This window comes from Salinimonas chungwhensis DSM 16280 (genome assembly GCF_000378185.1).
GTDB lineage: Bacteria > Pseudomonadota > Gammaproteobacteria > Enterobacterales > Alteromonadaceae > Alteromonas > Alteromonas chungwhensis.
The window spans coordinates 1-220,958 of record NZ_KB899380.1 but is presented as its reverse complement, the minus strand read 5'-3'; the positions used below and the strand labels follow the sequence as shown (position 1 = coordinate 220,958).

The 220,958-nt window shown below is 47.7% G+C and carries 199 protein-coding genes, 1 tRNA gene, 1 other RNA gene and 1 riboswitch; of the genes, 107 read left to right on the top strand and 94 right to left on the bottom strand.

The features are described from left to right. From F458_RS0110540 to F458_RS21200, 12 genes are all read left to right on the top strand, one after another. Positions 1-259 (top strand): IS30 family transposase (locus F458_RS0110540; RefSeq protein WP_018983386.1); only part of this gene is annotated, 259 nt, incomplete at its 5' end. A gap of 221 nt (positions 260-480) precedes the next feature. Further along, positions 481-1,536 carry a DUF4365 domain-containing protein gene (locus F458_RS0110535; RefSeq protein WP_018983385.1) on the top strand — a complete coding sequence of 352 codons (1,056 nt, stop codon included), beginning with the start codon at positions 481-483 and terminating at the stop codon, positions 1,534-1,536. A gap of 357 nt (positions 1,537-1,893) precedes the next feature. Further along, the gene (locus F458_RS0110530) at positions 1,894-3,180 is read left to right on the top strand and encodes a tyrosine-type recombinase/integrase (RefSeq protein ID WP_018983384.1); all 1,287 of its coding nucleotides are present in this window, start codon (positions 1,894-1,896) and stop codon (positions 3,178-3,180) included. A 49-nt stretch (positions 3,181-3,229) separates the two neighbouring features. Continuing rightward, complete coding sequence (locus F458_RS0110525; RefSeq protein ID WP_018983383.1) at positions 3,230-3,829, top strand: GIY-YIG nuclease family protein; 600 nt, start codon at positions 3,230-3,232, stop codon at positions 3,827-3,829. A 54-nt stretch (positions 3,830-3,883) separates the two neighbouring features. Next, a complete protein-coding gene (locus tag F458_RS0110520; RefSeq protein WP_018983382.1) occupies positions 3,884-4,390 on the top strand; it encodes a hypothetical protein in 507 nt (168 codons plus the stop codon). Positions 4,391-4,632: 242 nt separating this feature from the next. Next, positions 4,633-5,289 carry a hypothetical protein gene (locus F458_RS0110515; protein WP_018983381.1) on the top strand — a complete coding sequence of 219 codons (657 nt, stop codon included), beginning with the start codon at positions 4,633-4,635 and terminating at the stop codon, positions 5,287-5,289. A gap of 5 nt (positions 5,290-5,294) precedes the next feature. Next, positions 5,295-6,284 carry a hypothetical protein gene (locus tag F458_RS0110510; protein WP_018983380.1) on the top strand — a complete coding sequence of 330 codons (990 nt, stop codon included), beginning with the start codon at positions 5,295-5,297 and terminating at the stop codon, positions 6,282-6,284. 152 nt (positions 6,285-6,436) lie between these two features. Then, positions 6,437-7,354: a tyrosine-type recombinase/integrase gene (locus F458_RS0110505; protein WP_018983379.1), complete on the top strand. Its 918-nt coding sequence runs from the start codon at positions 6,437-6,439 to the stop codon at positions 7,352-7,354. Continuing rightward, entirely contained in the window at positions 7,347-9,371 is a 2,025-nt protein-coding gene (locus F458_RS0110500) for an AAA family ATPase (protein WP_018983378.1), read from the top strand. Before F458_RS0110505 ends, F458_RS0110500 begins: the two co-directional genes overlap by 8 nt. 18 nt (positions 9,372-9,389) lie before the next feature. Continuing rightward, entirely contained in the window at positions 9,390-9,857 is a 468-nt protein-coding gene (locus tag F458_RS0110495) for a DUF6641 family protein (protein WP_018983377.1), read from the top strand. A 97-nt stretch (positions 9,858-9,954) separates the two neighbouring features. Next, entirely contained in the window at positions 9,955-10,365 is a 411-nt protein-coding gene (locus F458_RS0110490; RefSeq protein WP_018983376.1) for a DUF2787 family protein, read from the top strand. 68 nt (positions 10,366-10,433) lie between these two features. Next, entirely contained in the window at positions 10,434-10,664 is a 231-nt protein-coding gene (locus F458_RS21200) for a ribonuclease H1 domain-containing protein (protein WP_018983375.1), read from the top strand. 52 nt (positions 10,665-10,716) lie between these two features. On the opposite strand, the gene F458_RS0110480 is transcribed toward F458_RS21200, so the two are convergent. Further along, entirely contained in the window at positions 10,717-11,475 is a 759-nt protein-coding gene (locus tag F458_RS0110480) for a DUF2034 domain-containing protein (RefSeq protein ID WP_018983374.1), read from the bottom strand. Positions 11,476-11,689: 214 nt separating this feature from the next. On the opposite strand from F458_RS0110480, the gene F458_RS0110475 reads away from it, so the two are divergent. Further along, entirely contained in the window at positions 11,690-12,394 is a 705-nt protein-coding gene (locus F458_RS0110475; RefSeq protein ID WP_018983373.1) for a hypothetical protein, read from the top strand. Next, positions 12,387-14,702 (top strand): DEAD/DEAH box helicase, encoded by a 2,316-nt coding sequence (locus F458_RS0110470; protein WP_018983372.1) that lies wholly within the window; start codon positions 12,387-12,389, stop codon positions 14,700-14,702. The genes F458_RS0110475 and F458_RS0110470 overlap by 8 nt, the downstream gene beginning before the upstream one ends. Positions 14,703-14,793: 91 nt before the next feature. Here F458_RS0110470 and F458_RS0110465 read toward each other — a convergent pair. Then, a tRNA-Leu gene (locus tag F458_RS0110465) sits at positions 14,794-14,878 on the bottom strand. Between the two features lie 484 nt (positions 14,879-15,362). On the opposite strand from F458_RS0110465, the gene F458_RS0110455 reads away from it, so the two are divergent. Continuing rightward, complete coding sequence (locus tag F458_RS0110455) at positions 15,363-15,842, top strand: RDD family protein (protein ID WP_026294623.1); 480 nt, start codon at positions 15,363-15,365, stop codon at positions 15,840-15,842. A 441-nt stretch (positions 15,843-16,283) separates the two neighbouring features. Here F458_RS0110455 and lptG read toward each other — a convergent pair whose 3' ends face one another. Together lptG and lptF are read right to left on the bottom strand one after the other, a co-directional pair. Beyond that, complete coding sequence (lptG, locus tag F458_RS0110450; protein WP_018983369.1) at positions 16,284-17,345, bottom strand: LPS export ABC transporter permease LptG; 1,062 nt, start codon at positions 17,343-17,345, stop codon at positions 16,284-16,286. Beyond that, positions 17,345-18,445, bottom strand: a complete 1,101-nt coding sequence (gene lptF, locus F458_RS0110445; RefSeq protein ID WP_018983368.1) for an LPS export ABC transporter permease LptF — start codon at positions 18,443-18,445, stop codon at positions 17,345-17,347. Before lptF ends, lptG begins: the two co-directional genes overlap by 1 nt. A gap of 268 nt (positions 18,446-18,713) precedes the next feature. Between lptF and pepA the strand changes: the two genes are divergently transcribed. From pepA to F458_RS0110430, 3 genes are read left to right on the top strand one after another with little or no spacing between them, the layout of a single operon-like run. Next, on the top strand, positions 18,714-20,219 hold the full coding sequence (pepA, locus tag F458_RS0110440) for a leucyl aminopeptidase (RefSeq protein WP_018983367.1): 1,506 nt from the start codon (positions 18,714-18,716) through the stop codon (positions 20,217-20,219). Positions 20,220-20,225: 6 nt separating this feature from the next. Beyond that, positions 20,226-20,654 carry a DNA polymerase III subunit chi gene (locus tag F458_RS0110435; RefSeq protein WP_018983366.1) on the top strand — a complete coding sequence of 143 codons (429 nt, stop codon included), beginning with the start codon at positions 20,226-20,228 and terminating at the stop codon, positions 20,652-20,654. Positions 20,655-20,662: 8 nt separating this feature from the next. Further along, complete coding sequence (locus F458_RS0110430; RefSeq protein ID WP_018983365.1) at positions 20,663-23,434, top strand: valine--tRNA ligase; 2,772 nt, start codon at positions 20,663-20,665, stop codon at positions 23,432-23,434. Positions 23,435-23,504: 70 nt separating this feature from the next. Here the strand turns inward: F458_RS0110430 and F458_RS0110425 are convergent, their stop codons facing one another. From F458_RS0110425 to F458_RS0110415, 3 genes are all read right to left on the bottom strand, one after another. Further along, positions 23,505-23,699, bottom strand: coding sequence for a DUF2798 domain-containing protein (locus tag F458_RS0110425; RefSeq protein ID WP_232362652.1), 195 nt, complete (start codon positions 23,697-23,699; stop codon positions 23,505-23,507). Positions 23,700-23,787: 88 nt separating this feature from the next. After that, positions 23,788-26,466 (bottom strand): ATP-binding protein, encoded by a 2,679-nt coding sequence (locus tag F458_RS0110420; protein WP_018983363.1) that lies wholly within the window; start codon positions 26,464-26,466, stop codon positions 23,788-23,790. Next, positions 26,463-27,728, bottom strand: a complete 1,266-nt coding sequence (locus F458_RS0110415; RefSeq protein WP_018983362.1) for an ABC transporter substrate-binding protein — start codon at positions 27,726-27,728, stop codon at positions 26,463-26,465. Before F458_RS0110415 ends, F458_RS0110420 begins: the two co-directional genes overlap by 4 nt. Positions 27,729-28,362: 634 nt before the next feature. Here F458_RS0110415 and F458_RS0110410 point away from each other — a divergent pair. From F458_RS0110410 to F458_RS0110385, 5 genes are all read left to right on the top strand, one after another. Next, positions 28,363-30,114: a PAS domain S-box protein gene (locus tag F458_RS0110410; RefSeq protein ID WP_018983361.1), complete on the top strand. Its 1,752-nt coding sequence runs from the start codon at positions 28,363-28,365 to the stop codon at positions 30,112-30,114. Positions 30,115-30,490: 376 nt separating this feature from the next. Further along, positions 30,491-31,315, top strand: a complete 825-nt coding sequence (locus tag F458_RS0110400) for a CmcJ/NvfI family oxidoreductase (RefSeq protein ID WP_018983359.1) — start codon at positions 30,491-30,493, stop codon at positions 31,313-31,315. 310 nt (positions 31,316-31,625) lie between these two features. Further along, complete coding sequence (locus tag F458_RS0110395) at positions 31,626-32,015, top strand: antitoxin Xre-like helix-turn-helix domain-containing protein (protein WP_018983358.1); 390 nt, start codon at positions 31,626-31,628, stop codon at positions 32,013-32,015. After that, complete coding sequence (locus F458_RS0110390; protein ID WP_018983357.1) at positions 32,009-32,695, top strand: RES family NAD+ phosphorylase; 687 nt, start codon at positions 32,009-32,011, stop codon at positions 32,693-32,695. The genes F458_RS0110395 and F458_RS0110390 overlap by 7 nt, the downstream gene beginning before the upstream one ends. A 147-nt stretch (positions 32,696-32,842) precedes the next feature. Next, a complete protein-coding gene (locus tag F458_RS0110385) occupies positions 32,843-33,559 on the top strand; it encodes a hypothetical protein (RefSeq protein ID WP_018983356.1) in 717 nt (238 codons plus the stop codon). A 154-nt stretch (positions 33,560-33,713) separates the two neighbouring features. On the opposite strand, the gene F458_RS0110380 is transcribed toward F458_RS0110385, so the two are convergent. Next, positions 33,714-34,652 (bottom strand): S41 family peptidase, encoded by a 939-nt coding sequence (locus F458_RS0110380; protein ID WP_083928619.1) that lies wholly within the window; start codon positions 34,650-34,652, stop codon positions 33,714-33,716. A 221-nt stretch (positions 34,653-34,873) separates the two neighbouring features. On the opposite strand from F458_RS0110380, the gene F458_RS0110375 reads away from it, so the two are divergent. Next, positions 34,874-36,517: an amidase gene (locus tag F458_RS0110375; RefSeq protein WP_018983354.1), complete on the top strand. Its 1,644-nt coding sequence runs from the start codon at positions 34,874-34,876 to the stop codon at positions 36,515-36,517. A gap of 123 nt (positions 36,518-36,640) precedes the next feature. Here F458_RS0110375 and rraB read toward each other — a convergent pair whose 3' ends face one another. Continuing rightward, on the bottom strand, positions 36,641-37,039 hold the full coding sequence (gene rraB / locus F458_RS0110370; protein WP_018983353.1) for a ribonuclease E inhibitor RraB: 399 nt from the start codon (positions 37,037-37,039) through the stop codon (positions 36,641-36,643). Positions 37,040-37,072: 33 nt separating this feature from the next. Continuing rightward, positions 37,073-37,798 carry a 1-acylglycerol-3-phosphate O-acyltransferase gene (locus F458_RS0110365; RefSeq protein ID WP_018983352.1) on the bottom strand — a complete coding sequence of 242 codons (726 nt, stop codon included), beginning with the start codon at positions 37,796-37,798 and terminating at the stop codon, positions 37,073-37,075. Between the two features lie 169 nt (positions 37,799-37,967). On the opposite strand from F458_RS0110365, the gene F458_RS0110360 reads away from it, so the two are divergent. After that, positions 37,968-39,128 carry an HD domain-containing phosphohydrolase gene (locus tag F458_RS0110360; protein WP_018983351.1) on the top strand — a complete coding sequence of 387 codons (1,161 nt, stop codon included), beginning with the start codon at positions 37,968-37,970 and terminating at the stop codon, positions 39,126-39,128. Here F458_RS0110360 and F458_RS0110355 read toward each other — a convergent pair. Beyond that, positions 39,125-40,033 (bottom strand): LysR family transcriptional regulator, encoded by a 909-nt coding sequence (locus F458_RS0110355; protein WP_018983350.1) that lies wholly within the window; start codon positions 40,031-40,033, stop codon positions 39,125-39,127. The genes F458_RS0110360 and F458_RS0110355 overlap by 4 nt on opposite strands. A 99-nt stretch (positions 40,034-40,132) precedes the next feature. Here F458_RS0110355 and F458_RS0110350 point away from each other — a divergent pair, with 99 nt between their 5' ends. Genes F458_RS0110350 through F458_RS0110340 form a run of 3 tightly spaced genes read left to right on the top strand, consistent with a single transcriptional unit; the run spans position 40,133 to position 44,215 of the window. Beyond that, positions 40,133-41,806, top strand: coding sequence for an ABC transporter transmembrane domain-containing protein (locus tag F458_RS0110350; protein ID WP_018983349.1), 1,674 nt, complete (start codon positions 40,133-40,135; stop codon positions 41,804-41,806). Beyond that, positions 41,796-42,830: an efflux RND transporter periplasmic adaptor subunit gene (locus F458_RS0110345; RefSeq protein ID WP_018983348.1), complete on the top strand. Its 1,035-nt coding sequence runs from the start codon at positions 41,796-41,798 to the stop codon at positions 42,828-42,830. Before F458_RS0110350 ends, F458_RS0110345 begins: the two co-directional genes overlap by 11 nt. Then, positions 42,830-44,215, top strand: a complete 1,386-nt coding sequence (locus tag F458_RS0110340) for a TolC family protein (protein WP_018983347.1) — start codon at positions 42,830-42,832, stop codon at positions 44,213-44,215. Before F458_RS0110345 ends, F458_RS0110340 begins: the two co-directional genes overlap by 1 nt. A 94-nt stretch (positions 44,216-44,309) precedes the next feature. On the opposite strand, the gene F458_RS0110335 is transcribed toward F458_RS0110340, so the two are convergent. From F458_RS0110335 to glnA, 5 genes are all read right to left on the bottom strand, one after another. Next, positions 44,310-45,803 carry a tryptophan halogenase family protein gene (locus tag F458_RS0110335; protein ID WP_018983346.1) on the bottom strand — a complete coding sequence of 498 codons (1,494 nt, stop codon included), beginning with the start codon at positions 45,801-45,803 and terminating at the stop codon, positions 44,310-44,312. A gap of 265 nt (positions 45,804-46,068) precedes the next feature. Then, the gene (glnG, locus tag F458_RS0110330) at positions 46,069-47,481 is read right to left on the bottom strand and encodes a nitrogen regulation protein NR(I) (RefSeq protein WP_018983345.1); all 1,413 of its coding nucleotides are present in this window, start codon (positions 47,479-47,481) and stop codon (positions 46,069-46,071) included. Beyond that, positions 47,474-48,559: a nitrogen regulation protein NR(II) gene (glnL, locus tag F458_RS0110325; RefSeq protein WP_018983344.1), complete on the bottom strand. Its 1,086-nt coding sequence runs from the start codon at positions 48,557-48,559 to the stop codon at positions 47,474-47,476. The genes glnG and glnL overlap by 8 nt, the downstream gene beginning before the upstream one ends. 118 nt (positions 48,560-48,677) lie before the next feature. Next, positions 48,678-49,211, bottom strand: a complete 534-nt coding sequence (locus tag F458_RS0110320; protein WP_018983343.1) for a DUF4124 domain-containing protein — start codon at positions 49,209-49,211, stop codon at positions 48,678-48,680. 117 nt (positions 49,212-49,328) lie between these two features. Continuing rightward, a complete protein-coding gene (gene glnA, locus F458_RS0110315) occupies positions 49,329-50,738 on the bottom strand; it encodes a glutamate--ammonia ligase (RefSeq protein ID WP_018983342.1) in 1,410 nt (469 codons plus the stop codon). 448 nt (positions 50,739-51,186) lie between these two features. On the opposite strand from glnA, the gene typA reads away from it, so the two are divergent. The 3 genes from typA to F458_RS0110300 all read left to right on the top strand — a co-directional run bounded on the left by typA (position 51,187) and on the right by F458_RS0110300 (position 54,780). Further along, on the top strand, positions 51,187-53,022 hold the full coding sequence (gene typA, locus F458_RS0110310) for a translational GTPase TypA (RefSeq protein ID WP_018983341.1): 1,836 nt from the start codon (positions 51,187-51,189) through the stop codon (positions 53,020-53,022). A 134-nt stretch (positions 53,023-53,156) separates the two neighbouring features. After that, a complete protein-coding gene (locus tag F458_RS21025; protein WP_018983340.1) occupies positions 53,157-53,372 on the top strand; it encodes a response regulator in 216 nt (71 codons plus the stop codon). Positions 53,373-53,643: 271 nt separating this feature from the next. Then, a complete protein-coding gene (locus tag F458_RS0110300) occupies positions 53,644-54,780 on the top strand; it encodes a MalY/PatB family protein (RefSeq protein ID WP_018983338.1) in 1,137 nt (378 codons plus the stop codon). Here the strand turns inward: F458_RS0110300 and F458_RS0110295 are convergent. Next, complete coding sequence (locus F458_RS0110295) at positions 54,772-55,965, bottom strand: Nramp family divalent metal transporter (protein WP_018983337.1); 1,194 nt, start codon at positions 55,963-55,965, stop codon at positions 54,772-54,774. The two genes, F458_RS0110300 and F458_RS0110295, sit on opposite strands and share 9 nt — an antisense overlap. Before the next feature lie 260 nt (positions 55,966-56,225). On the opposite strand from F458_RS0110295, the gene F458_RS0110290 reads away from it, so the two are divergent. Then, positions 56,226-56,885, top strand: a complete 660-nt coding sequence (locus tag F458_RS0110290) for a UPF0149 family protein (protein ID WP_026294617.1) — start codon at positions 56,226-56,228, stop codon at positions 56,883-56,885. A gap of 20 nt (positions 56,886-56,905) precedes the next feature. Here the strand turns inward: F458_RS0110290 and F458_RS0110285 are convergent, their stop codons facing one another. From F458_RS0110285 to F458_RS0110275, 3 genes are all read right to left on the bottom strand, one after another. Then, positions 56,906-57,094, bottom strand: a complete 189-nt coding sequence (locus F458_RS0110285; protein WP_018983335.1) for a hypothetical protein — start codon at positions 57,092-57,094, stop codon at positions 56,906-56,908. A gap of 79 nt (positions 57,095-57,173) precedes the next feature. Then, entirely contained in the window at positions 57,174-57,602 is a 429-nt protein-coding gene (hemJ, locus tag F458_RS0110280; RefSeq protein ID WP_018983334.1) for a protoporphyrinogen oxidase HemJ, read from the bottom strand. Positions 57,603-57,622: 20 nt separating this feature from the next. Further along, a complete protein-coding gene (locus F458_RS0110275; protein WP_018983333.1) occupies positions 57,623-59,299 on the bottom strand; it encodes a chloride channel protein in 1,677 nt (558 codons plus the stop codon). A 100-nt stretch (positions 59,300-59,399) separates the two neighbouring features. Between F458_RS0110275 and F458_RS0110270 the strand changes: the two genes are divergently transcribed. From F458_RS0110270 to F458_RS0110260, 3 genes are all read left to right on the top strand, one after another. Then, the gene (locus F458_RS0110270; RefSeq protein ID WP_018983332.1) at positions 59,400-60,122 is read left to right on the top strand and encodes a DUF6776 family protein; all 723 of its coding nucleotides are present in this window, start codon (positions 59,400-59,402) and stop codon (positions 60,120-60,122) included. An 86-nt stretch (positions 60,123-60,208) separates the two neighbouring features. After that, a complete protein-coding gene (gene erpA / locus F458_RS0110265; protein ID WP_018983331.1) occupies positions 60,209-60,553 on the top strand; it encodes an iron-sulfur cluster insertion protein ErpA in 345 nt (114 codons plus the stop codon). Positions 60,554-60,658: 105 nt separating this feature from the next. Continuing rightward, positions 60,659-61,231 carry a glutathione S-transferase family protein gene (locus F458_RS0110260; protein ID WP_018983330.1) on the top strand — a complete coding sequence of 191 codons (573 nt, stop codon included), beginning with the start codon at positions 60,659-60,661 and terminating at the stop codon, positions 61,229-61,231. Positions 61,232-61,242: 11 nt separating this feature from the next. Here F458_RS0110260 and F458_RS0110255 read toward each other — a convergent pair whose 3' ends face one another. After that, entirely contained in the window at positions 61,243-62,202 is a 960-nt protein-coding gene (locus F458_RS0110255) for a D-2-hydroxyacid dehydrogenase (RefSeq protein WP_018983329.1), read from the bottom strand. A gap of 102 nt (positions 62,203-62,304) precedes the next feature. Between F458_RS0110255 and F458_RS0110250 the strand changes: the two genes are divergently transcribed. Both F458_RS0110250 and F458_RS0110245 read left to right on the top strand, forming a co-directional pair. Beyond that, the gene (locus F458_RS0110250; protein WP_018983328.1) at positions 62,305-64,086 is read left to right on the top strand and encodes a trans-sulfuration enzyme family protein; all 1,782 of its coding nucleotides are present in this window, start codon (positions 62,305-62,307) and stop codon (positions 64,084-64,086) included. 81 nt (positions 64,087-64,167) lie between these two features. Further along, positions 64,168-64,596: an SRPBCC family protein gene (locus F458_RS0110245; protein ID WP_083928618.1), complete on the top strand. Its 429-nt coding sequence runs from the start codon at positions 64,168-64,170 to the stop codon at positions 64,594-64,596. On the opposite strand, the gene F458_RS0110240 is transcribed toward F458_RS0110245, so the two are convergent. Then, the gene (locus F458_RS0110240) at positions 64,593-65,693 is read right to left on the bottom strand and encodes an anhydro-N-acetylmuramic acid kinase (RefSeq protein ID WP_018983326.1); all 1,101 of its coding nucleotides are present in this window, start codon (positions 65,691-65,693) and stop codon (positions 64,593-64,595) included. The genes F458_RS0110245 and F458_RS0110240 overlap by 4 nt on opposite strands. Positions 65,694-65,698: 5 nt before the next feature. Then, complete coding sequence (locus F458_RS0110235) at positions 65,699-67,018, bottom strand: peptidoglycan DD-metalloendopeptidase family protein (protein ID WP_018983325.1); 1,320 nt, start codon at positions 67,016-67,018, stop codon at positions 65,699-65,701. Between the two features lie 189 nt (positions 67,019-67,207). Here F458_RS0110235 and tyrS point away from each other — a divergent pair, with 189 nt between their 5' ends. Further along, positions 67,208-68,410, top strand: coding sequence for a tyrosine--tRNA ligase (tyrS, locus tag F458_RS0110230; protein ID WP_018983324.1), 1,203 nt, complete (start codon positions 67,208-67,210; stop codon positions 68,408-68,410). On the opposite strand, the gene F458_RS0110225 is transcribed toward tyrS, so the two are convergent. From F458_RS0110225 to gltB, 11 genes are all read right to left on the bottom strand, one after another. After that, positions 68,407-69,729 carry an NAD(P)/FAD-dependent oxidoreductase gene (locus F458_RS0110225; RefSeq protein WP_018983323.1) on the bottom strand — a complete coding sequence of 441 codons (1,323 nt, stop codon included), beginning with the start codon at positions 69,727-69,729 and terminating at the stop codon, positions 68,407-68,409. The two genes, tyrS and F458_RS0110225, sit on opposite strands and share 4 nt — an antisense overlap. Next, positions 69,726-70,304, bottom strand: a complete 579-nt coding sequence (locus tag F458_RS0110220) for a GNAT family N-acetyltransferase (RefSeq protein ID WP_018983322.1) — start codon at positions 70,302-70,304, stop codon at positions 69,726-69,728. Before F458_RS0110220 ends, F458_RS0110225 begins: the two co-directional genes overlap by 4 nt. Then, on the bottom strand, positions 70,301-70,684 hold the full coding sequence (locus F458_RS0110215; protein WP_018983321.1) for a DUF2721 domain-containing protein: 384 nt from the start codon (positions 70,682-70,684) through the stop codon (positions 70,301-70,303). The genes F458_RS0110220 and F458_RS0110215 overlap by 4 nt, the downstream gene beginning before the upstream one ends. 119 nt (positions 70,685-70,803) lie before the next feature. Further along, positions 70,804-71,205 carry a rhodanese-like domain-containing protein gene (locus F458_RS0110210; RefSeq protein ID WP_018983320.1) on the bottom strand — a complete coding sequence of 134 codons (402 nt, stop codon included), beginning with the start codon at positions 71,203-71,205 and terminating at the stop codon, positions 70,804-70,806. Positions 71,206-71,255: 50 nt separating this feature from the next. Beyond that, a complete protein-coding gene (locus tag F458_RS0110205) occupies positions 71,256-72,074 on the bottom strand; it encodes a helical backbone metal receptor (RefSeq protein ID WP_018983319.1) in 819 nt (272 codons plus the stop codon). Further along, entirely contained in the window at positions 72,067-73,020 is a 954-nt protein-coding gene (locus F458_RS0110200) for a cobalamin biosynthesis protein (RefSeq protein ID WP_018983318.1), read from the bottom strand. Before F458_RS0110200 ends, F458_RS0110205 begins: the two co-directional genes overlap by 8 nt. An 11-nt stretch (positions 73,021-73,031) precedes the next feature. After that, on the bottom strand, positions 73,032-73,733 hold the full coding sequence (locus tag F458_RS0110195) for a 5'-methylthioadenosine/adenosylhomocysteine nucleosidase (protein ID WP_018983317.1): 702 nt from the start codon (positions 73,731-73,733) through the stop codon (positions 73,032-73,034). A 241-nt stretch (positions 73,734-73,974) separates the two neighbouring features. Further along, positions 73,975-74,559: a DUF2726 domain-containing protein gene (locus tag F458_RS0110190; protein WP_018983316.1), complete on the bottom strand. Its 585-nt coding sequence runs from the start codon at positions 74,557-74,559 to the stop codon at positions 73,975-73,977. A 220-nt stretch (positions 74,560-74,779) separates the two neighbouring features. Further along, a complete protein-coding gene (locus F458_RS19375; protein ID WP_018983315.1) occupies positions 74,780-75,154 on the bottom strand; it encodes a hypothetical protein in 375 nt (124 codons plus the stop codon). Positions 75,155-75,319: 165 nt separating this feature from the next. Continuing rightward, positions 75,320-76,735: an FAD-dependent oxidoreductase gene (locus F458_RS0110180; RefSeq protein ID WP_018983314.1), complete on the bottom strand. Its 1,416-nt coding sequence runs from the start codon at positions 76,733-76,735 to the stop codon at positions 75,320-75,322. A gap of 12 nt (positions 76,736-76,747) precedes the next feature. Beyond that, a complete protein-coding gene (gene gltB, locus F458_RS0110175; RefSeq protein WP_018983313.1) occupies positions 76,748-81,214 on the bottom strand; it encodes a glutamate synthase large subunit in 4,467 nt (1,488 codons plus the stop codon). A 1,077-nt stretch (positions 81,215-82,291) separates the two neighbouring features. On the opposite strand from gltB, the gene arcB reads away from it, so the two are divergent. The 3 genes from arcB to F458_RS0110155 are packed head-to-tail and all read left to right on the top strand — an operon-like array spanning position 82,292 to position 86,818. Continuing rightward, positions 82,292-84,652 (top strand): aerobic respiration two-component sensor histidine kinase ArcB, encoded by a 2,361-nt coding sequence (arcB, locus tag F458_RS0110165; RefSeq protein WP_018983311.1) that lies wholly within the window; start codon positions 82,292-82,294, stop codon positions 84,650-84,652. Positions 84,653-84,654: 2 nt separating this feature from the next. Beyond that, entirely contained in the window at positions 84,655-85,203 is a 549-nt protein-coding gene (locus F458_RS0110160; protein ID WP_018983310.1) for a PH domain-containing protein, read from the top strand. Further along, entirely contained in the window at positions 85,193-86,818 is a 1,626-nt protein-coding gene (locus tag F458_RS0110155; protein ID WP_018983309.1) for a PH domain-containing protein, read from the top strand. The genes F458_RS0110160 and F458_RS0110155 overlap by 11 nt, the downstream gene beginning before the upstream one ends. Positions 86,819-86,879: 61 nt before the next feature. Here F458_RS0110155 and prpF read toward each other — a convergent pair whose 3' ends face one another. The 11 genes from prpF to F458_RS20130 all read right to left on the bottom strand — a co-directional run bounded on the left by prpF (position 86,880) and on the right by F458_RS20130 (position 99,530). Next, positions 86,880-88,055: a 2-methylaconitate cis-trans isomerase PrpF gene (gene prpF / locus F458_RS0110150; protein ID WP_018983308.1), complete on the bottom strand. Its 1,176-nt coding sequence runs from the start codon at positions 88,053-88,055 to the stop codon at positions 86,880-86,882. A gap of 59 nt (positions 88,056-88,114) precedes the next feature. Next, positions 88,115-90,718, bottom strand: a complete 2,604-nt coding sequence (gene acnD / locus F458_RS0110145; RefSeq protein ID WP_018983307.1) for a Fe/S-dependent 2-methylisocitrate dehydratase AcnD — start codon at positions 90,716-90,718, stop codon at positions 88,115-88,117. 54 nt (positions 90,719-90,772) lie between these two features. Beyond that, complete coding sequence (prpC, locus tag F458_RS0110140) at positions 90,773-91,897, bottom strand: bifunctional 2-methylcitrate synthase/citrate synthase (RefSeq protein ID WP_018983306.1); 1,125 nt, start codon at positions 91,895-91,897, stop codon at positions 90,773-90,775. Between the two features lie 42 nt (positions 91,898-91,939). After that, entirely contained in the window at positions 91,940-92,818 is an 879-nt protein-coding gene (gene prpB / locus F458_RS0110135) for a methylisocitrate lyase (protein ID WP_018983305.1), read from the bottom strand. Positions 92,819-92,839: 21 nt separating this feature from the next. Continuing rightward, a complete protein-coding gene (locus F458_RS0110130; RefSeq protein WP_018983304.1) occupies positions 92,840-93,508 on the bottom strand; it encodes a GntR family transcriptional regulator in 669 nt (222 codons plus the stop codon). Positions 93,509-93,631: 123 nt separating this feature from the next. Further along, entirely contained in the window at positions 93,632-94,297 is a 666-nt protein-coding gene (locus tag F458_RS0110125) for a hypothetical protein (RefSeq protein ID WP_156824219.1), read from the bottom strand. 197 nt (positions 94,298-94,494) lie between these two features. Next, complete coding sequence (locus F458_RS0110120; protein WP_018983302.1) at positions 94,495-95,898, bottom strand: MFS transporter; 1,404 nt, start codon at positions 95,896-95,898, stop codon at positions 94,495-94,497. A gap of 149 nt (positions 95,899-96,047) precedes the next feature. Beyond that, positions 96,048-96,632, bottom strand: coding sequence for a division/outer membrane stress-associated lipid-binding lipoprotein (gene dolP / locus F458_RS0110115; protein WP_018983301.1), 585 nt, complete (start codon positions 96,630-96,632; stop codon positions 96,048-96,050). After that, a complete protein-coding gene (locus F458_RS0110110; RefSeq protein ID WP_018983300.1) occupies positions 96,633-97,232 on the bottom strand; it encodes a phosphoheptose isomerase in 600 nt (199 codons plus the stop codon). A gap of 26 nt (positions 97,233-97,258) precedes the next feature. Further along, complete coding sequence (locus F458_RS0110105; RefSeq protein ID WP_018983299.1) at positions 97,259-97,603, bottom strand: YraN family protein; 345 nt, start codon at positions 97,601-97,603, stop codon at positions 97,259-97,261. A gap of 1 nt (position 97,604) precedes the next feature. Continuing rightward, positions 97,605-99,530, bottom strand: coding sequence for a penicillin-binding protein activator (locus F458_RS20130; RefSeq protein ID WP_018983298.1), 1,926 nt, complete (start codon positions 99,528-99,530; stop codon positions 97,605-97,607). A 126-nt stretch (positions 99,531-99,656) separates the two neighbouring features. Here F458_RS20130 and rsmI point away from each other — a divergent pair, with 126 nt between their 5' ends. Both rsmI and F458_RS0110090 read left to right on the top strand, forming a co-directional pair. Next, entirely contained in the window at positions 99,657-100,511 is an 855-nt protein-coding gene (gene rsmI, locus F458_RS0110095; RefSeq protein ID WP_018983297.1) for a 16S rRNA (cytidine(1402)-2'-O)-methyltransferase, read from the top strand. Positions 100,512-100,577: 66 nt separating this feature from the next. After that, on the top strand, positions 100,578-100,844 hold the full coding sequence (locus F458_RS0110090; protein WP_018983296.1) for a hypothetical protein: 267 nt from the start codon (positions 100,578-100,580) through the stop codon (positions 100,842-100,844). 60 nt (positions 100,845-100,904) lie between these two features. Here the strand turns inward: F458_RS0110090 and nspC are convergent, their stop codons facing one another. The 4 genes from nspC to F458_RS0110065 form a co-directional block, all read right to left on the bottom strand. Next, complete coding sequence (gene nspC / locus F458_RS0110085) at positions 100,905-102,035, bottom strand: carboxynorspermidine decarboxylase (protein ID WP_026294613.1); 1,131 nt, start codon at positions 102,033-102,035, stop codon at positions 100,905-100,907. Positions 102,036-102,050: 15 nt separating this feature from the next. Next, entirely contained in the window at positions 102,051-103,253 is a 1,203-nt protein-coding gene (locus tag F458_RS0110080) for a saccharopine dehydrogenase family protein (RefSeq protein ID WP_018983294.1), read from the bottom strand. Between the two features lie 224 nt (positions 103,254-103,477). Next, positions 103,478-103,933: a hypothetical protein gene (locus F458_RS0110075; protein WP_018983293.1), complete on the bottom strand. Its 456-nt coding sequence runs from the start codon at positions 103,931-103,933 to the stop codon at positions 103,478-103,480. 90 nt (positions 103,934-104,023) lie between these two features. Next, complete coding sequence (locus F458_RS0110065) at positions 104,024-104,935, bottom strand: 1-aminocyclopropane-1-carboxylate deaminase/D-cysteine desulfhydrase (RefSeq protein ID WP_018983291.1); 912 nt, start codon at positions 104,933-104,935, stop codon at positions 104,024-104,026. Positions 104,936-105,046: 111 nt separating this feature from the next. On the opposite strand from F458_RS0110065, the gene F458_RS0110060 reads away from it, so the two are divergent. Further along, positions 105,047-105,535, top strand: coding sequence for a chalcone isomerase family protein (locus F458_RS0110060; protein ID WP_156824218.1), 489 nt, complete (start codon positions 105,047-105,049; stop codon positions 105,533-105,535). Beyond that, the gene (locus tag F458_RS0110055; RefSeq protein ID WP_018983289.1) at positions 105,532-106,071 is read left to right on the top strand and encodes a DUF3833 domain-containing protein; all 540 of its coding nucleotides are present in this window, start codon (positions 105,532-105,534) and stop codon (positions 106,069-106,071) included. Before F458_RS0110060 ends, F458_RS0110055 begins: the two co-directional genes overlap by 4 nt. On the opposite strand, the gene F458_RS19365 is transcribed toward F458_RS0110055, so the two are convergent. From F458_RS19365 to aceK, 3 genes are all read right to left on the bottom strand, one after another. Further along, positions 106,052-107,455 carry a sensor histidine kinase gene (locus F458_RS19365; RefSeq protein ID WP_018983288.1) on the bottom strand — a complete coding sequence of 468 codons (1,404 nt, stop codon included), beginning with the start codon at positions 107,453-107,455 and terminating at the stop codon, positions 106,052-106,054. The genes F458_RS0110055 and F458_RS19365 overlap by 20 nt on opposite strands. After that, complete coding sequence (locus F458_RS0110045; protein WP_018983287.1) at positions 107,452-108,126, bottom strand: response regulator transcription factor; 675 nt, start codon at positions 108,124-108,126, stop codon at positions 107,452-107,454. The genes F458_RS19365 and F458_RS0110045 overlap by 4 nt, the downstream gene beginning before the upstream one ends. Positions 108,127-108,231: 105 nt before the next feature. Continuing rightward, positions 108,232-109,962: a bifunctional isocitrate dehydrogenase kinase/phosphatase gene (gene aceK, locus F458_RS0110040; RefSeq protein ID WP_018983286.1), complete on the bottom strand. Its 1,731-nt coding sequence runs from the start codon at positions 109,960-109,962 to the stop codon at positions 108,232-108,234. Between the two features lie 153 nt (positions 109,963-110,115). On the opposite strand from aceK, the gene F458_RS0110035 reads away from it, so the two are divergent. Next, positions 110,116-110,481: a response regulator gene (locus tag F458_RS0110035; protein ID WP_018983285.1), complete on the top strand. Its 366-nt coding sequence runs from the start codon at positions 110,116-110,118 to the stop codon at positions 110,479-110,481. Here the strand turns inward: F458_RS0110035 and F458_RS0110030 are convergent. After that, the gene (locus F458_RS0110030) at positions 110,478-111,158 is read right to left on the bottom strand and encodes an SDR family oxidoreductase (RefSeq protein WP_018983284.1); all 681 of its coding nucleotides are present in this window, start codon (positions 111,156-111,158) and stop codon (positions 110,478-110,480) included. The genes F458_RS0110035 and F458_RS0110030 overlap by 4 nt on opposite strands. Positions 111,159-111,677: 519 nt before the next feature. Between F458_RS0110030 and thrA the strand changes: the two genes are divergently transcribed. From thrA to ung, 4 genes are read left to right on the top strand one after another with little or no spacing between them, the layout of a single operon-like run. Beyond that, complete coding sequence (gene thrA, locus F458_RS0110020; RefSeq protein WP_018983282.1) at positions 111,678-114,143, top strand: bifunctional aspartate kinase/homoserine dehydrogenase I; 2,466 nt, start codon at positions 111,678-111,680, stop codon at positions 114,141-114,143. A 10-nt stretch (positions 114,144-114,153) separates the two neighbouring features. After that, the gene (gene thrB / locus F458_RS0110015; protein ID WP_018983281.1) at positions 114,154-115,116 is read left to right on the top strand and encodes a homoserine kinase; all 963 of its coding nucleotides are present in this window, start codon (positions 114,154-114,156) and stop codon (positions 115,114-115,116) included. A 7-nt stretch (positions 115,117-115,123) separates the two neighbouring features. Further along, on the top strand, positions 115,124-116,416 hold the full coding sequence (gene thrC / locus F458_RS0110010) for a threonine synthase (protein ID WP_018983280.1): 1,293 nt from the start codon (positions 115,124-115,126) through the stop codon (positions 116,414-116,416). Beyond that, positions 116,413-117,069, top strand: coding sequence for a uracil-DNA glycosylase (ung, locus tag F458_RS0110005; protein ID WP_018983279.1), 657 nt, complete (start codon positions 116,413-116,415; stop codon positions 117,067-117,069). Before thrC ends, ung begins: the two co-directional genes overlap by 4 nt. A 69-nt stretch (positions 117,070-117,138) precedes the next feature. Here the strand turns inward: ung and map are convergent, their stop codons facing one another. From map to tal, 5 genes are all read right to left on the bottom strand, one after another. Further along, on the bottom strand, positions 117,139-117,948 hold the full coding sequence (map, locus tag F458_RS0110000; protein WP_026294611.1) for a type I methionyl aminopeptidase: 810 nt from the start codon (positions 117,946-117,948) through the stop codon (positions 117,139-117,141). Continuing rightward, a complete protein-coding gene (locus F458_RS0109995; RefSeq protein ID WP_018983277.1) occupies positions 117,935-118,147 on the bottom strand; it encodes a ParD-like family protein in 213 nt (70 codons plus the stop codon). Before F458_RS0109995 ends, map begins: the two co-directional genes overlap by 14 nt. A gap of 614 nt (positions 118,148-118,761) precedes the next feature. Then, entirely contained in the window at positions 118,762-118,938 is a 177-nt protein-coding gene (locus F458_RS20455) for a DUF3545 family protein (RefSeq protein ID WP_018983276.1), read from the bottom strand. Positions 118,939-119,141: 203 nt separating this feature from the next. After that, a complete protein-coding gene (gene pgi / locus F458_RS0109985) occupies positions 119,142-120,791 on the bottom strand; it encodes a glucose-6-phosphate isomerase (RefSeq protein WP_018983275.1) in 1,650 nt (549 codons plus the stop codon). Between the two features lie 90 nt (positions 120,792-120,881). Next, positions 120,882-121,847, bottom strand: coding sequence for a transaldolase (tal, locus tag F458_RS0109980; RefSeq protein WP_018983274.1), 966 nt, complete (start codon positions 121,845-121,847; stop codon positions 120,882-120,884). 314 nt (positions 121,848-122,161) lie between these two features. Between tal and yaaA the strand changes: the two genes are divergently transcribed. Further along, entirely contained in the window at positions 122,162-122,938 is a 777-nt protein-coding gene (yaaA, locus tag F458_RS0109975; RefSeq protein WP_026294610.1) for a peroxide stress protein YaaA, read from the top strand. A 39-nt stretch (positions 122,939-122,977) separates the two neighbouring features. Here the strand turns inward: yaaA and F458_RS0109970 are convergent, their stop codons facing one another. From F458_RS0109970 to F458_RS0109945, 6 genes are all read right to left on the bottom strand, one after another. After that, the gene (locus tag F458_RS0109970; RefSeq protein WP_018983272.1) at positions 122,978-123,229 is read right to left on the bottom strand and encodes a hypothetical protein; all 252 of its coding nucleotides are present in this window, start codon (positions 123,227-123,229) and stop codon (positions 122,978-122,980) included. Between the two features lie 102 nt (positions 123,230-123,331). After that, positions 123,332-123,505, bottom strand: a complete 174-nt coding sequence (locus tag F458_RS20680) for a hypothetical protein (protein WP_018983271.1) — start codon at positions 123,503-123,505, stop codon at positions 123,332-123,334. Between the two features lie 78 nt (positions 123,506-123,583). Further along, entirely contained in the window at positions 123,584-124,021 is a 438-nt protein-coding gene (locus F458_RS0109960; protein WP_018983270.1) for a DUF4426 domain-containing protein, read from the bottom strand. A gap of 43 nt (positions 124,022-124,064) precedes the next feature. Further along, positions 124,065-124,607 carry a YggT family protein gene (locus F458_RS0109955; RefSeq protein ID WP_018983269.1) on the bottom strand — a complete coding sequence of 181 codons (543 nt, stop codon included), beginning with the start codon at positions 124,605-124,607 and terminating at the stop codon, positions 124,065-124,067. A gap of 22 nt (positions 124,608-124,629) precedes the next feature. Further along, positions 124,630-125,451: a pyrroline-5-carboxylate reductase gene (gene proC / locus F458_RS0109950; RefSeq protein ID WP_018983268.1), complete on the bottom strand. Its 822-nt coding sequence runs from the start codon at positions 125,449-125,451 to the stop codon at positions 124,630-124,632. Between the two features lie 40 nt (positions 125,452-125,491). After that, complete coding sequence (locus tag F458_RS0109945; protein WP_018983267.1) at positions 125,492-126,178, bottom strand: YggS family pyridoxal phosphate-dependent enzyme; 687 nt, start codon at positions 126,176-126,178, stop codon at positions 125,492-125,494. 29 nt (positions 126,179-126,207) lie between these two features. On the opposite strand from F458_RS0109945, the gene F458_RS0109940 reads away from it, so the two are divergent. The 3 genes from F458_RS0109940 to F458_RS0109930 are packed head-to-tail and all read left to right on the top strand — an operon-like array spanning position 126,208 to position 128,728. After that, entirely contained in the window at positions 126,208-127,233 is a 1,026-nt protein-coding gene (locus F458_RS0109940) for a type IV pilus twitching motility protein PilT (RefSeq protein ID WP_018983266.1), read from the top strand. Positions 127,234-127,247: 14 nt separating this feature from the next. Beyond that, positions 127,248-128,360: a PilT/PilU family type 4a pilus ATPase gene (locus F458_RS0109935; RefSeq protein WP_040610307.1), complete on the top strand. Its 1,113-nt coding sequence runs from the start codon at positions 127,248-127,250 to the stop codon at positions 128,358-128,360. A gap of 2 nt (positions 128,361-128,362) precedes the next feature. Further along, positions 128,363-128,728, top strand: a complete 366-nt coding sequence (locus F458_RS0109930) for a putative signal transducing protein (RefSeq protein WP_018983264.1) — start codon at positions 128,363-128,365, stop codon at positions 128,726-128,728. Positions 128,729-128,777: 49 nt separating this feature from the next. Here F458_RS0109930 and ruvX read toward each other — a convergent pair whose 3' ends face one another. From ruvX to F458_RS0109910, 4 genes are all read right to left on the bottom strand, one after another. Then, positions 128,778-129,209: a Holliday junction resolvase RuvX gene (gene ruvX / locus F458_RS0109925; protein WP_018983263.1), complete on the bottom strand. Its 432-nt coding sequence runs from the start codon at positions 129,207-129,209 to the stop codon at positions 128,778-128,780. Beyond that, positions 129,202-129,768, bottom strand: a complete 567-nt coding sequence (locus F458_RS0109920; RefSeq protein WP_018983262.1) for a YqgE/AlgH family protein — start codon at positions 129,766-129,768, stop codon at positions 129,202-129,204. The genes ruvX and F458_RS0109920 overlap by 8 nt, the downstream gene beginning before the upstream one ends. Next, on the bottom strand, positions 129,755-130,732 hold the full coding sequence (gene gshB, locus F458_RS0109915) for a glutathione synthase (RefSeq protein WP_018983261.1): 978 nt from the start codon (positions 130,730-130,732) through the stop codon (positions 129,755-129,757). The genes F458_RS0109920 and gshB overlap by 14 nt, the downstream gene beginning before the upstream one ends. A gap of 87 nt (positions 130,733-130,819) precedes the next feature. Further along, positions 130,820-131,548, bottom strand: coding sequence for a 16S rRNA (uracil(1498)-N(3))-methyltransferase (locus F458_RS0109910; RefSeq protein WP_018983260.1), 729 nt, complete (start codon positions 131,546-131,548; stop codon positions 130,820-130,822). A gap of 718 nt (positions 131,549-132,266) precedes the next feature. Between F458_RS0109910 and F458_RS0109900 the strand changes: the two genes are divergently transcribed. Beyond that, the gene (locus F458_RS0109900; protein WP_018983258.1) at positions 132,267-133,154 is read left to right on the top strand and encodes a mechanosensitive ion channel family protein; all 888 of its coding nucleotides are present in this window, start codon (positions 132,267-132,269) and stop codon (positions 133,152-133,154) included. A gap of 57 nt (positions 133,155-133,211) precedes the next feature. Here F458_RS0109900 and F458_RS0109895 read toward each other — a convergent pair whose 3' ends face one another. Further along, positions 133,212-134,009 carry a M48 family metallopeptidase gene (locus F458_RS0109895; protein WP_018983257.1) on the bottom strand — a complete coding sequence of 266 codons (798 nt, stop codon included), beginning with the start codon at positions 134,007-134,009 and terminating at the stop codon, positions 133,212-133,214. Between the two features lie 417 nt (positions 134,010-134,426). On the opposite strand from F458_RS0109895, the gene F458_RS0109885 reads away from it, so the two are divergent. Genes F458_RS0109885 through prsR form a run of 3 tightly spaced genes read left to right on the top strand, consistent with a single transcriptional unit; the run spans position 134,427 to position 139,008 of the window. Beyond that, the gene (locus tag F458_RS0109885) at positions 134,427-135,551 is read left to right on the top strand and encodes a beta-ketoacyl-ACP synthase III (RefSeq protein WP_018983255.1); all 1,125 of its coding nucleotides are present in this window, start codon (positions 134,427-134,429) and stop codon (positions 135,549-135,551) included. Between the two features lie 35 nt (positions 135,552-135,586). Next, positions 135,587-137,611 carry an XrtA/PEP-CTERM system histidine kinase PrsK gene (prsK, locus tag F458_RS0109880; RefSeq protein WP_018983254.1) on the top strand — a complete coding sequence of 675 codons (2,025 nt, stop codon included), beginning with the start codon at positions 135,587-135,589 and terminating at the stop codon, positions 137,609-137,611. A 35-nt stretch (positions 137,612-137,646) separates the two neighbouring features. After that, on the top strand, positions 137,647-139,008 hold the full coding sequence (gene prsR, locus F458_RS0109875; protein ID WP_018983253.1) for a PEP-CTERM-box response regulator transcription factor: 1,362 nt from the start codon (positions 137,647-137,649) through the stop codon (positions 139,006-139,008). A 67-nt stretch (positions 139,009-139,075) separates the two neighbouring features. Here prsR and F458_RS0109870 read toward each other — a convergent pair whose 3' ends face one another. The 3 genes from F458_RS0109870 to F458_RS0109860 form a co-directional block, all read right to left on the bottom strand. Continuing rightward, entirely contained in the window at positions 139,076-141,214 is a 2,139-nt protein-coding gene (locus tag F458_RS0109870) for a diguanylate cyclase (RefSeq protein ID WP_083928616.1), read from the bottom strand. A gap of 110 nt (positions 141,215-141,324) precedes the next feature. Then, positions 141,325-141,663: a ribbon-helix-helix domain-containing protein gene (locus F458_RS0109865; protein WP_018983251.1), complete on the bottom strand. Its 339-nt coding sequence runs from the start codon at positions 141,661-141,663 to the stop codon at positions 141,325-141,327. Next, positions 141,623-142,321: an AAA family ATPase gene (locus F458_RS0109860; RefSeq protein WP_018983250.1), complete on the bottom strand. Its 699-nt coding sequence runs from the start codon at positions 142,319-142,321 to the stop codon at positions 141,623-141,625. The genes F458_RS0109865 and F458_RS0109860 overlap by 41 nt, the downstream gene beginning before the upstream one ends. Before the next feature lie 107 nt (positions 142,322-142,428). Further along, a riboswitch (cyclic di-GMP riboswitch) is annotated at positions 142,429-142,519 on the bottom strand. A 197-nt stretch (positions 142,520-142,716) separates the two neighbouring features. Here F458_RS0109860 and F458_RS0109855 point away from each other — a divergent pair. Further along, positions 142,717-143,829, top strand: a complete 1,113-nt coding sequence (locus F458_RS0109855) for an alpha/beta hydrolase (RefSeq protein WP_018983249.1) — start codon at positions 142,717-142,719, stop codon at positions 143,827-143,829. 76 nt (positions 143,830-143,905) lie between these two features. Here the strand turns inward: F458_RS0109855 and F458_RS0109850 are convergent, their stop codons facing one another. Beyond that, positions 143,906-145,108: a dipeptidase gene (locus tag F458_RS0109850; protein ID WP_018983248.1), complete on the bottom strand. Its 1,203-nt coding sequence runs from the start codon at positions 145,106-145,108 to the stop codon at positions 143,906-143,908. A 411-nt stretch (positions 145,109-145,519) separates the two neighbouring features. On the opposite strand from F458_RS0109850, the gene F458_RS0109845 reads away from it, so the two are divergent. Further along, complete coding sequence (locus F458_RS0109845; protein WP_018983247.1) at positions 145,520-146,287, top strand: SapC family protein; 768 nt, start codon at positions 145,520-145,522, stop codon at positions 146,285-146,287. 18 nt (positions 146,288-146,305) lie between these two features. Here F458_RS0109845 and F458_RS0109840 read toward each other — a convergent pair whose 3' ends face one another. Next, the gene (locus tag F458_RS0109840) at positions 146,306-146,503 is read right to left on the bottom strand and encodes a hypothetical protein (RefSeq protein ID WP_018983246.1); all 198 of its coding nucleotides are present in this window, start codon (positions 146,501-146,503) and stop codon (positions 146,306-146,308) included. A 119-nt stretch (positions 146,504-146,622) separates the two neighbouring features. Here F458_RS0109840 and mraZ point away from each other — a divergent pair, with 119 nt between their 5' ends. The 17 genes from mraZ (at position 146,623) to F458_RS20450 (ending at position 165,884) form a co-directional block, all read left to right on the top strand. Then, a complete protein-coding gene (gene mraZ, locus F458_RS0109835; RefSeq protein ID WP_018983245.1) occupies positions 146,623-147,081 on the top strand; it encodes a division/cell wall cluster transcriptional repressor MraZ in 459 nt (152 codons plus the stop codon). Next, positions 147,078-148,013, top strand: coding sequence for a 16S rRNA (cytosine(1402)-N(4))-methyltransferase RsmH (gene rsmH / locus F458_RS0109830; protein WP_018983244.1), 936 nt, complete (start codon positions 147,078-147,080; stop codon positions 148,011-148,013). Before mraZ ends, rsmH begins: the two co-directional genes overlap by 4 nt. Continuing rightward, entirely contained in the window at positions 148,010-148,345 is a 336-nt protein-coding gene (gene ftsL, locus F458_RS0109825; protein ID WP_018983243.1) for a cell division protein FtsL, read from the top strand. Before rsmH ends, ftsL begins: the two co-directional genes overlap by 4 nt. Next, on the top strand, positions 148,342-150,117 hold the full coding sequence (locus tag F458_RS0109820) for a peptidoglycan glycosyltransferase FtsI (RefSeq protein WP_018983242.1): 1,776 nt from the start codon (positions 148,342-148,344) through the stop codon (positions 150,115-150,117). The genes ftsL and F458_RS0109820 overlap by 4 nt, the downstream gene beginning before the upstream one ends. Next, positions 150,107-151,636 carry a UDP-N-acetylmuramoyl-L-alanyl-D-glutamate--2,6-diaminopimelate ligase gene (murE, locus tag F458_RS0109815; protein WP_018983241.1) on the top strand — a complete coding sequence of 510 codons (1,530 nt, stop codon included), beginning with the start codon at positions 150,107-150,109 and terminating at the stop codon, positions 151,634-151,636. Before F458_RS0109820 ends, murE begins: the two co-directional genes overlap by 11 nt. Then, positions 151,633-153,036, top strand: coding sequence for a UDP-N-acetylmuramoyl-tripeptide--D-alanyl-D-alanine ligase (locus F458_RS0109810; protein WP_018983240.1), 1,404 nt, complete (start codon positions 151,633-151,635; stop codon positions 153,034-153,036). Before murE ends, F458_RS0109810 begins: the two co-directional genes overlap by 4 nt. After that, positions 153,030-154,112, top strand: a complete 1,083-nt coding sequence (mraY, locus tag F458_RS0109805) for a phospho-N-acetylmuramoyl-pentapeptide-transferase (protein WP_018983239.1) — start codon at positions 153,030-153,032, stop codon at positions 154,110-154,112. The genes F458_RS0109810 and mraY overlap by 7 nt, the downstream gene beginning before the upstream one ends. Positions 154,113-154,119: 7 nt before the next feature. Continuing rightward, positions 154,120-155,427: a UDP-N-acetylmuramoyl-L-alanine--D-glutamate ligase gene (gene murD, locus F458_RS0109800; protein ID WP_018983238.1), complete on the top strand. Its 1,308-nt coding sequence runs from the start codon at positions 154,120-154,122 to the stop codon at positions 155,425-155,427. Continuing rightward, positions 155,427-156,743 (top strand): cell division protein FtsW, encoded by a 1,317-nt coding sequence (gene ftsW, locus F458_RS0109795; protein ID WP_026294607.1) that lies wholly within the window; start codon positions 155,427-155,429, stop codon positions 156,741-156,743. Before murD ends, ftsW begins: the two co-directional genes overlap by 1 nt. Further along, the gene (gene murG, locus F458_RS0109790; protein WP_018983236.1) at positions 156,736-157,809 is read left to right on the top strand and encodes an undecaprenyldiphospho-muramoylpentapeptide beta-N-acetylglucosaminyltransferase; all 1,074 of its coding nucleotides are present in this window, start codon (positions 156,736-156,738) and stop codon (positions 157,807-157,809) included. Before ftsW ends, murG begins: the two co-directional genes overlap by 8 nt. Then, on the top strand, positions 157,809-159,254 hold the full coding sequence (murC, locus tag F458_RS0109785) for a UDP-N-acetylmuramate--L-alanine ligase (protein WP_018983235.1): 1,446 nt from the start codon (positions 157,809-157,811) through the stop codon (positions 159,252-159,254). Before murG ends, murC begins: the two co-directional genes overlap by 1 nt. Beyond that, on the top strand, positions 159,254-160,213 hold the full coding sequence (locus F458_RS0109780) for a D-alanine--D-alanine ligase (RefSeq protein ID WP_018983234.1): 960 nt from the start codon (positions 159,254-159,256) through the stop codon (positions 160,211-160,213). The genes murC and F458_RS0109780 overlap by 1 nt, the downstream gene beginning before the upstream one ends. Positions 160,214-160,217: 4 nt before the next feature. Then, on the top strand, positions 160,218-160,967 hold the full coding sequence (locus tag F458_RS0109775) for a cell division protein FtsQ/DivIB (protein ID WP_018983233.1): 750 nt from the start codon (positions 160,218-160,220) through the stop codon (positions 160,965-160,967). Positions 160,968-160,986: 19 nt separating this feature from the next. After that, positions 160,987-162,216, top strand: a complete 1,230-nt coding sequence (gene ftsA, locus F458_RS0109770; protein WP_018983232.1) for a cell division protein FtsA — start codon at positions 160,987-160,989, stop codon at positions 162,214-162,216. A 112-nt stretch (positions 162,217-162,328) separates the two neighbouring features. Then, positions 162,329-163,501, top strand: a complete 1,173-nt coding sequence (gene ftsZ / locus F458_RS0109765; protein ID WP_018983231.1) for a cell division protein FtsZ — start codon at positions 162,329-162,331, stop codon at positions 163,499-163,501. A 150-nt stretch (positions 163,502-163,651) separates the two neighbouring features. Beyond that, entirely contained in the window at positions 163,652-164,563 is a 912-nt protein-coding gene (gene lpxC, locus F458_RS0109760) for a UDP-3-O-acyl-N-acetylglucosamine deacetylase (protein WP_018983230.1), read from the top strand. A 95-nt stretch (positions 164,564-164,658) separates the two neighbouring features. Beyond that, a protein-coding gene (locus F458_RS20450; RefSeq protein ID WP_232362650.1) for an IS3 family transposase occupies positions 164,659-165,884 on the top strand; the annotation gives its coding sequence in 2 pieces (ribosomal slippage) (positions 164,659-165,025 and positions 165,025-165,884; 1,227 coding nt in all). Between the two features lie 51 nt (positions 165,885-165,935). On the opposite strand, the gene F458_RS0109745 is transcribed toward F458_RS20450, so the two are convergent. Continuing rightward, positions 165,936-167,768, bottom strand: coding sequence for a DUF5060 domain-containing protein (locus tag F458_RS0109745; RefSeq protein WP_018983227.1), 1,833 nt, complete (start codon positions 167,766-167,768; stop codon positions 165,936-165,938). Between the two features lie 311 nt (positions 167,769-168,079). On the opposite strand from F458_RS0109745, the gene F458_RS0109740 reads away from it, so the two are divergent. The 3 genes from F458_RS0109740 (at position 168,080) to mutT (ending at position 172,176) form a co-directional block, all read left to right on the top strand. Then, on the top strand, positions 168,080-168,958 hold the full coding sequence (locus F458_RS0109740) for a M23 family metallopeptidase (protein ID WP_018983226.1): 879 nt from the start codon (positions 168,080-168,082) through the stop codon (positions 168,956-168,958). 123 nt (positions 168,959-169,081) lie between these two features. Then, a complete protein-coding gene (secA, locus tag F458_RS0109735) occupies positions 169,082-171,790 on the top strand; it encodes a preprotein translocase subunit SecA (RefSeq protein ID WP_026294604.1) in 2,709 nt (902 codons plus the stop codon). Beyond that, positions 171,790-172,176, top strand: coding sequence for an 8-oxo-dGTP diphosphatase MutT (gene mutT / locus F458_RS0109730; RefSeq protein WP_018983224.1), 387 nt, complete (start codon positions 171,790-171,792; stop codon positions 172,174-172,176). The genes secA and mutT overlap by 1 nt, the downstream gene beginning before the upstream one ends. Positions 172,177-172,288: 112 nt before the next feature. Here the strand turns inward: mutT and F458_RS0109725 are convergent, their stop codons facing one another. The 9 genes from F458_RS0109725 to F458_RS0109685 all read right to left on the bottom strand — a co-directional run bounded on the left by F458_RS0109725 (position 172,289) and on the right by F458_RS0109685 (position 179,196). Continuing rightward, complete coding sequence (locus F458_RS0109725; protein ID WP_018983223.1) at positions 172,289-173,155, bottom strand: aspartoacylase; 867 nt, start codon at positions 173,153-173,155, stop codon at positions 172,289-172,291. A 13-nt stretch (positions 173,156-173,168) separates the two neighbouring features. Continuing rightward, positions 173,169-173,399 carry a DNA gyrase inhibitor YacG gene (gene yacG, locus F458_RS0109720; protein WP_018983222.1) on the bottom strand — a complete coding sequence of 77 codons (231 nt, stop codon included), beginning with the start codon at positions 173,397-173,399 and terminating at the stop codon, positions 173,169-173,171. Between the two features lie 59 nt (positions 173,400-173,458). Then, positions 173,459-174,211, bottom strand: coding sequence for a cell division protein ZapD (zapD, locus tag F458_RS0109715; protein WP_018983221.1), 753 nt, complete (start codon positions 174,209-174,211; stop codon positions 173,459-173,461). 68 nt (positions 174,212-174,279) lie between these two features. Then, on the bottom strand, positions 174,280-174,897 hold the full coding sequence (gene coaE, locus F458_RS0109710) for a dephospho-CoA kinase (protein ID WP_018983220.1): 618 nt from the start codon (positions 174,895-174,897) through the stop codon (positions 174,280-174,282). Further along, on the bottom strand, positions 174,894-175,766 hold the full coding sequence (locus F458_RS0109705; protein WP_018983219.1) for a prepilin peptidase: 873 nt from the start codon (positions 175,764-175,766) through the stop codon (positions 174,894-174,896). The genes coaE and F458_RS0109705 overlap by 4 nt, the downstream gene beginning before the upstream one ends. 74 nt (positions 175,767-175,840) lie before the next feature. Continuing rightward, a complete protein-coding gene (locus tag F458_RS0109700; protein WP_018983218.1) occupies positions 175,841-177,052 on the bottom strand; it encodes a type II secretion system F family protein in 1,212 nt (403 codons plus the stop codon). A 73-nt stretch (positions 177,053-177,125) separates the two neighbouring features. Further along, entirely contained in the window at positions 177,126-177,563 is a 438-nt protein-coding gene (locus F458_RS0109695) for a pilin (protein WP_018983217.1), read from the bottom strand. A gap of 243 nt (positions 177,564-177,806) precedes the next feature. Continuing rightward, positions 177,807-178,667 carry a carboxylating nicotinate-nucleotide diphosphorylase gene (nadC, locus tag F458_RS0109690; RefSeq protein ID WP_018983216.1) on the bottom strand — a complete coding sequence of 287 codons (861 nt, stop codon included), beginning with the start codon at positions 178,665-178,667 and terminating at the stop codon, positions 177,807-177,809. 19 nt (positions 178,668-178,686) lie between these two features. Continuing rightward, positions 178,687-179,196, bottom strand: a complete 510-nt coding sequence (locus F458_RS0109685) for a retropepsin-like aspartic protease family protein (RefSeq protein WP_018983215.1) — start codon at positions 179,194-179,196, stop codon at positions 178,687-178,689. 79 nt (positions 179,197-179,275) lie between these two features. On the opposite strand from F458_RS0109685, the gene ampD reads away from it, so the two are divergent. The 10 genes from ampD to F458_RS0109635 all read left to right on the top strand — a co-directional run bounded on the left by ampD (position 179,276) and on the right by F458_RS0109635 (position 191,660). Next, on the top strand, positions 179,276-179,845 hold the full coding sequence (ampD, locus tag F458_RS0109680; RefSeq protein WP_051085013.1) for a 1,6-anhydro-N-acetylmuramyl-L-alanine amidase AmpD: 570 nt from the start codon (positions 179,276-179,278) through the stop codon (positions 179,843-179,845). A gap of 294 nt (positions 179,846-180,139) precedes the next feature. After that, entirely contained in the window at positions 180,140-180,886 is a 747-nt protein-coding gene (locus F458_RS0109675; protein ID WP_018983213.1) for a GntR family transcriptional regulator, read from the top strand. A gap of 158 nt (positions 180,887-181,044) precedes the next feature. Next, entirely contained in the window at positions 181,045-183,711 is a 2,667-nt protein-coding gene (aceE, locus tag F458_RS0109670) for a pyruvate dehydrogenase (acetyl-transferring), homodimeric type (RefSeq protein ID WP_018983212.1), read from the top strand. A 19-nt stretch (positions 183,712-183,730) separates the two neighbouring features. Further along, positions 183,731-185,815 carry a dihydrolipoyllysine-residue acetyltransferase gene (gene aceF / locus F458_RS0109665; protein ID WP_018983211.1) on the top strand — a complete coding sequence of 695 codons (2,085 nt, stop codon included), beginning with the start codon at positions 183,731-183,733 and terminating at the stop codon, positions 185,813-185,815. A 138-nt stretch (positions 185,816-185,953) separates the two neighbouring features. Next, the gene (gene lpdA / locus F458_RS0109660) at positions 185,954-187,372 is read left to right on the top strand and encodes a dihydrolipoyl dehydrogenase (RefSeq protein ID WP_018983210.1); all 1,419 of its coding nucleotides are present in this window, start codon (positions 185,954-185,956) and stop codon (positions 187,370-187,372) included. Positions 187,373-187,987: 615 nt separating this feature from the next. Beyond that, a complete protein-coding gene (locus F458_RS0109655) occupies positions 187,988-188,698 on the top strand; it encodes an SIMPL domain-containing protein (RefSeq protein WP_018983209.1) in 711 nt (236 codons plus the stop codon). Between the two features lie 77 nt (positions 188,699-188,775). After that, complete coding sequence (locus F458_RS0109650; RefSeq protein WP_018983208.1) at positions 188,776-189,060, top strand: DUF1289 domain-containing protein; 285 nt, start codon at positions 188,776-188,778, stop codon at positions 189,058-189,060. A 67-nt stretch (positions 189,061-189,127) separates the two neighbouring features. Next, positions 189,128-189,952 (top strand): HDOD domain-containing protein, encoded by an 825-nt coding sequence (locus F458_RS0109645; RefSeq protein ID WP_018983207.1) that lies wholly within the window; start codon positions 189,128-189,130, stop codon positions 189,950-189,952. A gap of 122 nt (positions 189,953-190,074) precedes the next feature. After that, complete coding sequence (locus F458_RS0109640) at positions 190,075-190,824, top strand: DUF481 domain-containing protein (RefSeq protein WP_232362649.1); 750 nt, start codon at positions 190,075-190,077, stop codon at positions 190,822-190,824. Between the two features lie 89 nt (positions 190,825-190,913). Further along, on the top strand, positions 190,914-191,660 hold the full coding sequence (locus F458_RS0109635; protein ID WP_018983205.1) for a DUF481 domain-containing protein: 747 nt from the start codon (positions 190,914-190,916) through the stop codon (positions 191,658-191,660). A gap of 69 nt (positions 191,661-191,729) precedes the next feature. Here F458_RS0109635 and serA read toward each other — a convergent pair whose 3' ends face one another. The 7 genes from serA to ssrS all read right to left on the bottom strand — a co-directional run bounded on the left by serA (position 191,730) and on the right by ssrS (position 198,191). Beyond that, positions 191,730-192,959 carry a phosphoglycerate dehydrogenase gene (gene serA / locus F458_RS0109630; RefSeq protein WP_018983204.1) on the bottom strand — a complete coding sequence of 410 codons (1,230 nt, stop codon included), beginning with the start codon at positions 192,957-192,959 and terminating at the stop codon, positions 191,730-191,732. 133 nt (positions 192,960-193,092) lie between these two features. Continuing rightward, on the bottom strand, positions 193,093-193,749 hold the full coding sequence (gene rpiA, locus F458_RS0109625; RefSeq protein WP_018983203.1) for a ribose-5-phosphate isomerase RpiA: 657 nt from the start codon (positions 193,747-193,749) through the stop codon (positions 193,093-193,095). A gap of 335 nt (positions 193,750-194,084) precedes the next feature. After that, positions 194,085-195,239 (bottom strand): Na/Pi symporter, encoded by a 1,155-nt coding sequence (locus F458_RS0109620; protein ID WP_018983202.1) that lies wholly within the window; start codon positions 195,237-195,239, stop codon positions 194,085-194,087. Positions 195,240-195,385: 146 nt separating this feature from the next. Next, complete coding sequence (locus F458_RS0109615; protein ID WP_018983201.1) at positions 195,386-195,979, bottom strand: 5-formyltetrahydrofolate cyclo-ligase; 594 nt, start codon at positions 195,977-195,979, stop codon at positions 195,386-195,388. 151 nt (positions 195,980-196,130) lie between these two features. Then, complete coding sequence (locus F458_RS0109610) at positions 196,131-197,072, bottom strand: nucleoside hydrolase (protein ID WP_026294602.1); 942 nt, start codon at positions 197,070-197,072, stop codon at positions 196,131-196,133. Positions 197,073-197,090: 18 nt separating this feature from the next. Continuing rightward, a complete protein-coding gene (locus F458_RS0109605) occupies positions 197,091-197,984 on the bottom strand; it encodes a ribokinase (protein WP_018983199.1) in 894 nt (297 codons plus the stop codon). 23 nt (positions 197,985-198,007) lie between these two features. Further along, a non-coding RNA gene (gene ssrS, locus F458_RS20445) (6S RNA) lies at positions 198,008-198,191 on the bottom strand. A gap of 464 nt (positions 198,192-198,655) precedes the next feature. On the opposite strand from ssrS, the gene F458_RS0109595 reads away from it, so the two are divergent. From F458_RS0109595 to F458_RS0109565, 7 genes are all read left to right on the top strand, one after another. Continuing rightward, entirely contained in the window at positions 198,656-199,222 is a 567-nt protein-coding gene (locus F458_RS0109595) for a UPF0149 family protein (protein ID WP_018983197.1), read from the top strand. Then, the gene (gene pepP, locus F458_RS0109590; RefSeq protein WP_018983196.1) at positions 199,223-200,530 is read left to right on the top strand and encodes a Xaa-Pro aminopeptidase; all 1,308 of its coding nucleotides are present in this window, start codon (positions 199,223-199,225) and stop codon (positions 200,528-200,530) included. A 12-nt stretch (positions 200,531-200,542) separates the two neighbouring features. Beyond that, complete coding sequence (gene ubiH / locus F458_RS0109585) at positions 200,543-201,775, top strand: 2-octaprenyl-6-methoxyphenyl hydroxylase (RefSeq protein ID WP_026294601.1); 1,233 nt, start codon at positions 200,543-200,545, stop codon at positions 201,773-201,775. Next, a complete protein-coding gene (locus F458_RS0109580) occupies positions 201,762-202,934 on the top strand; it encodes an FAD-dependent 2-octaprenylphenol hydroxylase (protein ID WP_018983194.1) in 1,173 nt (390 codons plus the stop codon). Before ubiH ends, F458_RS0109580 begins: the two co-directional genes overlap by 14 nt. A gap of 66 nt (positions 202,935-203,000) precedes the next feature. Then, a complete protein-coding gene (locus tag F458_RS0109575; RefSeq protein ID WP_018983193.1) occupies positions 203,001-204,299 on the top strand; it encodes a M24 family metallopeptidase in 1,299 nt (432 codons plus the stop codon). A gap of 21 nt (positions 204,300-204,320) precedes the next feature. Beyond that, on the top strand, positions 204,321-204,650 hold the full coding sequence (locus F458_RS0109570; protein WP_018983192.1) for a tetratricopeptide repeat protein: 330 nt from the start codon (positions 204,321-204,323) through the stop codon (positions 204,648-204,650). A 3-nt stretch (positions 204,651-204,653) separates the two neighbouring features. Then, positions 204,654-204,905 (top strand): SEL1-like repeat protein, encoded by a 252-nt coding sequence (locus F458_RS0109565; RefSeq protein WP_018983191.1) that lies wholly within the window; start codon positions 204,654-204,656, stop codon positions 204,903-204,905. Positions 204,906-205,063: 158 nt separating this feature from the next. Here the strand turns inward: F458_RS0109565 and F458_RS0109560 are convergent, their stop codons facing one another. Further along, positions 205,064-205,918: a LysR family transcriptional regulator gene (locus F458_RS0109560; RefSeq protein WP_018983190.1), complete on the bottom strand. Its 855-nt coding sequence runs from the start codon at positions 205,916-205,918 to the stop codon at positions 205,064-205,066. A gap of 136 nt (positions 205,919-206,054) precedes the next feature. On the opposite strand from F458_RS0109560, the gene gcvT reads away from it, so the two are divergent. The 7 genes from gcvT to F458_RS0109515 all read left to right on the top strand — a co-directional run bounded on the left by gcvT (position 206,055) and on the right by F458_RS0109515 (position 215,980). Continuing rightward, entirely contained in the window at positions 206,055-207,134 is a 1,080-nt protein-coding gene (gene gcvT, locus F458_RS0109555; protein ID WP_018983189.1) for a glycine cleavage system aminomethyltransferase GcvT, read from the top strand. Between the two features lie 26 nt (positions 207,135-207,160). Continuing rightward, on the top strand, positions 207,161-207,550 hold the full coding sequence (gene gcvH, locus F458_RS0109550; protein WP_018983188.1) for a glycine cleavage system protein GcvH: 390 nt from the start codon (positions 207,161-207,163) through the stop codon (positions 207,548-207,550). 94 nt (positions 207,551-207,644) lie between these two features. Further along, the gene (gcvP, locus tag F458_RS0109545; protein WP_018983187.1) at positions 207,645-210,542 is read left to right on the top strand and encodes an aminomethyl-transferring glycine dehydrogenase; all 2,898 of its coding nucleotides are present in this window, start codon (positions 207,645-207,647) and stop codon (positions 210,540-210,542) included. A gap of 373 nt (positions 210,543-210,915) precedes the next feature. Next, positions 210,916-211,155, top strand: coding sequence for a GIY-YIG nuclease family protein (locus tag F458_RS19360; RefSeq protein ID WP_332307932.1), 240 nt, complete (start codon positions 210,916-210,918; stop codon positions 211,153-211,155). A gap of 654 nt (positions 211,156-211,809) precedes the next feature. Further along, complete coding sequence (locus F458_RS0109530) at positions 211,810-213,588, top strand: winged helix-turn-helix domain-containing protein (RefSeq protein ID WP_018983184.1); 1,779 nt, start codon at positions 211,810-211,812, stop codon at positions 213,586-213,588. 291 nt (positions 213,589-213,879) lie between these two features. Beyond that, on the top strand, positions 213,880-214,596 hold the full coding sequence (locus tag F458_RS0109525) for a hypothetical protein (RefSeq protein ID WP_018983183.1): 717 nt from the start codon (positions 213,880-213,882) through the stop codon (positions 214,594-214,596). 541 nt (positions 214,597-215,137) lie between these two features. Beyond that, entirely contained in the window at positions 215,138-215,980 is an 843-nt protein-coding gene (locus tag F458_RS0109515; protein WP_018983181.1) for a formate/nitrite transporter family protein, read from the top strand. 105 nt (positions 215,981-216,085) lie between these two features. Here F458_RS0109515 and F458_RS20440 read toward each other — a convergent pair whose 3' ends face one another. After that, on the bottom strand, positions 216,086-216,379 hold the full coding sequence (locus F458_RS20440) for a YkgJ family cysteine cluster protein (protein WP_083928614.1): 294 nt from the start codon (positions 216,377-216,379) through the stop codon (positions 216,086-216,088). Positions 216,380-216,696: 317 nt separating this feature from the next. Here F458_RS20440 and F458_RS0109505 point away from each other — a divergent pair, with 317 nt between their 5' ends. The 3 genes from F458_RS0109505 to F458_RS0109495 all read left to right on the top strand — a co-directional run bounded on the left by F458_RS0109505 (position 216,697) and on the right by F458_RS0109495 (position 219,957). Next, complete coding sequence (locus tag F458_RS0109505; RefSeq protein WP_018983179.1) at positions 216,697-217,857, top strand: PQQ-dependent sugar dehydrogenase; 1,161 nt, start codon at positions 216,697-216,699, stop codon at positions 217,855-217,857. A gap of 633 nt (positions 217,858-218,490) precedes the next feature. Continuing rightward, on the top strand, positions 218,491-219,117 hold the full coding sequence (locus tag F458_RS0109500; protein WP_156824215.1) for a chalcone isomerase family protein: 627 nt from the start codon (positions 218,491-218,493) through the stop codon (positions 219,115-219,117). 18 nt (positions 219,118-219,135) lie between these two features. Then, positions 219,136-219,957 carry an alpha/beta fold hydrolase gene (locus F458_RS0109495; RefSeq protein ID WP_018983177.1) on the top strand — a complete coding sequence of 274 codons (822 nt, stop codon included), beginning with the start codon at positions 219,136-219,138 and terminating at the stop codon, positions 219,955-219,957. Positions 219,958-220,196: 239 nt separating this feature from the next. Here F458_RS0109495 and F458_RS20865 read toward each other — a convergent pair. Then, positions 220,197-220,958: hypothetical protein (locus F458_RS20865; protein WP_018983176.1), on the bottom strand; the 762-nt coding region annotated here is incomplete at its 5' end.

Sequence of the window (220,958 nt, the reverse complement as noted above, 5' to 3'; positions counted from 1 at the left end):
ATTCTGTGACCATGAGCTGGTCGCAGAAAAGCTTAGAACTGATATCTATTTCGCAAACCCGTATTCATCCTGGGAACGCGGATTGAATGAAAACTTCAACGGTTTGCTGCGCCAGTACATCAAGAAAGGCACCGATTTACGGACGATAACAGATAGGCAAATTAATGAGGTTGAACGTGCATTAAATGCCAGACCGAGAAAGTGTCTCGGCTTCAGGCAGCCAGTTACGGTATTCAATGAATTACGCAAAGCTGCCTAAATTAGCGAGTGGTGCACTTCGGAGTTGAATTCGCGCTAAGCGTTGGGCTGAGTTTTTAATTAGGCAGCTAAGAAATAGAGATGAGCTTGCAAGAGTGCGTAGACAAGCCATCTAGCAATTTATTCAGAAGGTCGAAAAACGCTTGGCATGTTTCTTTCGTCACTAATTTTTTTCAATCATTTATGAGCCGAATAATAAGGCGTAAAATTTTGTGAGACATCATGGGAACTACCAAACTGAAAAGCTCGGCAATGGCTAAGAGAGGGGTTAATTATGTTCGAAACATAATTGAGTCATCAAACAGTATCTTTCACGAAGTGCATCAAGAAAATGATTACGGTAACGATGCTTTCATTGAACTAGTAGATGAGACAGACGTTAAGGGTGTTACCGTTGCATTGCAAATAAAGTCTGGAAAATCATTCTGCACCAAGAATTCTTGTTCGATCCCCGCCTCTAAGCGGCACTTTGACTACTGGCATACGCATTCCTTACCCGTTCTAGGTATCGTCTATGATCCTGATGAGGATACTGCTTATTGGGCAAATATAAAATATCACATTGGTTCTGGTATAGACGCTATAAACAATGGACCTTACACTATAAAGTTCAATAAAACGGAATTTTCAAGTTTTACGGCTGATAATTTCGAAAAGATTTTCAAGCCCTTGCATTTGAATAAAGAAATCAAATTATCATTTGAGGAATCACTTAAGTTTTCTGAATCAAAAGACCATACAGAGCACTGCTTAGGCTTAAGCTCACTGGCTAGGCGTCACGCTCAATCTGAAGGTTCTTGGGTAAAGATATTCAATATTTTCAAACAATGGGACGTTGATGAGTTAGATCCTAGCATCTTGTACTATATGGCGCACGTTCCTGGGCACCCTGATATATTTTGGCGTAACGGACATAGTATACCAACCAGCGTGAGGAAAAACTTGCGCCCATTTATAGCATCTATGTCAGAAAGCGATATTATCAAAATGTTGAGCTTGTTAGATGAAGAAGACTGCTTTGAGCGCGGTTCATTAGGCCAAAGTGCTGAATCCCTTATTGCGTTGATTTACGAAAAAGAGCAAAAGCTCCTCGGTGTAATTGAAAATAAAGAATTAACGACTCATACACGTGACTCAGCTGTGATTCTTTATGCGCACTATTTGCAGGAAAGGGCTATTGGTATGTTGAAACCGCTATGTGCAAAGTACCCAGAATTAACTTGGGCTAAAGAGATGGTCATACAGTTGGAGCAGGAAGGCTACGTGTACCTTTACTAAAAAATCTAACAATCGCATCAAGTCGTTCGCAGGCTCGCAGGGACATCTAAACCACGCGGCGGTTTTTAAACTTGTTTAGAGTAAATAACTAACCGCAGCGTAGTTTTGCTGCTCCTCATGATTCGTTGAACGAAAAATTCATCTATAAGCGCCCCGCGCCCCATATTCTTAGTTATCAACGTCCGCATTTGGCTGTAAGTTCAATCGATGGACGCAACACACTAGTTAAATCTCTAAGCTGGCTTTAACAGTTATTAACGTTACCTATCGTTATAGCTGGGAAAATAGATAGATATTTTCATTTAGCCGTTTATACTCGTCGTAAGCGCAGTATTTATTCTTTGCAAGCGGACGGCTATGGCAACACAAATCGCACGACATAATGTAGATGACTCTCTCTACGTATTTCTCCAAGACAACAGCAAAAAGTGGTATGCACGCTTTCAGCTATTTGGGACTTGGTATTGCAAGTCAACCAAGCAAGTAGATAAAGACGAAGCTATCGCGGCAGCTCGGCTGCTGCGTATGGAATGGAAGATAAAGGCCGAAACCGGAACGCTGACAAAGAGTAAGCGGTTTCGAGATGTCGCGAACCTTGCGATTACCAATATGGAACATGCGTTGTTGCACGGCGGCGGTAAGGTTAGCTTTAAAGATTACATCGGCGCTTTGAAGCGCTATCACATCCCATTCTTCGACAGAACCTATGTCACATCAATAGACCAGCAAAAGATAAAAGAGTTTGAAATCTGGCGGATCAAGAAAGCCGGTCGGCTACTCAACAAATCAACACTACTTAATCACAATGCTGCATTGCAGATGGTCTTTAAGGAAGCCGTCGAAAAGCAATGGATGTTAGCAGTACAGGTTCCGGTGCTCAGTGCCACAGGAGAGCAGGGCGCAAGAAGAGCGGCTTTCACGCGTGAAGAATATGAGCAGGTATTAGAAACCATAGAGTCGATGCGTGATAACAGCCGAAAAGACAAGACTCGCCAAATTCGTGAACTGTTATTGGATTATGCGGAAGTTGTTGTCAATACAGGTATTCGGCCCGGCACTGAGATGGAAGAACTGACCTGGGGTGACATTGAGATGACACGCCAAGACCATCAAGTCATCTTTAAAATCAAAGTCCGCAAGGGCAAGACGACAAAGCATACCGGTACAAGAACGGTCGTGTGTAAAGACGATATCGTCTATCCGCTCATGGAGCTGAGAGATCGCTTTCCAAATCGAAAGCCCAATGACAAACTGTTCCGACTTGCCGATGGTAATACCACACGAGAGTTGGGACGAACGTTCAGCGCTGCACTTGATGAATGTGAATTAAGAAGTAGTTCTGACGGTCCGAGATCCCTTTACTCATTACGGCATACATACATTACATGGCAATTGCTCAGCCGACACTTGCGCATTGATGTACTTGCAAGACAATGCGGAACGAGTACAGCCATGATAGAGCAGCACTATAGCCACGTTGTTCCAAGCATGTTTGAAGAAGAACTCTCTGGCGTGACCTTCGACAAACAGGCCGCTCAGAAAAAAAGTAAACGAGCGTTAGCTCGTGAGCGAAAAACTAAGGATGTATTAGCCAAACGCTTTTCAGAGTGGGAAGCTGAGTACAGTAAGCGAGGTTGTATATAAGCTAATTAATGTTTTTATTAGATTTAGCAAAAATTGAAAAGGGACTCTCATGGCCGGATATATTTATCATACTAGACCTCAAAGTAACTCTCGATTTTGTAAGGTAGGCCTGACGAAACGCGACTCGCCAGAGCATAGAGTCAGAGAAATTAATAGAATTCATTACGGAGGCTTTTCCGACTGGATTCTCGTATCTCATGTGATAGTAAAAAGTCCTGAGTTGGCTGAAAAAGAAATTCATTTATCGTTGTCAGAAAAGAGATTCAAGATAGGTCCTGAACAAGAAGTTTTTCTTGTTCCTACCGAAGATGTTGAAACATTGTTGCAAAGCTACCAAAGTATCACTTACGAGGAGCACTTAAAGGATGTTCAAAGTCTTAGGAGTATGTTCCTTGATGAAAAAGAAAAGTATGAATCTGAAATTCTACTATTGACGAAAATCAATTATGCAAAATCGACAGAGGTGGAGGTGTTGGTAAGTGAAATTTCTGAACTGAAAAAGGAACGAATTGCTTATCAGAATAGAGTAAAAACGTTAGAAGAGGAGGCCTACGAGCGTTCTGAGAGCGCCTACTCTCGTAGAAAGATAAGAAAGCTTAAAAAGATGCTAGAACAATACCAGCAAAAGTATGGTGAGTGGGAGTGTTAACTACGAACTTTATAAGTTTTAATATTTGAGCCGTGTAAGGAAAAAAGGAAGTTAATGAACAACTCGATTTTATCTGAAGAGCTATTGGGCTGTACACAAAAGCTGTGTAGTTGGGCTAACGCAATAAAGCGTGTAAATGAGCCTAAGAAAAAGAAATCCACTGACGGAAGGTATGACGTTACAATTAAAGAAGTAGAAAAATCATGGCTGAATAAGCTCGCCCTGAGTGTTTCTATTTACCTCTTGAGCAAACTTGAATCCGATGCATTTGATTACACGCATATTAGTATGAGGTATGACTCCTTAAGCTCTTTTGCGGTGGATTTCGACGAGTTTATGGGTGAGACATGTGTTTACACAAGCGACAATCGGCTGAAGGAAGCATTAGAAATGCTCTGCGAGATCGGCTTTATTGAAACACGTAGAGATGACTCTAACCAAAACGAGAGAGATAACTACGGTTACGGAAATAAAGACGTGTGGGTAATTACTGTTCTGTTGGATACTTTCGATTTCCCTACAACAGTAGAAACACACAACTTCTCTAATAAGCACATTTAACAGCAGTTAATTAACTGTCACATAATATACCAGCAACTGTGAGCTCACAGTTATCATAGTAATAAGTATGCATTGAAGTGAAATCTTGCGGTGCACTGTTCTTTCCTACATCAATCAAAAAATCACAAGCGTTGCAGTTTTTCCTGATGTCAGGAAAAACTCAGCTGTGAGAAGTACTTTCGGTAGATTTTGGCCTGAAGCGAAGGCATCAGCGCCTTCGCAAGTCCAAAAGGAATCGAAAAATGCATAAAGTTAAATGCCCTAAATTTGGTGAGGCTGTCACTGAGAAGAATCTGAAAGTTTTAGTGAAATCTATAAAAAAAAGTAGTAAGGCGCTTACAGCAAATATAACAAAAATATATGTTGCGAAAGCATGGGAACTGAAAGGATTTACAAGCTTTAAGCAATTCGCAGCTGAATTTTTTCCAGAGCATAACTACGACGGACTGCTGAACCGAGCTAGGTGTGGGAAAGTTATGTTAACGATAGGTGGTCCAAGCATGGTTGGATACTACTCATTAAATAGCATGTCACCACTGTTGAAACTCACGAAAGAAGAGCAGCGCAAAGTCTTCGATAGCTTATGTCATGATGGCCAGAAACCAGCCCCTTGGTTGACAAAAGAAATGGTAATGGAAAAGCTTCAGTCTGTTTTTCCAGAAGATTCTGAAGCAACGAAGGCGTCCGAAGACAGTGAGTTAAGAAAAGAATTTACAAAACTAATTAAAAATGTTCCAGAAGGAGTTCATTTTAAACAGCACTTAGTAGAGGTTTTAGCAGACTTTCTTCCAGAAGAAAGTCTCAAGGGTGCATGCAAGGTTATCGCAAGAAAAGCAGGGTTAACCATTACATTTATAAAGGTGGGTTCGGATAGTCATAAAACCAAGAGAAAAGGATAGTGATTATGAGTGAGCTTATTCTTGACGCCAACTTTGACAGATTATGTATGACATCCGTGGTCGATGAAATTAGTTACCAAAAGTACTCAGAGAACATAAATAATATTTCGTATCTCCTGGCTGCCAAAAACAACATAAAGATGAAAAGAGTTGGGTGGCAGAGCGAGAGATATCTTAATAATATTAGATTACCGCTATTAAGTCGTTTTATTTTCGGTGAGAGGAACCCAGAAACCCCGCACCTACTAGTCCAAGTGTCAGAGAAGCACTGCAGGTTTGAGTTTAAAGGTCACCCTCTGAATTATAAACATTATTTGTGCGCTAGACAGTGGATTGCAATTATCACTGGCGAACACATATCAAAGTGTTTTGATCCAAAGCGTATGACCGTGACTGCAACTGATATAGCGATCGACCTTAAAGCGGCCATATCATCCCTTACAGTAGATCAGAGGCGTAGTCAGAAATCAGGAGCCTTTTATAATAGAGCCGGTGGCTTAGAGACGCTATATACAGGCATGTCACGATCATCTAAAAGAACAGTTCTTTATGATCGAAGTGCAAAGGCTTTAGATGCAGGGTTGACCCCTTACGACAAAATGATTACTCGAGTTGAAATAAGGTTGAAAAATAGAATGAAGCTCGACAGTTTTATGGAGTCGGTAGATTTGAATAAAATTTATGGGTCGATCTACCTTTATAGCCTTGATGAAATTGTCGAAAGTGAAATGCTTCCGGAAACCTACCTATCATTAATAAAAACTATTGGCATTAAACCCATCTTACAGTCAATGAATGATTCGGAACGTCGAAGGTTCCGCAAAAAGATTGAGCCATTTGAAGTAGATATATTAAGTTGTAAGGAGATAGAAGTAGCTCTTCGGACTGCGATAAATAACATCAGCTATTTATTTGAGGGGTCACAGCTTATAAAATCCAGGTATAGGGACTTAAAAAAACAATTCAAAAAAGAGTATGGTTTTACTCGTTTGTAAATACTGAAGAGTCGAGGTTTTATTTGCCTCGACTCTACAACGACGGTACAAAATCACCGTATATCTGCTCAATACCCGCTGCTATTGTGTCTATAGCTTATTCAAGCAACCCACGCAGATCTTTCATATAACGTCATAATCGGAACAAACACATGGATACAGCATGTCCTTACACGCTGTACTTAGGGCGACTTGCGCCCAACAGTCAGCGCTCCATTGCGTCACAACTGAATAGCATTGCAGAACTTCTGAATTGGCCTGAACAGGGTAGGGCACATCTATTTTCTGCTATCGATTATCAACAGGCCAGCCACATTCAAGCGTTACTGCTTAAGAAAGGCTGGTCGGCGCGTTCAATCAACAGAGCCATGGCCGCGATACGCAATATCGTAAAGATAGCGGTGATGTCTGGTAAAGCACCTGAAATGCAGGCGCTACAACTGCAATCAATATCAAAGGTGAAACATGGCAGTCACCGTGGTACGCCATTGTCAGTCATTCAGGTCGAAAAGCTCTTTGATACATTGGGTCAAAATGAATCGCTTATTGGCATTCGTGATAGTACCATTTTCTCGGTGTTATTGGGCACTGGACTAAGGCGTAGTGAGCTGGTTGCACTAGCGTATGCTGACTATTCACCAGAGAACAAGACGCTATTCATCCGTCAGAGTAAAGGTAACAAAAGCCGAATTGTATATATGCCTGATTGGGTGAAGCAGGCTGTCAGTCAATGGCTCATAATCAGAGGTACAGGGCGAGGCCCATTATTCGTGCGTATCGCCAGAGGCGGCCATATTCAACTGGAAAGTCCACTTTCAACCAGTTTCATCTACTCACTGGTACGAAAGACATTGGCTTCCATTGGTGTAGAAGGCATATCTCCACATGACTTGCGCCGGACTTTTATTACCCGCCTTCTTGAGCAAAATGTTGATTTAAACACTGCTCGTCAGATGGCAGGCCATGCGGATGTGTCTACTACCGTGGTGTATGACAAACGCCATGAGAAAGTGATGAAGGCTGCTGCGGCCAACCTTGCTTATGATAGCCATGGTGACAAGCATGAATAGGTTTCGAGAACGATATAAGCTCAATTATCTCGCGTGTTCATGGGCAAAAAGGCTACTTGGGTATATAGATAAGCCCGACAGCGACCTGCTGGATGCTACCACGCTTTGCGCTATTACCGGACAACGTCAATTAAGTGGTAAGCAGCTAAAAGTAAACTCTAAGCGCAGTGCAGTTAAATTGCTTTCTATCACTGACAAGCGCCCAGCAACTACACAGCTTTGCATTACCAATTGCCAGTTCATCGAGAGCGAGCTTGCACTAGCGAAGAACGCGGCACTTATTATTGAATATGTTGTTGTCGCGCACGCTAATCCTGCTTTTCTCCAATTCTCAGACTTGTTGGTCGGGCAGTTACATTACGCACAAGTGAGTACGCTATTACAAGATATATGCAACCTTACCTCGGACGATTACGAGCGTACGCTCAAGCAACTTACCAGAGCTGGCATATTACGAAAGCCTAATCTGAATGTACTGTTTGGTGATGAACTGCCGGACTATCTGTTACATAGCCTGCTCACGCAGAAAGTTGAAAACAAACAGCAACTCATCGCACCGTTACTGCATAGAAGCCAAACTGCACAATTCAACTTAAGCGCATTTCCACAAGTTGATGGGTTCCGCATAAGTAACTATCTCAAATCAGCCGTAAAACAAGGACTCACAGGCACGAATGTATTGCTATATGGTGAATCCGGCACCGGCAAAACAGAGCTTGCTCGTACGTTGGCCAAAGAGCTCGGGTATGTACTTTACGAGGTTCGGTCGACGGCACTAAATGAAGCAAAAAGTACCGACGACTTTGAGACCAAGTATCCAGATAAGGAGCGGCTACGCTACCTATCTATGATCAGTAACTTGCTATCAAGCGGCTCAAGGTCACTGCTACTGATTGATGAATGCGAAACGATTTTTGAACATGCATGCTACCAGTACAGCAAAGAGCACCTTCAGCGCTTAATAGAAGATAATTATATTCCGTGTATTTGGATAACCAATCACATTGATTATCTGGAGCCCAGCTTTATCCGGCGTTTCAAGCTTATCACTGAAGTACCACGACCAACGCCGGAAGATATCGCCGCCATTTGCAAGCCACACTTCAAAGGTTTGTCATTGTCATCGGACTTTAAACGAACGGTAACGCGCGTGAACAACGTTTCGCCTGCCGTAATAGCAAATGCTGCACATGTAGCTAAAACCCTGAATACAGCGCATACCGAAGCGGAGAACGTAATATACGAAACCGTTGAGGCAACACTGCGTGCAGCCGGACAGTGGGAAAGCAAACCTCAGTACCAGCATGCGCTACAATTTGATAGTTCACTCTTTAATATCAAACAATCGAAAAGCTACCTCGATGACATCCAGCATGCGTTAGATAATGATACTTCAGTACGTGTGTTGCTGTCTGGGCCACCTGGTACAGGCAAAACAGCGTTTGTACATCACCTGGCTGAACAACATCACCGTGAGCTTTTTCACGTAAAAGCATCGGATGTGCTTAGCAAATGGGTGGGCGAGAGTGAGCAGAACATTGCCGCCATATTTGAAGAAGCACACACCGACGAAAAGATGATCCTTTTAGACGAGGTAGATAGTTTACTCACTAACCGTGAGTCGTTAAATGCTCATCATGAGCTGCAATTAGTAAATGAACTACTCACTCAGATTGAGTCGTGCGCACAACCGGTATTTGCTGCAACCAATCTTGAAAGCCGGCTGGACCACGCCGTGCTCAGGCGCTTCGACTTTAAACTCCAATGTACTTATCTAACGTTCGACCAAGTACTTCAGCTGTACAAGCAATCACTAGGCATCAAGACGATTAAAAAAGCTGAGCAACAGGCATTGGCTGAGCTAACCCAACTAACACCCGGCGACTTTGCCATTCTGGCAAGACGCAAACATTTTAGAACAAAACAAAATCACAGACTTTCTGCCATGACCCTGTTGGCAGAAGAAAACCAACGCAAGCAAACCAAACCCCAAATGGGCTTTATTCGCCCGAACTAACCTAACGAGGTAAACAACATGACTACATCAGTATTGAGTTCGCTCAAGGTCACCGCTCGTCCAAAACTTGAGTCCAAACCGCCCGTTATCGGCAAACGCATGAAGCTCATCGAGAAGTTGGAGCAGCAGCAGGAGATGGCAACATGCATGATCGAAAGACGGCCTTTCGAGGCCTATCGCGAGAAAGTAGTAAAAGATCCAGAAACTGGTGAGCGCAAAAAAGAGCGCCGTCAAATCACGGTTCGGCCTTGGTACTACGACAGTGATGGTCACTTTTACTTAGAGGTTAAGGTCAACAACAAGCCGATAGAGTTTGATACCGGCAAGCCTGCAATCGATGTCGGTGAAGCCAGTAAGATCCCTGAGACAATCGCAACAGTGATTCAGGCGGTTGAAAAAGGGGAGCTTGATACGTATCTGCTCGCTCCGGCCAATGGTACGAAAAAGTCCGCTAGCCAGAAACAACCTGCCAAACCCAAAAGCTAAAACGCAACTCCATCAGTCCGCCCTTTCAGCAATGTTTACATAAATTAGCAATCCACGCTGTCAGGGCGTTTTATTTCAAAATTTCTACGGTATATTTATGGATATTAACTATAAGGACTTGGCGCTGCCAGTATCTAAGCGTTTAACTGCGGCTCTGACTGAAGAGCTAGGCGATACGTCAGTGTCTACATCAGCAATCACACTTAACTTCCGCGATCCAAGTTACTCAGCCGAAACAGGCGGCTTTCATCCAGTCGAAATCCGACTGGAAAGGAAAGGTGATGCATTCGATATCATCTATATCACAGACTTTGCTTATATCGGTATTGGGCCGTTCGCTGAGCTCGTCAAAGAGTTGGATTTCGACTTTCAGGGTGGAGTTTTTCAAAATCTACACGGTATATTCCCAATTGAGACTGGGTACGACATCTACCGGATATGGGAAGGCAACTTTTTGCATTACTGGCGTGAGCTATCAGCATTTCAGGTATCAGTTAGTGAAGAGTAGGGCCAGATAAATCAAAACTGTAAACCGGTTGATAGGCGCAATGAGGCGCCTATCAATTGGAGGTTTATATGAACGTTGTAAATAAAAGCCCTTGGTATGTAGTTTTTGTTGGTGCCTGTCCGGGCATTTATTGCAGTTACAAGGAAGCATCAAGGTACACGCAAGGATATCCCAAACAGGAAATCAGAAAGTATAAAACAAAGCAGACTGCTGAAGCAGAATTCAATAAACGAAGCCGAAGTGATTACGATCCCAAAAAAGAATTTAAGTGGAGTTATCAAAGACCTGTAAGGCGTTAGTTAGGCTTTATCGTTATCGCTCATAGTAGCCGATGGGCACTGTGTCCATCGGCTACTCGCTATAACGGCACTTTGGAAAACTGGAACAACCTAAGAAAGTATTCCCTGCATTGATACCACGTTTCGCTTGTCGTTCAACAAGCTCACTACCACACCTTGGACAGATGGTCTGCTTTGTCGCTTCTACTTTGGGGGCCGTTTGCACATCATGGATAAGGGAAAGTAGTCCGTTGCCGTCAACGAGTAGCATTGGCTTGTCAGATGCGAAGTCGATTGCCTGCTGGGTGTACCGGCCTGAAGTAATAACAATAACCTTATCTGCATTACTTGCCGAGAGCACGCCGAACATCTCACGTATCACGTTCACGCCTACTTTTTGGGCTTTCCACTGTTTACATTGTACGAGCACCCATTCATCGTTTTTTCTCAATTCTAAGTCGATGCCACCGTCCGCACCGAACCCGCCTTCTGCCACTCGATAACCTTGTCTGCGATATGCTTCAGCGACTAGCTCTTCAAAATTGCGCCAGTGGAGTTGTCGAATGGTATCAATACTCTTTTGAGTATCTAGTTGCTTGGCCTTGCGTCGTGAATTGAAAAACGAAAAAGGCGCGATGAGGAGTATGAAAAATGCAAAATAAGGCGCAGGAACAGCAAGCGCCTTAAACACCATGTTAATAAGCTGGTTTTCTGTTTCGATAGCGGGCAGTAAATGGCCCATCACAAAATAGGTGATCGCTGCCGCCACGACGGAAACCCACCATGGCGCTTGCAATAGAAGATCGGCAAAAGAAGTGTTTCTCCTTGGCATAATCAAACATCCATGTTGAATAATCTCGAAATAGTAACTCAGACAATGTCTTGATTGGGTATTTATTCCAATCGTGTAGTATTGTCTTATGTTCTAGTATTTTGTCTCGACCAAAGGAGACCACCTACATCTTTCAGCGCAGGAGAGTCATACTGGACTTTACAGAGAAGCTGCAAGACTTGGTGAATACGGTTTATGGTGGTGTGTAATATAAATGGAATTAATTCAATTGGACGTTATGGATATGTCCGAACTTTCCCAAGCCTCCGAAGGCAAAATCTACTCCTTGGCCATCTGTATATCAAATATAGAGGAAAGGGTGAAAGAGATGTACAACACCGTTACCGATACTAGTTGGTTAAAGCCATTGGATATTGTTGATGAGCTAACTTATTCAGCTCGCTCTCAACCAACTATTGATAAAGTCGTTAATGAAATTCTTAACAACGTTCAAAGCGAACTCTCCGAAGAGTTTGGCGAATATATGATCTCAGATACGGCTCTTTCGACGCTACATGAATACTTAAAACACTTCCGTCTTCCTCTCGCTGAGTTAATAAAAGAAAAGATTTCTGGTAATCCCGGCTTTGATTTCCATTCAGAAGCAACGGAGGCGGTGATCACTTTCGGTGAGGCTAAGTATAGTGGAGTTGGCAATGCACACGGAAGAGCATTAAAACAAATAAATGAATTCATCCTGGCTAAGAAGGATACTCAAGAACTAAGTGACTTGAGAAACTTCGTGTCCGAAACAGCAATACAAAATGCTACCAAAGGCATAAGATCTTACTGTGCTGCGTTTTCAGTCGTATCTGATGAGCCACTGAAGATAATGCAAAACGCATTGAATTCAGTTCACCTGAATGACCTTCTTCAGTTTGAAGCTATCTACCTTATAGGGGTTAAAGTAAATGCTTGAGCAGATAGAAAACGGTGAAGGTATACGCGAGATACTTTCTGACGCAATCAAGGAATTCCATACAAAAGGTCCTATAAACCTAGCAGTCTTGGAAGTCATCAGTTTAATCAAAGTGATTCACCCAGAAACATTCTCGGAGTATGAAGAAAAGCTAATAAGTGTTATGGGCTTATTTTACAAGCAAGTGGAACCTAGCTCAGTATTAGAAGCAATATATAAAGACTTAGGCGATGCAATAGAGCAGAAATTCGGGCGAACCTTCACACCAATGCAGGCAACTGCTTACAAAGCAATTCATGAGAAGCACTTCTATTCATTCTCAGCGCCTACAAGTACTGGAAAGTCATACCTATTTCGCGAACTTGTTAAAGACTATGATAAAGATATTGTAATTGTAGTTCCCTCGCGAGCATTAATCGCTGAGTTCTACTCAGTAGTTATTGACTTGGTGCAAAACGATGTTTTGGTACTTCAGTTCATTGAAAATATAAATCAGCATAATACGTCACGGCGAATCTTTATTATCACACCGGAAAGAGGGATAGAAATATTCAAGTATGGTAGTGATTTTGATGTGGGAATGTTCCTTTTTGACGAAGCTCAAATATCTGAAGAGCCTGTTAGGGGGTTGTCATTCGATGCTTTTGTAAGGCGAACAGAAAGAGAATTCCCTAACGCTACAAAGGTATTTGCTCACCCTTTTGTCTCTAACCCCAAAGCACAATTTATTAAACACGGTTTCGTAGAAAACTATCAAGCAGACAGCTTTAAGCAAAGCAACGTTGGTAAGATTTTTGTTACTTTGGAAGAAGATGGAAGTTTTAAAGTATTCTCACCGTACACTGATACAGACGAAATAAAGTTAGATAATGATATAATTTCTTCCACGCTCGACAGCAATGGAACCGTTCTAATTTACTCGTCGAAAGCAAAAATCTTTGATGGTAGACATATTGAAGAGTATGGACAATACATTGAACAGTGTCCGCCGATCGACGAGCCAGAAGCTTTAAAATTTGTTTCTATGCTCGAAAAATATATAGGTTCGTCAGAGACGCAGCTTGGTAAGCAATCTTCTTTTATTCAGTTAATGAAAAGAGGTGTCGTAGTCCATCATGGCTCAATGCCGCTAAAAGCAAGGCTCTTGATTGAAAACTTTGTGCGCAACGGGTACGCAAAACTTTGCTTTGCAACATCGACTTTAAATCAGGGTATTAACATGCCTTTTGATTGTGTGCTTATAGATAACTTCGTCTACATGAATGAACTGACACTTAAGAATTTGATCGGTAGATCAGGAAGAAGTACAGATCTTTCTAAATTTGATTTTGGGTACACTATTGTTCGTAGAGAGAACGTGAAAACTTTCTCAAGTCGGTTATCTTCTGATGTCGTAATTAGCGAAACGTCAAAACTGGACGATGATATCAAGAATATTCCTGAAGATTTCACGGACTTGGTAGAAGCTGTAAAAACAGATACGTTTAATGATGACCTTCATTTGACCAACTCTCAAGTTGAGCGTATTCGAGCGGCTAATTTGAGAACGCAAATCAAATTCGTTCTAGATAAACTCATTGATGGTGAGAAAGCCATAACTGGAAACCAATATTATGCGCTGGGAGATCCCGTTAGACGGCAAGTTAAAGATAAATTAAAGACGATATACTGCTCGCATCTAAGACGCAGCAAGCTCTTGTCCGGTGAACAAGCTGTGCTTAGTGCCGCAATACCTCTTCTATTGTGGAAAGTACAAGGCAAGTCGTTTAGTGAAACCTTGTCGCTACGTCACTCTTATCTAACGCAGCGGGATGAGAGACGAAAGCTTGCGCGGAAACTTCGAGAAAATGAAGTAGAGCAAAGTGAATACAATAAAAAATTGAAAAGGCTAAAGATAAAGTATTCCGCACAAGCAGAGAAGCTGCCCAATTCGAGATTAACTAAATCTTATCCGCTTTTTCCAGGAAGTATGTCTGTCAGAAATTTTGATTATGACCGCTTGGTTTACGACACATACGATTACTTAGATAAGGTTATCAGTCTATCACTAGCTGATCCCATATGTGCGGCGTTAGCAGTTTACTATGAAGAGACTGGAGATGAGCGGTCCAAGGTTCTTAGCAATTATCTTCGATTTGGAACTAATGATGAAACCGAAATTTGGTTATTAAAATATGGTTTCGATCCCGAGGATGTTGAATGGATAGCAACCATTGTTGCCCACGTAGATGAGAATGGCATTGTATTTATAGATGATCTTTCAGGATTGACGGACGAGCAGAATCTAATAATTAAAAGGTACGTCTAACCGCTAATGTATAGCCAGTATGCGGGACATAAAAACAAAAAACCGACTTGCGTCGGCTGATTGTGGCTCTTTTCTATGAACTAGAAAAGAGTGGTACCAGTGGGCGGACTTGAACCGCCACGCCCGAAGGCAACGGATTTTGAATCCGTCATGTCTACCAATTCCATCACACTGGCATCTAGCTTTACTATTTGCGTAGTCTAAAAACTTTGCAAATCTTTGCAAGCGTATTTTTGCTTGTTTTAGTCAAAAGATGCTTACCTTTCAATGACTTTGCCGTTGTGGTTGGCTAGACGCATTCATTTTTGAATCCGTCATGTCTACCAATTCCATCACACTGGCATTATCGACGGGTGCCGTCGATGTGATGAGCATTATAGCGATGTACCTGTGACACTCAAGCTTTTTTTGCTTAAGCTGCACTCTTTGATTAATTGGTGTGCAATTCATTCTATGCCAGTGGCAATTGTAGCAAGCTTTATGCGATTAAGCTTTATGCACAGTGATTCGAACCACTACAACCATAACCACTTAGCTAAGTTTTTGTTGAGAGTATTTTAAGTTATGTCATCCTATAGCGGTGCAAAACAGGGATAAACTTTGAAAAAAACATTGCGTAAAAAACATCAGTCTGGCAGCTCTTCAAACACCGCTCAGCAGATGCCCCGGGCGGGCTTTTTCCGGCGCTTGCTTGCCATGATATACGATGCACTTGTAGCAACAGCCGTAGGCATGTGTGCCGCCATTGTGTTGGTGGTGACATTCGTTGTTTTACTAAAAAATGGTATGCTGAGTTTGCAGGGCTACCAAGAGCCTGCTGATCTCATTCAGGCATCTTTGACATATCGGCTAATCATTCAGATTTGGGTAGGCGCCTGGGTGGTCGGCTTTTTTCTGTGGTTCTGGCGTAAAGGCGGGCAAACGCTGGGAATGCGAGCCTGGCGATTACGGATATTTAGCACCGTTGAAGAGCCGGTTACCTGGGGGCGATTATTTATCCGTCTGGTTGCTTCTTTGGGTGGCCTGGGAACATTGCTGGTGCTTTTTGACATAAAACACAAGCAGTCTCTGCAGGATCGGCTCGCCAGAACAGAAGTTCTCAAACTTACTAAAGAAGCGAATCATCACAAAAATTGGTAAGGCTTTGGGGCGGGGCTTAGGCGTGGTGTTTATAGCGCTCCCCACAGATCTTTAAAAAGGGCGTTTCGATGTCTTCACGTTTTTTGTGCTTATTATCTGTACCTGAATGCTAAGCTTAAGCAATATTATCAGCCATGAGGCTTATTAGTGATAATCTTTGTTAGCTGCCTCGTAACAATACATACCTTAACTAATGTGTGCCAGGCCATTAGCCGGTAGAAAAGTATGCCTTTGCGCTAGTAGAAAAGCAGACAATAGCACTTCAAAAACAACCTAAAAAGGCCATCAACATTATCTGGTCGTTGCTATCCAGCGGGACTGAGAAAATCACTTTATTTTCTTTCCGACCCGGTTCAAAAAGGCCTGCGTGAGTAGCACGCGTATTAAACCTGTCTGACTGCCGAGAGCAGCAGGCCCGGATAGTTGTGTCACTGACCGGCGTTACCTGCGCAAGAGCAGCGTTGCAATTAAAGCAAACAATGCGCTGGGTAGCAGGGCGCCCAGAAAGGGTGGTAGCTGATACACCAGACTGAGTGGCCCGAATACCTCGTTGGTAATGAAGAATCCAAAGCCAGTCAGTACCCCCATGATCACCCGCGCGCCCATGGTGACACTCCGAAGAGGACCAAAAATGAATGATAACGCGGTGAGCAGCATGACACTTACCGAAATCGGTTGTAGTACCTTACGCCAGAAGGCCAGTTGGTAGCGGCTACTGTCCTGGTTATTATTATCCAGATATTGAATGTAATCACTTAGGCCTCTGATAGATAACGCTTCGGGCTTAATTGCTACAATACCCAGCTTGTCAGGGGTGAGGGTTGAATCCCAGCGTTGCCGCTCAAGAGAATCCTTCGACACATTGGTATCGGTAAAGCGAGTTAATGTGACACCTGACAAGAACCAGGCATTGCCTTCATAGTACCCCTTCTCAGCGAACGTAATATCCTCGAGCTTTAGCGCATCATCAAAATTGTATATGGTGATATCGTTCAGTTGTTCCCGGGTCACGACCTGGCCGATACTGACAAAATGCTCGCCATCTTTAGCCCAGACTAACTCGTCCGACGAAAACAAAGAGCCGCCGGAAATAGCCTCTGTGCGCACTTCTTTGGCCTTTGATTCAGCATAAGGCGTCACCCATTCGCCCACTGCCATGACTGCTAAGATCATTACTACAGCAGATTTCATTGCAGAGTTGATAATATTCCACCGGCTCAGACCAGAGGCCTGCATCACCACCAGTTCGCTATTGCTGGCCAGTACACCCATGCCTACCAGCCCACCTAACAAAGTCGCCATCGGAAAGAACAATTCTAATTCTCGGGGCAGACTAAGCACCACGTAAACAGCGGCAAGAACGACATCATAATCGCCTTCACCAAGCTTGCGCAGCTGTTCAACAAATTTAATCAGAGCACTCAGGCCAATTAACACCGAAAGCGTGATACCAATGGTACTTAACAGGGTTCTGGCGATGTAAAGATCAAGAATTTTGAACATCACTTTTTCCTTAACAGCCAGGCACGGAACTCGGTACCGGTTTTTCTATCCCGAAAAATCAGACCAATTCCAATGATCAGCATGATGCCATGGACCCACCACAGACCGAGCTGAATCGGCAGTTTGCCATCAGCCAGCACTCTGCGACTTGCCAGCAGTAATAAAAAATACCCAAGATACAACAAAATAGCCGGTAGCATTTTGCCAAAGCGCCCCTGGCGCGGATCGACAGCAGCTAATGGCACTGCAATCAGTGTTAAGAAGGGAATCGATAATGGAATCGCTATGCGCCACTGCAATTCAGCCCGAGCTTCAATAGAATTATCGTCCCACAGTTCGGTGGTGGGCAGTACGCTAACCTTGCGGCGTGGCTGTTCTGCAGGCTCATCTGCAATCTGAATCTGATACTCATCAAATTCAACTTTGCGATAATTCAGGGCGGCCTGCGTGCCTTCGTATTGCACGCCCTCCTGTAGGACAAGGCTGCGCGTACCGTCTTCATTATTTTGAATGTACCCTTCATCGGCATAAACGACCCGTACGCCGGTGTCGGTATCATCCGGCTGATTCTGGGATAAAAATACCCGGTCGAGACGATCATTTGGCGCAATATCGTGCACAAAAATAACTGCTTTTTCATTACCGGTCTGTTGAAAACGCCCCGGAATTAATGCGGAAATACCCGCCTCATTGCGGGCTTTTTCCTGCAGCAGATATTCACTTTCAGCCGCAGAGGGGGCCAGGTACAGAGTAATAAAACCTGTGAGACACATAATAAACAGAGACAGAAACAGCATGACCCGGGCGATGTACCATTCACTGATACCGCAGGCCCGCATAATTGTCATTTCGCTGTCTACATAAAATCTGCCATGGGCAAGCATGATCCCAAGATACGCACTGATAGGGAGCACCAGGGAGGCCAGGATTGGGGCATAAAGGCCGAGAAAACCCAGTACCAGCCCCGCCGGGATATCACCGTCTGATGCGTCACCTAAAACACGAACAAAGCGTAAGGTGATAAAAATCGCCATCAGGATGAGAAATATCGCCAACTGAGATTTCAGGGTTTCCTTAATCAGGTAGCGAAATATGAGCATGTCTGACCTATTGGAATAATTGGATTTATAGTGAAAAAGTGCACAATTTTGAGTAAACTAACCGTTTTTACAAGTTTCGCCAGTATTTGTGTTACCGGTTTGCATGGATTTTGACCATAATGATGGTACACAAAGCAATAACAGCCACTTTGCGTCATCGGTGATAACCATGCAAGTTTGGCTGCATATTAAAACATAAATACGGCGCAAATCGTTATGTTAATTTGTATTTGTGCAAACACATCATGGATAAAAGCGAGGTATCATCGTGGAATTTAGTGTAAAAAGTGGTAGCCCTGAAAAACAACGCAGCGCGTGTATCGTGGTCGGGGTATTTGAGCCACGACGTCTGACAGCGGTGGCTGAGCAACTGGATGAAATCAGTGATGGCTACATCAGCAATTTGTTGCGCCGCGGCGATCTTGAAGGCAAAGCCGGTCAGATGTTGCTGCTTCATCATGTTCCTAATGTGCTTAGCGAGCGTGTGTTGCTGGTCGGGTGCGGCAAGGAACGCGAGCTGGATGAGCGGCAGTACAAACAAATCATTGCAAAAACAATCACAACACTGAACGAAACCGGTTCAATGGAAGCGGTCTGCTTTTTGACAGAATTACACGTGAAAGGTCGTGATACTTACTGGAAAGTGCGCCAAGCGGTGGAAGCCACGCAAGATTCTCTTTATACCTTCCTTCATTTGAAAACCAAAAAAGGTGAGCCGCGCCGGCCACTTCGCAAAATCGTATTTAATGTACCTACACGCCGCGAACTGACTGTAGGCGAGCGCGCTGTTGACCATGGTCTGGCAATTAGCGCGGGCGCGAAAACCACCCGCGACGTGGCAAATATGCCGCCCAATATTTGCAATCCGGCTTACTTATGGGACCAGGCTAAAAAGCTGGCCACGGACTACGAATCGGTATCGGCAGAAGTGGTGGATGAAGCCCAGATGGCCGAGCTTGGCATGCAGGCATACCTGGCTGTGGGGCGTGGTTCTGCTAACGAGTCAATGATGAGCATTATCCATCACCGCGGCGGGCCGGCTGACCAGGCGCCGATTGTTTTGGTTGGTAAAGGTCTGACCTTTGATTCTGGCGGCATTTCTATCAAGCCAGGCGAGTCCATGGATGAAATGAAATATGACATGGGTGGTGCAGCAGGGGTGTTGGGGACCATGCATACCGTGGCTGAACTGAACCTGCCGATCAATGTTATCGGTGTGTTGGCCGGCTGCGAGAATATGCCAGATGCTAATGCCTATCGTCCGGGTGATATTCTGACCACGATGTCAGGACAAACTGTAGAAGTGCTTAATACCGATGCTGAAGGCCGCTTAGTGCTGTGCGATGCGTTAACCTACGTAGAACGTTTTGAACCGGAACTGGTAATTGATATTGCAACGCTTACCGGTGCCTGCATTGTGGCCCTGGGAAGCCATGCTTCGGCAGTAATGAGTCAGCACAATCCACTGGCCCATGAGCTTATCAATGCTTCAGAGCAAAGCTCAGATCGAGCGTGGCGTTTGCCACTATGGGATGAATATCAGGAACTGCTGGAAAGTCCGTTTGCTGATATGACTAATCTGGGAGGCCGGGCAGCCGGCTCTATCACTGCCGGATGTTTCTTGTCGCGCTTTACCAAAAAGTACACATGGGCCCACATGGATATTGCCGGTACAGCATGGCGCAGTGGCAAAAATAAAGGCGCCACCGGGCGTCCGGTTCCAATGCTGACGCAGTTTCTGATGAATCGCGCTGGTATCAACGACGAGGACTAAAGCGGCATGCCGCAAGTCACATTTTATCAATTGCCGGAACGCGCAGAGGCAGGTCCTGAACTGGCCTGCTCTCTCATTGCCGATGCCCACGCTGCAAAGCAGCGTGTGGTGGTGTTGTGTCAGACAAAATCACAGGCAGAGTCGCTGGATGACTTACTGTGGCAGTTACCGGCAAAACGCTTTGTTCCCCATAATATGAGTGGTGAGGGCCCGCCTTCAGGTACACCGGTTGAAATATGTTGGTCACCTGAACAGCTTGGCCGTCGCTCACTTCTGGTTAACTTGAGCAACACCATGCCAGACGCCATTCAGCAATATCAACGAATCATTGATTTTGTGCCCAGCGCAGAAGACGCTAAAAAAGCGGCACGAATTCGCTACAAGCAATTTCAGCAGGCTGGCTGCCAGATGCAGTTCCAGTCCGCACAATCTTGAGAGAAAGCATGGATAAAACCTTCGAACCCCAATCCATTGAGCAGCAGTGTTATCAAAAATGGGAAGCCTCCGGTATGTTCAAAGCATCCGGGGAGGGAGACCCGTACTGTATTTTGCTACCGCCACCCAATGTGACCGGAAGTCTGCATATGGGGCACGGCTTTCAGCAAACCATTATGGATGTACTGACGCGCTATCATCGCATGAAAGGCGATAATACCCTATGGCAGGTCGGAACCGATCACGCCGGTATTGCGACACAGATGGTAGTAGAGCGTCAGTTAAATGCCGAAGGCAAAAACAGACATGACCTGGGCCGCGAAGATTTTGTAAAAAAGATCTGGGAATGGAAGGCGCAAAGCGGCGGTACTATCACACAGCAGATGCGCCGTATGGGCACATCGCCTGACTGGGATCGTGAAGTATTTACCATGGATGACAACCTGTCGGAAGCGGTTACTGAAGTCTTTGTGAAGCTGCATGAAGAAGGCCTGATTTATCGCGGCAAACGGCTGGTCAACTGGGATCCGGTATTGCACACGGCAGTGTCAGATTTAGAAGTGCTTAACGAAGAAGAAGCGGGCCATATGTGGCATATGCGCTACCCGCTGGCCGACGGTAGTGGTGATCTGGTGGTGGCCACCACACGCCCTGAAACGATGCTTGGTGACAGTGCTGTCGCTGTTCATCCGGAAGATGAGCGCTACGCTGGCATGGTTGGTAAGCAAATTAAGCTGCCTATCACTGGCCGTCTGATCCCCATTATAGCGGATGATTATGTTGACCCTGAATTCGGAACAGGTTGTGTAAAAATCACGCCGGCGCATGATTTCAACGACTATGAGATGGGAAAACGTCACGATTTACCCATGATTAATGTGCTGACCGCCGATGCAAAAATCAATGATGAGGCGCCTGAAGCCTATCGCGGCATGGACCGCTTTGAGGCGCGTAAAAAGATTGTCGCCGACTTAGATAGCCAGAGACTACTGGTAAAAATTGATGACCATAAGCTGAAAGTGCCCAGAGGCGATCGGACGGGAGCGGTCATTGAGCCGTTTTTGACTGACCAGTGGTATGTGGCGGTAGAGTCATTGGCAAAACCGGCTATCGACGCGGTGGAATCCGGAGATATACGGTTTGTGCCGGAAAACTGGAATAAAACATATTACCAGTGGATGCATAACATTCAGGATTGGTGTATTTCCCGCCAGCTGTGGTGGGGACATCGCATCCCGGCCTGGTATGACAATGACGGCAATATCTTTGTAGGTCGCAATGAGGCCGAAGTACGTAAAACCCATAAGCTCGATGACACGGTGGTGCTAACCCAAGACGAAGATGTTCTGGATACCTGGTTTTCCTCAGCGTTATGGCCATTTGCAACGTTGGGCTGGCCGGAAAAAACCGAAGAGCTGGAAACATTTCTGCCGTCTTCAGTCCTGGTGACCGGTTTTGATATTATCTTTTTCTGGGTTGCCAGAATGATAATGATGACCAAAAAATTCACCGGGAAAATACCGTTTAAGGATATTTATATCACCGGTCTGATTCGTGATGAAAGCGGCGATAAAATGTCCAAGTCGAAAGGGAACGTGCTCGACCCTATCGATCTTATTGATGGTATAGATATCGAGGCACTGGTTAATAAACGTACCTCAGGCATGATGCAGCCCCAGCTGGCCGAAAAAATTGCCAAACGAACCCGTCAACAGTTCCCCGACGGTATTCAGGCCTACGGTACGGATGCACTGCGCTTCACATTTGCAGCGATGGCATCTACCAGCCGTGACATCAATTTTGATATGGGCCGGGTAGAGGGATACCGCAATTTTTGTAATAAAATCTGGAATGCTTCGCGCTTTGTGTTGATGAATACTGAAGGCGAAGATACCGGGCGTGATGGCGGTGAGATGACGTTGAGTCTGGCTGACCACTGGATTCTGGCTAAATTTCAGCAAACCTTACAGGAATTTGAGCAGGCCCTGGCGGATTATCGCTTTGATATTGCAGCGCAAACCGCATACGAATTCACCTGGAATCAGTTTTGCGACTGGTACCTTGAGTTGACTAAGCCGGTATTAAATAACGAGGAAAGTACCGAGGCGCAGCGCCGTGGTACACGCCACACTCTGATCAATATGCTGGAAAGCATATTGCGTTTGCTGCACCCGTTCATGCCATTTATTACTGAAGAAATCTGGCAGAAAGTGGTTCCGCTGAGTGCGATCCGCGGTGATACACAAAGTATTATGCTGCAGCCGTTTCCTGCGCAGGATACCGCGCAGCAGAACGAACAGGTATTAGCGGATGTTGAGTGGGTAAAACGCTTTATTGTAGGCATTCGTAATATCCGTGGAGAGATGGATATTTCGCCCAACAAGCCGCTGGATGCAATGCTGCGTAATGTGTCAGAGCAAGACAGTATTCGTATCGATAAAGCCAGAGTCTTTATCGACCGTCTGGCGCGGCTGGATTCAATTACCGTTTTAGCCAATGGGGAGCAGGCACCTGCAAGTGCGACAGCTATTGTGGGCGACATGGAAATTCTTATTCCTATGGCAGGTCTCATTGATAAAGAGGCAGAACTAGCCAGGCTCACCAAAGCTATCGAAAAAACGGAAAAGGATTTTTCCCGGGTGCAGGGAAAACTGGCCAATGAAAAGTTTGTCAGCAACGCGCCGGAAGCTGTGATTGAGAAAGAACGCAGTAAACTGGAGGAGGCTGAAAAGCAGCTGGCCAAACTGAAAGAACAGTTTGCTACGATTAACGCGCTCTAGTCTTATACTGACAACAAAAGCCCCGCGGATGAAACTGTCCGCGGGGCTTTTTTATACCTGAAAACTCAGGTTAATTGGGCATTAGATAGCGGGACAGTAATAACGAAAGCCGATTGACAGCCGGGCCAAACAAAAAAGAAATGAGCGCCGCTGCCGGCCAGGCCATAAGCCATGCATGCATCCAGCTTGAAACAAATGTGGCAACCCATCCCAGATTAAGGAAAGTCACCCAGGCCGATATTAAAAAGCTTAATACTAAAGACATCAAAAATGAAAATATAATACGCTGGGTCATATGCTTTGACTGACAAAAACCAGCAGTGTAGCTGCCAGCTGTACAAACACCAAGGGGGTCAGTGCGACAAATTGAGATAACGGTGCAATGCACTGGCTAACAGTTCACGCTTTACCGGCTTAGTGATGTAGCTATTCATTCCTGCTTTCAACGCCAGCTCTTTATCTTCTTTCATCGCATTAGCAGACAATCCGACGATAGGCACTGAAGTAAAACCTTTTTCCCGCAGTGCGTGGGTAGCCTGATAGCCATCCATCTGCGGCATTTGAACATCCATCAGAATCAGGTCATAGTGAGGCGCATTTTCTACTTTTGTCACTGCCTGTTGTCCGTCCTCGGCGACGTCATAGCTTAATCCAAGGGAACTGAGCATTTCGCCGGTGACTACCTGGTTGATGGCATTATCCTCCACCAGCAGTACGTGGCCTTCTAAAGTAGGCAAAGTGGCAGGTTCAGCTGTTCTTTGTGGCCCTTTGGTCGGCATACCTGCCAGCGAGCGCACAAATGATGTAAATTGAGCGGGAGTAAAAGGATGACTCAAAAAAATATCTGGCCAGCTCTGGGAGACCTTTTCGAGCAGCTTGCCCGGTAGGGTAGGCATCACGATACCAATATTTATACCCTGAGCTTTAAGTTCGTTAAGACGGGGTAACATCGAATGAAATGTCGCGTGATTGTCGATATCTACCAAAATACAAGGTGGCGCTCCCACATTACCGGACAATGCCTCAAGCGGTTCCCCGCGACGTTTAACACGCAAACGATGAAGGTATTCAGCCGGCAGTAATGAATGATTGGAATAATACTGCGCACCGACCGGCAAGGTCGGCAGGTCGGTAAGCAGTCGCGGAGTATCTGCCTGGGTGGCTAATGGTAATGTTATATTAAACACGGTACCACAATCCGGGGTAGAGCTGACCGCAAGTTCGCCATTCATTAAATCAACAAGCTGCCTGACAATGGCCAGCCCAAGACCGGACCCACCATACTTGCGATTGGTCGCTTCCTCTGCCTGCGAGAAAGGCGAAAAAACACGTTTTAGCTGTGCGTCCGTCATGCCAATACCGGTATCTTTAACCTCAATATTCAAAGTCATCGCATCTGCAGCAGGATTGAGTTCGCCATCAAACCGAAGGGTAATTTCGCCCTGTTCAGTGAACTTGATAGCGTTGCTGCAAAGATTCAATAACACCTGACTGATACGTGTTGGATCGCCCACCGCCTGGGTGGGAAGTCCGGGCGCTACCACAAGCTTTATACTGAGATTTTTTTCCTGCGCGCGAAGTGTAACGACTGAAAGCAGGTTGTTGAACAACGAATGCATAGAGAAGTTAGTTTCTTCTAAATCCAGTTTGCCCGCTTCTATTCTGGAAAAATCCAGCACGTCATTAATCACACTCATTAGCACCTGACTGGAGTAGGACGCTTTATTTAAATAATCCTGTAAAACAGGAGACATCGGCTGCTGCTGCGCAAGTTCAATAAGCCCCACAATACCGTTAACAGGTGTGCGTAATTCATGGCTCATATTGGCCAGAAAAATACTTTTCGATGCAGTCGCTTTTTCAGCTTTATCTTTTGCCGCTGACAATGCTTCGTTTAATAATTTTTGCTGATGGTTCAGAGCCTGAGATTCTTTCAGCAATGTGTGGGTTTGCTGATTTTTTTGTCGAAATACGTTGGCCGCATCTGCCAGTTGGCCAATTTCATCTTTTCGCCGGAGCCCGGGGATTTGAGTTATTTGCCGGTCTTTAGCCAGACTTCTGAAAACGCTGGTGAGCGCTTTGACCGGGTTAAGGATCCGATAAATCGTATATGCCGTGGCTGCGATAGCCAGAAAAATCGCTAATAGTGAAGCGATATCAAGGTTTTGCTGAGCACTTTCAGCTTCCTGCTGGGTTTTTGCCGCCAGCGACGAGTATTGTTTATTCACTTGTTCAACCAGCTCATTACTGAGATACAAAAACTCGTTGGCGGAGCCTGCCATGACAACATTAACCAGAAACATATTGCCTCGGATGAGTTGCGTTAACATTAAAAACTGGTCCTGTGCGCTGTTCAGCGCAGTGGTAAAGTTCTCTGCATCCTGTGGCTTTGCTGTAGCAGCAATGTCTCTGGCTTGTGAAATAGCGGCGATAACTTCTTCTGTTTGGTGCGCGTCAGGTTCCAGCCGATACTGCAGTGCCGCATGGCGGGCCTGGCTGAGCAAAAGCTGAAGACTTTTTTTCTGCAGGTCGGTTAATCCAGACGGCAATGCTTCATCATCAATAAAAGTTGAGAACAGTGACGTTGAAAGCATCTGTTCATCGCGTCTGGCTCGCGCCTCAACCACGTCTTTAAAGTTATTTTGGTACGCTTGCAAATGGTGACGCATACGTTGAAGCATGTCGTCGGTTTCGGATTTTGGAAGATTTGCCAGGCTGGAGGTTTCCAGATCATCCAGTTTTAGTGCGATTGACTGCATCAACCTTTCAAAGCGACTTACCGCCGAGTCGCTGGCTGTTTCCCGGAAAAGCAGTACTGTGCGCTGTAAATCCAGAATATCTCTTTGCAAAGCTCTGACGTGACTGACATCTGTTACCGCAAGGCCAGACAGGCGAATGCCCTGTGATAATGTTTGTTGATTAGCCCGGGCAATCACTCCCTGTATAACTAACAGCGCTACCAGTGCCATCAGAACAACGATCAGTTGCGTTTTAATAGAAGAAAAAGAGAATCTTATCGCTGTTTTTTTCATGATGTCAGAAACTCGTACCATTTTTGCAGGCTGTATTCGTAGGTTGGCATAACAGTATTCCACACCGCTACGTTACTGAGCCGCGCAGAGTAACTACCACCGGTGCGCTGTTGACCCTGGTATACGGCAATCTGGCCATCGGGACCGGCAAGATCCTGGATAGCAGGCTTGCCCAGATACCAATAGTCCCATTCGGCCTGGCTTAAATAATTGGCTGAGCGCGCGGGGTTACTGATGTAATATCCTTGTCTGGCGATGTAGGCACCCGGCCAGCCGGACAGCCACCAGTTCATATATTCATAGGCTGCAGCTTTAATTCTGCCCTTGGTGGCAGAAGATAAACACATAACGCCGTGCCAGCCCCGGTAACCTTCCCGTGGGGCGGCAAAAGTGACCGGAACCTGCTGACTGTTGAGAGCCGAAACAGCCGGAGAAAACATACTCTCAATGACACACCGCTGACTTTTCATAAACTGCACAGACTCAGGTACAGAGGTCCAAAAGCCGGCAAAGTGGCCAAGTTGCTTCAGTTCGATGAGAATTTCAAATAGCTCGTCGATTTCGGTACGACTGATTGCGCCAAGATCGCCAAATGTCATCAAGCCTTTGCCCTGGGCTGCCAAAGCCAGGTCGAAAAGCCCGATAGTTGGATCATTGATGATAGCAACGCGGCCGGATACCCGAGAATCCAATAGCCAGCCCCAACTTTCCTGTTCCTGAGCCAGAGTAGAGGGAATGAGCTCGCGGTTATAACCAAAAGAATCGACATTATGTACATAGGGTAAAAAACTGATTTTACCCGTATGTGCTGTGCCTAATGAGCCGTCGGGCTGAACATTTAATAGTTTATGCGGTGCATCGCCAGCCCCCATTCTCGCCTTAGGTGCCAGACGTCCGGTTTTGGTCAGCGAGTTAATTTCGCCCCAGTAAGTCAGCCGATCAACGTCAATAGGAGCAATAGCGTTAGCCCGCCATAAAATATTGATACTGTTTGACCACTGTTCATAAAGGTCGAAACTCTGCGGGTAAACCGAGGCTTTTTGGAGTACCGCTGCCGAGCCGCCAGGCTCAAAGGTTAACCGAATACCGAGATCTTCTTCGGCGCGTTTGCGCAATGCTTCCTGCAACGTTACGTGAGTGCCCATCACCCGGACTAAGGGCTTTTCCCGACCGATAGCAAACGGTGCAATTCCGACCGTGGCGGCGCCGGCCAGCGTTCCCTTGATGAACTGACGTCGTGCTGATGATGAAGTGTTATCCATCTGTAATACACATTTTGTTGACGGCCTTGGATTCCATTCTGCACTATATTTTATAAACCACCAAACCAGCTAAAAAAAGAGGGAAATAAGCCGCTTGCTATGAGGCAGTTAGTTACGCGCGCTTCAATACTAATTTTGCAAGAGAAACCATCAATCATGGGGTGCTGTGCATTATTCTTAACAGCCCAATGATTACGCGTGGGTGGCATGGACTTAAGACCTTCTGTGCTTAGCCTGAAACTACTCCTTCAGGAAGGGCACATCACCCTTGCTTTACTCGCATTTTATATCGCCGTTTACGCCACCGCCTGTTCCGCTCAGTCAAGGCTGCTTATTGCAAAAAATTCATTAATATTGCCGTGAAACATAGCACTTTATCTGTATACTGCGCGCACTCGTCAGGATATAGTTTTTTGCCTTTGAATCTCTAAAACTGTATGGAAAGCCACGCCCCTGGCAAATGACGTGTTTTTTATTAAAAGAAAGTCACGACATCCAGGTGGAAAGGGCACTGTATCGAAACATCATGAGCCTGCATCAGTGTGCTCTTAAAAACGCGATGTAATAACGGTCATTAAAAAACAGCTCACCTGACGATTTCTATTTTCTCCGGTTGTACGTTTAGAGGCTAACGATGTTTTTCCAAAAGTATAAAATTGCACAAAGTTCGATAGATCAAAGTGTTATCGCAGTGGTTACGATAGACCCGGATAATAATGTTGTGTATATGAATCAGGCTGCTGAAAGGCTTTGGGGATACTCGGCGACAGAAGTGGTGGGTCAGAACGTCAAGATGCTGGTGCCCAGAATGCATCAGGCTAATCATGATCAGTATGTGAATCGTCACCGGAGTCAGGGCGGCGACAGAATCGTTGGCTCCTCGGTAGAGGTAGAGCTGGAACGCAAAGATGGCACAAAAACCTGGATAAACATTACGTTGTCTAAACTCAACGTAGGGGGCAAACAGTATTACACCGCTTTTGCCCGCGATTGCAGTGAAGAGCGCGCGGCTCGCTCAATGACTGAGCAGGTTTTGTTTCAGGCCCATGATGCAGTGGTCACTATTGATGAGAACAATAAAATTACTTTTGCTAATCCGGCTGCTCAGGCGTTATGGGGGTACAGCGAATCAGAGATGCTGGGTGAAAATATCAAAATGCTGGTGTCCCCGGAGCATCGCGCAAATCACGATAGTTATGTGAATAAAAATCGTCAGACTGGTCAGGATAAGCTGATTGGTAAGCCTATCGAACTGCCTGTTCACACAAAATCCGGCCAGATTAAATGGGGCTTGGTGACGCTGGCCAAAATCGACCTGGCAGATAAAACCTTTTATACCGCCTTTGTGAAAGATGTTACCGAAGAGGTCAAACGGCGTGATGAAGTAGAAATGCTATCGCTGGTGGCCAACGAAACCAGTAATGCGGTGGTCATTACTGACGCGAACGGACAAATTCTTTACACCAATACCGGCTTTCAAACCATGTCGGGCTATTCCGGCGAAGAGGTGAAAGGGCGGGTTCCGGGGGACTTTTTGCAAGGCCGGGAAACGTCTCAGGAAACGGTAAACGCTATCAGCCAGAAACTAAAAGCCAAAGAGCCGTTTTACGAAGAGATCCTGAACTACGCTAAAAATGGCAAGCCATATTGGATCGCGATGTCTATCAACCCGGTGTTTAACGCACAAGGAGAGGTTTATCGCTACGTGTCTGTGCAGGCAGATATCACAGCGATCAAACAGGATGCGAAAGACGCCAAAGAGCGTATCGACTTACTAAATGAGGCATTAATGGTGGTGGAATGGCAGCCTGACGGCGAGCTGATTTATGCCAATGAATTATTTATTGAAACTACCGGAAGCCGCGAAGATGCCATGAGCGCATCATCAATGCTATGGAATCAGCTGCGGACAAAAGGCATGCTTAGCGGCACATCCCGTTCCGGGGGCTCAGATAACATCGTGCTTGAATTTAAAAACAGTCAGGGCGAGGTGTGCTCATTAGATGCTCGGGTGTGCGAACTAAAAGACTTTGAGGGCAAGGTGAATCGTCTGGTAGTTTTTGGTGTGGATGTGACCAGTCGACAAATCGCTTTGAACGAAACTGACAACGCGATGAAAGAGCTATTAAAGGTTGGCAATCAGATTGGCGACATCGTCAGCAGTATTTCAGGCATTGCCGGTCAGACTAATCTTCTGGCTCTCAATGCTGCGATTGAGGCAGCCCGGGCCGGTGATGCAGGGCGTGGTTTTGCTGTGGTTGCTTCGGAAGTGCGCAGTCTGGCTAGTTTGTCATCGCAGTCGGCATCGCAGATTGGTGATTTGGTGGCAACAACGGAAAGTCGCATTGATGAACTGGCCAAATCGCTGGAAAAGTTTAATGATTAATCCATTGCGCCCCGATGGCTGCATCTATAAATAATTGGCCGCGCCGAATTGCATTAAACCTATGGCGAACCTTCGGTAAGGCATGGGCTAAAAATGCAGTCTTAATCATAATGTCTGCTTTTGCCTCTGGGCTGCCCGGTCCTGAAGAGCTGATGCTGCCATAACGAGAAAATGACTCAGCATTTGTAACGGTGCGGCATTAATCACGGCGGTTAACTCAAGGCCGATAGCCTATGCTACGGGGAGAAGTAACGTAGCATAGGCACTGGTCTTTAAGCGATCTCAACCTTCCCAGGTAAGCGTATACAGTTACACAGATTACATACTGAGTAGGTCTTTACACAGTATCCTTAGTATTCGCTGAAGGGAGCACAAGATGAACACTGCGCATCCTACCCGTACTGCTACGCTTAAATTTCTGGCCGATTTATCTGAACCTCTGGTATATGTACCTTCAAAGGGTGGCGGAGACAAAACTGAACATGTGGGGAATTTTCGTAACCAACAGGTTCCGGTGTTAGATGCCAGGACCGACCTAATCAAACCTAGTCTGGACCGGGAGGGGTTTTTGCTTGTTCCCCATGCCAGCGCAGTAAGTGACTTCTATGATGATGATGTGCTGCGCCACACCTATCACGATGAGCTTAAAGTCCTCGTTAGTCGCATAACGGGCGCCCGCCGGGTTGAGATTTTTGATGATACCCGGAGAAGTACGTCGCTGGAGCGTCAACGGCAGACAGGGATCCGCGAGCCGGCGAACATTGTCCACAACGACTACACGGCGCAGTCAGGCCCCAAGCGATTAACTGACTGGTTAAAGAGTACTGGTACAGACAGAGCATCTTTACCTCAGGGGCGGTTTGCCATAATCAATGCCTGGCGGCCGATTCGCAATCCAGTATACGATCAACCGCTCATATTCTGTGATGCAACAAGTATTGAAAGTTGTGATTTGATTGCTATGGAACGGCGCGCTGATGAACGGGTCGGTGCGGTTCAGGCGGCGCTATATAACCCGCAGCAGCGTTGGTATTTTTATCCGACCATGCAGCCTGATGAAGTGCTGTTGTTCAAAACATACGATTCAGCTGAAGACGGTCGAGCCCGATTTACTCCTCACTCATCGTTTCGCGATCCGCTGGCACCAGCGAATATGCCAGCCCGGGAAAGCATTGAAAGCCGGTGTCTGGTGTTTTTTTAACGCAAACGTGCTTGGTTACTGCGACAAAAACCCTACCAGAGTCTATGTGAAACGAGCCTTTACCACCCAAAAACTGAGCCTGATGCAACGATATGGTAGCGCTTTTCTCAAGGGCAGCAGGAGCAGTTCAACAGTGTGGTTACTCGGCGTTTGCAACCGTGGCTACCGGAAAACGAAACTTACAACGTAAATTATTTTCACTGCGCCGCGTGTAATTTATCTGGTGATAACAATATTTGTAAATTTTATCTATGGGGACTATAGTTGGTCTGTAGATAAATAATTTAATTAATGATATCTGGAGAGCATCATGCAGGCTGCCACACAATTAGCGCAATCCGAAGCCGCATCTAAAAGTCTTCATGTAGCTGTAAACGTACTGAGTAAATGGCAAGCCACCGCAGAACAAATGGCAAGCATTCTGGGGGTCTCATCAGCAAGTATTGCCAGAGCAAAACGCAAAGAAAACGTCAGTCTCAGCCGGGACCAGATAGAACGTGTAAGCTATATTCTGAATATTCATGGAGCGCTGCGTACTGTCTTTGACAACCCCGAAAATGTCTATGGTTTTGTTCGTAAGAAGAACCATAATCCGTTTTTTAACGGTGCAACCCCGTTCGAACTTATGGTAAGCGGCTCACTGGCCACACTGTACGAGGTCTTCAAACGTGTTGATGCACTTCGGGGCGCGCAGTGGTAAGTGTCGATGATATTAGTTCGCTGGCGGTTCGGGAGATAACCGGCTATCGCCTGGTTAACTCTAAATTCCCTCCTATACCACTGTTTGATGATGTGGCTGACGCTGATGAACTGGAAGCAGTCTATGCCTGCCAGGCCTTAACCAACCCAAGGCTGCAAAATGACATTGGAAATCTTAACCTGCTACCATTTGAAGAAATTCCCTTTGGTATCGATGGTCTTTCATATGCAGTGGCCCCCTTTACACATATAAATCCCGATGGTTCCAGATTCAGCGCCGGTGACTTTGGCGTATTGTATATTGCTGATAGCTCAAAAACGGCAATCGCTGAGGTTGCTTACCACCAGTATCAGTATCTTTCAAAGGTGCAAGATCTGGCTTACGACCGGTTTGTCTTTCGAGAACTTTGCTGTACGTTTACCACTGACGAATTCAAACACCTTGAAAATTGCACGGCTACTGAAGCAATACTGGCTCCCAATGACTATCATCAATCACAGCAACTCGGATTAGCACTGCGACAGAATAAGGTGGCAGGCTTACGTTACCCCTCAGTGCGAAGACAGGGTACTTATTGTTATGGACTATTTTCGCCAAGAACTGTAAAGCGCGTTATTCAGGCCAAACATTATGAGATGGTGTATCGGGAGGGGCAACTACACACAAATCAGGTAGTCTGAAGAGATATCAGGCCATTTTTGCTTTTGCGCAATCTGTATCTGCTGTGTGCGCGGGCGGCCAAAGTCTATCGCGATACCATGGCGTGACGATCAATCTGGCTGTATTTACTGTATCAAAGTCATTGTGGCGGTGAGATATGCTGGATAATGAAAAACGTTATTTGGGTGGTAGCGTCAATAATAGTGCTGACCAGCGCGGGTGTCCGGGCAGACTATGAGCAGGGGTGTGACGACCCTGCCTATCACCAGTTTATCGCCTCGCGGTATGCTTATTATGAGGCAAAAAACAGGCGTTTGCTTGTGGATACGTGGCGGGATTACCAGCGCAGTCTGGCCATCAGCGACAACCCTTTCCAGATAATAGGAGATTTAAGCAGACACCTGAAATACAGTGCCCAGTTCGACCCTGTCAGTGAGGTTGAGGCCAAAATTGATCGTGTTTTTGAGCATGCTGATGCACTGAGTGTAAAACAACAGATTGCCGGAGATGTATTTGACAGTTTTAGCAGTGAAAAACATGCTGTAGGTATCGCGCAGGCATGGCTTGCATATAGGAAAGGTAACCCTGATGAGGCCTTTGATGCGTTACTGAAGTCCATTGAAGCCGGTGACGCAGCGGTGTTGAGTTCTTTCGGGCCGGACTGGAACTTTGTTCGACAAATTTATCGGGATGGCCACATCGCGCCGGTTATTGCCTACATTAATAAAACCAAAGCATTCTGGACCGGGCCAAGACCTGATCGGCTACGTTACGTATGGCGGGCGATGATAAATGCTGAGTGTGAGATACAGTTTGATTTCTTTGACACTATTAAGGTGCTGGAGCTTCGCCTGAGTGTAAGAGATGTAAACCGCAGGCAATGACGTTATCTACCAGAAAATCTTACTTCCCGCAGTGCCCTGGTGCTTAGACAATGCACCTAAGTCTTTATGTGTGTTCGGGCCCGTTGCCGTTCAATAAAAAATGCCACGATTTCGTCTGTTAAAACCGCTCAGCCACATGAGAGGGAGCGCTGCATTACTTACTTTGCGTACGTTGTGCCAGCTTTAAGGCTACATCCATAGCACGGTCTGCCTCGGCGTAGATAGTTGGTAACACTCCCCATCCCTGCCAGCTTTCGTCGGTCTTCGGGTGACGTAATTCAGCATTTGCCATAACCAGCTTTACGTGTTCACTCAGCACGATTGTGGTGGTCAGATAGCCTACGCCCATGGTCGGTGTACCAACAATAGTGGCTCTTTCGGCGTGTTTTAACGTGTAAGCTACAAACTCCCATGGGCCGGCTACGAAAGGAGAGGTAATGATAAAAATCGGCAGCGCTGGGGGAAAGGCCTGTGGTGAGCCATTTGAGACCATCTGTTCTGTGGACTGTCGCGCAAAAGTGATAACAGAAAGCGGCTGACCTGCAGGCATAAACTGGCTAAGCACGTGGTGAGACAAGGCCAGTGAGCTCAAACCGGCTTTCCTGACATCAATGATCAGCGCGCGACTGTCCACTGAAGCAGCAAAAGCGCGATCGATGTCTTTCTGCCAGCCTTTGGCAACGAGATCGCCTTCTATGCTGATATAGCCTATATCACCTGGCAGCTTCTGCCATGAAACAGAGCCCGGTAGCAGGTCGCCGCTACTGTCGCCAGTCAATCCCGAGCGCCACTGAAGTTCAAAGTTACTGTCATGTGATACGGCGACCAGCATTGCCTCCATTTTTCTTTTGAACCGGCCAAATGAAAAATGACCGTCAAATTCGCCATTGCTCAGCGCCTGAGTAAGTTGTGTCGTGATGCGCTGACGCTTTGTCTCGAACAGGTATTGTTGGTCTATTGCATCTATCAGGCCGGTCACGGCTGTGACTATTTCCTGCTGATCAAGTATCTGCTCTTCACCGGGTATTAGCGAACTTGCATGGGCATGTTTGAAAAGGAGGGTAAAGACCAGCAATAAGGTTATGCATCGCATTGCTTTTCTCAGTTTTTTAAAAGGTTATATATGGCTCGACTGATGGACTTTCAACTAAGCAGCAAGCTGAGACAATTGTCAACGCTCAGGCAGTCAAATCAGGTGTTGCAGACAGTCGGTACGGTTTATTTGCCGGCCGGTGGATAAAACCAACCCGGTTAGCGCGCATTGCTATTTTGCTGAAGATTCCCTAAGTTATAGAAAAAAATAACGGATATGTTATGAAAGCAAAAATCAAAAAATCCCTATTTCTGACGACGGTGCTCACGCTGGCCATGTTAAATGGCTGTAGCTCTCAATCGGACAACAGCTACGCGCCACCGGACAATTCAACGCGAAGCGGATTTCAGCCCCCTCCGATGCTGGTTCAGTCTTTACCTGAAATCAGCCAGGCACTTGCTAATGGAACCATAAGTTCTGAAGAATTGGTGCAGAAATATATAGAACGCATTAATGCGATTGATAAAAATGGTCCGGCATTGCAGGCGGTTCTGACGCTCAATCCGGAGGCGCTCGCGCAGGCAAAAATGCTGGATGAGGCGCGTCAGGCGGGCGATCTGAGAGGCCCGCTACATGGTGTGCCAATTTTGCTAAAAGATAACATCGAGTCAAAAGATGCTATGGCCACCACCGCCGGCGCGTGGGCGCTGAAAGATAATATCACAGGCAGAGACAGCCCATTAGTGGCTGGTTTACGTGCTCAGGGCGCGATTATCCTGGGTAAAACAAACCTAAGCCAGTGGGCAAACTTTCGTTCTGAACGTTCCATGAGCGGTTGGAGCGCACTGGGGGGACAAGTGAAAAATCCGCATATGCTGGATCGTAACCCATGTGGCTCAAGCTCCGGATCCGGCGTGGCCGCCGCCGCGTCGCTGGCTGCTGCGACTGTCGGCACAGAGACCAATGGATCCATTACCTGTCCGGCGAACGTCAATGGGGTGGTGGGCTTTAAACCTAGCGTTGGCATCGTACCACAGCAATACATTGTGCCTATTTCTCGCTCACAGGATACTGCCGGCCCTATGACAAAAACGGTCAGGGGCGCAGCAATGCTAATGAACGCTATGGCCACGCAGTCGCCTGCGGTTGATTATACAGCCAGATTAGATAGCGAGGCGTTGAACGGTGTACGTGTAGGTGTACTGGAGTTTGCCACAGGTGGAAATCAGGCCATTGCATCGTTATTTGAGCAAGCGCTGGAGGATCTTAAGGCGGCCGGTGCAATACTGGTCAGCATTGAGAAGAGCCCGGAAACGCCAGAAAATTATAACCGGATGGCTTACGACTTACTTAAATACGAGTTTAAAGCCGGTATAAATGAATATCTGGCCTCCACCTCGGCTGACCAGGTTAAACCGCGTACGCTCAGTGAACTTATTGAATTTAACCGAAAACATGCAGATACCGAGCTGGCGTTATTCGATCAGAGCATTTTTACCGCTTCCGATACAATGGGTGGACTGGATAGTGCAGAGTATCAGGACAGTCTTGAACTGGTTCAGAAAACCGCACGAAACAGCATAGATACATTATTGGCTAACCATGAGGTTGATGTATTAGTGGCCCCCACAGGTGTGCTGGCGCCACGAATCGACCCTATCAATGGTGATGTCTGGCCGGGCAGTTGGCCGGGCTACGGTTCACCTGCTGCACGTGCCGGTTATCCGCATATCACTGTGCCTATGGGCGGGTTTAAAGCGTTACCCGTGGGCCTTTCCTTCATAGGCAGTAACCAGCAGGACATCAATGTACTTTCCTACGCATTTGCCTATGAACAGCAATCAAAACAAAGACTGACTCCACAATATCTTAAGAATGCTGCAGCATTACCTGAGATACAGCGTGCACTGAGTCCGCGCCTTTAAACATTAAACTGCAATCGATAGACAAGTCGAGCAGGGTGGGTAACACGTAAAAAGAGCAACACGAGTTGCTCTTTTTTTTATCAGCGCAAAATTTAAAGCTGGCAGGCTGAGCCTATTATGCGCTTACTCGTCAAAATCCTCTTCGGCAGTATCCGCCTGTTCATCATTACGTGGCATAAAATACGTACCCCAGCCGTCATATACCACATCATGTTTATCGGCAATATGCAGCAGTGTTTCTACATCCTTATCCAAATAATCGCGGCTGAGCTTTCTTTCAATGATGGCGTCAAAGCAAAACGCGGTACCGCCATCATCCAGATAGACTTCTTCTGCATCTGATACCTCGAAACCAGCTTTAAATGCATCAACAGCAGCTTTTTCCAGCTGGTCAAAATCCTGCCCGGCAAAATGATGCTCAATGGAATAGTCGGCATCAGTCTGACTGCCGTCTTCAAGCAGTGCATCCATGGTTTCCTGATTGAATTCGTGCCATTCGGCTAGCTCTTCAATTTGTTTCATAATTGGCGATCCCAAAGAAATAGTCCGGCGAGTTTACCGCTTTTTATCCAGTTCAGCGACTTCAGCATCCAGTTGCTGCTTTTTTTGCTGCATTGACTGACGAAAAAAATCAGCCCATTCCCGTACAGATTTGCTTTGGTCGACAGTGACAGGCGCGGAAATATCAATTAATACCGTACCGTTGTCCCATCGATTCCATTTAACTTTTTCATGCATTTCGCTCGCGGTGACCATCACCACCGGTTCATTAACCGCCTGGGCTAACCGAAATGCGCCAGATTTAAATGGTAGCAGGCCACGACCGTAACTACGTGTGCCTTCCGGAAATACCCAAACTGATGTGCGCCGTTCTCTGATTTTTTTTCCTGCCAGCAATAGTGTGTCACGCGCTTTGCCGGTGTTCTTTCTGTCTATCATGATGTTTCCTGAGAGCCAGTAGATCTGCCCAAACAGGGGGATCCATTTCAGGCTCTTCTTTCCGACTGTTACCACGCCTGGCATGGCTGCTTTACATATAGTAATAATGTCAAAGCTGTTTTGATGATTGGCAATGTACACGTAGGGCGTGTGAATTTTATGCTCATCTGCCTGCCGTACCTTTACCTTTAGCCCGACAATCGGTGCCATCATGGCGTATGCACTACCGGCGAAATGCACGTTATTACGGTTAAATGGTCGAAACACGCATACCGCAAAAACCACAATATTGATAAGAACGAAGGCGATAAATAGCAGAAAAATTCTTAAAATAGCGAGCACTTAAGATCCTGTAGAAGCATTTGCGGCGCAGTATAAATTATTCGCTGGCAGATAGATGTCCGATCAGTTTATTTAGTAAAATTTAACCTAAAGAACTAAAGCAGTTGCGACATTAAACCGATAGCCTATCAGGTGAATTCACGTTTTAGCTGCATGCGGTACTTAATTAATGCAAACATTCGTTCCAGAAGATTTAGATGACGATATCCTGACCGACCTGATGGAGGAAATCAATGAGCTGTATGAAGCCAGTGAGCAAACGCTCATTGAGCTTGAGATTAGGCCTCAAGATAACGAATTACAGCGTGCTTTATTTCGCTCTATTCATACCATAAAAGGGGATCTCGGACTGGTTAATTTTACGCCTATGATCCCGCTGTTGCAGCATGTAGAAGACTTGCTTGATTGGTTGCGCAAAGGCCAGATGCAGTATACCAGCACCATGAGCGACCTCGTATTGCTAACGATGGACAGGGTCAAGGTTTTTGTAGAAGCGGTGATGAATCATGGTAAAGCTGATTACGATAGCGAACTGCATGACAAGCTAGTGTTAGCAGTATCGCGGATTACGCCTGATAATCAGGCAGATCATGAACGGCTGTTACATGAGGCAGTACTGCTGTTAAATCCGTCTCTGGATGCTTCTTTTGATAATCCGACAGACGGGAACTCAGCGTTTCGGCCTGAAGGTCAGACGCTTCCGGCAACCCTGTCTAACACCGGTATTCCGAAATCTCTGAGCGCTGAGCGTCAGATGGACATGCTCTTTTTCCGTGAGCTTATGCAAACGATTGAGCACCGGTCTAATTATTGGGCGGGGCGGGGAGATCGTATCGCGAAGCTGGCAATGTATATTAATCATCAGGCCGGTAACCCTATCGATGATGACCAATTAGCGGTAGCCTGTTATGTTCATGATTTCGGGATGGCTTTCATGCCGTTGCACTTGCTCAACAAAACAGAGCCGCTGACTGACATCGAATTTAACCTGATGCGTTCTCATGTTTATAAAAGCTCGCGATTACTGGAGCATCTGGAACAATGGGATCATGCCCGTAAAATTGTCATGCAGCATCATGAGCGCCCTGATGGCAGTGGCTATCCGCTAGGTTTAAAGGAAAACGATATTTGTGACGGTGCTAAGCTACTGGCGATCCTTGACACTTATGATGCAATGACCCACTCCCGCGCGCACAATAAAGCGACTGAAATCTCAAAAAAGCAGGCGGTAATTGAAATGAATCGCCAGGCGAGAGGGCAGTTCAGCGCTGAGTGGATGCGTCATTTTAATGCGGTGATGACTGCATTACTGACCCAGCCGGCAAGCTAGCGAGCAGGGGCTGCTAACAGTGCCGTGGCATGGTCTATAATTTGCCGCGCAATGGTCGTATTGGTTTGGTTATGGCGGGTTAATGCAAAAAAGTGTTCCTGCAGTGTATCGGCCTGGCCAATCCAGCGCACCTGGTATTGTTGTTCCACATGTTCTGCTATGCATGAAGGCGCACAAAATACACCAAAGCCCTCTGCGCCAAACAGTTTGAGCAACGCGCTGTCGTCAAATTCTGCTACTTGTTTGGGGAATAACTGGCGATCCTCTAGCCATGCACTAAGACCAAACGCTATCCCCGACCTGACGCCGGGCATCAGCATCGCGGCCTGGTTTAATGAGTCAGGAAATTCCGCTTTAAGGCGGTTAGCTAATGGCATGCTGGCAAAAAAGCTGACCGCGCTGGTACCCAGTGAATGACCCACCGCGCTCACGGCTGCCCCGGGGGCGACGCCACGATCAGCAAGGACTATGTCAATTCGGTTCACAGCCATTTCGCTTAGTAAATCATCAAATAAACCTTCCTTAAAGACAAAGCGTACCTTAGGGTTAGCTAGCATTGTCTGGTGGATAAATTCATATGCCAGCACTTTTGGAATCGCGTCGGTCAGACCTACGGTGTACTCGTTAGATGTTTGCGCATCGCCTGAGCGCAGCAGTTCGGCCAGCTCATTACCTTTTTTAAATATTTCCTGAGCATGCTGATACACCTGCTTTCCCATTGCATTGGGCTGCAACCGTTTGCCAATACGGTCAAATAGGGGCTGACCACACTGTGCCTCAAATGTTGAAAGCAGTCCACTGACAGTCTGGGGAGTAACATGTAATGTTTTTGCTGCGCTGGCAATACTGCCAAGCTTCGCTGTAAGGTAGAAGTAATAGAGGTGACGATAATTAAGTTGATGCATATTGTAAGAAAAAACCGATGTTATATCTCGATATTATCAGTTTTACACTGATGGTAAAGATGATTAGACTCTAACTTCCATTTCATCTGTGGTTGAATGATGGCCAAAAATATAGATCTCAAATCTGTTCGCAAAACATTATTCTCGCTATTGAAACCAGATCGGCATTTTTTTACCGCCGCGATTGTCTATGGTGTGGCAATTGGTCTGTTAACGCTGGCAGTGCCATTGGCGGTACAGACGCTTATTAATAGTGTGGTAAATACGGCGTCGGTTCAGGCTGTTATTACGCTGGCCGTGGTATTGTTTATTATCCTGCTTGTCTCTGGGATTTTCAGTGCTCTGCGTATGCGTGTGATGGAATATTATGAACGTAAAGTCTATTCGCGACTGACGTCTCAGCTGAGCCTGAAAACAATCTTTGCCCCCCACCGCTTTTTCGAAGGTCGTCGTAATGTGGCCATCACGCAGCGTTATTTTGATATTATGACGCTGCAGAAAAACATTCCTTCACTGATGATTGACGGTTTCGCGCTTGTACTACAAATGCTGGTTGGGTTTACCCTGGTGAGTTTTTATCATCCGGCATTTTTTGCATTTAATATACTCATTCTGCTCGTCATGCTGGGTATATGGAAAATATGGGGAAAAGGCGCCAAACGCTCTGCAGTTCGCCTATCTCAGGCAAAATATGATGGGGCAAAATGGCTTAGTGATATCGCCGCTGCCCACGAGTTTTTCAAATCCAGTCGCCATCTTGACTATGCCGCGGGCAACACACAAAAGCACATTGAAGGCTACCTAAGTGCTCATCGGCAGCATTTTCGGTTTACCTTCACCCAGGCTGTGATGTTTCTGTTGCTATATGCTGCTGCCAGCGCTTCGTTACTTGGTATTGGCGGCTACCTGGTTGTTCAGGGGCAATTATCCTTGGGGCAACTGGTAGCGGCCGAGCTAATTATGTCAGCCGTATTTTTAGGGATCTCCCGGTTTTCTATCTATCTTAAGCTTTACTATGAGCTATATGGTGCAGCAGAAAAGCTGGGTGGCGCACTCAAAATGCCCCAGGAAGATGCCGATCAAACTCAGCAGGCATTACCGGCATCTTCGGCGTTACGGTTTGATCACGTCAAACTGAAACACACTCATCATAATTATTCATTAACCTGGTCAGTACCTGCGGGCCAAAAGTGCTTCGTCATGACTAAGCATGCGTGGATGCAGAAGCAGTTGGTCAGTTTTATCAAGCGTCACGAAAATGCTCCCCGGGGAGTTATCTTTCTGGGCGAAAAAGCCCTCCAGGATTACGATATCTTTGAGCTTCGGCAATGCATATCCACGATAGATCGGGCGCTGATGGTAGAATGTACGGTTAAAGAATACTTTAAAATGGCGGCGCCGGACGCGGGTAGCGGAGAAGTGTACGATGCACTGCGTCAGGTTCATCTTTATGAAACGATAGAAGAGTTGCCGGACGGGCTGGACACGACCTTATCGGTGATGGGCAACCCACTTCAACCTGTAGAATTACTGTTGTTAAAACTGGCTGCGACCATCTTAACCAAACCCAGCATTGTACTGGTCAATCAGCATTTTGATGCAATTCCAGCAGCGACCAGGCTGCATTTGCTTAAGGTGCTGGAAAATATAAATGCTACCGTACTATATTTCACCAACGCGCCGAATGACCGCTTTTTTGATCAAACCGTGACCCTGGAAGACCTTGCTTCTTCGAGCGTACATGTCGCTGACGGAGAGCCTCATGCATCATAACGAAGCGCGCTATCTGGATAAAATCTCTGCATTAAGAAACGACTATCTTCCCAGTGCCTATAAAATACTGGCAGGGGTCGTTGTGGTGTTAGTCATTCTGGTTGCTGCATTGTTGTGGTTCACACCATGGGTGCAAACGGCTTATGGAACCGGTCAGGTGGACTCACTGGATCCTGCCCAGCGTACTCAGGCAATATCAGCGCTGGTATCAGGACAGATAAAACAATGGCATGTTAATGAAGGTGAGCTGGTAGAACAGGGCCAGCCGATTGTTACACTGATCGATGTTGACGAGGAATTGGTGAGTAAGCTGCAGGCCCAGCTTGATGCCGCGCAGGCTGTCCATGCTGCAAATCAGAGCGCAGTAGCTAATGCGCGCAATAATCTGAATCGCCAACAAACGCTGCTGGAGCAAGGGGTGGCCTCGGATAAGACCGTTGAGGCGGCCCAGATAAAGCTACAGGAACTTGTTGCTAAAGCGGCTAAGTCGCAGTCTGACATAAATAAAGCAAGTGTTTCGTTGTCACGGCAACGTACCCAGACCAAGGTTGCGCCCTCTGATGGGGTGGTTATCAAACTTAAGTCCGGCGGTCCGTCTACCTATGTGAAAGCTGGTGAAGTACTGGGTGAGTTTATTCCTGAAGGCGTCCAGCGTCATGTCAGGGTCACGGTCAGTGGTATGGACGCACCTTTAATTGAAGTGGGTAGAAAAGCCAGACTACAATTTGAGGGCTGGCCGGTCTTTCAGTTTAGTGGCTGGCCGGAAGCCGCCATCGGCACTTTTGGCGGCGAAGTGATTTACGTTGAGCCAGTAGCCGACAATATTGGTAATTTTAACGTCTGGATAGCGCCAGATCCTGAAGGACAACCCTGGCCACAGGAGCAGGTTGTACGGTTTGGCAGCAGGGTTAAAGCGTGGGTATTACTTGAAGAAGTGCGCCTGGGCTACGAATTGTGGCGGCAATTGAACAACTTTCCGCCGAAGCCGGTAGTGCTCGATAATAAGATGAAGGCAGAAAAATAATGAAGCCATGGTTGTTGCTGGCGTTAACTTTAATGGGTGTATATCCGGCCAGGGCCGAGACGTTATCGTTATCTGAAATGCTTACCCATGTAATGACCTCACATCCTTATTTGCAAGCTATTGAACAACAGGGTGAACAACAGCGATTCGAACTGGAAAGTGCCGATGCTGCGTTTGATCCGTATGTGGCCCAGTCGGTCAACAGTCGCTTGTCTGGGTACTATTCCGGGGATGTCTCCACCAGTGAATTTTCACAGCCGCTTTCAACCATGAATGGTGAGGTGTACAGCCAGTATCGTATTGCCGACGGTGATTTCCCGGATTATAACGGGCAGTACGATACATTATCTGGTGGCGAAGCAGCAGTGGGCGTCAGGTTATCTTTGTTACGCGGACGAGAAACAGATGACCGCCGTACGGCGCAGCAGAACGCCCGGCTTGCTATAGAGCGCTGGCAAACCAGTTATTTACTGGGGGTCAATAAGCTAATGTACTCTGCTGCAATGACCTATCTGGACTGGTACGAAAGCCATCTTAAAATAGAACGACTTAATGAATTACGCCGCACATTGGAAAAACAGGAAAATGTGTTGGTGCGTAAGGTGGAGCAAGGTGATGAAGCGCAGGTTGTGCTGCAGGCATTTGAAGCCAATCTGCTTGAAATTGATTTGCTAAAAGCAACCGAAAGACAAAAGCTGCAAGCTGCTGCGACTAAGCTGTTTTATTATGTACCGCCTAAATGGGTGACCCGGGCTGAACCGGTGATTAACAGCCAGCAATGGCCTTATCAGGTCAATCACACACAATTGAGTGATTTGCGCCATCATCTGACTGTGCATCCATTAACAGATGATTTGAACCTGGCGATAAAACAACAGCGTAACAAGCAACGTCTGGCGCAAAACAATTTGTTACCCAAACTGGATATGAAAGCCGAACTGGCCAGAGATTTAGGTAGTGGGCCGACCTCCCTTATGCAAACCGATACCAAAGTGGGACTGGATTTTAACTATCCGCTGGGCAACCGCAAAGCCAAGGCGAAAGCTGCCGGTGCGCAAGCCAAGTTGCGTGAAATGACATTCAAGCTCGCCGATGCCGAACAAAAGCTGGCCCAGCAATTCGATACAGCGGTAGCAAAGTGGCAACAAAGTCAGGATCTTACTGAATTAAATCAGCAAGCTGCCGCATTGGCTGAGCGCTTGCAAGCGGTGGAAAAAACCCGGTTTGATATTGGAGATACCGATGTATTTGTACTAAACGCCCGTCAGATTACCTTTATAAAGGCACAGCTAAAGTTAATTTCAGCAAAGGTTGATGAGCTCAGAGCACAACTGGCATTGTACTATGTGTCAGCGCAACTTCCTGCTGCGCTGGTTTCCCGTTAGCCACGCCGCGTAACCAGCTTATTTTATTTTTGCTGTGTCAACTCGCATAAATGCAATGCCAGTGGACTTATTATCAAACAAAGCGCCTTTAGACTTATTGAATCTTCGTGTACCTGGCCAGAAAGTCGTCATGAGATAACATTTGAGCGATAGGTTGTTGTTTTGCCTCATAGACTTTTGCCATGATATCAAGTATTGCAGAGTCACTGTGCACATCAGCTGACGGATGATAATCGGCAGGCATTATTCCCTGGCCCATCATAACTTGCACCCAGGAAGCATCCCGGAACATATCATTTTGTTCATTAAAAACAGTGGCGGTATCTTTAAAGGCATTAATCTTTTGCGCCAGCCTATCAGGTAATGTTAGCCGCTGCATATCCTGCCAGAAATCAGAATCGTCTCGTTCGTTAAGGTAGTAATGCAGGATGATGAAATCGCGAATGGTTTCATATTCGTCTTTCGACTCTTCGTTATATAATGCTTCCATGGAAGGGGTCACAGCGTTGTTTGGAAACATTTTTAACAGCCGCACAATTGCTGATTGAATCAGATGAATGCTGGTTGATTCCAGAGGCTCCAAAAAGCCGCTGGACAAACCAATGGCCACGACATTTTTGTGCCATTGCTTTTCAGCCCGACCGGTTTTAAAACGAATTTTACGCGGCTCATCGAGGGCCTCTGTATCAAGATTATCCATCAACATATTACGCGCTTTGTCGTCATTCAGATATGCTGAGCTGTAAACCAGCCCATTACCATTACGATGGGTCAGGGGAATTCGCCACTGCCAGCCCACCTCACGGGCAATACTGCGGGTATAGGGCGCTGTCTGCTGGTGGCGCTGTGACGGCACAGCCAGCGCGGAATCAGCGGCCAGCCAGTGCGACCAGTCTTCATAGGCAACCCCCAGCGCTTTTTGCAATAACAGGCTTCGCATACCGGTACAGTCGATAAAAAAATCGCCCGTAACCTGGCGCCCGTCAGTTAACTGCAGACCATTTACAAAGCCGGTTTTGGTATTCAGCGACACATGTTCAATCATACCTTCAGTTCGCTTCGCACCGGCCTGCTCAGCAAGTCGGCGTAAAAACTGACCATACAGCGTAGAATCAAAATGGTAGGCATAGCCCATGTTATAAACCGGATTTTCCGACTGGATTTTGTTGAATTTACCGGCCTTGCAGCCAAGATAATTAAGATCAAAATCCCATAAAGAGGCGTCCAGACCCGCTTTTCGGGCACGCAACCAGTAATGTTGAAAACCACAAATTCCTAACGTAGCGCCTGGCGCGCCAAAAGTATGAAAGTAGCTTTCACCCTGTTTGCGCCAGTTTTCAAATGCGATGGCAAGCTTAATGGTCCCATTGGTTTCCCGTAAAAAAGCCTTTTCGTCCAGCCCCAGAAATTGATTAAATGTCTGAATGGGTGGAATGGTAGCTTCACCAACGCCGATAGTGCCAACATCTTCTGACTCCACCAGCTCAATGTCAACCTGCGCCTGAAGCACCTTTTTTAACAGGGCTGCTGTCATCCATCCAGCTGTGCCTCCCCCGGCGATAACAACTTTGCGAACGGGATCTTGCATGGGGTTATCCTTATAGCTCTAACCAATCACTAACAGGGCACTGTAGTGAATCTTCACATAAAAGCAACTGGATATTGGCACCGTAGGAAGTTAAAAACCATAAGGTAGTCGACCACGTAGTCGCCAGACTCTCTGTTCAGACTATAATTTGTCCTGCCATCCGAAGCATCTTTGAGTTACAAGACATCTTCTATGCAGTGGGCCTGAAGCTAAAATTAATACTGGGCTTTAAGCTGCCCAGTCATTGGAAATTGAAGAAAAACTTTCAACCGGGCACATCAAGTTCTTTAAGTTTGCGGGTAAGAGTATTTCTTCCCCAGCCCAGGCGTCTGGCCGCGTCCTGTTTATGACCATGGGTATAATGCAGAGCACGCTCCAGCATGATTTTTTCAAAGGTGTGCATAGCATCATTTAAAATATCAAATTGCCCGGCATTAAGCTGGTTATCGGCCCAGCGAGCCAGAAGTTCGGGCCAGTCTTCAGCTTTTTTCTGGCCGGTCTCTTTAGCACTGTCTTTATGAATTTCCGGGGGCAGGTCGTGGGGCAGAACTTCCTGTCCGCTGGCCATCACGGTTAGCCAGCGACATACATTTTCCAGTTGCCTGACGTTTCCTGGCCACGGTAACCTGGCCATCAGTTTTTCTGTTTCCTTACTCAGTGTTTTTGTTTCGACATCAAGCTCTACAGCAGCCTGACGCAAAAAATGACCGGCAAGCAAGCCAATGTCTTCGCGCCTTTCTGCCAGTGAGGGCAGATGAATGCGAATAACATTCAGGCGGTGGAACAAATCTTCCCTGAATTTTCCTTCATGAACCCGTTGCTCAAGATTTTGATGTGTGGCAGCAATAATTCGAACATCCACCGTCACCGATTGATGGCCGCCCACACGATAAAACTGACCGTCTGCCAGTACCCGCAACAAACGGGTCTGCACATCTAACGGCATATCGCCAATTTCATCCAGAAAAAGCGTGCCACCGTTAGCTTGCTCAAATCGGCCCTGGCGCGCATTCTGAGCGCCAGTAAACGCGCCTTTCTCATGCCCAAACAATTCTGATTCCACCAAATCAGCCGGGATCGCCGCCATATTGAGGGCGATAAACGGGTTTGCCGAACGCGGACTGTGGCGATGTAAGGCCTGGGCCACCAATTCCTTGCCTGTGCCTGACTGACCATTAATCAACACACTGATTGATGAACGGGACAACCGTCCTATGGCCCTAAACACTTCCTGCATAGCAGGAGCTTCACCAATTATTTCCGGCGCCGGTTCTTCAACAGGAGCTTGTTGATGGCGTTTTTGTTCCCGGGCGTGGGCCAATGCCCGCTGAGATAGTGTTACTGCATCATCTATATCAAAAGGTTTAGGCAGATATTCAAATGCACCGCTTTGATAAGCATTAACAGCGCTATCCAGATCTGAATGCGCGGTCATGATAATAACCGGGATCATCGAATTCACATCATGCACTTCCTTTAACAGCGTCATGCCATCCATCTGCGGCATGCGAATATCTGAAATGACCACCTCGGGGGCCTGGCCGCTGTGTAGCTGGCGCAACAAGTCTTCAGGGTTTTCAAAGCAAATACAGCTGATGTTCGCCGCTTGTAGCGCCTTTTGAATTACCCAGCGTATGGAGCTGTCATCGTCTACAATCCAGACGGATTCACTATTCATCAATTGACTCCTTACGGTCTATGGGAAGGTACAACACAAACTCGGTATGGCCGGCGTGACTGTCTACATCAATGCGGCCGCCATGGTGGTTGATCAGGGTTTGCGCGATAGACAGGCCCAGGCCGCTGCCCTGTGTTTTGCTGCTTACCATCGGATAAAACAGCGTGTCTTTAATTTCGTCGGGAATCCCGGGGCCGTTGTCCTCAATCGCTACTTTCGCCACAAGAGGATAACGCTTACCCTGAATGGTCATTTGACGTTCTACCCGTGTTTGCAGACGTATCCTCGGCGCAGGCGTGTTGGCTTCAGTCAGCGCCTGAATACTGTTTCTGATGATGTTGAGAACGGCTTGTTGCACCATATCCTGGTCCACATGCACATCGGGAATGCTCGGGTCATAATCGCGTACAATGGTGATTGGATTATCCGAGTCAGCCTGCATTAGTGTGCGGACTTTTTCTAAAGCCTGATGCAAATTACTCCACTGTAACCGGGGCAGGGCGTTGGGCCCTAACAGGCGATCAACCAGAGCCCTTAATCTGTCAGACTGCTCAATAATCATTTGGGTAAATTCTTTGAGCCCTTCGTTGTTAAGTTCTTTTTCTAATAGCTGCGCTGCGCCACGAATACCGCCTAATGGATTTTTAATCTCATGAGCCAGGCCGCGCACTAACTCCCGGGCAGCGTAATGCTGTGCATTTTGCAAATTTTCTTTTGAAATACGCTTTTGCTGATCTATCTGTCGCACTTCAAATAGCAGCCGGGCACGGCTTTCAATCTGCAGATTTGTGACGGTTAAATCTGCCATCACAAAACGATTATCTTTGAATACGAGCCGGACTTCATTCTCGGTAAAATCCTCGCCGCGTCGCATAGCAGCTTTTAGTCGTGATTGTTGAATGGCGCCAGGTAGGAAAAAATCATACAGAGGATGTCCATATAACTGTTTAACCCCTGTTTCAAATAGGGCTTCGCCTGAATGATTGGCATACACAATATTCAACTGGTCATCAATCATCACCAGTGCAGTATTCAGGTTATCAAGAAGGTTATATGGCGTATGGGCAGTGCCATGCATATTTGCAAATACTCCTTTGCACATTATTGGTGCATTGCGGTCTGTCTGTTAGCCCGAGCACCAATGACTATGCACCAACACCTTCAGCAGAAACGTCACGCAACCTATGGCTGAAAGGTTATTGCCCGGCGTTATTATTAATTAGTGCAGAAGCCTGGTGCATATAAAATGTTTGTTGACTGGTAGATGCAAGAGTCTTGCCCTTATTATTAACAAGAGCGATGCTAAATGTGTGAGCGCCGCGAACGACACCGGACAGAGCGAAGGTCCCTGACGTATTTGTATCAATAATTTCGCCATCCAGCGTCAGCTGGAACTGACCGGTAGGCCGCGGATTAGCCGTGGCGGTGATGGTCACTTTACCATTGTTGTTGCGAATTGTTGCTTCTGGCGCAGGGCGTTTAACCGATAACGTATAATCAGGCTGCTTACGCGCTTGAGAAGCGTCCTGGCTGTTGTCTTTTACGGGCGTAGGCAGGGCATCTGTCACATTGAGGGTATGTTCATCAAAATTGACCGGCTCACTGTGTTTAGAGGGCGTATCGGTATAAATCACCGTACCATCTGCCTGCTCTATCTTATAAACTTTGCCTGGGTCTGCAGGCGCCGACAGACTTGCCAGGGTAAGTGTAAACAACAGCGTTTTTGTCATAATTTTCTCCTGATCCCGTTTTATCATATTACGAAAATCCGCTTAAAAAGACACATTTACAATTATAAACAGGTATAAAAAAACCCGCTTTAAGCGGGTTTTTGGTAATCGTGATTATTACACGCTGTAGTACATATCAAACTCAACAGGGTGCGTAGTCATTCGCAATGTTGTAACTTCCTCTGTCTTAAGATCGATATATGCATCGATTGTATCATCTGTCATTACGCCGCCTGCCTTAAGAAACTCACGATCGTTATCCAGTGCTTCCAGAGCCATCTCTAATGAACTGGCTACCGTTGGGATATCTTTCGCTTCTTCTGCTGGCAGATCATAAAGATCTTTGTCCATCGCATCGCCTGGGTGGATCTTATTTTTGATCCCGTCAATACCGGCCATCAGCATAGCGGTAAAGGCCAGGTAAGGGTTAGCTGTTGGGTCAGGGAAGCGAACTTCAATACGACGAGCCTTATCGCTGGTTACGTAAGGAATACGAATTGATGCTGAGCGGTTACGCGCAGAATAGGCCAGCATTACCGGTGCTTCAAAGCCTGGTACAAGACGCTTGTAAGAGTTCGTAGACGCATTAGCAAATGCATTGATTGCTCGTGCGTGCTTAATAATACCACCAATATAATATAAGGCTTCTTCAGAGAGACCCGCATATTTGTCGCCGGCAAAGATGTTCTTACCATCTTTAGAGATTGATTGGTGAACGTGCATCCCTGAACCATTATCGCCAACCAGTGGCTTAGGCATAAAGGTAGCAGTCTGACCATACGCGTGGGCGACGTTGTGCACTACATACTTGTAGATTTGCAGCTCATCAGCCTTGCGAACCAATGTATCAAATTCACAGGCAATCTCGTTCTGACCAGCGGTTGCAACTTCATGGTGGTGCGCTTCAATACGCAGACCCATCTCTTCCATAACCATACACATTGCAGAGCGAGTATCATGGGCTGAATCTACTGGTGGTACCGGGAAATAACCGCCTTTCACGCCGGGACGGTGAGCCAGGTTGCCGCCTTCAAAATCTTCACCTGAATTCCACTTTGCTTCAGCAGAGTCAATCTTGTAAAACGAGCCGCTCATATCTGTATGAAAACGTACATCGTCAAAAATAAAGAATTCTGGCTCAGGTCCGAAGAAGGCAGTATCGCCAATGCCGGTTGATTTTAAATACTCTTCAGCACGTCTTGCCACGGATCGTGGATCGCGCTCATAACCTTCCAGCGTGGTAGGCTCCACTATGTCACAGCGAATATTAACCTGTGTTTCTTCTGCAAACGGATCGAGAACTGCAGAGGAAGAATCTGGCATAAGAATCATATCTGATTCGTTGATACCTTTCCATCCACTGATGGAAGAGCCGTCAAACATCTTGCCTTCTTCGAAAAACTCATCGTCGATGAGGGCGGCCGGAATAGAGACGTGTTGCTCTTTACCTTTTGTATCAGTAAAACGCAGATCTACAAACTTCGCTTCACTTTCTTGAATCAGCTCTAATGCCTTTTCTATTGACATCGTGTCCTCCAGGTTTTGATGTATTGGCGCAGGAAAATCTTTGTTTCCTGTCTTAAGTTAAAAATGTAAAAGCGATATTCATGCCATGTGTCTAAGACCGGAAATCTGCGGCCTGAATAGAAACACTATGGAATTCAAATTGAAATATTGCACCATAATGTTGCGATACCGCACCGTGATAGTGCAATTGTTTAGGGCGATAAATGCGTCAAACTGGTGCGGCGCCCGCCAATTAAGGTTTTTGCTACGTATATTTTTAATCTTCAGGCCTACATACAGTAGTTAGAGACATTGAGATTACAGAAAGGAAAGAAAATAAACGAAAAAACAGGCGAAAAATCGATAAACTTTCTGTACAATCCGCGCACATTTCATCTCTGCAAAAAATTTTCACACCCAAAACCGGTCCCCGCGGGTAGTACCGGGCAGGTAATACAGGCTCTATTTAATGAAGACTTACGATATTTCAAAGTTACGCAACATTGCGATTATTGCGCACGTTGACCATGGTAAAACAACATTGGTTGATAAACTGTTGCAGCAGTCCGGTACACTGGAAAGCCGGGGCGAAGCAGAAGAGCGCGTCATGGACTCGAATGATATCGAGAAAGAGCGCGGCATTACTATTCTGGCTAAAAATACCGCTATCCACTGGCAAGATTATCACATCAACATTGTAGATACTCCCGGACACGCAGATTTTGGCGGTGAAGTAGAACGCGTGATGTCTATGGCTGATTCAGTGCTGTTGTTGGTTGACGCGCAGGAAGGCCCTATGCCGCAAACGCGTTTTGTAACCCAGAAAGCTTTTGCGCAGGGGCTTAAACCCATTCTGGTTATCAATAAAATCGACAAACCCGGCGCCCGTCCTGATTGGGTAATGGATCAGGTGTTTGATTTGTTCGACAACCTGGGTGCCACCGATGAGCAGCTTGATTTTGATGTGGTCTATGCGTCAGCCATCAACGGGTGGGCCTCGCTGGATGCCGATACCGTAGGTACCGACATGACCCCGCTGTTTGAAACCATCGTTGAAAAAGTCAATGCGCCTAATACTGATCCTGAAGGACCGTTCCAGATGCAGATTTCGCAGCTGGACTATAACTCCTATGTAGGTGTTATAGGTGTTGGACGTATAACCCGTGGTTCGGTTAAGACCAATCAACAGGTTACAATTATTGATAAAGAAGGTAAAACACGTAATGGCAAGGTGGGTCAGGTTCTGACGTATCTTGGTCTGCAGCGTTTTGATGCAGAAAAGGCCAGCGCCGGCGATATTATCGCCATTACGGGGGTTGGTGAACTTAAAATATCCGACACCATTTGCGATGTTAATAATGTTGAGGCGTTGCCAGCGCTAACGGTTGATGAACCAACAGTAACTATGACCTTTCAGGTTAATACATCACCGTTTGCCGGTCGTGAAGGTAAGTATGTTACCTCTCGTAATATTCTAGAGCGTCTGAATGATGAACTGGTTCACAACGTTGCCTTGCGTGTTGAGGAAACCGAGAACCCGGACAAATTCAGAGTATCAGGACGCGGCGAACTGCACCTGGGTATTTTGATTGAAAATATGCGCCGGGAAGGTTATGAGCTGGCGGTTTCCCGTCCGGAAGTTATACTTAAAGAAGACGAAAATGGCAATGTCGAAGAGCCGTTTGAAACACTGACCATCGATTGTGAAGAAGAAGATCAGGGCTCTGTTATGGAGCAGTTGGGTTATCGTAAAGCCGAGCTGACGAATATGTCGCCTGACGGAAAAGGCCGGGTTCGTATGGACTTTGTTATTCCCAGCCGTGGTCTTATTGGCTTTCAGACTGAGTTTATGACGCTGACATCAGGTTCAGGACTTCTTTATCATACCTTCGACCATTATGGTCCGCATAAAGGCGGTAAAATCGGCCAGCGTAAAAATGGTGTTCTGATTGCTAATGCGGCAGGTAAGGCACTTACCAACGCACTGTTTAATTTGCAGGAACGTGGACGCTTATTTATCGGTCATGGTGTTGAAGTTTACGAAGGTATGGTTATTGGTATCCACAGCCGCGAAAATGACCTGACGGTAAATGCGCTTAAAGGCAAGCAGCTGACCAACGTTCGTGCATCAGGTACAGATGAAGCGCAGAGTCTGGTGCCGCCTGTGGTTATGTCACTGGAACAGGCGCTTGAGTTTATTGATGATGATGAGCTGGTGGAAGTTACTCCGCAGAGCATTCGTGTCCGTAAGCGTTTCCTGACGGAAAATGAGCGTAAGCGTGCGTCTCGTGCTCCGAAGGGCTAAAATACTCCAAAGATTAAAAACGCCGGCGCCCATGCCGGCGTTTTTGTATCTGCGATACTGGTCTGTCATCTAACCTGTAAAATGTAAGATAAAAACCGTTAGACCGCATCTCAGTAAAACAACTGAGAGCCACTATGGCACGTCAGTCAGTGGTAGTGATAGATGACGATGCTATCACTCTGCAACGCATCTGTGATGCGTTGGTAAGCCAGCTTAAAATGAATGTGTATGCGGTTAATTACAGTAAGCTTGCCCGGGATTGTCTGCGCCAGCAACACGACGCTACAGTATCTTTGATCATCAGTGATCAAATGATGTCGGATTATGATGGACTTCATTTGCTCACGTGATGGCGCGACAAGAGCATGCAGTCGCCATTTTTGTGGATCACTGCTGTGCCACCCGCAATACAGTCGTAAAGGCCGGCGCAGTGGGGGTGACGCAGTTTATTGCCAAACCGTTTAACATGGACAGACTAATGGCGAAAATTCGGGGATTGCTGGCACACTGACAGCAATGCTATCCATCTCATTCCCAAATCTTCTAACACAACAGTGGATTGGTTCGTGGTGAGTTGGTTACACTGCCAACACGTTTAATCTGACAAAGGACCGGCTTGCAGTGACCTATAATTTTGATAAAACTCCTTCCAGAGAGGGGACCTATTCGTTCAAATGGGAAAAATACAAAGGGCGCGATATCATTCCGGCCTGGGTAGCGGATACTGAATTCCGCTGCGCCGACCCTATTCTTGAGTCGCTAAGCAGACGGATTGAAGATGGTAACCTGGGTTATGTTTTGCCAGGCCAGTATCAGCCGGCTATTGATGCCGTGGTACGCTGGCTGAAAGATAAGCATAACTGGGATATCGATCCTCTCTGGCTGGTGTGGACGCCTGGTGTTGTTCCCGCTTTTAACGCTGCATGCAAAGCGTATTGTGAGCCCGGTGACAAAATCATGGTTCAGGTCCCTAACTACCCGCCTTTACTCGCAGCGCCGAAGTTGAATGACATGCAGAGGGTGGCTATCCAAACGGTAGAAGTGGATGGACGGTATACGCTGGATTTCGAACAGCTTGCGCAGGAGGCCAGCGATCCTGCCTGTAAATTACTGATCCTTTGCAATCCTATGAATCCGGTGGGCTCGGTGCTTACCCAAAGCGAGCTGGATCAGGTTGCAGAGATTTGCCAGCGTAACAATGTCGTATTATGTTCAGACGAAATTCACTGCGACCTTGTATTAGATGAAGATAAAGTCCACCTACCCGCCGGGCGTGATCCTAAATTAAAAAACAACAGTGTTACCCTGATGGCAGCGAGTAAAACATTTAACATAGCAGGGCTGGGCGCATCATTTGCAATAATACCGGATGCGAAGTTACGCCAGCATTTTGTTAAAGCCGCCGCAGGCATCGTTCCATGGGTTAACCAACTTGGTCTGCTGGCGACAGAGGCAGCCTTTACCCGCTGCGACGACTGGCATACCGACCAACTTGATTATTTGCGCGAAAACCGAGATCTGGTATATGAACGCATCAATGCTATAGAGGGATTATCGGTCAAGCGTCAGGAAGCAACATTTCTGGCCTGGGTGGATGCTTCAGGCCTGGGTGTGGATGATGTGCAAAAATGGGCCGAGCAAAAAGGTGTCGGCCCGTCGCCGGGAGTAGATTTTGGGGCCCCACAACATTTTCGGGTAAACTTTGGCTGTAGCCGGAAAATGCTGAGTGAAATTCTGGAACGGCTGGCTTCAGAATAAAGAAACCAGCTTATACGCCCCAAGACAGATAACAAAGCCCACTACCACTATACCCAGTAAATTACTGGTCAGGGCGTTTTTAAAGGCGCCCAGAGTGCGGCTTTTGTTCATAACTACCAGCAAAAATATAGCTACAATGGGTAATAATAAACCGTTGGCAGCCTGCGCAAAAAGGATGGCAGCCAGCGGTTTGAATCCAGCTCCGGCGATAATCACCCCGGTGGCGATAATTGACATCCAGACAGCTTTAAACGGTTTGCTGTTCAGATCAGTTGACCAGTTAAGTGCGCCGCACACGGCATAACTGGCTGCCAGAGGTGCAGTGATAGAACTTGTCAGACCGGCAGCAAATAATCCCGCGGCAAAAAACCACTGCGCAGATTCACCCAACACTGGCTCCAGCTGTTTGCCCATGTTAGTTGCATCCATCTGCGCATTTTGCCCAAAAAATGCCAGCATTGCTGTGGCCATTACAACGAGTGTAATCAGCCCGCCAAAACCAATGGCAAAGATAGACTGTTTACGCGATGCATCAATGGCAGCCGCTTTATCTTCGCCGGCATAATTTTGTGCCGTTAGACTGGCATGTAGAAACAGGTTATAAGGCACGATGGTAGTACCGATAAGTGCCAGGACCATGGTGATTGCCGTGGCATCCAGCTGCGGCGATGTTGCCTGACTAAGCATGGCAGACCAGTCGGGGTCGGCAGCAAACAAGGTGACAAAAAAGACCAGCGCCATGGCAATAACCAGAACCACCAGTACTGACTCAATCATCTTGTATTTACCGCTATATAGCAATGCAGCTGAAATACCGCCAAGAATCATGGCCCATTTTCCGGTTCCTATTTGCCAGAATGCGTCGAGCCCAATCGCTGCGCCGGTAAGATTTCCCGACTCATACGCGGCGTTGCCGATGCCTACCGCGGAAACCACTAAGGCAGAAAAGAAAATTTTTAGAATACGATTTTCGCTAATATCCTTAAGGCCTGCCGCCAGACCATTTCCGGTAGCAATACCCAGCCTGGCCGCCATGTCCTGTAAAACCATTGTGGCCACAATGGAAAAAAGCAGTGCCCATACCAGATGAAAACCAAAGTTTGCACCTGCAATGCTGGCGGTGGTCACTGTACCCGGGCCAATGAAAGCCGCTGCAATGATAAATCCGGATTTGTCTTTTGCCATAAGAGGGCTGCCTGTATGCTAAAAGTCTGCTTTTCAGTCTCAATAGACTGGCGTTTCTCAGGGGGGCGGATGGTACGTAAATCGTTCAGCTACGCCAAGAGTAAATCAAAAAAAATTTATATGGCTTAACCGTTATCTGGCTTTGTGCAGTCATTTTGCTAATACCGTTATCTTCACAAAGCACTATGCGCGGTGGTAAAGGTGCAAAATATTAACCAAACAGGTAGGCTACGAAAAAAAGTATGTTGACTGAGGTAAGCATGACATTTTCAGCTGATGCATTCACCCGGCTGTATTCACAGGCAGCATTTAATCGAATTATTCTGCCTGAACAGAAAGCCCGGGGACTCATGGTGGCAATATGTGCCGCGCCGGAAATTCCCTTGCCTGAGACCTGGATGCCCTGGTTTATTTACCATTCAGGTGAGGAACCGCGCTTAGCCGATGGGATTATAGATGATCTGGCGCAGGCGTTAATGCATTGTCTGCGCGATACGCTCAACACTATGCGCCACGACGGTTCTTTACTGCCACAGCAGACCCTGGCCACAGATGAGCCGGACGAATCGCTAAGCCTATGGCTGAACGGTTTACTCGCAGGGCACCAGCACCTGGAGCCGGTATGGCAAAGTGCCTGGCTGCGCGCTCAGCAAAATCCGGGGGCAGATGATGGCCTGAACAATACTGAAGATCCGGCGAAGCGGCTTAAACGCTGTCTGAAAATGTTTTCTACGTTGGCTGATATTGAGCAGGCATACCAGAACCGTACGCCTGCACAACAAGTGCAATTGAAAAAGCATATTCCGGCGCTGCTTAAACAGCTACCGCAGATGCTCAGGGAGTATATCCAGCTGGCCGGAGAGCTGGCCAGCTTTTTACCCAACCAGTTTGAAATGTTTGAGGGAAAAGCGGATAACTGAACGAATGTCCTAACACTGAACTATCTTGGCAGGACAGACCTGCGCCTGGAAAGTGTTTCACGGCGCGCAGCGATATACGCATCTAATTCTTCTTTTGCGGACTCGTACGCGTGTTTGAGCTCAATTGACCCGGGTTCTTTAAGCAACGCATTAAATGTACTATCAGTGCGGTGTAACAATATCTTTAACCGCTCGTTATTTACATCCATGTAATCATTCCTCTTTTTTGGTACATAACGCTTGTTTGACCAACGATTTTTAGGTACTACGCTTTATTCCTGTGAACGGCTAAAAAGGTTTAACCACTGCCAGAATAACTACTGCTAGTAAAACCAGTACCGGCACTTCATTAATAATTCGATAAAAGCGTGCGCTATGGGTATTTGTATCGTTGGCAAACTGTTTTACCAACCGATACAGATAAAAATGATAAACATACAGCGCTGCCACCAGAGTTAACTTAGCGTGAAGCCAACCCGATACTTTTAACCAACTTGTACCGTATATGCCAATAAGCCATATACCAAACACAGCGGTAAGAATGGCAAACGGTGTAATAAAAAACCACAGACGTCGCTCCATGATTTTAAATTGCGCTTTTACCGCCGGTTCGTCAGTCTGCGCATGATAAACAAACAAACGTGGCAGATAGAAAATGCCGGCAAACCAGGCTACCATGAAAAAAACGTGCAGGGCTTTAAGCCAGAGTACTGTCATCTTGTTCTTCGCTTTTTAATCTAATATTGAGAACGCTGCAAGACACTTTGCAGAATGTTCCAGGTGATTACGCCGACAATATTGTCCGGTTCAGAATCATAAATATATACAGCGCCGCCACGCGCGTTTTTTAGCTTCTCATAAACTTCATGCAGGGTGCACTGGCTATTGAGGCCGTCTATAGATGAGTAGTCTAATGCCTGCGCATCGTGTTCCAGACTGACATCATATTCCACCATTTTAAATTCAAGGTGCTGCTCGTGCTGAATCTGCTGTAACACCACTGACGCGGGGTGATCTGAAAGATGTTGTTCAATGGCTTCAGCAGGCGCATCAATAAAAATTTTATAGTCTCTGGTCATGGCTGCCAGCACGCCGGTTTTTTCAAGTGCCTCACGGATAGAGGTAATAGCATAGGGGAGATTTTGATAGTCCAGCTGGCGGATAAATATAGACCGATTACCCAGAAATTGAGTGGAGGTCACATAAGCCGGTACAATAACCAGCATTGCCGGTAGAATGATTTGCGGACTATACGACAGCTCCATGACCGCCGACAGCGCCGCCAGAGGCGCATGTAATGTTGCGGTTAGCATGCCCGCTACGCCCAACAACGCAAAGCTGCTGATATAATTCTGAGTATCAATAATGCCGCTTAGCGGAAACAATAACACCGCCCCGGCGAGCATGCCGATAAGCATCACCGGGCCCATGATGCCACCGGGGACACCCAGACCGATAGCAAAAACAGCCAGTAAAAATTTTGCCGCTAGCAAAGCCACTAAGAAGGCCGTATCAGGCTCTTCGGTAAACAGCACCTCCACACTTTCAAAACTTGCTCCGGTAGCTTCGGGAAGCACAATACTCACACCGCCGGTTATCAATGCAGCCAGAATAAGGCGCCAGATCATACTGAAAGGCCGAAACAGGGTCATTACCCGCATTAACTGATTATTAAACAGCGCTGCCAGTGCGCCCAGAACTATGCCCAGCAAAATCAGGTAAAAATACATCCATTCGCTGAAGACCGCGAAGGTCAGAAAAGACAACTCGTTAATTTCGCCAAAGACCATGCGGGTGAGCACGGAGCCACACGCCGCGGCGAGCATCACGGGTACAAAAATATGAATTTTGTATTCGCGCAACACCACTTCCATAACAAAAATAACGGCTGCGAAGGGGGTGTTGAAAGACGCTGAAATGCCGGCGGCGATTCCGCAGCCGGCTAAAATGCGAATACTGTTGTAGGGAAGCCGTAGCCACTGTCCAAGATAACTGCTGCCAGATGCACCGATATGTACCGACGGACCCTCGCGGCCGACAACAAATCCGCCGGCCAGCGCGAACATACCGCCAAAAAACTGATTGATGGTCGTTCTGAAAGGCACATAACCGTAGAACATCTTTACCCGATGTATAACAAAAGGGATACCCATGCGATAATGCTTAAAGCCGGTCAGGAAAGCTACTAACAAAATAAGCGCGACTGCGACCAAAGGTAACAGAAAGCGGGCCATCCACTGATGAGTAAAAAGTTGGTTTAGCGTATCCAGCGCGTGCAGGTGAAGCCACTCGTAACTCAGCCTGAACAGAATAATCAGTCCGGCTGCGATGCTGCCACCGCAGATGCCGAGCAGGCAAACCAACACTGATGTTTTCGGATGAGCAAGTTCCTGGCGTAACCCATTGAGGTGCATGCATTAACCGGCTGGATGATTGAACAGATAACGGGTAGCTTACCACACGCAACCTTAATTCCTAAGCTTATGATGTGCTTAAATTTTAGTTTATTAATGTATGTTTAAAAAACGATTTAAACCGGTTCTTGCCGGAACCAGAGCGGGAGTTACAGTACTGCTGGTATTGGTGATGACATTTTCACTGGGCGCTGTGTGGGGAGGTTACACCAAAGAAAATCAGGCGCTGCAGCTTGAAAATGCACAAAATACCCTGATTTCTCTGCAACAGGAGAACGAAACGCGGGTCCAGGCTCAGCACACACTGGAAACCCGCTTTGCGCTCTTACAACTTGAGCATGAAGCGCTCAACGAAGCCTATTCCCGGCAAATGGATGCACTTGACGAAGCTCAGCGCACCCTGGCATTTTACGAAAATGTGGTAGCGCCTGAAAAGCGTAGCGAAGGGTTGGTGGTGGATGGTCTGGCAATTGAACGTCAATCAACAGCTGATACGTACCGACTACAACTGGTATTGCTGCAAAATTTTCCACAGCGCGCTGTTGTCAAAGGATTGCTGAAGATTTGTATTATAGGAGAAGCGTCTGCCGGCGCTAAAGATATTTGTTCTGGTAGCGACTATCTGTTGCCAGAGGGAGACTTGAAATATCGGTTCAAATTTTTTCAGGCGGTGGATATCGCTATCACATTACCTGCAGATTTCAGGCCGCAGTCGATAATATTTTCAAGCGATGTCTACCGATACACGACCAAACGACAAACTTTTTCCTGGTCAGTAAACTGGGACGAAGCAGTGACAGCAGCAGCCATCGGGACAGATTAGTTCAGATTCCGTTGATTGCGGTGTTATGATGTAAGATAATTCCGGCACAACCGGCAAGCCGGTTTTGCACATGCTAAGAGGTTATTATGACTGTAGAAGCAGCTATGCCCATCGAATTTTCCGATGCGGCCGCAATGAAAGTTAAAGAGCTGGTCAGCGAAGAAGAGAATCCTGAGTTAAAGCTTCGGGTCTATGTGACCGGTGGAGGCTGTTCTGGATTTCAGTATGGTTTCACATTTGATGAGAAAGTGAACGAAGGTGATATGACGATTGCCAAGGGTGATGTCACCCTGGTGGTGGATCCCATGAGTTTGCAGTACCTGGTGGGTGGTGTCGTCGACTATGTTGAAAACCTGGAGGGCGCGCGATTTCTGGTAGAAAATCCAAATGCCACGACTACATGCGGTTGCGGCGCAAGCTTTAGCATCTAAGACATACACTCAGCATGACGTGTTTTCACGTCATGTGCTGTAAAGTGGTCTGCTCCCTGATCAGGCGCGTAAAGAATGAGCAAATAGCTTTGGTCAGGAGCAACAATGAAACTTTACGGTTCAACGACCTCGCCCTATGTACGTCGTATCAGAATTCTGCTTTCGCAGACACCCCATGAATTTGTCAGCCTGAATATTTATGAAGGGAAGGGCAGAGAAGTGCTGGCCAGTAAGACGCCGGTGCTGCGCGTTCCCTGTCTTGAAGATGACGGACACCTTATTTTTGACTCCCGGGTTATCCACAATTATTTGACTGAAAAATTTCAGTATGCCGCGCTGTCCTGGGAGCAGGAGAATCAGCTGACGTTAATAGATGCAGTTAACGATTCTCTGGTCATTCTGTTTCAAATGAAACAATCAAACATTGAAGCAGATCGTGATGCGATGTTGGTGAAAAACCAACGGGAGCGTATTGATGCCAGTTTGCGTGCGCTTAATAATCAGGTCGAGGAAGGCCAGTTTAGTGGTTGGCAATACCCCTCTATCTGTCTGTACACGCTTATTGACTGGATAGAGTTTCGCCAGCTCCATACGTTAAAGGACTTTGATGCGCTTAAATCCTTTCGAGAGGATCACGCCGATCGTATAGAGATTACTGCCACCGACCCACGTGATTAACAGGGCATTAGTTAATAGCCCTTATTGAAATCAAACTGGTAGTTGAGCGGATCCCCGTTGATATATCGTTTGGCATTTTCGTGAAACAGTGCGGCGATATCAGCAGCATCTGACTCTGCTGCAGTATGCTGGGTAACCACAATTTTTTTGTGATGCCAGAATGGATGGTGGTCTGGCAGAGGCTCCTTATCAAAAACATCTAATACCGCGCCACGCAGTTGGTCATGGTTTAACGCTTCAATCAAATCCTGATCGTTAATGGCGCTACCTCTGCCTGCATTAATAAGTACGCAGTGAGGGCGCATGGTGGCGAAGACCGATTTATCAAAAATGTTATGGGTGTCTGGCGTATCTGGTAACAGATTAACAATGTAGTCACTTTGCGCAACAAACTCACCAATTTGCTCAGCCGAAAACATTGCCTTATAGCCTGGTTTAGCTTTGCCCGAATTACGCAGCCCGATTACCTGCATATCGAATACCTGCGCTACATCTAAAAGACTGCTTGCAATTGAACCTGCACCACAAATCCCTAGTGTTTTACCCGCCAGATAACCAAACTCTGGCTTACACCATTTTGGTTGGCCTTCATAACACTGAGCAGCCTGAAAGCCTCCCACATTTCGGGCAAAATGAAGCAGGTAGGAGAAAACATACTCTCGCATCTGTTTACCAAACACGCCTTTTACACCAGTAAGTGTGTATGCCTGATTGTTGGCGTTGATGAGTGGTGTATTGCCCGCCCAACCGGACTGGATCCACTGCAAGTTGTCACATTTATCCACAATCTCAGCCGCCAGCGAAGGATCGGCAAGCATAATTTCAACTGAGCAAGTGTCGATCTGTTCAGGCTTATCGGTGGCCTGAACAATATTCAACACTGGATTTTCGTACTGACATAAGGCATCTGCATACGCGGCAAATTCATTGCTAAGAATCACAACGTCCAGTGAAGTGGTTGTATCTGTCATAGTAAAGTTATCTTTCCTTTTGCATTAATTTGTTTAGCGCGCCGATGTTTATAAATTGTTGCTAAAGCGTTTAAATTTGGTAACGAGCAATATTGAGAACATATGATGTCACAAGAATTAGAACATGCCCGATGGCTCTCACCGCGACGCAATACCTCAGAAGCAACCTCTATTGGAGCACTGGTTGACGAACAGCTTGCCCATTTTGGTATCGATAAGCAATCCGAGTACGGTCAGGCTTTGGCGAGTACCGCTGAACATCTCTACCATGCCCAGGCAGATGTATCTCGCTTATGGGAAATCACTAATCAGACGCTGGCCGATTTAGATAAAGAAGATCGCGTTGCATGGTTCAATGCCAAAAAATTCTTATCTTTTCAGTTGGCCAAGGTGTTAGACACGCTGCAAAACCCCTTTCGAAAAACCTGGCAAAGCTTATCTTCGGGTAACACCGGGCAGCATCATTATCCGCTGTTTGATAATGTCACTGCTTTATTTTCAGCCACACCTGTAGTGGTGCGCACAGCAACGTATGTATACGCTTGTACCGAGTGGGTGGATGATGCGTTTCAGGGGAAAGAATTTACTCACCAGATATATTCACGGTTGCTAAATCCAACTAATATTTCTCTGGCCAATGCTATTGTAGATATGGAAGCCGGGCCGTATTCGGCGGATTATCTGGCCTGGAACTTTAATTCTGGCATGGCGGCTATCGATGCAACGCTGGCAAACGTGTTGCAGCATGGCGATGTGCTGGTGGTGTCACGTAATGTTTATGGCGGCGTCTACCAGTTACTGCATGACTATTATGCACGCGCTAACCGGCTGGATATCCAGATAGCGTGGTTTGATGGCTACACGCAGGAAGAATTTGAAATATTCTTCAATGCAACCCGAAATGATCACAGTGCCAGACTCGACGCCGGGGCTCGTATGCATGTCTACATAGAGTCGCCCTGCAATCCCCACGGCTATGTGCTCGATGTCCCGGGGATCTGTGCGTATGCGCACCAGTTTAATTCACTGGTAATGGTTGACTCGACATTGGCGACACCGGTCCTGCATCAGCCTTTGCAGCATAAAGATGTCGCTTGCCGGCCAGATTATCTCATCCATAGTTATACGAAAGATCTTTGCGGCAGTGGCGCCACTACGGCAGGCGTTGTTATCGGACCGGGTTATCGGATGTTTCAACCTAAGGGGTCGAAGACAAACGGTGTAGACTGGTCTGAAACTATGTTTTGGGATGTGTATTACATTAAAGGCGCGTTTCTGGATTCTGAAAAAGCCTTTGATGTGCTCAACGGTATGAAAACCCTTGAACCGCGAATTATGAATAAGGTGATCAATACCCAGGTTTTCACCGCATTTTTAGATCATCATCCCGATATTCGGGTGAACAGCCATGCGTTATCGTCTCACAATAATGCCCGGTTAAAACAAAAACAGCACAACCACGGCTGGCCCTGCACATTATTTACGGTAGATATGGCACAGGCTGGATTAACCCGCGAGGTTTTTACCCGATTCTTCGACTCACTGGAACCGGCATTCAGTCATCAGGTCAGTATCGGCCAGCACAACACCATCGTCCTGTGTCCAGCCCTTACATCACACTCTGAGCTCAGTGCTGAGGAACAAAAGAAAGCAGGTATCGAGCTGACTACCATGCGCGTCGCGATGGGGACCGATAACGTGAAACAGTTGATTGGTCATTTCATTCTGGCAGCAAGGCATTACATTGAGCCAGACCATCCGGGGTTTTGCGATAAGTTTATGTCGCTGGACGCAGTTGATGCCCTGTATGAGCGTACCGCTCGTGAGGTAACCGGCCAGTATTACAGCACAGTGCCCAGTATGGCTGCCATAATGCAGCAATAATAAGCACAGAGGTAATCGCCAGATAAGCCGGCATCGTATAGACTATCACTGTCAATCACTACGTTGCTGGCTATTTTCACCATGCAGGAATTATCACTACACCACACATTCGGCATGCCGGTTAGCCGTTTATATCATTGCTTCTGTAAAACCGAACTATTGGTTCAGTGGTTTGCCGGCGCGCATATGCGACTGAAAAAAATCGTGATGCATTTGGAAAAAGGGGCAGAATTTGAAATGGAGTTTGAAAGCCAGGATGGTGAAACTGTTGAGTATTACAGCGGCCAAATCGCTGAACTTTTCCCCAATGAGGAAATTATTTTTACGCTAAAAGCCGGTGACCAGACAGAAACATCAGTGGATGTGCGGTTTACCGAAGCTGATGATCACACCAGCGAACTTCATCTGACTCACAGCGGTCTGCGTTCACCAGAGACGTTGCGGCAAACCGAAACCCTGTGGTATGAACGCTTTGAGCGGTTATCGAAACTGCCTGAAATAAAACCCTAATCAGGTAAGTACAGGCCGCCTAATAGTGCGCCACGACTAGCTCCCGTGACCGCGGGTACATTCGCAGACAGGCGATTAAGATTGGCAAAGGCAAGCCATGCAAACGCTGCGCCTTCTACCCACTGCGGATGGATACCCAAACCAGCCGTACTGCTAAGCGGGACTGGGCCAAGCCCTGCTTGCAGGTTACTGACCAGTTGCTGGTTAAACGCCCCCCCTCCACAGATATAAACATGAGCCACATCTTTGAATTGATGTATTGCCTGGCAGATAGTGTTAGCTGTCAGCGCGCACAATGTTGCCTGCACATCTGCAGGAGTTAACGGATCTGTGACCTCAGCAAGCTGGCTCTGTAACCAGGCGCTGTTGAAATATTCCCGGCCTGTGCTTTTAGGCGCCCTCTGAGCAAAATACTTATCGGACAGCATGCTATTCAATAAGGGCTGACTTACGGTTCCCGAAGCGGCCCAATCGCCGTTAGTATCATACGATTGTTGCAGATGATGATTAATCCAGTGGTCCATCAACGTATTGCCCGGCCCGGTATCGAATCCCAGTGGCACATCACCGCGCTTTACCACCGATAAATTGGCAATCCCGCCAATATTAACGACGATAGTGCGCTGCTCAGTGGCAAACTGGGCCTGGTGAAAGGCTGGCACCAGGGGGGCACCCTGGCCACCCAGAGCCATGTCCTTGCGCCTGAAGTCAGCTACCACAGGAATGCCTGTGAGCGCAGTCAGCGTATTCGGGTCGCCTAACTGGATGGTAAACGGATACAAATTATCGGGGTGATGGCGAACCGTCTGGCCGTGACTACCAATGGCACTAATAGCATCAGCGTTAAGATTATTCTGACGTAACAACGCTAAGACGGCCTGGCTGTAAAGTCGTGCGATCTGGATATCCGCCTCACCCGCAGTGACCAGCTCGTTGTGGCCAGGCAGGCAAAGCTTATGAAGGGAGTCGAGCAACGCTGGCGGGTAAGGAAGATGTACCTGGCCCAGTGTTTCTGCACGTTGGTCATGAATACGGCACAGGACGGCGTCAACGCCGTCCATACTGGTGCCAGACATAAGCCCAATATACAGGCTCATTCAAATTACTGCATAGCCAGCATAACGCGCTTGTTGTTTTTCAGCTGCGTTAGACGGTTTTCTGCAATCTTCATAAATGCTGCTCGTTGAGCCGAATCTATGGGTTCTGCCTTGGGCAGCTCTACAGTGCGTGGATTTCGGTGCGCACCGTCCACCAGAAATTCATAATGCAAATGGGCGCCGGTAACCATACCAGTACTGCCAAGGTAGCCAATCACCTGGCCTTGCTTGACAGTTTCTCCGGTCTTTACTGCCTTGCTTTTAAAATGCAGGTATTTGGTGACGTACTTTTCACCATGCTGAATAAATACATAATTGCCATTGAAACGGTTATAGGATGCCTTTATTACCCGGCCGTCACCGGCTGCCATTACCGGCGTACCTGTGGCTGCCACATAGTCAGTGCCATTATGAGATTTCCAGCGCTTTTGCACCGGGTGAAACCGCTTTTTGGTAAAGTTTGAGCTTACGTATTTAAAGTTAATCGGCGCGCGCAAGAAGCTTTTGCGCATACTACGGCCCTCTGGCGTGTAGTAGTTGCCATCAGAGTGCTGAATCGCGGTGAAGGTTTCACCCTGATTCACAAATTCCGCCGCCACGATATCGCCGTAACCGACAAATTCACCATCAATAAATTGTTCTTCGTACACAATGCTGAAGGTATCGCCGTGACGAATCTCCATAGCAAAGTCGATATCCCAGCCGAAAATACCGGCCAGATTCATGATCTGATTATTACTTAAGCCAGCAGTCACAGCTGCTTTCCAGAAGCTAGAGTCAATATCACCCTGAGCGAAGTTATAGCGGGTTTCCACTTCTTTACTTTCAAGATCAGCTAGCATTTTGCCATGGGTGTCTGTGGCGCGTATAACCAGCGTATCTTTAGGCGACACTGCATATCGCAGACCCGCAAATGCACCGGTACCATCTGCTTTTAGATGCAACTTATCACCCGGCACCAGAGTTACCAGGGTTTTAGCCAACTCACCGGCCTGGGTGACGTTATAAGTATCCCGTGCTGAGAAACCGGCTCGCTTGAAAATCTTGGCCAGCGTATCTCCTGCGCCCACCTGATAAAGGTGCCAGCCGGTATCATCTTCGCCGAATTCAATATTGGGTGAATCTGTAACAGAAAGCTCGACCGGGTAACGTACTCCGGCATCCAGTACCAGCGAGTCCTGATGACGGCTCGCTTCTACAGGATCTGAAGGCAACAGAATCAGACCTCCCAGCAACAAGCTGCCTAGCAACAGGCCTGTGCGATGGGGTCTGGGTAAATTGCGAAGTGTTTTATAAACCACGTTATCTTTCAATTTCATTCTCATCAAACAGCTCAACCCGAGAATATCGTGTAAAGCGCCTTGTTTCTACACTGGCTGGTGATAATCGTACTTTTTTTGTACATCGCCAGCCCCGAATCCTGATTTTGATGCGTAAACCTTTCATTGGTTCACTCACATGCGTAAAATGCTCGCCCTGATTAAACCGAACATGACAAACGTGTGGAAAAACCGATGAGTGACTGGCAAACCGCTTTCGCTGAAATAAAACGAGGCACAGATGAAATTCTTCCCGAAGAGGATCTCAAAGAGAAACTGCAATCGGGCAAAACACTGACAATAAAAGCGGGATTTGATCCCACTGCGCCAGATCTGCACTTAGGCCACACGGTGTTGATTAACAAACTTCGTGTGTTCCAACAGTTTGGTCATAAGGTTGTTTTTCTGATCGGTGATTTCACCGGGCTTATTGGTGATCCTACAGGTAAAAATGCGACGCGCAAGCCCCTGAGCAAAGAACAGGTATTGGAGAATGCGCAAACGTATAAAGAACAGGTTTTCAAAATTCTTGACCCGGAACTAACGGAAATTCGCTTTAACTCAGAGTGGATGGATGCACTGGGCGCTGCCGGCATGATCAAGCTTGCCGCCAGTCAGACCGTTGCCCGTATGCTGGAGCGGGATGACTTTAAAAAGCGTTATAACAACGGTCAGGCTATTGCCATACATGAGTTTTTGTATCCTCTGGTACAGGGCTGGGATTCTGTTGCACTAGAAGCAGACGTGGAACTGGGCGGCACCGATCAACGCTTTAATTTGCTGATGGGGCGCGAGTTACAGAAAGAAAATGGCCAGAAACCTCAGACTACAGTCATGGTGCCACTGTTAGAAGGTCTTGATGGTGTGCAGAAGATGTCAAAATCGTTGAATAACTATATTGGAATTACCGATACCCCCAACGAAATGTTTGGCAAAATCATGTCGATTTCTGATGAGCTCATGTGGCGTTACTTCGAGCTACTAAGTTTCCGACCACTGGATGAAGTGACTAATCTGAAAATGCGGGTCGAAGAGGGTGAAAATCCGCGGGATATTAAAATTCTGCTGGCCAGAGAAATTATTGCGCGTTTTCATAGTGAGGAGTCGGCAGAAGATGCCTATCAGGATTTTGTGCAGCGCTTCCAGAAAAACGCTATTCCGGATGAAATGCCAGAACTTACGCTGGCGCTTGAAGATGGTGCGTTGGCTATTGGAAATTTATTAAAACACGCTGGTCTGGTAGGATCTACTTCAGATGCAATGCGCATGATCAAACAGGGCGCGGTGAAAATCGATGGTGAGAAAGTGTCGGATACGCGACTGCAAATCACCGAGCCGGGCGAAGCGGTTTATCAGGTAGGTAAACGTAAATTTGCCCGGGTGACCGTTACCGTTTAACGCTCTGTTATGCGTGCCCAGCTATACAGGGCGCGCAGTGCCGTGCGGCGCAGACTTGCCAGCGGGAAACGCGGCAACGGACTATTATACAGTGGTAAAGAACTGTCGACGGGCTGCCCGGTTGCCTGCTGGGCCAATCGACGGCCGGCCATGTTGGCAAATGATACCCCTGCGCCGCAGTATCCCATGGCGTAACCAATCTGAGCTTCATAATCAAAAAATACGCGAGGGAGGCTGTCCATAGATACTGATACCCAGCCACTCCAGAAGTGGCTCACGGTTTTATCGCGCAAGGCGGGAAAACTGTCAGCCATTGCCTGATGCAATCTTGCCTGGCCCCGATGTGCATTTTTACCGGCCACTTCACCCCGCCCGCCGAACAACAAGCGATTATCTGGCAGCAGTCGATAATAATATTTCATCTTGCGTGTATCCATCATGGAAACGGCGCGGTTCAAGCCGGTTTGCACACACTGTGTCTGCGTTAGCGGTTCAGTAACCAGAATGCTCGATTGCACCGGAAACTGCCGCTTATTAACCATCGGATGGAGTTTTTTATTGCTGTAGGCATTGCTGGCGATAAGCACTGTTCCTGCTTTTATTGTGCCGCCTGGCGTAGCAATTGTATAACCGTCGTTAGATCGGGTTATTGCGGTTGCCGGTGATGCGCCAAAAATATTCACCCCCCTTGCTTTGGCAGTCTCTGCCAGGCCCACAATGAGTTTTAAAGGATTCAGCGTATAGCCGGGTTGGCGCGTGGCACCGTAAAAACCCTGCACTGGCAATTCACTGTGTAGCTGGCTACGGTTTAATGCGGTAACCGGCTGTTGAAACTGATGCGCAAGCGCCGTTGCATTAGCGGCTTGCGCTTGCGCCTGTTCTGCCGTGTGTGCCAGCTTGTAATAGGGCCCCGGGGTGAGATCACAATCGATGTTATATGCCTGTACGCGCGCCAGCAGGTCACTCACTGCGCCATCAAACTCTGCCTGTATATGCTGCGCTACTGGCATACCAAACCGCTTTTGTAAGGCAAGAGGCCCCAGTCTGCCACTGCCGGACAACACAAAGCCTGCATTGCGTCCAGCGCAACCAAAGCCAGGAGAATGACTGTCAATCACAGTTACCGAGCCAGCATTACTCTGGGCCAGGGTAAGGGCCGCAGAAATACCGGTGTAGCCACCTCCGATAACCAGATAGTCGGTGGTAAAATCCTGTTCAAGTGGTAAGTAGGGCGGGGCGGTGACAGTATCGTGCCAATAAGTGGGCGGCAGACTGTCCGCAGGTGAGACACCGGAATCTGTTAACGGGTCAAAGTTCATGAAAAGCGCAGCAACATCTCCGCTGCTTCACACTGGCACAGGCCCTCACAGACAGGGCAATCATAGCCATCATAAAGCGCCTCATGGCGCCATTTATCGGGATGTTTTTGGATAAGCTCACCACCATTTTTCTTAAAATACTTGTAGGCACTATTGCCGGGGCTGGCCAGCCAGATATGCGCTAACCCCGCTTGTGCCCCTTGTGTATGGGCAGATGCAATAGCACGCTGTAACATTTCGCTGCCAATCCCCAGGCCTTGTCTGTCTGGCGCAACGGTGTTGCATTTGAAATAGCAAACCTTGTCTGCTGGTACTGGCCATGCGGCCGGTGTACACCATTCATCAGGCTCCCACTGAGAATGGGCATAAGTCAACCTGAAACCAACTACCTGTTGGTTAGCAATTGCCACCCAGCTGGCGTTAACCGCATCATGAAAGCTTTTTTCATACATTTGATGCAGGCTCTGATGACTCAGGTAGTTGTCCCCGTGAACCTGGTTGCCCAGTCTCACTACTCCGTCAAAATGCTCCGGTGCCAGCAGGGCGTAATCAATAACCGATTCGGTTTTACTCACTTGGTTTTAATCCCGTTTAAATGCACATCCAGTGCTTCAACAGAAATCAGAATTTCTCTGACCGACATCCATAACGAATACAACAGACAAATGAGACTGGCGGCAAAAATCCAGTTTCCCACAATCTGATACGTCAGATATATGGCTAACATAGATAGTACGCAGAGAAAAAAACTTACTACGCCGGCAATTTGCATCCGTTTGATGAACTGAATGCGCTGACGCAAATTCTGAATCTGGGCTTCAGTATTTTCATCCCATTTCTCCTTGGAAAAATTTCGAATAATACTGGCCAGTGTTAAAAACCGGTTAGTATAGGCAAGAAGCAGTAAAGAGATCGCCGGAAACAACATGGCGGGGGTGGCAATATCAATGGTCATCAGAATGCGTGCGGCCTGCAAAAAAACTTATGGTAGCAAATAAGTCAGTGCATCTCGACACCGGATATGTCACCTGGTCAGAATAAACCAAAAAATTGCGACCGAAAACCTGTCCAGCGCTACATTCTGTCTATGGGCAGCCCCGCTGCTGACCAGCCCATCATGTCGCCCTCAAGATGACGGACATCCGGAAAATTATTTTTTTTAAGTATTTCTGCTGCCAGCATGGCCCGTCGTCCGGAGCGGCAGTACACCACAATTGGTTTTGGTTGCTCGCCCTCTAGTTGTTCGATAAATACGGTTATTTCGTTATGAGGCATATTTATGGCACCAGGAATATGGCCTTGAGCAAATTCTTGTGGTGAGCGTACGTCAATCAAAAGCCACTCATCGTTCTGAACTTTTTTCATCAAGAATGACGCTGTATCCTGCGCCACTGGCTTTGCCTGGACAGCCTGGCTGTCGCAGCCTGACAGAAACATCAAGATTATTAAAATAGTGAACGTAATAACAGATTTCATACTGCGGCCATTAACTAAAAAAATTCAAACTACTTAGCATATAGTAACCGCTATTCAGCATAGAAACGAGTTGCGTGAATTTTCGCACACAGCTTTTTCAAAGCAGGGGCCAGGCGCAGTGTAAAACGGCTGAAAATGTCCGGGTTTACCCTCAATACCGGCACATCCAGTGCATCTGCATGAGATTGCCAAAAAGCCTGCTCTGTCGCCAGAGAACGGCTGGTCGCAGCAACTAATACCTGTGGTTGACGCCGAATCACTTCCTGTACTGACACCTGCGGATAGTCCACCGGTGAGTCGGCGAACAGCGTGCTTATATTACATTGTGAAAGCAGGCGGCTGGCCCAGGCTTTTTCTCCTACACTCATCAGGGGCGCTGTCCACAGATAATAGAAAGCTGTGACAGGCGGGACTTCACGATACTGAGCCGTTAACTGACTTAGTTGTTGATCAAATTGTTTGGTTAGTTTCCGGGCTTGTTGCTGCGCACCTAAAATTCGCCCTAATGAACGTAATTCATTACTTATATCGGAAGGCAACTGCGGCTGTGACTCAAATACGCTAAACCCCAGCTGCTCAAGTCGGGCAATATCCTGCGGCTTATTACCGCCACGCCAAGCCAGAATAATATCGGGATTTAATTTAACTATGGCTTTGATATTTGCACCATGGGCATCTGCCACCACCGGAAGGTTTGCTGCCTGAGGTGGAAAATCACTGTGTGAACTTACGGCTAATAGATTTTGCTCTTGCTTAAGGCTGTATACCCACTCGGTAAGATGAGGTGACAGGCTTACAATGGTTTTAGCCGACGCGGACCATGTCCAGCATACTAGCACCAGGCACCAGATTTTACGGTTACTATACATATACTGTTTTCCATAAGATGAGCAGCAGCAGGCTGGTTAGCGATGCCAGTAATACCATTGCGCGTAATATAGCTCGGTAGCTGTAAGTCATATCAGAAAAACGGACTTCCCGATTTCCTCCGACCCGGGTATGACGATATTTAATTCCGTGATAGATAGCCGGGCCGCCCACTCTAAACCCCATAGCAGCACCAAAAGCTGCCAGTATACGGGAAGTGAGATCCCTGGCTGGCGCCCGCCAGAATGCTGCGGTGGCTGTAAAAGGGTTAGTCACCAGTGCCACCACAATAATACCTAAAAGCGCTCCCGGTAGGCTGGCAAGTTTACTGAGCAACCGAGCGGGTTTGGCAAACAGCGAAAACCCTGGTCGTTTGTAGTGCCACTGCCAGCTGACAGCGATGACAAGGCGGTAACATAGCGCTGTTATCGGTCCCACTGCCACAAACCAGAAAATTATCCCACAATAGAGGATTAAAAAGCGCAATAACAGAGCCTCAATACTGGCTTTTGCTACGCCAATATCTGAAAGGCGCTGCGTATCACGGGCCATAAATTTTGCAGCGTGGTCTCTCGCCAACACCTTTTTATTTCCGGCCAACGCTTTGACGACGTGTTTATAATGAGTACGGTCATGCCCAAAATCCAATAACGTCAGTATAATCAGTGCTTCGAAAAACCAGGGATACTCTGCCAGAGCTATAAGATTAGCTAGCAGAAGGGCCAGCGGTATAATCAGTAACGCCGGCCCCAGGCTACCGGAAATATAATGCTGGGTAGCAGGGTCGGTCTTTGCCGGACGCACTTTTGCGGCCATGGTTTCGGCCATATACCTTATTAATGTGAGCGGATGATAGGCCGCTGGCCATCGCCAGACAGCATCCGACAATACGCTGACTAATAATATAATCAGCGTTTGCAGGGGCATGGTATGAAATGCAGCGTCCACGCTGAGTCAGTTCAGGCGAGAGCCGCTACCATACCCATGACCAGTTGTGCCGAATTTTTGGCAGCTGTGTCCAGGTATTCCTCAAAGGATACGGTGGAAGTTTTTCCGGCAATATCGGATAACGAACGAATAACCAGACAGGGGGTGCCAAGCAAATGACAGGTTTGTGCAATAGCAGCTCCTTCCATTTCACAAGCCTTCATATCGGTATAGGTGGCGCGTATTTTATCTGCTGCTTCATCACTACCGATAAAGGCATCGCCGGTGCAGATGAGCCCGGTTTTATAAGCAACATTTTCCAACTGGCTGGTGGCCGATTTAGCCGCATTAATCAATCGGGGATCGCACTCATAAACTGCGGGCATATCCCCAGCACACTGGCCGGGCGCATAGCCGAAAAATGTCAGGTCCACATCATGATGAACCAGAGCGGACCCGATGACCACATCGCCGATACGCAGTTCGCTATCAAAGCCACCTGCTGAGCCGGTATTGACGACATAATCTGGCGCAAAGCGCTCTATTAATGCCGTGGTTGCCATCGTCGCCGCAACTTTCCCGATGCCGCATTTGACCAGCACAATATCCTGCCCGTGCAGCGAGCCCTCATAAAAGGTCAGATGATGCCACCTTTGGGTGGAAAGGTTTTCAAGAGATGATTTAAGCAGGGCCACTTCCTGATCCATGGCACCAAGGATTCCAATTTTTGACATAATTTAACGTTCTTAAGACGCTCGGAGCGTAAATGAAAAAAGTGACAAATATGGTAATACGAATCGGCAACAACTGACAGCCCTGAGCGGAAGAATAGCCCTGAGCGCAAGAATAGCCCTGAGCGCAAGAATAGCCCTGAGTGCATATAACATCACAGAATAAATCTGACAGTATCAGAGAGACTTACAGGCGTAAAAAGATAGGAAGCCACACTGGGGGCGTGTGACTTCCCGTAAACCGTTATGCAGCAGCGCGGCTGGAACGCACCGGGCGGGTTGGCCGCTTCGGTGTTACAGGATTGTAGGAGGGTACCTGAGCCAGCTTATTTTGTTTGCGCCGATAAGGGATGAGTTTGGTTTCCAGACATTCGCGGATCTCTTCCACTGTATAGCCGGACTTCACCTTAATACGGGCGTGGGGGATCCCGGCGGCGTCCAGTGAACCTGACACAAACCAGTCACGCTGGGTTTTATATCCTTCTTTACCGGCATTATGCACAAGGTCCACTGCAAGCACCGGTGTCATATCTTCTTTATCGCACAAAATGAAGTCCAATTGACGGGAAGAGGCACGGGCGAGGGCCGCGCTTGCTTGTTTTTTAGATGTATTCTGCCGCACCGACAGGACATCGCAAAGACGTACCCGACAAAGAATGCGAAACTCCCGGCCCATTGACTGTTCAATCAGGTTCAAAAAAGTATGTTCAACAGGCGTGAAAAGCTGTTGTCTGCGTTTAAAGGGGAATGCCACACCACCGTCTGACAGTTTAATGGCACCTGCGGCCACCACAATCAGCAACATCATAAGAATTATAGCCAGTTCCATAACAAATCCTCGACAAAGTATGCAAAAGTGTCGGTTTTCTGACACGTGCATGAAAAAAATCATCTTCAAACAGGTATTTGCAAAGGTGGTGCCAATCTAAAAACAGACGTTATAAACAGAAAGAAAAAAGCGTTGGGGAAGAAACGGAATTCAGTGAAAAAACGCTGGCGTTACCATGCGGTTGGGACGCAATGTTGGTAACGCCAGACTAATACTGGACTTACTGGCGGGCTAGCAGAGTGTCTATGACTAATAAATCAATTTGGGAGCCTGTATTATCCGGCGAAATAACCACGCGAATATTGTTTTGCTGCGCTGCCAGCACGACCCGTCCGTTAAATTGACTAATCACATCAAGTTCAGGCATAGCCTGCTGATACCAGTCAATAATTTGCTGATTATCCATGGGTGTATGAAAGACTAACGATGCTGGCATATTATCGTCAAAACGCTGGCACTGCATCGCATCGCCAGGCATGGTAATGCTGTAAAAATCGCCCGGGCAAGCGGCGGTATCCGGTTGGCTGCTATTGGCGTTAGAGGAGAATGAAACTGCAAAAAATGCAGAGAGTGTCAACGCACCTAAAAACTTCATAATTACCCGTTTCTTTGTTTAATTAATGCACCTGACTACTATAGGTTTGCCGTCATTGAGCAGCAACTGAACAAGGGGATTATTAGGTATGCTAAATGATATTAGCGTATTGCAAAGGAAAGAAAAAAGCTGCGAGATGAACTGTCGCAGCTTTTTTTAAAGGGATTATACGCCCAGATAGTCTAAAATGCCGCCGGCCGCTTTACGGCCTTCATCAATGGCGGTGACTACTAAATCGGAACCACGCACCATATCGCCACCGGCAAATATCTTCGGATTAGCAGTCTGGTAGGCAAACTTACCTTTGGAAGGGGCTCTGACCCGGCCTTTTTCATCCAGAATAATGCCGTGGTCGGCAAACCAGCTGGCCGGGCTTGGCTGAAATCCGAACGCGATGATCACAACGTCGGCTTCCAGTATATGTTCAGACCCTGCTATCTCGACAGGACGTCGACGCCCGTTAACATCCGGCGGCCCCATTTCTGTTTTTACCAGTCTTACGCCCTTTGCCCTGCGGTTTTCGTCAACAGCAATATCCTGAGGCTGAAGGTTAAAACGGAATTCGACACCTTCCTCCCGCGCATTGACGACCTCTTTGCGGGAACCGGGCATACTTGCTTCGTCCCGGCGGTAAGCACAAATGACTTTTTTCGCACCCTGACGAATGGATGTGCGAACACAATCCATGGTGGTGTCACCACCGCCCAGGACCACCACGGTTTTATCTTTCATATCGATAAAATCCGCGGGATCTTTCTCAAGGCCCATGACGCGGTTGGTGTTGGCAATCAAAAATGGTAGCGCTTCGTGGACACCTTCAACGTGCTCATGTTCAAAGCCACCCTGCATGGCCTTATATGTGCCCATTCCCAAAAACACCGAGTCATACTGCGCCATAAGCTCTTCGATGGTGATGTCTTTGCCTATTTCTGTGTTCAGAACAAACTCAACGCCCATTTCGGTGAAAATTTCACGGCGCAGTTTGACCACGTCCTTTTCGAGTTTGAACGACGGTATACCGAAAGTGAGCAGCCCGCCGATTTCCTCGTATTTATCGTATACAACAGGCTTAACGCCATTGCGGACTAAGATATCAGCACACGCAAGACCTGCCGGTCCGGCGCCAATGACAGCAACTTTCTTATCGGTCCACTCGACATGGGACATATCCGGTCGCCAGCCCATTTTAAAAGCGGTATCAGTAATATATTTTTCAATACTACCGATAGTGACGGCACCGAATTCGTCATTAAGGGTACAGTCGCCCTCACACAATCGATCCTGAGGACATACCCGACCGCATACCTCAGGCAGGCTGTTGGTTTTATGAGAAAGCTCAGCAGCTTCTATAATCCGCCCTTCGTTAGCCAGATCCAACCACTGCGGAATGTAGTTATGCACCGGGCATTTCCACTCACAATAGGGGTTTCCGCAATCCAGACAGCGGTCTGCCTGACCTTCTGTCTGCGACTGGCTCAGCGGCTGATAAATTTCTGCAAATTCAGATTTACGAACCTGAATGGGCTTCTTGGGCGGATCGATACGTTCAACGTCCACAAACTGATAAACATTTTTAGCCATGTGTCATACCTCCTACTGCGCCTGAATGCGAAGTTCATCGCTGGAACGGCTGATATGGCCCAGCAAATTTTTCACGTCACTGGTTTTGGGCTTAATAAGCTTTATTTTTTCAAGGGTACCGGCAAAATCCGTAAGCAGGTTTAATGAGTGCTCACTTCCCGTTTCCTCGTAGTGCTGATTGATTAGCCCACGCAGATGCTCAACTAAAATGTTCTTATCGGCCACTTCCATAATCTCGACTAGCTCGTCGTTAACACGGTCAGCCAGATCGTTTTCCGTATCAAGCAGATAAGCAAACCCACCGGTCATACCGGCACCAAAATTCACGCCGATCTTACCTAACACAGCCACAATGCCACCTGTCATGTATTCGCAGCCATTATCACCACAGCCTTCAACCACAGCAATGGCCCCGGAGTTACGCACCCCAAAGCGTTCGCCGGCGCGGCCGGCAGCAAATAATTTACCGCCGGTGGCTCCGTACAGGCAGGTATTACCCATAATCGCGCTGTTCGGCGCATCAAAGGTAATTCCGCGTTTGGGGTAAATAACCAGTTTTCCACCGGTCATTCCTTTACCTACATAGTCGTTGGCGTCACCTTCTATGCGCATATGCAGACCGCCAGCATTCCAGACGCCGAAACTCTGGCCCGCCGTACCGGTAAACTGAATTTGTATTGGCTTGTCTTCCATATCCTGATTGCCATGAACCTTGGCGATCTCGCCAGATAACAGCGCACCCACTGAGCGGTCAGTGTTACGGATAGGATAGTGCAGGTAAATACCACTGGCATCGTGCACAGCCTGCTGACCATCTTTAAATAATCGTGCGTTTAGTTCGCCTTTATCCATGGGTTGGTTCGTCGTCTGCGAGTTAAACAGCCGCGTATGTTCACCCGGGTGGGGCATCGCCAGTAGTGGCGACAAGTCAAGACGATTCTGTTTAGCTGAAATGCCATCGAGCATTTTAAGTAAATCAGTTCGTCCTACCAGATCGTCAAACTTGGTGACCCCTAAGGAGGCCATAATTTCTCTGACTTCCTGTGCGATGAACCTGAAATAGTTCATCACCATTTCGGGCAACCCGATAAAATGTTCCTCACGCAATTTTTCATCTTGCGTGGCAACCCCGGTGGCGCAATTATTCAGATGGCAAATCCTTAGATATTTGCAACCCAGAGCCACCATGGGGCCGGTACCAAAACCGAAGCTTTCGGCGCCCAGACAGGCGGCTTTGACTACATCAAGGCCAGTCTTCAGACCGCCATCGGTTTGCAGACGAACTTTGTGACGCAGCCCGTTTTCCACCAGCGCCTGCTGTGTTTCTGCCAGGCCCAGCTCAAACGGACTGCCGGCATATTTTACAGACGTCAGTGGACTGGCACCTGTACCGCCATCATACCCTGAGACGGTGATAAGATCGGCGTACGCTTTTGCCACACCGGTGGCGATGGTACCCACACCGGGTTCGGAAACCAGTTTCACCGATATCAACGCGGCCGGATTGACCTGTTTCAGATCGAATATCAGCTGCGCCAAATCCTCTATCGAATAAATATCATGATGGGGGGGAGGGGAAATCAGGGTCACTCCCGGCACGGAGAAACGCAGTGTGGCAATATAGCGATTAACCTTATCGCCTGGTAACTGCCCACCTTCACCAGGTTTAGCGCCCTGGGCAACTTTAATCTGAATAACATTGGCATTAACCAGATAATGAGGCGTTACCCCAAAACGGCCTGACGCCACCTGTTTGATTTTTGAGTTTTTCTCAGTGCCAAAGCGGGAAGGGTGTTCACCACCTTCACCTGAATTAGACTGACCTCCAAGGCGATTCATAGCAATAGCCAGCGCTTCGTGTGCTTCGGGGCTCAACGCGCCAATCGACATTGCTGCGGTATCAAAGCGTGGGAACAGATTTTCTGCTGATTCTACTTCGCTGATATCAACCGGATCCGTTTGAGGATTAAGCGCCAGTAAGTCCCGCAAGTGAGCAGGGTCGCGCTCATTGACCTGACGGGCATAATCCTGATAGTCGTCATATTTACCGCTGACCACCGCCTTTTGCAGCGACATTACTACGCCTGGATTATAAGCGTGATACTCGCCATCGTGCACATATTTTAACAGACCGCCATGTGAAATAGGCTTACGTTTCAACCAGGCTACGCGGGCCTGATTAAGAATGTCCTGTTCGAAGTCTGAAAAGCCGGCTCCCTGAATCCGTGAGGCGATTCCATCGAAGCACAGTTTCATGACTTCCTGATTGATACCAATGGCCTCAAACAGTTTTGCGGAGCGGTAGCTTGCCACGGTACTGATGCCCATCTTGGACATGATTTTATAAAGGCCTTTGTTAATGCCTTTACGGTAGTTGATAGTGGCGTCCATGGCGGAAATATCAAGTTCACCCTTATCACACAATTGCTCGATGGTTTCGTAGGCTAAGAACGGATAGATCGCGGTCGCGCCCAGGCCAATTAGTACGGCATAATGATGGGGATCGCGGGTGGTGGCGGTTTCCACTACAATATTTGCGTCGCAGCGCAGAGCGTTATCCACCAGCCGACGCTGTACCGCACCCACGGCCATTGCCGCTGGTACCGGTAAACGGTTCTTGCGAATATTTCGGTCTGAAAGAATAACAAACGCGGCTTTTTTCTGTTTAACCAGATATTCCACTTCATTGCAAATACGCTCAATAGCTTTACGAAGCCCTTCTTCCTGAGAATACTGCAGCTCTACAATCTCAGAATAATAATTATCCGGATTAAACTCGCGCAATTGCTTAAGATCGGTATACATCAGAATCGGCGACTGAAAAAGTACCCGGTCGGCGTAACCCGATGTTTCGCTAAATACGTTTTGCTCGCGGCCGATGCAGGTGGCCAGCGACATGACATGATTTTCTCGCAACGGATCGATTGGCGGGTTGGTAACCTGTGCGAATTGCTGACGAAAGTAATCATACAGGGTGCGGGTTTTCGAAGACATGACCGCCATCGGCGTGTCATCGCCCATTGAACCTACTGCTTCCTGCCCATCCTTTGCCAACACCTTTATTACCTGCCGAATTTCTTCGTAGCTGTAATTAAACAGCTTGTGGTAGATGGCCATGGTGTCATCATCGAATACACGGGTACCGATCTGTGTTGCATCGGCTTCCTCAACCGGGGTCAGATGACGAATATGTTTATCCAGCCACTCCCGATACGGATGTCGATCTTTTAACTCATCATCAATTTCATTCGAACGCCACACTTTGCCGTTGTAAGTATCAACCGCTAACATTTCACCGGGCCCAACCCGGCCCTTCTCAATAACATTTTCTTCCTGGTAATCCCAGATACCTACTTCTGAGGCCAGCGTAATGAAACCGTCGTTGGTGATCACATAACGGGCGGGGCGCAACCCGTTTCTGTCAAGGTTACATGCTACATGGCGGCCATTAGTAAGAACAATCCCGGCCGGGCCGTCCCAGGGTTCCATGTGCATGGAGTTGAATTCGTAAAACGCACGCAGATTATCGTCCATGGTACGGTCGTTCTGATAAGCGGGCGGCACTAGCAGACGCATCGCTCTAAATAAATCCATCCCTCCGGCCAGAAACAGCTCAAGCATATTATCCAGCGAGGAAGAATCAGACCCTTCAGAATTCACATAAGGCGCGGCATCTTTTAAGTCAGGAATGAGTGGCGTGGAGAATTTTCCAGTCCGGGCCTTGGCCCAGTCACGGTTTCCTTTAATCGTATTAATTTCACCATTGTGGGCCAGAAAGCGGAAAGGCTGGGCCAGTGGCCAACGCGGTAATGTGTTGGTAGAAAAACGCTGGTGAAATACGCAAATAGCGCTTTGCATGCGTTCATCCGCCAGATCTGCATAAAACGCAGGCAGATCTTTAGGCATTACCAGCCCTTTGTAAATTGTTACCAGGCTTGATAAGCAGGCTACATAAAAGTCTGGATCTGTCTCCAGACGCTTTTCGGCGCGGCGACGAACCATATAAAGGCGGCGTTCAAGGTCACGCTTACGCCATCCTGGCGGGGCGTTCACGAAAACCTGTTCAATTTTGGGCACGCCGGTCAATGCTAATTCGCCAAGTACATCATTATTGACGGGTACTTCGCGCCAGCCAGGCACGTCTAACGTTTCTTTTTCAAGCTCTTCGTTCAACACATCCTTGGCTTGCTGCGCTAGCACCGGATCCTGGCTTAAGAAAACCATACCTACCGCGTATTTTTTGCTTAGCTTCCAGCCGTTTTCGCTGGCGATGGCCTTAAAAAATGCGTCAGGTTTTTGAAGCAAAAGGCCGCAGCCGTCACCGGTTTTTCCATCGGCAGCAATTCCGCCTCGATGTTGCATCCTGTCCAGACCATGTATGGCTGTTTTTACCAACTGATGACTGGCCTCACCATGTGTATGGGCAATTAACCCAAACCCACAGTTGTCCCTTGAATCATTGGGATTGTATAAACTCATCTCTAAACTCCTTCAACCTTCGACTGGGCAAGGTACAGGCTGCATTGTTCGCGCTTGCGGTGCAGCGTTGTCAGACATCTTATTATTTACAGGCTAATTGTGGCCCTTTTTGGCGTGTGTCTGTTTTTATTGTTATTTATTATTAGAGGATACCAGCCATGTGCTCCGCATCATTATGCAGTATTGCAGTGCGGGGGTACAAAATACCCATATCAGCAGATAAAATCAATTCATAACAACCATGCTATTTAGTTCTAAATGATGAAAAATAATAAAAATACAATAAATCAGTGGCTTGTATTATTTCTGGGAAGAGAACGACATAAGCTGATAACGAGCATCATCCTTTATTTTAGTATAAACATACTAATTTTCTATATTTAGCTTTTTGTTAATGATGAATAAATATCTTCAACACTCGATTATTTATACGGTTTATTTACAATTCAATGCATATTTTTTAACATTTTTGCATTCACGTTTAAACGAACAGGCAGGCCCCTGAAACGTTATTGATGATTCACTAAATTTTGTTTACGCACCTGTTAAAAATGGTCGGGGTCTTGCATTGTAATCAGTAAGTGTTGATTGGCGAACTCTGTAGCCAGACCGTCATGCACGATAACTACTGCCGCCATCTCGGCTGTGACATTCATATTTGACGAAATTTTTAAGGTGAAGCTATGTTTGATATTCATGTATACGATGAAGAAGAAATCGAAGATATCGCAGTTCCAGGGTATAACTAAAGCGATATCAAAAACTTATCTAAGGTTTTTTAACAGTTACGCTGTTTTGAATAATCTCTGCCGGTGATTGTTGACCCTAACCATTTGGGTCAGCCGGCACCTCATCTACCCGTACTTCCTCTCTGACGTATTCCTCAAGCCTGACGGCACATGTTCATTTGCGTATTGATTATTGGCAGCCCCGTAGCACAAGCCATGAGTGATCACAGTGCAGCTGTCGCCGATTTGGTGCACTGTCCATTGATTTTTTAGTATCTGCTCGTCAGTTATTTGTTCCGTATGTAAGACCTGCTAGGATACGTGCAGTTTTATCTGAGAAAAAAGTTATATGCATCAGGATTCTCCTAACGATTCATGGGCTATTCGCATTGCCCAGTTTGTCAAACGCTTTGGCACGCTTAAGCTCAGTATCTTATTTGTGCTGGTTACCCTGGTGTTTACCCTCGGCAGCTCATACGTTGTCAGAGTCAGTCTGGGTAAAAGTGTTCAGCCTGACGATTTTATTATTGCTATCATCATTACATTGTTGTCGGCCCCCTGGGTGCTGTATTTCTTCAGCGAGCTGGTTAAACAGCTGGAAAATTCCCGGACCAATCTTAAGGAAGTGGTCAGTCAGTTAGAAAGGCTGCGCGAAGAAGACGTATTTTTGAATCGCGAACTACAATCCAATATCCGCCAGTTGAATCATGAAATTGAGCAGCGTAAGCAAGCCCAGAATGAGCGTGAGGCGGTGTTCAAGGAATTAGAAAAAGAAATCGATGATAAATCTTATTCTGAGGAGCAGGCGCGGCGCCTTTCCACCCTGTTGCGCTCTATCATTGATGCCTCGCCTGACCTTATTTATTACCGAAATGAAGAAGGGCGGTTTGCCGGATGTAATCGCATTGCTGAACTGTTAACCGGCAAAACCGAAGAAGAGTTGGTCGGGCTGACCCTGCACGATGTTTTTGAAGAAGAGCTGGCCAGTCAAATAGTGGCCAGTGACCAGGAGGTATTAGAAACCAACGCCAGCATTACAGAAGATCTGTGGCTGCGTTTTGCGGATGGCCGCCGTCGTTACTTTGAGATGAAACGTGTGCCGTTTTTCGATGCGGCCGGTAATCGGCTGGGGCTGCTCGCGTTTGGACGGGATATGACCGAAAGAAAACAGGCAGAAAGCGCAGCCGCCAAAGCCAGCACCGATAAAACCCGCTTTATAGCCACCATTAGCCACGAACTGCGTACGCCGCTAAACGGCATTGTGGGTCTTAGCCGAATGTTGCGGGATACAGATTTATCGGAAGAGCAGTTTAACTGGGTCAGTACGATTTACGCCAGCGCCATTACACTGGGTAATATTTTTAACGACATAATCGATTTGGATAAACTGGATCGGGATAAGCTGGAACTGAGTCTTAAAACTGTTTCGTTGCGGGATTTCACCGAAGAATTATCCAGTATTATTCGGCTACTGGCCGCGGATAAGGGGCTGGAACTGGTTACCACAATCAATGAGCCGCTACCGCACCAGGTTGAGGTGGACGGCACCCGACTGCGCCAGATCTTATGGAATATTCTGTTCAATGCTGTCAAATTCACTCAGAAAGGGGAGATTAGCCTGCAGGTGTCTGCTACCGAGCCTGCTAACGATATCAGCATGGTAACCTATGTGGTGCAGGACACAGGGGTGGGGATCCCGGAGTCTGAAATAGACAAAATTTTTGCCATGTACTATCAGGTAGATCATCCCAATCATCAATCGGCGACCGGCACAGGTATCGGGCTGGCTATTTGTACGCAAATGGTAGAGCTGATGAATGGAGAAATACGGGTATCCAGTGAGGTCAATAAAGGCACCCGGTTCGAGATAGAGCTGCCGGTGCAGATTTCAACCAAACCGATGCAGGCGTCAAAATTGCTGGTTACTGATCTTAATATTTTGCTGGTCGAGGATATCGAGCTTAATGTCATGGTTGCCAAAGCGTTGCTTGAAAAGCTGGGGCAGAGCGTAGATGTGGCAATGACCGGTCAGGAAGCCATCGATAAAGCGCGCGAAACTACCTACGACTTGATTCTGCTGGATATCCAGCTACCTGATATGACCGGTTTTGATGTAGCCAACGTGTTACATGAAGAAGATTTGGTGATGCAGACGCCGATTGTAGCGCTGACCGCGAATGTGATTAAAAAACGTGAAGAATATCTGCAAAATGGTATGGACGATGTCATCGCCAAGCCGATTAAAAAGAGCAGAGTGATTGAAGTTTTTAATTTGTTGTTTGCTGAGCCTGCAGCACCCACACCAGAAGGTGTTGAGCAAAAGCGCGATAAGCCGGATACAAACAAATCACTGTCAAATATTCTGGATATGGAACTGTTGCAGATGCTGGTGGATACTATTGGCGAAGAAATGGTCCGGGCCAGTGTTAAAGTATTTCAGGAAAAAATGCCCGAATATATGGAGATATTGCAGTTGAGTCTCAGCGCAGATGAGAAATCAGAAGTTTGCTCGCAGGCGCATAAAATAAAGGGTGCAGCAGGCTCTGTTGGTCTGTCCCGGGTGCAGCGAATTGCAAACCAGATTCAGCAGGGTGATCATCCCGCCTGGTGGCAGAATGTTCATGATTGGGTGGAAGAGCTGCAGATGGCCGTTCAGCATGACATGATTGCGCTGGATGAATGGCTCAATGAGCAGGTATTGGAAGACTAGTGATGAATGAACAGGATCAGTGGGAGTTTGAGAACCGTCGTATAAATGTGTCTGCGCTGCCTGATATGATGGACGTGGAGCTTACTCAAATATCACCCCGTTATCGGGTAGTGAATCTGTCGATTACCGCAGCAGTCGTGATAATTTTAGTGGCAATATTGAGCTTTTTGCGCTTTCAGACATTTATGGTAGTGCCATTTAATCTGAATGCGTTCTACCCGGCCATAGTGACCGGTGTTTGTAGCCTTGGCGGTCTTAATTTGATTTATCATTTCTTTGCCGATAAAAAAATCAAATATTGTTTGCGTGAGCAGGATCTGGTGATGCAGCAGGGGCTGTTTTTAAGAAAAATTGCCTGCCAGCCGATACTTAGAATCCAACACATTGAACTTAAACGGGGGCCCGTGGAGCGCAGCGTCGATCTGGCCACATTACAGGTTTTTTCTGCAGGCGGTTCTTTACATACCTTTGAAATTCCTGGCCTTCGACTAAACGATGCCCAGCGCATTCGTCAGTACATCCTCAGTCATAAAGAGCTTAATGCCAAATGAGGTTGCAACACAAATGGATAAAATAGAGCAACCCGGCAGTTCGTCGGCTACTACCCGCATCTCTGTTGCTACCGGTAATCGTTGGCGGCGGCTGGCACCCATTGCTGTGCTTTATTTTATTGCCAGCAATATTAAAAGCATGGTGCAAAATGCGCTGTATATTATCCCGGCTTTGGCAATCAGCGCCCAGTCTACAGGCATTTTGCAAACAAGATGGTTCTTTCCCGTGCTGGCAGCCTTATTAGTATTGATGATAGGCAGTGGATTGATCAGCTACCTGTTTTACCAGTTTCGTGTGCGTAATGGCCATGTGGAAATCAGAATGGGCCTGTTGCGGCGACGCCACATCAATCTGCCATTCTGGCGAATTCAGAATATAAAGGTGGAGCGTCCTTTCTACTACCGGCTGACGCAATTTGCAGTGGTTATACTTGATACTGCAGGCTCTGCCAAAGAAGAAGCAAAAATTGTTGCGGTTACCCGGCAGTATGCGGCGCGGCTTCGAGCCGAAATTCTTAGTGAACGTAACGAGTTTTTGCAAACTAGCGATAATTCGCAGACGGCACCTGATGCATCGGTAAGCAAGCCCGCTGACCAGTCTTCAGATAAAGAGGACCGGGTCATCAATCGCCGCTCAGTCAAAGATTTGGTTATCCATGGTATTACCAATAACCGGGTTTGGATTGTATTGGGTGCAATGGCGCCATTTTACGATGATCTGGCTCGGTTGGTGGGAGAGTGGCTGGAACAACAGGGCCTTCAGTTAGAACAGCTGGCAGGTTCGGCCAGCGTTGCCTGGTGGCAGTGGGGCTTGTATGCCTTTACCATTATTATGATCATCATGGCCGCCATGGCGCTGTTTTCTGTGGGTGGCTCATTGCTGACTTATTATGGGTATACACTGACCCGCAGCGGTGATCGTTATATACGAAAAAGCGGTTTGCTAAGCCAGCAGGAAGTCAGTATGCGCCAATCCAGAGTGCAGATGGTGGCAGTAAAACAAGACTGGTTGGATCGTATACTGCGACGAGCGAATATCTTTTTTGAACAAAACAAAACCGGCAACCAACAGGGGCAGGAATTAATGGCCCCGAATAAGTTACTGGTTCCGTCTGTCACACTATCTCAGGCCAGCGCACTATGCGAAGAGGTTTTGCCGTCCAGCCAGCCTTTTTCTCGTGATTTCAGTCCTATAACAGGGTTTTATCTGGTGCATATGATAGGCGTGCGTGTGCTGCCGATATTGTGTTTTCTTCTGGTAGTATTAGGCTGGCAAGGTCAGTGGCAGGCTATGGCGGTGGCGCTAGGTGCAGCAACAGTATTGAGTGGTGTAATATGGCTCAGGTTCAGATGCTGGGGTTTTGCCCGGGACAAGAATTATCTGTATGTACGCAGTGGGATCGTGGGCAAGGATTATCAAATACTACCACTTTACAAGATACAGCAGGTCGTCATACAACAAAGTATAATGATGCGGCGTCGTAAGCTTGCCACTATTCGGCTAATTCTGGCCAGTGGCACGGTTTCTATACCGTTTTTAACACAAAAGCAGATAAGTTATTTATCCAGGGTCGCGCTGGCGGAAGTTGAGGTTAGTGCCAAATCATGGATGTGATAGCGATGTGCGCTACGTCAAAAGGGCCGGACGAATTTTTTCGCTATCCGGCCTTTACTATTTAGTCAGACGGGGGAACATGGACCCAGCCATGCATCAATACCCGGGCGCTGCGACTCATAATCGCTTTATCCACTTCCCACCGATCTCCGTTTTTTGATGCTTTAGCACCGACTTTCAGGGTGCCGGAAGGATGGCCAAATACTACCGATTCACGTTCGTTGCCGCCGGCTGCCAGATTCACCAGGGTGCCCTGTATCGCGGCGGCAGTACCGATAGCGACGGCGGCTGTGCCCATCATCGCATGATGCAGCTTACCCATTGACAGGGCCCGTACCAGAAGGTCAGTATCATCACTGCCAATCTGTTTGCCGCTAGAGGCCGTGTAGTGAGCCGGCGGCGCCACAAAAGCAATTTTAGGCGTATGCTGGCGAGCGACTGCCTCGCCTACATTGTTAATTAAGCCCATTTTAACCGCGCCGTGGGCACGCAAGCTTTCGAATTTCGCCAGTGCCCTGGCATCGCTGTTTATGTCATCCTGAAGTTCAGTGCCGGTGTAACCAACATCTTTGGCATTAACAAAAATCGTAGGTATACCAGCATTTATGAGCGTTGCTTCTATCGCCCCAAATTCAGGTACATCAATGGTGTCGACCAAATTGCCGGTGGGAAATAATGCTTTTTCGCTATCAGCCGGATCGATAAATTCGATTTTTACTTCCGCTGCCGGAAATGTCACACCGTCTAATTCAAAATCGCCGGTTTCCTGTACTTTACCATCGGTGACCGGGATATGGGCTACGATAGCTTTTTGTATATTAACCTGCCAGATACGTATTTCAGCGATGCCGTTTTCAGGGATTCTATCTTCAGATACCAGCCCGTTCGTAATGGCAAAAGCGCCTACGGCAGCGGTCAAATTACCGCAGTTTCCACTCCAGTCTACCACTGGTTTATCAATGGCTACCTGACCAAACAGGTAGTCCACATCGTAGCCGTCGCGTTCACTGGCAGACAAAATAACGGTTTTACTGGTACTGGATGTCGCGCCACCCATGCCATCAGTATGTTTGGCATAGGGATCCGGACTACCGATAACACGCAATAGCATGCTATCCCGGGCCGGACCAGGCTGCTGGGCATAATCCGGTAAGTCTGACAGTTTGAAAAACACACCTTTGCTGGTGCCGCCGCGCATATAGGTGGCCGGGATCTGTATTTGAGGTTGATGCGCCATGGCATACTCCTTACAAAATCAAGAAAAAAGCTGAGCAAATGCCCAGCTTTCCATTGTCTTTAACTGACTGGCTGTGCCTCTTCCGCTTCCAGGAAATCTTTAGCAAAGCGCTGCAATACACCGCCGGCTGAGTAAATCGACAACTCTTCGAAAGTATCCAGTCGACAGGTAACCGGCACATGCTCTGACTCACCATCTTTACGATTGACCACAAGCGTCAGGTCGGCGCCGGGTTCAGGCTCACCCTTCACATCGTAAGTTTCGGTGCCATCCAGCTTTAACATGATACGGGTTGTGCCAGGCTTAAACTCAAGGGGCAGTACGCCCATTCCAATCAGGTTAGTGCGGTGAATGCGTTCAAAGCCTTCGGCCACGATAACTTCCACCCCTGCCAGGCGCACGCCTTTGGCTGCCCAGTCGCGGGAAGAACCCTGCCCGTAATCAGCGCCGGCGATAATTATCAGCGGTTGCTTACGCGACATGTAGGTTTCAATTGCTTCCCACATACGCACAACTTTACCTTCCGGTTCCAGCCGGGTTAGTGAGCCCTGTACCACTTCACCCTGTTCTTTGACCATTTCGTTAAAGATCTTAGGATTAGCCAGTGTCGCCCGTTGCGCGGTGAGATGATCACCACGGTGGGTAGCGTAAGAGTTATAATCCACCTCAGGCACACCCATACTGGTCAGGTATTCACCAGCTGCACTGGTTGGCAAAATCGCGTTAGAAGGGGATAAATGGTCAGTGGTGATATTATCCGGCAACAATGCCAGCGGCCGCATCCCGGTCATTGTACGTTCAGCTGCCAAAGCACCTTCCCAGTAAGGAGGGCGGCGAATATAGGTGCTTTGTTCGCGCCAGTTATACAATGGATTCAAATCTTTACCGTAATCCACCTTGAGGTCGAACATTGGTTCGTAGACTCGGGTGAAGTGCTCAGGTTTGACATAATTAGCCACTACGTGATCGATTTCTTCATCGCTGGGCCATAAGTCTTTGAGCGTAATTCCATTGCCGTCTTTATCGGTGCCCAGCACATCTTTTTCGATATCAAACCGGATTGAACCGGCTATGGCATAAGCTACCACCAATGCTGGCGAGGCCAAAAAGGCCTGTTTTGCAAACGGGTGGATACGACCGTCGAAGTTACGGTTTCCCGACAGCACGGCCACTGAGTATAAATCGCGCTCTTCCAGTTCCTGCTGAATTGTTGGATCCAGCGCCCCACTCATACCGTTGCATGTAGTACAGGCAAATGCCACCACACCGAAACCCAGTGCTTCAAGCTCGTCCATCAGGTTCGCTTCTTCCAGGTATAGCTTTACGGCCTTAGAGCCGGGCGCCAGGGAGGTTTTTACCCAGGGCTTGCGGGTCAGTCCGTATTCGTTGGCTTTTTTAGCCAGCAAACCGGCGGCCACTACATTCCGGGGGTTACTGGTGTTGGTACAACTGGTGATAGCCGCAATGATAATTGCACCATCAGGCATCTGGCCCGCTTCATGCTCCACCGAACCCAGCAAGCCATGTTGCTTCAAATCGCTGGTGGGCAGACTGGCATGCGGTTTAGACGGACCGGCCATCGTTCTGTTTACGGCACTTAAATCAAATTCAAGAATGCGCTCATAATGGGCCGTCGCCAGGTCATCAGCCCACAATCCGGTATGTTTAGCGTAATTTTCCACTAACGCCACCTGCTCGTCATCACGGCCGGTGAGTTTGAGATAATCAATGGTTTGCTCGTCAATGTAAAACATTGCTGCGGTGGCGCCATACTCAGGTGTCATATTGGAAATTGTCGCGCGATCGCCTACTGTCAGATTGGAGGCTCCTTCGCCGAAAAACTCCAGATAGGCACTGACGACTCGTTGCTCGCGTAAAAATTCAGTCAGCGCCAGAACGATATCCGTTGCAGTAATGCCCGGTTGAGGTTTACCTTTTAATTCAACGCCCACAATATCCGGCAAACGCATGTACGAGGCCCGGCCCAGCATCACGCTTTCCGCTTCAAGGCCACCAACGCCTACAGCGATAACGCCCAGGGCATCAACATGCGGTGTATGACTGTCAGTGCCTACCAGTGTGTCGGGAAATGCAACGCCATCTCTGGCATGGACTACAGGCGACATTTTTTCCAGATTTATCTGGTGCATGATGCCGTTGCCTGGTCCGATAACATCCACATTTTTAAAGGCGGTTTTGGTCCAGTTTATGAAGTGGAAACGATCGTCGTTGCGGCGATCTTCGATAGCCCGGTTTTTTTCAAAGGCATCTTTTTCAAACCCGGCATGTTCGACTGCCAGAGAGTGATCAACAATTAGCTGCGTTGGGACAACCGGGTTTACCTTAGACGGGTCGCCGCCTTTTGCTGCAATAGCATCGCGCAGACCGGCGAGGTCGACAAACGCGGTCTGCCCCAGTATGTCGTGACAGACAACCCTTGATGGAAACCATGGGAAGTCGTGCTTGCGCTGGCGGAAAACCAATTGCTCCAGAGATTGGGTAAGGATATCTGGCGGGCATTTTCGCACCAGGTTTTCCGCTAACACTCTGGCAGTATAGGGTAGGGTGTCGTAAGCGTCAGATTTAATGTCATTGATGGCCTGACGGGTATCGAAATAATCCAGCTTACTGCCCGGTAAAGGCTTTCGATAATCGGTATTCATAACGGTCTCTTTAATGTAAAAGCGGCGCGCTCCAGGCGCGCCGCTTTAGAATTTTTAGTCACGCTCATGCATCGGTGGAACAGGGCGAAGTTCTTCGCCGGTATATTCTGCAGACGGACGGATAATACGATTATCTGCACGCTGTTCCATCACATGGGCGGCCCAACCGGTAAGGCGGGACATCACAAAAATCGGTGTGAAAAGCTTGGTAGGAATGCCCATAAAGTTATAGGCGGAGGCGTGGAAGAAATCGGCATTACAGAACAGCTTTTTCTCGCGCCACATTACTTCTTCGCAGCGTTCTGAAACGGCGTAAAGTACATCATCACCCACATCTTCGGAGAGCTTTTTCGACCATTGTTTGATGATTTCATTGCGTGGGTCGCTGTCTGAGTAAACAGCATGACCAAAGCCCATGATTTTTTCTTTGCGCTCCAGCTTGCCCATCATTTCTTTTTCAGCATGCTCCGGAGAGGTGAAATCCTCAATCATGTCCATTGCCGCTTCATTAGCACCGCCATGAAGCGGGCCACGCAATGAGCCAATAGCGCCGGTGATGCAAGAATGAATATCGGACAGCGTGGAAGCACATACGCGGGCAGTAAATGTAGAGGCATTAAACTCATGCTCAGCATAAAGGATGAGTGAAACATGCATAACATCTTCATGTAACTGCTTGGGTTTTTCCCCGTGTAACAGGTGTAGAAAGTGACCGCCGATTGAGTCATCGTCGGTATTTTCATCGATTCTTACACCGTCGTGGGTAAACCGGTACCAGTAACAAATGATGCCTGGAAAAGTGGCCAACATCCGCTCTGTGGCATCCTGCTGCTGATCAAAGTTTTGTTCACCCTCAAGATTACCAAGCACTGAACAGCCTGTGCGCATAACATCCATAGGATGTGCATCTTTGGGAATACGCTCCAGCACCTCTTTAAGTGGCTGGGGCAGGCTGCGAAGTGACTTAAGTCTTTGTTTGTATTCGCTTAGCTCACGTTCATTAGGCAGTTTTCCTTTCAAAATGAGATGCGCCACTTCTTCAAACTGACAATTATTCGCCAGATCTTTGACATCGTAGCCACGATAGGTCAGTCCTGAGCCGGATACGCCGACTGTTGAAAGTGCTGTTTTACCTGCTACCTGTCCGCGCAAACCTGCGCCGCTGAGTTGTTTAGCCATGGATTATCTCCTGAAAATGTAGGAACAAAGGGTCAAAAGTTATTAGTTTTTATTCTGTGTAAATAAATCGTCGAGTTTCTGTTCGTACTCGTGGTAGCCAAGATAATCGTACAGATCCATGCGGGTCTGCATATCGTCTACGACGGCTTTTTGATCGCCGTCGTTGAGTATTGTCTGATAGACACGCTCGGCGGCTTTATTCATTGCCCGAAATGCGCTTAAGGGATAAAGCACCATGTCGGCGCCCCATTCGGCAAGCTCTTCTTTATTCCACAGCTCGGTTTTTCCAAACTCCGTGATATTGGCCAGAATCGGGACATCCAGCGCCTCTGCAAATGCCCGATAGTGCGCTTCAGTCTGTACCGCCTCGGCAAAGATTCCATCGGCGCCGGCTGCCACGTAGGCTTTGGCCCGCTCAATAGCAGCTTCTAGTCCTTCCTGCGCAAACGCATCAGTGCGTGCCATAATGAAAAAATCAGGGTCAGTACGAGCATCCACTGCGGCCTTTATGCGATCGACCATTTCCGCTGTTGATACGATTTCTTTATTAGGGCGGTGGCCGCAACGTTTCTGAGCAACCTGATCTTCCATATGCACTGCTGCGGCACCGGCTTTTTCCATATCCTGAATAGTTTTTGCGATGTTAAACGCGCCACCCCAGCCAGTATCAATGTCTACCAGCAAGGGTAAATCACAGGCCCGCGTAATACGCTGTACATCTTCAAGAACATCATTGAGCGAGGTCATTCCCAGGTCCGGAAGACCGTACGAGGCATTAGCCACCCCGCCACCAGATAAATAAATGGCTTTATGTCCAATCTCTTTGGCCATGATTGCTGAATATGCGTTGATGGTGCCGACAATTTGGAGGGGGTGATTATCAGTCAGCGCCTGACGAAATTTTTTTCCTGCACTTTGCATAAGTATTTTGCCTCTGTAGGGTTAGGATGAGGTTGAATTTAGTTTTTGTTGAATATTGTTTTTCGAGTAAAGAATATGTCGGCGCATTAAAATTTCTGCCAGTTCACCATCTCGATGAACAATCGCCCGCACTATGTTGTTGTGTTCCTCGAATGCGGTGGTAACACGTGGACCAGCCATACCCAGTTGTACTCGATACATGCGAACCAAATGATAGATGCCATCAATAAGTACGCTGATAAGATGCGTGTTCTTGCTACCCAGGACTATGCGATAATGAAAGTCCACATCACCGGCTTCCTGATAATACGATTCGCCGCTGCTTACCTTATTAGAATGAGCCTGAAGTAAAGACTGTAAATCCGTAATTTCAGTTTCACTCATATTGGTCGCTGCTAGCCGGGCAGCCATACCTTCTAAAGCTTCCCGCACCTGATATAGCTGGACCAGACCCGCGGCCGACAAGGTTACAACCTTGGCGCCCACATTCGCTTTGCGCTCTACCAAGTGGCAGGCTACCAGCCGATTAATTGCTTCTCGGATTACTGCACGACTGACTGCGTAACGTGTCGACAATTCTGTTTCGCTTAATTTAGCGCCGGCACCGATGACCCCTTCAACAATGTCGGTGCGCAATTGATAAAATGTTTTATCGGCACTGGTAACAGGCGTTTCGAGAGGTAATGACATCTTGAAATTGGCGTTATTTAAAGAGGTGGTGTCGACAATATAGGCTTAATAACGGGAGGCGTCAAGATTTGGACGGGGTATTGTCGACAAAGCATCGGTTGATGCTTTGTCGGTATGCGAAATTTATTTTGCCTGTTGCAGACGCACGACAGATTCTGCGTTCACTTCATAGTCTTCAAAAAAATCATCTTCCAGGGAGGTAGTGATTTTTACCCGATCGCCGTGTTTCAACTGTAGATAACCCTCATCGTCCAGTGGATTATCCTTAAGGTCATCGACTTCAATATTCAATGTGCCATCGCCGACATCGAACTGAAAGGTGTCATCTGTGACGCCACTAACATTGCCGATCAGGGTGACCTGGGCTTTATCCAGATCGACGCCGGCAGCCGAAATAAGCATATCAGATTCATTTTCCACTGATTCTGAGGCAATAAAGGCAGTACCAATATCCTGCATATATAAACTTGCTGCTCTCATTTTACCGTTTTCCAGCAGGTTTTGATTTAGCATACCGGTTACAGTGACGCTAGCGCCTTGCAGTTTTTCAAAAGCGCGCTCATCCAGCATTAGTGCATCGGTTTCCACGGTAATCTCGCCTTCACCAAAATCGACGGTGACTGACTGTTGGTCGGTCCGGGTTACACTACCGGTAAGCGTCATCCACGTAGTGCTGACCTGCGAGGTAGCCACAGGAACACTGTTGGTATTTGTTTCCTGTGCGATTGAAGACGTAGCAAACAGTGATGTTGAAATCAGTGAAGCAAGCATTAGCTTAGTAGCGTTCACGAAAAGCTCCTTATTGGGGGGGTAAGGTAAGCGATCAGCAAAATTGCTAATCGACTCGAAATCTATTCATGGATCGCAGATGCAACTTTGGTGCTATATAGATAAGTCATTATATTTCAAAATGATAGAGGGATCGTGGGCGGTTACTATTGTAGTAAAGGCACACCACGGTGTAGCGTTTACAGATAGTAAATTGGTCAGGAGGCCTGCCGTTCGTTAAGTACCGCGTTTCCAATGCCAGGCTTTAACCTTACGCTGTTGAAAAGCGACAACAGTGCGATAACGCCCATAAACACCATAGTAAGCTGAAAGTCCGCAGTGACTGGGGTATTACGTGATTCGTCGATGATAAATGTTGCCAGTGCTAATGCTAATGCGCCGGCAGTGATTCCCATGCCGCGCGTCATTTGCATAAGTACAGCGCTTAATGTATTAGCATCGCGAATATACGTCTGAGGGACATCCGCAAAGCTAAGGGTATTTAGCACTGTCAAATGCATGGAGCGGGTCATGCCGCTTAAAAATAAAATCAAACCTAATTCCCAGCCAGCAGTGCTTTCACTGCACAGCGCAAGTACGAAAAAGCCGGTTGCCACAAGTATCGTGTTATAAACCAATACATTTTTAAACCCAAATGTATTCATAATCCAGGTGGTCGCCGGCTTAATTGCCAGGTTGCCGGCAAACAGCCATAACAGGAGCGTGCCAGCCTCGACAGGGCTGTAACCCAGTCCAACCTGCAGCATCAAAGGAATGATAAATGGTGCGCTGGACAATGCTATGCGTATAATCGAGCCACCGGTCATGGTGGCGCGAAACGTATTAAACCGTAGCGCAGCTAATGAAAATAACGGGTTGGATGTGGTAAGCATATGGCGAACCGCAAGACTTAATATTACTACACCTGCCACTACGAGCAGCGCAGGTATGGTCATATCATCAGGTCGGGCACTGAATGACTCCAACCCCGCCATAAGCATTCCAAAACCTAATCCACTAAGTGTGAATCCAACAACGTCGAACTTTTGCCACTGACCTTTTTCATTACTCAATAACCAATGGGTAAAAAGCAGAGCCACTGCGCCTAGCGGAATGTTGATGAAAAAAATCCATGACCAATGCCAGGTTTGTGCAATCCAGCCCCCCAGTACGGGTCCAATAAGCGGGGCGCCCAGGGCCGGCCACGTGAGAATTGCCATGGCTTTGACAATTTGCTCTTTGGGCAGATTGCGCAGTACCACCAGACGGCCCACAGGTACCATCATAGCGCCGCCAATGCCCTGAAGTATACGAGCCAGGGTAAACTGCAGTAATGTTTCACTCAGGCCGCACAGTACTGATGCGCCCACAAAGATAAGGATTGCCAGCGAAAACACGCGTTTGGCACCAAAACGATCTGCCGCCCAGCCGCTAACCGGAATAAAAATAGTAACGGCAACAAGGTAGGCGCTGACGCCTACTGACAGATGAGCAGCGGGAACACCAAACTCACTGGCGATAATCGGCAGCGCGGTAGTAATGATGGTTGCATCCAGAATTTCCATAAATAGTGCAGCGGCAACCAGTAAGGCTGTCGCAGTTTTATGAGATAAAGATGGCATGCCGATGAATGATCACTTGTGTTGAGCATAAATAAAAAGATGCGCCTGTACAGGGCGCAGACAGGCCCTGTACAGGCGGTGATTCACTAACCTGTGTCTATAAGATGCTGACGGTAGGAAGGATCAATGACTGTCAGGGTAACTATGTTTCAGGTGATTTCGAAAGCCCGAATGACTCGTTGCACACCTTCCACATTTCTGGCGATATCCACAGCATAGGTCGCCTCCTGATTGGTGACTCGGCCCATTAAAAAAACCTCGGCATTTTCCACCACTACTTTAATCTGCAATGCTGGTACATTTTCGTTAGCCAGCAGCTTCGCCCGGATTTTATTTGCCAGCCAGATATCATAGGCCTGTGACGTAGCCGCCTGCGGCTGGCCCACGCGAACCTGATTATGAATTTTGTGGATGTAATCTACCTGTTGTACCTCATTGACAGCCTGAGATATCAATTGTTGATCAGGGGCCTGGCCGGTTAACAGTGCAACGCCGTTGTACACGTCAACCCGCAGGTTTGCTGAATCCTTTAACCGATCGTATTTGGCCCAGCGAAAGGATACTTTGCCCTCAGCGTTCTGATCATCCAGTTGCGTGCCCACGGTACGGCGATCATTAGCGACTTTTGCCGCCGCTGCTGCGCCCGCACCCACTGCCGCAACGACACAGCCCTGGAGTTGGGTCACAGTAAAAATTAAAGTAAGAACGCACGCAGCAAAACAGCGTTTGGTCATCTATCCGTTTTCTCCGTCATCAGCTGGAAAAAGACTGTCATCAATGCATTCGCACAGGTTGTGAATCACCAGCAGATGTACTTCCTGAATGCGCGCAGTCCGATTGGAGGGGACGCGTATCTCAACATCATGCTCACTGAGAAATCCTGCCATTTCTCCGCCATCTTTACCAGTCAGTGCAACAATGGTCATGTCTCTGGATAATGCAGCTTCCATCGCCGCAATTACGTTCCGGGAATTTCCACTGGTTGATATCGCAAACAAAATATCGCCGGACTGGCCCAGCGCCCGAACCTGTTTGGCAAAGACCTCGTCGTAGCTGTAGTCATTAGCAATTGAGGTTAGGGTAGATGTGTCAGTACTTAACGCAATTGCCGGCAAGCTGGGACGATCCCGCTCATAGCGGTTGAGCATTTCAGAGGAGAAATGCTGAGCATCGCCGGCTGATCCTCCATTGCCACAACTTAATACCTTGTTGCCGCGGATCAGTGCTTCAACCATCATCATGGCAGCTTTCTCGATAGACTCAGGAAGTACTTCAGACGCGGCTATTTTGGTCTGAATACTTTCAGTAAAATTGGCTTTTATATTTTCAATCATAGTGCTTCACTTTCCAGGCAAAGAAGTTATCCGGCAATGTTTTTTATCCATTGCAGATTATTATTATCTAATGCTACCACATCCACACGCATGGGTGTGTGGTTAGGGTTATGACCCTGTGCCAGCATATATTGTTCAAAACAGGTCTGTATCTTGTGAAGTTTTGTCGGCGTTACGAACTCGCTGGCAATACCGTGGGTGGGCCGCTTTCTGGCCTTTACCTCAATACATACCCAGGTTTTATTGTCGCGCATGACTATATCCAGCTCGCCAAAACGCGTGTGATAATTACGCGCCTCCAGCGTCAAGCCCTGTGCCAGAAGGTAGTCGGTTGCGCGATCCTCTGCTTGCTGGCCCGCTGCTCGCGACACGTTATTCTCCGCTTACTCGTTGAACCTGCTGGTTATTAATACGCGCCTGAGGCAAACGTCGTATCACCCGGCCTTTTTCATCCACCGATAAGGTCCCGGTTAATCCTTCCAGACTAACCTGCGGTAACAGCGCCATTTGCATGACGTTAGGCAACATCTGATAAGCATCTACACCAAACGCAAAAAAACGTGAAAATGTCGTACTACGGTCAGGCCATAACTGATTGGCGGTATCGGTAAGACTGGTCCACCGGTTTTGCGGTAACATCCAGGGCATATCAATAAAACGTACATTCTGCAAATCCCGCCACTGATTCTTGCCGCTATCGTATTCCATCGAACGTGATGTGGCATAGACCGGTACGGTTTTACCATCAAACGGACTGAGACTTGCCTCCACCATAGGATTCAGCAGTTCTGTTTGTTCAGGAGAGGCAAAGACTACAATGGCATCAATGTCCCGACGGTTACGGGTTACATTGTAAAGTTTTTCATTAACCATGTAGCGAATCTGATCAATCCGCGATTTACTTTGTGCCACGCCAAGTGCATCGGTAATGCCCTCTTTGAGCGACCCACTGTCATCAAAGGTGACTACGTTCAATGCGCGGGCTTTGTCTTCTGCCTTATGGTGAGACTGCCAGCGTTTTTCAAAAGCGTCCAGTAAACGCTGATATATTGAGCCGTTAGCCGCCACTACAATAGGCGACCGATAGCCTTTTTCGGCGATATGGTCGGCCAGCTGATAGGCTTCATCTTCTGGCGCCAGCGCAAACCAGGTTGCGCTGGGCGAAGGGGGGGCAACAGCAAAGCTTTCCGGGACCAGTGGACTGTCAGGTGTGCCTAATATCGTATCCGGAGTATCGTCAGGCCGGTTAAGCGCCAGTAGATTAATATCCGAGGGTAATTTGGGCAGCACCATATCCAGCGTTTCTTTTAGTAGCGGGCCGATGACCCAACGGCTATCCCCGATAGCATTGATTAGCTCGTCTGGCTGTTTTTGATGTGTATCCACAAAACTGATAGTCGGAACGGCAGATGCACCGGACTCAGATAACTGTTGATAATACGCGGCCAGAATACCATCTTTCACCGCCATACCAGTGCCCTGATAGCGACCGCTCAATGGCAACATCACAGTAATATGAGGTATTTCTTTGTAGCGGGTCATGGCAGCCTGGGTGATTGGCTCAGGCAGATGATCCACCAACGGCTTACCGCGATAGACGCGGGTAAAATTATCCAGCGCTTGCTGCAGAGAAGCACTTTGCAACCCGTTGTCTGCGACCAAAGCGCGCAATGCAAAATATGGCTGCAATTCAGGATACTGACCAGAGGCTTGGTTGATTTCGCTGGCTGGCACGCTATTGATCCAGCGCCACACTTTATCGACACTTGCGGCAGTATTGGGCATAAACTGAACATATGCTGCCGCTGCGGCAAGATAATCTTGCTGACGTAAATAAAGCGTTGTAAGCAAACTAAGCTGACGCTCACTAAGTTGCTCGTCTTTCTCAACTGGTTGTAATAAATCAATCAGCGCTTCGGGCTCGATGCCGGGATCATCAACATACGCCTGTGCAATAAGTGTATTCACCCGGCTTCGCTGCAACCTGGATAATGGTTGTTCCAACAACCATAGCAATACCTGCTGAGCATGAATCCGCTGGTCATCCTGTAAATAGGCGATGACAGTATCCAGCAGAATATCATTAAGCTGCCGGGAATCGCCGCGTTGCTGAATTTGCTGCGCCTGGCGCAGCAAAGACTCCGGCGTTTGCTCAACTTGCTTTATCCGGGGGCTTTCATTAGTAGCGATGGTTTTTCGTGGCGCCTGATTAGATGAAGTACTACATCCGGCACTTATTAGCGCCAGGGCTAAAGCACAATACGTTAGCGATAAACGAGCCCGACTTTTCAGTTGCACATCTGTTCCCTCTTATTTGGAGGAATTAAGTTTATCTGAACACACAGGAAAATCTACGTTTGCAGCGATAAACCGTACTCGGGGCGTGTTACACTGCACGTTTTAATTTGCAGGTAACAGGTGAATATGTCCGCTCCAGCTACGCTTTATATCGTACCCACACCTATAGGTAATCTTGAAGACATCACTGCCCGCGCGCTGAGAATATTGGAAACCGTAGACTGGATAGCTGCGGAGGATACCAGACACACCCATCGGCTGTTACAGCATGTCGGGATCAAAACCCGAACGCTGTCATTACATGAACATAATGAAGAAAAGCGGGCGGCGATGCTATGTCGCCGCTTGCTTGATGGCGAGTCAGTTGCTCTGGTTAGCGACGCCGGAACTCCCCTTATCAGCGATCCGGGATTCTTACTGGTACGTCACTGTACTGACCAGAATATACCGGTCGTTCCCTTACCTGGTCCCTGTGCAGCTATAACAGCCTTAAGTGGCTCTGGTCTACCCACTGACCGGTTTATTTTTGAAGGTTTTTTGCCAGTTAAAAAGCAGGCAAAAGAAACGTTGCTTAAGCTTTTAAAAGAACGTAATGCGACCACTGTTTTTTATGAAGCTCCCCGACGGGTTTTAGATACGCTGGCGGAGATTCAAAAAATTCTGGGGGATGACCGGCGCATTGTTCTGGCAAAAGAACTGACCAAAGCCTTCGAAGCCTATGTAGGCGGGTCGGCCAGTGAATTAATCAGCTGGTTAGAAGCTGAACCGGCCAGACAGAAGGGCGAGTTTGTACTTATGGTTTCGCCGGCGCCGGTTAAAGAAACTGAAATACCCGCACCGGCCCTTGCCCTGTTGGAAGAATTGGCTGAAGTATTACCGCTGAAAAAAGCCGCAGCTATCGTAGCCGGACATTACAAACTCAAGAAGAATGCGCTGTATCAGGCCGGTCTTAGCTTTGGCCAGCAGTCGGATAAAGAATAGTAAGGCCGCTTTGGTAATCAAAATGATGGGTAGCCGCGTATCCACACTACAATTACAGGAGGGTCTATGACGAAGCAAACCTTAAAGCTGGAAATTAATGATGGCACGTGGATGGTAAATATTGTCGACAGAGCCAACGATGATGGTGCCTACGAGCTTCTTCATCCGAATAAGGAAGCTCAGGTTGAGGTTGACGAGAATAAAATGCAGGGGTTCGAATACAATATCACCGCTCATGCCGGCACGCCCTTTAAGTTGCTGCTGGATGATAAGGTACTGGCAGAAGGTGAGGCTTCCAAAGAAGGCGTCGCACGTGGCAAAGGCGTGATATAACGGTTGCAAAAAACACCGATAACTGACGGGTGCAGTTATCGGTGTGATATTCTGGGAACACTAAGACAAGCGATGCTTGAAGTCGTCGTAATTAAACTGTCGCACCAGTTCAAATTCACCATTGCTACGCAAAATACCAATAGACGGGTGCTCAACACCGTTAAAAAACGACGTTTTAACCATGGTGTAGTGCATCATATCCTGAAACTGAAGCCTATCACCGATAGCTAGTGGTTTATCAAAAGAGTACGTATCAATAACATCTCCGGCCAGACAGGAATTTCCTCCTAAACGATAATTATATTTTTTATCGCCTGGCATTCCACCATGCAAAATATCGGGTCTGTAAGGCATCTCAAGTACATCGGGCATGTGGGCAGTAGCCGAGATATCCAGAATAGCAATATCGCCTTCATTTTTGACTACATCAACCACCTCTGCGATAAGCGGGCCGGTTTGCCACGCCACTGCCGAACCCGGCTCCAGGATTACATCCAGATGAGGGTAACGGGAAGTGAAATCACGCAGTGTATTTATCAAATGGTCAACATCATACCCGTCCCGAGTCATCAGATGCCCACCGCCGAGATTGAGCCATTTAAGCTGTCCGAGCCATTTACCGAAACGCTTTTCTATTGCCTGCAAGGTGCGGGCGGTAGCGTAAGAATCACATTCGCACAGGTTGTGACAATGAAAGCCTTCAATACCTGTTAAATCCACATCATCAATTTCGTTGGCGCGTACTCCCAGGCGAGAACCGGGGGCCGCCGGATCGTACAATGGGGTTTCAGCTTCCTGATGCTCCGGATTAATCCGCAAACCCAGGGAAACATCCGGCATCGAATGACGATAACGTTCCCATTGGGAAAGACTGTTAAATGATAAATGGTTAACCAGTTTATTTAGCTGATCAATATCATCTGGCTTGTAGGCAGGTGAATATGCATGTACTTCCTTACCCATCTCTGAGGCCAGTTTGGCTTCCCAGACTGAGCTGGCTGTGGCACCGTGCAAATAAGGTTTGATGATGTCAAATGCAGACCACATTGAGAAACCTTTAAGCGCCAGGATAATCCTGACACCTGCAGCTTCCTGTACCCGCTTCATCAGGCCCAGATTTTCCAGTAATTTGGCTTCTTCAAGCACATAGCAGGGGGAGGGGATGTCCTCCCGTTGAGTTAGATCGCTCAAGCGATGCTCTCCTGATTACTTAGTGAACGGGCTTTCGTCGCATTCAAGCACATGCCATGGTAGGCCATGTTTGCCTAGCTCTTCCATGAAGGGATCAGGGTCAAACTGCTCCATATTCCACACGCCCGGTTTCTTCCAGGTTCCGTCCAGCATTAATTTGGCACCAATCATCGCCGGAACACCGGTGGTGTAGGACACAGCCTGAGCACCAACCTCTTCGTTGGTTTTGGCGTGCTCGCAGTTGTTGTAAATAAAAATAGTTTTTTCTTTACCGTCTTTGATACCGGTTATATAGGTACCGATACATGTCATTCCTGTGTAACCCTCAGCTAATGAGCCGGGGTTTGGCAAAACGGCTTTTAAAAACTCCAGTGGGACGATCTTCTGGCCCTGAAACTCGACGGGCTCGATGCTGGTCATGCCGATACCTTCGAGCACGCGCAGGTGGGTCAGATATTCTTCACCGAAGGTCATCCAGAAACGGGCACGTTTGATGGTAGGAATATGTTTAACAATGGATTCCAGCTCTTCGTGGTACATCATGTATGACGGACGTACACCGATATTCTGATAATCCAAATCCTTACGAACACTCAACGGATCAGTTTCTTTCCACTCACCATTTTCAAAATACTTGCCACGCTGGGTAATCTCGCGAATATTGATTTCAGGGTTGAAATTGGTTGCGAAGGCCTGGCCGTGATCGCCGCCGTTACAATCTACGATATCCAGATAATGAATCTCGTCGAAATAGTGTTTTGCCGCATACGCGGTAAATACATTGGTTACACCGGGATCGAAGCCGGACCCCAGCAATGCCATAATACCGGCATTTTTGAATTTATCCTGATACGCCCATTGCCATTTGTATTCAAATTTCGCTTCATCTTTGGGCTCGTAATTTGCGGTATCCAGATAATCTGTGCCGGTGGCCAGACAGGCATCCATAATTGGCAAATCCTGATACGGCAAAGCCAGATTGATTACCAGATCAGGTTTTACCTGATTAATCAGCTTTTCGACTTCGTCGGCATTATCGGCATCCAGTGCAAAGACTGCTTTAACCCGGTCTTCTCCCACTTCCTGCTGAAGGGCTTCGCATTTTGATACCGTGCGACTTGCCAGATAGATTTCATCGAAAAACTCTGGCAGACGCGCACATTTTTTTACGGTTACTGTTGAGACGCCACCGGCGCCAATAATTAAAACTCGAGACATAAATGAGTTCCCAGGACGTTGAAATTTTCGCTGAATCCTAGCAGACATCACTAAATTGGCAAGCAAAGTTGATGTTTGCAATATATAAAAAAGCCATCAATCGGTGATGACTTTTATCTGTGCTGACTGAAATTTTGCCGGAAGCATCGTCTGACTGTCGCTGACATCATCAATGTCACCATCCTGCCATAACCCTACTACAATAAGTTTTGCTGGTCATGGCCTTACGCTGAATGATTCATAGGCGGCGAAATAACAATCTTTTTGCCAACTCGGCGATAAGGGTAAAGTAATACTGTCTCATTACCTGTCGAATCAGTCGCGTTAATCGCAATCGCATCCAACTGATTGTTGTGCTCAGTGGTCACGGTTGCTGCATAAACCAGAATACTATGGCTGCGAGTATCCGTAGTGGCATCAATAATGCGCCATTGCAATTGCTCTATAAGGTAACTTTCGTTTTGAGGACTGGCTTTGTCATCCGCAAACAGACAACCCACCTCGCGGTCTTCATAAACTGCGGCAAAAGGATAGACTGCCTGACAATGTGGCAGTATTAGCTCGCAAAGGGTTAGCGCTTTGCTGATCAGTGTCTGTAATGGCGTAGACAGCTGAATAGGACCATTTATCACAACATCACCCTCCGGCACTCGCAAAGACAGAAAAATGAAGTGCGTCAAAAAAATTTACTGTCAGTTTTTACTGACTCAATTAAAATTAAAACCTGCCCCTGTCTTGTATTGTTAGAACGAATCAGGTGGTAAGCAAGATCAATTTCGGGCACCCTGCAATCCCCCAGTGTGTATGGCGAGTATTGCGCTACCCCGGGCAAATTCACCCATTGCTATTTTTTCTTTTAATGCAAAAAACAGTTTAGCCGAATATACCGGCTCAACCGCAAGCTGATATTCATCAGCTAATTGCGCGCAAAACGCGGTCAACACACTGTTTTTCTTAGCATACCCGCCAAAGTGAAACCTATGATCGATACGCCAGTTTGGCTTGGCAGCTGGCAGCAAGTTACCGACCAGATTCTCAAGGTAGTCTTCTCCTTTTAATACGGCAATACCGCAAACATGCTGAGTTGGCGGCGAGAACTCGGCCAGCCCGGCCAGCGTCGCACCACTAGCAACAGGCACAAGAATATGGTCAAAATTCTGTGGAAGCTCGCTGATAAGGGTAGCGATACCATTAGTGGCCGCGTGACTACTACCCCCTTCAGGAATGATGAGCGCACCCGGATACTGATACTGCAGCTGTGCAAGATAAGCCGGGCAAGTACGTTGCGCATATTGCTGGCGCGTAACAAAAACAATATCGGCGCTCCATCGCTTTAAATCATTGAGCATCGGGGTAACGTTGTGCTGATACTGGCCGCGAACGATAGCTGTAAACGGAATTTTCAGCTGCTTGCAGGCAAACCCCAATGCATGAAGGTGGTTGGAGAACCCGCCGCCAAAGCTGACAATGTGAGCAGGGGCCTCAGTCAACTGACTGAATATACCGTGTAATTTACGCCATTTATTGCCTGATATTATCGGATGAATCAAATCATCACGTTTTATGAAAATATGCAGGTCCTCAGCGCCAGGCCAGTTCGGCTGAAAGCGCTGCAACGGACTGGGTAAAATTATGGAGGAAAGTTCCTCTAGCTGAGAGGAGGTGGGTGCTGGTGGCGTCATGTTTAATATTCTTTAATAAATGATCACAGTGAATTTATTCGCGGTAAAGACAATAACATCAGCAAAAAGGGTTTTACTATGCGGCGCGGTCTCCTCATAACGTTATTAATCATGTGCACTCATACAGTCAACGCTGCCAGCGCTCCTGTGAGCAATGAACTTGAGAACCCGCAGATAGTGGGAGAGGGAAAGTTTACCTACTATTTCTGGGATGTCTATAACGCCACCCTGTATGCACCTGATGGCGACTGGGACAAGGCCGGTTCATTTGCGTTGAACCTTGAATATTTGCGGGACTTTGAAGGTAAGAAAATTGCTGAGCGAAGCATTGAGGAAATAAAGAAGCAGGGCTTTACCGACGAAGGTGTACTGGACCAGTGGCGTCAGGAGATGGAAAAAATTTTTCCGGACGTCAGTGATGGAGATTCCATAACGGGTATCGCTACCAGCGACAATGCAACCCGCTTTTTCCTGAACAACGAGTTAATTGGTGAAATTGCTGATGCATCGTTCACCGAGCATTTTTTCAATATCTGGTTGGGCGAGAAAACCTCAGAGCCGGAGTTACGGGATAAACTGATAGGGGATAGCAGCGAATGAAGATATTGCGTTACGGCACCGTTTTATTAATGAGTCTTATGCTAACCGCATGTATTGGCGCCCCGGATGGAGAAGATTACGAAGCTGTTACTCCAAAACTGGATATTCAGACTTTCTTTACCGGTGATGTCAAGGCATGGGGGCTTGTGCAAGACCGCTTTGGTGAGGTGGTTCAGCGTTTCAAAGTTGACATTAATGGCAGAATGGAAGGTGATACACTCATCATGGATGAACAGTTCGATTATGGCGTTGGCAAAGGCCCGTCCAGCCGAACCTGGAAGATCACCCCTGATGGTCAGAATTCGTATATTGGCAGAGCCGGAGATATTAACGGCGTAGCACGTGGCACCAGCTACGGAAATGCGTTTAATTTTGAATATGAAATGGATTTACCGGTGGGCGGAACGACCTACACAGTTACCTTTGATGACTGGTTTTTTGCCTTTGACGAAAACACGCTGATGAACCGGTCTTATATTAAAAAATATGGCGTTATGATTGCTGAAGTGAATATCTTTATGCAGCGCCAGAACTAGGCTCTCCAATCTCAGCCACGGACGGCTTTTCAAAAGTCATGGTAATGCCGAGTCCAGAGCCTGCCATCAGCGGGTCTGGAACATAAAAAATACTGGCGTCGTGCAAATCTGCGACAGCTTTGACCATCGAGAGCCCCAGCCCGTTTCCGGATGATGTACGGCTTTCCTGCGCGCGATAAAAGCGTCTGTCCAACCGGTCAAAATGGTGGACATCCAACCCTTCTCCAGAGTCATCGATACTGACAATATACCGGCTTTCAGATTCTTTGGCAGTAACGCGGATTTGCGCATTTTCGCCCGCATATTTTACTGCATTATCAATAAGATTGGCAAAGGCCTGGAACAACAGGTTTCGATCACCGCGCAGTGTTGCCGGTTGAATATCAAATGACAGGCGCATGTGCTTTTCCTCAATATAAGGCTCATACAGATCAACAACATCTCGCACAATATCGCCTAAACTGACTTCTTCAAAACCCTGACGCTGGCGTTTGCTTTCTATATCTGCAATACGAAGCAGGCCATTGAACATACCCAAAAGCACATCAGTTTCCGATAACGCGGCCTGTTTCAAATGGCTGTCGGGCAAATCATCTACCTTCGAGCGTAGTCGCGATAAAGGAGTACGTAGGTCGTGAGCAATATTGTCGGTTACTGACTTGATGTTTTGAACCGATGATTCAATCTTATCCAGCATTTTGTTAAACACCAATGCCAGCTTGCTCAAATCGTCCCAGTTGCTGTCTATATCCAGCCGTTCGTTGAGGTTGCCTGTTTGCATAATTGTATCTGCCGTGGCGGACATACGATTAATACGATTAACCACATATAAGGCCACGCCCAAACTCAGCCCGGAAATAACACCGAGAATAGCGATGAATACCCAGCTTAATGAGCGGCTGAGTCGTTGCGCACTGTATAGCTCGTCAATATCACGGGCTACTGTTACCGTGATACCGTCAGCGATAGTATCACGGCGTACCAGCACCGCCTTATTGCCCCAGCCGGGGGCATCGACAGTGGTCAAGGGAGAGCTTATTTTGACAATATCTGCATCACTGTCGAATGTCAGGTCAGCCAACGGCCGACTATTGCCGGCCAAAAAAGTGCCATCCTTATCGGTAATGGCGATCCAGTTCATTAACTCATTATCAAGATTATCGTCTACCAACCCTACCATAGCGGCCTGGCCACTACGTTCATAAACAGCATCGTAGGCCCACAACTGAGCTAACGCTGCGTTGCGAGCCTCATCAATAAGAATATCTTTGTTGGTCACCGACCACAGATAAATGATGAACGCCATGGCGGCGCCTGAAAGAAGGGTAATCAAGGCACCTACCCGAAAGCTGGAGCTTCGGGTAAATGTGCCAATCGCAATCACGCCAGGCTTTCCGAGATTCGGTAGCCAGTGCCACGGACTGTCTCTATCAACGGCACGTTAAATGTCTTATCCACTTTCTGGCGCAGTCGGCTTATATGTACATCAATCACGTTAGTCTGAGGATCAAAATGATAATTCCAGACGTGCTCGAGCAACATACTGCGGGTTACGACTTTACCGCGATTGCGCATCAGACATTCCAGTAGTTGAAATTCTTTAGACTGCAGGTCGATTTCGGTGTCGCCCCGAGTGACTTTGCGATTAAGCAAATCAAGGGTTAGATCGCCAACCTTAAGTGATGTTGTGGTATCTGCCTGACGCCCTGCAATACCTTCCACCCGGGCGAGCAGTTCTTCAATTGCAAATGGTTTGGTAAGATAGTCGTTAGCGCCTGAACGCAGACCCTGAACCTTGTCTTCTACCTGGCTTTTAGCGCTCAATAGCAGCACAGGAGTGGTGTTTTCCTGCTCTCTGAGCGATTTGAGGATACTTATCCCATCTGTACCAGGGAGCATGATATCCAGAATAATAATATCGAAGTTATCATTGGACGCCGTCAACAGACCATCTGAGCCATTTTCCACGACTTCACAGGTGTGACCTGCTGACTCCATTCCCTTTTTTACATGCCCGGCTACTGTACTGTCATCTTCTATAATTAACGCTTTCATGATTCGCCATTCTTCTGTGAGCCTAGAATCCATTTAGGTAATACAATCTTTGGTGATACAGCAAAAATCACCCCGATCGATCACTTAACCGCCAAAATGTTTGTTCTAAGGTGTCGAATTATCGCGCGGTAAGCGCGCCTTTGTAGCATAAGGTGTAAAATTCGGCACATCGCCACTACCGGCTATATGTTGAAGTTTACGCCAGTATTCGGCGGTCATCAAATCGCCATGTAATGATTTAAGCAGCTCCTTTAAATACTTTTTACCAACAATAAAATGTTCGAACTGCTCAGGAAACACATCGTTGGGCGCCACTGAGAGCGTATCGATTGCATAAGGGTCCTCGCTTTGCGGCAGCTCTCTGAAGTTTCGCTCATGCATCAGGCAGATTTCATCATAATCGTAAAAAATTACCCTGCCCAGGCGCGTTATACCAAAGTTTTTGTGTAGCATATCACCGGGAAAGATATTCGCCAGGGCGATCTGTTTAATACACTGACCTAATTCGTCTATGGCATGGCGCACCCTGGCGGGATCGGTTTCCTGTTCAAGATACAGATTGAGGGGCGTCATTCTGCGCTCTATGTACAAGTGCTTAATGATGAGTTCATCATCGGTTATCTCAATACTGGAGGCGCAGGTGCTGTGTAGTTCGTCAAGCAATGCCGGCGCGATACGCGCTAAAGGCAAGCGAAAATTGACATACTCATGGGTGTCAGCCATGCGACCCACCCGATCTGACATCTTAACCAGTTTGTAGCAGCGTTTAACATGTTCTCTGGTAATTTTTTTACTTTCGGCAAACTCGTCTTTAATGATTTTAAATACGACGCCGTAAGAGGGCAGATGAAACACCATCATAACCAGACCACGGGTGCCTGGAGCAGTCTCAAACTGGTCATCTGATTGCTCTAGGTGATGTAAAAAGTTGCGATAAAACACTGTTTTTCCGTGTTTGAAGTGGCCCAGCGCCATATACAGCTCAAAGTGTTTTTTATGCGGCAGCAGTTGCTGAAGAAACGCCGCAACCTCAGCCGGATACAGCGTATCCGCCATAAAGTAGCTGCGGGCAAATCCAAAAATAATGCTCAGGTCTTTTCGGTCGGTAAGCAGCGCATCCACAAACAGCGCCTGCTCGGCGTTGGTTTGTAAAGCGATAACAAAAGGCAGCGTTTCGTCGGGCATGCAAATTCGCCCAACAACATATGCCGCTTTAGACCGATAGAACACTGGCTTTAGCATCTCCACGGCGGTTACGCTGGCCAGTTGAGACGGACTGAGTCGCTTTCGCAGTGCGATTTCTAAGTTTTGCATATCACGCTGTTTATCCTCAAACGGAATGTTAAAGCGATAAACGTGAAAAATGGCATCGTACATTTTTGCTACAGTAGTGCGTGGGTCAAAAAAGTTGATGACTTTTTCTTTATCCCGACCCGGTAGATAGCACCGACTGGGCAGCATAAACATCACACTGTTATCAATTTTTCGATGCTGGAAGATGCGTCCTATGACTGAGTTATAGAAGGTTTCGGCAAGCTCGAATTGAGGGTGGCCTTCCAGGAGTGAAAAGTAGGCCTGTTTCATGGTATGCCAGAACGCATCATTTTGCTGATGTACCGAAAGGTCGTGATAAATATCGGCTACTGCATCTGACAAACTCTGCTCATAAACATTAATGCGCTCTTTCGACGCACTGACAGTCTCTTGCCATAACCCTTTCTCAAACCGTTCCTGCGCGCCTCGGGTAATGCGGGAAAACCAACGATAACTTTTATCAAAATGCTGAATGATGCGAAATGCGATTTTTTGAGCGGATTGATGATCGGCCGGAAGCATGAGCGATACTCTTTTACAATGCAGAGGTTAAATTGTCACGTCCGCTAGGACGTAAATTTGTTTGCTTTTTGGCTAAGCTTGGGTAACTTAACAAACACATTTTGTCTTTATAATATCAGTGTTATAGCACACGGAAAGTGAACAGGGTACATAGTGAATTTTAAAGTGATGGTGTGTGATGATTCGGCGGTGGCGCGAAAGATGGCCATACGCTGTTTGCCAGCGGCGCTGCAGGGTAGCGTGCAACAGGCTGAAAATGGACGTGACGCGCTGGCACACCTGGCGTCCGAACATTTTGATTTACTTTTACTGGATCTTACCATGCCTGAGTGCGATGGTATCACGGTGCTGGATGAAATTCGGGCCCGTCGGTACGAGGTATTCGTCCTTGTTGTATCCGGTGATATTCAACCGCAGCGTAAACAGGCAGTTAAAAAATTCAATACACTGGGCTTTTTGAACAAGCCAGTATGCGCCAAACGGGTTTGTCACATACTGACCAGCTATGGATTATATTAGTTAGTTGGCATCAGGTAGATTTCTCTTACGCTATTGCGCTGATGCGCATCAACGGCAAAAACAACCGCTTCGGCTACATCTTCAGGCTGTAGTTTGTCGTCTTTGGATTCATCAAAGAAAGGCGTATTCACCACACCCGGGCAAATTGTAGTACAACGTCCATTCCACTCTTTCATTTCTTCCGCCAGATTATTACCAAAACCATACGCGAACCACTTGCTCGCACCATATACCGATCCTTTGATTGCACGTCTGCCAGCTGCAGAGGCTGTCATAATGAAATGACCTTCTGTTTCCCGCAAATGGGGCAGCGTCAGCTTGGCTGTCCATAACAGTGCTTTCACATTGATATCAATTAATTTATCCCACTCCTGAGGATCGCCGTTTTCCGTGCCAGCAGCGTTGAGACCAATTCCTGCATTGGCAAACGCTACATCGAGGCGTCCGAAATGTGCGACTGTTTTTTCGACCACTTCTTTTTGCGCTTCAAAAGACGTGGCGTCAGCGGCAAAAGCCACCGCGTTATCCTCACCCAGTTCAGCAACAAGATCATTAAGTTTGTCTTCGCTACGCGCGGTCAGCGCGACTTTATGGCCAGCTTTAACCAAGTGCTGGGCCGTGGATTTTCCAATGCCGCTGGACGCGCCGGTAATTAGTACAATTTTACTTTTTGACATAATGTCCTCCGTCAACAATATAATCACTTTCGCACCAGCACGACAGACGGATCAGTTTTTAATGTAACACGCAGATGTTTTGATACGGCACGCAGGTATTTTAATGGCTGGATACTTCTAACGTTGCCCGGAAATAATCCCGTTGGCGGGAACAGGCTAAGACGACAGGTATTTCGTCTGTGCTTGGCTTGGGTTGCTCTTTGGTTCAAGCTGATTGAACTCTCTGTTTTAACTGGCCCGATGAGCAGCTAGCATGCCGCATAGCTGGTGCGCTGAATTATTTACAACTTTTCGACGGATAGTTGGTTGACAGATAGACGTCTATACGGCAAATTGGATGCATGAAAACAATGATTCGCACCACCGGCATGATGATTATTACCACCTCACAGAGGGCGGTTGCTGGTTAGTGGATGAAAGTCACGAATACCAAAAACCCGCCCTCCAGGAGAGCGGGTTTTTTTTTACCTGAAAGTTATTTCGATTAAAAAGTGAAGGCGATTCAATAAGGAGCAACAGATGAAAGTGTTAAAGTTTGGTGGTTCATCCCTGGCTGATGCGCAGCGTTATTTACGGGTAACCGATATTAGTGTTGATACGCACCAAACCGATGGCGCTGCGGTTGTTCTGTCTGCCCCCAAAGGGGTGACCAATGCGCTGGCGTTACTATGTGAACAGGCCGCGGCAAACGACGATTTTTTGCCATTGTTCGACAAACTGACAGCACTGGTAAGTGATATTGCCGCAGATTTGAATGCGCAATTGCCCAACTTTGATTATGAAAATGTTGTTGCATTTATTAATGGTCAACTCACTTTGCTCAAAAAGCAGTTGGACGGTATTCGGTTACTGGAATGCGTACCAGAGTCTGTCTCCGCCGGGATCCTGAGTATCGGCGAGTATATCAGCGTGACCTTGTTCGGTGCGATTCTCAGTGCCCGGGGTATTCATAACCAGGTGTTAGATCCGGTTGATTATATTCAGGCGCAGGGCGATTATCTCGACAGTATTGCCGATATGGCAGTAAGCAAAGCCAAATTTTCTGACGTTAAAAGTGATGGCAGTGTGCTGTTGGTCATGCCGGGGTTTGTTGCAGTAAACGAAGAAGGTCATAAAGTTACATTAGGCAGAAACGGTTCGGATTACTCTGCCGCCATACTGGCTGCGTGTATTGATGCGCAAACCTGTGAGATCTGGACAGATGTCGACGGCGTTTATAACGCAGACCCCAACCAGGTAGAGGGGGCGGTCCTTCTGGATAAGCTCACCTACCAGGAGGCGATGGAATTATCTTACTTTGGCGCTAAAGTACTTCATCCAAAAACCATTGGTCCCATCGCTCAGCACCATATTCCCTGTCGTATTCGAAATACTTTAAACCCTTCAGCTCCCGGCACGCTTATATCCAATGAAGCCAGTGAGATTTGGACTTCAGTAAAAGGCATATCGCTGCTGGATGAAATTACCATGTTTAATATCGCCGGACCTGGACTTAAAGGAATGGTGGGAATGGCCAGTCGGGTATTTGAGGTCATGTCCAACGCGAACATCTCCATCAGCCTTATCACCCAATCGAGCTCTGAATACAGCATCAGTTTCTGTATTGCTCACAAAGACACAGATAAAGCACAGGCCTTACTGGAAGATGCGTTTGCCCTCGAATTGCAAAACCAATTGCTGGATCCCATCGAAGCCCGGCGTAATCTGGCGATTGTCACGCTGGTGGGTGACGGGATGCGCCACACCAAAGGACTGGCAGCAAGATTCTTTACAGCATTGGCGCAGGCCAGAGTCAACAACGTGGCCATTGCACAGGGGTCTTCAGAGCGCTCCATTTCTACCGTTGTTGAAGCTGGTAAAGCGCGTAAAGCCGTGCGGGTTATCCATCAGAACTTTTTTTCCAATCGACACAATATCGATGTTTTCCTAGTAGGCTGCGGTAATGTTGGTACCGAACTTCTCAACCAGATTGCCCGCCAACAGCCAGCACTTCTGGATCGGAATATTCAGCTTCGGGTATATGGCATAGCTAACAGCCGCAAGTTGCTGCTCGATACCAATGGGGTTGATATTGCCGGTAACTGGCAAGAGGCGCTGAACAATGCTACAGATGCATTCAGTATTGATAACCTGCGGGCGTTTGTGAATGCCAACAGCCTGGTTAACCCGGTCATTGTCGATTGCACCAGCCATGCCGGAATTGCCAACCAGTATATTGATATGATGGAGCAGGGGTTTCACGTTGTTACCCCGAACAAAAAAGCCAATACCGATACACTGAGTTATTACCGGCAACTGCGTAATACGGCGTTAAAAACCAATCGCCAGTATCTTTATGAAACCACAGTCGGAGCAGGGCTTCCGGTAATTGACAATTTGCAGAAGCTGTTTAGCGCGGGGGATGTGTTACATCGATTTGAAGGTATACTTTCAGGTAGTTTATCTTATGTTTTCGGTAAGCTGGAAGAAGGCATGACATTGTCTGAAGCAACCAGAACCGCCAAGCAAAATGGTTATACAGAGCCCGATCCCAGAGATGATCTCAGCGGTATGGACGTGGCAAGAAAGTTACTTATTATGGCGCGCGAGGCTGATCTTGAGCTTGAGTTGTCGGATATTCAGATTGAGTCTGTGTTGCCGGCTGGTTTTGGTGAATCGTGTAGTGTGGATGAGTTTATTGAGCAGTTGCCACAAATCGACGCGGAATTTGATAAAAAGGTTCAGCAGGCAAAAGCAGAAGATAAAGTTCTGCGTTACATTGGTACTATCGAACAGAACCAGTGCAAAGTGAGCATTCAGGCTGTTGATCAAAGTCATCCGCTGGCGGCGGTGAAAGACGGAGAAAACGCGCTTGCGATTAGTAGCGATTATTACCAGCCTATTCCTTATGTCATTCGCGGATACGGCGCCGGCGGCACGGTGACAGCAGCCGGTGTGTTTGCGGATATATTACGTACCATGCCCTGGAAACAGGTGAACGGCTGAAGGTGGACGGATGAAACAAGTAAACACACAAAGTATCGCTTTTGCGCCGGCCTCTATAGGCAACGTAAGCCTGGGGTATGATGTGCTGGGCGCAGCCCTGGCACCAGAGGACGGCACCCGGCTTGGCGACGAAGTCAGCGTTGAGTCTGCGGATACATTCAGTCTGACCGTGGTCGGCCCGTTTGCGCACAAGCTACCGGATAATGTTAATCAGAATATTGTCACGCATTGCTACGAACATTTCATCGAGGCTTGTGTGAAGTATGGTCGCCGTACACATCCGGTGGCGATGATACTGCATAAAAACCTCCCTATTGGCAGCGGGCTTGGCTCCAGTGCCTCATCAATTGTTGCTGCTTTGACCGCGCTGAATAAGCACTTTGGCCAGCCATTTGATAATAATGCAATGCTATTGATGATGGGGGAGATGGAAGGGCAAATCAGCGGCAGTATTCACTATGATAATGTGGCGCCTTGTTATCTGGGCGGCATGACACTGATGACGGGTAAGCGAGTGCCAGCAGCGGTATCGCTGCCAATCTTTGACGACTGGTACTGGGCCATATGCTATTCCGGAATTACGGTATCAACATCGGCTGCCAGAGACATTCTACCCAGGCAGGTAGCGGTGCCCACCGCACTGGAATTTGGTCGTCAGCTCGGCGTATTTGTTAATGCGCTGCATACCGGGGATCGGCTAATGGCGGCCAGTGTAATGCAGGATGTTATTGCTGAACCATATAGAAAACAGCTGTTGCCTGGTTTTGATGAAGCCAGAGCATATTGTATGAATAACGGCGCGCTGGCATTCGGGATATCCGGGTCCGGACCCACTGTATTTGCTGCGTGTGCCGATAAAACCACGGCTCAAACTCTCACGCAATGGCTTGATCAGCACTATAAACAAAACGAAGACGGCTTTAGCCACGTATGTCGAATACCTCAAACAGGTGCACTGGAACAGCAAGGGTAATAAAAAAGTGGAATTAGTTAACTTAAAAGAATCCAGCGATACAGCGTCATTTTCCCAGGCGATAGTCCGGGGGCTGGGAAAAAATCAGGGGCTTTATTTTCCTACCGCCATTCCCAAACTGGCAAACATGGACCAGTTGCTTGAAAAGCCCTTTGTGGAGCGCAGTGTGGAAGTTCTGCATGCGCTTATTGGTGATGAGTTAGGAGAGGGTGTGCTCGATGATGTTGTAAAAGAAGCCTTTACCTTCCCGGCGCCAGTGGAAAAGATTACCGACGATATTTATACACTGGAGCTTTTTCACGGACCGACCCTGGCATTTAAAGATTTTGGTGGTCGTTTCATGGCGCAATGCCTGTCTCGTATTCTGGATGGTAAGCCGGTTACTATATTGACGGCAACATCGGGCGACACCGGAGCTGCCGTGGCGCATGCCTTCCATGGAATAGAGAATATCAACGTCGTGATCCTGTTTCCAGACGGTAAAATCAGCCCCCTACAGGAGAAACTGTTCTCTACTCTTGATGGCAATATTCACACGGTCGCCATCGACGGTGATTTTGACGATTGTCAGGCCTTGGTGAAAAAAGCGTTTGATGATCAGCAAATGCGCGAGGAATTACATCTTAATTCGGCAAATTCTATAAATATAAGCCGTTTGCTGGCCCAGGTCTGTTACTACTTCGAAGCTGTCAGCCAGATCCCGGAAGCGGAACGAGACAATCTGGTAATCTCGGTACCAAGTGGTAACTTTGGCAACCTCACTGCCGGGCTGATAGCGCAAGCGATGGGCCTGCCGGTAAAGCGTTTTATTGCAGCAACAAATCTCAATGATACCGTCCCACGTTATTTGAAAACCGGTGAGTGGGACCCTAAAAAAACCGTCGCAACAATGTCCAATGCCATGGATGTGAGTCAGCCCAATAACTGGCCGCGTATTGAGGGGATGATTGAGCGCGGTTACACTGACAAAGCGTTACTTAAAGGCGAGTCGGTGGATGAGCAGTATACACATCTGGCGCTGCGACAACTTGCCCAGGCAGGCTACACCAGCGAACCTCATGCGGCCATCGCTTACCGCTCTCTGACTCATGGCATGGAGTCTGGTGAAAAAGGCTTGTTTTTAGGTACCGCGCACCCGGCAAAGTTTAGGGAGACAGTGGAAAATGCATTAGGGCAACCAATCAGTCTGCCCAAGGCCCTGGCGGATGTCGCTGGCGAGGACAGTCTGGCTGTAAAATTATCAGCTGATTACGAGACCCTTAAGAAACACATCTTCGATACACTAAAGGGGAATGCGTGAATTGGCATGATGTATTAGGACCTGAAAAGGAAAAAGCCTATTTTCAGGAATTGATGGACCGTGTTAAATCAGAACGACTGGCCGGGAAAACAATTTACCCGGCTTCGGCTGATGTATTCAATGCGCTAAAGCTCACCCCGCTTGGAAATGTGAATGTTGTGATTCTCGGGCAGGACCCTTATCACGGGCCCAATCAGGCTCATGGTCTGTGTTTTTCTGTGCAGCTTGGTGTGAAAACACCCCCGTCACTGGTTAACATCTATAAAGAGCTGGTGGAGGACATTGATGGCTTTTCAATTCCATCACACGGACATTTGTCCCGGTGGGCTGAGCAAGGTGTCTTATTGCTGAATACGGTTTTGACAGTGGAGCAGGGTAAAGCACACAGTCATGCAAAATGGGGCTGGGAAACCCTCACTGACGCTATTATAGATACCGTGAACACGCATCGCGACGGGGTAGTGTTTCTGTTGTGGGGCAGTCATGCCCAGAAAAAAGGACAGAAAATTGATTCTGGCAAACACCATATTCTAACTGCGCCTCATCCCTCACCGCTTTCCGCCCACCGAGGCTTTTTTGGCTGCAGCCATTTCAGTCAGACAAACGCGCTTTTACAAGCCCAGGGGAAGTCAGCCATAAATTGGCAGGTTTAAACTGAAGATAATTACCCGGGGGCAAACTATGCAATCTGCGTGCTATAACCCCTTCTTTTACGATGCGTTTTAATCAGCGTTCGTGCGTAATACCCGCTGCTGACCATTGCGGGTTTCTTCATCGCGCAATGTCAGTATTTCAACACCATCATTTGTCACCAGCACTGTATGCTCCCATTGCGCTGATAACTTTTTGTCCCTGGTTATCACCGTCCAGCCATCTTTCTTCACTTTGGTTTTGTGTGTACCCTGGTTGATCATAGGTTCTATGGTAAACGTCATGCCCTCTTTTAGCGTAACACCTGTATTAGGTCGGCCAATATGAAGGATCTGGGGCTCCTCGTGCATTTGGGTGCCAATACCATGGCCGCAGTAATCTCTCACCACGCTAAACCCGTTCGACTCAGCATACTGTTGAATGGCGTGCCCAATATCACCGGTTTTGGCACCCGGTCTGACACATTGGATCCCTTTCCACATTGCAGTATAAGAGGCTTCAAGTAGCTTTCTGGCTAACGGCGATATCTCACCAACAGCGTACATTTTGCTGCTATCGGCAATATAACCGTTCTTTTCCAGCGTGATATCAATATTGACAATATCACCATTTTTTAGCTTTCTGGCGGGTGAGGGAACGCCATGACAGATCACTTCGTTAACTGAAGAATTAAGTACAAATTTGTAGCCGTACTGGCCTTTGCTGGCAGGCCTCGCATGAAGTGTGTCAACGATATATCTCTCAACAAAGTCATTGATGGCAAGCGTCGAGACCCCAGCCTCAACAAAATTGTCTAATTGACTAAACACGTGGGACAGCAACCTTCCCGACTCACGCATGAGTGCAGTTTCCGCCGTGCTTTTGATATTAATCTTCATCATTATCCAGTCTGACCGACTGCACCTTTTGTGAACGCATTTCTCTGTCAATAATTTGCTCGTAGGTCAGTGTAGGGTTTTGCTCAGCAATCCGGCCAATTTTTAGCCAAAATTCAGCCTGACTGTTAATCGAACGTTCCATGACCGCGCTGGTCTTGCGGACTTCCTTGTGCAAGGCATCAGAAATTTTTACTATACCCATTTATGTTTATACGTTTTACTACAATATATAGCATAGTGTATAGCTAAGTCGCTTTTATGCACAGGGCTTAGGTGAACGTTAAGCATAATAGCCCTGTATCTGCCTCACTATGCTATGAAAAATAACTAAATTATTGTTGAAACCAACTGGCAATGGATTGCGAAAAGGGCAGTCAAAACGATATATCTGCGATAAATGCCAGTTTAAGCGTTGTAATTTCTATCGGAGAAAGCAGGTCCACCGGATATTTTTCAGATCTTGAATTCAGGGTACAAAGTTGCTGTCTGAAAAATTAGAAGACAGGTAAATTTACGAGCGACAACCGAACGTGGGAAGTTCAATAAAAGCTACTGCGTCCGGTGCGCAAGAGATCCTCGCCTTCGCCGGGATGACGGTAGCGTTTAATGCAACTGCGTCTGGTGCGCAAAAGGTCCCAGCCTCCGCGACGGTGACGGGCTGAAAAATAGTATTAAACAGACTGTGAGCTGACGTCTGAGCTTATCCAATTTATCAGCAACGATTTAGCGAGCATTAATCGATCGAGACCGCTTGTAGATACCATCGAACAGCAGAAACAAAAACGGCCACTTGATATCAAATGGCCGTTTTCTAAGCTATCTCTGCATGGTTTCTAATTCGTACTCAAAACCTGCGTCTATTTCTGCAAGTTCTTTTTCCAGTCTGTATCTATCCTGTAAGGCTTCAATTTCTCTCCACTTGCGCTTTTTACTTTTTGTTTTTGCGGGTGTTGTTTCGATATCTAGCATGGAAAACAGATCTGACTTATCCACGAGGATCTCCTTTTAATTACCACTAACTACAGTGACAGAGCGAATCTATCTATTCCTCTGACTATTTTTGTACCACAGCTTTGAACAAATTAAAATAAAAAGGTTAACTAATTATTAACAAAGCGTGACGTTTTCGTGACAGTGTTCATAAAAGGAAGGTGGGGCGATCTGATTTATCGCCCCGGTAGTGCAGCTACTATGCGCTATTTTTGTGCATTGGCGCGCTGAAAGTGAGCAATAAGCTGGCGAGTTGAGCCATCAAAATTCGCTTCGTCCGCATCACCTACAATGCCATCAAGCACTTGATTACCAAGTGCTTTTCCTAACTCTACACCCCATTGGTCAAATGAATTGACCTGCCAGATGGCACCCTGAACGAACACTTTGTGTTCATACAGAGCAATGAGCGAGCCAAGTGTTTGTGGCGTAAGTGCCTCAAACAGCAATGTGTTACTTGGCTTATTACCAGGCATAGTTTTATGCTGAGCGATGTTTTTGCGTGTCGCCTCATCCAGATCGGCGTCAGCAAGATCTGCGTAGCATTCATCGTACGTCTTACCCTGCATCAGCGCTTGTGCCTGGCCAAAGCAGTTGGACGCTAACATAGCATGGTGGGTGTCATTCTGCTCAGGTACATTCAGAGGTAACATAAAATCAGCCGGGATCAGCGAGGTGCCCTGGTGTATAAGCTGATGAAAGCTGTGCTGACCATTGGTTCCTTCACTTCCCCAGATGATGGGACCAGTCTGATAGTCTACAACCTCTCCGGATTGCGTGACCTGCTTGCCGTTACTTTCCATGTCCAGCTGCTGCACATACGCTGGTAGACCGCGAAGATAGTGATAATAGGGCAACAATACGTGTGACTGCGCATCAAAAAAGTTGCGGTACCAGATACCCAGCATGCCCATAATAACCGGCAGATTTTTCTCCAAAGGCGTTTCACAGAAATGCTTATCCATATCGTAGGCGCCTTCAAGCAAGCTTTGAAAGTGCTCAAAGCCCAGTGACAGGCATATTGGTAGTCCGATCGCAGACCATAAAGAATAACGACCGCCAACCCAGTCCCACATAGGGAAAATGTTTTCACGGGCAATACCAAACTCGGTGGCTGCCTCAACGTTGGAAGAGACTGCTACAAAATGGCTGGCAATGTCTTTCTGCGCGCCTCCGCAACGTAAAAACCAGGTCTTAGCCGACTGGGTATTTTGTAATGTCTCCTGGGTGGAAAATGATTTTGAAGACATTACTATCAAGGTTTCTTCATGGTCCACCCTGGACAGGACATCGTTAATATGACAACCATCTACATTTGCCACAAAGTGCACGTCCACCGCATCATGCTGATAAGGCTTAAGTGCTTCGGTCATAATTTTAGGGCCGAGGAATGAGCCGCCGATGCCTATTGCAACGACATGTTTAATAGCCTTGCCGGTATATCCGGTGTGTTCGCCACTGTGGACCGACTCGGTAAATGTGCGCATTTTTTTCAGCGTTTGACGAATCTCTGGCATCACATCTTCATTATCAACGTAAACCGGTTTGTCGGACAAATTACGCAACGCTGTATGCAAAACCGCTCTGCCTTCAGTCTGGTTTATTTGCTTGCCGCTAAACATATTATCACGCAATTTTTCCAGCCCCTGGGCGTTGGCCAGTGCCATCAACCCTTGCATAATGTCATCATTCACGCGGTTTTTAGAATAATCCAGAAAAATACCACAGCCACTGGCCTGCATCTTCTCGGCGCGATTTGGTTCGGCCGCGAACCAGTCTCGCATATGCTTGTCTTTGACTGACTTCGCCAGCGTTGAAAGATGTTGCCATTCAGGTTGGTTGATAAGAGAACTCATTAGCAAATCCTAATTGTAAAAGTTTCAACAAAAAAAAGGTTACACCTTTGTACAGCGTAACCTCTTTGCTTTTCAATATGTAGTATTATATTAAGATTGAGCGTCTAGCTTTTCTTTCAACGTATTTTCCAGCTTAACCTGGTCTGCTGCAAAATTCCTGATACCTTCAGCCAGTTTTTGTGTCGCCATAGCATCTTCATTCATCATCCAGCGGAACTCGATCTCCCCAATCTTATCACCCGGGGTTTTGCTGTTGTCTTTACCAGTAAGCTGACGCGGCAGCTCGGCAGTTTCATTTGCCAGTTCTTCCAATAATGCCGGGCTGATAGTCAGGCGGTCACAACCCGCCAGCGCCTGAATCTCGCCGATATTGCGAAAACTTGCGCCCATTACTACCGTCTCATAACCATATTCTTTGTAGTAGTTATAAATCTCAGTAACAGACTGTACACCCGGATCTTCCTGCGCGGTGTATTCTTTCTTATCAGTGTTGGCTTTGTACCAATCGAGAATACGACCGACAAATGGGGATATCAGGTATACGCCAGCTTCAGCACATGCCCGGGCTTGTGCAAAATTAAACAACAACGTCAGGTTACAATGAATTCCATTTTTTTCTAATTCTTCGGCTGCACGAATACCTTCCCAGGTAGAGGCAATTTTAATCAAAATGCGAGATTTATCGATGCCTTCGTCGCTGTACAATTCGACCAAGCGCTTGGCTTTTTCGATAGTCGCTTCGGTGTCAAAAGATAAACGGGCATCAACTTCGGTAGAAATGCGGCCCGGAACAGAGGAAGAAATTTCTTTGCCCACAAGAACAGAAAGCATGTCGGCTGCATCTATCAGTTGCTGATCTGAATCTTTGGACTGAAGTCTTGCCCAGGCAACCGCATCGTCAATAATATCTTTATAATGGGGCATGCTCGCTGCTTTCAACAGCAATGAAGGGTTGGTGGTAGCGTCTACAGGTTGATACTTCTTTATGGCTTCAATGTCACCGGTATCGGCAACAACTGTCGTCATTTCGCGCAGTGCTTCTAGCTGATTGCTCATAGTTCTCTCTGAATTAATAGAATATTTAACAAACATATGGCGGCAATCGGCCGGCCGCCGGATAACGTCTGAGTTCACCCACCGGGCGAGTGTTACGTAGAATTACTATGGTTGTAAACTCAAACCAGATCGCTAATTTTTTGATAGCAGATCTGTCATACACCTAAAATGATTACTCATCGGATTTTAAACAAATTGGGGTATACTTGACGTATTCAACCAATTAATTGATTACTGTGATAAATTTTTTCAGTTTTCACAAGCTTACTGAAAAAATTAAACTGATACACATTATAAATTTTGGGAAGTGTTTTATGTTAATTGTCCTGTCGCCAGCAAAAAATCTGGATTATGAGTCTCAGTTGCCGAATTCGACCTCCAGTCAGCCGGCCCTGCTGGACCGCGCCGAGGTACTTGTTGAGCGTTGCCGGGAGCTCTCGCCGGCTGATTTAGCGTCATTAATGCGTATCAGCGACAAGCTGGCTACGCTTAATGCAAATCGGTTTGCAGAGTTTTCCACGCCTTTTACCGAAGACAATGCCAGACAATCAATTTATGCATTTAATGGTGACGTTTACAGTGGACTTGATGCGTATTCGTTATCAGCCAAAGATATGGATTTTGCCCAGCAGCATCTGCGTATCCTATCCGGTTTGTATGGTGTACTGCGGCCGCTCGATTTAATGCAACCTTATCGTTTAGAAATGGGCACAAAACTTAGTAATAGCGAAGGTTCCGATTTGTATACCTTCTGGGGCGAAGCCATTACTCAGAATCTGAATCAGGCGCTTTCGGATCAGGGTGACAATGTATTGATTAACCTGGCCTCCAATGAGTACTTTAAATCTGTAAAGAAAAAATCTCTTGATGGGATGATTATCACTCCGCAATTTAAAGACAAAAAAAATGGTACGTACAAGGTAATTAGTTTTTATGCTAAAAAAGCGCGCGGACTGATGGCGCGCTACATTATAGAAAACCAGATTGACGATGTTGCTGGTCTAAAGGATTTTAACGCCCAAGGTTATTATTACAGTGACGCTCAAAGTTCTGATACTGACCTCGTGTTTTTGAGAGAAGAGCAGAAATAAAAGCATGTGCATAGTGGCGCTATCCCACTATGCACACGTTTACTTCGGTAAGATATCTGGCAATGGTTTAACCCGTGCTTTGTACAGCCTCAAGTTTTTTTCCAGCGTGTATATACGATACAAATAGCCCAGCGGCACCATCACGGTTCCTATCACTAACAGTATTTTGACTATGCCATCCGGGGTGGGCATATATACGCCCCACCAGTGAAGTGTCATAATCACACTGATAAATAGCGAAAAGACTACTTCACTATAAAATTGCAGTTGTGTAAGGGAAAGTGATTTCATAACCAATCAGCGGACTTGCTGCATATTGCGAAACTGCGAGGTTGTCAGATGATTACTAGCCGGTCCAGAGGGACCGCCAGCCACACTCGACTGAAAATTATATTACGTGCGAAATGCAAGGGCAGTTGCAGCCATTGCCCACCACGAACCACCTGACCCTAACCCAACGGATGTTGAAACCGTAAACTCCTGCAAATCTCTGTCCGATACCATTGGTTCTTTAATATGTGAAGCGCCGCAAATCTCAGATGTTTGAAAATGTGTTACTTCCATCATATTTCTACGCCTTCTGTTAATACAGAAGAAAGCGTAGCAAGCGTATTAGGCTGGGGAAACTGTATTGAAGTTGAGAAGTTAATCTGCAAAAAGCTTTTGCTGGAATTTCAGGGTACGGCTAGTGTTTCCGCGTTGTAACTGAATGTTAAAGCGGTAAGTATCTAAATCATCAAAATTGAAGGTAGCCAGATAATAAATCGCAGCGCCTTCTTCAACTTTTTTAAAGGTGAGGGGCCGCGCATTTCCTAATAAGTCGGTCACTGTACCGGAGACTGCCACATTCTGGGCTTCCTGCGATTCACTGTTTAACACTGACAAATTCACCAGAGCGTTATATTTACTACGCACGATGTCATAGGATTTAGCGACCTCAGGCGTTAGAAATGCAGTATTTACCACGATATAGTGAACATCCCAATCACCAAGCGTCTCTTTTTGTTCAGCTTTTGCACTCAACGCCAAGAAAAGACAGGTCAGAGTAATTACAACTCTGATAAAATTTGAATGTTCACGCATCGTTGTTCCTCGCTATCTTGCTGTCACCAAATTCAACGCTGACTTAATACAGGCCGAATGTATCCTGAATGAGCAACTGGATAAATTGCAGAGCCACAATAGCCACCAATACCGATAAATCCAGGCCGCCGATGGGCGGTATGATTTTTCTAATCGGGGCCAGAAAGGGCTCGGTTAATTGATGTAATACATATTCGATGGGGCTGGCACCCTGAGACACCCAGCTTAAAATTGCGCGCAGGATTAGCACCCAAAAAATAAGTGAAAAGGTTTCTTTCACTACATCAATAACAGCTAACAGGAAAACCGCCAAAGGGTTGCTCAGGCCTGAACCGAACATAAACGATAAGGTTGCCAGTTTGGCAAAGGCTACAATTACCGCCAATACAAATGTGGCGGTATCAAAGCGGCCCAGGGAGGGGATAATGCGGCGCATCGGCCCCACTAATGGATGCGTGGCTTTAACCACAAACTGGCTCAGTGGGTTGTAAAAGTCAGCATGCACTAACTGTAGCCACAATCGTAAAATCACCACCATCAGGTATAGATTAAAGATGGTAGAGATAAGAAATACCGATGCGCTCATCTATATCAATTCCTGCAAAAAATTAAAGTTCTTTCGCCATTTCTTCAGCGCGACTAACGGCCGCACGCATAGCCTTGGCGACAGTATCCGACAAACCTTCATCTATCAGTGTATTCACTGCTGCTGCCGTGGTACCACCTTTTGATGTGACCTGTGCACGAAGCTCGCTGAGTTCAAGGTCCGGGTTGTTGCAGACCATTTCGGCTGCGCCCAGCATTGACTGTTGAACCATTAATCGTGCGGCATCTTTGTCGAAGCCCATATTCATCGCTTCTTCCTGCATCGCTTGCAGGAACAGGAAAAAATACGCGGGGCTTGAACCAGCGGCAGCGATAACAGCATTGATGTCATCTTCTGATTCGGCCCAGACGGTTTCGCCGACACCATTCATGACGTCTTCGACGTACTGGCGATCTTCATTGCTGATATTGTCTTCAGCATACAGACCTGACATCCCTTTACCTAAAAGGGCAGGCGTGTTGGGCATGACCCGGACAATAGGATAGTCACCGCCAAGCATTTCCTTTAAGCGATCGACGGTAAGGCCAGCTGCAATGGAGATAAACAATTTGCCTTCAAGATTATTGTTTTCACGCAGCTCTTTGCACATTTCTTCCATTATCTGCGGTTTTACAGATAAAACAATCGCATCAGCGAACGCGCACGCATCATCATTTGAAAGGCTGGTCTGAATGCCGAAATCTTTTTCCAGCGCTTCTAACTGCTCAGTGAACGGGTTACTGGCAAGTATATGTGCTTTGTCATAACCGGAATGAATCAGGCCACTGATAATGCTACGACTCATATTACCGGCGCCAATGAAAGCGAGTTTTCTCTGTTGCATGGGGATCCTTATAGGTTATTAATAAACGCGTGATACTTTATCAGCCTCGGGCACCAAAAATAGCGGTACCGATACGCACCATGGTCGACCCATGTGCTACGGCGGCTTCTAAATCACCACTCATACCTACGGATAGGGTATCAAAATTGCTCAGCTTTGTACGGTATTGCCCGAATAAATCTGCCAGTTGGTGTAACGTTTGTTGCTGTTGTTGCGAGTCAGCGTCTGCTTTGGGGATGGCCATAATTCCCCGCAAACGTAGCTTTTCGAAGCCATCAATCTCAGCGATAAAGGCCTCCAGCTCATCAGCAGCAATACCTGATTTAGAGGACTCATCGTCCAGGTTCATCTGAATACAGACATTAAGTTGACCTTTTTCATCTGGTCGCTGATCATTGAGGCGTCGGGCAATCTTTATCCGATCTACTGATTGCACCCAGTCAAAGTGCTCAGCCACCAGGCGGGTCTTATTAGATTGTATGGGCCCAATCATATGCCACTGAATATCTGACAGGCTGGCCAGAGCCTGTACTTTTTCTACACCTTCCTGAACATAGTTTTCGCCAAATAAACGTTGTCCCGCTTCATACGCTTGCCTGATATCAGATACCGGTTTTGTCTTGCTCACCGCTAGTAATTGAACAGATTTTGAAGGACGATGAGCACGAGCAGTCGCCTGATCTATCCGTTCGCGGGCCACCTTCAGTCGTTCTGCTATTGTTTGCATTGTGCACCTAACGATTTGGAGAAGTACTCGTGGATATTACCGAACTTTTAGCGTTCAGTGTTAAGAATAACGCATCAGACCTGCACCTGTCAGCGGGGTTGCCGCCTATAATCCGTGTTGATGGTCAGATGCGCCGACTTAATATCCCCGAACTGGATCATAAACAGGTTCATGATTTGATTTACGAGATTATGAACGATGCCCAGCGCAAGGAATACGAAGAAAATCTGGAAGTTGATTTTTCTTTTGAAGTGAAAGATTTGTCACGCTTCAGGGTAAATGCCTTTATCCAGAATCGTGGTGCGGCCGCTGTGCTGCGTACCATTCCTTCGCGGGTTTTGTCGCTGGACGAGCTGGGTGCACCAGAAATTTTTAAAAAGATTATCGATCAGCCCACCGGGCTGGTACTGGTGACCGGTGCCACAGGGTCAGGTAAAAGCACCACGCTGGCGGCTATGATAGATCATATCAATAGCTATAAGCGTGATCATATCCTGACTATCGAAGACCCGATTGAATTTGTTCACGACAATAAGCTGAGTCTTATTAACCAGCGGGAAGTGCACCGGGACACCCACAGTTTCAACAATGCGCTACGTTCGGCTTTACGTGAGGATCCTGATGTCATCCTGGTTGGTGAATTACGGGATCTGGAAACAATCCGTCTGGCTATGTCAGCTGCTGAAACCGGTCATTTAGTTTTTGGTACCCTGCATACCAACTCTGCGCCGAAAACCATTGACCGGATCATTGATGTATTCCCGGCCGAGGAGAAGTCGATGATTCGCTCTATGCTATCAGAATCCTTACGGGCGGTTATCTCACAGACACTATTACAAAAGGCTGGCGGAGGACGAATCGCGGCCCATGAGATAATGCTGGGTGTGCCAGCTATTCGAAATCTTATCCGTGAAGATAAAGTGCCGCAGATGTACTCGGTGATTCAGACCGGTCAGGCTCAGGGTATGCAAACTATGGATCAATGTTTACAGCGCTTGGTTGCCAAGGGGCTGGTATCGCAACAAGATGCCAGCGCCAAGGCAATCGATAAGTAATCGGCAGAAGGAAAATGTACGTGCTTACTGACTATTTACGCCAGGCAACCGAGCAGGGCGCTTCCGATATATTTATAACCACTGGCTTTCCGGTCAGCGCTAAAATCAACGGTCAGCTTACTCACATGGACGACCGCAAATTGTCGCCCGACGATGCCAAAGCTTTGGTGCACAGCGTGATGGAGGCACGATATATCGAAGAGCTGGAGCAAACCAAAGAAGCTAACTTTGCAGTAGGAATCGATGGCATCGGACGTTTTCGCTGCAGTGCATTCTGGCAACGGGATTCGGTAGGGATGGTGGTGCGTCGAATTGTGACAGATATTCCCAAAGTGGATGACCTGGGTCTGCCGTCCATATTAAAAGATGTGATTATGAGCAAGCGCGGTCTGGTATTGATGGTGGGTGCCACCGGTACGGGTAAGTCAACCTCACTGGCGGCACTTATTGATCATCGCAATCACCATTCGCGCGGCCACATTCTGACTATCGAAGACCCCATTGAGTTTGTGCATCAACATGGCAGTTGTGTCATTACCCAGCGGGAAGTTGGGGTTGACACACACTCTTTTGACGAAGCACTGAAGAGCTCATTGCGTCAGGCTCCGGATGTGATTTTGCTGGGGGAAATTCGCTCCATGGAAACCATGGAATACGCCATGTCGTTTGCTGACACCGGCCATCTTTGCGTGGCGACCCTGCACGCCAATAACGCAAACCAGGCCATCGAGCGGATAATGCACCTGGCACCGCGGGAGTTGCATGACAAGCTCTTATTTGATTTGAGTCTGAACCTGCGAGCCATTGTTGCACAGCAACTTGTTCCTGATAAAAACGGTGGCCGGGTGGCGGCTATAGAAATACTCTTAAATACACCATTCGTGCGGGAACTGATTCAAAGCGGTCGTATTGGTGAGCTTAAGGAAACGATGAAAAAGAGCAAAGAAGCAGGTATGCAGACTTTTGATATGGCATTGTATGAACTTTATCAAAGCGGCACCATTGAGCTGGACCAGGCACTGCACCATGCTGACTCACCCAACGATTTGCGCCTGATGATAAAGCTTGATTCGGATAGTGGTAGCAGTCTGGGTTCATTAAGTGAAGTTTCAATTGATATGGATTAACCATGGAAAAGCTTTTTGGCAGCGATGATGAATTTCTAATACAGCTTTTGCGTAGTGAACTGGAAGAAGCTGGCATCCCGTATCTTATGAAAAACGAGTATATTGGCGGCGCCCTGGGTGAGCTGCCATGGCAGGACATCCAACAGGAAGTATGGCTGGTGGATGAAAGCTGGTTTCATCAGGCCACCAAGGTAGTGGAAAACCTGAATAATAACGGGCAATGTTGTTGTGAGAATTCTGACTGGCAATGTGAACGTTGTCTTGAAGTAAATGAAGGGGCATTTGCCATATGCTGGCAATGTCAGACGCCAAAACCTGAACCATGCGGCCATTACCGGGCGGCCAAAGCCGCCGGTGAGCAAGGATAGTGCGCTATTTATCTTTGCTTGCCACTTGAGTTAAGACCTTCAGAAACTATTACAAGTACTGATTTTCTGCCCAACTGGTAAAGATCACGCATGCTGATACGCTATCTACTTTTTCTTTCGTCAGCTTTCTATAACCACCCAATTCAAAGAGCATTGCTTTGGCATCTGCGGTAGATAACCGCTCATCCCAAGTTTCAACCGGGCGTTTGAACCGGCCATGCAGGCGATTAGCAAATTTTTTCGCCCGCTGAGTAACCTCCTGCTCAGTACCGTCCATATTCAAAGGCAACCCAACAACTACCACATCAGGCTCCCACTGGGAATAGAGCTGTTCTACAACTTTCCAGTCAGGTATGCCATCTTTTGCTTTTAATGCAGGCAGCGGTGAGGCCGTAGCGGTAATCTCCTGACCTACTGCCACACCAATACTCTTTGTTCCAAAGTCAAACGCCAACACCGTGCGCTGGCCCGTTTCACGCATGACCTACGCCGGGGGTTAACTGCCAGACGTCAACGCCGAGTTTATTGACGGCTGCCTGCCACTTTTCGTGGATAGGCGTATTAAACAGAATGTCGGTATCGGCCTCAATTGTCAGCCAGGCATTCTCCTGAAGTTCTTTCTCCAGTTGTCCGGCTGACCAGCCAGCATAGCCGAGTGCCACAATGGACTTATCCGGCCCGGCGTCAGAACCAATGGCGGTCAGGATATCCTTGGAAGTAGTAACCACAACATTATCAGCCAGTGTCATGCTTGAGCCCCATTGACCCTGGTCAGAATGCAGCACAAAGCCGCGTTCCTGATCGACCGGACCGCCGGACATCACTGTTTGTTCCCGCTTGTTTTCGGCAACGATAAGCTCTTTGTCAGTTTGCTCAAGCAACTGTTTTAACGTCATGGTAGATGGCTGATTGATAATGATACCCATCGCGCCTTCATCGTTATGTTCGCAAATATAAGCCAACGAACGCTCGAAACGCGGATCATCCAGCGACGGCATTGCGATGAGAAGATGATTCTGTAAACTCTTAAGCTCTGTCATTTAGTGACTCTCTGTTTTGCTTAAGACGACGCTCAATGGCTTCAAACAGCATCGCCATAATATTGATATCGAAACTGGCTTCTATTTCTCTTACGCACGTCGGACTGGTAACGTTTATTTCAGTAACTTTGTCACCGATAACATCCAGGCCAACAAAAATCAGCCCCTGTTCACGCACTACCGGCGCGATTTTTTCTGCCACCTCACGGTCGCTATCACTTAATGGCTGTGGGCGACCTGTGCCTCCTACGGCCAGATTGCCTCGGGTTTCCCCCTTGCCCGGTAAGCGGGCCAGGGCGTATGGGACGACTTCGCCATCAACAATCAGGATACGCTTGTCGCCATGCTCGATTTCCGGCAAATATCTTTGTGCCATCATATACCGCTGCCCCTTACCGGTCAGCGTCTCGATAACAACACCGAGGTTGTTTCCATCCTCTTTGATTCTGAAAATGGAGGTACCGCCCATTCCGTCTAAGGGTTTGCAGATAATATCTTTATGGGTTTCATGAAACGCCTTGATTCGGGCACTGTCGCTGCTTACCAGCGTAGGGGGAATAAGATCGCCGAACCAGGCAGTAAATAGCTTTTCGTTATAATCACGCAGCGCCTGAGGATTATTAACCACCAGAGCTCCATCCCGTTCGGCCAGGGAAAGAATTTGGGTAGCATACAAAAACTCACTGTCAAAGGGCGGGTCTTTACGCATAAGCAGTACGTCAATATCGCCCAGCGGTATAATCCGGGCTTCACCTAATGAGTAAAAGTCGCTGGCCTGATCTCTGACACTCACTTGCTGGGCCATCGCCATTGGCCTGCCGTTATCCAGATACAGGCTATTTAACTCCAGATAAAGTAACTTCGCGCCGCGACGCTGAGCCTCCAGCATCATGGCAAAACTGGTGTCTTTATGAGGTTTGATATTGGCAATGGGATCCATTACCACACCAACAGTGTAGCTCATGGCAATCTCTCGAATAAGAAACAGAATGAAGCAGATATGGCGACCGCCAGTTATTTTTCAAGGCAATCGCCGCGTTTAAAGCCTGACTCAGATGTCGCCGTGGATGCCCTGAAGCAAACTCACACTGGCGATGGCAGCGGTTTCGGTGCGCAATATTCGCGGCCCCATACTGACCGCCTGGTAGCCACATTCCTGCGCCTGATGAACCTCTTGCTCACTCAGGCCGCCCTCGGGGCCAATCAGCAACCGATACCCTTTGGTAACATACGGTGTTTTGCTAAAGCCGCCGTGGGCGGTAGGTGACAGCACCAGACGATGTTGGTCGGTTGAGGCGGATAAAAACTGACTTAACGTTTGGACCGGATGCAGGGTAGGCAGCGTGTTACGACCGCTCTGCTCGCAGGCACCTATAACAATCTTATGCCATTGTGCATATTTCTTCTCCCACCGTTTGGGGTCAAGCTTAACCGTGCAACGTGCGGTTAGCAGTGGGGTGATGTCGGTGACCCCCAGTTCTACACTTTTTTGTAACACGGTATCCATCCGATCACCTTTGGAAATGCCCTGAGCAAGATGCAAGGGTAAGGATGATTCGGTAGAAACTGATAAACAGGCATCCATTTCCACCATTACTTCTTTTCTGGCAACACTGATAATCTGACCGCTGTATTCGTTGCCGTCGCCATTAAACAGCACTACCGGCTGGTTAGCTTTAATTCGTAATACAGTGCTGGCATGGTGCGCCGCGTCAGGATGAAGTGGAAACTCCTCATCCAGCGTAATGCTATCGGGATGGTAAAAGCGTGGAATTCGCATAGTACTCGTTATTTATTTAAAAATAAGGTTAATAATAACGAGTAAGGCCCGGAATAAGCAACGCTTACCGGGCCCGTACCGTATCTATAACAATGATATTCAACCAGACTCGTGGTTAGTTGACGGAAACAGGCTTAGATATTGGCTTTTTCGGCAGGGTGGTAACATTGGAGGCGTTTGACTGCGCAGCATGGCGTCTCGCGTGTACGGTATTTTCACCTTTGTCAGACGACAAAGCATATAAAAGCAATAAAGATACAATGGCAAAAAGCACTGTAAGAAATAACATTGACATAATCCTTTCTTTTCGTTGGTTAACGAAGCTTTCCAAACTGAATCTGTTCGAATTCCACTTCGAAGCCAGCCTGGATACTCTTTGCTAATATGACAGCGAATCCTTTGGCTTTAGTAGCAAAGAAACCTAATTATAGGAAATTTAATTCCTGTGTACCAGCGAATACCCTGGTGGAGCCCTCTTTATTTTACGTTCTTTTTTTAAAACAGCAGCTTGCAAACTGTGCTCAGAACATTTGGCGTGTATACGTTTAAACCAGGTTACTGGAGCAAAATGTTGCGCAAAAAAGTGATTTATGTCGAAGCATGAATCCATACCTGCGTATAAATCTTACTTAATCATCAACATAAGTGATTGCCAGACTTTATCAAAGCTTGGTAGCTTACTCATAACACCTCCACTGCAATTATTAGGACTATCCGTATGGAAGACAAAATAAACCTGTTCACTTCAGACGATATTGAGATGTATCTGAATGAATACGCTATTCCCTGGGCGATCAATATCGCTATGGCCATTATTATTTATATCGTGGGCCGGCTGATTGTCAGCGTGGTACTGTCAATGTTTCGTCGGGTTATGGCCCGCTCTAAATATGATGAAATGTTAATCAATTTCATTGAGTCCATCATGGGCGCAATATTGATGCTGTTTGTGATAGTGGCGTCCCTGAATGAGTTGGGGGTCGATACCACGTCGCTGGTAGCGATAGTGGGTGCAGCAGGTCTGGCGATAGGACTTTCGCTGCAGGATTCGTTAAAGAATTTCGCTGCGGGGGTTATGTTATTGGTATTTAAGCCCTTTAAAGCCGGTAACTTTGTTGAAGCTGCCGGGACTACCGGGATCGTGCAGAAAATTGGTATTTTTCATACCACAATGACCTCGTTGGATAACAAAGAGATCACGATACCGAACGCGAATATCTATGATGACAACATTACTAACTACTCAGCCAAAGAAACGCGCCGGGCCGATATGGTCTTCGGCATCGGTTACGATGACGATTTACGTAAAGCCAAACGCATTTTAGAAGAAATGCTTGAAGCTGACGAACGCGTGCTTGAAGATCCAGCTCCCGCTGTGGGCGTCATGGAGTTGGGAGACAGCAGTGTCAATTTCACAGTACGTCCATGGGTGAATGCTGCTGATCTGTTAGTCTTTAAATGGGAATTTACTGAAAACGTAAAACTACGGTTTGACGAGGAAGGTATTTCAATTCCATACCCACAAATGGATGTCCATTTTTTCAAAGAAGCGGATAACGCGGAAAATAACAACGCGGCATCATCAGGAAGTGCCTCTAAGGCTTAATCATCATGCATAAAAAACACCGCTTCCTGGCGGTGTTTTTTTTTAGGATGTGACTGACTACCGGCAGTCCGGACGATTACTCGTTTTCTCATACACACTTACAGCCTCTGGCATATTCTTCTGTAAGCTTTGTATCCGGGATTGCGGTGCCGGATGCGTTGACATAATCTCTGGAGGTCGCTGGCCGCCGCTGGCTGCCTCCATATTTCTCCACAAATCTACTGACTCGCGCGGGTTGAACCCTGCTTGCGCCATTAGTTGAAGACCAATCAAATCCGCTTCCGACTCATGTGCGCGACTATAGGGAAGTTGTACCCCCACCTGAACGCCCAGTCCAATAGCTGCCATAATCGGGCCCGTCTGAGGAACTTCATTGGCCGCCAGAATCTGCCCAACCGCCTGCGTGCCAATATTAACAAGCGCCCCCTGTGACATCCGCTCATTACCGTGCTGTGCAATAACGTGACCAATTTCATGGCCAATAACTGCAGCAAGTTGGTCCTGGGTTTGCGCTACTTTCATCAATCCGGTGTATACGCCGATTTTTCCTCCGGGCAGGGCAAAAGCGTTAACCTGATCCTCATCAAATACAACAACTTCCCATTTACCGTCATACACGGATTCAGGAACGTAAGGTGTAATAGCGTCAGCGATACACTCTACATATTCATTCTTCACTGGCTGACGGGAAACATTCTGCTTTTGTTTCATGTCAGTGAACGCCTGCTGTCCCATCTGGGCCAGTTGATCTGAAGGAAATAACAGTACCTGATTACGTCCGGTGGGAGAGGTTGCACAGCCCACAGCTATTGCAGACAGCGCCACCACCAGTGTTTTTTTAATCCAACCTGACATAGTAATTACCTTTAATTTTTAAGTTTTTCAATATGTTCGTATCTGCTGAGTGTACTGTCTGAGTGAAACAGATACCAGACACTCTCGAAAACATCACGATAAGCTGATGTAGGTTATATGCGTTCGCCTCCGGCTAAGTTTACCTTTGATGACTATCGGGTACGCCGCTGTACGGCTTCGGTTACGCTAAAACAATGCGTTGCTAAAAAAATTGTGTATGTTTGAGATGCTTTGTTTCATGACATTTTTGTCACAACGCGCTAAGCTAACCGCATACTAAGTTCAGCAATGTTTAATTATTTCATATCGCTAAAGCCCATGGCTCCTGAGGCCTCAGAGCGCCGGCGAGATAATGATGATTTAGACGATGAGAAAACGTCATTGATGGCTGAACCGGCAACAAATTAAGAGAGCAACATGGCAGAGCAAATTGTAATCAGTGGTGTAGGGGTATGGAACCCGGAATTTACAATTACCAACGATGAGCTGGTAAGCAGTTATAATGCATGGGCGGAGTCATATAATGCCGCCCATCGTGAACAAATAGATCAAAATAAGGTTACCGCGAAGCCTCAGTCAAGCTCAGAGTTTATTGAAAAAGCATCGGGCATCAAACAGCGTTACATTTATCAAAAAGAAGGGGCGCTGGATATTGACCGTATGCGCCCGACTATCCCTGAACGAGGTGAAGATGAGTTAAGCGATCAAGCTCAGATTGCCATTGAAGCTGCTACAAAAGCGCTTGAGCAGGCAAATAAATCCGCTGCGGATGTCGATGTAGTCATTGTGTCCTGTGCTTACACACAGCGGGCGTACCCCGCCATTGCCATCGAGGTTCAGGAAGCACTTGGTATAGAAGGCTTTGGGTTCGATATGCTGGTTGCTTGTTCGGCGGCCACATTTGGGATGCACAGAGCTTACGAAATGATTGCCGCAGGTACCGCTGCTTGTGTATTGGTTATTAACCCTGAGCTGGTTTCGCCCCAGGTCAATTACACAGACAGAGACAGTCATTTTATCTTCGGCGATGTCGCAACGGCTACCGTTCTGGAAAAAGCAGAAACCGCCACCGCTGACCATGTCTATGAAATTCTCAGCACCAAGGCGCTCACCAAATATTCCAGTAATATCCGTTCCAATTTCAGCTATATGTCACGTGCCAATGACGTTGATCCATACGGGCCTGATAAGCTGTTTCATCAGGCTGGTCGCAAAGTATTCAAGGAAGTCTGCCCGCTCGCTGCTGACCACATAGAGCAGCATTTGTCCCGGCATGAACTTAAGCCCGCAGATGTCAGACGCTGGTGGTTGCATCAGGCGAATATCAATATGAATACACTCATCTGCAAGCGGTTGCTGGGGCGAGAAGCGAGCCGGGAAGAAGCCCCTATCGTGCTTGATGAATATGCAAATACAGCCTCGGCCGGTTCGGTGATAGCTTTCGGCTTGAATCATAAAGATCTTAAAAGCGGCGATCACGGTGTGCTTTGCTCGTTCGGCGCGGGATATTCAATTGGTAGTCTCGTTCTGAAAAAGCGTTAAGCAGCACCTTACAAAATAATAAACAAGGGATGTAAATGATTGCGGATATCGGCTATGGCATGAATGCGTTAGGCTATCTGACGCTTCTGTTGTTGTTATTCACGGTTCGTAAATCTGGGTTGGCAAAGTATCTGCTGATGCTGGCGTCTATGGTCACGTTTGGTTGGTCGCTAAGTTTTGTGACACTGCTAACCGGCCCCATCAGCATGCCTCATCTGCTCAATGCTGATGCATTTAAAATGCTGGTGTGGCTGCTGTTTTTGGCAAGTTGCCTGCGTGAGGATTTCACCAATATCTGGCGAGTTCTCAGCCGTCCGGTCACTGCTGTCATTTTGGTTCCTCCTGTACTCACGCTTGTGCTCCCTTCTATTTTACCCGTTGCAGCGTCCACCCACTTTTTGCTGATGACTATCTTGTCGCTGGAAGTGTTGGTGCTGCTGGAAGTGCTTTATCGTCAGGCTGGCAAGGATCGCTGGGCCTATAAACCCCTAGTTATCTATTTGGGTGCGATTCATTTATTCGAATTCTTCACCTATATGAATGCCACCATGGTCAATCAGGTCGGTTTGGGCTACATCGCCGCGCGTGGCTACGTTTACCTGATGTTGTTACCGCTTTTGGTGGTAGCCATTCGCCGTATCAAACACTGGGGGGTGGATATATTTATTTCCCGTCAGGTCGTGTTGCACAGTTCCATGTTGGTGGTGGCAGGGGTCTTCCTTTCGGTAGTCGCCCTGGCTGGCTATGCAGTTAACTATTTTGGTGGTAGTTGGGGCGCGACCATCCAAATCCTGTTTTTTGCATTGTCATTGACCTTACTTGGCGCGGTCATAATGTCCAACAGCCTGCGAAATCGCGCTAAGGTATTTATCGCCAAACACTTTTTCGCCAATCAGTTCGACTACCGTGTAGAATGGGTCAAACTTACCAAAGCCCTGACCTCACAAACAAAAGGCATTCACGATGTCTACAATAATGCATTAATCGGAACCTGCGAAGCGGTTAACTATGATAGCGGCATTCTGGTTAAGGTAGTCGGTACCAATGTTGAAGAGCTCGCCCGTCGTGGTCATGCAGCGATGAGCGATGCTGATCGGATTATTTTACGCCATCTCATCCCTTTTTGTGCAAACACCAACTGGCTGATTGATTTACAGGATTATCAGGTTAACCCATTTGAATATGAAGGATTACACCTGGATCGGGAAGTGGTGAGGCAGAGTATGTTTCATCTGGTCGTGCCCCTGTTTAATCAGGAGGAAATCTGGGGCTTTGCATTACTTAGCACCGCGGATGAAAAGGTTAACCTAAACTGGGAAGTCAGAGATTATCTGCATGCGGTCAGTGAGCAGGTTACTACCTACATATTGCATAGTGAAGCGGCTAAAGCCGTGGCAGAAAATGCCCAGTTTGCTGCCTTTAGCAGAATGTCCGCCTTTGTTCTGCATGACTTAAAAAATGTTATGGCGCAAATCGATTTGATTTTGTGTAATGCTGAACAACATAAGCACAATCCTGAATTTATTGATGATACCTTCGAAACGCTGCATTACACCAAGGCCAGAATGGATAAGATGTTGCGCGAGCTTAATGAAAAAAAGGTGGACGAAAAAGGCATCGACTCAGCACAGACGTTGTCGGTTATTATCGCCCAGGTCATAGATACACGTTGTCATTCAATCAAACCGGTGCCATTGCTAAGAGTTGATGAGGAATCGCAGGTGGTGGTTGACTCAGAGAAGTTTGCCAACGTGGTTTACCACCTGATAAGCAATGCACAGCAGGCCACCGCTGATGATGGCAAAGTGGTAATTTGTCTGGACGTCGATCATATAGAAAATAAACAATATGTGAAAATTACCGATACAGGTAGTGGAATGGATAAAACCTTCATCGCTGAACGCCTGTTTACTCCTTTTGATACCACCAAAGGCAACGCGGGTATGGGCATTGGTGCGTATGATGCGAAACAGTATATAGAATCATTAGGCGGCAGGCTGCTGGTGGAAAGTGAAGTGGATAAAGGAAGCTGCTTTACCCTTGAATTTCCACTGGATTAACCCAGCGATTAAACAAAAAACATAAAGGTAAGTTAATGACGGATACGATACTTGTTGTAGATGATGATCTGGGGATTCAAAAACAACTCAAATGGAGTTTTACCAACTATGACGTTGTGTTTGCCGACGATCGTACATCTGCTATCGCGCAGCTTCGTCGCCACGAGCCTAAAGTGGTTACGCTGGATTTAGGATTACCACCAGATCCAGCTAATGCATCTGAAGGACTGAAAACACTCGAAGAAATTATTGCGCTGGCTCCGCGTACAAAAGTTATTGTAGTAACTGGCAATAACGACAAAGAAAACGCCCTTAAAGCCATTGAACTTGGTGCCTATGATTTTTATCAAAAGCCCATCGATTCGGACACCATCAAGCTGCTGGTAAACCGGGCCCAAAATCTGGCCAAGCTGGAAGATGAAAATCGCATTCTGGCTAAGACACGTCCGGGTATGGGCAGAATTATCGGTAACAGTGATGCGATTCAGTCAGTTGTACGCCGTGCTGAGAAGATTGCCTGTACGGACATCAGTACATTGTTACAGGGTGAAAGCGGCACCGGTAAAGAAGTCTTTGCCCGCAGCATACACGATCACAGTCCCAGGAAAGACAAACCTTTTGTTGCCATCAACTGTGCGTCAATTCCAGAAAACCTTCTGGAAAGTGAGTTGTTTGGCTATGAAAAAGGCGCGTTTACCGGCGCCAATAAAACCACACTGGATAAAATAGAAACCGCCCAGGGTGGCACATTGTTTCTGGATGAAATCGGTGATATGCCGTTAGGCCTTCAGGCCAAAATGTTGCGCTTTTTGCAGGAACGCGTAATTGAGCGGGTTGGTGGACGCAACGAAATTCCGGTAGATATTCGGGTTATCTGTGCCACGCACAGAGACTTGCAAGCCATGGTCGCAGAGGAAAGTTTTCGGGAAGATTTGTATTACCGCATTGGTGAAATTCCAATTATGATCCCGCCATTACGGGACCGCGATCAGGATATTATTCTGCTGGCGCGCACATTTTTAAGTCAGTACCGGGAAGAATTCAATGCCAAGGCAAAAAGTTTCAGTGACGGGGCTATTAATGCCATGCTGGCTCATCGGTGGCCCGGCAATATTCGTGAACTTCAGAATAAACTTAAATCCGCGGTGATAATGGCTGAGGGCAGCCTGGTGCAAGCCGATGATTTAGGTCTGGTGGAGGTAGCAGAGGGCACTGAGCCGGAAACACTCAACCTTCGTGAAGTACGCGAGTTGGCAGAAAGTCGCGCGATAAGACGAGCTTATCAGACAGCAGATAAAAATATGTCAAAAACCGCGGAATTGTTAGGCGTGACCCGGCCAACGCTGTATTCACTGATTGATAAGTATCATCTGGAAGATGTCAAGACCGGCGCATAGCTGATCTGGCGAAGTGAAGAATAATAGTGAGTAGCCTTTCATGGTGCTCACTATTCGTCGAAGCGGTTTAGTCATAGGGCCAGGTTATGGCCGCGTTGTTATTCAGGGACGTGGCGATATTGACGGACTTAAGCTTATAGCGTGCAGCCAGTGGGTGGGTGGGCCGCTGCGTAAGGTCGTCATCTATCGTCGCATCAAGGATACCCACCCAGCAATCTCTGCCAGAGAGTTTTGCCGCGTACAGACAGTCATCCATCATTGAGAAAACCTGCTCCCACTGAACCTTGAAAGGATTGGTCGGGTCCAGCGGAAAAGCACAAAACCCTATACTGCATGTGGCCGAGACCCGCGCACCATCTTCCAGTTCAAAAATATGCGATTTTACAGCTTGTCGGAATCGCTCGATAAGCGCTGTCATGCGGGTACGACAAGACTGCCGGCAGATTATAAGAAATTCTTCACCCCCCCAGCGAATCTGTAAGTCGGTATCGCGAAAAACATCGCCGATAATACGGGTAAAATCTACCAGAAAGCGATCGCCACTCAGATGGCCATGCTCATCATTGATGGCTTTGAAAAGATCGATGTCAATCAGATAGCAAAGCAAATCTGACTGGCCTTCATCGGCCTGAGGGTGTGTATCGGTGTAGGCAAATTGCGATCGCTTGAGTTCGCCTGGCAGTCGAGATTTGAGATAATAGCGGTTATAAAGGCCGGTTAACGGGTCCCGCAGGCTGGCATCTTCCAACGTTTTATACGCATCTTTTAACTGTTTATTTTTTCGCTCCAGCTCGGCGGTACGGGCTTTTACTTCACGTTTTAAAAGCAGGTTTTGACGGCGATGGTTGTAACGGCTGTACAACAGGAATAAAAACATTAACAGCGACACCAGCGAGCCCAGGATCAACATGTTACGCAAATTACGCTGTTCTGCTTTGGCCAGCTCTATGGCTTTATCTCTGCGCAGCGAATCGATAGACTCCGCCTGTCGCTCTACCTGTAACTGCGCACTTTGCTGGATAAGCGGCTGGATGCGGGCTTCATTAATCAGCGTTGAGGTCAGGCGCTGGCTTTCCTGCTGTGCTTCATAGGCTTGCTGATAGTCTTCCATCTGGAACAATAAGGCCGCTTTCTCGCGTAAAAATGCCGCCTGAACCCCAACCTGGCCGTAGTCGCTGGCTAGTTCCTCTCCGGCCTCGATATGTCCAAGTGCTGCCCCGGGCTCCTCGGCAAGTTTAAGCGCCTGGGTATACACCAGGTGCAGCTCAAGTTGCAGTGGAATAATATCGCGACGGGTGGCAAATGCCATGGCCTCTTCGATAGCCTGCATACCTGCCGAGGCTTTACCCTGTTTAACATCTGTCAGCCCTAAGAAGCTGTGGGTGAGGTGCATCTCCGCCGAGGCATTGAGCCGGGCAAAGATGGTCAGTGCACTGGCAAACCATCCGCGAGCCTGCTCGTATTGCGACTCACTGAGCATGAGCTTGCCTTTGCTAAAGTAGGTCTCCCCGAGAAAAAACGGGTTAGGCAGTGACCTTAACGTTTGTTCAGCATCGTTCAGGTACTGGCGAGCCATTTGATACTGTTCCATTTGCAGGTAGGCGTTACCGACAAAGTAGAGGGCGCGACCTGCAACGGCAGGCTGCTGACTAACCTCTGGGATGCGCAGTACATGCTGCAGAAGGGCCAGCGCAGCCTCATACCGGCCCTGACTGACCAGGATTCCGCTGACAATGACTTTCTGCTCTGCCTGTCCGGGCACATTGTTGATTTTCTGGTAGGCATTCAGCGCACGGTAGGCGCTGGTCAGGGCGTCGTCGAACTCGCAACGAGAGCGGTGTAGACGAGCCAGCTCACTGAGAACATATGGGGCGTGGGTGGCATCATCAAGCGATTCCAGCAAAGACATCGATTGTTCAAATGCATGCAGTGACTCGTCGTATGCACTTTGCATCCGGGCAAAACGACCTTTGTGAAAATACGCAATAGCCAGTGATTCAGACGGTGTGTCCGCACTGAGTTGCTGAATAAGGGTATCGAGTTGGTTGCTGGCTTCAAGAGGTTTGCCGGCCTGGAATTGCTCAATAAGCGGCTCAAATTGGCCACACTCAGTGCTGCTACACGATAAAGGTAACATAGCGTCGGCGTAATCTACCTGAGCAATAGTCAGGCAAATACTTACAAGGATACAACGAATCGCGTTCATCCGGCCTTAGTTTTGTAAGTTATTGGCAGGCTTAGTGTCATATTATGCGCTTTGAATATATCAATCAATTGCTTATTTACACATAACTACGCACATCTGCCAATATACGATTAGGGTGTGGTATCGTACGTCAAATCTATCAGGTCATTATATTGGTGTGCCCGCTCAACCCAGATTCGGATAAGCCGGGAACGGGAAATACCGGTTTTCGTGCTTAGCACCGACAGTTTGGCGATGGTGGACTCGCTTAACGTAAAGGTTGCTCTGCGCATGGTAGAGGTCTCAGAACGAATAGGGCAAACGGACGGCTCCCGAATAGTGCTCACCCTTTCTTCGGTGAGTGGGCGATGCCCCTGGGCGTAGTGATTGGCCTCTTCAATAAAAGCCTCCACCGATAATGATCGGGCTTTAGCTGATGGCGTGGATTTTTTGAGATTGCACAGGCTCATAGGCCGTTTCCTCTTTGCCCCGAGCCAGAAGCTCTTCAATTATACAACGAATTTCCGTGGCCGCTTTACCCTCAGGTTCGCTTTCAATCACTGACATGCCTGATTCTTCAGAATCATCATACATATTGCGACTGAACGTCACCGAGTTGAGAACCGGCACTTCAAACGAGCGACACACTTCTTTAGCTTCCAGAATCCGGCTGGCCAGCGAAGGCAGGGACGGACACTGGGTCACAACAAAGGCAGCATTCATCTTCGGATTGACCATTTTACAGGTAGATAAAATATCTTCCATATGCGGCACCGTTTTAAGGTCCCGCCGCTTAGGGCGCAGTGGAATAAGGATATGATCTGCCACAGCCATCGACGAACGCAGCGCCAGATTGTCCTGGCCACCACAGTCGATGACGACATAATCATAATGCTGGCGAAGACTTAATAGGTCGTTACGTATTTTTCCAAACAGCTGCACACAGTTAATGGGTGTCAGCTTGTTGTTGGCATTTCTTTCCTGAATCCAGTCTGAGGTTGTACGCTGCGGGTCGCAGTCAACCATTAACACACTGGCATTTTTTTCTGTACGAAGATAAACAGCGATATTCTGGGCCAGACAGCTTTTACCGCTCCCTCCTTTTTCACCACCGACAAGAATCATCATGGCAACAGTCCTCAATGGGTATTGCAAAAAGACGGTAAACCAGTCTTAATGCGCATTGGATTGACTGAAAAAGCGAACAGCTGCATGAAAACATGAGCACGCAAACGTTCGGTAACCCCGCTATCTTTTCAGTGCACCACTGATTAAGACCGGAAGCTTTGCGTCACGGGCTTTCGCACCGGTTTGCCTTTTTCATTCGTTTATCTGGTCTGATCGTGTTCTCTCAGACCAGCAAAATTATCCTAACCCAGTCTGATTTGAACTCGGTGATGCGTATAAATAGCTAACTATCAAACTTTATACCTTTGTGACGCCGGGGATGGAGCATCGAAGCAGAAAAAAATCATGCTACCATACGCTTGTTGATATCTCTGCTCATTCTTAAGGAGAACCTGTTGAATTGCCGTATTTTTTTATGCATAACGCTGGTCACTTTTGCGCCATCATTGTTCGCTGCTCAGTTCAATGAAAGTCTGGCTGCCTTTAAAACACTTTACAAAGACGCACTTGGCAGCACCAAACCATGCGCTGAAACCCGCTCACAACGTTATTCGGTGTGCTCCAATGTATTAAGAAATGAGGGTAGCGGCCCCTTTATCCTCCACCATAACCGAGCCACAACAAATGTTGCTGTGCTCTTTCATGGCCTCAGTGATTCGCCATATTTTATGCGTGGCATCGCCTCAGCACTGCATGCCAACGGTTTTACCGTCATTGTACCGCTATTACCTGGCCACGGGTTACGTGAGGCTGACGATGAGATGGAGGATCGTCAGTTAGCCGAGCGCTGGCAAGCGCACGTAGATGAGGTGATGGAACTGGCCAACCAACTTGGCAATAGACAGTTTATCGGCGGCTTTTCCACCGGCGGCGCGCTGGCTGTGGACCAATACCTGGACGAGCCTGCTAATATTGCCGCTCTGATGTTATTTTCCGGCGCACTGGCCTTAAGCGATAATGCAGAATCAATGTGGAAAATATGGGGTATAAAAACGCTGGCTAAATGGGTTGACGGCGATTACCAGACACATGGCCCTAACCCTTACAAATACCCATCAGTAGCAGGCTTTGCCGGTCTTGAATTAATGGACATTATTGACAGTATTCGCACCCGGCTTGACACTGGCCAGAAAATCAAAGTGCCGCTATTTGTGGCTCACTCTCAGGCTGACGGTACCACCCCTATTTCCGGCGTGAAGTCGTTACTCAGTCATTCAGAGGCAACTAATACCTTTTTTGAAATAGATGAAGAATACGACCTTTGCCATGCAGACTTGCCGTTAAATACGCGGCTCGTGGTGGATATGTATTTTAAAACAGAGATGGTTAACGCCAACGAACGATGTGCGGTGCCAAAAGCAAACCCATTGTATCGTCAGATGATTTTTATGCTCAATGCCTTTATTGATGCGAATACCGATGGAGGAGCCACACAATTTGATTCGCGGCGGCCACAACCCATTGAAATGCCTGAACCGCCAGCCAATCTTAAGCGCGAAAATCCATAAAAAGATAATGATCGTATGATGCGCATAACGCCGTAGTGCCCGGCGTTATGCTTCAGCAATAGTCTTTTACAGGTAATTATTGGGTACTGGCAAAGTCTTCCACTTCTTTCCAGACACGCAGAAAATTCTCGCCCAGCAGCTTTTTGATGTCAGCCTCGCTGTAGCCGCGATTTAATAGCCCCTGAACAAGATTTGGGTAGGCAGCAACATCCTTAAGGTTGGTAGGCAAGGAATCGCCGACGCCGTCATAGTCTGATCCAATGCCAACATGTTCAATACCAATTAGCTCTACTACATGATCGATATGATCCAGTACCTCGTCCAGGGAAGAGTAGGGGTAAGGGTTTTCCTTACGGTATTGCTTTTCAAAAGCGTCAATATCAGATTTGCTATTGTCCTTTTTACGCAAAAAAGCATTAGTGGCTTTGGCCAGCCCATCACGCCATTGGCGGGCCGCTTTACTGACAAAGCCTGAGCCAAAGTTGATCATCACAATACCGCCATTGTGACCAAGCTTTTTAATCATAGTATCGCTCATATTCCTTTCAAACCCGGGGGTGAAATTGCGCAACGAAGAATGCGAGGCGATGACCGGTACTTCAGACAGCTCAATAACCTGATGAAAGGCATCGTCAGACACATGAGAAATATCAATTAACATCCCAATTTCATTCATGCGGGTAATGAGCTTTTTACCAAACGGACTTAACCCTTTCCATTGGCGGCGCAGGTCATAGGATGAGTCACTGATATGATTAGACTGCGAGTGGGCCAGTGTAATATAGCGGATGCCACGCTCATAAAAATGTTCCAGATTCGCCATGTCGCCCTGGATAGGGGAGCCGTTCTCCATTCCCATTGGCAGCGAAATCAGGCCTTTATCAAACTGGGCTCTAACCTCGTCGGCGCTGGTGGCAATAGCAAATTTATCGGGCGCCCGATAAACAATAGCCTGCACTAAATCGATAAGCTGATGAGCAAGCTGGGTCGATTCCGGGGAATTATCCAGCGAGGCCGGTACATAAATGGACATAAACGGCGCATTCAACCCACCTTTTTTAGCGCGGGGGTAATCAAAATCGCCGTCTTCGGTAGCACGGGTAACATCCACCCATTTATCATGCACGCGATAAGGCACATCGATATGCCCATCGACAATGATATTTTCCTGCGCCAGAGCATTGGCTTTTTCAGAAACCTCGATGGCCTGACAGTTCAACGCGGTAACGCTTAATGCAAACGTGACAGCTGCCGCCGTTATAGAATGCCTGAGTGACATAAATCATCCTTTTTTAAGTAGTCGGCATTTATCGCCGGTATATCAGATTATTAAATTTATAGTGCCACGGTAACTGCTGCTTTCCAACAATTGGTTAATTAGCCAGCAATTTGCGCTGGTAATTCGTAAAAAGTGTGCTAATTGCTTGTCATAAAAACTTAAAACTTGGTATGGTTTTGACGCGTGACTTACGCCCGTAATTACGGGATACTGCCCGCCTCTGTCTTTTTCACGTTGGTGTCAGACACCTGCCGGGACAGGGCGATTGTTGAAGTAAATAATGTGGTAACGCTGCTCACCTTGAAATGACGTCGCCAGATAACAGCCGGCGTTTTTATGAGAAATTGTGCTCAAAGGCAAAAAAGAAGCCTTGCATAGCTTTACCACTTCTAACTGTTACGAGAAAAGATTATGGCGATTAACTATATCCCGCTAGATAAAGAAAAACACAAAGATACGAAAATAGCGGTGAATAACAACTTTGCATTTGCAAAGAATACTCACCTGGCCGCGGCTTCGATTAAAGAGTATGCACAGCTGGCCTCCACTATGCCTATCGTATTTATCAAGGATCCCAAATCAGAACGTTTTCACTCGGTAGCAATGCTGGGTATGGAGCAAGGCCAGAACTTGTTCCTGGCAACAGACCGCTGGAAAGGTCCACACGTGCCAATGAACATAATGCGCTATCCATTCGATGTGCGTCCTGAAGGCGAAAAGCTGGGTATCTACATTGATGAAAACGCTGAAGTGCTGGGCACTGAAGGTCAACCGCTGTTCACTGAAGAAGGTGAGCCGTCTGACTTTTTGAAAAATCGTCAGGAGTTCCTGGGTGAACTGGCCAACAGTGAAATGATGACTCAGCGTTTTATCAAACAGGTCACTGAGCTGGAACTGTTGGAAGAAGTGCAAATACGTCTGCTGTATCAGAACAACCAGCAACGCAATGTCACCGGTATGCTTAGCATCAATGAGAAAAAGCTGCTGGAGCTACCGGAAGAAAAAGTACTGGAATTACATAAGTCAGGTTTCCTGGGTGCAATGTATGCAATGATGCTTTCTCTTGGACAGTTAAACCGGCTGGTGGAACTGTCTAAAGATACGGACAACCCTATTCAAAGCATGCAAATGAGCAGTGTTAAGCCAGAAGAGGCTCAGCAAGAAGCTGCTGCAGAGTAAAATATTGTGTTACTCCTATTAAGACGGGCCTGAACGGCCCGTTTTTTCATTTATCGTTTTCATTTCTTTTTTTAATTTTCTATCCCTCCTTTTTTCAGTTGCTTTTTCCGGCGCATTATCAATGGCTTCTCCTGAAGACTGTATGTAAATACAGTTAAAACCCAGCCCCCATGCGGGTTTGCGCGTAGTTTTTTCCTTGACAGTGGGAACGTTCACTACCTAAACTGTCACTCAGTGGGTAAAAGTGGCAAATTGTGGATCATTAACATATGGTTTTGCAGAACGGCACTCGATAAAACAAGAAAAATACAGCAAAAATAAAAAAGGCTAGGGGAATGTTCCGCGGCGCTAATGCAATCAATCTGGACGCAAAGGGAAGGTTGGCTATACCAACAAAATACCGTCAACCTTTACTGGATGATTGTAATGGACAGCTGGTCTGCACCATAGATACACAACAGAGTTGTTTGCTGCTTTACCCACTTCCCGAATGGGAAGAAATAGAATTAAAACTCAGTAAATTTTCAAGTATGGTCCCTGCTGAACGTCGTATGCAGCGCCTTCTGTTAGGCTACGCCACAGAAGCCGAACTGGATAAAAGCGGGCGATTTCTTCTTTCCTCTCCATTGCGTCAACACGCCCACCTGACTAAAGAAGTCATGCTGGTCGGTCAGTTGAATAAGTTTGAAATATGGGATGCTGATACCTGGGCGAGCCAGATAGATGCAGACATGCAAACTGAACGCGAAGGCAGCTTCGAGCTGACTGAACGACTACAGGACTTTTCATTATGACCGCTGATTTCGCGCATATTTCCGTGCTGCTCAACGAGTGCATTGAAGGCCTGGCCATTGACCCGGACGGTATTTATGTAGATGCCACATTTGGCCGGGGCGGGCATTCTGAAAAAATTCTTGAACAGCTTTCTGAAAACGGTCGCTTAATTGCGTTTGACCGCGACCCGCAGGCTATTCGGGCGGCTGAGCGCTTTGCCGATGATGCGCGGTTTTCCATTATCCACCAACCCTTTTCTGAGCTGGAGAATCAGCTGGCAGAAATGGGGCTGGCGGGGCAAATCAATGGCGTACTGATGGATCTGGGTGTTTCTTCTCCGCAACTGGATGATGCCGCTCGTGGCTTTAGCTTTTTACGGGATGGTCCACTGGATATGCGGATGGATACTTCCCGGGGAATGAGCGCTGCACAGTGGCTCAATACTGCCGAAGAACAGGATATTGCGCAGGTCATCAAAGAGTTTGGTGAGGAAAAATTTGGTAAACGTATCGCTCATGCAATAGTTAATCGTCGCGTTATTGAACCGCTTAGCCGTACTACCGAACTGGCAGCATTAATTGATGAAGCTGTGCCAGTGAAGGACAAATACAAACATCCGGCCACTCGCGCTTTTCAGGGAATTCGAATTTATATAAATGCAGAGCTGGAGCAACTACGTGTAGGCCTGAAATGTGCCGTAGCAGTGTTAAAACCTGGCGGCAGGATGGCGGTTATATCTTTTCACTCGCTGGAAGATCGCTTAGTAAAACGGTTTATAAAAGAGCAGAGCAAAGGTAAAGCGGTACCGCACAATTTGCCGGTCACCCAGGCTGAGATTGATGCCGATAAAGTTTTAAAACCAATCGGCAAGGCCATCAAGCCTACCGAGCATGAAATTAATCAGAATGTCCGTTCTCGAAGTTCAGTGCTCAGGGTGGCTGAAAAGCTATGAGTGCTCAACGGCAGGATGCCGCAGCTGGTCAGCTTCATTTAGCTTACATTCTGCTTTCCGATTTGACCCGCAACAAATTGCGGGTTTTGTTGTATTTGATGGTTATCGCTTCTGCGTTTGCGGTAATCCTTTCCAGTCATCATAACCGGCAGCAGAATATCGCGCTGGAAACATTGATGCAGGAACGCGATGAGCTGGACGTGCAGTGGCGAAACCTGGTACTGGAGCAGCGTGCCCTTACCGAGCATAACCGTATTGAAGCGATGGTGGAAAAGCAGCTGGATATGCACCGGCCCAGCGCTGAAGAAGAAGTAGTGGTGAAAATAAAATGACACGCCAGGTGAATGCCTCCAAAAAACGAAGCCGCGGCGCCAGGCAAAATGTTAAACCCAGTATGGTTCACTGGCGTTTTTTAACGGTCATGAGCGCGGTTGCGCTGGTGTTTGTGGCCATCGCAGTACGTGCAGCCTATATTCAGGTGATAGCGCCGGATAACTTAATTGAACAGGGTGACAGCCGCACGTTACGTACCCGTAATATGCCAACGTACCGTGGCCTGATAAGCGACAGAAACGGCGTCGAATTAGCTGTCAGCGTGCCGGTGCAGGCAGTGTACGCTGATCCTAAGATTGTTCATGATAAAAATGGCCTGAGCAAAAACCGCCGTTGGGAAGCGCTGGCAGATGTGCTGGGACGCGATGTTGATACGCTCAGGCAGAAAGTCAGTAATCCGTCCCGTCGTTTTGTCTATCTTCAGCGCCAGGTGTCACCAGCGATGGCCGACTATGTTAGTCAGCTGGGTATTCCGGGAATTTACCTACGCCGGGAAAGTCGTCGCTACTATCCTAATGGCGAGGTGACAGCGCAGCTTATCGGTATTACCAATGTAGATGATACCGGTATCGAAGGCCTTGAACGACTTTACAACGACTGGCTGACCGGTACGCCGGGATCGAAAATTATTCGCCGGGATGCCAAAGGCCGTCAGGTAGAAATTTTAGAAACCAAAGATGGCGAAGCAGCGGGGAACCTGACGCTGACCATTGACCAGCGCATTCAGGCGCTGGCTTATCGGGAAATTAAAGAAGCGATGCTTTATTACCAGGCCACATCAGCCTCGGCGATGGTGCTTGATGTCGATACCGGTGAAATTCTGGCCATGGTCAATGCACCTTCTTTTAACCCTAATGACCGCTCAGATGTCTCACCGCGACGTATGCGCAACCGTGTTCTTACAGATGCTTTTGAACCCGGCTCTGCCATGAAACCTCTGGCTGTGTTATCGGCCCTTGAATTTGGCAATGTGGATATTGGTGACACGGTGGATACACATCCTGGCTGGATGCGCCTGGGTGGCAGTCTGGTCAAAGATCATCGCAACTATGGCGAACTGACCCTGGAAGAAATTATTCAGCATTCCAGCAATATGGGGACCTCACGGCTGGCGCTGGGCGTGCCTAAGAATTTCTTGCTGGATACTTATTACAACATGGGTCTTATGACTGATACCGGGACAAATATGCCCGGCGAAAGCAATGGCATTTTTCATGAGCGCAGTCGTTGGTCTGAATTTGAATTGGCTACCCTGTCTTTTGGTTACGGTATTTCGGTAACTACAGCACAGATAGCAAGGATGTACGCCACCATCGCTAACGGCGGTATTAAATATCCACTAAGTATTGTTAAAAGTCCTAAGTCCAGAGGCTGGAAACCGCAGGAAGAACGCGTCGTCAGCGAGCGCAACGCACAGGCTGTGCGCAATATGCTCGAAAGCGTTGTCCAACGTGGGGGGACCGCAGTAAAAGCCGCAATTCCTGGCTATCGGGTGGGCGGTAAAACCGGCACCAGTCGTAAAGCGGTAGCCGGTGGCTACGGCGAAGAATATGTCAATATTTTCGCCGGTATGGCGCCGCTAAGCGACCCAAAGCTGGTCACCGTGGTCCTGATTAACGAACCCGGCGGTGATTTATATCACGCAGGAGATACAGCAGCACCGACATTTTCAGCCATTATGGGCGGGGCATTACAGCTGCTGAATATCCCGCCAGATGACAAACAGGTTACCTCAACGCAATGGCTACGCGGAGATGAGCATGGCAGCTAATACATTTACCCAGAGTATTCGCCCGTTGCTGGCAAAATTTGGGATTGAAGCGCCTGATATCAGAATTAATGGCTTAACCCTGGACAGTCGTCAGGTTTCACGGGATTTGGCGTTTGTAGCGGTTAAAGGTCATAAGCTGGACGGGCGAGACTTTATTCCTCAGGCCATTAGCCTCGGGGCCAGGGTTATCATGACGCAAACTGACGACAGTGGTGCCCATGGCGCGCTGGAAATGCGCGGTGGGACGGTGATTGTTCATCTGGCCGAATTGCCTGCCATGCTGTCGTCACTGGCGGCTGCATTTTATGACTATCCGGCCACCAAGCTCGAAACCGTTGCAGTGACCGGTACCAACGGAAAAACTTCGGTTGTTCAATTGCTTAGCCAGATGAAATCGCTGCTGGGCGAGCGTAGTGCAGCCATTGGAACCCTGGGCAGTGGTGTGTACGAGGGCGCTTCTACCCGGTGGACCCCTTCGCCCGGAGACAATACGACGCCCGATGCCATTCACATGCAGCATATTCTGGCAAACTTTGTGCTTCAAAAGGTCCGTCAGGTTGCATTTGAAGCATCCTCCCATGCCATCGTGCAAAGCCGATTGAGTCAGGTGAAAACAGATATTGCGGTGTTTACCAACCTGTCCAGAGACCATCTGGATTATCACCATACCATGGAAAATTATGCCCGGGCGAAACGAGCTTTGTTAAAGCAGCCGGGTTTGCACACCGTGGTTTTGAATAGTGATGATAAAGAGAGTGTGAACTGGCGGGCCGCGGCGCAAGAGCAAACCGAAATTGTGCTGACATCAATGGATCAGCAATTACCGGATTTATCAGCCTATCGCCATTGTTTGGCCACAAATGTGCAATATCATCAGGGCGGTGTGCAATTCAGGCTCAAAAGCAGTTGGGGGACCACAGTGGTTAATGCGCCATTGCTGGGCGAATTCAACGTTAGAAATTTGCTAAGTGCAGTGGCTGTTTTGTTAGCGCAGGGTGAGCGGTTTGAAGATGTGGTCAGGGTACTTCCGATGCTTTGCCCGGTTAACGGCAGGATGGAAGTGTTTACTTTCCCACGGCATGCCAATGTTGTCGTGGATTACGCACATACGCCAGATGCCCTTAAACAGGTTCTGAGCAGTGCCCGGGCCCACACCGAAGGTAAGGTGTGGTGTGTTTTCGGATGTGGCGGAGATCGGGACAAGGGCAAACGGCCGCTTATGGGCGAGGTGGCAGAACACCACGCTGACTACGTTGTTATTACAAACGATAATAACCGCTCAGAACAGCCCGCCACCATTGCTTGGGACATCAAAGCAGGTCTGGTTCGGCCTGACCAGGCGATTTTTGAACCGGATCGGGAGGCGGCAATTCGCTACTGTCTGCAAAATGCAGCATCGAACGATTTAATTATTGTGGCCGGTAAAGGGCATGAGAATTATCAAATTATTGGCCAAGAGAAAACTGATTACAACGAGCGAGCCGTTATTGTGCGGCTGCAAGAGGAGTACAGCAAATGATAACAACAACGCTGTCCTGGATTGCTGAGCAGGTGCACGGACGCCTGAGCGGAAAGAATATTCAGGTGGAAGGGGTGAGCACCGATACCCGCACCTTACAACAAGGCGATCTTTTTGTGGCACTTACCGGACCGACATTTAACGGTCATGCATTTATAGAGCAAGCCTTAGCAGGCGGCGCCAGCGCCATCATCGCCAGTGAAATAATCAGTACCACATTGCCGGTAATCTATGTTGAGGATACCCGCCTTGCACTCGGCGCTCTGGGCCGCGCGGTGAAACAGGAAGTTAATGTGAAAACTGTGGCCATTACCGGCAGTAGTGGGAAGACGACGGTGAAGGAAATGACCTCCGCTATTCTTGCGCGGCGCGGCAACGTGCTGGCCACTGCCGGTAATTTCAATAACGACATCGGGGTTCCGCTTACCTTACTTCGGTTACAGCATGACCACGACTTTGCCGTAATGGAACTGGGCGCCAATCACCTGGGTGAAATTGCCTATACCACCGAGTTAGTGAAGCCAGATGTGGCCACTATTGTTAATGCGGCGGCCTCTCACCTTGAAGGCTTTGGCAGTCTGTTCGGCGTTGCCCGGGCCAAAAGTGAAATTTTCCAGGGACTGGATGCTTCCGGCGTGGCCCTGGTCAATGCAGATAGCCAGTTTACCGACTTTTGGCTGGGCAAACTGAAGCAACAAAAAACCCTGACATTTGCTGCTGATCAAAAACACGAGGCAGACTACACCGCCGAAGAGGTGATTCTTGGACTCGACGGATGCGCAGAGTTTGTGATGGTAACGCCAGTCGGGCGAATTAACATCCAGCTGTCGGTGCCGGGCCTGCATAATGTTGGCAACGCACTGGCAGCTGCCGCCCTGAGTATTCAGGTGGGAGCTACCCTGGATAATGTGCAAGACGGGCTTCGAGAAATGACGCAGGTCAAAGGGCGCCTGAATGTAAAGCAGTTATCCGGGCAGGTTCGTTTATTGGACGATACTTACAACGCCAATGTTGCCTCTGTCAATGCTGCTATAGATACGCTTTCCAGCTTTAGTGGATTGCGGGTGCTGGTGCTTGGCGATATGGCCGAGCTGGGTGAAAAGGCCCGCTATTACCATGAAAAAGTTGGCGAGTACGCCCGCCAGAAAGGCATTGACCACCTGTTTTCACTGGGTGTGCTCAGTCAGCATGCCAGCGCCGTCTATCAGGAGCTAGGCGGGCATTTTACCGACGTTGAAAACCTGCTAACCGCGCTTGAAACACTGGGTAGCGCCGAGCAACGGGATATTTCTATTCTGGTCAAAGGCTCACGCAGCGCAAAAATGGAAAATGTAGTAAAAGCAATTGAGGCCTCCCCATTGGGAAAGCTTGAGCGCCGTCGGGAGCGTATGGCATGTTAATTTGGCTGGCTGAGTGGTTAACCCAGTTCGAAACAGGATTTAACGTATTTTCTTATCTGACAATGCGGGCAATTCTGAGCACCCTGACGGCGTTATTAATAGCAATTATTACCGGGCCGAAGATGATTCGAGCACTTCAGCGTATGCAGATCGGCCAGACTGTTCGCGATGATGGCCCTGAAAGTCACCTGTCGAAAGCTGGTACGCCCACCATGGGAGGCCTGCTTATCCTTTCGGCTATTGTGGCCAGTGTTCTGCTTTGGGCCGACCTTACCAACCGCTATGTGTTGGTTACGCTGGCGGTGGTTATTGGTTATGGCATCATCGGGTTTGTTGACGATTACCGCAAGGTCATCCGCAAAGATTCAAATGGCCTTATTGCCCGCTGGAAATATTTCTGGCAATCCGTTATTGCGCTGGGGGTTGCAATATATCTGTATGCCAGCGCTGCCTCGCCCGCGGAAACCAGCCTGTTGGTGCCGTTTTTCAAAGATGTGTTTCCCCAACTTGGGCTGTTCTTCATTGCCGTGGTTTATTTTGCGCTGGTAGGAACAAGTAATGCTGTGAATCTTACCGACGGCCTGGACGGCCTGGCTATCGTACCGACGATTTTAGTGGCCGGGGCATTGGCAATCTTTGCCTATGTTACTGGCAATACAAATTTTGCCGCGTATCTGAACATTCCTTTTATCCCCCTGACCAGTGAACTGGTCATTGTATGTACGGCGATTGTCGGTGCCGGTTTAGGTTTTTTATGGTTTAACACGTATCCGGCACAGGTGTTTATGGGTGATGTGGGCTCGCTGGCGTTAGGTGGCACACTGGGTGTGCTCGCCGTACTGGTACGTCAGGAAATTGTATTAATCATCATGGGCGGTGTTTTTGTCATCGAAACCTTATCCGTTATTTTACAGGTGGGCTCTTACAAGCTACGCGGCCAGCGGATTTTCAGAATGGCGCCTATCCATCATCACTATGAACTGAAAGGCTGGCCAGAGCCGCGGGTTATTGTGCGCTTCTGGATTATCTCTTTGATTCTGGTTTTGGTCGGTCTGGCCACGCTTAAACTCAGGTAACAATAAAATGATGGATAGGTTCGAGAATAAAAATGTCGTTGTCGCTGGCTTTGGTAAGAGCGGGCAGGCCTGCGTGCGTTTTTTCATCGAAAGATCTATCCCTGTGACTGTCTGGGATTCACGGGAAGATATCGTCGTCCCTGACTGGGCAGATGTGCCATTTTTTAAAGGTTCGCTGCCGGATAATTTCTGGCAGGACGTGGATATCGCTGTGGTCTCACCCGGGCTGGCATTATCCCATCCAGCCTTATGCGCGGCCCGCGAGAGCGGGGTGGTGCTGATTGGTGAGATAGAGTTATTCGCCCGGTATAACTCTGCGCCGGTTATTGGTATTACAGGTTCAAATGGCAAAACGACCGTTACTTTGTTGGTAACACACATTCTTAAGGCGGGCGGTCTCAATGCGATAGCCGCAGGGAATGTGGGCACCCCGGCACTTAGTACGCTGGGGCAGGCACCGGACTATGTGGTTTTGGAGCTCTCCAGCTTTCAGCTTGAGACTACTGAGTCTTTATGTTTGCAGGCCGCAACCATTTTAAATATCAGCGATGACCATTTAGATCGGCATAAAACACTCGCTGCATACAGCGATGCCAAGCAGCGAATTTATAATAACACCCTGCATGCCGTAGCCTGGCGTGATCAGCAAATAACCTACCCGCTGGCGCTTACCGTCCAGGTGACGGAATTTTCCGCTGGAGTACATAGTGACGATTTTGGCATATCCGACAACTGGATTACCTGGCAGAATGAGAAAGTGGTTGATTTATCCCGGGTACAATTAACCGGTACGCACAACATTTTAAATATTCAGGCTGCGCTAGGACTGGCGTTACATGCCGGTATGGATATTCAGGCTGCGGCAGAGGCAGTCTACGATTTTCAGCCGGTACCCCATCGTTGCGTTAAAATCGCTGACAGTAATAGCGTCAGCTGGATTGATGATTCTAAAGCAACCAATGTGGGCGCGACGCTTGCAGCCATCACTGGTTTGCGCCACGCTACTTCAGGCAAGCTTATTCTTATTGCTGGTGGCGACAGTAAAGGCGCCGATCTAAGCGCGCTTAGCGATTCGCTCAACCAGCACATTGATCTGTTAATCACGCTGGGAAAAGATGGACCTGCTATTGCGGCGCTGCACCATAAAGCATTAGAAGTAACCAGCATGCGTGAAGCTGTTGAACAGGCATCCACCCACAGTCGTGCCGGCGATACGGTACTGTTATCCCCGGCCTGTGCCAGCCTGGATATGTTTGATAACTATGAACACCGGGCTGAGGTGTTCAGACAGGCTGTAGCGGAGGTGTGTAAGTGATTGCCAGCGTGAACGCCCGGTTAAGCGAACTTTTCAGCGCCCGACACGGCGCTCCGGCTGCTTCTGCACCGGCCAATATTTACGATAAGCCTTTGGTATTGGTAACTCTGGCATTAATGTCCATTGGTCTTATCGTTGTGACTTCGGCCTCTATGCCGGTAGCTGAACGCGAGTACGGCAACCCGTTTTTCTTTTCCATTCGGCACAGTATTTATTTGGTGTTGTCGCTCATCGCTGGTGGCATCGTATTGCAGATTCCGATGCGCTTCTGGCGGATTTTCAACCCCTATTTATTGCTGCTTGCTATGGGGTTGCTGTTGGCCGTTTTACTGGTGGGCAAAAGCATTAACGGGAGTACGCGCTGGATTGTTATCGGGCCGATGACACTACAACCGGCTGAGCCGGCCAAATTATTTTTCTTTGCTTATCTGGCGGGCTATCTGGTGCGGCGCTATGAAGAAGTCACAGAGAATCTCAAAGGCTTTTTCAAACCCCTGGTTGTGCTGTTTTTTGTTGCGATAATGCTATTGATGCAACCCGATTTTGGCACCGTGGTCGTTATGCTTACCACAACCATGGGGTTGCTATTTTTAGCGGGCGCCAGACTGTGGCAATTTTTTGGTGTGGTATTTGTTGGTCTGGCTGCTGTCGTGGGCCTGATAGTAATGGAAGAGTATCGCCTGCGGCGGGTTACGTCCTTTCTGGATCCCTGGGCTGATCCCTTTGGCAGTGGCTACCAGTTAACCCAGTCATTAATGGCTTACGGGCGAGGCAGCTGGTTTGGTCAGGGGTTGGGTAACAGCTACCAAAAGCTGGAGTTTCTGACTCAGGCGCATTCTGATTTTATTATGGCGATTCTGGCTGAAGAGCTCGGGTTTGCCGGCGTAATGGTTATCCTAGCGCTCATTCTGTTCCTGGTTTTACGAGCGCTGCGAATCGGCAATCTTGCGTTGCAGGCCGGACGACCGTTTGAAGGTTATCTGGCTTATGGTATCGGCATCTGGTTGAGCTTTCAGACCGCAGTAAATGTTGGTGCCAGCGTTGGAATCGTGCCCACTAAGGGTCTCACACTGCCACTTATCAGCTATGGCGGAACCAGTCTGATTGTAATGATGGTTGCTATCTCTCTGCTAATTCGCATCGACTTTGAGTTACGGGTAGACGCCATAGACTCATCCAAAAATAACAAGTCTGCCGCACGGCTTGGGAGTAAGAATACCGACGGGCAAGAGTCAGATCCGGTAAACGAACGTCAAAGCAAAGCGCAGGTTAAATCTATGCTCAGTGATGTTGAGCAGGAGGCTGTGCATGACTAAACGTTGTTTGATCATGGCCGGCGGTACCGGCGGTCATGTCTTCCCGGCATTAGCGGTAGCTCATGCGCTACAAGAGGCGGGCTGGCATATTGAATGGCTTGGCACAGCAGAAAGAATGGAAGCGGATGTGGTTCCTCAACATGGTTTTACACTGCATTTTCTGCCCGTGAAAGGTCTTCGCGGCAAAGGTCCCACGGAAGGCCTAAAAGGTCTCTGGGCGTTAGCTGAAAGTTTGGTCAAAGCCAAGCAACTGATCACAAGAATACAGCCGGACCTGGTTATTGGTTTCGGTGGTTATGCCAGTGGCCCGGGCGGTGTGGCAGCCCGCCTTGCCCGGGTCCCGTTGATTATTCATGAGCAAAATGCCGCAGCAGGGATGACGAACAAACTGTTAGGCCGTATTGCTCATCGCATCCTGCTTGGTTTTAAAGAGGCTGCAGCGCAATTTGGCGATGCAGAAAAAAAATGTGTGGTGGTGGGAAACCCTATCCGCAATGAAATACGTACTCTGAATGCGAAAGCAAGAGTTCACTCACCGCTGAGAGTTTTGGTTATCGGCGGAAGCCTTGGCTCGTTACCCTTAAATAACCAGGTTCCCCTAGCGTTGTTGCCCTACGACCAGGTAGATGTGTGGCATCAAAGTGGTAAAGGGCATAAAGCGGCGCTTACAGAAGCATATAGTCAGGCCCGGTGTACCTGGAAAGTCACCGAGTTTATAGATGATATGGCGCACGCCTACGATTGGGCGGATGTCATTATCTGCCGGGCGGGCGCACTCACCGTAGCGGAGGTGGCCGCAGCCGGTTTATCCGCTGTGTTTGTGCCTTTACCTCATGCGGTGGATGATCATCAGACAAAAAATGCCGCGGCGCTGGTTAATGCCCAGGCGGCCACGCTTATCCCTCAGGATAAACTCGCAAACGAATTACCCGATGTAATTGCTCATTGGATAGCGCATCCTCAGCAATGCCTAGCGCGGGGTAAAAAAGCCCGCGAACTGGCTATCATCGATGCAACTGAACAAGTAGTAAACCAGTGCGCAAAACTGGTAGGAGATACGGCCTGATGGTTTTAGAAACGCCGTTTCAAAGTCCGCAGATGCGGAAAGTAAACAAGATATTTTTTATCGGTATCGGCGGCGCCGGTATGGGCGGAATCGCTGAGGTACTGGCGAACGAAGGATATCAGATTGCAGGGTCTGATATTCAGACCGGCAAGATGACCGAACGGCTCACCAGGCTGGGCGCGGAGATCTTCATCGGCCATGCCAGCGACAACGTTGTCGGTGCTGACGTGGTGGTGGTCTCCAGTGCCATCAACGAAAGTAACCCGGAAGTCTGTTACGCCCGGGAGCACCGCATTCCCATTATCCGCCGGGCTGAAATGCTCGCTGAACTTATGCGCTTTCGCCACGGTGTGGCTATTGCCGGGACCCATGGCAAAACCACCACTACCAGCCTGATTTCGACGATTTTCGCTGAAGCTGAATTGGATCCAACCTTTGTTATTGGCGGCCTGCTTAACAGTGCCGGTACCAATGCCCGTCTGGGCAAAAGTCGTTATCTGATAGCAGAGGCCGATGAAAGTGATGCTTCATTTTTGCACCTTCAACCCATGGTTGCGGTGGTAACCAATATTGAAGCTGACCACATGGATACCTACGAAGGCGACTTCAATCGGATGAAAGACGCTTATGTGGACTTTCTGCACAACCTGCCGTTTTACGGGCAGGCGATTATGTGTGGTGATGATAAAAATATTCAGGCTATCCGGGATAGAATTGGGCGTAGTGTTCTTACCTATGGCTTTGAGGCGCACAATGATGTTCGCGCTGAAGATGTCATTCTGGGATTCAATCAGGCACGTTTTACCGTTATTCGCAAAGACGCATCTGCATTAGATGTAACGTTAAATTTAAGTGGCCGGCACAATGTACTTAATGCGCTGGCTGCGATCGCCGTTGCTACAGATGAAGGTGTGGATGATAAAGCTATTAGCCGGGCCCTTGCAGAATTTGGCGGAATTGGACGGCGCTTTGAAATGCTTGGTGAATTTACCACATCCGCAGGCTCATTAACCCTGGTCGATGATTATGGCCATCATCCTACAGAGGTAGCCGCTACTATCGCTGCAGCCCGCGCCAACTGGCCAGAACAACGCCTGGTGATGGTCTATCAGCCCCATCGATTTTCGCGCACCCGCGACCTTTACGAAGATTTTGTCGAGGTACTTTCTCAGGTCGATGTGTTGCTTATGCTTGATGTGTATCCGGCCAGTGAAACGCCCATTGAAGGGGCCGACAGCAAATCACTATGCCGTTCTATGCGGGTCCGTGGTCAATTAGAGCCGGTTTATGTTGGTGATAAGGAAAACTTACCCGTGCTTCTGGCTAATATTTTGCAGGATAATGACGTGGTTATGACTCAGGGTGCGGGCAATATTGGTCAGATAGCCGGATATCTGGCAGAGAAAAAGATGGAACCCAAAAATTTTTTGGATGAGAAAAAATAATGAATGACCAGTATCAGGCGAATGATTTTGGTCGTGTTGCTGTCCTGCTCGGAGGCAATTCGGCTGAACGTGAAGTGTCGCTTCGTTCAGGCAAAGCAGTTTTACAAAGTCTGAAACGGCAATCTGTGGACGCTATTGGATTTGATCCTGCAGAATCTCAATTAACTGATTTAATTAAAGAAAAGGTTGATCGCGTGATCATCATGCTGCATGGTAGAGGTGGCGAAGATGGCACGGTCCAGGGCGCTCTGGAATGGCTGGGGATTCCTTACACCGGCAGCGGGGTTTTAGGCTCTGCATTGTCCATGGATAAAATTCGGAGTAAGCAAATTTGGGAAAGCCGCGGACTACCTACCGCGAAATATCAAATTGCTGATAAAACAGGCTTTGAAGCTGGATCATGCGGCGCTATAATGGAAAAGTTGGGGAATAAAGTCATGGTTAAACCGGCTCGTGAAGGCTCGAGTATCGGTATGGCGAAAGTGACTAGCGCTAAACAACTCGAAACTGCCATTCAGGACGCTTTTAAATATGATAATCAAGTCCTGCTGGAACAGTTCATTGACGGCCCGGAGTTTACTGTATCGTTGATCCAGGGTCGGGCTCTGCCGTCTATTCGAATGTCTACCCCCCACACTTTTTATGATTACGCAGCCAAGTATCACGACGATACGACAGAATATTTTTGCCCCAGCGGTTTGAGTGACAAACAAGAGGCTGAACTGGCGCAACTGGCCACCGACGCCTTCTATGCGCTTTCTGGCAGAGGCTGGGGCCGCGTTGATATTATGCAGGACAACGCCGGGCGATTTTGCTTATTAGAATCAAATACGGTTCCGGGCATGACGGAAAAAAGTCTGGTGCCAAAAGCGGCCCGGGTTGCCGGGATCGAGTTCGATGCATTGACGCGGGCTATATTGGAGACCAGTATGCCAGATGTACTGGCAGAGCAAGAGTAGAGCAATGGCCTTGCTGAGTCGCGAGCAAGCCCGGTTTTGGGGGGGAGTTGTTTTCTTACTGGCGGTGCTGGGTGGATTAACCTACAGCGCATTAGTGGTGACAGACTGGCTCAAAGATGAGCAGAGAATGCCGGTTCAGGTTATTAATTTTTCCGGTGACTATCAGCACATTGATATTGGTCGGTTAGAACAAAAAATTCGGCGCTCTCAGCCTGGCAGTTTTTTTGAGCTTGATGTTAACGATGTTTTCGAGCTGGTTGAATCGCAGCCCTGGGTATATCGGGCGTCAGTGCGTAAACAGTGGCCTAACACGTTGAAAATTTACTTGGTTGAGCAGCAACCTGTTGCACAGTGGAATGACGATATGCTGCTTAACCCGTACGGCGATACCTTTGAAACAGAAGGTATCACACTGAGTCTGCCGCGATTATTCGGGCCCGGTGGTAGTGAGAAAACTGCTTTGGAAGGTTATAACGCGATGAAGTCATTGTTGGCGACATCTTCTATGAGCATCGCAGATATGAGCATCGCAGAGTTATCGCTCAGCGAGCGTTTTGCCTGGCAGGTACAGTTAAAAAGCGGCGTGAAATTGAATCTTGGGCGTCAGAAGTTTATTGATCGATTACAACGATTTATTGATGTCTTTCCGCTGTTGAGCAAGCAAGAGAAACCAGTGAAGTACGTGGATTTACGGTACGACACCGGGCTTGCAGTAGGATGGCAGACTGATGAAAACGATAACAAACAAAGTTAGTAAGAGAGTATAAGTAACCATGTCAAAACCGGCTGAACGCAATTTGATCGTCGGACTGGATATCGGAACCAGTCAGGTGAAGGCCGTCGTAGGCGAAGCCCTACATGACGGCCAAATCAGCATTGTTGGCGTGGGCACCCATGCATCCAAGGGGATGGATAAAGGCGGTGTAAATGATCTTAATCTGGTAGTTAAGTCAGTACAAAGTGCTGTAAGCGAAATGGAGCTTATGGCTGATTGCCGGGTGTCATCAGTATTGATGTCAATTTCAGGCCGGCATGTGAAATGCCAAAATGAAAACGGCATGGTGCCCATTAATAACCAGGAAGTAACGCAGGAAGATGTCGATAATGTCATTCATGCAGCGCGCTCTGTGCCTATTGCCGCAGAGCGACGGTTACTGCACGTCCTGCCGCAGGAATACACTATTGATGTTCAGGAAGGCATCAAAAATCCCATAGGGATGTCTGGGGTCAGAATGGAGGCCGATGCGCACATCATTACCTGTGCCGATGATATGGCGAAAAATCTGACCAAATGCATCGAACGCTGTGATTTACAGGCTGATCAGGTGATTTTTTCGGCCCTTGCGTCCAGTTATGCCGTATTAACTGATGATGAAAAAGAGTTGGGCGTGTGTGTGGTTGATATTGGTGGGGGCACCATGGATATCGTTATCTACACAGATGGGGCTATTCGCCACACCGCCGTAATTCCGGTAGCAGGTAATCAGATTACCAGCGATATTGCGAAAATTTTTCGCACGCCTATCAGTAATGCAGAAGAAATAAAGGTTAAATACGCATGCGCGCTGAAAGACATGGTGAGCATGGAAGATAACATAGAGGTACCAAGCGTTGGCGGACGGCCGGCAAGAGCCATGTCCAGACATACGCTGGCGGAAGTTATTGAGCCGCGGTACCAGGAACTGTTTGAATTAGTGCACGATGAAATTCGTGCCAGTGGCCTGGAAGAACAAATTGCAGCAGGGCTCGTACTGACTGGCGGAACCGCCAAGATGGAAGGTGCAGTAGAATTTGCTGAAGAGTTATTCCAAATGCCCGTGCGTGTGGGCAAACCCATCGAGATAAAAGGGTTGTCCGAATATACTGATGATGCTGGTTTTGCCACAGTGGTAGGTTTACTACAATACGGCAAACTGCAGTCAGAAAATAAGAAAACCAGTAAGCCGAAACCGGTGGAGACATTTTTACACCGGGTGCAAAGCTGGTTCAAAGGTGAATTTTAGTTTTTTAAATTTTGGGGGCGCTAAGGTCACTATATAAGGCCGACACGGAAGCCAGAGGTCTGCAGTAACTGTAGTGATTTAGTGTTTGAAGACGTACAACCGGAGAGTAAGTATGTTTGAATTAATGGATAGTCACGGCGAAGAAGCCGTAATAAAAGTTATCGGCGTCGGTGGCGGCGGTAACAATGCTGTAGAACACATGGTTTCGCAAAGCATTGAGGGTGTTGAATTTATAGCGGTAAATACTGATGCGCAGGTATTACGCAGTTCAAATGCCGATGTTACTTTGCAAATCGGCTCTAATGTTACCAAAGGCCTGGGGGCCGGAGCTGATCCAAATGTAGGTCGGGATGCCGCTCAGGAAGATCGCGAAACGATCAGGCAGTCTCTTGATGGAGCTGACATGGTCTTCATTACTGCCGGTATGGGCGGCGGTACCGGAACAGGTGCAGCCCCTGAGGTTGCAAAAATTGCACGGGAAATGGGAATCCTTACGGTTGCAGTAGTGACTAAACCTTTCCCATTTGAAGGTAAAAAGCGCACAGCGTTTGCCGAGCAAGGAATTATTGAACTTGCGAACAATGTTGATTCTCTAATTACTATACCGAACGAAAAACTATTGAAAGTGATGGGCCCGGGCACGCCATTATTACAGGCGTTCAGCGCAGCAAACGATGTTCTGCGTGGTGCCGTGCAGGGTATTGCCGAGTTGATCACACGTCCAGGCCTTATCAACGTTGACTTTGCAGATGTTCGCACTGTGATGTCTGAGATGGGTAAAGCGATGATGGGCAGTGGTGCAGCCTCTGGCCCGGACCGCGCTGAAGAAGCAGCAGAAGCCGCTATTGCCAGCCCGCTTCTTGAAGATATCGATTTATCAGGTGCGCGGGGTATTCTGGTTAATATTACAGCTGGCCCTGATTTTGCAATTGATGAGTTTGAGACCGTAGGTAATGCTGTTAAGGCATTTGCGTCAGAAAATGCCACCGTGGTTGTCGGTACGGTTATCGATATGGAGATGACCGACGAACTTCGGGTTACTGTTGTGGCCACCGGCATCGGCGCAGAGAAAAAACCAGATATTTCGCTGGTTAGCTCAGAGGGCTCACGTATGCAGTCTTCAGCTCGCGAGTTTGGCGGCAACAATGAGAACCAAAGCCAGGGTCGCGCCAGCGTTGGTGGTACCGATGGTAACCAGGCGTTGAAAGCTGATGACGAAGCGCAGCCTAACAACGATTTGGAATATCTGGATATCCCGGCATTCCTGCGTAAACAAGCGGACTGACATTTAGTCGGTTCTGCGTTTACATTAAATAGCGGTATGTTGTCATGTGGTCCGACAACATGAAGTCTATGTCAACCTGGCACAGTTTTGACATGGCGCGATTTTATCTGTATGATACGCGACCGCTTTTTGAATAGGTAAAAGCAAACGATGATTAGACAACGTACAATCAAAAACCCGGTTCAGGAAACTGGAATTGGTTTGCACAAAGGGGAAAAGGTCACCATGACTCTCCGGCCTGCGCCTGCAAACACGGGAATTGTGTTTCGGCGTATCGACCTGGACCCATTTGTAGACATTCCTGCGCGCGCTGATGCTGTCGGTGACACCGTGTTGTGTACGTGTGTTAATAATGAAGATGGCGTTAGCATCCACACTGTTGAGCATCTGGCTTCGGCATTGGCCGGGCTAGGCATTGACAATATCATTGTGGAAGTGAACAGCCACGAGCTGCCTATCATGGACGGTAGTGCAAGCCCGTTTATTTTTCTCCTGCAATCTGCAGGCATTGAAGAGCTGAACGCGCCAAAACGCTTTATCCGTATCAAAAAGCCGGTGCGCGTAGAAGATGGAGACAAGTGGGCTGAGCTGGTGCCCCATGATGGTTTTCGGGTCGACTTTAAAATCGACTTTGACCATCCGGTAATTAGTCAGACGCGGCAACATATGGTCATGGACTTTGACAGCTGTTCATATGTCAGTGAAGTTAGCCGTGCCCGCACATTTGGATTTATGCGTGATGTTGAGTATATGAACGCCAATAATCTTGCCCTGGGCGCCAGCATGGAAAATGCTGTGGCACTGGATGAGTTTCGCGTTCTGAATCCGGAAGGGCTGCGTTATGATGACGAATTCCTGAAGCATAAGATTCTCGATGCCGTGGGTGATTTATACCTGGGCGGACACAGTATTATTGGAGAACTTCGTGCCTTTAAAACAGGCCATGGTCTGAACAATAAGCTGCTCAACCAGGTACTTAAAACACAGGATGCGTGGGAGTTCATTACCTACGAAAACCCTGAAGAAATGCCCATACGTTACGCTGAGCCGGTTCTTGCTTAGTAAAGAGCTACCGTTGAAAAAGCCGCTGATTTCCAGCGGCTTTTTTGTATTTATATGACCCGTCCTGGAATAAGTTGACAGATCGGAGACTTATTATGGGAAATTCAACCAAATCAATCTCTAAGCGTACTCAACGAGATTACACAATAGCCTTTAAATTAGCCGTTGTAGAGCAGGTAGAAAAAGGCGAGTTGACTTACAAGCAAGCACAAGCTAAATATGGAATACAAGGCAGAAGCACTGTATTAGTGTGGCTTCGCAAGCATGGGCGGCAAGACTGGCATCGCCCGAGGTTAACACTTATGACTATTTCTAACCCAACTCCAGAGCAACGTATCAAAGAGCTAGAGCGTAAGCTTGAAGACGAGAAAGTTCGTAACCTGGTACTCAATGAAATGATTGATTACATCGATACGACACAAAGAACCCACCTACGAAAAAAGCTTGTCGACATGGGGTTAGGAGACTCCAGAGCCAAGCTCAAATAAGCTTATCGCAACTGTGCCGTGTGATGGGAATATCCCGGCAGTCTGTTTATCAAGCTGAGAGCCGTTACCAGGCAAGAGCAGAGACATTGATGCCAGTTCTCAGCATGGTTCAGGAGATACGACGCTTCATGCCGAGGCTAGGCACTCGTAAGCTGTATTACTTGATCAAGCCTAAGCTAGAAGCGTCTGGGATCAAACTCGGCCGGGATGGACTTTTTAACTATCTGCGCAATCATCACTTGCTGGTGAAAAAGCCGCGGAATTACCATAAAACCACCGACAGTAAACACTGGATGAAGAAGTACCCTAACTTATTAAAGGAGCTGGTTGTAAGCCGGCCTGAGCAGGTGTTTGTTAGCGATATCACCTATGTCGACACTGATGCTGGAGTTCATTATTTGTCACTAGTAACAGATGCTTATAGCCGAAAAATCATGGGGTATGACGTTTCTCAAAGTATGACGGCGACAGATATCGGGCGTGCGCTAAAGCGAGCGACGACAGGACGAATAAGTCAGGCTCCATTAATTCATCACTCTGATAGAGGCAGTCAGTACTGTTCACAGGCGTATCAAAACCAGCTCGCATCCAGCTCGATTACGCCCTCCATGACCGATGGTTATGATTGCTACCAGAACGCACTTGCGGAGCGGATTAACGGCATCCTTAAGCATGAGTTTTTACTAACGAAGTGCAAAACTGGTGAGGAGTTGAAGCGCGCGGTAAGGCAATCGATTGCAATCTATAATGAATACAGGCCGCACCTTAGCTTGGGCATGAAAACCCCAAATGAGGTGCATAAAAAAGCCAGTTGCGAGGTGCAACTGGCTTAGTTAAAACCGTCAACATAATTTAGGACGGGTCAATATCAATATAGAAAACAACTACTCAGATTTCTCAATTAACGCTACCCAATCTTTGTCAGAAGGAGCGGAAGGCAGGGTGATGGTGCCGCCGGTGAGCAGTTCCGGATGATTAATTAGCTGGCCGCCCTCAACCGGGTCAAACCAAGCCAGTGTGTAATTCTGCTTATCGGGCAATGTCAGTGAAACCGGTGCATCTTGCATCAGGTAAAGGACATAGCGGTGTCCCGGCTCTGCAGATCCATATAACTCAGATTCGCGCTGCAGCTGATGCATTGGCTGCATTTCCCAAAAACGCGTGTGCTGGCGGAAAAAATCCAGTGCTATTTTAGTTTGACGCCATAAGTTGTGCCGTGAGCGAAGGTCTTCTGCTGTGAGATCATTATGGTCCTGATGCGCACCAAAATACCATTCAACACCAGCACCACCGGCCAAAATAGTGCCCCATAAGGCGTGACGTCGAAGGGAGTCATGGGTTGGGTCTACCTCATCTGTTTTCGCTCCGTCCATCCATTCGCCAATTTCATCCATGGTAATTGCCCATGGCTGTTTATGAGAGAATGACTTATTCAACCATTTGCGAATTTCATCATTTACCTGCTCACGATGATTTACCTGAAAGGACAACCCGTCCAGCGCTGTAAGACCCAACAGCGGGGTGAGAATCTCGTTCTTCGATTCAGGAGTGGAATGAGTATGGATAATCACAGGGTGTTTATAGGGATCCGCATCCTTAATAAAATTGGCCATTGCAATTCGCTGTTGATCGGTCTGCGCATCAGGTGAAAATTCAGCGGGCCCGTTTTCTTCGCCAAGATTCCAGATAAGTCCGGGATGATGCCCGAACCGTGCTATCAACTCTTGCAGGTAGAGTTGGCGAAGAGGGCCGGTGTCACCGTTGTCCAAAAGCCGCTCGTTTTCTGTTTCCTGCAGCACGATGTGCAGGGCAATGCCCAGTGATTGCATATGTGTAAATACAATATTCCACTGCTCCAGTTTGCTTACGTCGAATCTGTCATAGATTGTTGGTTCGATAAATGGCCAGACATCTTTGCCATCACCCTGCAGGTTAAGCGTAAGAAAATAGGCACTATTCATGCCCATATCCGCAAGGTAATTCATCAGACCGACAAGGTTTTTGCCTTTGTTTGCTTTCCAGGCAGGATCCCCTGCTTGCCAGTCGCGCGCATGTGGCTCGAAGTGATGTATCTGCGTGCCGCTGGCGGCCTCGCCATCCCGGTTCTGCTGATTGGTGCGGTAGGTCTGATCAAAATCTTTAAATGCCAGTAAATTTTCCGGGCTGTTGGTACCACCTTTAAGCCAGTACTTATCATTCCCTTCAGTTTTATAATAGCGCCCCTGTGTGTGCAGGCGTCCTGCACGATAAAAGCCTGGCGCCTGGGCCGCGGCCCGGGTCACCGAAAAGTGTCCGCTGGCCCGGGCTAACTCAATTTGTGTACCGGCGTTCAAATCCTGCGTTATAGCAACATTGTCACCGGTGTACAAAAACGCTTCATAATGCCAGGAACCCGGCTTATCCGGGCTAAATCGAACCTGCCAGACGTTGCCTTCCCCGGCGCTGGTTTGTGCCGCATCGCCATCCGCTGCATAAAAACCTCTGACAATTTTTTCACTTTCTTTATGGGTAAACCGCACCCATAACCGGTAATCAGTAAATGGATTCTCATCAGCCCGCTCTGAGGTATCCGGGCCGTGAAAACTAAGGGTAAGGGGCCGCCACTGTTCAACCGAGGGGAGGGCTTTTGATTTAAGCTGGCACCCGGACAAGGCGACAGGCGCAAGAAAAAAGACTGCTAATACAATACGTAAAACACAGGACTTTAAGTTGAACATAGGGTTATCCAAAAATTGTAAGCGTTTACATCCTATTTACATTGGAAGTTTATGTAAAGTAATTTCCGGCCTGGGGCTTCGCCCCATGACGCTGGTTTGAGACCAACAGTCTTACCTGAAACAACGTAAATTGCCGTATTTTTACTGTTGTGATGCTGCAGATCATTCACATTTAGAGAAAACATGGGACATTGCCGGCGCAGCGGTCAGCGCTGTTTTATACAGAAACATGACTGAGTGTCTCAATCGTATTTGTTCATTAGCGCTAACAGCGGTAAACTAGGTGCGAAAATAAATTTACGTGTTGTGACATGAAACTAACCATAAACCTTATTGGCAGAAAAAAGCGCTATCGGTATGCCATCAGTGTTCGTACACTGGTGAGTCTTACTGTGCTTTCTTCTTTGTTGATGCTGGTTTCCAGTCGGTCCACCAATCTGGTTAGTGAAGATATAGCCCGGCTGGCACTTGCCGAGCAATGGAATGAAAAAGACCGTGCGGCGGTGCAGGCGCTGCAAGCACGCACCGATGCATCATTGTCAGTGTTGGTGTCACAACTCGCCGAATTAAACAGTCGACTGTCACTGCTTGATATGAAAGCCGGACAGTTGGCAGAGCAGTTAGGTATGAAAGCAGAAGAGCTTGATGCTTTTGCTGAAAATGTCGAATCTGAACCGATGGATGTGACTGGCTCTTTTTCCACTGATTTCGCGGCAGTGCGGGCGTCGATAGATGAAAAGTCGCGCCAGATTGCCATGCTTGAAAGTCTGGTTAAAGGGCACCATATTCATCAACAAAGCCAGTTATCGGGAAGACCGGTAGAGTCTGGCTGGCTGTCTTCTTACTACGGTATGCGCGCCGACCCATTCACTGATAAACCCGCGATGCACGAAGGTTTAGACTTCGCAGGTTCAGCCGGAGATGCCGTTATCGCGACCGCAGCGGGTATTGTTACCTGGGCGGGCAAACGATACGGTTATGGTAATTTGGTTGAAGTAGAGCATAAAGACGGGTTCGTGACCCGTTATGGTCATAATCAGTCAATTGACGTTGCTATCGGCGATGTGGTTACCAAAGGCCAGGCTATCGCCCGCATGGGCAATACCGGCCGCTCTACCGGTGCGCATGTCCATTATGAAGTAATAAGAAACGGCCAGCCTGTCGATCCTCTTCCGTTCACCCGACAATAAACAATAAGTAAACTGATAAGTTAGGGTGGCGAGCCTTACGTAACTCAAGTAAGGTGTCATTTTTCTAAAACATCGAGGAAGTGCCGAACAGGCGCCCTCTTAAGTAGTGGAATTTGCAACGTAATGTTTTCAAGCGTCCTGAGAAGAATGTTCGGTAGCCGAAATGACCGACTAGTAAAAAAACTAAAAAAATCTGTCGATGCCATTAACGGCCTGGAAAAGGAATTTGAAGCGCTTTCAGATGAAGAGCTGAAAGCGAAGACCGAGGAATTCAAACAGCGTATCGCCGATGGTACAGCGTTGGATGATTTGCTGATAGAAGCATTTGCCACGGTACGTGAAGCCAGTAAGCGCGTTTACGGCATGCGTCATTTTGATGTACAGCTACTCGGTGGTCAGGTGCTGCACCAGGGCAAAATTGCCGAGATGCGCACTGGGGAAGGTAAAACACTTACCGCTACGCTACCTACCTATCTGAATGCCTTGTCGGGTAAAGGCGTGCATGTAATTACGGTTAACGACTATCTGGCCAAGCGTGATGCTGACTGGAGCCGTGAGCTGTTTGAATATCTGGGTATGACAGTGGGATGTAATATCCCCGGTATCCCTCAGGCAGCCAAGCGTGAAGCATACAAAGCTGACATCACTTATGGCACTAACAATGAGTTTGGGTTTGACTACTTGCGCGACAATATGGCATTTAGCCCTCAGGAGCGTGTACAGCGTGAACTGAACTTTGCGGTAGTGGATGAAGTTGACTCAATTCTTATTGATGAGGCCCGTACACCGTTAATTATTTCCGGTGCGGCAGAGGATAGCTCTGAGCTGTATCGTAACATTAACCGCGTTATTCCTCAGCTGGTTCAGCAGGATAAAGAAGACGAGGAAGGCGAGATAGGCGATGGTGACTATACCATCGATGAAAAAGCAAAACAGATCCACCTGACTGAAAACGGCCAGCTTCACGTAGAGGAAATTCTGCACAAAGAGGGGATCCTGCCAGAAGGTGAGTCATTATTTGCAGCTGGCAATATTTCTCTTCTTCATCATATTAATGCTGCATTACGGGCCCATAAACTCTTTCAAAAAGATGTAGATTACATCGTAAAAGAAGATCAGATTGTTATTGTTGATGAACATACAGGACGGACCATGGAAGGTCGTCGCTGGTCGGAAGGTCTGCACCAGGCGGTGGAAGCCAAAGAAGGCGTTAACATTCAAAACGAAAACCAGACGCTGGCGTCTATCACCTTTCAAAATTACTTCCGATTGTTCAACAAACTGTCCGGTATGACAGGTACCGCCGATACTGAGGCCTTTGAGTTCAACCACATTTATAGCCTTGAAACAGTCGTTATCCCTACCAATAAGCCGATGGTGCGTAAAGATAAGCCGGATCTTATCTACATGACGGCGGAAGAAAAATACGAAGCCATTGTCAAAGATATCGAAGATTGTGTGAAGCGTGGGCAGCCTGTACTGGTGGGAACGATTTCCATTGAAAATTCCGAGCGTCTGGCAGATGTGCTTAAAAAAGCAGGCATTAAACACAAGGTATTGAACGCCAAATTCCATGCCCAGGAAGCTGATATCATTGCTCAGGCGGGCCGCCCGGGAGCGGTTACCATTGCCACTAACATGGCCGGCCGGGGAACCGATATTGTGCTCGGTGGTAATCTGCACGCAGAGCTGGAACAGCTGGATAACCCCGATGAAGCACAAATTGAAAAAGTAAAAGCTGAATGGAAAACACGCCATGATGCTGTTCTAGAATCTGGCGGTTTGCATATCATAGGCACAGAACGACACGAATCACGTCGTATAGATAATCAGTTACGTGGTCGGTCAGGTCGACAGGGTGATGCAGGTTCAAGCCGTTTCTATTTATCGCTGGACGATGCCCTGATGCGCATTTTCGCATCAGAAAAAATGGCCGGGATGATGAAGCGACTGGGGATGGAACATGGCGAAGCTATTGAACACCCGTGGGTAACCCGGGCGATTGAAAATGCGCAACGTAAAGTTGAAGGACGTAACTTCGACATCCGTAAACAGCTGCTGGAATATGATGATGTTGCCAATGACCAGCGCAAAGTGATTTACGAGCAACGTAACGAGTTGCTGGATGAAGGTAATATCAGTGAAACCATTGAGGTTATCCGAAAAGATGTACTGACGAATGTAGTCTCCGAATACATCCCGCCGCAATCACTCGAAGAGATGTGGGATATTCCGGGCTTACATGAACGACTGAAAGCCGACTTCGCCGTTGATTTACCGCTGCAGGAATGGCTGGATAGCGACGATAAGCTTTACGAAGAAAAGCTGCGCGAACGCATTCTTGAAGAAGTCGAGGCAGCTTACAAAGAAAAAGAAAATGCTGTCGGTGAGGATGTATTACGTCAGTTTGAAAAAGCCGTGATGCTGCAAAATCTGGACAGTCACTGGAAAGAGCATCTGGCAGCCATGGATCATCTGCGCCAGGGCATACATTTGCGCGGCTATGCACAGAAAAATCCTAAGCAGGAATACAAGCGTGAATCGTTTGAACTGTTTTCTGAAATGCTCGAGGCCCTGAAGCTGGAAGTGATTACGGTGCTAAGCCGGGTACAGGTAAAAGCCGAATCAGACGTTGAAAAGGTTGAAGAGCAGCGCCGTCAGGCGGATGACGTACCCAAAAGTTTTGAGCATGAAAAAGCCGACAAAGCGCCCGAGCAGGAAACCGGTCGGGTCCAGACGGCGATGCGCGAAGGACCGAAAGTCGGGCGTAACGACCCATGCCCGTGTGGCTCTGGTAAAAAATACAAGCAGTGTCACGGCAAGCTCAAGTAATGCAGCAGGTTGACGTTGCGGTAGGTGTGATAAAGCGAGGCGATGAGACCTTTGTCACACTGCGCCCCGCCGATAAGCATCAGGGCGGTAAGTGGGAATTTCCCGGCGGCAAGAAAGAAGCCGGCGAAAGTACCTTTGCTGCTTTAAAGCGTGAACTGCTGGAAGAGACAGGCATCACCGTTAATGCCAGTGAACCTTTGATACTGATAGAGCATGATTATGGGGATAAGCTGGTTCGTCTGGATGTACATCTGGTAGAGGACTTTGCCGGTGAACCCTATGGTCGAGAAAACCAGCAGGGCAAGTGGCTGGGGCTGAATGATCTGGCGCAGGCAGACTTCCCGGCCGCCAACGCTGCGATTATTGATAGACTCAAAGCATGCTGATGAATACAGTAAGCTGATAAAAAGCCCCCGGCGACCACTGGTTCCGGGGGCTTTTTTCTTTAAAAGGCGGTATTGTGGAGCAGCCGCACCGCGCGAACGCGATGGTGCTCGCCTACAATGTGATCATTGAGGCCGTAGCAAAGGCTACATGACTGCTGGCGTAAGCAGCTTCATTGATAAAGTGTGGATAAGTCGGTTCACTGTCTTGCCAGGTAAGCTCAGTGCCATCAAAACATTTAAACACCGGTGCACCGGGCATTAACGGTTGAAAGTCATTGTCCTGTAAGCTGTGATGGACCATCGCAATGCGATTCCCCTCATCGTCCAGTGGGAAGTTGATATTCTGCCCCAGACGGTAAACATCACACTCTGGCAATTCTGGCAGAGGGCCGGTATTAAAGGCCAGGCAAAAATCCAGAATGGTTTCTGTCAGTGTTTGGGTAAGTTGATAGACATCTTCTCGCAACACACCCTGCGGCTGTCCGCCTACTTCCACCATGATGCCTTGTTTTCCTACGGTACATAAGTACGGGTGCTGCGCATAAGGCTTTTCATCCTCTAGCAGAATATTGGCTTCCGGCATAGCGTGCTTAACATAGCGGGCCAGCTGTACTGAAAATGCATCTTTTCGCAGAATTATCAGCGTGGCGCCCATTGCACTGGTAGTGTTGTGGATATCGATGACAAAATCAGTCTGCGGATTATCTTTCGGGCCCAGCCTGTTATTAATATCCCTGGCCAGGCTGGCCTCGTGGTCGCCGCTGGCTGCCTGCAATCTTTCCGGTACAAACTGACGGTTGAGATCATCATCCAGAAAGCGAACATTGCTTTTGATTGCAGCGGTGTTGGCTAACATAAACGATGGTTTTAACGCAGCAAACCGGGCGGGTAGGCCGCCATTTTGCCAGTTGTGAAGCAACTGAATTCCACTGGTCTCATTGCCATGAGTACCTGCAACAATCGCAATGCTTTTTAGCATACCGGCTGTATCCTTAATGTTTGAAAAAATCGTCTTGCTGCTGACTTAACATGGCTTCAATGTCTTCGATATCAGCCTGCGAAGGGGGCCGCTTTGTAGATTTATTTTCGGCCGGAATACTGCGTTCTTCGCCGGCCCACTCACCGAGGTCAATCAATTGGCATTTTTTTGAGCAGAAAGGACGATAAAGACTGGCCTCTGACCATTCAACATCTTTGGTACATATAGGGCATTTTACAAGCATGAGAATCTCTCCCGGACTATATCTGTAACGCTTCAACGCTATTCGCTGACGCTTTACGTTTAACACGCAGCCAGTGAAAATGGTACATCGCCGTCTACGGACGTGCCTTGATCCGGCGCTGCCTTAAACCACATAAACCGCAGGGCAAACCGATACTTGTTACCGCTCAAAGTAGGGTAAAAGCCCTCGGCCACCGAGCAACGAACGCGAATCAGCTCATTTTTGTCTTCAGCCACGCCCTGATAAAAGCCGTTAGTTGCCGTTACTGGTCTGAATGTGCCGCGTTCGCGCAGAAAAGACAGACAAATAGCGATGGTTTCTTCCACATCAACCAATGTTTTCATCCACTTTTTCATAACATCCTGACGATATTCCTGGGGCTGATGCATCCAGTAATGGAGATTGGGTAAATCAAAGCTACATGCCCCCCCGGGAATGGCAAAACGTTGGCGGATCGACGCCAGAAAACGGTCTTCTTTTAAGTCAGTACCAAATTTTTTGCATATCTTTATTTTGTCACGCTTGGCCACAATAGTATCCAGCGTGTGCTGTAATGCGCCCGCATCAATGTTCGGGTGTTCTGACCAGTGCTTCAGGTTTTTTTCATGGGCATCCAGATCTTTTATAATATCTGTGCGAATATCAATGCGCTCAAAAAGATCCAGTAATGTGAATAACTGATCGAAGAAGTAAAGCTGAACCTGTCCGGACGGGACCGACGCGCCGCTTTTAAGCTGCGCAATCAATTGTTCAATGCGCAGATAATTTCGCACCTTCTCTTTGAGGGGAAATTCGAAAACGGTGTCAGACATGTACTTCCTCGTTTATGCTTAATCAGAGCACTTAAACGCAAAAATACAAAAATTTCAAGTAAAAGGCGTTAATCCCCTTCAGCAAGGGCCAGATAACGAGTATGCAGCGCTGCGACCTGCCTGTGTAATTGTTCAAGCGTACCGCTGTTATCGATCACATCGTCAGCGGCGGCCAGCCGGGTATCGCGATCCGCCTGGGTGGCCATGATTTTTTTTATCAGCACTTCATCACTGTTATCGCGGGCGCTGGCACGGGAAAGTTGTAAGGTTTCAGAGCAATCTACTACCAGCACGCGGTGAGCCATTGCGGTAAGGTTATTTTCCACTAATAGCGGCACCGATAAAATACAATAAGGAGCTGTCACAGCATCAATATCCGCCAGCATTTGTTCGCGGATAGCCGGATGAAGTAACTTGTCCAGCCATTGTTTTTCTGTGGCATCGGCAAAAACCTGTTCACGTAATGCGCTGCGATTAAGGCTGCCATCTTCCAGCAGCACCTGCGTGCCAAAGTGCTCAGTGATTGCTTGTAATGCAGGAGCCCCGGGCATGACGACCTTGCGGGCAACCACATCTGCATCAACCACGGGCACGCCAGACTGTGCAAAAATGTCACTGACCGCCGTTTTACCGCTGCCGATGCCTCCGGTCAACCCCACCACAAATGTAGAAGCGTTTTTCGTCAAGAAAGTACCCAATGAAGATAAGTGTCAATGATAGGTTGTTTGTACAGCAAAGCGATAAAGCCGGCAACCGCTAGATAAGGCCCAAACGGAATAGCCATATCACCGTCCGGCTTGCGTCGTAATTGCAGCATTATTCCCACCACCGCGCCCACCACCGAAGATAAAATAATAATCACTGGTAAACCCTGCCAGCCGGTAAAGGCACCAAGGGCCGCAAGCAGTTTAAAATCGCCATATCCCATACCTTCTTTACCGGTAATTATTTTAAATAACCAGTATACCGACCACAAACTCAGGTAACCTGCTGCGGCACCAATAATAGCGCCTTGTGCATCTATAAAAACTGTTTCAAGGCTTAACAAGAGACCGAACCACAACAGTGGCAATGTAAGCTGATCAGGTAACAGCATATGGTCCAGGTCGATCATAATCAGCGGGACCAAAAACCACACTACAATAACTGCCGCCACAGCCTGTAGACCCGGCCCGAAATGCCAGGCGGCCAGCATACTTAATACCGCAGTAGCCAGTTCCACCAGTGGATAGCGGGCCGAGATAGCAGCGCCACAACCAGCACACTGACCTTTTAATATCAGATAGCTCAGTACCGGAATGTTTTCCCAGGCACGAATACGATGACCACATGATGGACAGGCACTATCAGGTTTGGCCAGGTTGAAAGGGTCAGCAGGCGGGATTTCCTCACCCTTTGTGTAGGCTTCATACTCTGCTTTAAAGCCGCGTTCCATCATGATGGGCAGCCGATGAATAACCACATTTAAAAAACTGCCAATCATCAGGCTGGTGATAAAGACAACAAAAAGAAAAAAGCCGGAGCTTTGATGGCTAAGTTCTATCAATGTGTTCATAAGTGGGATGTCAAAAAGGTTAAAGTTTGCCAGCGTTGCCCAAACAGGGCAACCGGGAATAAGAAAAGGGCAGGTTAAACAACATTACCCATCTGGAAGATTGGCAGATACATGGCCACAATCAGGCCACCTATCACCACGCCCAGCACCGCCATAATCATTGGCTCGATAAGGCTGGTCAGGCCGTCTACCATATCATCCACCTCGGCTTCATAAATGCTGGCGACTTTGCTGAGCATATCGTCAACAGCACCGGATTCTTCACCAATAGCCACCATTTGCGTCACCATATCCGGAAAGACATTGGTAGCACGCATGGCGGTATTCATTTGCTGCCCGCCGGCCACTTCTTTTTTCATAAATAAGATGGCATCCCGATACACCGCATTGCCCGAGGCACCGGCGGCAGAATCCAGCGCGCCAATCAGCGGAACGCCGGCAGCAAAGGTAGTGGAAAGGGTGCGGGTAAACCGCGCCACACTGGCTTTTTGTAAAATCTCGCCGACGACCGGAATTTTTAAGACTACCTTATCCACTTTATCCCGCAATGTCTTTGACTTGCGGTGGGCACGGACAAACAAAAACACACCGGCTGCTGCGCCGATGACAAAAAACAGGCCGTAATCCTGCATAAAGCGGGAAATGCCCAACACAAACTGGGTAAAGGCCGGTAGTTCTGCCCCAAAGCTGCTGAAGATCTCTTCAAATTGTGGCACCACAAATATAAGCAGAATGGTGGTAACAATAAAGGCGACCACTAATACCGCAATGGGGTAGAACATGGCCTTTTTGACTTTGGACTTAAGGGCTTCGGCTTTTTCTTTGTAGGTTGCAATACGATCGTAAATGGTTTCAAGAGAGCCGGACTGTTCACCGGTTTCAACCAAATCGCAGTATAGGTCATCAAATTGCAGCGGGTGTTTTCGTAACGAGGTGGAAAGCGGCGTACCGGCGCTGACATCATCAGCAATACTGGAAAGCAGCTTTCGCATGGCCGGTTTGCTGTGCCCCTGGGCAATCATCTCAATCGATTGCAATAAGGTAACACCGGCGCCCAGCATGGTAGAGAGTTGCCGGGACACCACCGAGATATCGGCCGCATTGATTTTTTTGCCATTGCCACCGAATAGTGATTTTTGCTGTTTTTTCACTTTCTGGGCAGAGATGCCCTGTCGGCGGAGTAGGTTTTTTGCTTCAACTATGGTGACAGCAGATATTTCACCTTTACGATTGGCTCCCTGACGGTCTTTACCCTGATAATCAAAAACAACTGCTGCTTTGGCCATATTTCTGTCTCAGTCAGATAAAAAACCCAGCTAGCTTTGCTGGGCTTTCAAGAATTTCGTGGCAGAGGCTAGGTTAGCAAAGTGTAGCTGGATCACAAACCGGCACCCAAGTAACTTTGCGAGTAGTGAAGTCGAGGGTTGGGGTTAGTGTGTAGGTACCGGCACCTGTAATTGAAGAATTTGTAGCTTTAGTAGCGACGATTACGCCGTTATCAGTACTTAAGCCAACGACATCATCTGCAGCAGTTACATTAGCTGGAATACCGTTGCTGTTTTCATCACATGCTCCAAGTACAGCTGCGGCATCAGCGCCTGGCTGTGTTTGTGCGCATACTTCAACCGCTGATTTTGCAGCGGCGGTCGCATTTACAACCTCTGTAAAACGTGCTTTTTCTGTGTAGCCCTGATAAGCAGGCAATGCTACGGCGGCCAGAATACCGATGATAGCCACAACGATCATCAGTTCGATAAGAGTGAAACCTTTTTGGTTTGAAGGTTTGAATTGTTTCATGATAGTTCTCCGGGTTCGCGTATAATGCGTTAATCTAAATTAGTTCATTCAAAGTTTACGTTTTATACCTGGTTTGTTTTGAATCAACGCCCCCGGTACTTGATGCTCAGTATAGGGAGGAAGACCCTTGTGACAAGTATTGGAAACTATACATATGTGTAGCATTTAGCCGATTGGCTGCGGTGGGGGAGAGCCTGTACACAAGGCTGTGACAGGCATTAAAACTTATTCTATTACAGTTGCTTAGCGGTCATCCATGCTTACTCTTAAGGACAAATCAATGGCCTGAACATGCTTGGTCAAAGCACCTGAAGATATAAAGTCAACCCCCAATGTGGCCAGTGACGAAAGCCTTTCATCGGTAATGTTCCCAGACACTTCAAGTTTACTTTTTCCCTGGTTAAGCGAAACTGCGCGTTGGATCTGTTCGTTGGTAAAATTATCCAGCATGATGATATCAGCACCGGCATCCAGCGCCTGTTGCAATTCGTCCATATTTTCCACTTCCACTTCCACCGGCTTGTCCGGATGGGTGGATTTAGCCGTACTGACCGCGCTGGCGATGGAGCCACAGGCGTAGATGTGGTTTTCTTTAATCAAATAGGCATCAAATAAACCGATTCGATGGTTTTCGCCACCGCCGCATTTTACCGCATATTTTTGCGCCAAACGTAAGCCCGGCAGGGTTTTGCGCGTATCCAGTATTTTGGTACCTGAGCCAGCCAGTAATTGCGTATAACGGCGTGTCACCGTGGCGGTACCCGATAATGTCTGCAAAAAATTAAGGGCGGTGCGCTCGGCGGTAAGAATACTGCGGGCCGTGCCGCTGATGGTAACCAGCGTAGCATCCGGGCGAACCTCGTCACCATCGCTGACCTGCCAGTCTACAACCAGGCGACTGTCTATCTGGCGGAATGTTTCATTTACCCACTGCACACCGCAAATGGTCGCTGGTTCGCGGGTAATGATGGTTGCGGTAGCCTGCGTGTCAGGGGCAATCAGATTTGCAGTGATGTCATTATCTGCAGTTACCTGGCCGCCCAAATCTTCTCGCAGGGCCGCCGCAACCTGCGCAGGGATATCACAGGGTAAGGCATTTGTCATAGCAGGGTTTCCATTGGCGTTAGTACAAGGTGCGCAATATTAACCAATCCTCACGCTGAGTAAACTCTAACTGGCGTAAAACACTCATCCCCAGCAGAATCTGACCCTCACCCAGCCCAGGGTTAAGATGCGCCTGAACATTATTAAGCTCGATATCGCCAATGGTCAGACTATCTATGGTGGTCTGGGCCACTCTTACCACACCGTTAGCTGTCTGGGCGAGGCCGGAGCGACCGGCTTGCAGGCCCAGCTCGTTTTGCATGCTGGCGGGCACCGCCACGTTGGTTGCGCCGGTATCAATTAAAAAAGTAACCTGCTGACCATTAATGGTGCCATTGGTGACATAATGTCCCTGACGGTTTTGTTTGAGGCGTACTTCAGTCTGGCCGTCTACCCGCACCGACTCGGGTTCCTGATTAGGGTTGCGCTGGCCCTCCAGGACATCACCAAAGATCAGGGTCATCAGGCCCAGGCCACACACCCAGGCCAATATAAACATCCACTTGCCCGCTGATTTTTCACTGCTCATAATACTGCCTGTTATGTTTGCCTGCGTTGACTTGTCGCCGGTGACAGGTAATGTAGTCACCAGGTTTGATTATCAACATATGGGTCTTTCTGTGAAGTTTTTTTCCGGGGCAACGCAAAAACATTCGCCATTTTATGATGCGCGACCCGCAGACAGCCAGATTTCGCTACTCGTCATTCATAACATTTCACTGCCGCCGGGAGAGTTTAACACATCCGGTATTGCGCAGCTGTTTACCGGTACCCTCGACCCTGATGAACATCCGTTTTACCGTGAGATTGCCGGGCTGAAAGTCTCGGCCCACTGCGTGATTTACCGTAATGGAGAGATTGAGCAGTATGTACCGTTTACTGCCAGAGCCTGGCACGCCGGGCTGTCGGTATTTCAGGGGCACTCGCGGTGCAATGATTTTGCTATTGGTATTGAAATGGAAGGGACCGACTCTTTGCCCTACACAGATGCGCAATATTCTTCGCTGCAGACCCTCTCTGCCGCCATTTTAGATGCTTATCCGGCCATCACGGTCGGGCGAGTCGTTGGCCATAATGATATCGCGCCTGGCCGCAAAACAGACCCAGGCCCGGCATTCGATTGGGGCAGATACCGCCGTCAGCTTTTCTTGTCCGGTAAAAAGTTTTCCACGATATAAGTGAAAAGTGCGCGCTTTAACAGAATAAAAATAAGCTGGTAAACCATGTTTAGTCGATAAAAAGCACACATATATCACTATAATCAGCATGTCAGACCAGTATTAAAAAGCAATTAATCTCTTTTTAATCATGATCTTGAATCTTTCTTGCGGGAAATTAATTCGAGGAGTATTTGCATTCTTACAGACCTTCCATTTAAACTGCAAAAAGCTATATAGGTAAATTGGTCTTACCAATTGATGGTGTTTGCTCAAAATTTTTACAATCACCGTACTTAAAAAGAAAGGAATGTTATGCAGGCGGGGCGCAAGAAGCTCTCTGATGTCATCACCGAGCAACTGGAATCCATGATTCTGGATGGCTCGCTATTGGCAGGCGAAAAGCTACCCCCTGAACGTGAACTGGCGGGGCGCTTTGATGTATCGCGTCCGTCGCTACGCGAAGCAATCGGTAATTTGCAGGCCCGTGGGCTTGTTGAACGCAAGCAGGGCGGCGGGACGTTTGTAAGCAGAAATTTAAACGCGGCAATGCGCGACCCATTAATGGCGCTGATTAGTCGTCGCCCCGAAACCCAGTTTGATTTACTGGAGTTTCGTCATGCGCTTGAAGGTATGGCGGCTTATTACGCAGCATTACGTGGTCAGCCAGAGGACTATCAGGCACTGCGCGAAGCCCTTGAAGCGTTACCGACACCGGCCAAAGCTGATAGTCAGCGGACCCTGGCAGAAGCACTGGGCCAGTTTTATATCATCATGGCGCGGGCATCCCATAACATGGTGTTGTTACATGTTATGAGCACCATGCAAAGTATGCTTACTGAAAATATAGAACGAAATCTGGAAATGCTCGCGCAGCATGTGGATGTCAGCGACGATTTATCACGCCAGCGGGCGGATATTGTTGATGCAATTGCCAAGCGTGATCCGGAAACCGCCAGACATGCCTGTAACGCACATCTGGCATTTATCGAAAAAACCCTCCTGACAATTAATCAGCGCGACAGCCGTGTGCAACGCGCATTGAGACGTCTGGAAATTTAAAGACCGGTTGGTCTTACGAGCGTGCAGGTCTGAATTCAGGCAGGCAACTACGGTTGAGCCGATATGGCCTGCCGGAAGTACAACATAATCTAGGTATACCATCCTTTATCCATCGCGGTAACGGATGGTTTTTATATCAGCGAAAATAGGATGGCACCATGACTGAAATGATGCACCAAGATGTGGATCCCCAAGAAACACAAGAATGGCTGGAGTCGTTAGAGTCAGTTTTAGAAGAAGAAGGTAATGAAAGGGCTCACTTCTTATTAGAATCATTAATTGAGAAAGCACGCAGAAATGGTGCCCACTTACCCTATGATGCGACCACCGCGTACATCAACACGATACCGCCAGGTCAGGAACCTACGATGCCTGGTGATCAGACTATCGAAGGAAAAATTCGCAACGCGCTGCGTTGGAATGCCCTGATGATGGTATTGCGCGCTTCTAAGAAAAATCTTGAACTGGGCGGGCATATTTCCAGCTTTGCATCATCTGCAATGCTTTATGATGTAGGCTTTAACCACTTTTACCGTGCACCGAATGAAAAAGACGGTGGCGATTATGTATTCTATCAGGGCCACGTGTCGCCGGGTATCTACTCGCGGGCCTATATTGAAGGGCGTCTGACCGAGGAACAGCTTGACGGATTTCGTCAGGAAGTCGACGGCAAGGGTCTGTCTTCTTACCCGCATCCTAAGCTGATGCCTGACTTCTGGCAGTTTCCGACTGTATCAATGGGTTTAGGGCCTATTCAGGCCATCTATCTGGCTCGCTTCCTGAAATATCTGACTGATCGTGGTATCAAAGATTGCTCTGAGCAGCGGGTATGGTGCTATCTGGGCGACGGCGAGTGTGACGAGCCGGAATCATTAGGTGCCATAGGTCTGGCCTCACGCGAAGGTCTGGACAATCTGACGTTTGTAATCAACTGTAACCTGCAGCGCCTGGACGGACCGGTGCGTGGTAACGGCAAAATTATTCAGGAACTGGAAGGTAATTTCCGCGGCGCAGGCTGGGAAGTTATTAAGGTTATCTGGGGACGCTACTGGGATCCGTTACTGGCCCGTGATACCTCTGGTAAGCTTCTGGATCTGATGAATGAAACCATTGATGGTGAGTATCAGAACTGTAAAGCCAAAGGTGGTGCATATACACGCGAAAACTTCTTCGGCAAATACCCCGAACTGAAAGAAATGGTTTCCAATATGTCAGATGAAGACATCTGGCGTTTAAACCGTGGTGGTCATGATCCTGTGAAAGTCTACGCCGCCTATGATCGCGCAGTTAAAACTAAGGGTCGTCCTCAGGTTATCCTGGCTAAGACTGTAAAAGGTTACGGCATGGGCGCCGCCGGTGAAGGTAAAAATATTGCCCACCAGGTGAAAAAAATGGATATGGAAGCGGTCAAAGGTTATCGCGATCGGTTCAATATTCCGGTTTCTGATGAGAGCCTTTCCGACTTGCCTTATTACAAGTTCGAAGAAGACAGTGAAGAGATGAAGTATCTTCGCGAGCGTCGCGAGGCGTTGCATGGCTATATGCCGGTACGTCGTGAAAAATCATCAGAAGATTTACCTGCACCGCAAATGAAAGCTTTTGAGTCAGTAACAAAAGGCTCTGGTGACCGTGAAATCTCCAGTACTATGGCATTTGTACGGGTTTTGACTGCATTGCTTAAAGATAAGCAAATCGGCAAGCGCATCGTGCCTATTATTCCTGATGAAGCCCGTACTTTTGGTATGGAAGGTTTATTCCGTCAGGTGGGGATTTATTCGTCACAGGGGCAGAAATACGAACCACAGGATTCTGACCAGGTTGCTTATTATCGTGAAGATAAGAAAGGGCAGGTGCTGCAGGAAGGTATCAATGAGCTGGGTGCCATGGCATCGTGGCTTGCAGCAGGCACATCGTACAGCCTGAACGACCTGCAAATGGTGCCGTTCTATATCTACTATTCGATGTTTGGTTTCCAGCGCGTGGGCGACCTTGCCTGGGCTGCCGGTGATTCCCGGACTCGCGGGTTCCTGGTTGGCGGTACTGCCGGTAGAACAACCCTCAATGGTGAAGGCTTACAGCATCAGGATGGTCATTCTCACACCCAGGCAGCACTTATTCCTAACTGTGTTAGCTATGACCCGACTTACGGCTACGAAATTGCTGTAATTGTTCAGGATGGTCTGCGCAGAATGTTGGAAGACCAGGAAGATGTCTTCTACTACCTGACGGTGATGAATGAAAACTACAAGCAGCCTGAAATGCCTAAAGGTGTTGAAGAAGGTATTGTGAAAGGTATTTACAAGCTGGATACGGTAGGTAAGAGCAAGAAGAAGGTTAAGTTACTGGGCTCAGGAACTATCTTAGAGCAGGTGAGAGAAGCCGCAGCTAAACTAGCGGAAGATTACGATATTGAAGCAGAAGTCTATAGCGTTACATCGTTTAACGAACTGACCCGTGATGGCATTGAGTGTGATCGTCAGAACATGCTGAATCCGGAAGATGATGCGAAAACGCCGTATATTACTCAGGTGCTGAACGAGGGTAACGATGGTCCTACTGTCGCCGCCACCGATTACATTAAAAATTATGCAGACCAGGTACGCAACTTTGTACCGGGTAGCTATCGTGTGCTTGGGACAGATGGTTTTGGTCGCTCTGACAGTCGCGCTAATCTGCGTCGTCACTTTGAAGTTGATGCAGCAAGTGTTGTATATGCTGCCTTGTACGAGCTTTACAAAGCGGGCGACCTGGATGGCAAAGTGCTGTCAAAAGCGATGAAGGATCTGGCCATCGACCAGAAAAAAATAAACCCACTGCACGCGTAAGCACAGGAGAGACATCGACATGGCAGATATAAAAGACGTACTCGTACCGGATTTAGGCGAAGACGACGTTGAAGTCATTGAACTGTGTGTAGCAGAAGGTGATGACGTTGAAGCCGAAGGGGCTTTGGTTACTGTGGAAAGTGACAAAGCCAGTATGGACGTGCCTGCGCCGTTTGCAGGCAAGATAAAAGAGCTTTGTGTCAGTGTGGGAGATAAAATCTCGCAGGGTGATTTGTTGGCGAAAGTTGAAGAGGCCGGCGCATCGACTGATTCCGATGATAGCGACGACAGCGAAGACGATAAAGAGGATACACAAAGCAGCAATCAAGATGCTGCCGACGAATCGTCATCTGAGCAAAAGGACAATCAAAGCGCTGACAAAAAACAGTCGGATTCTGGTTCATCGGGTAGTTCTACGATAGAAGTTACTGTCCCTGATATTGGTGATGCTGAAGATGTTGATATCATCGAAGTGTTGGTGGCAGAAGGCGATTCAGTAGAGGCAGAAGATGGCCTGATTACACTGGAAACTGATAAAGCGACCATGGATGTGCCGTCGCCCCAGGCTGGCACCGTCAAATCACTGAAAGTTAAAGAAGGTGATAAGGTATCAGAAGGTTCGCTGGTGCTGATTCTGGAAGTGGCAGGAAATGAGCAGGGCAGCGCAAGCAGCGACAAGGAGAGCGACTCTGCCGATAGCGGCCAGCAAGATTCAGGCAGCGGCGAGCAGGCCACCTCTTCTGATGAATCCAGCGACGATGCTGATGAAGGTGGTGAGGAAGAGATTGAAGTCACTGTGCCGGATATCGGCGATGCTGAAGATGTTGAAATTATCGATGTCCTGGTGTCAGAAGGCGATACCATTGAGCCAGAAGATGGTCTGATCACCCTGGAAACAGATAAAGCCACCATGGACGTACCGGCTCCTAAAGCGGGCACTGTGACAAAAATGTTGGTTAAGCAGGGCGATAAGGTTTCTCAGGGTTCATCAGTATTGATGCTGAAAGTTGCCGGGGGCAGCAAGAAATCATCAGAAGCCAAGGCTAAGTCCGATGACAAGCCAAAGCAGAATGAACAAAAGCAACCTGAAAAGGCAAAAAGTGATAACAGCGATTCCGGCCGGCCGAAAGCGCCGCCAGTTCCGCATCATCCTTCAGCGGGCGAAAAGAAGAAGAGCGGTAAAGTACACGCTTCTCCTTCTGTGCGCCGGCTTGCCAGGGAGTTCGGTGTTGATCTGACGCAGGTTTCCGGCTCAGGCAGAAAAAATCGGATTCTTAAAGAAGATGTTCAGTCATATGTGAAATACGAACTGTCACGGCCTAAGGCCAGCGCCGGTTCCGTCGGGCAGGGTGAAGGCGGACTTCAGGTTATTGCACCGCCAAAAGTTGATTTTTCCAAATTTGGCGAAGTGGAAGAAAAGCCACTCACACGAATACAGAAGCTTTCTGGTCCGAACTTGCATCGCAATTGGGTGACCATTCCGCACGTGACGCAGTTTGAAGAAGCTGATATCACAGAAATGGAAGCATTCCGTAAGCAGCAAAATAAAATTGCCGAAAAACGGAAGTATGACTTTAAAGTGACCCCTCTGGTATTCATGATGAAGGCAGTGGCCGACGCGTTGAAAGCTTATCCGGTTTTTAATACGTCACTTTCTGCTGACGGTGAGTCTTTAATTCAGAAAAAGTATTACCATATAGGTATCGCCGTTGACACACCAAATGGACTGGTTGTCCCGGTGGTACGCGATGTTGACCAGAAAGGTATTCACCAACTGTCTAAAGAATTGCTGGAGCTTAGTGCCAAAGCCAGAGACGGCAAGCTGAAATCTGCGGATATGCAAGGTAGCTGCTTTACCATTTCAAGCCTTGGTGGCATTGGTGGCACAGCGTTTACGCCAATTGTAAACGCGCCGGATGTGGCTATTCTTGGTGTTTCTAAAAGTGAAATGAAGCCGAAGTGGAACGGTAGCGAGTTTGAGCCACGGTTAATGTTGCCATTATCGCTCTCCTATGATCATCGGGTGATCGATGGTGCTGTTGCAGCGCGATTTGCAGTGCATTTGAAAACAGTGCTCGAAGACATGCGGGAAATGTTACTGTAGTGATAAAAGGGGAGGGCGAATGCCTTCCCTTTACGCTTTTTTATCAGCATTTCACGATGTTGGCTTTACAGGGTCGATAAGCCCTAGGTAAAATTCCGAACGTATATATTTTCAGATATTTGACAAATTGAGGTCACGATGAGCGATATGAAAACTCAGTTAGTTGTATTGGGTGCAGGACCAGGTGGGTACTCTGCCGCATTCCGCGCTGCCGATATGGGCGTAGAAACCGTTATTGTTGATGCCAGGGAAACACTGGGTGGTGTGTGCCTGAATGTAGGGTGTATTCCCTCTAAAGCGCTATTGCATGTGGCTAAAGTAATCAAAGAAGCCAGGGAAATGGCGAGTCACGGTGTATCGTTTGGCGAGCCGGAAATTGATCTTGATAAGTTACGGGATTACAAAGACTCGGTGGTTGGTCAGCTGACTAAAGGCCTGTCAGGCATGTCGAAGATGCGCAAAGTAAAGCATGTTCGAGGTACTGGCAAATTCACCGGGGCGAATACCCTGGAGGTGGAAGGCGAAGATGGCAAAACCACCATCGAATTCGAAAATGCGATTATTGCTGCCGGTTCTGAGCCAGTAAAACTGCCTTTTATCCCTGAAGATGATCGCGTCATCGATTCAACCGGCGCACTGGAAATGAAAGATATTCCGGAAAAAATGCTGGTCTTAGGCGGTGGTATTATTGGTCTGGAAATGGGCACCGTTTATAAAGAACTGGGTTCCAGTATTGATGTTGCCGAATTCCTTGACCAGCTGATTCCGGCTGCTGATAAAGACGTCATGAAAGTATTTATGAAGTCTTATAAAGACAAGTTCAACATTATGCTTGAAACCAAAGTGACGGATGTTGAAGCCAAAGATGACGGCCTGTATGTCACTTTCGAGGGTAAAAATGCACCCTCCGAAGCGGTCCGCTATGACAAGGTATTAGTATCTGTCGGTCGTACGCCAAATGGTAAAAAAGTTGGTGCAGATAAAGCTGGCGTGAAAGTGGATGACCGCGGTTTTATCAATGTTGATAAACAGATGAGAACCAATGTTGACAATATTTTCGCCATTGGTGATTTGGTCGGCCAACCTATGCTGGCTCACAAGGCGGTTCACGAAGGTCATGTAGTCGCTGAGGTTATCGCCGGTAAGAAACATTACTTCGATCCGCGTTGTATTCCTTCAGTTGCTTACACCGAGCCGGAAGTTGCCTGGGTTGGTTTAACTGAAAAAGAAGCAAAAGAGCAGAACGTAAGTTACGAATCAGCGACGTTCCCGTGGTCTGCTTCAGGCCGGGCAATTGCTTCTGATGCCACAGACGGCATGACCAAACTTCTTTTTGATAAAGAATCCGGCCGCGTTATCGGCGGTGCGATGGTGGGTACAAATGCCGGTGAAATGCTGGGTGAAATTGGCCTTGCTATCGAGATGGGTGCTGACGCTGAAGATGTCGCACTGACTATACATGCTCACCCAACACTGAATGAATCTATTGGCCTGGCGGCTGAAATTCAGGAAGGCAGCATTACCGATATGCCAAATCCAAAGGCTAAGAAAAAGTAATTTAGTCATCTGATATTGAAAAAGCGAGGCATGAGCCTCGCTTTTTTTTGCCTGAAATAAACGTTTTATTATCGGCGTACCGATGACACCCAGAGGGCGCAGAGCGACGGCCTCTGCACTCCCGCGCTACTGCTAAACGCTCTGAATGTTGTCAGGTTGCACAAGTGAAAAACATCGCGTAAGAAGTGAAAAGTGTGATGTTGTCGGTAATATCGTCGTCTTTTTTGTTAAGCGCAATCTTGGTCCTGGACAGTCAATAAAAGTGAAACCTCGTCAGGGATGATGAGGTAGTGGCGACCGGGGCATGGAAGCGCCGTTCGCCATGGTGCACTTTTATCTGGACGGGGACAGGATGTTTTGAGCTTCATAAACGACAGGGCGTCCAGAGGGGGATTCGGATCCCCTTCTGGGTGCTGCCGCCACCGCGGCACAAAGGCGGTCATATCGTTCAGTGGAGCCCAAATACCTCAGATAGATGTAAGCTGCAAAACGTTACCTATCTTTCCACCAACAATTTTTAATTCGAAGAATGCCATAAAAGCACCACAATTTGTCGCAGCGATGACGCAAAGTCCTGTTAGCATAATCTCTTAGATGAAAGGGTAAGGAAACAAGATGAACAAATCAGCCACTACTATTCTCGCTATCGGTATCATCATAGGCCTGACGCTTTTTGGCAGTATATTAGGACACTCATTAATAGCGTTTAAAACCTGGGACCGGGTGGTCACCGTGAAAGGGCTGTCTGAAAAAGAATATCTGGCAGATACCGTCATTTGGCCGGTTCAGTTTACGGCCGCTGATAACGATCTGGGGGCACTCTATCAAACCATTGAAAATCAGTCAGCGCAAATTAATCAGTTTTTATTGAATGCGGGCCTGACGCAAGACGAAATAAGCATTGGCAAGCCGGATATAACCGACAAGCTGGCTAACCAGTATGGTGGCAACAACAATGTGAAATTTCGTTATAGCGCTATTCAAACTGTGACCGTGTACTCTGAACGGGTAGAAAAGGTACGGCAACTGATGGGACAAAGCAGCCAGCTATTGCAAAAAGGGATTGTACTGTCAACTCAGAACTACAATGCGCAAACTGAGTTCGCCTTTACCCGGCTTAATGAAGTCAAACCCGCTATGATCGAAGAGGCTACAATTAATGCCCGAGAAGTGGCGCAAAAATTTGCAAAAGACTCTGATAGTAAACTGGGAAAGATTAAGCAGGCTAATCAGGGGCAGTTTTCAATATTCTCTCGTGACAAGCAACATCCGCATATAAAAAAGGTGCGCGTAGTGTCGACCATTCAGTACACACTGGTCGACTAGTCGGCGGATACTTGCGATGATCCTGGTTAAGACTGCTATACTGCGGAGTGAATTTAAACAGGTGGTGTATTGGCAGGATGACTGAGTCTACTTCCTCAGGCCCGGCGCAACTTGAATTTTTTGATGTGCCAAGCCCGTGTATAGGCGTGTGCCAGGCCGGCCCTCGGGGATATTGTAAAGGCTGCTTTCGTAGCCGCGATGAACGGCTTTACTGGTTGCAGGTGGACACACCGACGCGCCGGAAGATCGTGGCTGCTTGTTTTCGGCGCAAGCAGGCTGCATTGAACAGACAGCGCAAACAGAATTCTACGCAAAATACGCCCACACAATCGCAATTCGACCTTTTTGATAATAACAGTTAACGTATTTGTGTCTTAAAATACCGCTGGCTTGATATACTAGCGGGACAATTACAGTGGTTTACTTTTCATGACGTTAGAAAAACTCGTCGCTTACGCGGCCAATTCGTTTACGTTACCTGATGTCTGCTTGCGACTTCGGGAAGTGCTCGATGATCATCGCTCAGATGCTGATGATATCGCCCGGCTCATTTCCGTCGATCCATCACTTACCGCAAAGATTCTCAAACTTGCGAACAGTGCTCTGTTTCGCTTCCCTTCTCAGATTGACTCCATCACGCGGGCAGTTAATGTTGTTGGTGGTGAAGCTCTTTACAATCTGGCAGTGGCAGAAACAGCCCATGCTGCGTTTAAGTCTTTTGATAGCAAGCTTATCGATCAGGAAAAGCACTGGAATGAGTCAGTATATTGTGGCATGGCTGCTAAGTATCTGGCCCGCCACGTTAATTTGCGTGGCAGTGAGAGGTTTTTTGTTATTGGCATCTTGCACAATCTGAGCGAACTGGTGGTAGCCAATTACGATCCAGAAGGGTATCAGCAATACGTGAAAGACGATAGCCATCTGCTTCCCTGGGAAAAACAGTTGGTTATTTTCGGCTTCGATTTTGCCCACCTAAGCGGCCTGATTCTTGAGCGCTGGCAACTACCGATGCCGCTCTATTACCCAGTGCGGAATCTGCAAAACGTGCAAAAACAAGCCAATGAAGTGGAGATCGCTTTATTAGCATGCGCTCAACGGGTTACAATCCGTGAAAAAAGCCAGGAAGGGCTAAATAAAATCGAGCTTTTCACTCCGGCTATCGCTAATAGCCTGAAGGTGGAAGGAGATGCACTTGGGGGAGCGGTGAGTTACGCCAATCAGGAAACCCATAAAGTTGCTTCATTGATTAATTAAAAGAATCGACCAGGGACGGAATATTTTGCGCTAAACATTATTCGAACCCACTTATGCTAAACCAACCGAAAGTCAGTGTGTGCAGTGCTGTTTGCCTTTTTTTTGCAAGCTGCCTGCCGGCCGTGGCTGCCGATAAAAATTTGATACAAACGCTTTATCATACTGAGTTTCAGTATAACCAGGATAATCGTGAGGAAATTTTCACCCTCGATGGTGAAATAGGTGTGCTTAATGCTAGCGGAAATACCGATGCGACATCGCTACGGGCCGGCATTATTTCTGAACAGGAAACCCTCAACTGGAACAATAATTATTCTGCTGACTTTTTGTATAAACAAACTGAGGTCACCTCTGATGGCAGCTCGCAGGATCGGGTAAGTGCACAGCGATTTTACGGGACGGCCCAGTTTGATTACAAGCTGCAAACGCCGGGTCGGCGTTTTTTTATGTATGCCGACTATGAAAATGACCGCTTTAATGGTTATGAATACAGGGCGACGCTGGCCAGCGGTTGGTCACATCGGATGTGGAACACCGATGAGAGTATGTTTCGATATAGTGTTGGGCCGGGTTATGGCTTTGTAAAAGCAGAAGATAATGTGCAGAGTAACGCTAATAACGGGCTTATTCTGCGGGCATCGACTGAATATCAGTATCAGTGGTACACCGGCTCAAAGTTGCGTCAGTTTTTAAGCGCTGAAATAGGGGCCAATAATATTAAAACGCGCTCTGAAACAGCGCTTTCGGCAAACCTGTTTGATTCGCTGGCTATGAAGCTGTCGTTCGTGGTGGCGTATGAAACTCAGCCTGTGGGAGATATTTCGGGTCTGAATACTGAAACCTCGCTCTCGGTGGTATATCGCTTTTTTTAAACAGAATTATTTTGCGCTGAGGCTCAGCAAAGAATGCAATCACTGTCGTGGATGCGACAGGAAATTTTTGACAATTAACGAGGAAATACATGAAAAAAATAGTTGTTGCTGCTACAGCTGCCAGTGCATTATTCACGGCGACTGCCTCGGCGCAAACCCAGCAAAAGCCGCTAACCCTAGAGGGCGGACTGGGCTTTATCTTTACCACTGGTAACACCGACACCACATCGGTGAATGGTTCAATTGAATCCCACCAGGAGCTGGAGCGCTGGAGTAACGATTACAGCTTAAGCGGTTTGTATAAAGAAGAAAGTGTTGAAAACGATCAGGGCGTTGAAGAAGATCGGACATCGGCGCAACGCTTTGATGCGCGAGCCCAGGGTAATTACAAACTGAATAATCCAAACTATCGCTTGTTCGGCTTCGCTTCTTATGAAGATGACCGATTCAGCTCATACAATTATCAGTCGACCATTGCTGCTGGTTGGAACCACAAATTGTGGCAGGGCGATACCACCTCATTTGAGTACTCCATCGGTCCGGGTTATGCGTTTAACGAAACACAGGACGGAGAGTCGCAAAACGGTCTTGTGGTGCGGGCGTCCAGCGGCTTTCAGTGGCTGATTTCAGATACAGCAAAATTCACTCAGACTATTAGTACAGAAGTCGGAAGTGAAAACACCAAGTCGGCGGCTGAAACAGCGTTGACAGCATCAATCAGCGGTAATCTATCGCTTAAAGTTTCTGTGTCACTCAACCACAACACGAATGTTGAACCTGATAAAGAAAAACTGGATACAGAAACTGCCGTTACATTGGTTTACAGCTTTTTATAAAGCAAAAAGCCGGTGTCAGAAAAAAGCCAACCGAGAGGTTGGCTTTTTAGTTTTACTTCCCACATTAGCTTAGTGCAGTAAGCGTGCTTTTATCGTTCCGTCCACCTGTAATAGCTGGGCCAGCCCGTCATAGGCTTTATCCGCCTCGACATCGATGACGACGTAACCCACGTCCGCCGACGTTTGCAGATACTGGGCTTCAATATTTATTCCGCGCTCGGCAAAAGTTCGGTTGATTTGCATGATGACACCAGGCCGGTTTTCATGGATATGTAACAGGCGTGAGCGGCCAGGGTGGTCAGGTAAGGAGACTTCCGGGAAGTTGACCGCTGACAGAGTAGAGCCGTTGTCACTGTATTTGGCCAGTTTACCGGCCACTTCAATGCCAATATTTTCCTGCGCTTCCTGCGTACTGCCCCCCACATGCGGGGTAAGAATCACGTTGTCAAAACGACACAGAGGGGAGTCAAATGTTTCCGTATTCGATTTAGGCTCAACCGGAAATACATCGATAGCCGCACCGCTTAATTTTTTGCTCTCCAGTGCTGACACCAGTGCATCAATGTCTACTACCGTTCCCCGAGAGGCATTGATTAGAATTGCATCCTGTTTCATTTTAGCAAGGGTATCGGCGTTGATGATATCTTTAGTCTGAGCGGTTTCTGGAACGTGCAGAGTAACCACATCAGAAGTACTTAGCAGCTTATCCAGGCTCTTGACCTGCATAGAGTTACCCAGCACCAGCTTATCTTCAATATCATAAAACTGCACTCGCATACCCAGATGTTCAGCTAAAATACTCAGCTGTGTACCAATATGCCCGTAGCCAATGATACCGAGGGTTTTGCCTCTTGCTTCAAATGAACCGTTGGCGCTTTTATCCCACTCACCGCGATGCGCCATAGCGTTTTTTTGCGGTATCTGACGCAATAACAATATGATTTGACCCAGTACCAGTTCCGCCACTGAGCGGGTATTGGAAAAGGGCGCGTTGAAAACCGGGATACCCCGTTTGCGGGTGGCGGTAAGATCAACCTGATTAGTTCCTATACAGAAGCATCCGATGGCAACCAGTTTGGTGGCAGCATCAATCACGGCTTCGGTTAACTGTGTGCGCGATCGAAGGCCAATAAAATGAACATCTTTGACCTTCTCGATGAGCTCATCCTCAGGCAAAGAGGTTTTGAGATACTCAATATTGGTATAGCCGCTGCTTTGCAATGTTTCCACTGCACTTTGATGTACGCCTTCCAGCAATAATATACGAATTTTTTCTTTGGGTAGTGACACTTTACTCATGAATGTATCTCAGGCATAAAAGGATGGTTAAAAGACATCTGGACGTCTAAACGTATCAGATGTCGCAGCGTCTTAAAAGTATAAGTTGCCGTTCGCGCCGATTTATTAGTCTGGTAATGGCAATTAGTTCACTTTACCCAAATTGTCTGACTTCATTTTCATCTGCACACAGTACGATATCTGCGCCGCGTCGGGCAAACAGTCCGTTGGTCACAACCCCGGCGATATTGTTGATTTTCGCTTCAAGCTCACGGGGATCCAGAATGTCGAGATTATGAACATCTAAAATAACATTCGAATTATCAGTGACTACGCCCTGACGATAGACCGGATCGCCACCGAGCCTGACCAACTCACGGGCGACATAGGAGCGACCCATAGGAATTACCTCTACCGGCAAAGGAAATTTACCGAGCAGAGGAACGCGTTTTGTGTCATCGACAATACAGATGAACTGACGGGCCACGGCAGCGACAATTTTTTCCTGGGTTAGCGCAGCACCACCGCCTTTGATCATGTGTTTGTGTTCTGTGACCTCATCGGCACCATCAATATAGATATCCAGCTCATCCACTTCGTTTAACTCGTAAACATGAATGCCATGATCTTTAAGCCGTTGGGTCGATGCCTTTGAACTGGATACAGCGCCGTTGATCTCATTTTTCATGGCGGCGAGCCCGTCAATAAAATAATTCACCGTTGAGCCCGTGCCCACGCCAACAATTGTATCGGGTTTAACGAATTTAAGCGCTGCGTTAGCCACCGCTTCTTTTTTCTGATTCTGATCCATACATCCTCCTTCAAAGCTATTTTTGCAGTGTACAGTGACTTTTTTAGTTGTAGCCACTATCAGCTGCTTTTCACCGGTCGTAAGCGCAAACTGCATCTTAATGTAACACGGGCAAAGCAAAATATGTTCAATGACCACCGATATGTATAGGTGGTGTATAGCAATTTATTCACAGATAGGTCGCTGGTGGGAAGCGCTCATCCCTCAAGATGATGCGTATATTAACTGTTATAACCGACAGGAGAACTCATTGCATTCGATAGGTGACTGCCGGAAAGGATAAAACACGGTTCTGCCTGTGATTTATCAACAGTTTTCAGAGTAGCGTCGCGATGTCAGAAGTTGGCGAAAATAATTCCCAACGGCATGATAAAAAATAGCCCTCCAATATACGCTGCACCATATAGCTTTCGCTCTGAGGCCAGGACCGATAACTGATAGGATAAGCGTAAAGGAATATTGCGCAACAGCGGCAGGCCGTAAATCACGGTTACGCCGGCGACGTTGTAAATTAAGTGTACCAGCGCGATTTGCAGCGCAAAACCACTGTTAATACCAGCCACGCCTAACGCTGCGATCAGCGCTGTTATACATGTGCCGATATTTGCGCCCAGCGTGAAAGGATAAATATCCTTTGGTTTTAAAATGCCGTTACCCACCAATGGCACCATCAATGATGTCGAGGTGGAAGAAGATTGCACAAGCACTGTGACAATTGCGCCGGACATAATTCCTGATAATGGACCCTGACCAATACTTTTGTAAAGCAGTTGCTTTGCTTTGCCTACCATCAACGATTTCATCACTTTCCCCATTAATGTGATCGAAGCAATGATCAGACAAATTCCTAAGACAATTTTCACCACACCCGGATAAATAGACGGCAGGAATTCAAGGCGGGAAGTAATAAAGTCAGTAACCGGTTGCGTTGTAGCTTTGACGGGATTAACGCCACTAAACCCAAATGTATCGGCGGTGTTTAACATAGCAACAAGTAAGCCACTCAGATATTCGAAAATACCAAACGCCATTTCCAGCGGAAGAAAGATAAGCACTGCAAGAATATTGAAAAAATCATGAATCGTTGCGGCATTAAACGCCCGCTGAAATTCTTGTTTTCGGGTGATGTGGCCAAGGCTTACCAGCGTATTGGTTAAGCTCGTGCCGATATTTGCGCCCATCACCATGGGAATGGCGATAGTAATCGGTAAGCCGCCTGCTACCATACCCACAATGATAGAGGTGACGGTGCTGGAGGATTGAATAAGTGAAGTAGCGACCATACCGATGATAAGCCCCATTATGGGGTTTGAGGCAAAGCTGAACAGCGTTTTAGCCTGATCAGCTGTGGCATAGTTAAAGCCGCTGCCAATCAGGCTAACAGCGAGCAACATAAGGTACACGAGAAACGCAAGAACCAGCCAGCGCTGCCAGGTTTTATATTTGTGAATGCCAGTTTGCAGGGGCAGGGAAGGGCCACTTGTTACCATAATTGATGCACACAGACGAACAAAGATTAATCATATGGGCGTCGTATTACACAAAAATGACAGTCAGGCTGCTTGTCGGTGGGGGAACGTTCATCACAGGCAGACCATCTATACAGCCAGCGCAGCCTCGTCAAATAATCAGTTAATTATTCATAACGCCAAATGTTATCCGGTGTCACAATCATATCGCAAGGCACATCCCAGGGAGCGACCGGTAATTGTTCTACCTCTTGACAGCTGTGCGCTACACCAATGAGTGTAGGGCCTTTAGCGGCTTTCGAGTGGTACGCTAACGTGCGATCGTAAAAGCCGCCACCCATGCCCAGACGATTTCCCGCGGCATCAAAACCCACCAACGGCATCAGGATAACATCATGCTCATCCAATCGCCGAATAGCCTGACAGACCAGTTCCGGCTCTGCGATATTAAACCGGTTCAGCCGCATCGGGGTCGTGGCGGTGTAATCTAAAAACAGCAGGTGTTTTTTTGTCAGAGGATGAAGCACGGGCAACGAAACCGCTTTTCCAGATTGCTGACAAAAATTAATGACAGGCGTCAGATTTGGCTCGCCATCATTGGCCAGATATGCGGCGATGCGCTTTGCTTGAACAAACGCTTCCTGGCGAGAGAGCTGTTCTAAAAGAGCCTGTGAAGCAGCCTGTTGCTGGTCACCGGTAAGGTTTCTGCGAGCTTGTCGCAATACCTGACGCAGCTGCCCGCGGCTGGGTTGGTCGGTCATACAAACGGCATTTTTTTGGTGTAATAATGCGCTTAGAATACGGGTAAATAACCTGATTGCAAGAGGTGGTAGATGCGCAGAGACGCAGACTGTGTTTCTGGTAAAAAAATACCGGCGTTATGCCGGTATTCTTAGAACGCCATAAAGGTGATTATTTGGCGTAGGTATCAATAAATAATGTTTCCAGGCGTTGAGCATCCACCCTGGTGGCCACTTTGATTGACTGGGCTTCGGTCCACAGCGGGCTTGCTGTGGTGCCGTAAGGCGCGACAATCGTCTGACCGCGGTTCAGGTCGTCAGTAGAAACCCGGACCTGACCTTCAGTAAACTCAAATAAATCCGGCTGGATTAAATGTGCCAGTGGGAACGCATCGTGGAAACAGCAAACCCGGTCTTCACCTTCTTTGGTGTAGAAATCGATATAGAACTGGGCTGACTTTTGTACAAAACCGCCCAGCTCCTGATTTTTCTGCGCCAGCGTATCTACAAATGCTTCTTTAAAGCGAACAGTATTGGTCACATCCAGGCCAAACATGGTGATGTCCCATTCGGCTGAAAAAACAATATCGGCGGCGTGGGCGTCGTTCCAGATATTGGCTTCGGCCACAGGTGTAACATTGCCAGGAACAAAGGCTGCACCACCCATAATACTGACACCCTTAACCAGTTTTGGTAATTCAGGCTCCAGGCGCAACGCCAGAGCCAGGTTACCCAGCGGCCCAATGGCCACCAGTGTAATTTCCCCGGGATTTTCGCGGGCCATATCAACTATGTACTGGGCAGCACTGCGCGGATCAAGCTCACCTTCTGCGGCGGGAAAATCGATGTTGCCAAAGCCGTCATCGCCATGCACAAAATGGGCATAAGAAGACTCTGGGCCCACCCAGGGCATAGCGACACCCTTGGTCACCGGAATGTCTTTACCTGCCAGCTTGCACAGCGTGATGGCATTTTTTGCTGCCATGTCAACCGGCACGTTACCAAAAACAGTGGTCAGCCCAAGTACTTCAATATCAGGCGACTGAAAAGCAAAGAAAATGGCCATTGCATCATCAATGCCCGGATCGGTATCTAAAATTATTTTGTGAGTCATTATTTTGGGTTCCAAATATCAGGCGTGTTTTGCCATGAAACGATCAACTTCCTGCCGGGAAGGGATTGACTGGGCAGCGCCCTGGCGCGTTACCGCAAGCGCTGAGGCGGCGCAGCCACGGATAAGGGCCTGACGAGCATCGGTGTGGTTGCTGTAAGCTGATAAGAAATAGCCGATAAAGGTGTCGCCTGCCGCAGTGGTGTCTACTGCTTCAACGGTAAAAGCCGGCACCTCAATGACATCGTCCTGGCGAATCATCATCACGCCTTCTTTGCCCAGCGTAATGAGAACTTCTGCGTGTTGCCATTCCTGCTGAAAATAGGAGACGATATCTTCCAGGCTTTCTTTTTGGGTAATGGCTGCGGCTTCAGTTTCATTCACAATAAGCAAATCCACGCAATCCAGAGGCAACGCTAAAACATTGCTGTTCATTGGCGCCGGATTAAACGCAACCTTAAGGCCTTTTTCCCGTCCCTGTTTGAGAACCTCATCAATGCAGCTGGTTTCGTTTTGGGTCAGTACCCAGTCGGATGAGCCGGTATCTGATAACGCTTTTTGGACGGTATCCGGCGTTATTGTCTGATTTGCTCCGCCAAATAGCACAATCGCATTTTCACCACTCGGGGTGACCTGGATAATGGCATGACCAGAGGGCACATCATGGCAATGAACATATCGGCAATCTACCCCATTTTTAATCAGGGTCTGTTTAAACGATGCATCTGATTCGTGAATACTGCCAACATGTTGCACATCAGCACCGGCCTGAGCCAGAGCAATAGACTGGTTTGCGCCTTTGCCACCCAGTAGTTGCTGATAGTTTGAGGAGGCCAGGGTTTCACCTGGTTTTACAAAGTGGTCCACCGAATATACATGATCGATATTGATGGAACCGAAATTAATTACAGCCATTTCTTTTTCTCGTCGAAAAGAGGGCGTCTCCCAAGATGCCGCTGTTCATTTTTCGCCCGTGAGCCGAAAGGTTCACGGCGGAAGAATCATCATGACCGTAGGCTTCTCGATACGCGCCGAGCTTGCTCAATAGTCATAAGTTCAACTTCCTTTTTAAAAAGCATCGGCCAGGGACATGAAATGAACTGGCAAACATCCCAGGAGACATTGATCAATTATAAAGCGCAACAGGGTATATCAAACGCACAGGCGCGTGAAGAGATCAATCACACCGTTTTGCCAATCGTTGGCTTACTGCTTGCAACTTACTGCTTGCAAAGTATTGTCTGCAAATAACACCAGTGAAAGACTAAACATCTTCGCACTAACGCAAACCACGATTATGTTGTTGCGCTCAAAAATTTCAACCGTAACTTGACCAGATGGTCAAAGAAATTTCTGTCAGTGCGATCTTAAAGGATAAACCGAACAAGCGAAAGAGCGAATACCAGATTTACTCAGTGAACGAAGAATAAGTGCCGCTGATCGGAGCACTGTACTTTTATCTGCCTTTGCTATATTTATATCTTACAGGTCGATACTGCATCATCAAGTGCCAGTGGAACTGGGCTTTGACATGGGTTTTTGCTAGGATGAGCGCTGACACTAATCCCATCGTGATAAGGTAAACCGTGGACAAACAACTTGATTATGACAACATAACCAACGCGCTATTTCAGGACTCAGTAAATGCCGACGCGGCTGAAATTCACGGCATTATGTGCGGTATGTTGTGTGGCGGTATGTCGCTGACAGATCAGAAATGGCAATCGGTCCTGGCAGACACCACGAACGAGGGGGAAGCATTCTCTCAGAGGTTGGGCTTCAAACTGGAACAGCTCTATAGCCAAACCTGCGAGCAGTTGCTTGAAGGGGAGTTTAGCCTGCAAATGATGCTGCCTGATGATCAAACGCCGATAAACGACCGCGGCGTCGCGCTTATCAACTGGGTACAAGGGTTTATGCTGGGCTTCGGTTTGCATCAGCAAGACCTCATGCAATGCTCCGCAGACATCAAAGAAGCGTTGAATGATTTTTCCGACATTTCACGCATGGAAGAGCCCATGGATGCTGATGAAGCATCAGAAAAAGCGCTTTATGAAGTGGTGGAATATGTCAAGGTATCGGCCCTGCTTTGCTTTAGCGAGTTGGGAGGATCGTTACTGGACGATCAAAAAGACACACCCTCGGTACACTAAATGATAAATGAGCAAGAATTTATTGCCCGCCGGCAGCGCCTGTTGGGGCAATGTGCGCCAAACAGCGTCTGTATTGTTCCGGCCGCGCGGCTGGTAACTCGCAGTCGCGATACGGAATACACCTTTCGCCAGGACAGTGATTTTTGGTATCTCACCGGTTTTAATGAGCCCGATACCTGGTTATTACTGTCTAATCATGACCGTCATCAACAATCTTTTTCAGCCATGGTGTGCCAGCCCAAAGATGCATCTCAGGAGATTTGGCAAGGCCGGCGACTTGGTGCCCAGGCCGCCATTGCCCGATTCGATCTGGATGAAGCTTACGATCTTTCCGAATTACCGGAAGTTTTAATGGAGTGGTTGTTTGGCCATACTCACGTCTATTTTGCGCAGGGACAGTACCCCCATGCTGATGCGATGGTGCATGAAGCGCTAAAAACACTGCGCGAAGCGCCAAAGGAGGATTGTGCACCCCCATCAATGCATGATCTGCGGCCCATCCTCCATGAAATGCGCCTGTTCAAATCTGCCAGCGAAGTCGCAGTGATGAAAGCCGCGGCCAAAATATCCGCCGCGGCGCACAAACGCGCCATGACAACCGCCCAGCCGGGCGTTTATGAATACCAATTAGAAGCCGAGCTGCATCATGAGTTCGCCATGGCGGGTGCCCGATCACCGGCCTATGCCACTATTGTGGGCAGCGGCGAAAATGCCTGCGTCCTGCATTACACTGAAAACAGTAAAGTCATGGAAGCCGGCGAGCTGGTGCTTATTGACGCCGGAGCCGAATACATGGGTTACGCTGCAGACATAACGCGAACGTTCCCGGTCTCAGGCAAGTTCACAAAACCACAAAAAGATATTTATAATCTTGTCTTGCGTGCTCAGCAAAACGCGCTGAATTTTATAACCCCAGGTGTCACCTTAAAAGACGCCACCTTGCGGGTTGTTGAGGTCATCACCGAAGGGCTGGTGGAGCTTGGCATTCTGACGGGTTCTGTTAGTGAAAATTTGGAAAATGAGACCTGGCGCGCTTATTTTATGCATGGTCTGGGACATTTCATCGGCCTGGATGTTCATGATGTTGGCAACTACCGGATTGATGGCGAGGACAGGCCACTGCAGCCTGGTATGGTTATTACCGTGGAACCAGGCATTTATATTAGCCCTCAGGCGAGCGTTGATGAGGCCTATCGGGGGATTGGTGTAAGGATTGAGGATGATGTGGTGATTACTGCCACCGGCATTGATATTCTCACCAGTGATGTGCCAAAAACTGTTGAAGAGATTGAGGCACTAAAACAATAAAAGAGAATGAATGTGACAGACAAATCGGTAGTAACAACAGATATTGCAATTATCGGTGGCGGTACGGTAGGCAGCGCACTGGCGCTCGGTATTGCCAAGCGCACCGAGTTTGATACTACTGTGATCGATGCCAACTCACTGGACACCAGCGAGGGGCATCCCGGGTTTGACGCACGGGTTATTGCATTGTCCCGACGAACCGTCGAGGAGTTGCGGGATATTGGTGCTGATGTCATCGAAGCAGATGCTGCCCCTATTCACTTTATCCAGGTGTCAGACAAAGGCGCGGCTGGGTTGTGCCAGCTGGAATCCAGGGAGTTTGAGCTAGATGCTTTTGGTCATGTAATAGCGTTGTCCGAATTAGGCGCAATGCTTAGCTGCGCCGTTAGCAAAACCGCGGTAAACCGGCTGGAAAATACCACCGTCAGGGCTGTGCACCGCGAGCAGGAAACCGTCACGTTAACCTTGAGTGATGACACAAGCCTAACGGCAAAGCTGGTTGTGCTAGCCGATGGTGGTCGCTCGAGCCTCGGTGAACAACTGGGTTTTGAGCGCATCACTCATAGCTATGACCAGGTCGCCGTTATTTGTAATGTCAGTATGTCATTGCCTCACAACAACAAAGCCTATGAACGTTTTACCGCAGACGGACCCCTGGCCTTTCTACCATTTAATACCCCAGCGGATGAACGTGGGCGGCACTGCTTTTCGGTAGTCTGGACAGTAAGCCCCGATCAGGCTGTTGCGCTTGAGAGTATGCCCGACCATGCGTTTATCCGGGCCTTACAAAAAGCGTTCGGTTATCGCCACGGGCGGATTGTTAAAGCCGGCGAGCGCACCAGTTACCCCTTATCATTGCGCCAGACCGATCGCCTCGCCACCCATCGTGTTGCCGTAGCCGGTAATGCTGCGCAAACACTGCATCCGATTGCCGGACAAGGTTTTAATCTGGGGTTAAGAGATGCCATGGCAATGATTAACTGTTTACACAGTGTGTCTGATCCCGGCAGCTACGCCACATTGAAAAACTACACAGCTGAGCGCACTGGCGATCGTGAACAAACCGTGTGGCTGACTGATACCCTTGTACGCAGTTTTTCTAATCAACATTTTCCACTGGTAGCAGGGCGCAACCTGGGATTAATCGCTATGGATAATTTACGCACCGTTCAGCACGCATTTGTCCGGCAAACCACCGGTTACGGGCCGGCAACCACAGGAACAAAAAATCATGCAAAAAGTTGATGTTGCAATAGTTGGTGGCGGTATGGTCGGGCTGACTCTGGCCACAGCATTATCGGGTAATGGCCTTAATATTGCCGTTATCAGCAATGTCCCCCTTGAACAACCTGTGCCTGAATCGCCCTTGCTGCGGGTCAGTGCAATTAATGAAGCCAATCGTGAAGCGCTGAGGGCCCTGGGAGTCTGGCAACATTTACCTACAGATCGCATTGCGGCCTACGGTCATATGCATGTCTGGGATAAAGACAGTTTTGGGCACATTCATTTTGATCATGAACAGATGCAGCGGCCTCAGTTGGGGCATATCGTGGAAAACCAGGTATTAACCAATGCCCTGGCGACGCGGGTCACTGGTCAGGATGATACGGTGGTGATAAACAGTGCCATCAACAAAGTTTTGTGGGGTGAGCACGAGACCATGCTGATGCTGGATAACGACGATGTGCTGTCCTGTAAATTATTGGTCGGTGCAGATGGTGCAAATTCTTTTGTTCGCAAACAGGCCGGTTTGCCTATTTCATTTCGTGATTATGGTCATACCGCCATCGTGGCAACGGTGAAAACCAGTGAGTCACATGACCAAACAGCCCGACAGGTGTTTACCCCACACGGGCCGCTGGCATTATTACCATTAAGTGACCCACATTTGTGTTCCATTGTCTGGTCACAACATACTGAGCAGGCTGAGTTGCTCATGCAACTGAGCGAAGAAGATTTTTCCCATGCACTGACCGCAGCGACCAATAGTGAAGCAGGTGTCATCACGCTTGACAGTGAGCGGCAGTCATTCACGCTGACCATGCGCTATGCCCGTCAATGGGTGCGTGAAGGTGCGGTGATCATTGGAGATGCAGCACATACTATCCACCCGCTGGCCGGGCAGGGCGCTAATCTGGGCATGCAGGATGCATTGTCGTTGGCCCGGGTGCTTAAGCAATTGCATCAGGAGAATAAATCATTGTCGCGACTGCGGTATCTGCGCCCATTTGAACGGGAGCGCAAAGCAGAGACGATGAAAATGATCAGCGCAATGGATGGTTTTAAAATGCTGTTTGAAGGTGATAACCCGGTGAAAAAAATGATCAGAGGAGTGGGCCTGATGACTACCGACCACCTACCAGCGGTAAAACGTAAGCTGATCAGCCAGGCGATGGGATTTTAACAGGATATTTGCAAACCTGCGCCAGACTGCGCATGATAGTTGTGTTAAATAAAAACGGGACTATTCATGGATAAGCGTGCATTTTTAAAATTTTCCGGTACCGGGCTGGCCTCCGCCTCGCTGCTCTCAGCATCTCTTTCTGCTAAAGCGCAAACATCAGCTGACGACGCATTTTATACCGATAACAAACTGACTGATATCACCGGCTCGGCAAAACCTATTTCAGCGCAGGAACGCAAAGCGCGCATTAAACAGGCCCAATCGTTAATGGCCCAACATAATATGGCGGCGTTAATTATTGAGCCGGGGGCTGCCATGGATTATTTCACCGGGATCCAGTGGTGGCGCAGTGAGCGACTCACCGCGGTTGTTATTCCCCGGGAAGGCGCAATCGCTGTGATCACACCTTTCTTTGAAGCACCCAGTGTAAAAGAAACACTCCAGGTAGGTGACGATATCCGCGTGTGGCAGGAGCATCAAAGCCCGTTCAAGCAGGTTCAGCAGGTGCTCAAAGACCGCAAAGCGACTAAAGGTAATATCGGGTTTGAGCAAAGCGTACGCTATTTTGTATTAAACGGTTTGATGCCGTTATTGCCGAATATGACCAATGTATCTGCCGAGCCGGTAACGCTGGGCTGTCGTATGTACAAATCTGAACACGAATTGCGCCTGATGCACAAAGCCAATGAAGTCACGTTGCGCGCTTATGATCATGTTTATCGCAACCTTGAGGCGGGTATGACTCAGGCGGATGTAAAAGGCCTGATGCAGTCAGCGCAGCAAAAGCTTGGCGGCAGCAACATCTGGAATATGGCACTGTTTAACGAAGCGTCGGCTTATCCCCACGGCACCCGACAGGAACAAATTATCAAAGAAGGCTCTGTGGTATTGATGGACTGCGGCTGTGCAGTGCATGGTTATCAGTCAGATATCAGTCGCACATTTGTATTTGGTGAGCCGGGTAAAAAACAGCAAAAAGTGTGGCAGCACGTGCGCGAGGGGCAACAAAAAGTCTTCAAACAAGCGCAGCCGGGTCATACTGCCGGAAGTGTTGATGATGTTGTACGCCAGTTTTATAAAGCCCAGGGATATGGGCCAGAATACCAGTTACCCGGACTGTCCCACCGAACCGGTCATGGCATTGGTATGCAGGGCCATGAACGGGTTAATTTTGTTAAGGGAGAAAGTCAGCAGCTGGCACCTGGAATGTGTTTTTCCAATGAACCTGGTATTTATATCCCCGGTGAGTTTGGCGTCCGTCTGGAAGACTGTATTTACATTACCGAACAAGGGCCACAATGGTTTACGCGCCCGCCCAAAAGTCTTGAATCACCTATCGGTGAACTTGCCCCGTTAACTGTTTAGTCATTCAATAAGGACAGATCTATGCCACGGATGTTACTGCTTATATTCCTGACCCTCGGTCAGCCTGGCTTTGTCTTGGCCCAAGATACAAACGCCTCACAAACTACCCCGTCTTCCCAATCTGTCATTAAACAGCTTTCGGCGTTGGCGAAGCAGGGTAACGCGGAAGCTCACTATCATCTGGGGATGTTTTACAATAACGGAGTCGGCGTGGCGCGCTCACCAACCCGGGCGCTCAGTTATATCAGACGGTCTGCTGAAGGCGGCGATCCACTTGGCAAGTATAAGCTGGGTTGTTATCTGATAGGGCAGTTTGGAACGCTCGAAGGGCTTACACTGGATACCCAGTAAGGCTTGGCATTAAAAGAAGAAGCCGCGGAGGCGAGTTATGCGCTCGCTCAGTATGATGTGGCAGGCGATGATTTTAAGCAGGATGATTTTGCAAAAGCATTAAGCTGGTTACAACGTGCTGCGGAGCAGGGGGATCGCTCTGCATTGTTCGCCACGGCCTTGCTTTACAGTGAAAAGACCACCCGGTATACGACCCGGTTAAAGCTTGGCAATATTTTTTGTTATTACCAGAATCTGCCGGCGGCGAACGACTAAATGCTCGTCGCAATACTATTGAAAATGCGCTGACCCAGTGAGCAAAAAGCGCAGGCCCGGCAACAGGCTGCTGCCATTACATTTACTGCTACAACACTGACAGAACGGACCCAGGCCGGGTAGGAACGCGCCCAGGTGTTGGCTGGCACACAGCTGAATTAAGCACCAGTGGTAAGCCGGGAGGTAATAAATTCAGCCAGTGTTTTACTCACCAGCGGGTGCTGCGTATCCTGGTTGAACAGGCAGATATTCACCTTGCCTAATTCTGGCAGAAACCGGTGTTTAAGCACAGTCAGGTTGCCCGGTATACTTGAGCGCGCTAATGCGGTGATCCCCAGGCCTTGCTGAATAGCGGCAGTAAGGCCAGCTAAATCAGCATTGGTATAGGCTATCTTCCACGCCCGTGTTTGCTGTTTGAGCTGGGTGATCACCCGGCTGCGATATACACAGCCATCGGGCGCCAGGACTAAAGCGATCCCATCGCCGTGAAATGCCAGATTGGTGTCACCCACCCACACTATGTCATCCTGTAAAACCAGTTCCCCGTCGGTTTGCTCACCTGGATTGGCCAGCGCCAGAATCAAATCAAAGTTATCCCGCCGGGACTGATGTAGCAAATCCCGACTCAATGCAGAGGTTACCTCTAGTGAGACGTCCGGATAACGTTTAGAAAATTCGCCAATCAGGCCAGGCAAGAGCGTGGATGCAAACTCGCTGGGAATACCCAGACGTAAACGACCGCTAAGCGGGGCCGGTGAGAGCGCCCGGAAAATACCATCATTCATTTCCAGCATTTCTTTGGCTTTAGGATACAGCCAGTTACCATCAGCGCTGGGTACGTGACGCTGGCCTACCTTAGTGAACAACTTACGGTCCAGCTGCGCCTCCAGCTTTTTAATTTGCAAACTGATGGCGGGCTGCGAACGGCCCAGCCATTCACCGGCTTTAGCGTAGCCGCCCTGTTCAATGACACTGACAAAGGTACGTAAGTTATCCAGGGAAAGCTGTTGCATAAAGATTAGAAATTCTGATGATGGATGCTTTAGACATTATACTTTTAAATGTAATGATAAGAAATTCCAATTTGTTACAAAGGTGTTGTGACCCTATACTTGCCCAATAATTCGCAATCCATAAAGGTTGAGATAAATGAGCAGCACAACAGCGTTACACGCTAAGCATCTGGAAGCCGGGGCCAAAATGGTCGACTTTTTCGGCTGGGAGATGCCCATCAGTTATGGTTCACAAATTGAGGAGCATCACGCGGTGCGTCAGGATGCCGGGATGTTTGACGTCTCGCACATGACTATTGTGGATGCGACAGGGCCACAAGCTAAAGATTATTTACGCTACCTGCTGGCCAATGATGTGGCCAAGCTAAAAGATAAAGGCAAGGCGCTGTATAGTGGCATGCTTAATGAAGAGGGTGGAGTGGTTGATGATCTGATTGTCTATCACTTTGACGAGACTAACTATCGGTTGGTAGTGAATTCAGCCACGCGTGAAAAAGATATGAACTGGCTGCTGTCAAAAGCAGAAGGCTTTGAGGTCACTATTACCGAGCGCTCTGAATTCGCCATGATTGCCGTTCAGGGGCCCAACGCTAAAGAAAAGGCGGCTACATTATTCAGTGCAGCACAAAAAGAAGCTGTCGAAGGGATGAAGCCTTTCTTTGGTGTACAGGCGGAAGATTTATTTATCGCTACCACAGGGTACACCGGTGAAGCAGGTTATGAGATCATGGTACCTGTAGCACGGGCCGAACAGTTCTGGCAGAGCTTAGTTGATGCTGGTGTCAAACCGTGCGGCCTGGGGGCTCGCGATACGCTGCGTCTTGAAGCAGGAATGAACCTGTATGGTCAGGATATGGACGAATCAGTCTCGCCGCTGGCAGCAAATATGGGCTGGACCATTACTTGGGAGCCAGCCGATAGAGACTTTGTGGGTAGAAAAGCGCTTGAAGTCCAACGCGAGCAACGTACCGATAAGCTCGTTGGTCTGGTCATGAAAGAAAAAGGTGTGCTGCGCGCGGGTCAGAAAATCAGAACAGAAAATGGTGAGGGTGTGATTACATCTGGCACGTTTTCGCCTACACTCGGCCACGCTGTCGCCATGGCGCGTGTACCTGCCGACACCGGCAGTCAGGTCGAGGTGGAAATGCGCAAAAAGTGGGTTACAGTAGACGTTGTTAAGCCTAGCTTTGTTCGCAACGGTAAGAGTGTTCTTTAACTTTTAACTTTAAGTCAGGAAAAACAATGAGCAATATTCCAAAAGATTTACGCTACGCTGCAACTCACGAGTGGGTTCGTCCTGAAGGAGACGGCGTTTTTACAGTAGGGATTTCTGAGCATGCTCAGGACCTGCTGGGTGATATGGTATTTGTTGAGTTGCCGGATGTCGGTGACCAGGTCAGCACTGGTGATGACATTGCGGTAGCTGAATCGGTAAAAGCAGCGTCAGACGTTTATGCGCCAATCAGTGGTGAAGTCGTTGCAGTGAATGAAGATTTGGAAGAGTCGCCAGAACTGGTTAATTCTGATTCTTACGGCGATGGCTGGATGTTCAAAATCAAAGCCGACGATGAAGGCGAAGTTGAAAATCTTCTGGACGCCGCCGGTTACCAGGCGTCTATTGACGAAGAATAACCAGCTCAGCTGATTCAACGACATATTTGTTAAAAGGGGCTGTGAATATGCCCCTTTTATTATTCACCAACTCTTAAGCGTGCGTACTTTTGCTATGTCAGACAAAGCCTTAACACTTGCTCAGTTAGAGCAGAAAAATGCGTTCGTTCGTCGCCATATCGGCCCGGGCGAAGAAGAAATTGCCCAGATGCTAAACACCATCGGTGCAGAGTCTTTAGAAGATCTTACCAGCCAGACAGTGCCCGCCGGCATTCAGCTGGAAGCGCCGATTAACGCCGGAGAGGGGGCCACCGAAGTAGAAGCGCTGGCAGCGTTAAAAGCCGTTGCCGCTAAAAACAAGATTAATCGCTCGTTCATTGGCATGGGCTACTATGATACCCACGTTCCCAACGTGATTTTGCGCAATGTGCTGGAAAATCCGGGCTGGTATACGGCGTATACGCCCTATCAGCCAGAGATCGCTCAGGGTCGTCTTGAGGCCATTTTAAATTTTCAGCAGGTAACGATTGACCTGACTGGCCTTGAGCTTGCCTCAGCCTCACTACTTGACGAAGGTACCGCCGCAGCAGAAGCCATGGCGCTGGCCAAACGTGTGTCAAAAAATAAAAAAGCCAACCTGTTTTTCATAGCCGACGATGTTCATCCCCAGACGAAAGATGTGGTAGAAACCCGCGCTGAAATGTTCGGGTTCGGGATTGTTACCGGCCCGGCTGAACAGGCCGCTGAGCATGATGTATTTGGTGCGCTGTTACAATATCCATCAAGTACCGGTGAAGTTAAAGATATCAGAGATATCATCAGCGCTGTGCAGGCGAAAAAAGGCATTGTTGCGGTTGCCGCTGATCTCATGAGCTTGGTCATGCTAAAATCCCCGGGTGAACTGGGCGCTGACGTAGCCCTGGGCAGCGCCCAGCGTTTCGGTGTGCCAATGGGCTACGGCGGACCGCATGCTGCATTTTTCGCTACACGGGATAAATTTAAGCGCTCGTTGCCAGGCCGGATAATCGGGGTAAGCAAAGATACCCGCGGTCGTCCTGCACTACGTATGGCACTGCAGACCCGTGAGCAGCATATCCGTCGTGAAAAAGCCAACTCAAATATCTGTACAGCTCAGGTATTGCTGGCCAATATGGCCTCTTTCTATGCGGTCTATCATGGTCCGGAAGGGCTGAAAACCATTGCCCGCCGCATCCACCGCCTGACCGATATTCTGGCTAGCGGTCTGAGCGGCAAAGGGCTGGCTCTTATGCACAACACCTGGTTTGATACGCTCACCGTAAAAGTGGATGACAAGGCCGCCGTACTTCGCCGTGCTTATGATGAAGGGATTAACTTACGCGCTGATCTAGACGGGGCAGTAGGTATTTCGCTGGATGAGACCACCACGCGCGAAGATATCCATACCCTGTTTGACGTACTGCTTGGCCAGGATCATGGCCTGACCACAGAGAAACTGGACGCGGACGTCACTACCCAGGGTAGCCGTTCTATTCCTGACGATCTGGTTAGAACCAGTGATATTCTGACTAACGAGGTATTCAATCAGTATCACTCTGAAACGGAAATGCTGCGTTATATTAAATCATTGGAAAATAAAGATTTAGCGCTCAATCATTCTATGATCTCGCTGGGCTCGTGCACCATGAAACTCAATGCGACGGCAGAAATGATTCCGGTTACCTGGCCTGAATTTGGGCAGTTGCACCCGTTCGCACCGGTCGACCAGGCCACAGGCTATCATGAAATGATTGATGAGCTGGCCGACTGGCTTATCAGCATTACCGGGTACGATGCTATGTCGATGCAGCCGAATTCTGGCGCGCAGGGCGAATATGCCGGATTGCTGGCTATTCAGCGTTACCATGAAAGCCGTGGAGAAGGCCATCGTAATGTTTGTCTTATCCCCAGTTCGGCCCATGGTACCAATCCGGCGTCAGCGCAGATGGTCAGCCTGAAAGTTGTGGTGGTGGAATGTGATAAAAATGGCAACGTTGATCTGAATGATTTACGGGCCAAGGCCAAAGAAGTTGGCGATCATCTTTCCTGTGCCATGGTAACGTATCCGTCTACCCATGGTGTTTATGAAGAAACCATTCGTGAAATCTGTGATATCGTGCATGAGCACGGTGGCCAGGTCTACATGGATGGGGCCAACATGAACGCACAGGTGGGTATCACGGCACCGGGCTTTATTGGTTCCGATGTTTCTCACCTGAATCTGCATAAAACATTCTGCATCCCCCATGGCGGCGGCGGCCCGGGTATGGGTCCCATCGGTGTTAAATCGCACCTTGCTCCCTTCTTACCTAATCACCGCGTGATTAACATCGATGGTGCCGGAGAAAACTGCGGGGCGGTATCTGCCGCACCATGGGGCAGCGCCTCCATTCTTCCCATAAGCTATATGTACATCAAAATGATGGGCGCAGCGGGCTTACGCAAAGCGTCGCAAGTGGCCATTTTGAATGCAAATTATGTGGCCAAGTCACTGGAAGGGCATTTCGATGTACTTTACAAAGGTCAGAATGGCCGTGTAGCCCATGAGTGCATTATAGACCTGCGGCCGCTTAAAGACGGTTCGGCGGTGACCGAGATGGATATCGCCAAGCGCCTCAATGACTATGGTTTTCATGCGCCAACTATGAGTTTCCCGGTAGCCGGTACATTAATGATTGAGCCTACAGAGTCAGAAGCCAAATTTGAGCTGGACCGCTTTGTGGAAGCGATGATCAGCATCCGTCAGGAGATTGCAAAAGTTGAAAGCGGAGAATGGGATGCCACCGACAATCCGCTGCACAACGCACCGCATACCCTGGCTGATATCTGCGACAGCGACTGGAACCGAAGCTACGACCGTAATCTCGCAGCGTACCCGGTTCCTGCAGTGGCCCGCAATAAATTCTGGCCTAGTGTAAATCGCATCGATGATGTATATGGCGACAGAAATCTGCAATGTTCGTGCGCACCGATTGAGGCGTATCGCGAAGAGTAACAGGTTGTTGTTCCCATGAAATAAGTCGTTTAATGGGAATAAATAAGTCGGTTAAAAGCGAAGGCCCACTATATAGTGGGCTTTTTTGTTTCTCCTTCACGAAAATGCGATACAAGGCAATACTTCGTATCCAGGCAAGCTACTTTTCGCCACAGAGCAGACTATAGTCATTGAAGGTCTCCTTTTAGCCCTGAATTCCGCTGGTAAATATGAGGTGTGAGTTCAATAAGAGCTACCGTCATCCCAGCGAAGGCCGGGATCGCCCAAACAGGCAGACTGATCTCAAACCGTCCTTTTCTTACCCAGCATAAGAAACTAAATTGTTACTGAACACATCGAAGGGATTTTATGCAGGAAAATGCCGAACGTTTAGATTCTAATCAGTCATCTCAATACGATGTTATATCTTGGCGTTACCAGCAATCTTATCCAACGCATTTATCAACCCAAAAAGAAGCTTGTAAAAGGATTTAGTACTCAATACGGCCTCACTAAACGCGTTTATTTCGAACGATGGAAAGATATGGAAAATGCAATAGTCAGAGAAAATCGACTGAAACATTGGAATCTGCAACGGAAGAATAAATTAATATCGGAGGTTAACTCTGACTAGCGCGACCTATACCCAAAGCTGTTTTAATCGAAGTAATATTGAGCTCCACGAGAACCAATTGGCGATCCCGGCCTCTATGATTGAGGATTATACCATTCAAAGAAACGTTGATTTTTCTGGTCCAGTCATTTGTGCATAAAAAGAGCTATGCGGGAAAAAACGCCATTTTCTGTACGGCGCATTTCACCTGGGTATCAAGATTTCAGTACTAACAACCGGCTTTCGCCACGTTAACGCGTGACCGTTTATCTCAATACGAAAAATAAACGACGCCTAAGGCAAACTTACAACCATCTGTCACCGAGAGTAGTAGATAGCCTAAATTCGTCTTATACTTTTCTCAGGTGATCGCCTTCACTTATAGGCTGTTTAACAAGTGCTGTTTAGAACCAGCAGGTTCAATACCATCAATAGCGCAACATGTCGGGCAACGTTTCGAACGAGATAACCCAGCCTGGTAAGCGTTTTTATCTAATGGCGACGCTTTTCAGAGTGAGGCAGTGCCACATTCAGTTTTTTCGCAAATCAAACATAGCAACCTAACGGCAATTTAGAGACGGGTAAAAACAGTTTTTTTTTCAGGTTAAAGGCTAATATCAGTTCATGATTATCATAATCAATCACTGGCACGTGTTTCCTGATGAAGGAACCATAGTGAACACCGAGTCGGGGGACCATCACAAAGTTGATGCTAAAACAATCGCCGTTTTATTGTTATTGGTCGAAAAAAAAGGGCAGGTAGTGTCACGTGATGAGTTTATGCGACGGGTATGGAGTGGCAGCATTACCGTTGAAGAGAGTTTAACGCGATGCATTTCAGAACTAAGAAAAGTTTTCGGCGACAACCCTAAATCACCCCATTACATCAAAACGGTCCACAAGAAAGGCTACCAGTTACTGGTTGAGCCTGTGTCCATTGAAGCCGAGTCCGATATTGACGGAACAGCGGGACAGTTTAAGCTCAACGGTGTTTCGTTAGCTAAAACATTTGCTCTTGTTGGCCCAATAGTCGTCTTTATTTTTTGGTTAGTGTCGGAACACCCCTTTGGAAAACCTAAGCCGTCAACGTCGACGCCAATCGAAATAGAGCAAATCACCCCCCACCTGATTGCTTCTGCGAATGCATCACCTGAATTCTTTGTTGAAGAAATGTCCGGGCAGGCTGAGTACAAAGTGGCTTTGAACCGGATAGTTAATCAAGATTCTCACGTCAAAAAGATTAAAATAAGGGTTTTTGACAATCACCAAAATCAAATATGGGAAGCCGAAAGGGACATCACAACTGAGCTGGAGCAGGTAGTTGCAGCAAATGATTTAAAGAAGATGTTCGCGCTGATAGATGATTCAAAGAGTCCACCCGAAACGTCTGAATTATCAGCAACGATACAATCACAATATAAACAAGCCATCTATTACATGGACAAACGTGGCAAAGATAATTTGCTTAAATCCATTGCTCTGTTTGATGAGATTTTAAATGCTAATTCAGAGTTTGTTATGGCCTTTGTTAATCAAGCTGTCGCGTATAGAACCCTTGCGTTTTATGAGACAGAAACTGACCAGGTATCTCGTTTCAAAATGCGCCATGATTTATTGCTACAGCAGGCAAAAGCCATAGCGCCTGAACATCCTGTAGTTGTAGCGCTAACGACAGAGATTAACTTTCGGGAACCAAACTGGTTAAGCTATAAAGAAAAGCTCAAAGATGCAATTGCCTTTTCGCCGGCATGTTCGATTTGCGTTAGACGCCTGGCAGAGCACTATTTAAATCTAGGCTACTATAATGAGGCCGCAGCATTAGTAAAAACGCATTTAGATTATTCGCCCTTGTCAATTTCCATGCATAGTTTTTTAGGCATGATTTACAGTATGCAAGGACGAATCGAGCAGGTTCGGTATCAGGTCGACGTTTTAAACGCGTTAGGCTCAAACAAGGGCTTTGATGCTATGGGATTGAAGCTGCAATTAGCGATGATGGAGAATGATCGAGATACTTACCTGGAGCAAACGCAAGTCATGCTTGACGCACACCCGGCCTTTGCCCAGCGCTTGCGGGTCATGGAAGCTCTTTACGAAAACAAAATTGAAGAAGCTCAGGGGCTCATCAAAACGATGCCTTTTCTCGACTTTAATTTGGCCGTTAGTAGCGGTATGACTGACGAAGTAATAGAGCGTATCAGAACAAATATTGCAAGTGGTCAACTAAAAGACCTCGGTTTGACTCATGGTTGGTTAGTACCAGGGGATCAGTTTCATAATTCATATATAAAAAATCTTCTAGAGTTAAAAAACACGCAAGAGATCAGCAATATCTTTACAGAAATTGGGTTGATTGACTTTTGGCAAGCCAACGAGCAATGGCCAGATTATTGTTACGGTGTGCGGTATCAACGGCACAGACCGAATTATTGTCCTCACACACCTGGTGAGTGAATAAAATACAGCGAAGTTTAACTGTCTGTTTTATATTATTTATTAGGGCTGAGTAAGCGTGTTTAGGTTTATTTTAGGTTTATTTTAGGTTTTCTCCATTCGGGGAAAACGGTGTTTTGTCTATTCTTCTTTTTTACCGTGTCCCGGTCAGACTTGGACGTGCTTCCAATATTGTCGCTTCGCGATGCCTGAGCCCCACTGCAAAGACACGGAAGCCATGAAAATAGTAAATTTTCGTCAATGAGAACCAGTCCCGGTAAAGGGGCTCAACATCGGACATTAAGGATTAAGATGAAACATTTAAAATATATGCTTGTAGTACTTCTGTCGTCATTATGCTTGTCAAACTCATTCGCAGCCCCTATCACGTTTGAGTTTAGCCAAACAGGTTTTTCGTCTGGTGGCTCGGTTCACGGTTACTTTCGCGGCACCGATTTGGATAATGATGGAAGAATTTATGCGTCCTCGCTGTTAAGCGAAATGGTCACAGGGACACCGTTTGGTAATGAGTTGGATTATGCTGAGGTCACCTTTACCGGGTTTGGCACAACCCAGGGGCCACAAACGCTGATTTATGATAAGTCAGTGGCAGACATGAATAGCTTTGAAAATGCATTTATGGCCATTGCTTACAATATCGACGGCGGGGCGCTTGGAGATGATGCAAACGAGGGCCTGAGTTTATCTGTATTTTCACCGAGTACAAACTTTTGGCTAGGTAACGAATTTGTTCACATTTTTAGCCAATATACCGCGCAGAACGTGGGTATTTGTGATGGTTTGTCTATTTGCGGTGCTGTACTTGAGTTTATTCCGGGACCTGATCCGATAAATGATGACCCCGTTCTTATCTTTCAAGATTACACTACACAGTCAGCTACACTGACGAACGTACCCGGTCCAAGCTCAATAGGACTGTTTTTGTTTGCGTTTTTTGCACTATTAGCAGTAAGAAAAATCCAACTGGCAAATAGAACTGATGCGTCTAGCCGTTTGTCTATCGCCTGAAAACTGCACTAAACAGGCCTCTGACGTTAGCTATCACAGGCGGGGCCTGACTCACCGGTCACGCGGCCGGCACATTTGAATTCGGGCCTGTTCGCTCTGTTTTAAGACGTAACATTTTAGTGGTAACAGGGCGAGCTATAAATAATAGTTCGCTTTTTTATTTTACGGGCAAACAGCCGGATGGTTATGAACTCATAGTGAGAAGATAAGCAGTAAAGAACCAGATTTTCTTTAGGCGTCGTTTTTAGATTTAGATACAGCATGCAAAGGTTAGCCTTTTTTAAATTTATTAATAGGGAGACAATAACTTGCATCACATCTTTGCTCGCCATATCGGTAAGAGTGTGCCATTGTTGCGTGTAGTGCCTATCTTGCTTGGTTCTAAAACCATAAAATACGGCCATCCAAAGCTTTAGGATAAACAGGTTGAAACCGTTTTTTGTAAAATCGCAGTGATCCCAAATTAACCGTCTGCTCATGGTTAAGCGGTGATCTTTCCTCCTTCTCTCTACCCAGCATCCATTGTTTAAGTCGGTAACTTATGGCTAACGAAAAAAAAGAAAAACCATCAGAAACAGAAGAAAACCTGAGTGCATCGGAACGTGAAGAAGTGTCGGCAAATGCCCGGCTCTCAGCCATCATGGTTTATTCAGTCATTTTGCGCGAAGGCAGAGAGGAACTAGAGCGACCTGTTGCATCACTGTGGTGGTCAGGCATTGCCGCCGGTGTGGGTATATCAACCTCGGTACTGGCAGAGGCTATAATCAGAACTAACATTGGCGCAGACCATCCTTATTATGACCTCATTGCGGCTTTTGGTTACACCTTTGGCTTCATACTCGTCATTTTGTCACGATTACAGCTTTTTACTGAAAACACCTTGACCGCCGTACTTCCCCTGCTGGCGCATAAAACTAAGCATCACATTGGCTGCACCTTGCGATTGTGGTCGGTTGTATTAGTGACAAATTTTGTGGGCACGTTATTTACCGCGTTTCTGCTACTTAATGCTGGCATGTCCTCGCCAGAAATAGTAGAGGCGGCACTCGAGATATCCCGTCACGTAATTGAATTAAGTCCGGCAGAGGCGCTATTTAGAGGAATACCAGCAGGCTTTTTAATTGCCGCTATTGTATGGATGTTACCTTCCTCAAAAGGCTTTGAAGTGTGGATAATCATCCTGTTTACATGGCTAATTGCTGCGGGTGGATTTACTCACGTTATTGTTGGATCAAACGAGATATTTCTTATGATGCTTAACCAGGAACTAAGCGTTTTAGACGGCTTTTTGCATCACCTGGGACCAACGCTGGTGGGCAATATACTTGGTGGCACAGGGTTATTTGCAATGATGGCGTATGGTCAGATAAGAGAAGAAATGTAGATATACGGCAGTCTTTTGGTCGTTTACTTTTTAGTGGGACTCTGCGTGGATGAAGAGATTAATAACGCATAAGCTTTAAAACGGCGCTTGGATAATGAATGGAACCTATGATAAAAACGCCATTCGCTCATCTATACATTCATAAGAGCCCATCTCAAACTCACGACAAATCCAGGGCCTATTTTCATAGATTGTACACATGAAAGTTTCTCTGTCTAACGCGGCGCACCAACCATCATTTAGTCGCTTCATAGTTTCACCACCATATTGATCGATTTTGATAAATTCTTCTGGTACGCCCGTGTCTGAAATAACCAAAACCTCAAGGCGGCAGCAGCACGCTTTGCAGTTTGAGCAAGATATGGTTGAAGCGGAGGCTTGTTTAACGGGTATATTCATGGGTACCTGCACGCGGATTGATGAGGCATGATACCTTGAATTTACGTTAAGCTATGCCGAAACTCCAGATAGTTTTTGCCCTGATTAGCGCACCCCCGATTATGGCCCGATCTTATTAAACACGATTAGACACCCACATTTTGGCTGTGATGGCGTAATCCTGAACCATCAGCCAGACGCGAAAAGATGTCACAGATAGCAGGGGAAATTGAGCCTAAGTAAGGAAAACGCGTAACTAGTACTATTGTTGATTATTTGCGGGTCACACTAAGGTGTGGCGGATATTGCATCATTGTTAAAGAAGGTTCGGAACCACTATGCGCCAGAAAATAATTTTTTTAATTACCATGATAGCGACATCATTTACCACTTTAGCGCAGTCTGATTCGCCTACACAGGTCCAGTTGCAAGGTAGTGAAGGTACTTCGCTTGTAGGTGAAGTAAAGGCATCATTTGGACAACCATGGGCGATGACGTTTTTACCTGATGGTCATAGTCTGGTAACTGAAAAGACAGGTACACTGTGGCTGCTTGATAAGAATCAGCAAAAACGTTTTTCTGTTAGCAATGTTCCTGAGGTCGACGCGCGGGGGCAGGGCGGTCTGGGTGATGTGATCATCCATCCGGAGTTCGCTACCAATAACACAGTGTATGTTTCTTACATAGAGCGGGACCCACAAGATGATGCATACAGTGGCGCAGTGATTGAACGAGCAAAGCTGAACTTTACCGATAGCAGTGCAAGCTTGGCTGAACGAGAGATTATTTGGCGCCAGTCACCCAAGATGACGGGTAACGGCCATTACTCGCACCGTATGGCGTTTTCGCCGGATGGCTACTTGTTTGTTACCTCTGGTGACAGACAAAAATTTACCCCGGCGCAAAATATGGCGATGAACCTGGGAAAAATTTTGCGCCTAAATGCCGACGGAAGTGTGCCTGAAGATAATCCTTTTTATGGAAACGGCGCTGTAACTGAGCAGATCTGGACTCTGGGTCATCGTAACCCACTGGGTATTGATTTTGATGAACGGGGAACTTTATGGTCCCATGAAATGGGCCCGCGTCATGGTGACGAGCTGAATATTATTGAAAGAGGTCGCAACTATGGCTATCCGATGGTTTCTCAGGGAGACCATTATTCTGGCGTAACAATACCAAACCATGAGGATTACCCTGTTTTCAAAGCGCCGGAACTAGCCTGGATACCAGCCATAAGTCCTGCTGGTTTTATCATTTATAAAGGTGATCTGTTCAGCGACTGGACGGGGAACGGCTTTATCGGCGGATTATCCTCAAAAGCGCTGGTGCGCGTGGCATTCAATCAGAACGAGGAGGGCGAGTGGGACGCAAAAGAGGCAGAACGCTATGAGTGGGGCAAACGTGTTAGAGAAGTGGAGCAGGATAGCAAGGGCAATATTTATGTGCTTGAAGACAAAGAAGGCGGACGCTTAATAAAAATTCTACAAAGTAACTAGCACTTATTTTTGAGTACAATGCGCCTTGATAAGGCGCATTGTTGCTTTGTTCGCTGTTGGATGTTCGCTGTTGGACACCCACATTCGGTATCTTGAATTAGCCCGTATTATACGAGTATGGACACCCACGTCTTTTAAAGCCCCTACGAGTATGGACACCCACTTTTCAGAGAGTTTTTGAATGTTGCGACTAAAAATGCTATCCCGCTCTAGTCACATACCAACTCGGCCCCCAGTCTGACACGCGTCGCCTTACGTTAATCCAAGGCTATGTTGTAAGCAAAATAAAGAGCTCGCCAATTTTACTCGCCAGCAAGTGAGTTTCAATTTGACCGATCCGCTTCTATCCAATACATATCGGGAAGTTTCCAGATACGCTTAAAAAATGTCCCTGCAACATTGAAAAGCATCGACCAAATTCGAAACAAAGTTATAAATTACTACCAACTGGTGCATTCATTTTAACAACAATAGCTTTGTGGAAATTTCTTTAAACCACTGATACTTCTTTCTATTTTCATCCAGGATGCCCAGCTCCCCAGCTACTTTGTAATAATGCAGAATCGCTAGTACAAAAGTATTAATTGTTTGTTAATATACTGTAGTAATAGGTATCAAACATGTACTCTTCGCGTGCAATTAAACTTTAACGTTGGAATTATGCTTTGTAAAAAACTGTTGTCGCACATTGTTATCGTCGCTTTATTGGGGCTGATTTTTCTCACCAGCAGTAACCCGGTAACCGCTGATACGCGGGTGTCTTCTCAATTTTCTGGTGGAGCTGAATCATTGACATTTAGTGGCTCCACAATAAGAAAGCGCTTTTTCTTTAGCATTTATGAAATCAGCCATTTCATGGCATGGCCTGAAGAGACCTCCGGCGACACTGATGAACTCATTGAGCTTATTACTACAGGTAAGTTTGCGCAGCAATTAGAAATTGTGTTTCTTCGTGATGTATCTCGAGAGCAGGTGAAGGAAGCACTGATAGATGGGATAGAGCGTAATAGTCCTAGTGCCGACTTACGTGAAATTGGAAATAAAATAACCAAACTTTCAGAAAGTTTCGATAGCGATATATCAGAAAACTCTAGCTTAATATTATCGCGTGGCAATAACAGCAAGCTTATAGTGTACTTTGATGATCGAAAGATCGTTGAATCTGATAACCCTGAATTGACCAAAGCACTTTGGTCAATTTGGTTTGGTCCAGAGCCAGTAGTAGACAAAAAAGCGTTGATAGCAAACCAATTGCGTTGATAGTTATGAGGCAATAGTGTGAAGGTTCAAAAAGGCAGTATAAGTTGTAAAAGATTCCATGTGCCATATCGCATTTACGGTGACAAACCAGACACCATTGTGTGTATTAGCGGCGCCAAACAGACGATGGCGGTTTGGAAAAGTTTTGTTAAGCACTTCGTATCCTCTTTTTCGGTAGTTGTATTCGATTTGCCAGGTACCGGAAGAGCGGAAATCCTTTCAGGTGCACCCCACGTCACCTTTGAAGAGCAGCAACGGGTGTTGCTAAATGTTATAGACGAAACTGCTAAAGCTGACAAAGTTGTTCTCGCTGCAGCATCCTGGGGAACCATTCTGGCTGCATACATCGCAGCAAAATTTCCTACAAAGATCGATAAAATGATATTGGGGAGTTTTGGTGTATCAACCAATGACACTATTTTAGATTTGATTCACCAGGGCCAGTCTGCGTTTAAAACAGGTAATATCGAAAATATTGCGCCGCTAATGATCGAATGCTTTGGTCAATATATTCCTGACTCACAAAAACAACAGATGATTAGTCAGTTCTCCAATATGGACGAAAGAGAGTTAGTGAACTTTTACGAACATTGTGAATTTGTGAAATCGAGTCGTGACATCAGCAAGCTTATTAACTTGGGCAAAATAAAAGCTAAAACACTCGTTATTTGTGGCGAACAAGACACTATCTTAGATCACGACGGTATCCGCGTTGCAGTGACAAAAATACCCAACTGTGTATACAAACTTGTTCCTGACACGGGGCATTTTTTACATTGGGAAAGACCAGCCATATTAAATACCTATAGCCATTTCTTGCATGCTACAGAAGATGCTTAGTGAAAAATTAACGGACACCCACTTTTAAAAATATGTTGAAGGTACCTGGACATCCACTTCGACAATTTTAAACTATCATCAGTTTTTAAGACGATTTTAAAATTGACAGCGCCGTATGCTGAATAAAATAAGCGGGGTAGCCAACGGGAGAAGGGGCCCCTGCTAGTAGAACGCGGAGTAACTTCGAAGAATATGAATGGAAGTTTGGCGATTCCAAACAGGTTCAGACGACAAACGAGTTAAGCTAATTTGCGTTTCTTATGCTGGCTTAGCTTACGTCTTATAGTTGCCAGACAAATTCGCGTAGAAAACTGTGTTTCAACACCGGTAATAAGCAGATGCCAGCTCTCAGCACTTAGTCCCGCCTGTTTTAACACCGGCAGGTTTTTTATGTCTTTAGAGCCTGTAACTTTGTCGTATCTCGAAGTGTCGAAATGACGGGCGGTATCCTTCACTAATTGAAGATAATCCTGTAAACAGAAAGGTATTGCATGGCCTGTGCGCTGGTTCTTCGGCCCGGTAAACGGGAACAGGTCACGGGGTTGCTTATGCAATCTTGCCGCTTCGATACGTTTTTGAATACTGGTGTAATCTGATTGTTCCGGATTAGCGGCTATATTCGCGCGTACAGGGTTTAAGTCCACATACACCATGCAGGCGGCCAACGCTGTTTCATCCATTAGCGCCTGAGACTTAAAGCGCCCCTCCCAGAAACGACCGGTACAATCGTCTTCTTTATTGGCCTGACGAGCTATATATTCATTTAGCAAACGCATAAACCAGCTGATATCGTAAAGACGTTCCCGGTATATCTTTGCGCTTTGTCCAACCGTTTTTATCTCAGCTTCTGACATTGTCTGGCGTTGCGACAAACTCAAAAACTTGCGGGTCAAAATTGTTCCCCGGTGCAGCATATGCCAGCGATGCAATACTTCTTCGGTCGTCCAGCTCAGCGCTTTGTGTTTATCAACATGTAAGACAACATGGGTGTGATTACTCAT

Bases quoted from the DNA above. Each gene is read 5' to 3' on its own strand.
- F458_RS0110535 (WP_018983385.1), top strand. From the start codon at position 481: ATGGGAACTACCAAACTGAAAAGCTCGGCAATGGCTAAGAGAGGGGTT.
- F458_RS0110530 (WP_018983384.1), top strand. From the start codon at position 1,894: ATGGCAACACAAATCGCACGACATAATGTAGATGACTCTCTCTACGTA.
- F458_RS0110525 (WP_018983383.1), top strand. From the start codon at position 3,230: ATGGCCGGATATATTTATCATACTAGACCTCAAAGTAACTCTCGATTT.
- F458_RS0110520 (WP_018983382.1), top strand. From the start codon at position 3,884: ATGAACAACTCGATTTTATCTGAAGAGCTATTGGGCTGTACACAAAAG.
- F458_RS0110515 (WP_018983381.1), top strand. From the start codon at position 4,633: ATGCATAAAGTTAAATGCCCTAAATTTGGTGAGGCTGTCACTGAGAAG.
- F458_RS0110510 (WP_018983380.1), top strand. From the start codon at position 5,295: ATGAGTGAGCTTATTCTTGACGCCAACTTTGACAGATTATGTATGACA.
- F458_RS0110505 (WP_018983379.1), top strand. From the start codon at position 6,437: ATGGATACAGCATGTCCTTACACGCTGTACTTAGGGCGACTTGCGCCC.
- F458_RS0110500 (WP_018983378.1), top strand. From the start codon at position 7,347: ATGAATAGGTTTCGAGAACGATATAAGCTCAATTATCTCGCGTGTTCA.
- F458_RS0110495 (WP_018983377.1), top strand. From the start codon at position 9,390: ATGACTACATCAGTATTGAGTTCGCTCAAGGTCACCGCTCGTCCAAAA.
- F458_RS0110490 (WP_018983376.1), top strand. From the start codon at position 9,955: ATGGATATTAACTATAAGGACTTGGCGCTGCCAGTATCTAAGCGTTTA.
- F458_RS21200 (WP_018983375.1), top strand. From the start codon at position 10,434: ATGAACGTTGTAAATAAAAGCCCTTGGTATGTAGTTTTTGTTGGTGCC.
- F458_RS0110480 (WP_018983374.1), bottom strand. From the start codon at position 11,475: ATGCCAAGGAGAAACACTTCTTTTGCCGATCTTCTATTGCAAGCGCCA.
- F458_RS0110475 (WP_018983373.1), top strand. From the start codon at position 11,690: ATGGAATTAATTCAATTGGACGTTATGGATATGTCCGAACTTTCCCAA.
- F458_RS0110470 (WP_018983372.1), top strand. From the start codon at position 12,387: ATGCTTGAGCAGATAGAAAACGGTGAAGGTATACGCGAGATACTTTCT.
- F458_RS0110455 (WP_026294623.1), top strand. From the start codon at position 15,363: ATGCCCCGGGCGGGCTTTTTCCGGCGCTTGCTTGCCATGATATACGAT.
- lptG (WP_018983369.1), bottom strand. From the start codon at position 17,345: ATGTTCAAAATTCTTGATCTTTACATCGCCAGAACCCTGTTAAGTACC.
- lptF (WP_018983368.1), bottom strand. From the start codon at position 18,445: ATGCTCATATTTCGCTACCTGATTAAGGAAACCCTGAAATCTCAGTTG.
- F458_RS0110435 (WP_018983366.1), top strand. From the start codon at position 20,226: ATGCCGCAAGTCACATTTTATCAATTGCCGGAACGCGCAGAGGCAGGT.
- F458_RS0110430 (WP_018983365.1), top strand. From the start codon at position 20,663: ATGGATAAAACCTTCGAACCCCAATCCATTGAGCAGCAGTGTTATCAA.
- F458_RS0110425 (WP_232362652.1), bottom strand. From the start codon at position 23,699: ATGTCTTTAGTATTAAGCTTTTTAATATCGGCCTGGGTGACTTTCCTT.
- F458_RS0110420 (WP_018983363.1), bottom strand. From the start codon at position 26,466: ATGAAAAAAACAGCGATAAGATTCTCTTTTTCTTCTATTAAAACGCAA.
- F458_RS0110415 (WP_018983362.1), bottom strand. From the start codon at position 27,728: ATGGATAACACTTCATCATCAGCACGACGTCAGTTCATCAAGGGAACG.
- F458_RS0110410 (WP_018983361.1), top strand. From the start codon at position 28,363: ATGTTTTTCCAAAAGTATAAAATTGCACAAAGTTCGATAGATCAAAGT.
- F458_RS0110400 (WP_018983359.1), top strand. From the start codon at position 30,491: ATGAACACTGCGCATCCTACCCGTACTGCTACGCTTAAATTTCTGGCC.
- F458_RS0110395 (WP_018983358.1), top strand. From the start codon at position 31,626: ATGCAGGCTGCCACACAATTAGCGCAATCCGAAGCCGCATCTAAAAGT.
- F458_RS0110385 (WP_018983356.1), top strand. From the start codon at position 32,843: ATGAAAAACGTTATTTGGGTGGTAGCGTCAATAATAGTGCTGACCAGC.
- F458_RS0110380 (WP_083928619.1), bottom strand. From the start codon at position 34,652: ATGCGATGCATAACCTTATTGCTGGTCTTTACCCTCCTTTTCAAACAT.
- F458_RS0110375 (WP_018983354.1), top strand. From the start codon at position 34,874: ATGAAAGCAAAAATCAAAAAATCCCTATTTCTGACGACGGTGCTCACG.
- rraB (WP_018983353.1), bottom strand. From the start codon at position 37,039: ATGAAACAAATTGAAGAGCTAGCCGAATGGCACGAATTCAATCAGGAA.
- F458_RS0110360 (WP_018983351.1), top strand. From the start codon at position 37,968: ATGCAAACATTCGTTCCAGAAGATTTAGATGACGATATCCTGACCGAC.
- F458_RS0110355 (WP_018983350.1), bottom strand. From the start codon at position 40,033: ATGCATCAACTTAATTATCGTCACCTCTATTACTTCTACCTTACAGCG.
- F458_RS0110350 (WP_018983349.1), top strand. From the start codon at position 40,133: ATGGCCAAAAATATAGATCTCAAATCTGTTCGCAAAACATTATTCTCG.
- F458_RS0110345 (WP_018983348.1), top strand. From the start codon at position 41,796: ATGCATCATAACGAAGCGCGCTATCTGGATAAAATCTCTGCATTAAGA.
- F458_RS0110340 (WP_018983347.1), top strand. From the start codon at position 42,830: ATGAAGCCATGGTTGTTGCTGGCGTTAACTTTAATGGGTGTATATCCG.
- F458_RS0110335 (WP_018983346.1), bottom strand. From the start codon at position 45,803: ATGCAAGATCCCGTTCGCAAAGTTGTTATCGCCGGGGGAGGCACAGCT.
- glnG (WP_018983345.1), bottom strand. From the start codon at position 47,481: ATGAATAGTGAATCCGTCTGGATTGTAGACGATGACAGCTCCATACGC.
- glnL (WP_018983344.1), bottom strand. From the start codon at position 48,559: ATGCATGGCACTGCCCATACGCCATATAACCTTCTTGATAACCTGAAT.
- F458_RS0110320 (WP_018983343.1), bottom strand. From the start codon at position 49,211: ATGACAAAAACGCTGTTGTTTACACTTACCCTGGCAAGTCTGTCGGCG.
- glnA (WP_018983342.1), bottom strand. From the start codon at position 50,738: ATGTCAATAGAAAAGGCATTAGAGCTGATTCAAGAAAGTGAAGCGAAG.
- typA (WP_018983341.1), top strand. From the start codon at position 51,187: ATGAAGACTTACGATATTTCAAAGTTACGCAACATTGCGATTATTGCG.
- F458_RS21025 (WP_018983340.1), top strand. From the start codon at position 53,157: ATGGCACGTCAGTCAGTGGTAGTGATAGATGACGATGCTATCACTCTG.
- F458_RS0110295 (WP_018983337.1), bottom strand. From the start codon at position 55,965: ATGGCAAAAGACAAATCCGGATTTATCATTGCAGCGGCTTTCATTGGC.
- F458_RS0110290 (WP_026294617.1), top strand. From the start codon at position 56,226: ATGACATTTTCAGCTGATGCATTCACCCGGCTGTATTCACAGGCAGCA.
- F458_RS0110285 (WP_018983335.1), bottom strand. From the start codon at position 57,094: ATGGATGTAAATAACGAGCGGTTAAAGATATTGTTACACCGCACTGAT.
- hemJ (WP_018983334.1), bottom strand. From the start codon at position 57,602: ATGACAGTACTCTGGCTTAAAGCCCTGCACGTTTTTTTCATGGTAGCC.
- F458_RS0110275 (WP_018983333.1), bottom strand. From the start codon at position 59,299: ATGCACCTCAATGGGTTACGCCAGGAACTTGCTCATCCGAAAACATCA.
- F458_RS0110270 (WP_018983332.1), top strand. From the start codon at position 59,400: ATGTTTAAAAAACGATTTAAACCGGTTCTTGCCGGAACCAGAGCGGGA.
- erpA (WP_018983331.1), top strand. From the start codon at position 60,209: ATGACTGTAGAAGCAGCTATGCCCATCGAATTTTCCGATGCGGCCGCA.
- F458_RS0110260 (WP_018983330.1), top strand. From the start codon at position 60,659: ATGAAACTTTACGGTTCAACGACCTCGCCCTATGTACGTCGTATCAGA.
- F458_RS0110255 (WP_018983329.1), bottom strand. From the start codon at position 62,202: ATGACAGATACAACCACTTCACTGGACGTTGTGATTCTTAGCAATGAA.
- F458_RS0110250 (WP_018983328.1), top strand. From the start codon at position 62,305: ATGATGTCACAAGAATTAGAACATGCCCGATGGCTCTCACCGCGACGC.
- F458_RS0110245 (WP_083928618.1), top strand. From the start codon at position 64,168: ATGCAGGAATTATCACTACACCACACATTCGGCATGCCGGTTAGCCGT.
- F458_RS0110240 (WP_018983326.1), bottom strand. From the start codon at position 65,693: ATGAGCCTGTATATTGGGCTTATGTCTGGCACCAGTATGGACGGCGTT.
- F458_RS0110235 (WP_018983325.1), bottom strand. From the start codon at position 67,018: ATGAGAATGAAATTGAAAGATAACGTGGTTTATAAAACACTTCGCAAT.
- tyrS (WP_018983324.1), top strand. From the start codon at position 67,208: ATGAGTGACTGGCAAACCGCTTTCGCTGAAATAAAACGAGGCACAGAT.
- F458_RS0110225 (WP_018983323.1), bottom strand. From the start codon at position 69,729: ATGAACTTTGACCCGTTAACAGATTCCGGTGTCTCACCTGCGGACAGT.
- F458_RS0110215 (WP_018983321.1), bottom strand. From the start codon at position 70,684: ATGACCATTGATATTGCCACCCCCGCCATGTTGTTTCCGGCGATCTCT.
- F458_RS0110210 (WP_018983320.1), bottom strand. From the start codon at position 71,205: ATGAAATCTGTTATTACGTTCACTATTTTAATAATCTTGATGTTTCTG.
- F458_RS0110205 (WP_018983319.1), bottom strand. From the start codon at position 72,074: ATGTATAGTAACCGTAAAATCTGGTGCCTGGTGCTAGTATGCTGGACA.
- F458_RS0110195 (WP_018983317.1), bottom strand. From the start codon at position 73,733: ATGTCAAAAATTGGAATCCTTGGTGCCATGGATCAGGAAGTGGCCCTG.
- F458_RS0110190 (WP_018983316.1), bottom strand. From the start codon at position 74,559: ATGGAACTGGCTATAATTCTTATGATGTTGCTGATTGTGGTGGCCGCA.
- F458_RS19375 (WP_018983315.1), bottom strand. From the start codon at position 75,154: ATGAAGTTTTTAGGTGCGTTGACACTCTCTGCATTTTTTGCAGTTTCA.
- F458_RS0110180 (WP_018983314.1), bottom strand. From the start codon at position 76,735: ATGGCTAAAAATGTTTATCAGTTTGTGGACGTTGAACGTATCGATCCG.
- gltB (WP_018983313.1), bottom strand. From the start codon at position 81,214: ATGAGTTTATACAATCCCAATGATTCAAGGGACAACTGTGGGTTTGGG.
- arcB (WP_018983311.1), top strand. From the start codon at position 82,292: ATGCATCAGGATTCTCCTAACGATTCATGGGCTATTCGCATTGCCCAG.
- F458_RS0110160 (WP_018983310.1), top strand. From the start codon at position 84,655: ATGAATGAACAGGATCAGTGGGAGTTTGAGAACCGTCGTATAAATGTG.
- F458_RS0110155 (WP_018983309.1), top strand. From the start codon at position 85,193: ATGCCAAATGAGGTTGCAACACAAATGGATAAAATAGAGCAACCCGGC.
- prpF (WP_018983308.1), bottom strand. From the start codon at position 88,055: ATGGCGCATCAACCTCAAATACAGATCCCGGCCACCTATATGCGCGGC.
- acnD (WP_018983307.1), bottom strand. From the start codon at position 90,718: ATGAATACCGATTATCGAAAGCCTTTACCGGGCAGTAAGCTGGATTAT.
- prpC (WP_018983306.1), bottom strand. From the start codon at position 91,897: ATGGCTAAACAACTCAGCGGCGCAGGTTTGCGCGGACAGGTAGCAGGT.
- prpB (WP_018983305.1), bottom strand. From the start codon at position 92,818: ATGCAAAGTGCAGGAAAAAAATTTCGTCAGGCGCTGACTGATAATCAC.
- F458_RS0110130 (WP_018983304.1), bottom strand. From the start codon at position 93,508: ATGTCATTACCTCTCGAAACGCCTGTTACCAGTGCCGATAAAACATTT.
- F458_RS0110120 (WP_018983302.1), bottom strand. From the start codon at position 95,898: ATGCCATCTTTATCTCATAAAACTGCGACAGCCTTACTGGTTGCCGCT.
- dolP (WP_018983301.1), bottom strand. From the start codon at position 96,632: ATGACCAAACGCTGTTTTGCTGCGTGCGTTCTTACTTTAATTTTTACT.
- F458_RS0110110 (WP_018983300.1), bottom strand. From the start codon at position 97,232: ATGATTGAAAATATAAAAGCCAATTTTACTGAAAGTATTCAGACCAAA.
- rsmI (WP_018983297.1), top strand. From the start codon at position 99,657: ATGTCCGCTCCAGCTACGCTTTATATCGTACCCACACCTATAGGTAAT.
- F458_RS0110090 (WP_018983296.1), top strand. From the start codon at position 100,578: ATGACGAAGCAAACCTTAAAGCTGGAAATTAATGATGGCACGTGGATG.
- F458_RS0110080 (WP_018983294.1), bottom strand. From the start codon at position 103,253: ATGTCTCGAGTTTTAATTATTGGCGCCGGTGGCGTCTCAACAGTAACC.
- F458_RS0110065 (WP_018983291.1), bottom strand. From the start codon at position 104,935: ATGACGCCACCAGCACCCACCTCCTCTCAGCTAGAGGAACTTTCCTCC.
- F458_RS0110060 (WP_156824218.1), top strand. From the start codon at position 105,047: ATGTGCACTCATACAGTCAACGCTGCCAGCGCTCCTGTGAGCAATGAA.
- F458_RS0110055 (WP_018983289.1), top strand. From the start codon at position 105,532: ATGAAGATATTGCGTTACGGCACCGTTTTATTAATGAGTCTTATGCTA.
- F458_RS0110045 (WP_018983287.1), bottom strand. From the start codon at position 108,126: ATGAAAGCGTTAATTATAGAAGATGACAGTACAGTAGCCGGGCATGTA.
- aceK (WP_018983286.1), bottom strand. From the start codon at position 109,962: ATGCTTCCGGCCGATCATCAATCCGCTCAAAAAATCGCATTTCGCATC.
- F458_RS0110030 (WP_018983284.1), bottom strand. From the start codon at position 111,158: ATGTCAAAAAGTAAAATTGTACTAATTACCGGCGCGTCCAGCGGCATT.
- thrA (WP_018983282.1), top strand. From the start codon at position 111,678: ATGAAAGTGTTAAAGTTTGGTGGTTCATCCCTGGCTGATGCGCAGCGT.
- thrB (WP_018983281.1), top strand. From the start codon at position 114,154: ATGAAACAAGTAAACACACAAAGTATCGCTTTTGCGCCGGCCTCTATA.
- map (WP_026294611.1), bottom strand. From the start codon at position 117,948: ATGATGAAGATTAATATCAAAAGCACGGCGGAAACTGCACTCATGCGT.
- F458_RS0109995 (WP_018983277.1), bottom strand. From the start codon at position 118,147: ATGGGTATAGTAAAAATTTCTGATGCCTTGCACAAGGAAGTCCGCAAG.
- pgi (WP_018983275.1), bottom strand. From the start codon at position 120,791: ATGAGTTCTCTTATCAACCAACCTGAATGGCAACATCTTTCAACGCTG.
- tal (WP_018983274.1), bottom strand. From the start codon at position 121,847: ATGAGCAATCAGCTAGAAGCACTGCGCGAAATGACGACAGTTGTTGCC.
- yaaA (WP_026294610.1), top strand. From the start codon at position 122,162: ATGTTAATTGTCCTGTCGCCAGCAAAAAATCTGGATTATGAGTCTCAG.
- F458_RS0109970 (WP_018983272.1), bottom strand. From the start codon at position 123,229: ATGAAATCACTTTCCCTTACACAACTGCAATTTTATAGTGAAGTAGTC.
- F458_RS20680 (WP_018983271.1), bottom strand. From the start codon at position 123,505: ATGATGGAAGTAACACATTTTCAAACATCTGAGATTTGCGGCGCTTCA.
- F458_RS0109960 (WP_018983270.1), bottom strand. From the start codon at position 124,021: ATGCGTGAACATTCAAATTTTATCAGAGTTGTAATTACTCTGACCTGT.
- F458_RS0109955 (WP_018983269.1), bottom strand. From the start codon at position 124,607: ATGAGCGCATCGGTATTTCTTATCTCTACCATCTTTAATCTATACCTG.
- proC (WP_018983268.1), bottom strand. From the start codon at position 125,451: ATGCAACAGAGAAAACTCGCTTTCATTGGCGCCGGTAATATGAGTCGT.
- F458_RS0109945 (WP_018983267.1), bottom strand. From the start codon at position 126,178: ATGCAAACAATAGCAGAACGACTGAAGGTGGCCCGCGAACGGATAGAT.
- F458_RS0109935 (WP_040610307.1), top strand. From the start codon at position 127,248: ATGTACGTGCTTACTGACTATTTACGCCAGGCAACCGAGCAGGGCGCT.
- F458_RS0109930 (WP_018983264.1), top strand. From the start codon at position 128,363: ATGGAAAAGCTTTTTGGCAGCGATGATGAATTTCTAATACAGCTTTTG.
- ruvX (WP_018983263.1), bottom strand. From the start codon at position 129,209: ATGCGTGAAACGGGCCAGCGCACGGTGTTGGCGTTTGACTTTGGAACA.
- F458_RS0109920 (WP_018983262.1), bottom strand. From the start codon at position 129,768: ATGACAGAGCTTAAGAGTTTACAGAATCATCTTCTCATCGCAATGCCG.
- gshB (WP_018983261.1), bottom strand. From the start codon at position 130,732: ATGAGCTACACTGTTGGTGTGGTAATGGATCCCATTGCCAATATCAAA.
- F458_RS0109910 (WP_018983260.1), bottom strand. From the start codon at position 131,548: ATGCGAATTCCACGCTTTTACCATCCCGATAGCATTACGCTGGATGAG.
- F458_RS0109900 (WP_018983258.1), top strand. From the start codon at position 132,267: ATGGAAGACAAAATAAACCTGTTCACTTCAGACGATATTGAGATGTAT.
- F458_RS0109895 (WP_018983257.1), bottom strand. From the start codon at position 134,009: ATGTCAGGTTGGATTAAAAAAACACTGGTGGTGGCGCTGTCTGCAATA.
- F458_RS0109885 (WP_018983255.1), top strand. From the start codon at position 134,427: ATGGCAGAGCAAATTGTAATCAGTGGTGTAGGGGTATGGAACCCGGAA.
- prsK (WP_018983254.1), top strand. From the start codon at position 135,587: ATGATTGCGGATATCGGCTATGGCATGAATGCGTTAGGCTATCTGACG.
- prsR (WP_018983253.1), top strand. From the start codon at position 137,647: ATGACGGATACGATACTTGTTGTAGATGATGATCTGGGGATTCAAAAA.
- F458_RS0109870 (WP_083928616.1), bottom strand. From the start codon at position 141,214: ATGAACGCGATTCGTTGTATCCTTGTAAGTATTTGCCTGACTATTGCT.
- F458_RS0109865 (WP_018983251.1), bottom strand. From the start codon at position 141,663: ATGAGCCTGTGCAATCTCAAAAAATCCACGCCATCAGCTAAAGCCCGA.
- F458_RS0109860 (WP_018983250.1), bottom strand. From the start codon at position 142,321: ATGATGATTCTTGTCGGTGGTGAAAAAGGAGGGAGCGGTAAAAGCTGT.
- F458_RS0109850 (WP_018983248.1), bottom strand. From the start codon at position 145,108: ATGTCACTCAGGCATTCTATAACGGCGGCAGCTGTCACGTTTGCATTA.
- F458_RS0109845 (WP_018983247.1), top strand. From the start codon at position 145,520: ATGGCGATTAACTATATCCCGCTAGATAAAGAAAAACACAAAGATACG.
- mraZ (WP_018983245.1), top strand. From the start codon at position 146,623: ATGTTCCGCGGCGCTAATGCAATCAATCTGGACGCAAAGGGAAGGTTG.
- rsmH (WP_018983244.1), top strand. From the start codon at position 147,078: ATGACCGCTGATTTCGCGCATATTTCCGTGCTGCTCAACGAGTGCATT.
- ftsL (WP_018983243.1), top strand. From the start codon at position 148,010: ATGAGTGCTCAACGGCAGGATGCCGCAGCTGGTCAGCTTCATTTAGCT.
- F458_RS0109820 (WP_018983242.1), top strand. From the start codon at position 148,342: ATGACACGCCAGGTGAATGCCTCCAAAAAACGAAGCCGCGGCGCCAGG.
- murE (WP_018983241.1), top strand. From the start codon at position 150,107: ATGGCAGCTAATACATTTACCCAGAGTATTCGCCCGTTGCTGGCAAAA.
- F458_RS0109810 (WP_018983240.1), top strand. From the start codon at position 151,633: ATGATAACAACAACGCTGTCCTGGATTGCTGAGCAGGTGCACGGACGC.
- mraY (WP_018983239.1), top strand. From the start codon at position 153,030: ATGTTAATTTGGCTGGCTGAGTGGTTAACCCAGTTCGAAACAGGATTT.
- murD (WP_018983238.1), top strand. From the start codon at position 154,120: ATGATGGATAGGTTCGAGAATAAAAATGTCGTTGTCGCTGGCTTTGGT.
- murG (WP_018983236.1), top strand. From the start codon at position 156,736: ATGACTAAACGTTGTTTGATCATGGCCGGCGGTACCGGCGGTCATGTC.
- murC (WP_018983235.1), top strand. From the start codon at position 157,809: ATGGTTTTAGAAACGCCGTTTCAAAGTCCGCAGATGCGGAAAGTAAAC.
- F458_RS0109780 (WP_018983234.1), top strand. From the start codon at position 159,254: ATGAATGACCAGTATCAGGCGAATGATTTTGGTCGTGTTGCTGTCCTG.
- F458_RS0109775 (WP_018983233.1), top strand. From the start codon at position 160,218: ATGGCCTTGCTGAGTCGCGAGCAAGCCCGGTTTTGGGGGGGAGTTGTT.
- ftsA (WP_018983232.1), top strand. From the start codon at position 160,987: ATGTCAAAACCGGCTGAACGCAATTTGATCGTCGGACTGGATATCGGA.
- ftsZ (WP_018983231.1), top strand. From the start codon at position 162,329: ATGTTTGAATTAATGGATAGTCACGGCGAAGAAGCCGTAATAAAAGTT.
- lpxC (WP_018983230.1), top strand. From the start codon at position 163,652: ATGATTAGACAACGTACAATCAAAAACCCGGTTCAGGAAACTGGAATT.
- F458_RS0109745 (WP_018983227.1), bottom strand. From the start codon at position 167,768: ATGTTCAACTTAAAGTCCTGTGTTTTACGTATTGTATTAGCAGTCTTT.
- F458_RS0109740 (WP_018983226.1), top strand. From the start codon at position 168,080: ATGAAACTAACCATAAACCTTATTGGCAGAAAAAAGCGCTATCGGTAT.
- secA (WP_026294604.1), top strand. From the start codon at position 169,082: ATGTTTTCAAGCGTCCTGAGAAGAATGTTCGGTAGCCGAAATGACCGA.
- mutT (WP_018983224.1), top strand. From the start codon at position 171,790: ATGCAGCAGGTTGACGTTGCGGTAGGTGTGATAAAGCGAGGCGATGAG.
- F458_RS0109725 (WP_018983223.1), bottom strand. From the start codon at position 173,155: ATGCTAAAAAGCATTGCGATTGTTGCAGGTACTCATGGCAATGAGACC.
- yacG (WP_018983222.1), bottom strand. From the start codon at position 173,399: ATGCTTGTAAAATGCCCTATATGTACCAAAGATGTTGAATGGTCAGAG.
- zapD (WP_018983221.1), bottom strand. From the start codon at position 174,211: ATGTCTGACACCGTTTTCGAATTTCCCCTCAAAGAGAAGGTGCGAAAT.
- F458_RS0109705 (WP_018983219.1), bottom strand. From the start codon at position 175,766: ATGAACACATTGATAGAACTTAGCCATCAAAGCTCCGGCTTTTTTCTT.
- F458_RS0109700 (WP_018983218.1), bottom strand. From the start codon at position 177,052: ATGGCCAAAGCAGCAGTTGTTTTTGATTATCAGGGTAAAGACCGTCAG.
- F458_RS0109695 (WP_018983217.1), bottom strand. From the start codon at position 177,563: ATGAAACAATTCAAACCTTCAAACCAAAAAGGTTTCACTCTTATCGAA.
- nadC (WP_018983216.1), bottom strand. From the start codon at position 178,667: ATGACAAATGCCTTACCCTGTGATATCCCTGCGCAGGTTGCGGCGGCC.
- F458_RS0109685 (WP_018983215.1), bottom strand. From the start codon at position 179,196: ATGAGCAGTGAAAAATCAGCGGGCAAGTGGATGTTTATATTGGCCTGG.
- ampD (WP_051085013.1), top strand. From the start codon at position 179,276: ATGGGTCTTTCTGTGAAGTTTTTTTCCGGGGCAACGCAAAAACATTCG.
- F458_RS0109675 (WP_018983213.1), top strand. From the start codon at position 180,140: ATGCAGGCGGGGCGCAAGAAGCTCTCTGATGTCATCACCGAGCAACTG.
- aceE (WP_018983212.1), top strand. From the start codon at position 181,045: ATGACTGAAATGATGCACCAAGATGTGGATCCCCAAGAAACACAAGAA.
- aceF (WP_018983211.1), top strand. From the start codon at position 183,731: ATGGCAGATATAAAAGACGTACTCGTACCGGATTTAGGCGAAGACGAC.
- lpdA (WP_018983210.1), top strand. From the start codon at position 185,954: ATGAGCGATATGAAAACTCAGTTAGTTGTATTGGGTGCAGGACCAGGT.
- F458_RS0109655 (WP_018983209.1), top strand. From the start codon at position 187,988: ATGAACAAATCAGCCACTACTATTCTCGCTATCGGTATCATCATAGGC.
- F458_RS0109650 (WP_018983208.1), top strand. From the start codon at position 188,776: ATGACTGAGTCTACTTCCTCAGGCCCGGCGCAACTTGAATTTTTTGAT.
- F458_RS0109645 (WP_018983207.1), top strand. From the start codon at position 189,128: ATGACGTTAGAAAAACTCGTCGCTTACGCGGCCAATTCGTTTACGTTA.
- F458_RS0109635 (WP_018983205.1), top strand. From the start codon at position 190,914: ATGAAAAAAATAGTTGTTGCTGCTACAGCTGCCAGTGCATTATTCACG.
- serA (WP_018983204.1), bottom strand. From the start codon at position 192,959: ATGAGTAAAGTGTCACTACCCAAAGAAAAAATTCGTATATTATTGCTG.
- rpiA (WP_018983203.1), bottom strand. From the start codon at position 193,749: ATGGATCAGAATCAGAAAAAAGAAGCGGTGGCTAACGCAGCGCTTAAA.
- F458_RS0109620 (WP_018983202.1), bottom strand. From the start codon at position 195,239: ATGGTAACAAGTGGCCCTTCCCTGCCCCTGCAAACTGGCATTCACAAA.
- F458_RS0109615 (WP_018983201.1), bottom strand. From the start codon at position 195,979: ATGACCGACCAACCCAGCCGCGGGCAGCTGCGTCAGGTATTGCGACAA.
- F458_RS0109610 (WP_026294602.1), bottom strand. From the start codon at position 197,072: ATGACTCACAAAATAATTTTAGATACCGATCCGGGCATTGATGATGCA.
- F458_RS0109605 (WP_018983199.1), bottom strand. From the start codon at position 197,984: ATGGCTGTAATTAATTTCGGTTCCATCAATATCGATCATGTATATTCG.
- pepP (WP_018983196.1), top strand. From the start codon at position 199,223: ATGATAAATGAGCAAGAATTTATTGCCCGCCGGCAGCGCCTGTTGGGG.
- F458_RS0109580 (WP_018983194.1), top strand. From the start codon at position 201,762: ATGCAAAAAGTTGATGTTGCAATAGTTGGTGGCGGTATGGTCGGGCTG.
- F458_RS0109575 (WP_018983193.1), top strand. From the start codon at position 203,001: ATGGATAAGCGTGCATTTTTAAAATTTTCCGGTACCGGGCTGGCCTCC.
- F458_RS0109570 (WP_018983192.1), top strand. From the start codon at position 204,321: ATGCCACGGATGTTACTGCTTATATTCCTGACCCTCGGTCAGCCTGGC.
- F458_RS0109560 (WP_018983190.1), bottom strand. From the start codon at position 205,918: ATGCAACAGCTTTCCCTGGATAACTTACGTACCTTTGTCAGTGTCATT.
- gcvT (WP_018983189.1), top strand. From the start codon at position 206,055: ATGAGCAGCACAACAGCGTTACACGCTAAGCATCTGGAAGCCGGGGCC.
- gcvH (WP_018983188.1), top strand. From the start codon at position 207,161: ATGAGCAATATTCCAAAAGATTTACGCTACGCTGCAACTCACGAGTGG.
- gcvP (WP_018983187.1), top strand. From the start codon at position 207,645: ATGTCAGACAAAGCCTTAACACTTGCTCAGTTAGAGCAGAAAAATGCG.
- F458_RS0109525 (WP_018983183.1), top strand. From the start codon at position 213,880: ATGAAACATTTAAAATATATGCTTGTAGTACTTCTGTCGTCATTATGC.
- F458_RS0109515 (WP_018983181.1), top strand. From the start codon at position 215,138: ATGGCTAACGAAAAAAAAGAAAAACCATCAGAAACAGAAGAAAACCTG.
- F458_RS20440 (WP_083928614.1), bottom strand. From the start codon at position 216,379: ATGAATATACCCGTTAAACAAGCCTCCGCTTCAACCATATCTTGCTCA.
- F458_RS0109505 (WP_018983179.1), top strand. From the start codon at position 216,697: ATGCGCCAGAAAATAATTTTTTTAATTACCATGATAGCGACATCATTT.